The organism is Ralstonia flatus (assembly GCF_958439105.1).
Lineage (GTDB): Bacteria > Pseudomonadota > Gammaproteobacteria > Burkholderiales > Burkholderiaceae > Ralstonia > Ralstonia flatus.
The window spans coordinates 1-229,645 of record NZ_CAUDLI010000007.1 but is presented as its reverse complement, the minus strand read 5'-3'; the positions used below and the strand labels follow the sequence as shown (position 1 = coordinate 229,645).

Annotated in this window: 212 protein-coding genes, 1 pseudogene and 1 riboswitch (1 of these 214 cut by a window edge); of the genes and pseudogenes, 121 read left to right on the top strand and 92 right to left on the bottom strand. The window is 62.5% G+C overall.

Annotated elements, in window-relative coordinates:
- The 3 genes in view from speG to R2676_RS17485 are tightly spaced (at most 55 nt apart) and all read right to left on the bottom strand, a layout consistent with a single transcriptional unit that may run on beyond the window.
- On the bottom strand, positions 1-21 hold the start of the coding sequence (gene speG / locus R2676_RS17495) for a spermidine N1-acetyltransferase (RefSeq protein ID WP_206274472.1). Its footprint begins 522 nt before the window's first position; 21 of the gene's 543 nt are visible here — the first part of the coding sequence; it begins with the start codon at positions 19-21; the stop codon falls past the left edge of the window.
- Positions 22-76: 55 nt separating this feature from the next.
- The gene (locus tag R2676_RS17490; RefSeq protein ID WP_206274471.1) at positions 77-1,219 is read right to left on the bottom strand and encodes a PepSY-associated TM helix domain-containing protein; all 1,143 of its coding nucleotides are present in this window, start codon (positions 1,217-1,219) and stop codon (positions 77-79) included.
- A 22-nt stretch (positions 1,220-1,241) separates the two neighbouring features.
- On the bottom strand, positions 1,242-3,362 hold the full coding sequence (locus R2676_RS17485) for a TonB-dependent receptor (protein WP_206274470.1): 2,121 nt from the start codon (positions 3,360-3,362) through the stop codon (positions 1,242-1,244).
- A 268-nt stretch (positions 3,363-3,630) separates the two neighbouring features.
- Between R2676_RS17485 and R2676_RS17480 the strand changes: the two genes are divergently transcribed.
- Positions 3,631-4,707 (top strand): oxidoreductase, encoded by a 1,077-nt coding sequence (locus tag R2676_RS17480; RefSeq protein WP_316857510.1) that lies wholly within the window; start codon positions 3,631-3,633, stop codon positions 4,705-4,707.
- The gene (locus R2676_RS17475; protein WP_206274468.1) at positions 4,704-6,815 is read left to right on the top strand and encodes a cation:proton antiporter; all 2,112 of its coding nucleotides are present in this window, start codon (positions 4,704-4,706) and stop codon (positions 6,813-6,815) included. The genes R2676_RS17480 and R2676_RS17475 overlap by 4 nt, the downstream gene beginning before the upstream one ends.
- A gap of 6 nt (positions 6,816-6,821) precedes the next feature.
- On the opposite strand, the gene R2676_RS17470 is transcribed toward R2676_RS17475, so the two are convergent.
- From R2676_RS17470 to R2676_RS17455, 4 genes are all read right to left on the bottom strand, one after another.
- Positions 6,822-8,084: a DUF3734 domain-containing protein gene (locus R2676_RS17470; protein ID WP_206274467.1), complete on the bottom strand. Its 1,263-nt coding sequence runs from the start codon at positions 8,082-8,084 to the stop codon at positions 6,822-6,824.
- Between the two features lie 32 nt (positions 8,085-8,116).
- Positions 8,117-8,902 carry a 3-hydroxybutyrate dehydrogenase gene (locus R2676_RS17465; protein WP_045220069.1) on the bottom strand — a complete coding sequence of 262 codons (786 nt, stop codon included), beginning with the start codon at positions 8,900-8,902 and terminating at the stop codon, positions 8,117-8,119.
- A gap of 47 nt (positions 8,903-8,949) precedes the next feature.
- On the bottom strand, positions 8,950-9,693 hold the full coding sequence (locus R2676_RS17460; RefSeq protein WP_062739564.1) for an acetoacetate decarboxylase: 744 nt from the start codon (positions 9,691-9,693) through the stop codon (positions 8,950-8,952).
- 194 nt (positions 9,694-9,887) lie between these two features.
- A complete protein-coding gene (locus R2676_RS17455; RefSeq protein ID WP_206274466.1) occupies positions 9,888-11,291 on the bottom strand; it encodes an aminotransferase-like domain-containing protein in 1,404 nt (467 codons plus the stop codon).
- Positions 11,292-11,446: 155 nt separating this feature from the next.
- On the opposite strand from R2676_RS17455, the gene aptA reads away from it, so the two are divergent.
- Positions 11,447-12,784 carry an omega-aminotransferase AptA gene (aptA, locus tag R2676_RS17450; RefSeq protein ID WP_206274465.1) on the top strand — a complete coding sequence of 446 codons (1,338 nt, stop codon included), beginning with the start codon at positions 11,447-11,449 and terminating at the stop codon, positions 12,782-12,784.
- Position 12,785: 1 nt separating this feature from the next.
- A complete protein-coding gene (locus R2676_RS17445; RefSeq protein WP_206274464.1) occupies positions 12,786-14,309 on the top strand; it encodes a CoA-acylating methylmalonate-semialdehyde dehydrogenase in 1,524 nt (507 codons plus the stop codon).
- Positions 14,310-14,385: 76 nt separating this feature from the next.
- Here the strand turns inward: R2676_RS17445 and R2676_RS17440 are convergent, their stop codons facing one another.
- Positions 14,386-14,592 (bottom strand): cold-shock protein, encoded by a 207-nt coding sequence (locus tag R2676_RS17440; RefSeq protein WP_024978714.1) that lies wholly within the window; start codon positions 14,590-14,592, stop codon positions 14,386-14,388.
- Positions 14,593-14,768: 176 nt separating this feature from the next.
- Positions 14,769-14,972, bottom strand: coding sequence for a cold-shock protein (locus R2676_RS17435; RefSeq protein WP_027679026.1), 204 nt, complete (start codon positions 14,970-14,972; stop codon positions 14,769-14,771).
- A 351-nt stretch (positions 14,973-15,323) separates the two neighbouring features.
- Between R2676_RS17435 and R2676_RS17430 the strand changes: the two genes are divergently transcribed.
- Entirely contained in the window at positions 15,324-17,219 is a 1,896-nt protein-coding gene (locus R2676_RS17430; RefSeq protein ID WP_206274463.1) for a potassium transporter Kup, read from the top strand.
- Between the two features lie 22 nt (positions 17,220-17,241).
- Here R2676_RS17430 and R2676_RS17425 read toward each other — a convergent pair whose 3' ends face one another.
- From R2676_RS17425 to R2676_RS17405, 5 genes are all read right to left on the bottom strand, one after another.
- A complete protein-coding gene (locus R2676_RS17425; protein ID WP_206274462.1) occupies positions 17,242-22,164 on the bottom strand; it encodes a tetratricopeptide repeat protein in 4,923 nt (1,640 codons plus the stop codon).
- Positions 22,165-22,250: 86 nt separating this feature from the next.
- The gene (gene fdhD, locus R2676_RS17420) at positions 22,251-23,066 is read right to left on the bottom strand and encodes a formate dehydrogenase accessory sulfurtransferase FdhD (protein WP_206274461.1); all 816 of its coding nucleotides are present in this window, start codon (positions 23,064-23,066) and stop codon (positions 22,251-22,253) included.
- Positions 23,063-23,308 (bottom strand): MarR family transcriptional regulator, encoded by a 246-nt coding sequence (locus tag R2676_RS17415; protein WP_206274460.1) that lies wholly within the window; start codon positions 23,306-23,308, stop codon positions 23,063-23,065. Before R2676_RS17415 ends, fdhD begins: the two co-directional genes overlap by 4 nt.
- Positions 23,308-25,647 (bottom strand): FdhF/YdeP family oxidoreductase, encoded by a 2,340-nt coding sequence (locus R2676_RS17410; RefSeq protein WP_206274459.1) that lies wholly within the window; start codon positions 25,645-25,647, stop codon positions 23,308-23,310. Before R2676_RS17410 ends, R2676_RS17415 begins: the two co-directional genes overlap by 1 nt.
- A 31-nt stretch (positions 25,648-25,678) precedes the next feature.
- Positions 25,679-27,334 carry an OFA family MFS transporter gene (locus R2676_RS17405; protein ID WP_206274458.1) on the bottom strand — a complete coding sequence of 552 codons (1,656 nt, stop codon included), beginning with the start codon at positions 27,332-27,334 and terminating at the stop codon, positions 25,679-25,681.
- Between the two features lie 342 nt (positions 27,335-27,676).
- On the opposite strand from R2676_RS17405, the gene R2676_RS17400 reads away from it, so the two are divergent.
- Positions 27,677-29,059: an APC family permease gene (locus R2676_RS17400; RefSeq protein WP_206274457.1), complete on the top strand. Its 1,383-nt coding sequence runs from the start codon at positions 27,677-27,679 to the stop codon at positions 29,057-29,059.
- Here the strand turns inward: R2676_RS17400 and R2676_RS17395 are convergent.
- The 5 genes from R2676_RS17395 to R2676_RS17375 all read right to left on the bottom strand — a co-directional run bounded on the left by R2676_RS17395 (position 29,042) and on the right by R2676_RS17375 (position 35,789).
- Positions 29,042-29,455 (bottom strand): Hpt domain-containing protein, encoded by a 414-nt coding sequence (locus R2676_RS17395; protein ID WP_316857505.1) that lies wholly within the window; start codon positions 29,453-29,455, stop codon positions 29,042-29,044. The two genes, R2676_RS17400 and R2676_RS17395, sit on opposite strands and share 18 nt — an antisense overlap.
- Before the next feature lie 153 nt (positions 29,456-29,608).
- Positions 29,609-32,704, bottom strand: coding sequence for an efflux RND transporter permease subunit (locus tag R2676_RS17390; protein ID WP_206274456.1), 3,096 nt, complete (start codon positions 32,702-32,704; stop codon positions 29,609-29,611).
- Positions 32,705-32,706: 2 nt separating this feature from the next.
- Complete coding sequence (locus R2676_RS17385; RefSeq protein ID WP_206274455.1) at positions 32,707-33,855, bottom strand: efflux RND transporter periplasmic adaptor subunit; 1,149 nt, start codon at positions 33,853-33,855, stop codon at positions 32,707-32,709.
- A gap of 4 nt (positions 33,856-33,859) precedes the next feature.
- Positions 33,860-35,230, bottom strand: a complete 1,371-nt coding sequence (locus R2676_RS17380) for a TolC family protein (protein ID WP_410482503.1) — start codon at positions 35,228-35,230, stop codon at positions 33,860-33,862.
- Positions 35,231-35,387: 157 nt separating this feature from the next.
- The gene (locus R2676_RS17375) at positions 35,388-35,789 is read right to left on the bottom strand and encodes a MerR family transcriptional regulator (protein WP_206274454.1); all 402 of its coding nucleotides are present in this window, start codon (positions 35,787-35,789) and stop codon (positions 35,388-35,390) included.
- A 97-nt stretch (positions 35,790-35,886) separates the two neighbouring features.
- Here R2676_RS17375 and R2676_RS17370 point away from each other — a divergent pair, with 97 nt between their 5' ends.
- Positions 35,887-36,309: a hypothetical protein gene (locus tag R2676_RS17370; protein WP_206274453.1), complete on the top strand. Its 423-nt coding sequence runs from the start codon at positions 35,887-35,889 to the stop codon at positions 36,307-36,309.
- A 13-nt stretch (positions 36,310-36,322) separates the two neighbouring features.
- Here R2676_RS17370 and R2676_RS17365 read toward each other — a convergent pair whose 3' ends face one another.
- From R2676_RS17365 to R2676_RS17330, 8 genes are all read right to left on the bottom strand, one after another.
- Positions 36,323-36,739 (bottom strand): BON domain-containing protein, encoded by a 417-nt coding sequence (locus tag R2676_RS17365; protein ID WP_206274452.1) that lies wholly within the window; start codon positions 36,737-36,739, stop codon positions 36,323-36,325.
- A gap of 61 nt (positions 36,740-36,800) precedes the next feature.
- Positions 36,801-37,271: a DoxX family protein gene (locus tag R2676_RS17360; protein ID WP_206274451.1), complete on the bottom strand. Its 471-nt coding sequence runs from the start codon at positions 37,269-37,271 to the stop codon at positions 36,801-36,803.
- Entirely contained in the window at positions 37,268-38,026 is a 759-nt protein-coding gene (locus R2676_RS17355; protein WP_206274450.1) for an HvfC/BufC family peptide modification chaperone, read from the bottom strand. Before R2676_RS17355 ends, R2676_RS17360 begins: the two co-directional genes overlap by 4 nt.
- Positions 38,013-38,882 (bottom strand): MNIO family bufferin maturase, encoded by an 870-nt coding sequence (gene bufB / locus R2676_RS17350; RefSeq protein WP_206274449.1) that lies wholly within the window; start codon positions 38,880-38,882, stop codon positions 38,013-38,015. Before bufB ends, R2676_RS17355 begins: the two co-directional genes overlap by 14 nt.
- A gap of 22 nt (positions 38,883-38,904) precedes the next feature.
- Positions 38,905-39,171, bottom strand: a complete 267-nt coding sequence (locus R2676_RS17345) for a BufA1 family periplasmic bufferin-type metallophore (RefSeq protein WP_063394404.1) — start codon at positions 39,169-39,171, stop codon at positions 38,905-38,907.
- Between the two features lie 241 nt (positions 39,172-39,412).
- On the bottom strand, positions 39,413-39,943 hold the full coding sequence (locus R2676_RS17340) for a DNA-binding protein (protein WP_206274448.1): 531 nt from the start codon (positions 39,941-39,943) through the stop codon (positions 39,413-39,415).
- Positions 39,944-40,065: 122 nt separating this feature from the next.
- A complete protein-coding gene (locus R2676_RS17335; RefSeq protein WP_027679008.1) occupies positions 40,066-40,335 on the bottom strand; it encodes an H-NS family nucleoid-associated regulatory protein in 270 nt (89 codons plus the stop codon).
- Positions 40,336-40,491: 156 nt separating this feature from the next.
- On the bottom strand, positions 40,492-41,394 hold the full coding sequence (locus tag R2676_RS17330; protein ID WP_206274447.1) for a DMT family transporter: 903 nt from the start codon (positions 41,392-41,394) through the stop codon (positions 40,492-40,494).
- A 134-nt stretch (positions 41,395-41,528) separates the two neighbouring features.
- On the opposite strand from R2676_RS17330, the gene R2676_RS17325 reads away from it, so the two are divergent.
- Positions 41,529-41,981, top strand: a complete 453-nt coding sequence (locus R2676_RS17325) for an Lrp/AsnC family transcriptional regulator (protein ID WP_102066335.1) — start codon at positions 41,529-41,531, stop codon at positions 41,979-41,981.
- 11 nt (positions 41,982-41,992) lie between these two features.
- Here R2676_RS17325 and R2676_RS17320 read toward each other — a convergent pair whose 3' ends face one another.
- The gene (locus tag R2676_RS17320; protein ID WP_316887268.1) at positions 41,993-43,171 is read right to left on the bottom strand and encodes a cystathionine beta-lyase; all 1,179 of its coding nucleotides are present in this window, start codon (positions 43,169-43,171) and stop codon (positions 41,993-41,995) included.
- A gap of 110 nt (positions 43,172-43,281) precedes the next feature.
- Here R2676_RS17320 and R2676_RS17315 point away from each other — a divergent pair, with 110 nt between their 5' ends.
- Both R2676_RS17315 and ggt read left to right on the top strand, forming a co-directional pair.
- Positions 43,282-43,758: an Lrp/AsnC family transcriptional regulator gene (locus R2676_RS17315; RefSeq protein ID WP_206274445.1), complete on the top strand. Its 477-nt coding sequence runs from the start codon at positions 43,282-43,284 to the stop codon at positions 43,756-43,758.
- A 144-nt stretch (positions 43,759-43,902) separates the two neighbouring features.
- Positions 43,903-45,633, top strand: a complete 1,731-nt coding sequence (gene ggt / locus R2676_RS17310) for a gamma-glutamyltransferase (RefSeq protein ID WP_206274444.1) — start codon at positions 43,903-43,905, stop codon at positions 45,631-45,633.
- A gap of 79 nt (positions 45,634-45,712) precedes the next feature.
- Here ggt and R2676_RS17305 read toward each other — a convergent pair whose 3' ends face one another.
- The 5 genes from R2676_RS17305 to R2676_RS17285 all read right to left on the bottom strand — a co-directional run bounded on the left by R2676_RS17305 (position 45,713) and on the right by R2676_RS17285 (position 51,295).
- Complete coding sequence (locus tag R2676_RS17305; protein ID WP_206274443.1) at positions 45,713-46,786, bottom strand: 4-hydroxyphenylpyruvate dioxygenase family protein; 1,074 nt, start codon at positions 46,784-46,786, stop codon at positions 45,713-45,715.
- 81 nt (positions 46,787-46,867) lie between these two features.
- Positions 46,868-48,058, bottom strand: a complete 1,191-nt coding sequence (locus R2676_RS17300) for an MFS transporter (protein WP_206274442.1) — start codon at positions 48,056-48,058, stop codon at positions 46,868-46,870.
- A 3-nt stretch (positions 48,059-48,061) separates the two neighbouring features.
- Positions 48,062-48,895: a shikimate dehydrogenase family protein gene (locus tag R2676_RS17295; RefSeq protein ID WP_164491335.1), complete on the bottom strand. Its 834-nt coding sequence runs from the start codon at positions 48,893-48,895 to the stop codon at positions 48,062-48,064.
- A gap of 19 nt (positions 48,896-48,914) precedes the next feature.
- Positions 48,915-50,300 (bottom strand): MFS transporter, encoded by a 1,386-nt coding sequence (locus tag R2676_RS17290; RefSeq protein ID WP_206274441.1) that lies wholly within the window; start codon positions 50,298-50,300, stop codon positions 48,915-48,917.
- A gap of 227 nt (positions 50,301-50,527) precedes the next feature.
- Positions 50,528-51,295, bottom strand: coding sequence for an IclR family transcriptional regulator domain-containing protein (locus R2676_RS17285; protein ID WP_206274440.1), 768 nt, complete (start codon positions 51,293-51,295; stop codon positions 50,528-50,530).
- Positions 51,296-51,433: 138 nt separating this feature from the next.
- Here R2676_RS17285 and R2676_RS17280 point away from each other — a divergent pair, with 138 nt between their 5' ends.
- Together R2676_RS17280 and R2676_RS17275 are read left to right on the top strand one after the other, a co-directional pair.
- A complete protein-coding gene (locus tag R2676_RS17280) occupies positions 51,434-53,317 on the top strand; it encodes a bifunctional sugar phosphate isomerase/epimerase/4-hydroxyphenylpyruvate dioxygenase family protein (protein ID WP_206274439.1) in 1,884 nt (627 codons plus the stop codon).
- A 141-nt stretch (positions 53,318-53,458) separates the two neighbouring features.
- The gene (locus R2676_RS17275; protein ID WP_316857503.1) at positions 53,459-54,523 is read left to right on the top strand and encodes a porin; all 1,065 of its coding nucleotides are present in this window, start codon (positions 53,459-53,461) and stop codon (positions 54,521-54,523) included.
- A 69-nt stretch (positions 54,524-54,592) separates the two neighbouring features.
- Here the strand turns inward: R2676_RS17275 and R2676_RS17270 are convergent, their stop codons facing one another.
- From R2676_RS17270 to R2676_RS17260, 3 genes are all read right to left on the bottom strand, one after another.
- Complete coding sequence (locus R2676_RS17270; RefSeq protein ID WP_206274437.1) at positions 54,593-55,846, bottom strand: D-amino acid dehydrogenase; 1,254 nt, start codon at positions 55,844-55,846, stop codon at positions 54,593-54,595.
- Between the two features lie 145 nt (positions 55,847-55,991).
- Positions 55,992-56,097: riboswitch (glycine riboswitch) on the bottom strand.
- 64 nt (positions 56,098-56,161) lie between these two features.
- Positions 56,162-56,962 (bottom strand): ethanolamine ammonia-lyase subunit EutC, encoded by an 801-nt coding sequence (eutC, locus tag R2676_RS17265; protein WP_206274436.1) that lies wholly within the window; start codon positions 56,960-56,962, stop codon positions 56,162-56,164.
- A gap of 20 nt (positions 56,963-56,982) precedes the next feature.
- Entirely contained in the window at positions 56,983-58,365 is a 1,383-nt protein-coding gene (locus R2676_RS17260) for an ethanolamine ammonia-lyase subunit EutB (protein ID WP_206274435.1), read from the bottom strand.
- 130 nt (positions 58,366-58,495) lie between these two features.
- On the opposite strand from R2676_RS17260, the gene chrA reads away from it, so the two are divergent.
- Positions 58,496-59,731 carry a chromate efflux transporter gene (gene chrA, locus R2676_RS17255; protein ID WP_206274434.1) on the top strand — a complete coding sequence of 412 codons (1,236 nt, stop codon included), beginning with the start codon at positions 58,496-58,498 and terminating at the stop codon, positions 59,729-59,731.
- 49 nt (positions 59,732-59,780) lie between these two features.
- On the opposite strand, the gene dbpA is transcribed toward chrA, so the two are convergent.
- From dbpA to R2676_RS17225, 6 genes are all read right to left on the bottom strand, one after another.
- A complete protein-coding gene (gene dbpA, locus R2676_RS17250; RefSeq protein ID WP_206274508.1) occupies positions 59,781-61,178 on the bottom strand; it encodes an ATP-dependent RNA helicase DbpA in 1,398 nt (465 codons plus the stop codon).
- Between the two features lie 14 nt (positions 61,179-61,192).
- Complete coding sequence (locus R2676_RS17245; RefSeq protein WP_009241699.1) at positions 61,193-61,378, bottom strand: hypothetical protein; 186 nt, start codon at positions 61,376-61,378, stop codon at positions 61,193-61,195.
- Positions 61,379-61,567: 189 nt separating this feature from the next.
- Positions 61,568-62,419 (bottom strand): c-type cytochrome, encoded by an 852-nt coding sequence (locus R2676_RS17240; protein WP_206274433.1) that lies wholly within the window; start codon positions 62,417-62,419, stop codon positions 61,568-61,570.
- Entirely contained in the window at positions 62,416-64,182 is a 1,767-nt protein-coding gene (locus tag R2676_RS17235) for a GMC family oxidoreductase (protein WP_206274432.1), read from the bottom strand. The genes R2676_RS17240 and R2676_RS17235 overlap by 4 nt, the downstream gene beginning before the upstream one ends.
- Positions 64,179-65,123, bottom strand: coding sequence for a gluconate 2-dehydrogenase subunit 3 family protein (locus tag R2676_RS17230; protein WP_316857497.1), 945 nt, complete (start codon positions 65,121-65,123; stop codon positions 64,179-64,181). The genes R2676_RS17235 and R2676_RS17230 overlap by 4 nt, the downstream gene beginning before the upstream one ends.
- Positions 65,124-65,777: 654 nt before the next feature.
- Positions 65,778-66,266, bottom strand: coding sequence for a hypothetical protein (locus R2676_RS17225; protein ID WP_206274429.1), 489 nt, complete (start codon positions 66,264-66,266; stop codon positions 65,778-65,780).
- 1,168 nt (positions 66,267-67,434) lie between these two features.
- Here R2676_RS17225 and R2676_RS17220 point away from each other — a divergent pair.
- The 3 genes from R2676_RS17220 (at position 67,435) to R2676_RS17210 (ending at position 71,112) form a co-directional block, all read left to right on the top strand.
- On the top strand, positions 67,435-68,088 hold the full coding sequence (locus R2676_RS17220) for a hypothetical protein (protein ID WP_206274428.1): 654 nt from the start codon (positions 67,435-67,437) through the stop codon (positions 68,086-68,088).
- A gap of 172 nt (positions 68,089-68,260) precedes the next feature.
- Complete coding sequence (locus R2676_RS17215) at positions 68,261-70,111, top strand: hypothetical protein (RefSeq protein ID WP_206274427.1); 1,851 nt, start codon at positions 68,261-68,263, stop codon at positions 70,109-70,111.
- Positions 70,112-70,113: 2 nt separating this feature from the next.
- The gene (locus R2676_RS17210; RefSeq protein WP_206274426.1) at positions 70,114-71,112 is read left to right on the top strand and encodes an ATP-binding protein; all 999 of its coding nucleotides are present in this window, start codon (positions 70,114-70,116) and stop codon (positions 71,110-71,112) included.
- A 1,341-nt stretch (positions 71,113-72,453) separates the two neighbouring features.
- Here the strand turns inward: R2676_RS17210 and R2676_RS17205 are convergent.
- The 3 genes from R2676_RS17205 to R2676_RS17195 are packed head-to-tail and all read right to left on the bottom strand — an operon-like array spanning position 72,454 to position 74,722.
- A complete protein-coding gene (locus R2676_RS17205) occupies positions 72,454-73,386 on the bottom strand; it encodes a site-specific integrase (protein ID WP_316857493.1) in 933 nt (310 codons plus the stop codon).
- Positions 73,387-73,392: 6 nt separating this feature from the next.
- Complete coding sequence (locus tag R2676_RS17200; protein WP_316857492.1) at positions 73,393-74,451, bottom strand: DMT family transporter; 1,059 nt, start codon at positions 74,449-74,451, stop codon at positions 73,393-73,395.
- A 49-nt stretch (positions 74,452-74,500) separates the two neighbouring features.
- The gene (locus R2676_RS17195; protein WP_316887267.1) at positions 74,501-74,722 is read right to left on the bottom strand and encodes a hypothetical protein; all 222 of its coding nucleotides are present in this window, start codon (positions 74,720-74,722) and stop codon (positions 74,501-74,503) included.
- Positions 74,723-74,897: 175 nt separating this feature from the next.
- On the opposite strand from R2676_RS17195, the gene R2676_RS17190 reads away from it, so the two are divergent.
- The 4 genes from R2676_RS17190 to R2676_RS17175 all read left to right on the top strand — a co-directional run bounded on the left by R2676_RS17190 (position 74,898) and on the right by R2676_RS17175 (position 78,836).
- On the top strand, positions 74,898-75,176 hold the full coding sequence (locus R2676_RS17190) for a metal/formaldehyde-sensitive transcriptional repressor (RefSeq protein WP_316857490.1): 279 nt from the start codon (positions 74,898-74,900) through the stop codon (positions 75,174-75,176).
- Between the two features lie 7 nt (positions 75,177-75,183).
- On the top strand, positions 75,184-76,488 hold the full coding sequence (gene dmeF / locus R2676_RS17185) for a CDF family Co(II)/Ni(II) efflux transporter DmeF (RefSeq protein WP_316857489.1): 1,305 nt from the start codon (positions 75,184-75,186) through the stop codon (positions 76,486-76,488).
- A 125-nt stretch (positions 76,489-76,613) separates the two neighbouring features.
- Entirely contained in the window at positions 76,614-77,570 is a 957-nt protein-coding gene (locus R2676_RS17180; protein ID WP_004632820.1) for a hypothetical protein, read from the top strand.
- Between the two features lie 342 nt (positions 77,571-77,912).
- Positions 77,913-78,836 carry a cation diffusion facilitator family transporter gene (locus R2676_RS17175; RefSeq protein WP_004632823.1) on the top strand — a complete coding sequence of 308 codons (924 nt, stop codon included), beginning with the start codon at positions 77,913-77,915 and terminating at the stop codon, positions 78,834-78,836.
- A 62-nt stretch (positions 78,837-78,898) separates the two neighbouring features.
- Here the strand turns inward: R2676_RS17175 and R2676_RS17170 are convergent, their stop codons facing one another.
- The 5 genes from R2676_RS17170 to R2676_RS17150 form a co-directional block, all read right to left on the bottom strand.
- Positions 78,899-80,542, bottom strand: a complete 1,644-nt coding sequence (locus tag R2676_RS17170; RefSeq protein ID WP_004632824.1) for an NRAMP family divalent metal transporter — start codon at positions 80,540-80,542, stop codon at positions 78,899-78,901.
- A 43-nt stretch (positions 80,543-80,585) separates the two neighbouring features.
- Positions 80,586-80,792 (bottom strand): hypothetical protein, encoded by a 207-nt coding sequence (locus R2676_RS17165; RefSeq protein ID WP_004632825.1) that lies wholly within the window; start codon positions 80,790-80,792, stop codon positions 80,586-80,588.
- A gap of 236 nt (positions 80,793-81,028) precedes the next feature.
- On the bottom strand, positions 81,029-82,459 hold the full coding sequence (locus tag R2676_RS17160) for a carbohydrate porin (RefSeq protein WP_004632826.1): 1,431 nt from the start codon (positions 82,457-82,459) through the stop codon (positions 81,029-81,031).
- 365 nt (positions 82,460-82,824) lie between these two features.
- On the bottom strand, positions 82,825-83,265 hold the full coding sequence (locus R2676_RS26250; protein ID WP_004632827.1) for a universal stress protein: 441 nt from the start codon (positions 83,263-83,265) through the stop codon (positions 82,825-82,827).
- Between the two features lie 91 nt (positions 83,266-83,356).
- On the bottom strand, positions 83,357-83,518 hold the full coding sequence (locus tag R2676_RS17150) for a hypothetical protein (RefSeq protein WP_004632828.1): 162 nt from the start codon (positions 83,516-83,518) through the stop codon (positions 83,357-83,359).
- Between the two features lie 253 nt (positions 83,519-83,771).
- On the opposite strand from R2676_RS17150, the gene R2676_RS17145 reads away from it, so the two are divergent.
- From R2676_RS17145 to R2676_RS17000, 30 genes are all read left to right on the top strand, one after another.
- Positions 83,772-85,745, top strand: a complete 1,974-nt coding sequence (locus tag R2676_RS17145; RefSeq protein WP_004632829.1) for an APC family permease — start codon at positions 83,772-83,774, stop codon at positions 85,743-85,745.
- A gap of 1,015 nt (positions 85,746-86,760) precedes the next feature.
- On the top strand, positions 86,761-87,135 hold the full coding sequence (locus R2676_RS17140) for a hypothetical protein (RefSeq protein WP_012435674.1): 375 nt from the start codon (positions 86,761-86,763) through the stop codon (positions 87,133-87,135).
- 53 nt (positions 87,136-87,188) lie between these two features.
- A complete protein-coding gene (locus R2676_RS17135; RefSeq protein WP_253916036.1) occupies positions 87,189-88,064 on the top strand; it encodes an N-6 DNA methylase in 876 nt (291 codons plus the stop codon).
- A gap of 266 nt (positions 88,065-88,330) precedes the next feature.
- Complete coding sequence (locus R2676_RS17130) at positions 88,331-89,995, top strand: PRTRC system ParB family protein (protein WP_012435676.1); 1,665 nt, start codon at positions 88,331-88,333, stop codon at positions 89,993-89,995.
- Positions 89,996-90,039: 44 nt separating this feature from the next.
- Entirely contained in the window at positions 90,040-90,525 is a 486-nt protein-coding gene (locus R2676_RS17125) for a PRTRC system protein E (RefSeq protein WP_012435677.1), read from the top strand.
- 9 nt (positions 90,526-90,534) lie between these two features.
- Positions 90,535-90,753, top strand: a complete 219-nt coding sequence (locus tag R2676_RS17120) for a PRTRC system protein C (RefSeq protein ID WP_012435678.1) — start codon at positions 90,535-90,537, stop codon at positions 90,751-90,753.
- A complete protein-coding gene (locus tag R2676_RS17115) occupies positions 90,746-90,964 on the top strand; it encodes a hypothetical protein (RefSeq protein ID WP_012435679.1) in 219 nt (72 codons plus the stop codon). Before R2676_RS17120 ends, R2676_RS17115 begins: the two co-directional genes overlap by 8 nt.
- An 11-nt stretch (positions 90,965-90,975) precedes the next feature.
- A complete protein-coding gene (locus R2676_RS17110) occupies positions 90,976-91,989 on the top strand; it encodes a PRTRC system protein F (protein WP_225694731.1) in 1,014 nt (337 codons plus the stop codon).
- Positions 91,990-91,997: 8 nt separating this feature from the next.
- Complete coding sequence (locus tag R2676_RS17105) at positions 91,998-92,720, top strand: PRTRC system protein B (protein ID WP_012435681.1); 723 nt, start codon at positions 91,998-92,000, stop codon at positions 92,718-92,720.
- Position 92,721: 1 nt separating this feature from the next.
- Positions 92,722-93,363, top strand: coding sequence for a PRTRC system protein A (locus R2676_RS17100; RefSeq protein ID WP_012435682.1), 642 nt, complete (start codon positions 92,722-92,724; stop codon positions 93,361-93,363).
- Between the two features lie 5 nt (positions 93,364-93,368).
- On the top strand, positions 93,369-94,160 hold the full coding sequence (locus R2676_RS17095; RefSeq protein ID WP_029674028.1) for a PRTRC system ThiF family protein: 792 nt from the start codon (positions 93,369-93,371) through the stop codon (positions 94,158-94,160).
- Positions 94,161-94,439: 279 nt separating this feature from the next.
- On the top strand, positions 94,440-94,970 hold the full coding sequence (locus R2676_RS17090) for a hypothetical protein (RefSeq protein ID WP_021197371.1): 531 nt from the start codon (positions 94,440-94,442) through the stop codon (positions 94,968-94,970).
- A 372-nt stretch (positions 94,971-95,342) separates the two neighbouring features.
- Complete coding sequence (locus R2676_RS17085) at positions 95,343-97,418, top strand: SPFH domain-containing protein (protein ID WP_012435685.1); 2,076 nt, start codon at positions 95,343-95,345, stop codon at positions 97,416-97,418.
- A 120-nt stretch (positions 97,419-97,538) separates the two neighbouring features.
- Complete coding sequence (locus R2676_RS17080) at positions 97,539-97,814, top strand: hypothetical protein (RefSeq protein ID WP_225694722.1); 276 nt, start codon at positions 97,539-97,541, stop codon at positions 97,812-97,814.
- Between the two features lie 138 nt (positions 97,815-97,952).
- Positions 97,953-98,336: a hypothetical protein gene (locus R2676_RS17075; protein WP_012435687.1), complete on the top strand. Its 384-nt coding sequence runs from the start codon at positions 97,953-97,955 to the stop codon at positions 98,334-98,336.
- Positions 98,337-98,655: 319 nt separating this feature from the next.
- A complete protein-coding gene (locus R2676_RS17070; protein ID WP_012435688.1) occupies positions 98,656-99,081 on the top strand; it encodes a hypothetical protein in 426 nt (141 codons plus the stop codon).
- Between the two features lie 252 nt (positions 99,082-99,333).
- A complete protein-coding gene (locus tag R2676_RS17065; RefSeq protein ID WP_012435690.1) occupies positions 99,334-99,498 on the top strand; it encodes a hypothetical protein in 165 nt (54 codons plus the stop codon).
- A 15-nt stretch (positions 99,499-99,513) separates the two neighbouring features.
- Positions 99,514-99,810, top strand: a complete 297-nt coding sequence (locus R2676_RS17060) for a hypothetical protein (RefSeq protein ID WP_012435691.1) — start codon at positions 99,514-99,516, stop codon at positions 99,808-99,810.
- A 377-nt stretch (positions 99,811-100,187) separates the two neighbouring features.
- On the top strand, positions 100,188-100,571 hold the full coding sequence (locus tag R2676_RS17055) for a glycine zipper 2TM domain-containing protein (RefSeq protein WP_012435692.1): 384 nt from the start codon (positions 100,188-100,190) through the stop codon (positions 100,569-100,571).
- Positions 100,572-100,641: 70 nt separating this feature from the next.
- On the top strand, positions 100,642-100,878 hold the full coding sequence (locus tag R2676_RS17050; protein WP_012435693.1) for a hypothetical protein: 237 nt from the start codon (positions 100,642-100,644) through the stop codon (positions 100,876-100,878).
- A gap of 10 nt (positions 100,879-100,888) precedes the next feature.
- Positions 100,889-101,122, top strand: a complete 234-nt coding sequence (locus tag R2676_RS17045) for a hypothetical protein (protein ID WP_012435694.1) — start codon at positions 100,889-100,891, stop codon at positions 101,120-101,122.
- Between the two features lie 181 nt (positions 101,123-101,303).
- Complete coding sequence (locus tag R2676_RS17040) at positions 101,304-101,684, top strand: hypothetical protein (RefSeq protein WP_012435695.1); 381 nt, start codon at positions 101,304-101,306, stop codon at positions 101,682-101,684.
- 12 nt (positions 101,685-101,696) lie between these two features.
- Positions 101,697-102,167, top strand: a complete 471-nt coding sequence (locus R2676_RS17035) for a hypothetical protein (RefSeq protein WP_012435696.1) — start codon at positions 101,697-101,699, stop codon at positions 102,165-102,167.
- Positions 102,168-102,384: 217 nt separating this feature from the next.
- A complete protein-coding gene (locus tag R2676_RS17030; protein WP_012435698.1) occupies positions 102,385-102,894 on the top strand; it encodes a hypothetical protein in 510 nt (169 codons plus the stop codon).
- Between the two features lie 122 nt (positions 102,895-103,016).
- Positions 103,017-103,397 carry a hypothetical protein gene (locus R2676_RS17025; protein ID WP_012435699.1) on the top strand — a complete coding sequence of 127 codons (381 nt, stop codon included), beginning with the start codon at positions 103,017-103,019 and terminating at the stop codon, positions 103,395-103,397.
- Between the two features lie 85 nt (positions 103,398-103,482).
- Entirely contained in the window at positions 103,483-105,021 is a 1,539-nt protein-coding gene (locus R2676_RS17020; RefSeq protein WP_012435700.1) for a hypothetical protein, read from the top strand.
- Positions 105,022-105,301: 280 nt separating this feature from the next.
- Positions 105,302-106,366 (top strand): ATP-binding protein, encoded by a 1,065-nt coding sequence (locus R2676_RS17015; protein ID WP_012435701.1) that lies wholly within the window; start codon positions 105,302-105,304, stop codon positions 106,364-106,366.
- A gap of 76 nt (positions 106,367-106,442) precedes the next feature.
- Entirely contained in the window at positions 106,443-107,366 is a 924-nt protein-coding gene (locus R2676_RS17010) for a hypothetical protein (protein WP_012435702.1), read from the top strand.
- A gap of 9 nt (positions 107,367-107,375) precedes the next feature.
- The gene (locus tag R2676_RS17005) at positions 107,376-108,593 is read left to right on the top strand and encodes a vWA domain-containing protein (protein WP_012435703.1); all 1,218 of its coding nucleotides are present in this window, start codon (positions 107,376-107,378) and stop codon (positions 108,591-108,593) included.
- 143 nt (positions 108,594-108,736) lie between these two features.
- Positions 108,737-109,141, top strand: coding sequence for a hypothetical protein (locus R2676_RS17000; protein WP_021197377.1), 405 nt, complete (start codon positions 108,737-108,739; stop codon positions 109,139-109,141).
- A gap of 174 nt (positions 109,142-109,315) precedes the next feature.
- Here R2676_RS17000 and R2676_RS16995 read toward each other — a convergent pair whose 3' ends face one another.
- The 6 genes from R2676_RS16995 to R2676_RS16970 all read right to left on the bottom strand — a co-directional run bounded on the left by R2676_RS16995 (position 109,316) and on the right by R2676_RS16970 (position 113,170).
- Positions 109,316-109,594, bottom strand: coding sequence for a hypothetical protein (locus tag R2676_RS16995; protein WP_231887671.1), 279 nt, complete (start codon positions 109,592-109,594; stop codon positions 109,316-109,318).
- 129 nt (positions 109,595-109,723) lie between these two features.
- Entirely contained in the window at positions 109,724-110,413 is a 690-nt protein-coding gene (locus R2676_RS16990; protein WP_012435707.1) for a hypothetical protein, read from the bottom strand.
- Between the two features lie 10 nt (positions 110,414-110,423).
- Positions 110,424-111,155, bottom strand: coding sequence for a hypothetical protein (locus R2676_RS16985; RefSeq protein WP_012435708.1), 732 nt, complete (start codon positions 111,153-111,155; stop codon positions 110,424-110,426).
- Between the two features lie 159 nt (positions 111,156-111,314).
- Positions 111,315-111,698 carry a bactofilin family protein gene (locus R2676_RS16980; RefSeq protein WP_012435710.1) on the bottom strand — a complete coding sequence of 128 codons (384 nt, stop codon included), beginning with the start codon at positions 111,696-111,698 and terminating at the stop codon, positions 111,315-111,317.
- A 10-nt stretch (positions 111,699-111,708) separates the two neighbouring features.
- Positions 111,709-112,389: a hypothetical protein gene (locus R2676_RS16975; RefSeq protein WP_012435711.1), complete on the bottom strand. Its 681-nt coding sequence runs from the start codon at positions 112,387-112,389 to the stop codon at positions 111,709-111,711.
- Between the two features lie 193 nt (positions 112,390-112,582).
- A complete protein-coding gene (locus R2676_RS16970) occupies positions 112,583-113,170 on the bottom strand; it encodes a hypothetical protein (RefSeq protein ID WP_012435712.1) in 588 nt (195 codons plus the stop codon).
- 640 nt (positions 113,171-113,810) lie between these two features.
- Here R2676_RS16970 and R2676_RS16965 point away from each other — a divergent pair.
- The 7 genes from R2676_RS16965 (at position 113,811) to R2676_RS16935 (ending at position 123,283) form a co-directional block, all read left to right on the top strand.
- A complete protein-coding gene (locus R2676_RS16965; RefSeq protein WP_012435713.1) occupies positions 113,811-114,128 on the top strand; it encodes a DUF7696 family protein in 318 nt (105 codons plus the stop codon).
- The gene (locus R2676_RS16960; protein WP_012435714.1) at positions 114,080-115,357 is read left to right on the top strand and encodes a recombination directionality factor; all 1,278 of its coding nucleotides are present in this window, start codon (positions 114,080-114,082) and stop codon (positions 115,355-115,357) included. The genes R2676_RS16965 and R2676_RS16960 overlap by 49 nt, the downstream gene beginning before the upstream one ends.
- 121 nt (positions 115,358-115,478) lie before the next feature.
- Complete coding sequence (locus R2676_RS16955; RefSeq protein ID WP_012435715.1) at positions 115,479-116,891, top strand: metallophosphoesterase family protein; 1,413 nt, start codon at positions 115,479-115,481, stop codon at positions 116,889-116,891.
- A gap of 144 nt (positions 116,892-117,035) precedes the next feature.
- A complete protein-coding gene (locus tag R2676_RS16950; protein WP_012435716.1) occupies positions 117,036-117,548 on the top strand; it encodes a hypothetical protein in 513 nt (170 codons plus the stop codon).
- Positions 117,530-119,854 (top strand): sbcc family protein, encoded by a 2,325-nt coding sequence (locus R2676_RS16945; protein WP_012435717.1) that lies wholly within the window; start codon positions 117,530-117,532, stop codon positions 119,852-119,854. The genes R2676_RS16950 and R2676_RS16945 overlap by 19 nt, the downstream gene beginning before the upstream one ends.
- Before the next feature lie 92 nt (positions 119,855-119,946).
- Entirely contained in the window at positions 119,947-120,192 is a 246-nt protein-coding gene (locus R2676_RS16940) for a hypothetical protein (protein WP_012435718.1), read from the top strand.
- Between the two features lie 157 nt (positions 120,193-120,349).
- Positions 120,350-123,283, top strand: a complete 2,934-nt coding sequence (locus tag R2676_RS16935; protein ID WP_012435719.1) for a Tn3 family transposase — start codon at positions 120,350-120,352, stop codon at positions 123,281-123,283.
- Between the two features lie 99 nt (positions 123,284-123,382).
- On the opposite strand, the gene R2676_RS16930 is transcribed toward R2676_RS16935, so the two are convergent.
- From R2676_RS16930 to cadR (R2676_RS16920), 3 genes are all read right to left on the bottom strand, one after another.
- Positions 123,383-124,345, bottom strand: a complete 963-nt coding sequence (locus tag R2676_RS16930; RefSeq protein WP_012435720.1) for a site-specific integrase — start codon at positions 124,343-124,345, stop codon at positions 123,383-123,385.
- A gap of 24 nt (positions 124,346-124,369) precedes the next feature.
- Positions 124,370-126,298 carry an FTR1 family protein gene (locus tag R2676_RS16925; RefSeq protein WP_012435721.1) on the bottom strand — a complete coding sequence of 643 codons (1,929 nt, stop codon included), beginning with the start codon at positions 126,296-126,298 and terminating at the stop codon, positions 124,370-124,372.
- Between the two features lie 144 nt (positions 126,299-126,442).
- Positions 126,443-126,874, bottom strand: a complete 432-nt coding sequence (gene cadR, locus R2676_RS16920; protein WP_009277754.1) for a Cd(II)/Pb(II)-responsive transcriptional regulator — start codon at positions 126,872-126,874, stop codon at positions 126,443-126,445.
- Between the two features lie 87 nt (positions 126,875-126,961).
- Here cadR (R2676_RS16920) and R2676_RS16915 point away from each other — a divergent pair, with 87 nt between their 5' ends.
- Together R2676_RS16915 and R2676_RS16910 are read left to right on the top strand one after the other, a co-directional pair.
- Entirely contained in the window at positions 126,962-129,364 is a 2,403-nt protein-coding gene (locus R2676_RS16915) for a heavy metal translocating P-type ATPase (protein WP_012435722.1), read from the top strand.
- Positions 129,361-129,966: a phosphatase PAP2 family protein gene (locus R2676_RS16910; protein ID WP_009241695.1), complete on the top strand. Its 606-nt coding sequence runs from the start codon at positions 129,361-129,363 to the stop codon at positions 129,964-129,966. The genes R2676_RS16915 and R2676_RS16910 overlap by 4 nt, the downstream gene beginning before the upstream one ends.
- A 51-nt stretch (positions 129,967-130,017) precedes the next feature.
- On the opposite strand, the gene R2676_RS16905 is transcribed toward R2676_RS16910, so the two are convergent.
- The 7 genes from R2676_RS16905 to R2676_RS16875 all read right to left on the bottom strand — a co-directional run bounded on the left by R2676_RS16905 (position 130,018) and on the right by R2676_RS16875 (position 138,317).
- On the bottom strand, positions 130,018-130,356 hold the full coding sequence (locus tag R2676_RS16905) for a copper-binding protein (RefSeq protein ID WP_004635229.1): 339 nt from the start codon (positions 130,354-130,356) through the stop codon (positions 130,018-130,020).
- Entirely contained in the window at positions 130,353-133,520 is a 3,168-nt protein-coding gene (locus R2676_RS16900) for an efflux RND transporter permease subunit (RefSeq protein WP_004635226.1), read from the bottom strand. The genes R2676_RS16905 and R2676_RS16900 overlap by 4 nt, the downstream gene beginning before the upstream one ends.
- On the bottom strand, positions 133,517-135,067 hold the full coding sequence (locus tag R2676_RS16895) for an efflux RND transporter periplasmic adaptor subunit (protein ID WP_004635224.1): 1,551 nt from the start codon (positions 135,065-135,067) through the stop codon (positions 133,517-133,519). Before R2676_RS16895 ends, R2676_RS16900 begins: the two co-directional genes overlap by 4 nt.
- Positions 135,064-136,368: a TolC family protein gene (locus R2676_RS16890; protein WP_004635223.1), complete on the bottom strand. Its 1,305-nt coding sequence runs from the start codon at positions 136,366-136,368 to the stop codon at positions 135,064-135,066. Before R2676_RS16890 ends, R2676_RS16895 begins: the two co-directional genes overlap by 4 nt.
- A 71-nt stretch (positions 136,369-136,439) precedes the next feature.
- Entirely contained in the window at positions 136,440-136,859 is a 420-nt protein-coding gene (locus tag R2676_RS16885; protein WP_009277756.1) for a hypothetical protein, read from the bottom strand.
- Positions 136,860-137,009: 150 nt separating this feature from the next.
- Positions 137,010-137,210 (bottom strand): hypothetical protein, encoded by a 201-nt coding sequence (locus R2676_RS16880; protein WP_004635218.1) that lies wholly within the window; start codon positions 137,208-137,210, stop codon positions 137,010-137,012.
- A gap of 606 nt (positions 137,211-137,816) precedes the next feature.
- Positions 137,817-138,317 (bottom strand): hypothetical protein, encoded by a 501-nt coding sequence (locus tag R2676_RS16875; protein WP_004635214.1) that lies wholly within the window; start codon positions 138,315-138,317, stop codon positions 137,817-137,819.
- 185 nt (positions 138,318-138,502) lie between these two features.
- Between R2676_RS16875 and R2676_RS16870 the strand changes: the two genes are divergently transcribed.
- Genes R2676_RS16870 through R2676_RS16850 form a run of 5 tightly spaced genes read left to right on the top strand, consistent with a single transcriptional unit; the run spans position 138,503 to position 142,446 of the window.
- Positions 138,503-140,956, top strand: a complete 2,454-nt coding sequence (locus tag R2676_RS16870; RefSeq protein WP_004635213.1) for a heavy metal translocating P-type ATPase — start codon at positions 138,503-138,505, stop codon at positions 140,954-140,956.
- Positions 140,953-141,171, top strand: a complete 219-nt coding sequence (locus tag R2676_RS16865) for a hypothetical protein (protein WP_004635211.1) — start codon at positions 140,953-140,955, stop codon at positions 141,169-141,171. Before R2676_RS16870 ends, R2676_RS16865 begins: the two co-directional genes overlap by 4 nt.
- A 14-nt stretch (positions 141,172-141,185) precedes the next feature.
- Positions 141,186-141,485, top strand: coding sequence for a YHS domain-containing protein (locus tag R2676_RS16860; RefSeq protein ID WP_004635209.1), 300 nt, complete (start codon positions 141,186-141,188; stop codon positions 141,483-141,485).
- A gap of 44 nt (positions 141,486-141,529) precedes the next feature.
- Positions 141,530-141,781: a DUF2933 domain-containing protein gene (locus R2676_RS16855; protein WP_004635207.1), complete on the top strand. Its 252-nt coding sequence runs from the start codon at positions 141,530-141,532 to the stop codon at positions 141,779-141,781.
- Between the two features lie 2 nt (positions 141,782-141,783).
- Positions 141,784-142,446 carry a methyltransferase family protein gene (locus R2676_RS16850; RefSeq protein ID WP_004635205.1) on the top strand — a complete coding sequence of 221 codons (663 nt, stop codon included), beginning with the start codon at positions 141,784-141,786 and terminating at the stop codon, positions 142,444-142,446.
- A 415-nt stretch (positions 142,447-142,861) separates the two neighbouring features.
- On the opposite strand, the gene R2676_RS16845 is transcribed toward R2676_RS16850, so the two are convergent.
- Together R2676_RS16845 and R2676_RS16840 are read right to left on the bottom strand one after the other, a co-directional pair.
- Positions 142,862-144,745 carry a DUF3141 domain-containing protein gene (locus tag R2676_RS16845; RefSeq protein WP_004635203.1) on the bottom strand — a complete coding sequence of 628 codons (1,884 nt, stop codon included), beginning with the start codon at positions 144,743-144,745 and terminating at the stop codon, positions 142,862-142,864.
- A 186-nt stretch (positions 144,746-144,931) separates the two neighbouring features.
- On the bottom strand, positions 144,932-145,177 hold the full coding sequence (locus R2676_RS16840; protein ID WP_004635201.1) for a hypothetical protein: 246 nt from the start codon (positions 145,175-145,177) through the stop codon (positions 144,932-144,934).
- Positions 145,178-145,667: 490 nt separating this feature from the next.
- On the opposite strand from R2676_RS16840, the gene R2676_RS16835 reads away from it, so the two are divergent.
- The 6 genes from R2676_RS16835 (at position 145,668) to R2676_RS16810 (ending at position 152,827) form a co-directional block, all read left to right on the top strand.
- Positions 145,668-145,892, top strand: a complete 225-nt coding sequence (locus R2676_RS16835) for a hypothetical protein (protein WP_004635200.1) — start codon at positions 145,668-145,670, stop codon at positions 145,890-145,892.
- A gap of 39 nt (positions 145,893-145,931) precedes the next feature.
- On the top strand, positions 145,932-146,705 hold the full coding sequence (locus R2676_RS16830) for an outer membrane lipoprotein-sorting protein (RefSeq protein WP_004635198.1): 774 nt from the start codon (positions 145,932-145,934) through the stop codon (positions 146,703-146,705).
- Positions 146,702-147,406 (top strand): ABC transporter ATP-binding protein, encoded by a 705-nt coding sequence (locus R2676_RS16825; protein WP_004635197.1) that lies wholly within the window; start codon positions 146,702-146,704, stop codon positions 147,404-147,406. The genes R2676_RS16830 and R2676_RS16825 overlap by 4 nt, the downstream gene beginning before the upstream one ends.
- Positions 147,403-149,895 (top strand): ABC transporter permease, encoded by a 2,493-nt coding sequence (locus tag R2676_RS16820; RefSeq protein WP_004635192.1) that lies wholly within the window; start codon positions 147,403-147,405, stop codon positions 149,893-149,895. The genes R2676_RS16825 and R2676_RS16820 overlap by 4 nt, the downstream gene beginning before the upstream one ends.
- Positions 149,888-151,033, top strand: coding sequence for a hypothetical protein (locus R2676_RS16815; protein WP_004635189.1), 1,146 nt, complete (start codon positions 149,888-149,890; stop codon positions 151,031-151,033). The genes R2676_RS16820 and R2676_RS16815 overlap by 8 nt, the downstream gene beginning before the upstream one ends.
- Positions 151,034-151,129: 96 nt before the next feature.
- Positions 151,130-152,827, top strand: coding sequence for an ABC1 kinase family protein (locus R2676_RS16810; RefSeq protein ID WP_004635187.1), 1,698 nt, complete (start codon positions 151,130-151,132; stop codon positions 152,825-152,827).
- 50 nt (positions 152,828-152,877) lie between these two features.
- Here the strand turns inward: R2676_RS16810 and R2676_RS16805 are convergent, their stop codons facing one another.
- A complete protein-coding gene (locus R2676_RS16805; protein ID WP_004635185.1) occupies positions 152,878-154,062 on the bottom strand; it encodes a methionine adenosyltransferase in 1,185 nt (394 codons plus the stop codon).
- A gap of 254 nt (positions 154,063-154,316) precedes the next feature.
- Between R2676_RS16805 and R2676_RS16800 the strand changes: the two genes are divergently transcribed.
- From R2676_RS16800 to R2676_RS16785, 4 genes are read left to right on the top strand one after another with little or no spacing between them, the layout of a single operon-like run.
- Positions 154,317-154,940: a LemA family protein gene (locus R2676_RS16800; protein WP_004635183.1), complete on the top strand. Its 624-nt coding sequence runs from the start codon at positions 154,317-154,319 to the stop codon at positions 154,938-154,940.
- Entirely contained in the window at positions 154,937-155,818 is an 882-nt protein-coding gene (locus R2676_RS16795) for a TPM domain-containing protein (protein ID WP_004635180.1), read from the top strand. Before R2676_RS16800 ends, R2676_RS16795 begins: the two co-directional genes overlap by 4 nt.
- Complete coding sequence (locus R2676_RS16790) at positions 155,818-156,318, top strand: TPM domain-containing protein (protein ID WP_004635178.1); 501 nt, start codon at positions 155,818-155,820, stop codon at positions 156,316-156,318. The genes R2676_RS16795 and R2676_RS16790 overlap by 1 nt, the downstream gene beginning before the upstream one ends.
- 51 nt (positions 156,319-156,369) lie before the next feature.
- A complete protein-coding gene (locus tag R2676_RS16785; RefSeq protein ID WP_009241694.1) occupies positions 156,370-156,846 on the top strand; it encodes a hypothetical protein in 477 nt (158 codons plus the stop codon).
- Between the two features lie 156 nt (positions 156,847-157,002).
- On the opposite strand, the gene R2676_RS16780 is transcribed toward R2676_RS16785, so the two are convergent.
- Complete coding sequence (locus R2676_RS16780) at positions 157,003-157,251, bottom strand: hypothetical protein (protein ID WP_004635173.1); 249 nt, start codon at positions 157,249-157,251, stop codon at positions 157,003-157,005.
- A gap of 348 nt (positions 157,252-157,599) precedes the next feature.
- Here R2676_RS16780 and ppk2 point away from each other — a divergent pair, with 348 nt between their 5' ends.
- Together ppk2 and R2676_RS16770 are read left to right on the top strand one after the other, a co-directional pair.
- The gene (gene ppk2, locus R2676_RS16775; RefSeq protein WP_004635170.1) at positions 157,600-158,460 is read left to right on the top strand and encodes a polyphosphate kinase 2; all 861 of its coding nucleotides are present in this window, start codon (positions 157,600-157,602) and stop codon (positions 158,458-158,460) included.
- 76 nt (positions 158,461-158,536) lie between these two features.
- Positions 158,537-159,142, top strand: coding sequence for a YqaA family protein (locus R2676_RS16770; RefSeq protein ID WP_009241693.1), 606 nt, complete (start codon positions 158,537-158,539; stop codon positions 159,140-159,142).
- 112 nt (positions 159,143-159,254) lie between these two features.
- Here R2676_RS16770 and ftsH read toward each other — a convergent pair whose 3' ends face one another.
- Positions 159,255-161,195, bottom strand: a complete 1,941-nt coding sequence (gene ftsH, locus R2676_RS16765) for an ATP-dependent zinc metalloprotease FtsH (protein WP_009241692.1) — start codon at positions 161,193-161,195, stop codon at positions 159,255-159,257.
- A gap of 378 nt (positions 161,196-161,573) precedes the next feature.
- Between ftsH and R2676_RS16760 the strand changes: the two genes are divergently transcribed.
- The 11 genes from R2676_RS16760 to R2676_RS16710 all read left to right on the top strand — a co-directional run bounded on the left by R2676_RS16760 (position 161,574) and on the right by R2676_RS16710 (position 175,002).
- A complete protein-coding gene (locus tag R2676_RS16760; RefSeq protein ID WP_004635167.1) occupies positions 161,574-163,169 on the top strand; it encodes an oleate hydratase in 1,596 nt (531 codons plus the stop codon).
- A 771-nt stretch (positions 163,170-163,940) separates the two neighbouring features.
- Positions 163,941-164,234 carry a heavy-metal-associated domain-containing protein gene (locus R2676_RS16755; RefSeq protein ID WP_004635162.1) on the top strand — a complete coding sequence of 98 codons (294 nt, stop codon included), beginning with the start codon at positions 163,941-163,943 and terminating at the stop codon, positions 164,232-164,234.
- Between the two features lie 73 nt (positions 164,235-164,307).
- Positions 164,308-164,622 carry a DUF2933 domain-containing protein gene (locus R2676_RS16750; RefSeq protein WP_004635160.1) on the top strand — a complete coding sequence of 105 codons (315 nt, stop codon included), beginning with the start codon at positions 164,308-164,310 and terminating at the stop codon, positions 164,620-164,622.
- 23 nt (positions 164,623-164,645) lie between these two features.
- Positions 164,646-165,311: a methyltransferase family protein gene (locus R2676_RS16745; protein WP_004635159.1), complete on the top strand. Its 666-nt coding sequence runs from the start codon at positions 164,646-164,648 to the stop codon at positions 165,309-165,311.
- A gap of 16 nt (positions 165,312-165,327) precedes the next feature.
- Entirely contained in the window at positions 165,328-166,692 is a 1,365-nt protein-coding gene (locus tag R2676_RS16740; RefSeq protein ID WP_004635157.1) for an MBL fold metallo-hydrolase, read from the top strand.
- Complete coding sequence (locus R2676_RS16735) at positions 166,689-168,203, top strand: thymidine phosphorylase family protein (RefSeq protein WP_004635154.1); 1,515 nt, start codon at positions 166,689-166,691, stop codon at positions 168,201-168,203. Before R2676_RS16740 ends, R2676_RS16735 begins: the two co-directional genes overlap by 4 nt.
- Positions 168,200-169,105: a ribose-phosphate pyrophosphokinase gene (locus tag R2676_RS16730; protein ID WP_004635153.1), complete on the top strand. Its 906-nt coding sequence runs from the start codon at positions 168,200-168,202 to the stop codon at positions 169,103-169,105. Before R2676_RS16735 ends, R2676_RS16730 begins: the two co-directional genes overlap by 4 nt.
- A gap of 142 nt (positions 169,106-169,247) precedes the next feature.
- Positions 169,248-170,591 (top strand): SAM-dependent methyltransferase, encoded by a 1,344-nt coding sequence (locus R2676_RS16725; RefSeq protein WP_009241691.1) that lies wholly within the window; start codon positions 169,248-169,250, stop codon positions 170,589-170,591.
- A gap of 4 nt (positions 170,592-170,595) precedes the next feature.
- Positions 170,596-171,246 (top strand): DUF6629 family protein, encoded by a 651-nt coding sequence (locus R2676_RS16720; RefSeq protein WP_004635145.1) that lies wholly within the window; start codon positions 170,596-170,598, stop codon positions 171,244-171,246.
- Entirely contained in the window at positions 171,243-173,687 is a 2,445-nt protein-coding gene (locus tag R2676_RS16715) for a heavy metal translocating P-type ATPase (protein ID WP_004635142.1), read from the top strand. The genes R2676_RS16720 and R2676_RS16715 overlap by 4 nt, the downstream gene beginning before the upstream one ends.
- A 7-nt stretch (positions 173,688-173,694) precedes the next feature.
- A complete protein-coding gene (locus R2676_RS16710; protein WP_004635140.1) occupies positions 173,695-175,002 on the top strand; it encodes an MFS transporter in 1,308 nt (435 codons plus the stop codon).
- 165 nt (positions 175,003-175,167) lie between these two features.
- Here R2676_RS16710 and R2676_RS16705 read toward each other — a convergent pair whose 3' ends face one another.
- On the bottom strand, positions 175,168-175,494 hold the full coding sequence (locus R2676_RS16705) for a four-helix bundle copper-binding protein (protein WP_012435756.1): 327 nt from the start codon (positions 175,492-175,494) through the stop codon (positions 175,168-175,170).
- A gap of 577 nt (positions 175,495-176,071) precedes the next feature.
- On the opposite strand from R2676_RS16705, the gene copC (R2676_RS16700) reads away from it, so the two are divergent.
- Positions 176,072-176,458: a copper homeostasis periplasmic binding protein CopC gene (gene copC / locus R2676_RS16700; RefSeq protein ID WP_009277764.1), complete on the top strand. Its 387-nt coding sequence runs from the start codon at positions 176,072-176,074 to the stop codon at positions 176,456-176,458.
- Positions 176,459-176,580: 122 nt separating this feature from the next.
- On the opposite strand, the gene R2676_RS16695 is transcribed toward copC (R2676_RS16700), so the two are convergent.
- Positions 176,581-177,978, bottom strand: coding sequence for a heavy metal sensor histidine kinase (locus R2676_RS16695; RefSeq protein WP_009241690.1), 1,398 nt, complete (start codon positions 177,976-177,978; stop codon positions 176,581-176,583).
- Entirely contained in the window at positions 177,978-178,664 is a 687-nt protein-coding gene (locus R2676_RS16690) for a heavy metal response regulator transcription factor (RefSeq protein ID WP_012435757.1), read from the bottom strand. The genes R2676_RS16695 and R2676_RS16690 overlap by 1 nt, the downstream gene beginning before the upstream one ends.
- A gap of 171 nt (positions 178,665-178,835) precedes the next feature.
- Here R2676_RS16690 and R2676_RS16685 point away from each other — a divergent pair, with 171 nt between their 5' ends.
- Genes R2676_RS16685 through R2676_RS16665 form a run of 5 tightly spaced genes read left to right on the top strand, consistent with a single transcriptional unit; the run spans position 178,836 to position 183,578 of the window.
- A complete protein-coding gene (locus R2676_RS16685) occupies positions 178,836-180,731 on the top strand; it encodes a copper resistance system multicopper oxidase (protein WP_009241688.1) in 1,896 nt (631 codons plus the stop codon).
- A complete protein-coding gene (locus R2676_RS16680; RefSeq protein ID WP_009241687.1) occupies positions 180,731-181,705 on the top strand; it encodes a copper resistance protein B in 975 nt (324 codons plus the stop codon). Before R2676_RS16685 ends, R2676_RS16680 begins: the two co-directional genes overlap by 1 nt.
- A gap of 32 nt (positions 181,706-181,737) precedes the next feature.
- The gene (gene copC / locus R2676_RS16675) at positions 181,738-182,124 is read left to right on the top strand and encodes a copper homeostasis periplasmic binding protein CopC (RefSeq protein ID WP_009241686.1); all 387 of its coding nucleotides are present in this window, start codon (positions 181,738-181,740) and stop codon (positions 182,122-182,124) included.
- 4 nt (positions 182,125-182,128) lie between these two features.
- Positions 182,129-183,058 (top strand): copper homeostasis membrane protein CopD, encoded by a 930-nt coding sequence (gene copD, locus R2676_RS16670; protein ID WP_009241685.1) that lies wholly within the window; start codon positions 182,129-182,131, stop codon positions 183,056-183,058.
- A gap of 31 nt (positions 183,059-183,089) precedes the next feature.
- Positions 183,090-183,578: a DUF411 domain-containing protein gene (locus tag R2676_RS16665; protein WP_021197391.1), complete on the top strand. Its 489-nt coding sequence runs from the start codon at positions 183,090-183,092 to the stop codon at positions 183,576-183,578.
- Positions 183,579-183,621: 43 nt separating this feature from the next.
- Here the strand turns inward: R2676_RS16665 and R2676_RS16660 are convergent, their stop codons facing one another.
- Positions 183,622-184,887 carry a hypothetical protein gene (locus tag R2676_RS16660; protein WP_009241683.1) on the bottom strand — a complete coding sequence of 422 codons (1,266 nt, stop codon included), beginning with the start codon at positions 184,885-184,887 and terminating at the stop codon, positions 183,622-183,624.
- 344 nt (positions 184,888-185,231) lie between these two features.
- Positions 185,232-186,065: a site-specific integrase gene (locus tag R2676_RS16655; RefSeq protein ID WP_009241682.1), complete on the bottom strand. Its 834-nt coding sequence runs from the start codon at positions 186,063-186,065 to the stop codon at positions 185,232-185,234.
- A gap of 118 nt (positions 186,066-186,183) precedes the next feature.
- Here R2676_RS16655 and R2676_RS16650 point away from each other — a divergent pair, with 118 nt between their 5' ends.
- From R2676_RS16650 to R2676_RS16620, 7 genes are all read left to right on the top strand, one after another.
- Complete coding sequence (locus R2676_RS16650) at positions 186,184-186,507, top strand: ArsR/SmtB family transcription factor (protein ID WP_009277705.1); 324 nt, start codon at positions 186,184-186,186, stop codon at positions 186,505-186,507.
- A 13-nt stretch (positions 186,508-186,520) separates the two neighbouring features.
- Positions 186,521-187,003, top strand: coding sequence for an ArsI/CadI family heavy metal resistance metalloenzyme (locus R2676_RS16645; RefSeq protein ID WP_009241680.1), 483 nt, complete (start codon positions 186,521-186,523; stop codon positions 187,001-187,003).
- A gap of 10 nt (positions 187,004-187,013) precedes the next feature.
- Positions 187,014-187,508 (top strand): arsenate reductase ArsC, encoded by a 495-nt coding sequence (locus R2676_RS16640; RefSeq protein WP_009241679.1) that lies wholly within the window; start codon positions 187,014-187,016, stop codon positions 187,506-187,508.
- Positions 187,509-187,522: 14 nt separating this feature from the next.
- Positions 187,523-188,017, top strand: a complete 495-nt coding sequence (locus R2676_RS16635; protein ID WP_009241678.1) for an arsenate reductase ArsC — start codon at positions 187,523-187,525, stop codon at positions 188,015-188,017.
- A gap of 5 nt (positions 188,018-188,022) precedes the next feature.
- Positions 188,023-188,727 (top strand): aquaporin, encoded by a 705-nt coding sequence (locus R2676_RS16630; RefSeq protein WP_009241677.1) that lies wholly within the window; start codon positions 188,023-188,025, stop codon positions 188,725-188,727.
- 8 nt (positions 188,728-188,735) lie between these two features.
- A complete protein-coding gene (gene arsN2, locus R2676_RS16625; RefSeq protein WP_009241676.1) occupies positions 188,736-189,179 on the top strand; it encodes an arsenic resistance N-acetyltransferase ArsN2 in 444 nt (147 codons plus the stop codon).
- Between the two features lie 209 nt (positions 189,180-189,388).
- Positions 189,389-190,573 carry an MFS transporter gene (locus R2676_RS16620; RefSeq protein WP_009241675.1) on the top strand — a complete coding sequence of 395 codons (1,185 nt, stop codon included), beginning with the start codon at positions 189,389-189,391 and terminating at the stop codon, positions 190,571-190,573.
- Positions 190,574-190,644: 71 nt separating this feature from the next.
- Here the strand turns inward: R2676_RS16620 and R2676_RS16615 are convergent, their stop codons facing one another.
- Both R2676_RS16615 and cadR (R2676_RS16610) read right to left on the bottom strand, forming a co-directional pair.
- A complete protein-coding gene (locus R2676_RS16615; RefSeq protein WP_009241674.1) occupies positions 190,645-192,567 on the bottom strand; it encodes a cytochrome c/FTR1 family iron permease in 1,923 nt (640 codons plus the stop codon).
- Positions 192,568-192,727: 160 nt separating this feature from the next.
- Positions 192,728-193,162 (bottom strand): Cd(II)/Pb(II)-responsive transcriptional regulator, encoded by a 435-nt coding sequence (gene cadR, locus R2676_RS16610; protein WP_009241673.1) that lies wholly within the window; start codon positions 193,160-193,162, stop codon positions 192,728-192,730.
- 85 nt (positions 193,163-193,247) lie between these two features.
- Between cadR (R2676_RS16610) and R2676_RS16605 the strand changes: the two genes are divergently transcribed.
- Together R2676_RS16605 and lspA are read left to right on the top strand one after the other, a co-directional pair.
- Positions 193,248-195,647 carry a heavy metal translocating P-type ATPase gene (locus R2676_RS16605; protein ID WP_009241672.1) on the top strand — a complete coding sequence of 800 codons (2,400 nt, stop codon included), beginning with the start codon at positions 193,248-193,250 and terminating at the stop codon, positions 195,645-195,647.
- Positions 195,644-196,717, top strand: a complete 1,074-nt coding sequence (lspA, locus tag R2676_RS16600; RefSeq protein WP_009241671.1) for a signal peptidase II — start codon at positions 195,644-195,646, stop codon at positions 196,715-196,717. Before R2676_RS16605 ends, lspA begins: the two co-directional genes overlap by 4 nt.
- Positions 196,718-196,772: 55 nt before the next feature.
- Here lspA and R2676_RS16595 read toward each other — a convergent pair whose 3' ends face one another.
- From R2676_RS16595 to R2676_RS16575, 5 genes are all read right to left on the bottom strand, one after another.
- Positions 196,773-197,111 (bottom strand): copper-binding protein, encoded by a 339-nt coding sequence (locus R2676_RS16595; protein WP_009241670.1) that lies wholly within the window; start codon positions 197,109-197,111, stop codon positions 196,773-196,775.
- Positions 197,108-200,278, bottom strand: coding sequence for an efflux RND transporter permease subunit (locus R2676_RS16590; RefSeq protein WP_009241669.1), 3,171 nt, complete (start codon positions 200,276-200,278; stop codon positions 197,108-197,110). Before R2676_RS16590 ends, R2676_RS16595 begins: the two co-directional genes overlap by 4 nt.
- A complete protein-coding gene (locus tag R2676_RS16585; protein ID WP_009241668.1) occupies positions 200,275-201,807 on the bottom strand; it encodes an efflux RND transporter periplasmic adaptor subunit in 1,533 nt (510 codons plus the stop codon). Before R2676_RS16585 ends, R2676_RS16590 begins: the two co-directional genes overlap by 4 nt.
- Complete coding sequence (locus R2676_RS16580) at positions 201,804-203,105, bottom strand: TolC family protein (RefSeq protein ID WP_009241667.1); 1,302 nt, start codon at positions 203,103-203,105, stop codon at positions 201,804-201,806. The genes R2676_RS16585 and R2676_RS16580 overlap by 4 nt, the downstream gene beginning before the upstream one ends.
- Positions 203,106-203,175: 70 nt before the next feature.
- On the bottom strand, positions 203,176-203,589 hold the full coding sequence (locus R2676_RS16575) for a hypothetical protein (RefSeq protein WP_009277706.1): 414 nt from the start codon (positions 203,587-203,589) through the stop codon (positions 203,176-203,178).
- Positions 203,590-203,825: 236 nt separating this feature from the next.
- Here R2676_RS16575 and cueR point away from each other — a divergent pair, with 236 nt between their 5' ends.
- The 8 genes from cueR (at position 203,826) to dsbD (ending at position 211,543) form a co-directional block, all read left to right on the top strand.
- Positions 203,826-204,254 (top strand): Cu(I)-responsive transcriptional regulator, encoded by a 429-nt coding sequence (cueR, locus tag R2676_RS16570; protein ID WP_009241665.1) that lies wholly within the window; start codon positions 203,826-203,828, stop codon positions 204,252-204,254.
- A gap of 12 nt (positions 204,255-204,266) precedes the next feature.
- A complete protein-coding gene (locus R2676_RS16565) occupies positions 204,267-206,660 on the top strand; it encodes a heavy metal translocating P-type ATPase (protein WP_024973227.1) in 2,394 nt (797 codons plus the stop codon).
- A 623-nt stretch (positions 206,661-207,283) separates the two neighbouring features.
- On the top strand, positions 207,284-207,514 hold the full coding sequence (locus tag R2676_RS16560; protein WP_009241663.1) for a hypothetical protein: 231 nt from the start codon (positions 207,284-207,286) through the stop codon (positions 207,512-207,514).
- A gap of 151 nt (positions 207,515-207,665) precedes the next feature.
- Positions 207,666-207,953, top strand: a complete 288-nt coding sequence (locus tag R2676_RS16555; protein ID WP_232295864.1) for a hypothetical protein — start codon at positions 207,666-207,668, stop codon at positions 207,951-207,953.
- A gap of 48 nt (positions 207,954-208,001) precedes the next feature.
- Entirely contained in the window at positions 208,002-208,247 is a 246-nt protein-coding gene (locus R2676_RS16550) for a DUF2933 domain-containing protein (RefSeq protein ID WP_009241661.1), read from the top strand.
- Between the two features lie 158 nt (positions 208,248-208,405).
- The gene (locus R2676_RS16545) at positions 208,406-209,068 is read left to right on the top strand and encodes a methyltransferase family protein (protein ID WP_009241660.1); all 663 of its coding nucleotides are present in this window, start codon (positions 208,406-208,408) and stop codon (positions 209,066-209,068) included.
- Positions 209,069-209,126: 58 nt separating this feature from the next.
- Positions 209,127-209,456: a P-II family nitrogen regulator gene (locus tag R2676_RS16540; RefSeq protein WP_009241659.1), complete on the top strand. Its 330-nt coding sequence runs from the start codon at positions 209,127-209,129 to the stop codon at positions 209,454-209,456.
- A gap of 140 nt (positions 209,457-209,596) precedes the next feature.
- On the top strand, positions 209,597-211,543 hold the full coding sequence (dsbD, locus tag R2676_RS16535; RefSeq protein ID WP_009241658.1) for a protein-disulfide reductase DsbD: 1,947 nt from the start codon (positions 209,597-209,599) through the stop codon (positions 211,541-211,543).
- A 79-nt stretch (positions 211,544-211,622) separates the two neighbouring features.
- Here the strand turns inward: dsbD and R2676_RS16530 are convergent, their stop codons facing one another.
- Together R2676_RS16530 and R2676_RS16525 are read right to left on the bottom strand one after the other, a co-directional pair.
- Entirely contained in the window at positions 211,623-212,147 is a 525-nt protein-coding gene (locus R2676_RS16530) for a c-type cytochrome (RefSeq protein ID WP_009241657.1), read from the bottom strand.
- Positions 212,148-212,343: 196 nt separating this feature from the next.
- The gene (locus R2676_RS16525) at positions 212,344-212,706 is read right to left on the bottom strand and encodes a COG4315 family predicted lipoprotein (RefSeq protein ID WP_009241656.1); all 363 of its coding nucleotides are present in this window, start codon (positions 212,704-212,706) and stop codon (positions 212,344-212,346) included.
- A gap of 163 nt (positions 212,707-212,869) precedes the next feature.
- Between R2676_RS16525 and R2676_RS16520 the strand changes: the two genes are divergently transcribed.
- The 5 genes from R2676_RS16520 to R2676_RS16500 all read left to right on the top strand — a co-directional run bounded on the left by R2676_RS16520 (position 212,870) and on the right by R2676_RS16500 (position 216,337).
- Positions 212,870-213,208 carry a hypothetical protein gene (locus tag R2676_RS16520; protein WP_009241655.1) on the top strand — a complete coding sequence of 113 codons (339 nt, stop codon included), beginning with the start codon at positions 212,870-212,872 and terminating at the stop codon, positions 213,206-213,208.
- Positions 213,209-214,232: 1,024 nt separating this feature from the next.
- The gene (locus R2676_RS16515; RefSeq protein WP_009241653.1) at positions 214,233-214,988 is read left to right on the top strand and encodes a class I SAM-dependent methyltransferase; all 756 of its coding nucleotides are present in this window, start codon (positions 214,233-214,235) and stop codon (positions 214,986-214,988) included.
- Positions 214,989-215,056: 68 nt separating this feature from the next.
- Positions 215,057-215,452: a GtrA family protein gene (locus R2676_RS16510; RefSeq protein ID WP_009241652.1), complete on the top strand. Its 396-nt coding sequence runs from the start codon at positions 215,057-215,059 to the stop codon at positions 215,450-215,452.
- A gap of 77 nt (positions 215,453-215,529) precedes the next feature.
- Positions 215,530-215,937: a hypothetical protein gene (locus R2676_RS16505; protein ID WP_009241651.1), complete on the top strand. Its 408-nt coding sequence runs from the start codon at positions 215,530-215,532 to the stop codon at positions 215,935-215,937.
- Between the two features lie 145 nt (positions 215,938-216,082).
- A complete protein-coding gene (locus tag R2676_RS16500; protein ID WP_009241650.1) occupies positions 216,083-216,337 on the top strand; it encodes a nicotinamide mononucleotide transporter in 255 nt (84 codons plus the stop codon).
- Between the two features lie 16 nt (positions 216,338-216,353).
- On the opposite strand, the gene R2676_RS16495 is transcribed toward R2676_RS16500, so the two are convergent.
- From R2676_RS16495 to R2676_RS16480, 3 genes and pseudogenes are all read right to left on the bottom strand, one after another.
- A complete protein-coding gene (locus R2676_RS16495) occupies positions 216,354-216,767 on the bottom strand; it encodes a CzcE family metal-binding protein (protein WP_009241649.1) in 414 nt (137 codons plus the stop codon).
- A 147-nt stretch (positions 216,768-216,914) separates the two neighbouring features.
- Positions 216,915-217,679 (bottom strand): copper resistance protein B, encoded by a 765-nt coding sequence (locus R2676_RS16490; protein WP_232295862.1) that lies wholly within the window; start codon positions 217,677-217,679, stop codon positions 216,915-216,917.
- Positions 217,680-217,857: 178 nt separating this feature from the next.
- Positions 217,858-219,659: pseudogene (locus R2676_RS16480) on the bottom strand (copper resistance system multicopper oxidase).
- Positions 219,660-219,922: 263 nt separating this feature from the next.
- Between R2676_RS16480 and R2676_RS16475 the strand changes: the two are divergent.
- From R2676_RS16475 to R2676_RS16455, 5 genes are all read left to right on the top strand, one after another.
- Positions 219,923-222,208 carry a copper-transporting P-type ATPase gene (locus R2676_RS16475; RefSeq protein WP_009241644.1) on the top strand — a complete coding sequence of 762 codons (2,286 nt, stop codon included), beginning with the start codon at positions 219,923-219,925 and terminating at the stop codon, positions 222,206-222,208.
- Between the two features lie 83 nt (positions 222,209-222,291).
- Complete coding sequence (locus R2676_RS16470; RefSeq protein ID WP_004635287.1) at positions 222,292-223,200, top strand: DUF6662 family protein; 909 nt, start codon at positions 222,292-222,294, stop codon at positions 223,198-223,200.
- A gap of 27 nt (positions 223,201-223,227) precedes the next feature.
- Entirely contained in the window at positions 223,228-223,749 is a 522-nt protein-coding gene (locus R2676_RS16465) for an FMN-binding protein (protein ID WP_004635288.1), read from the top strand.
- The gene (locus R2676_RS16460) at positions 223,746-224,594 is read left to right on the top strand and encodes an FAD:protein FMN transferase (protein ID WP_009277715.1); all 849 of its coding nucleotides are present in this window, start codon (positions 223,746-223,748) and stop codon (positions 224,592-224,594) included. The genes R2676_RS16465 and R2676_RS16460 overlap by 4 nt, the downstream gene beginning before the upstream one ends.
- On the top strand, positions 224,591-225,073 hold the full coding sequence (locus tag R2676_RS16455) for a hypothetical protein (protein WP_009241642.1): 483 nt from the start codon (positions 224,591-224,593) through the stop codon (positions 225,071-225,073). The genes R2676_RS16460 and R2676_RS16455 overlap by 4 nt, the downstream gene beginning before the upstream one ends.
- A 136-nt stretch (positions 225,074-225,209) precedes the next feature.
- Here R2676_RS16455 and R2676_RS16450 read toward each other — a convergent pair whose 3' ends face one another.
- The 4 genes from R2676_RS16450 to R2676_RS16435 all read right to left on the bottom strand — a co-directional run bounded on the left by R2676_RS16450 (position 225,210) and on the right by R2676_RS16435 (position 228,183).
- Positions 225,210-225,443 carry a hypothetical protein gene (locus R2676_RS16450; RefSeq protein WP_009241641.1) on the bottom strand — a complete coding sequence of 78 codons (234 nt, stop codon included), beginning with the start codon at positions 225,441-225,443 and terminating at the stop codon, positions 225,210-225,212.
- Positions 225,444-225,573: 130 nt separating this feature from the next.
- The gene (locus tag R2676_RS16445) at positions 225,574-225,900 is read right to left on the bottom strand and encodes a four-helix bundle copper-binding protein (protein WP_009241640.1); all 327 of its coding nucleotides are present in this window, start codon (positions 225,898-225,900) and stop codon (positions 225,574-225,576) included.
- A 226-nt stretch (positions 225,901-226,126) separates the two neighbouring features.
- Positions 226,127-227,497 carry a heavy metal sensor histidine kinase gene (locus R2676_RS16440; protein ID WP_012755706.1) on the bottom strand — a complete coding sequence of 457 codons (1,371 nt, stop codon included), beginning with the start codon at positions 227,495-227,497 and terminating at the stop codon, positions 226,127-226,129.
- A complete protein-coding gene (locus R2676_RS16435) occupies positions 227,497-228,183 on the bottom strand; it encodes a heavy metal response regulator transcription factor (protein ID WP_012755707.1) in 687 nt (228 codons plus the stop codon). The genes R2676_RS16440 and R2676_RS16435 overlap by 1 nt, the downstream gene beginning before the upstream one ends.
- A gap of 187 nt (positions 228,184-228,370) precedes the next feature.
- Here R2676_RS16435 and R2676_RS16430 point away from each other — a divergent pair.
- A partial coding sequence (locus R2676_RS16430; RefSeq protein ID WP_316886952.1) for a copper resistance system multicopper oxidase occupies positions 228,371-229,645 on the top strand: 1,275 nt, incomplete at its 3' end.

Below are 229,645 nucleotides of genomic sequence, written 5' to 3'. Positions count from 1 at the left end.
GCGGGATTTTTCGATCACCATGATGTTGTCCTTGTTGTGTTGAGGCGCCCGACATCGCGTCGACGCCCCTGCGTTCTCAGCAAGGACGTGTCGCTGCGGATGCGTGTTTGCGCTGCGGTTGCGCGCGTCGGCGCCGATCGAGATACAGCCACCACCCCGTTGCCGCAAACACCGGCAGCATCAATGCTCCAATCAACACTAGCACGACGCCGATCGGTCCGAAGTAGCGTCCATTGTGAAGCGGCAACATGCCTGCCAGCAGGCGTTGCATCGGCGGCTTGTCGGCGAAGGATTCGTTGCGGATGACGACGCCGGTGCTGGCGTCTAGCGTCAAGCGGTTGAAGGCCCGGTCATGCGGTGCATCTGCGGGCAGCCAGTTGATATCGACCTTGCCCGTGCGGGCATCGTCAATACGCAGGGTGGCGGTTCCGTAGTTCGACGCGTTGGCCAGGAAAACGTTCCACGTGCGCTCCAATGCCGCACCGTCGAGCGGTTGTCGCGCGCCTTCCACCGGTTTTGCCTTGGCGGCAACCGGCATGCCGGCCAGGCGCTGCAAGCCATCGCGGTACCAGTCATACGCCCAATACAGCCCGCTGAAGGCGGCGAGCGAATACAGCGGCAACACCAGCGTGCCGATGACGGTGTGCACGTCCCACCAGCGGATGCGACCGGCGCGGCTCCATCGGATCACGAGCCAGCTTCGCCAGTTCGTGACGCGACGCGGCCAGCGGAGGTACAGGCCCGAGAGGGCCATTACGACAAGCCCCACCGTGCTGGCTCCGACGATCTGCTTGCCGATCTCATCAGCCAGCAGCGTTCGATGCAGCAGCTTGACGGTGGCAAAGAAGCGCTGTGCGCGCGCTTCGGGCAGCAAGGTGCCGGTGGCGGCATCGATGTAGCGCAGCTCTCCGCGGCTGCTGCCGCCGTGTTTGCCGGGCGGCCAGCCATACCAGACGCGCCACGGCTCGGTTGGGTCGGACGCAGCGGTGATGAAGGTGACGGGGCGATCCGGCATGGCCGCACGCGCCTGCGCTGCGACCTGCGGCAGCGTCGGCGCAGCGCCGCTGCGTGCGGGCAGGGTGAGCACGCCGGGATTGAGCGCGCGCAGCAGTTCATCTTCGTAGGCCATCAGCACGCCGGTAGCGCCGACGATGGCCAGCACCACGCTGGCTGACAACCCGATCAGCCAGTGCAAGCGGAAGAGCACCCGTCGCAGCATCGCCCGTTCGCCTGTTCGACGCTTACATCTTGTAGCGCAGGCCGAGCAGCGCCATGCGCGGGGCGCCCGGCATGTTGTAGTTCTCGGCGCCGCCATGCGCCGACACGTAGTAGGCGCGGTTGAACAGGTTCTGCAGGTTCAACGTGACATCAAGCTGCTTGCTGCGATAGCCAGCGCCCAGATCGACGGTCATGTAGCCGGGCAGCGTCGTCAGGTTGTACTGCGATGCGTAACGCGCAGCTTCCGCACGCACGCCACCGGCTACGTAGAAGCCGTTCGGCAGATCGTGCTTGAGCCACACCGAGCCGCTATGCCGCGGCGTGAGCGACGGCTGGTTGCCGTTGACGGCCACGCCACCGCTGCGGTCGTTCGGGTTTTCCAGGCGGCCGTTCAGGTAGGCATAGCTCGCCATCAGCGACCACGTCTTCACGATCTCGCCCGTGAACGACAGCTCCAGCCCGCGCGTGCGTTGCGTGCCGATAGGCACGCCCAGCAGCGTGACCGGATCCGCCGCCGTCAGGTTGGTCTGCTTCATGTCGAACAGCGCGGCCGTGACGCTCGCGCCGGCCGAGAGGTCGTACTTCGCGCCGACCTCGTAGTTCGTGGTCGATTGGGGGGCCAGCGCGCCGCTGTTCGGGAAGAAGGTGAAGCTATCGGCCAGCGGCTGGAACGAGCGGCTGTACGACGCGTACAGCGAGAGCGGCTCGATCGGGTGATACACAACGCCGAAGCGCGGGCTGACCGGCTTGTCGGTGCGTGACAGATCGAAATTGCGCGGGGTCAGGTCGTCGCGGCTTTGCTTGAGGATTTCATAGCGCAGGCCGGCGAGCACCGTCCATTGCGGCGAAAACTTGATCAAGTCCTGCACGTACGCTGCATACGTCTCGTTGTGCGAGAGGCCGTAGTTGGTCGGCACCGCGTTGCCGGGCACGGTCGGCAACACCTGCAGCGTGGGGTTGAACAGGTTGTACGTCGTGGTGCCCGGCGCGCCGGCCACGCGGTCGCTCTTGTCCTGATAGCCCAGCTCGATGCCGTACAGCAGCGTGTGCTGGATGCCCCAGGTCTCGGCCTTCTGCGTCAGCTCGTTCTGCCACAGCGTGCCGCGGTCGTTGCGGTTGCGCTGGTTGACGGCGAGCGTGACGGTCGGGATCGGCCCATCGGTGACGCGGCTGACCGTCGTGTAGTTGTTGCGGCCAAGCGAGTATTCGTAGTTGCGCACCACGCTGTGGAACGACCACTTGTCGTTGAAGCGGTGGTCCAGCGTGCCGGTCACGCTCTTGACGGTGGATTCGACATTGCCGGCGCCCGCATCGGCCGAGCCGTAGCGCGTCTCGATGGGAACGTTCACCGGACGACCGCGATACGACGGCACGCCCTGGTCAGCGATGCGCTTGTCGTGCAGGTAATCGAACTGCACCGTCAGCTTGGTATCGGGCGCCAGGTTGAACAGGAACGACGGCGAGATTGCCTGACGGCGCAGGAAATAGTCGTTGCGGAAGCCGCCCGAATCTTCAACCGCACCGGTAATGCGCGCGCGGATGGCGTCGTCGTTGATGGACGTGTTCAGGTCGAACTCGGCGCGCTTCTGGCGCTCCGTGCCGACCACGACGCCCACCTCGGCCAGCGGCGTGGCCAGCGGTTTCTTGGTCACGCGATTGATGATGCCGCCGGACGAACCGCGCCCGTACAGCACGGCCGCCGGACCTTTCAACACCTCAATGCGGTCGATGTTGGACAGATCGCGGAAGTAGAGCGAGTCGTCGCGCAGGCCGTCGACGTACTGGTCGTTGATCGACGAGAAACCGCGAATGGTCACCTGATCGCGCTGCGCGTCGCCCAGCGAGGCCGACACGCCCGGCACGTTGCGCAGCGTGTCGTTGATCGAGAGCGCGCCCTGGTCCTGAATCACCGCGCGCGGCACGACGTTCACCGACTGCGGAATCTCGCGCAGCGGCACGGGAATCTTCGTGGCGGTGTTCGCGATCGGCGTGTCGTAGCTCGTGCTGCTGCGTGTGCCCTTGACCGTGGACGTCGGCAACGTGCCCGCATCGGCTGCGGCAACGGTGTCGGCTGCAGTTGCCACATGGGCAAATGGCAGCGTTCCAAGGACGGCCAGAGACAGGCACAAACGTTTCGGCGGCATTGCAGTTCCCGTAAAGTGAAAAGTAGGACGCGACTCCCTCCCCCGAGGTGCGGCGCCTTCAGAATGTGAAGGCGCAGATAATAATGAGAACAATTCCTATTTACAAGAGAGTTAAGGCGCGTTTTTGACGATGCGCAACGTTTGCTAACCATGGGTGAGGCAATTGTTTACGTCATAACCCCAAGGTTGCGGGCACTAAGTTGCGAGGCCGTCGTCTGACTCGCCTGTTTTCTGCCATTTTTTCGACATGTCGCATTCATCACATCAGATGCCATTGAGGGCCGCTTTGATCGGCTACGGTTATGCGGGCAAGCTCTTTCACGCTGCATTGATCGACGCCACGCCAGGGCTGCATTTGCAGGTCATCGGCTCCAATCGGCCGGAGGCGGTGCATGCGGATCGGCCGCAGGCTGTGGTCTGCGCGCCGGAAGCGGCGGCCACGCACCCGGACGTCGACCTCGTCGTCATCGCCGCGCCAAACGACCGCCACGCGCCGTTGGCGGAAGCTGCGCTGCGAGCGGGCAAGCATGTCGTCGTGGACAAGCCGTTCACCGTCACGCTGGCAGAGGCGCGGCATCTGGCGCGGGTGGCGTGGGAGACGGGGCGCATGCTGTCCGTCTTCCAGAACCGCCGCTGGGACAGCGATTTCCTCGCCGTGCAAGCCGCCATCGCGGGCGGCGCGATTGGCGAGGCCATGCACGTCGAGGCGCATTTCGACCGCTATCGCCCGCAGGTGCGTGCGCGCTGGCGGGAGCAGGCGGGGCAGGGCACGGGCATCTGGTTTGATCTCGGGCCGCACTTGGTCGATCAAGCCCTGCAACTGCTTGGCCTGCCCGATACGGTGAGCGCTTCGTTCGCACGGCAGCGGCCGGGCGCAGAGACGCCGGACTGGGCGCATGTCGTCCTGGAAATGGGTGAGCGCCGGGCCGTGCTTCACGCGAGCATGCTGGTGGCGGGCGGCTCGCCGCGCTGGGTCGTCCACGGCACGCGCGGTTCGTTCATCAAGCGGCGGATGGATCAGCAGGAAGCGCAACTGCTGGCCGGCATGCAACCCGGCGCGCAAGGCTGGGGCGCAGACGACGACGCAGGTCTGCTCATCGACGGCGCAACGTCCACCGAAACCCCCGTCGCAACGCCTGCTGGCGATCAGCGCGCGTACTACGCCGCTGTGCGCGACGCCATCCTCGGCGAGCGTGCAAATCCTGTCCCGCCCGTGCAGGCGGTGGCCGTCATGGCCGTGCTCGAAGCCGCCGTGGCCGCTGCCGAAACCGGCACGGCCGTCGTGCCGGACCTGACCGATGTCGAACGCGCGGATTGGCGCGCCGCGCGGGAGACCGCCTCGTGAACGGCGTCGTGATCCTGTTGCTGGTGGCGGGCGGTCTGCTGGCGGTGGTGGCGCTGGTGCAGATGCTGGCCTCGCGCCTGACGTTGCCGGAATCGACCTTGCTGGCGCTGGCGGGCATCGGTATCGGCGGCGCCTATGTGATCTTGCGCAGCAGCGCGCCCGCCTTTGCCACCACGTTTTTCGCGCCGCTGGTCGATCCGAGCTGGCCGGCGGAGGCTTACCTGTGGCTGTTCCTGCCGCCGCTGTTGTTTCAGGCAGCGCTGTCGGTCGATGTGCGCAGCATGGCGCCGGATGCCGCGCCGATTCTGATGTTGGCCATCGTGGCCGTGGTGGTCGCCACGGGCGTGATCGGACTCGCAGCGGCCGCCGTCACGCCGTTTGGCATCGTCACGTGCCTGCTGCTCGGCGCGATGATCGCCACGACCGATCCGTCCGCCGTGATTGCGGTGTTTCGCGATGTGGGCGCACCGGCGCGGCTGATCCGCCTGGTGGAAGGCGAGGCGCTGCTGAACGATGCGGCCGCCATTGCGATCATGGGCGTGCTGCTTGCCATGCTGACGGGGCACGGCGGCGATGCGTCCATCGGTGCTGGCCTGCGTGAGCTGGCCAAGGCGTTTGGCGGCGGCGTGGTGTTTGGTTTGATCGCCGGGCGCATCGCCGCATTCCTGCTGCCGGCGCTGCGCGGCATCGCCCAGGCTGAAGCCGCGTGGACGCTCGCGCTCCCGTATCCGCTGTATCTCGTGGCGGAAAACATGTTGGGCGTGTCGGGCGTGGTGTCGGTGGTGTCTGCGGGGCTGGTGATCGGCGCGCTGGGCCGCACGCGGCTGACGCCGCGCAACTGGTCGCATCTGCAACTCATTTGGGAGCAGATTGCGGCGCTGGCTGGGGCGGTCGTCTTTCTGTTGGCGGCAGTGCGCGTGCCGGAGCTGCTGCACGGCGTGGTGTGGAAAGACGCGCTGTGGCTCGCGGTGATCGTGCTGGCGGCACTGGCGGCGCGCCTTGTGGTGCTGTTTGGCCTGCTGCCCGCGCTGGCGTGGCTCAAGCTCTCCGCGCCGGTCAGTCATGCGTACAAGCTCGCGATTGCGTGGGGTGGCCTGCGTGGCGCCGTCACGCTGGTGCTGGCCTTGGGGGTGGCCGAAAACCAGGCCGTGCACGAAGCCGATCGTCATTTCGTCACCATCCTCGCCACCGGCTTTGTGCTGGTGAGCGTGCTCTTCAACGGCGCCACCTTGCGCTGGGTGATGCGGCAACTGGGGCTGGATCAGTTGTCGCCACAAGAGCAGGCGTTGCAAGGGCAGGCGCTGAACATGTCGACGGAAGAAGTGGAATCGACCATGCGCCGAATCGGTGGGCATTTTCATTTCACGTCGGGCGCGACTGATCAGGCGGCGGAGGTGTATCGGCGGGAGGTCGCGGCCGGCGCGCTCGAACTGAACTTGGAAGAAGCGTTGTCCGAGCGTGAGCGCCTGACCATCGGCCTCGTTTCGCTTGCGACGCGGGAGCGCGAGCTGATTCCCGAGTACGGCAACGGCCTCGTCTCGATCCGCAACCTCGACGCCATGATGCGCAACACCGCCGACATGATCGACGCAGCCCGCACGGAGGGGCGGCTGGGTTACAAGCGCGCATCGCGGCGCATCCTGGCCAAGAACGCAGGCTACCGTTTTGCGGTGTGGCTGCACCGCGTGGCGCATATGGACCGGCCGCTGGCCAACGCGCTGGCCGATCGCTTTGAGCTGCTCATTTGCCGCCAGACGGTGCTCGAACGCTTGCGCGCGTACAACCGTGCATCGTTGCAACCGGTGCTCGGCGAGCGTATGGCAGACCTGCTCGACGGTGTGTTGATCGCCCGGATCGAGGCCGCGGAAGACGGCTTGGCCGAGCTGCGCGAGAAGTTTGGCGACTACAGCGCCGCGCTGGAAAAACGCCTGCTGGTGCTGTTCGCGCTGTATATCGGCCAGAGCAAGATCGACACGATGCTGGCCGAAACCGTGATCTCGAAAGAGGTCTACAAGCAGATCAGTGCGGTGATCCGCCGTGCCTGGATGGCCGCGCTGCCGCGGCCGCCGCTGTCGACTGCGCTGCGTGCGGCGGACGCAGCGCAGTAGCGTGCGTCAAAGCCGCTTGTCTTCCCGCTCCACGCTCGGAGGGCGGTGGATGTCGTGCGTGACGAAGCCCGTGTCGTTGTCGGGCATCTCCAGCCACTCCGGGTGCGAGAGCGATTCGCGAATGTCCGCGAGGCCCGACGCCCAGTGGTCGCGCATGGTCGACGGCCCGAACTGGATGTCCTTGCCGGGGCCTTCGTGTTCCTTGGCCGCGTAGATGAGGTGGAAGACGTTGTAGCGCTTGGTGCAGGCCATTTCCTGCGCGTGCTTGTACCACTGCGTGCGCTCGAATTCCTTGGGCGGCAGGTGATCGAGCAGCTTGCGCATCAGCCGGCGGGTGGATTGCGAGCGCTCCATCCAATCGGTGATGAGCCGCGTTCGGCTGGAATACTGCAAGTCCTTCTGCCGGCTGGCCACGCCGATCATCGTATTGGGCACGGGCCCCAGCGCGCTCCAGAGGTCCACCTGAAACACCAGCGTGTCGCGGCGCGGCTTGGAGCCCAGCACATACGACAGCGGCGTGTTGGAGACGACGCCGCCGTCCCAGTAATACTCGCCGTCGATCAGAACGGGCGGAAAGCCCGGCGGCAGCGCGCCTGATGCCATGAAGTGCTCGGCGCGCAGGCGGCGCTCGGTGTTGTCGAACGCTTCCAGGTTGCCGGTGCGGACATTCACTGCGCCCACCGATACGCGGATGCCACCGTCGTTGATGCGGTCGAAATCGCACAGGCGTTCCAGCGTCGCTTTGAGCGGCGTTGTGTCGTAGTAGCTGGCTTCGAGCGGGTCGACCTCGTTGGCCGGCAGCGGCGCCGGAAAGCGCGGCGTGAAAAAGCCGCGCTGGCCTTCAAGCAGGGTGTCGGCTGCCTGCATGGCGGTCAGCCATTTGCGCAGATGCGCGTTGCCGTCAAACCAGGCGTTCTCCAGGATGTCGGGCAGCGGCGGCGAGAACGTCGGTTGCGTGATGATCTGCCAGAACTCGCGCAGCTTCTCTCGCCGATGCTTGGGCGCGTTGCCTGCAATGATGGCCGTATTCAACGCCCCGATGGAGATGCCCGCAATCCAGTTCGGCACGATGCCGGCTTCGTCCAGCCCTTCGAACACGCCCGCCTGGTACGAGCCCAGCGCGCCGCCGCCTTGCAGCACCAGCGCGATGTTCTCGTATTCGGGAAGTACGATGCGCTGCGCTGCAGTGAGCGGCGCATCTGCCGGGCGTGACGACTCTGCCGGCGTGGGCCGCTTGGTTGCGGCCACGCGTAGTTTGGGTGCGGGCATATCTCCTCCAACCTCCTTGCGGGTGCTTAGATTTACTGCATGAACCAGCCGTGGCTTACCACGAACGATTGCCCGGTCAGCGCGGCGCTCGGGAACGTGGCCAGGAAGCGCACCGTCTCGGCCACGTCTTCCACGGTGGTGAACACGCCGTCCACGGTATCACCGAGCATGACCTTTTTCACGACATCCTCTTCGCTGATGCCGAGTTCCTTTGCTTGCTCGGGAATCTGCTTTTCGACCAGCGGCGTGCGCACAAAACCGGGGCACACCACATGCGAGCGCACGTTATGCGCCGCACCTTCCTTGGCCAGCACCTTGTTCAGGCCGAGCAGCGCATGCTTGGCCGCCACGTAGGCCGACTTGAGCGGCGAGCCCTCGTGCGAGTGCACCGAACCCATGTAGATCACCACGCCGCCACGGTCGTCCTTGTACATGTGGCGCAGCGCTGCACGCGTGGTCAGGAATGCGCCATCGACGTGGATGGCCTGCATCTTCTTCCAGTCGGCAAACGAATAACTCACGAACGGGTTGACGATCTGGATGCCGGCGTTCGACACGAGGATGTCGACCGAGCCGAGTTCTTCGGCCACGCGGTCGATGCCGCTGTCTACGGCTTGTTCGTCGGTCACGTCCATGCGCAGGCCGATGGCCTTGCCGCCGGCATCGGTGATTTCCTTGGCGACGGCCTTGGCGCCGTCTTCGTTCAGGTCAACGATGGCGATGGCCGCGCCGGAACCGGCGAGCGTTAGGGCGATCTGCTTGCCGATGCCGCTGGCGGCACCCGTGACGACGGCGACTTTGCCTTTCAAATCAGACATGTGTGTACTCCAAGGGGTGGTGGGGAAGGAATGGCGTTGGGCAGGCGTTACTTCGCGAGGTAATCGAACACGACTTCGCCCATGCCGAGGGTCAGGTCTGCAATGATGTGCCGCGCTTCGACAATCTCCAGCACGGGCAGTTCGGCCACGGGCGCCAGTGCATGGTGCGCCAGTTCGAGCGATGCGGGGCCGGTCCACGCACCTTTCATGTCGATGTCGATCATGTAGTTGCGCGACAGCTCGCAGATGCGCGCGGTTTTGCCGTCCACGTGCGGAATGATCTTGAGCAGGAAGTTCGGGCGCTCCAGGCGGCGTTTCTGTTCGGCCAGATCCAGCTCGCGGTGCTTGTAACCCATGGTGCCGGTCGCCACGCGCACGGGGCCGTAGTCGAGCGTGCCGATCAGCGTGTCCTTGTCGGTCACCAATCTGGGCGAGGCGAGCTTCTTCGGGAAGCCCCACATTTCGCGGCCGCCGGCCAGGGGCGGATGGTCGTCCAGGTACATCGCCAGCGTGTACGTGCCCGGCGTGCCTTCGTAGGTGACCGGGATGACCTGGCCGCTTTCGGTGTAATCGCCAAAGCCGGTGGAATCGGCCATGCGGATGAACTCGTAGGCGACGAGCGGTTCGGGCACTTCCAGCGGCTCGGGCACCATGGCGCGCAGCTTGGCCGGGTCGGTACGGTACGTGATGATGAAGAATTCGCGGTGGATGAAGCGGTACGGGCCGGGCGGGTAGGCGGGGCTCGTCAGCGGCATCGCAAAGGCGGTTTCGCGGATGGTCTTGATGTCCATGGCACTCCTTGTGCAGGTTGGGCTGCAGGTCGCGTTGGGAATCGATACGGCGCAAGAGAACGGTAGGCGACAGCGCATCGTGTCGCGCCTTTGTGACGCTGCAACCTTCCGTTCACGCGAATTTCACGTTTGAGTACCGGTAACGTGATTGATTGCATGCAATACGTCATTGCGCCGCATGCAGCATGCGCCTGTCAGGCGTGCGAGAGGAATTCCCAGAGCGCCGGTTCGGCGGAATACGCCACGTTGAAGCGCAGCCACGGGCTCGGCTCGTCATGCGGCCGGAAGTATTGGCCGGGCGCGAGCCAGATGTTGTGGTCGATGGCCTGGTTGGCTAGCGCGGCGGCATCTGCATGGCTGGGCAAGCGCGCCCACAGGAAGAGCCCGCGCCCCGGCGTATCGAACGGCTCGGCACCATGTTGGCGCATGAGGGTTTCGACACGTGTGTGGGCTTCGCCCAGTCGCGCAACCAGTCGCGCCACGTGTTCGGCATAGACGGGCCGGGTGACGAACGCATGCACGATGCGCTCGGTAATTTCGGACGAGGTGAGCGCCACGGCCATCTTGGTGCGCGCCAGTTCGCGCGTGATGGCGGCATCGGCCACCACATAGCCCGCGCGCAATGAGGGCGAGATCGTCTTGGAAAAGCCGCTCACGTAGAGCGTGCGGCGCAGGCCGTCGAGGGCGGCCAGCATCGGGGCGGCGGGGTCGGCCAGTTCGCGGTGCAAGTCGTCCTCAACGATCCACAGGCCGTGCTGCTCAGCCAGTTGCAGCACGCGATAAGCGTTCTGTGCCGTCATGGACGAGCCGGTGGGATTCTGCAGCACGGAGCTGGTGAAGAGGGCGCGCGGCCGGTCGGCATCGTCGGCGCGCAGGATGTTTTCCAGCGCCACGGTGTCGAGCCCATCCGGCGTGCGCGGCACGCCGACCACGCGCAGGCCGGCCAGCTTCAGCACCTGGAGCACGTTGCAGTAGCCCGGATCATCCACCGCGACGACGTCGCCCGCTTTGAACAGCGTGCGGACGATCAGGTCGAGCGCCTGCGTCGCGCCGCTGGTCAGCAGCACTTGCGAGCGCTCCACCGGCAGCCCGCGCAGCGCCAGCGACTGTGCCACGTATTCGCCCAACGGCGCATAGCCCCACGGATGTCCGTAGCCCGCCACGCGCAACGCCGACACACGGCTCACCGCGCGCATGGCTTCCTGCACACCTCGCTCGTCCAGCCAGTCGTTCGGCAGCCAGCCGCAGCCTGGCTTGATGGCGATGGAGCGATCGGCAAAGACATCCGACAGCAGCCACGCCGCGTTGAGCGTGGGCGGCTCCCAGCGCGGGGCCACGGAAGCCGGTTGGGCTGGTGTGCGAGCCGCCACCAGGTAGCCCGAACGCGGCCGCGCGACGATGGCGCCCAGCGCCGCCAGCCGCGTGTAGGCCTCCGCCACCGTAAAGGTGCTTACGTCGTGGGCCTGCGCCAACTTGCGCACGGAGGGCAGTCGCGTGCCCGGCAGCAAGGCCTGGCTGTCGACCGCCGCACGAATGCCTTGGACGATCTGATCGACCAACGTACGCTGGGGATGAGAAGGATCGAGTTCGAGTTGCATGTTGCGATGCGGCATTGGAGCAGTGATGGGCGCCTATACAGTTTCTTATAGAACTGCCATCTGTGCATGTCCGTGTCGCGTTCGACTCTGTACAGTTTGCTCCAACTGCTGGCCCGCCAGTCCGTTCCCTTTCCGCTGTTTTTTCGGAGTGACCGATGAAACCCGCACCGCACCCGCTGGAAACCACCGATCTGTCCTACTTCTGGATGCCGTTCACGGCCAACCGTCAGTACAAGGCTGCGCCGCGCCTGCTGACGTCGGCCCAGGGCATGTATTACCGCGACGCCGACGGCCGTGAAGTGCTGGACGGCACGGCGGGTCTCTGGTGCGTGAACGCCGGGCACAGCCGCAAGGAGATCGTCGAGGCCATCACCGCGCAGGCGAGCACGCTGGACTACGCGCCCACCTTCCAGATGGGCCACCCGCTGGCGTTCCGTGCTGCAGAAAAGGTCGCCGAGATCATGCCGGAAGGGCTGAACCGCATCTTTTTCGCCAACTCCGGTTCCGAAGCGGTGGATACGGCGCTTAAGATTGCACTGGCCTACCACCGCGCACGCGGCGAAGGGCAGCGCACGCGCCTGATCGGCCGCGAGCGCGGCTATCACGGCGTCGGCTTTGGCGGCATCTCGGTGGGCGGTATCTCGCCGAACCGCAAGGCGTTCTCGGCCAACCTGATTCCCGGCGTTGACCACCTGCCGCATACGCACGCGCCGGAGCACAACGCGTTCTCCAAGGGCCAGCCGGCCTGGGGTGAGCATCTGGCCGACGAGCTGGAGCGCATCGTCACGCTGCACGACGCATCGACCATCGCCGCCGTCATCGTCGAGCCGCTGGCAGGCTCCACGGGTGTGCTGGTGCCGCCCAAGGGTTATCTGCAGCGCCTGCGCGCGCTGTGCGACAAGCACGGCATCCTGCTGATTTTCGATGAGGTCATTACCGGTTTTGGACGGCTGGGCGCGGCAACGGCGGCGGAATTCTTTGGTGTGACGCCCGACCTTCTGACGATGGCCAAGGGCATCAACAACGCTGCCGTGCCGATGGGCGCCGTGGCTGTGCGCCAGTCGGTGCACGACACCGTTGTCGACGCCGGTGCGCCGGGCGCGATCGAGCTGTTCCACGGCTACACGTATTCGGCGCACCCGCTGGCCGCGGCCGCGGCGGTGGCTGCACTGGATCTGTATCGCAGCGAAGGGCTGTTCGAGCGTGCGCGTTCGCTGTCGCCAGTGTTTGAAGCGGCAGCGCATTCGGTCAAGGGCGCACCGCACGTGAAGGACATCCGCAACCTGGGCCTCGTGGCCGGCATCGAACTGGAATCGCGCCCCGGCGCGGTGGGCGCGCGCGCTTACGAAGTCTTCCTGAAATGCCTGGAGCGCGGGGTGCTGGTGCGCTACACCGGCGACATCCTGGCGTTCTCGCCGCCGCTCATCATCGAAGAGGCGCAGATCGCGCGCATCTTCGACACCGTTCGTACCGTTCTGCAAGAGGTAGCCTGAAATGAACCGACCGATTGATCCTGCCGTGACGGAGTCCGTCGTCAGCCATTACATCGGCGGCCAACGCCATGCCGGCAGCGGCACGCGCACCGCCGATGTGTTCAACCCCGCCACGGGCGCCGTGAGCGCGCAGGTGCTGCTGGGCGGCAAATCCGAAGTGGGCGCCGCCGTGGCTGCTGCCCACGCCGCCGCCGCCGAGTGGGCCGAGACCTCGCCGCTCAAGCGTTCGCGCGTTCTCTTCAAGTTCAAGGAACTGCTCGATCAAAACCAGGATGCCCTGGCGGCCGCCATTACGCGCGAGCACGGCAAGGTGTTCTCCGACGCCAAGGGCGAAGTCACGCGCGGCATTGAAGTGGTGGAATTTGCCTGCGGCATTCCGAACCTGCTCAAGACTGAATTCACCGACAACATTGGCGGCGGCATCGACAACTGGAACCTGCGCCAGCCGCTGGGCGTGGTGGCCGGCATCACGCCGTTCAACTTCCCGTTCATGGTGCCGATGTGGATGGCGCCCGTGGCGCTGGCGTGCGGCAACACGTTCATCCTCAAGCCGAGCGAGCGTGACCCGACCCCCAGCCTCATGATTGCCGACCTGCTCAAGCAGGCGGGCCTGCCCGACGGCGTGTTCAACGTCGTGCAGGGCGGCAAGGATGCTGTCGATGCGCTGCTCGAGCATCCGGATGTGCAGGCCGTCTCGTTCGTCGGCAGCACGCCCATCGCCGAATACATCTACGCCGAGGGCACCAAGCGCGGCAAGCGCGTGCAAGCCTTGGGCGGTGCAAAAAATCACCTGGTCGTCATGCCGGATGCGGATCTCGACCAGGCGGTCGATGCGCTGATTGGCGCCGGCTACGGTTCGGCCGGCGAGCGCTGCATGGCGATTTCCGTGGCCGTGGCGGTGGGCGACGTGGCCGACAAGCTGGTCCCGCGCCTCGCGGAACGCGCCCGCGCACTCAAGATCGGCAACGGCATGCAGGCCGATAGTGAAATGGGTCCGCTCGTCACGGCTGCCCACAAGGCCAAGGTGGAAGGCTATATCGCCAAGGGCGTGGAAGAGGGCGCCGAGCTGGTGGTGGACGGCCGCGGCCACACGGTCGACGGCCACGCCGAGGGCTTCTTCACGGGCGGCACGCTGTTCGACCACGTCAAGCCCGAGATGACGATCTACAAGGAAGAGATCTTCGGGCCCGTGCTTTCGGTGGTGCGCGTGCACGATCTTGCCGAGGCGGTGAAGCTGATCAACGCCCACGAGTTCGGCAACGGCGTGTCGTGCTATACGAGCGACGGCGGCGTGGCGCGTGCATTTGCGCGGCAGATCCAGGTGGGCATGGTCGGTATCAACGTACCGATTCCGGTGCCGATGGCGTGGCACAGCTTTGGCGGCTGGAAGCGCTCGCTGTTCGGAGACCACCACGCCTATGGCGAAGAAGGCGTGCGTTTTTACACGCGCTACAAGAGCGTGATGCAACGCTGGCCGGATTCGATTGCCAAGGGCGCTGAATTCGTGATGCCGACAGCCAAGTAAGCCGACGTATCGTTCATGAGAAAGGGAGGCAATGCCTCCCTTTATCGTTTGAACATGCCGAGTTGAAACCGGCGTGTCATATTGGTTTGATGTTGACGGCGATGAGTTCGCCATCGGGCCCGATTTCTACATCGAAGCTGACGCGCTGGCCCTCGTGGAATGTCTGCGAGCGCGAAAACTGGATCTCCGAATCCCGAATAAAACTCGGGGCAGCATGCATTTCTGCAGCTGCCCCGGCGGGCGGATCATATTGAACGGCGTTCTCTTCAATTCGGCTGGCCATTGCATGCTCCCAATAGGGGTTCGTCAAACCAGGCCACCGCTTCCGGCGGCCATCCGACTGCTTGATGGCAAACACGTACTGAAACAACCTGCCTGGCGAATATCCCGGCCAATACACGCGCGAGGAAACCTCGCGCGGCAAGCCAAAACCGGGCTACCGCGCCCGCGTGCTCCGTGTTACTGGGGCACGATGTTCGAAGCTTGCTTGCCCTTCGGGCCTTGCGTGACTTCGAACGACACCTTCTGACCTTCCTTCAGGCTTTTGAAGCCTGCGGCATTGATTGCGGAGAAATGAGCGAAAAGGTCTTCGCCGCCATCATCCGGGGTAATGAAGCCGAAACCCTTTGCGTCGTTGAACCACTTGACGGTACCAGTAGCCATGATTTTGAGTCGTGAAGTTGAGAAATCGATCGGCCGCCGGCCAAATACAAACACAGCAGGCAGACCCGGCCGAACCGGCCAAACGATCGTTTGGTGAATATATGCTTGGCGCGTCGCCCCGTCAAAGTCTGTTTTTTTTAAGGTTTCCGTTTGGAGCGGGCGCAGCCGCTGTTTTCGGGGCTGCATCAGGGTTGGCGCGGTCTTGCCATCGGTGCAAACACCCGCGCAAAACGGGGCGTTTTCACCTAAGCTTTAGTGGCTTCTGCCGCACTCGGGGCCCGCAGCAAAACCGGTGCCGCAGAGGTGCACGAAAATTGCGTGCGCCCCCGTCGTTCCAGCCGCAGCCTACCCATGACGACAGCCGCAGCCAGTCACACCAAGAAAAATCCCGCGTTGATGGCCACCATGGTGGGCGCGATCGGCGTGGTCTTCGGGGACATCGGCACCAGCCCCCTGTATGCCCTGAAGGAATGCTTCAACCCCGAGCATGGGGTGCCGTTTTCCGACCAGACCGTCTTCGGCATCCTGTCGATGCTGTTCTGGGCGATGACGCTGGTGGTCTCCGTCAAATACGTGCTGTTCGTCATGCGGGCGGACAACAACGGCGAAGGCGGCATCCTCGCGCTGACGGCGCTGGCCATGCGCGCAAGCAGCGGCAGCGCCAGGTTTACGCGCACGTTGATGCTGCTGGGCCTGCTGGGCGCCGCCATGTTCTACGGGGATGCCGTCATTACACCGGCCATTTCCGTGCTCTCCGCCATTGAGGGCATGGAGATCATGGCGCCCGCGCTGCAGACATGGGTCTTGCCGCTGGCGCTGATCGTGCTGATCGCCCTGTTCCTCATCCAAAAGCAGGGCACGCACGTGGTGGGGCGCCTGTTCGGGCCGATCATGGTGATCTGGTTCGTGCTGCTCGGGCTGATCGGGCTGGCCTCCGTGGTGAAGTCGCCGCAGATCTTGGTGGCCCTCAGCCCCCTGTACGCCATCGAATTCGGATTCCGGCATACGGTGCTGGCGTTCATCGTGTTCGGCTCGGTGTTTCTGGCCCTGACTGGCGCCGAGGCGCTGTATGCCGACATGGGCCACTTCGGCGCCCGCCCCATCCGCTATGCGTGGTTCTACATTGCCATGCCGTGCCTGCTGCTGAATTACTTTGGCCAGGGCGCCTTGCTGCTGCGTGAGCCGAGCGCCGTGCAGAACCCGTTCTTCCTGTTGATGCCGAACTGGGCAGTGGGCCCGATGGTGCTGCTGGCCACGGCGGCCACCGTCATTGCGTCTCAGGCTGTCATCTCGGGAGCGTTTTCGATGACGGCGCAGGCGGTGCATCTGGGCTATGCGCCGCGCATGAAGATTCTCTACACGTCGGATGTGGAAATCGGCCAGATCTACGTGCCGGTGGTCAACTACATGCTCCTGGTGCTGGTGGTGGCGGTGGTGCTGGCTTTCGGCAAGTCCGACAACCTGGCAGCGGCCTACGGCATTGCGGTGACGACCACCATGGTGCTGACGACCGGGCTGGTGACGGTGGTCATGCGCAACGCCTGGAAGTGGCGCCTGTCACTGGTGGCCTGCATCGGCGCGGTGTTCCTGGCGGTGGATCTGTCGTTTTTCTCCGCCAACCTGCTCAAGATTGCCGCGGGTGGCTGGTTCCCGCTGCTGCTGGGCGGCTTGATCTTCTTCCTGATGGTGACGTGGCACACCGGCACGCAACTGCTGAAGGCGCGCAATGTCGAGGGCGGCATTCCGCTCGAGCCGTTCATGGAAGGGCTGCTGCGTCATCCACCGTATCGTGTGGACGGCACGGCGGTGTATCTCACGCCCAGCATCGAGTTCGTACCGTTGGCGTTGCTGCACAACCTCAAGCACAACCACGTGCTGCACAAGCGCGTGCTGTTCATCCACTTCCGCACGCTGGCCGTGCCGTATGTGGACCCCGCCAAGCGCCTCGTCATCAAAACCATTGGCGACGACATCCACACCGCAGTGGTGGATTTCGGCTTCAAGGAAACCCCCGCCGTGGACGAGATCGTGCGCAGCGTGGGTGAGCGTCTGGGCATCGTTTTTGAAGATATGGAAACATCCTTCTTCATTACGCGCGCCACGGTGGTGCCGTCGCCGCTGCCCGGTATGGCGATGTGGCGCGAGTCGCTGTTTGCCTGGATGCAGCACAACAGCGCCAAGCCGTCGGACTTCTTCCGGATTCCCGCCAACCGACTGGTTGAGTTGGGGAGCAAGGTGGAGATTTAGCGATCTTGCTGCCTTATAAGCCTTAAATAAGACGCAGTACGCGCGAAAAACGCTCCCAACTTGTAGGTGCGTCTTGAATCCACCGGCGACGTACGTCGACCATGAGGTCAGCGAGAGTGCTTTGCGTCCGGGAGGCAAATTCCCACTGGCGCAAGGCTGTGCGAAGTGGGGCAGCTTTGCCCGTTGTGGCTGTTGCGCAATATCCCTCAAGGACCTGATGCAGTCCCTGGTAGTAAGGACGCATTTTCATCGGGCGCACGCGCTCGAGCCATGCGAGCAGGGTGCGGGTCTGCCCGTGGCGAGCGGCGTCGCACGCCAGCCACACCATCGCATCCGGGCTACGGGGCTCCTTGCCATGGGACATTTCAGATACCTGATTGGCAAGCCCATGTCGGCCATCGGTGCGCAGTGCAACAGCGAGGTTGTCCAGCGCCCACCATGGTGCGTCCGCGCGCTGCCAATCGTGCATCCAATTAACGACCTCCTGAAACCGCTTGGCCTCCAGGTATGCGTAGCCGACCAAGGCCCAGCATTCAGCATTTGCGCGCATTTCGCGGCTGTATTGTGCGACTAGCGCGCTGACGTGCTGGAACATGCGGACCGCCGTTGCACAGTTGATCACGGCGATCTTGAAACGCTGGTGATGATCGGCCTTCAGGTAGGGCTCAATCTTGTCCAGAAACGCCGGATGGGCGACATCGAATTCCCTTTCCAGCCAATATCGGGCTGCTGCCTCTGACACTTCGCCGCAAAGGCTAGCCTGCTCTGTCGCCTGGAAGAGCAACTCGCGCCATGAACCGCGGGGCAATGCTTCGACGGCTTTGTCGAACGTGCTGGCGTCCTGCTCCGTGGCGCGCACGATTTCCGCGAGCGGCGCGGCGACGCTTTCCTTGTCGCCGGTGCGCACGGCGTACTGAACTTCCCGCAAGGCTACCGCAGGGCCGGGAACATTGGCCCGAAGAGTGGTCAGTACCGGCTCGGCGGCATTCCAGTTGGACGCCAGTAGCAGGTCGGTCAGGGTAAGGCCGGCGTAAACGTAGAACGGGTCCAACTCAAATGCCGTGCGCAAGGCCTCAATCGCGGACGCTGTTTCTCCACGCTGACGCAGCCCATGACCTAGATAGCCATAACCGACGGCTACCGTGGGGTCGATACGAATCATTTCACGCGCTGCCGCCAAACATTCGTCGTGCCGCTTGGCTGAGAACGTCCAGTCGGCCAGTTCTCGCCACATGTCGAACGAATTGACCTCGCTCTTGAGTAGTTGCTGCAACGCGGTGATCGCCTTGTCTGTGTCGCCATGCTGCCAGTGCAAGCGTGGACCACATCGGAGAATGGCCGTTGGTGTGTGTTGACCCCACGGTGTGCTGTGCACTGTCTCCAGTGCTTCAGCAAACCGACCATGCCGGTTCAGCGCGTTGATGCGTGCGATATAGGCGGGCTGGTGCAGGGGGTTGATCGCCGTTGCCTTGTCCACGGCAGTAAGTGCGTCGTCTAAGGTGGCGGCGTGGTCGGCATGCCGTATGAGGACGTCGATATTGTCCGGGCGTTGGCGGGCAAGTTCCGCAGTGAATTCCGCTACGTAATGCGCGCGCTCCATCTGTCGCGCGGCGTCAATGAAGAAATCCCAGGCCTCCGTGTGCGCGGGCCAGCGGTGCAGTGCGGTTTCCACCTGCACGAGGGCTTCATCTCGGCGATCCAGTTTCCATAGCAGCCGAGCCCGCAGCACATGGCCTTCTGGGTTTTCCTCGCAGCGCGAACGTGGTGCGGCCACAAGTGCAAGCCCCGCTTCGAGTTGGCCGGGCTCGTTCATCGCCAGATGCACGGCCAGCCGCAGCGCCCATGTCCATGACGGTGATAGTTGCAACGCGCGCTGCACGGTTGTACGGGCCCTTGGAAAGTCGCCCTGGTTGGTTGCAAGCCGAGCTAATTCGTAATGCAAGCGCGGCATAAGCGGGAATCGGTCGATGGCACCATCGAGCAATGTCTGTGCGGCTGCAAACTGGTTGGTATCGATCAGTTGAACGGCGAGCGCGGCCCAGGTTTGCCACAGCTCGGGCCTGCGCGTGTGCAGGGCCCTCAGTTCACCTTCCAGTTCATCGTCGGGCAATGTGTGGCGTGCAAGCACCTGATAGGCGAAGATCGGGTCGCCCTGGGTCGATTGTTCTTGCAATTGACGCGCAATGAAGGCGAGGGCTTCTCGCCGTGCTTCATGGCTGTTGCACGTGGTGACAAGCCTGTGCAAGGCGTAGCCGTGATCGATGTTGAGTAGGAGTGCCTCCCGAAACTGCTGTTGTGCCTCGTGGACATCGCCGGCCGTCAAATAGAGGCCGCCCAGCATGGCGTAAGTCGATGCATGGCGCGGAGCGAGGGCCTGCGCCTCGCGAGCTACGCTCCACGCCTCTTCTAACTTGCGCTGGCTAGCCAAGTTGTTCGCCAGCTCGCGCTGCATAAATGCGTAGTCGGGGTGAAGAGCCAGTGCTTGCCGAATGATCGTCTCGGATTCGGTGGGCGGTGCATCTGCCGTCCATTCAAGGAGCGCTTCATAAAGGGCAAGATAGGTTGGGTGCTCGGCACACGCGTCCCTCAGAAATTGAACGGCGGCGGCTCGCCCCGAGTGCTGGGCGCGGATGTCAGCCGCCATACGACGCAAGGGAATATGCAGCGGTTCCCGCTCGCAAGCGGCACTGATTGCAACCCAAGCATCGTCGATGCGGCCTTCATGGCGGGCAATCAGCGCTTCCACGCGAAGCTGTTCTGCGTACCGTGCGTGCCCCGTGCGTCCGCTCAACAGGGCGCGCGCCTTTTCGGGTTGGGCGTAGGCAAGTGCTTTTTCCGCGTAGAAGAGACGAAGTGATTCGTCGTTCGGACGCTGTTGCAGCGCATTTTCCAGCAAAGCGAACGCTTCGTTGGTGCGGCCAAGCATATCGAATTGGCCGAAGGCACTGATGGATGGCGCGGACGACTGGCCGCCCAACTGGTCAATGCGTGCTTGAAGGAAGGCCAAGCCCTGGTCCATCTTCCCGAGGCCGAAGCATGCTTGGCAGTAGGTGATGGCCAGGTCTTCGGAATGCGGGTGTAGGCAAGCTGCGATGCGGTAGTGCACCAACGCATCGGCCTTGTCGCCCGACAGCCACAGCGCGTCGGCCATAGCGCGCCAAGCTTCGGACTCGTTGATGTTGACGCGCAGCGCGCGTGAGGCGTAGTCGATCGCTTCCGGTATCTGCCGGGCGTCGTCGCTCAGCAAGCGAGAGAGCCGCGTTAGCAATGGCGGATTCCAGGGGTGTTTGGCGACGGCTGCTTGTGCTGCATCCAAAGCTTCCCGCCGCGTGCCGACGGTAGCCAGAAGTTGCTGCCGATGGAGGAGCAGGCTGGGATGGTCGCCAAAATGCTCGATGGATTGCGCTGTCAGCGCCAATGCTCGGGTGAGGTCACCATCGTAGTGCGCGAGGGCACGCAAGCCGCGCAGGGTGAGCCAATGATCCGGCGCGCGGGACTGCTGTGCTTGTGCTGCCGCGTCCGCCGCTCCCCGCTTGTGGGCTTCCAACGCGCGAATGATGGTGTAGTAGCTGTCCCAGTCTGCTGCATCGGGCAGCGTGATTCCGTTCAGCCGATGACGCTCTTTCGACGGCACCATCAACATGCCACGTGGGCCGCTGGCACGGTGTTCGCTAAACAGCGTAACTGCGTAGTGCTCTGCGTAAATGCGCTGCGAAGGATCGCGTATGAGCAATGTGCCCCGCAAGGCGTCATACCCGATGACGGCTTGCAAGTGCCCAGCATTGGTGAATTCGGTGGTTAGCGTAAACGGCACGCCTGCGTCGATCAATGCGCGCGTGACCGGCCAGTCGACCGTGAACTCCTGCACAAAAAAACCGTTGCGCTCAGCCCAGGCGCGCTCGCTTGAAGCCGGGGTGCCGTCGTAGCAGATTTGTTCTGCAATTTCGAGGTGCTCGGCGGCGTAGCCCCAGTAGTGGCTCAACGCACTCAGCGTGGCAGGCGCGCATGTGAGGTGGTGTTGGCGCACGAACCCAACGTCGAGTTGGACACGCTGGAGGTCGGTGTTCGATGCAGGCTCGGCCAGGCGGGCTCTAATGTCGACATAGAACGGTTCGTTGAGCGCGCCGCAGCGATGGGCCGCCTCATCGAATTGCTTACGGGCAAGCAGGTTGTCGACCTCTTGTGCGTCAAGCCAGCGGCGCCAGCCCTTGTCGGCCAATGGTGTGTATGTCCGGCAGCGCGTAAGCGCGGCGGCGGCCTCGTCGAACTGGCGGTGTTCCGACAGCAGGCCGAACAGTTGAGCTTCCACGTCGGCGCTCTGCATGTTTGCCGAAGCGGTCTGCAACAGACGTATGGCTTCCGCGTCGTTACCGGTAAGCGTATGCAGATGTGCAAGCCCCTGGATGGCAGCACGATGGCTTGGGTAGAGTCGGAGCGCTTCAAGGCAGGCCGCAATGGCTTCGTCGTATCGATCCTGCCGCTCGAATACATGGGCTTGCAGCACGTGGATCCAAGGGTCCTCCGATGCCAGCGACAGCGCCGCCGAAAACAAGCTGGCTGCCGTCTCCCAATCACGCAGCGTGCCGGCCAAGGTCCCACGCGATGCGTGCCATTCTGCGAGCACTGCCGCAGGTGCGTCGTCGGGAATGCATGCGGATTCCATCCATCGCCAGCCGCGATAGGCACCCTTGCGATCGGCCAGGATGCGTGCATAAACGACCATGGCTTCGGGGTGGTTAGGGTGCTTGCGCCATAAGCGCAGCCCGATGGCGTCCGACAACCGATTGCCGCCCAGATGCCGCACCATGCGCACGGCCAAGGACTGGGCCTCGGGGCGCGGGTCCGCTCGCAATGCATCGAGCAGAGGATATGCGGCATAGCTATTGCCGGTGTCTGCAAACGTGCTGATATGGTCGACCAGATCCAGCGGGGCAGCTTGATTCATGCGGGCGTTGAAGGTTTGCGAGCAATGATTCCGATTAGAGCACAGGGCTCGCAACGCTCAATATCCCCGCGAGAGAGGGGCCTCGCTCAGGCAAACCGCGTCACGCTATCCCCACGGCAGAACGCCAGCAACGTCAACTGCCCGGCCTTGGCGTGGCGGATCGCCAGCGAAGACGGCGCGGAGATCGTCGCCAGCAGCGGCACCTGCAGCTGCACGCACTTGCGCGCCAGCTCGTAGCTAGCACGACTCGTCATGACGATGAACCCGTCTGCGGGGCGGATGCCGAGTCGCGCCAGGCGGCCGATCAGCTTGTCGAGTGCGTTGTGGCGGCCCACGTCTTCCAGCACATGCAGCGGTGCGTTGCCGTCTGCAGGCACCCAGCCGGCGGCATGCAAGCCACCGGTAAGCGCGTTGGCCGGCTGATGCGCCGTCATCGCCTGCATGGCGTCCAGCACTTGCGCGTCGGCAAGAGACGCCAGCCATGCGGGCGGCGTCAGCGGCGCCGGTGCGTCTTCAAAGGTCTGCAGGCTTTCAATGCCGCAGAGGCCGCAGCCGGTCGGGCCGGCCAGCGCGCGGCGGCGTTCCTTCAATCGGACGAAGCAATGCGAGGCGATTTCCGCATGCACTTCAAGCCCATGCGGATGCGTTTCCACGTCTGCGCCACGCCAATCGGCGCGACCGTCGATGATGCCTTCCGACAGCGCGAAGCCCAGCGCGAAATCTTCCAGATCCCTCGGCGACGCCATCATCACCGCATGCGTGATGCCGTTGAAGACGAGCGCCACCGGCGCTTCTTCGGCGACGGCGGTGGCGGTGTCGTCTTGCGTGCCGGCGCGCGTGCGTTTCGTCGCGGAGGTGGAAACGACGGGCAAGCCGGCGGGATGGTGGGGCAGGGCAGTCATGCAGGAAAATCGGGCAGGGCGCGGCCGGCGTCGAGCAGCACAATGAGCCAGCGCGTGTCGTCCATGGCAACGCGCAACAGGCCTGCGTCAGCCAGCGGATGCAGCGCGCGCAGCACCGTGCTCGCGCGCTCGCCCACGCGCTTGGTCAGCCAGGGCAGCGACACCGGCTTGCTGGCCTCGGTTTCGCGCAATGCGGCCAGCAGCGCCAGCTGCAGCGCAGACCACGCCGGCTCGGTTGGCATCAGGCGTGCGCCGTGTTGGCCGCGGAGGCGTCAGCGGTGCGTTCGACTTGGCTCGGCACCAGCATCACCGGAATCGACTTCGACGTCGGCGTGCGCGCCTGATCGGCCACGGACGACAGCGGCACCAGCGGATTCGTCTCGGGGTAATACGCCGCCAGGCACCCGCGCGGAATGTCGTACGCCACGAGGCGGAAGCCATCGGCGCGGCGCGTGGTGCCGTCTTCGGACAGCGTCACCATGTCGACCCACTCGCCGTCTTTCATGCGGATCGTGTGCAGGTCTTCCTTGTTGATGAAGACCACGCGGCGTTGGCCGAACACGCCGCGGTAGCGGTCGTCCATGCCGTAGATCGTGGTGTTGTACTGGTCGTGCGAACGGACCGTGGCGAGCGTGAAGACGGTGGCGTCGGCATGGCGCTCGCGCGCGCGGTGCACTGGCGTGTCGGTCGGCACGGCATGCGGGTGGAATTCCGCCTTGCCCGACGGCGTGTTCCAGACACGTTCCGATGCGGTGTTGCGCAAGCGGAAGCCGCCCGGTACGCGAATTTTCTCGTTGAAGCCGGCAAAGTCGTCGAACACGGCTTCAATGCGTTCGCGGATGCGGTCGTAGTCTTCGACCAGCCAGCGCCACGGGATGGTGCTTTCGGGCAGCGTCGCTTCGGCCAGGCGCGCCACGATGGCCGGCTCCGACAGCAGATGCGGCGAGGCCGGCGGATTGATGCCCGCCGACATGTGCACCATGCTCATCGAATCTTCCACGGTCACGCCTTGCGTGCCGCCGGCCTGTTGGTCGACCTCGGTGCGGCCCAGGCACGGCAGGATCAACGCGGCCTTGCCGTGCACGATGTGGCTGCGGTTGAGCTTGGTGGTCACGTGCACGGTCAGGTCGCACTGGCGCAGGCCGGCCCACGTGGCGGCGGTGTCGGGCGTGGCCGCTGCAAAGTTGCCGCCCATGGCGAAGAACACGCGCGCGGCGCCTTGCTGCATCGCCTCGATGGCGCCGACGGTGTCGTAGCCGTGTTCGCGCGGGACTTTGAATCCAAACACCTGCTCCAGCCGATCGAGGAAGGCCGGGGCTGGCTTCTCGTAAATGCCCATCGTGCGGTCGCCCTGCACGTTGCTGTGGCCGCGCACCGGGCACGCACCGGCGCCCGGGCGCCCGATGTTGCCGCGCAGGAGCAGCAGGTTGACGATCATCTGGATCGTCGCGACCGAATGCTTGTGTTGCGTGATGCCCATGCCCCAGCAGGCGATGACGCTGCCGGCCTTGATGTACGTGTCGCCGGCCTGGCGGATTTCGTGTTCCGGCAGGCCCGATTCGGCTTCGATCGTTGCCCACGATTCGGCACGCACGTCAGCGGCGAAGGCGTCGTAGCCGCCGGTGTGCTGGGCGATGAAGGCGTGGTCGATGATGGCCGGTTCGGCGCGGCTGCGGGCCACGTCATCGCGCTCGATCACGTGTTTGATGATGCCCTTGACCGTCGCCAGGTCGCCGCCGATGCGCACCTGGTGGTATTCCGTGCTGATGCGCGTGGAGCCGAGCGTCAGCATCTCGATCTTGCTTTGCGGATCGGCAAAGCGCTCCAGCCCGCGCTCGCGCAGCGGGTTGAATGACACGATCTTCGCGCCGCGCTTCGATGCCTCGCGCAATTCGCCCAGCATGCGCGGGTGATTCGTCCCCGGGTTCTGGCCGAAGATGAAGATCGCGTCGGCCTTGGTGAAATCGTCGAGCGTGACGGTGCCCTTGCCGACGCCGATGCTGCTCCGCATGCCCGTGCCGGAGGGCTCGTGGCACATGTTGGAGCAGTCGGGGAAATTGTTCGTGCCATAGGCGCGCACGAACAACTGGTAGAGGAAGGCCGCCTCATTGCTGGTGCGACCGGAGGTGTAAAAGATCGCCTGGTTCGGATCGGGCAGCGCGCGCAGGTGCTGCGCGATGAGCGCGAAGGCGGCGTCCCATTCGATTGGCACGTACTTGTCGCTGGCCGCGTCGTAGACCATCGGGTGCGTCAGGCGGCCTTGGTCTTCGAGCGCGTAGTCGGACCAGTCGGCGAGTTCGCGCACGGTGTGCTGTGCGAAGAACTCCGGCGTGGTGCGGCGGGACGTCGCTTCTGCCGCCACGGCTTTGACGCCGTTTTCGCAGAACTCGAATGTGGATGCGTGGTCGCGGTCCGGCCAGGCGCAGCCCGGGCAGTCGAAGCCGTCAGGCTGGTTGGCCGACAGCATCGTCTTGGCGCCCTTGGCCGCGATGCCCTGCGACAGCAATTGATGCGCAACGCTTTTAAGTGCGCCCCAGCCACCGGCCGGGTGACGGTAAAACTCGATCTTCTGGTGCTTCATGGGTGGCGGGGCGGCGACTTTAAATCACGTATTAGGAGAACAGAACGGCAGCTTTTTGGAGTGTAATCCAAACCCCCCAGCCCAACGGCAGCCCCACCGCGGCCCAGGCCAGCACCACGGCCACGGCCGAACCCGGATGCGCCTTCCATTCCAGCGACGTTTCCGGCGCAGCCACCGACGGCGTCGGGCTCTTGCTTGCCGCAGCGTGACGCTGCTCGTCGAGTTGCATTTCGGTCATGAAGTGCTTCGCGTTGACGGGGCGCACCAGCAGGTTGCAGATGAAGCCGAGGATCAGCAGACCGGCCAGGATCATCATCGTGATGTCGTAGACGGCTGCGCGTTCCACGCCATGGGCGATCTGGTATTCGCGCAGGTAGTTGACCAGCACGGGGCCCAGGATGCCGGCCGTCGACCACGCCGTGAGCAGGCGGCCGTGGATGGCGCCCACCATCTGCGTGCCGAACATGTCGGCCAGATAGGCCGGCACGGTCGCAAAACCGCCGCCGTACATCGACAGGATCACGCAGAAGGCCAGTGCGAACAGCGCGATATTGCCGGTGTGCGAAGTCCACGGAATCGATGCGTACAGCACGAAGCCGAGCACGAAGAAGATCGCGTACGTCATCTTGCGGCCCAGGCGATCCGACAGCGAAGCCCAGAAGAAACGGCCGCCAATGTTGAACAGGCTCAGCAGACCCGTGAAGCCCGCAGCGATGGCCGCGATCTGGCCTTTTTGCGCGGCAGTCAGGTCCATGAACGACGTCGTCACGCCCAGCAGCTTTCCACCGAAGACTTCCTGCAGCAGCGGTGAGGCCATGCCCAACACGCCAATACCGGCCGATACGTTCAGGCACAGCACGGCCCAGATCAGCCAGAACTGCGGCGTCTTCAGGGCTTCATTTGCGTGGACGTGGCGTTGCGTGACCATCGTGTCTTTCGCCTTGGCGGGCGAGGGCGTCCAGCCGGCCGGCTTCCAGCCCGTGGGCGGCACGCGGTAACCGAGCGCGCCGGCCATCATGAAGACGAAGTAGATGCCCGCCAGCACGATAAACGTTTGCGACACACCCACAGATTCGGGCGTCGCAAACAGCTTCATCAGGCGATCAGCCAGCGGGGCGCCGATCATTGCGCCGCCACCGAAGCCCATGATGGCCATGCCGGTGGCCATGCCACGCTTGTCCGGGAACCACTTGATGAGCGTCGACACGGGCGAGATGTAGCCCAGCCCCAGGCCGATCCCGCCAATCACGCCCGACCCCACCCACAGCAGCCACAGCTGGTGCATCTGGATGCCGAGCGCGGAAATCAGCAGTCCGCCGCACCAGCACACGGCCGAGACGACGCCGGCCTTGCGGGGGCCAACGCGCTCAAGCCAGCCGCCCCACATGGCAGCGGATGCGCCCAGGAACACGAAGAACAGCGTAAACATCCAGCCAAGGCTGGAGACGCGCCAGTCGCAGGTGGTGGTGAACAGCTCGGCGATCAGCGAGACGTCGGCGCCGCAGGTGAGCGGCTTCGTGATGCCCAGCGCGCGGCCAAGCGGCAGCCAGAAGACCGAGAAACCGTAGGCCATGCCGATGCACAAATGGATGGCCAGCGCGGCAGGCGGAACCAGCCAGCGGTTGAAGCCAACCGCGGCGACGGTGCGCTCGCGTGAAAAAAATGGATGCAGGACTGCTTCGGACATCGAATCCCCCCGGATAAGTTGAGCCCGTGTTGTGACGTGTGTGGTGAAACGGTGCGGCCGCGCCGGTCATGGCCGGTGCGTGCCAGCCGGCTGCGGTGGGACTGCGCCGACGTTGCCCGCGAAAGATAGTGGGGCAGCGTGTTCTAGATCAATAGTTGTAGGCACCCGTTGTATTGCGAATTACGCAACTTACAACCGAATTGCTTAATTTATGTGAACAAAAACATAAACAAATCGCGTCCGGGATCGCGGCCATTGGTGTTCCGATTCCGAGCGCCAATACTGGATTGACGAGATCCGGGCGCGCGCCATGTCGGCGGCAGGCAATCGTGGAGGTGGCGGATGGCAGTCGATACGCAACTTGAGGCCCATGCGCTGGGCGTGAGCGAATCCGTCGTCATGGGCGTGGCGGGCACCGCGCCTGCGTTCAGCATTGCCGCCACCACGGCCACGCTGATCGGCGCGGTCGGGGCCCTTACGCCGGCCAGTCTCCTGTATTGCGGACTGATCATGTTTGGCGTGACGTTTGCCTATCTGCATCTGAACCGCGTCAACCCGCATGCCGGTGCGGCGTATGCCTGGGTGGGCGCCATCTTCAATCGCACATTGGGGTTCTTTGCCGGGTGGGCACTGCTGGTGGCGTCGGGCGTGTTCATGGTGTCCGGCACGATTCCAGCCGCAACGGCCACGCTCACACTGGTGGCCCCGTCGCAGGCTGCGCAGCCCGCCGTGGTGGCGCTGGTGGCAGCGGCGTGGCTGCTGGTGGTGACCGCCGTCATCATCAAGGGCATCAAGCTGACGAGCTATTCGCAGATCGCCATGACGGTGACAGAGACGCTCATCCTCGTCTGTCTGATCGTGCTGGCGGTGGTGAAATTCGGCGCGCATCCGGCACATGCGCTGTCGTGGGCGTTGCTGTCACCCGCGGCCTTTACACCCCAGCTGTTTGCGACCGGTGCGCTGACCGCGCTGTTCTTTTTCTGGGGCTGGGACGTGACGGTCAACCTGACGGAAGAAACGCGCGACGCCAATCGCGCGCCCGGCCGTGGCGCGTTATGGGCCATGGTGATCGTGTTGGCGCTGTTCATGGGTTTTGGTGCCGTGATTCTGCTCGTGCTGAGCGATGCGGAGATCGACCAATCCAGCACCAACGTCGTCTTTGCCGTGGCTGACAAGCTGCTGCCGCGTCCGTGGAGCTACGTGGCCGTGGTGGCCGTCATGCTGAGCACGGTCGGCACCCTCGAGACTTCCATCCTGCAATTCACGCGCACGCTGTATGCCAAGGGCCGCGACGGCATGTTGCATGCGCGCTATGCCACGCTGCACCCGACCTGGCGCACGCCATGGGTGGCCACCCTCGTGATTGCCGTGATCGGGTTGGTGCTGCTGTTTGGTGCGTCGTTTTTCCCAAGCATCAACGCCATCATCAAGGATTCGGTCAATGCGATCGGGTTTCAGGTGGCGTTCTACTACGGGCTGGCGGGCTTCGCCTGCGCGTGGCACTACCGGCGCGAAGCGCTGCGCTCGGTATTCAATGCGGTGTTTCTGGTCGGCTGGCCGTTGGGCAGCGCGTTGTTCTTGTGGTTGATCGCGGCCTACAGCGTACCGACGTTCGATCTGACGACAAATCTGGTCGGCCTGGGCGGCATCGCCGTGGGCGTGGTGCCGCTGCTGTTCAACCGAAGGACTGCGCAACGTGGAGCGCGGTTAGCCCGTCACCGATGAGGCCGGCCACCGGCAACTGCTCGCGCGCTGGCGAAATTCATCGGCCAGCGTGCGGAGGCGGGCGAGAGCGGTTTGCATGTCCGCCGCGCGCTCGGGATAGGGGCCCACGCTCTGTGCGGTGCGCTCGATGCTGCGGGCAGCATCACCAATCTGCTGATGGCCGAGCATGCGCGCGGAGCCGACGATGCGGTGTGCCGCTTCAACGATCTGCGCGTCGTCCCCGCCGCGGAGCGCGTTCTCCAGGTTGGCGAGATCCTGTTCCATCGTCTCGGAAAACAGATCGACGATAAAACGCCATTGCTGGAGATCGGTGCCAAAGAGGTCGATGAGCGTGGCGACGACCTGCGGCGGGAACTGTGCGGTAATGCTGGCGTCGACGTTGGGCGTGGTCTGCATGGTGGCGGTGCGGCGATGAAGTCAGAGATGCACTCTGCACGTGAGGCGCGCGCGCAACCATGAGATTGGTCCGATTTCTGATGCCGATTCAAAGCGAAACGGGCGCACCGCTGGTGAAGCGATGCGCCCGTTTTGCTTGGGGATGAGCGTGCCTTAAGGCAGCATGGCGGCCGTCGGGCTGACGTCCGAATCGCGCGACGGCGGCCGGCGGTTTCGGTGCGCCCAGGTGAACACCACCGGCAGCACCAGCAGCGTGAGGATCGTCGTCGTGACCATGCCGCCAACGATGACGAGCGCCAGCGGGCGCTGCGCTTCCGAGCCGATGCTGTGCGAGAGCGCCGCCGGCAACAGGCCGAGGCCGGCCAGCATGGCGGTCATGATCACCGGGCGCAGACGCAGCGCGGCACCGTCGACGGTGGCTTCTCGCACGTTTTCCGATTGCGACAGGCGGTTGACGTACGAGATCAGAATCACCCCGTCCTGGATGGCGATGCCGAACAGCGACAGGAAGCCGATCCCCGCCGAGATCGACAGCGTCTCGTTGGCCAGGTGCAGCGCGAGCAGCCCGCCGATCGCCGCAAACGGCACATTCAGCACCACCATCAGCGCATCCTTGAAATTGCCGAACGTGCTGTAGAGGAGCAGGAAGATCACCAGGATGGTCAACGGTACGATCACCATCAGCTTGCTCTGCGCGACCTTCATCTCGTTGAACTGGCCGTCCCACTTGACGGTGTAGCCCTCGGGCAGCTTTACGCTGTTGCCCACCACACGCTGTGCCTCGTCCACGGCACCGCCCAGGTCACGGCCGCGCACGCCAAACTTGATGGCGATGTAGCGCTTGCCTTCCTCGCGGTAGATAAAGAACGGGCCGTCCGTCAGTTCCACCTTGGCGATCATCGACAGCGGAATGTGCTGGCCGTCGGGCGTATCGATCAGCAGTTCGCGGATGGCGTCGTAAGACGCACGTGCCTGCTGATTCAGGCGCACCGCCAGGCCGAACGACTTTTCGCCCTCCAGGATCTGCGTGACCGGTGCGCCGCCGATGGCGTATTGCACAAGGTTCTGCACGTCGCTCACGTTGATGTTGAAGCGCGCAGCCGCCTGGCGGTCGATCGAAACGTTCAGCGTCGGCTGGCCCAGCTCGCGGAAGATGCCCACGTCCACCAGGCCTGAGACCTTCTTGAGCTGCGCCTGGATTTCGTTGGCCTTGGCTTCGAGCATGTTGAGGTCGTTGCCGAACAGCTTGACCGAGTTTTCACCCTTCACGCCCGAAAGCGCTTCATCCACGTTGTCCTGGATGTACTGCGAGAAGTTGTATTCGATGCCTGGAATCTTCTCCAGATGCTTGGACAGGCGCTCGACGAGTTGCCCCTTCGTCATGCCGGCAGGCCACTGGTCGGGCGGTGCGAAATACAGACCGTATTCCTGGTTGAACACGCCCGTGGAATCGGTGCCGTCGTCGGGGCGGCCGATCTGCACCGAAACCTGCTTGATTTCCGGCTGCTTGACGAAGTACGCGCGCAGGTCGGTCGCCACGGACGCCGAGTAATCGAGGTCGACCGTATTGGGCAGCGTAATGCGCAGCCACAGGTTGTTTTCTTCCAGCGTCGGGAGGAACTCCGTGCCGAGGAACGTGGCGCTATACAGCGTCAGCAACAGTGCCGTGATGGCCGTGGCAAAGACGGCCATCGGCCGGGCGATCAGCTTGCGCAGCAGGGGCTTGTACCAGCGCAGGATCGCCGTGATGAACGCCGGCGAGTGCGGATGCAGCGTCTTGCCGAAGACGAACGACGTGGTGGCCGGCACGAACGTCAGGCTCAGCACGATCGACGCCATCAGCGCAAAGCCCATCGTGAACGCCATCGGCTTGAAGATGATGCCTTCCACGCCGCCGATGAAGAACAGCGGCGAATACGCCACGATGATGATGCCGGTGGAAAAGATCATCGCGCGCTGCACTTCGCTGGTCGCCTTGACGATGGCGTCATCCAGCTTCTCGGCACCTTCTTCGAGGTGCCGCATGATGTTTTCCATCACGATCACGGCCGCATCGACGATCACCCCAAAGTCGATCGCTCCGAGCGAGATCAAATTGGCCGGCACATGGAAGTGCTCCATGCTGATGAACGACACGCACAGCGCCAGCGGAATCACCGCCGCCACCACGGCCGCCGCCCGGAAGTTGCCCAGGAAGACGAACAGCACGGCGAGCACCAGCGAGATCCCGACCACCAGCGTGTGTTCCACGGTGCCCATGGTGATGTCGAGCAGCACCTGGCGGTCATAGAACGGCTTGATCTGAATGCTTTTGGGCAGGACGCCGTTGTTCAGCTCCGCCACCTTCTCGCGCACCTTGGCCAGCACCTCGGTGGCGTTGGCGTCGCGCTTGAGCAGCACGATGCCTTCCACCACGTCGGGCTGATCGTTGTATTGCACCTGGCCCAGACGCTGCACGTTGCCGACCTCCACTTCGGCAATATCGCGCACGCGCACCGGCACGCCGTTGTTGGCAGCCACAACCACGTTGCGGATGTCGTCCACCGTCTGCAGCAGGCCGACGCCGCGCACGACGAACTGCTGCTCGCCGTCGCGCAGCAGATTGCCGCCCGTGTTGTTGTTGGCGTTGCCGATGGCCGTGATGAGCTGCGACAGCGTGATGCCGTACGACTGCAGCTTCGCGGGCGACGGCACGATGTGATACTCCTTCACCTTGCCACCGAAGGAGCTGACATCGGCCACGCCCTGCACGTGCTTGAGCCCCTTGGAGATGTCGTAGTCCTGGTAGCTCTTGAGCGTGGTGAGATCGACGCCATCGCCCACGAGGCGGAAGCGCATGATTTCACCGGTCGCGTCCGAGTCGGGGCTCAGCGACGGCTGCACGCCCGTCGGCAGGTTCGCACTCGCCAGATACTGCGAAAAATTCTGCCGCGCCTTGAAGCTATCGGTGCCTTCCTTGAACTTGAGCGTCACCACCGACAGCCCGAACAGCGATACCGAGCGGAACGACTGCACGTCCGGCACGCCGGCCAGCGCGTTTTCGATTGGGATGGTGATCTGCTGTTCGACTTCGGTCGTGCTGCGGCCGGGCCATTGCGTGATGGCCTGCACTGACAGCGGCGCCACGCCCGGATACGCCTGCAGCGGCAGTTCGCGGAAGGACAGCACGCCGGCCACCAGCAACGCGATCGCCAGGAAGACGATCAGCAGCCGCCGCTTGAGAATGCCCGCGATGGGGTTGAAGCCCATGCCTACGCTCCTGCCTTGACGATCATCTCGTTGAGCAGCGCGGCGCCGCGCACCACCACCTGCGACGAAGCCTCAAGCCCGGCCGTCACGGCAAAGTTGCCGTCGGTGCCGGTGTCCTTGCCGTGCACTTCCACGCGCTTGAAGTGCGTGGCATCGCTCTGGACGATCACGAAGTAGCTGCCATGGTCTTTCACCAGGGCAGACTTCGGCACCACCGTGGCCTGGCCGCTTCCGGTCTGGATGCGCGCCGTGGCGTACATCTCGGGGCGCAGCAGGCCGTCGGTGTTGGGCACGTCGCAGCGCACTGTCAACGTGTGCGTGGCCGGGTCGATGTTCGGGGCGATGAAGCTCACGCGGCCTGTGAACTCGCGGTCCGGATAGGCCGACGTGTGCAGCGAGATCGGCTGGCCGATGCGCACGCTGGCAATGTCGTTCTCATACACATTGCCCGTGAACCACAGCACGCGCGTATCGACGATGCTCATGAACGAATCGCCCACGTTCAGGAAGGCGCCCGGATCCATGTTGCGCTTGACGATCGTGCCCGAGATGGGCGCGCGCAGCGTCAGGTGTTCAGCGGGGGTGCCGCGCTTGGCAATCTGCGCGACATCGGCATCGGACATGCCCAGCACGTGCAGGCGGCCCGCGGCGGACTGCACCGTGGCGTCGGCATCGTCCTGCAGATCCTTCATGTTGGAACCCTTGAGCTGGCGCGCCGTGTTCAGCGCCAGCAGGTATTCCTTCTGCGCGGAGATGAAATCCGGTGCGTACAGCTGGGCAATCGGCTGGCCCTCGCGCACCTGCGCACCTTCGAACAGGAGGATCTGGTCCAGCCGCCCGCCCACGCGCGCCGACGCCAGCTTGGTGCGTTCGGCGTTGTAGGCGAGCTTGCCCGGCGTGGACAGTTCCACCGGCACGGAAAGTTGACCGACCTGCGCGACCTTCACCTGCTGCGGGTCGAAGCCGCCGGCCGGAATTTCAACGGAGTCGGGTTTCGGACGCGATGCGGCAGCCGGCGCAGAGGCCGGACCTGCTGCGGGTTTCGCGGTCTCGGGCGGCACGGCGGCAGGCCACTTGCGTCCGACCACCACGCCCACGGCGAGGGCCGCGGCCAGGGCGATCACAGCAACAACGGGAGAGAACTTCTTCATGATGTTATTGAGCTTGAACCGGCGAGCGGCCGGTGGCCGCGAGCAGCGCGTGATAGGCCTGCAAGGCCGTGGCCTGCGCCTGCGCGACAGCCAGTTCGGCGTTCTTGAGCGCGCCCTGGGCAGTGAGCAGGTCGTTGAAATCGGCGTTGTTGCTGGCGTAGTTGGTCATCGTGACGCGATACGCCGCCAGCGCCTGCGGCAGTTGCCGCTGCTTGTTGAAGTCGAGCTGCGCAAGCGTCTGGCGCAGCGTGTTGTAAGCGGTATCGACGGCCAATAACGTCTGCTGGCGCACCGACACGTCATTCGCCTCGGTGGCAATCTGGCTTTCCACCGCCTGGTTCACGCCGTACTTTTCCTTGGTCAGGAACCAGAATGGAATGATCACGTCCAGCTCGATCTGGTAGCTGTTCGGGCGCACGCCATATGGCGGGTTGTCGGTGGTGACGGTGGCGATGACCTGGAAGTCGGGCAGATAGGCCTTGCGCGCCAGCGTCACGCTTTTGCGCGCGGCGTCCATCAGCTCGGCCGATGCCTTGATCGACGGGTGCTCGCGCAGCGCCTGGTTTTCCAGCTCGGGCAGCGGTTCCTCCGGCAGATGCACGGACTCGTCGTCAGCGCGCAGAACGAGCGGGAAGCTCGGCTCCTTGCCGATGAGCGTGTTCAGTGTCTGCAGCGTGCTGTCGTACTGGCGTTGCGCGGCAAACAGGTCATTCTGCGCGCTGCTTTGCATGACCTGCGCGTTGAGAAAGTCGGCGTAGGCGGCGGCGTTGTTGGCGTAGCGCACCCGCGTGATCTGCTTGACCTGCTCCAGGCGCGTGATGGTCAGCTTCTGTACGTCGATCTGCTTCTGCAGCGCGATCGCCTGGTAGTACGTGGTGGAAAGCTGCGCGTAGAGCTGCAGGTACAGCGCATCGTTTTGCGCGTTCAGCGATTCCGCCTGGCGATCGGCAATCTCGGCGGCCAGCGCTTTCTTGCCCGGAAACGGGATCTGCTGCGTCAGGTTGTACTGGCTGCCGCCTGCGCGGTTGACCGCCAGCGGAAATCCCTTGGGGATGTTGTTCCAGATGTAGCCGAGCTGCGGGTTGTTGGGCGAAGCAAGCTGCGGCGGGATCGACTTGGCCGACAGATAGTTATGGCGGCCCTGGATCAATTGCGGGTTGTTGCCTTTCAGCTCCTGCAACAGTTCGACCAGGTTGAAGCCGGCGCCAGTCACGCCCGGCACGGAAGGCTTGATCGGCGGCATGGTGGCGACCGGCATGCTGGCCGCGGCCGGCGCCGATGCCGGCGTGGCTGCCCAGGCAGCAGCAAATGGCAGGCAGGCCACCGCGCACAGCACGGCCCTCGCCGGTGAATGGAACGCACCCCGATATTTCACTGCAGCAGACTCCCCTTGAGACGGGAGCGTTTTTACCGACGCGAACTTTCAAGCGCCTTTCACGACTCAGCAAGCTGTCAGGGAACGGGGAAAACGCGAAAACCCCGGCCTGCAGCGCCAGTCTGCGACAGTTATATGACAAGACATGACGATCGTCTCAGGCCGGTGCAAGCGGACATGCCATGCCGACACGCGTAGCAAGTGCGTCTCGCATGGCCTGCAGGCTGGCGATGCGCGCGTCGATCGTGGCCAGTTTCTCGCGCAGCAACGCGGTGACGGCGGCATCGGTGTCGGGTTGCAGCCACACCTGGGCCATGCCTTCTTTGATTTCCGCCAGTGTGAAACCGAGCTGCTGGGCCGTACGGATGTATTGCACGAGTTCCACGATTTCCCGCGGGTAGGCGCGGTAGCCGTTGCTGCGGCGCCGCGCTCGGATCAGCCCGCGTGCCTCGTAAAAGCGCAGGCCATCCCGTGAAACGCCGGTGGCGGCAGCCAGTTCGCCGATGGACAGATCGCACGTATGCGCATCGGAAACGGGGGCGGGGAGAGCAGCAGGCATGGTGGTTTGGAACGCGGGATACGGTCGGGGCTTGACCTTGGAGCGTACACCAAGCTTTACCGTGGCGGCTCCTTCACTTCACATTTGGAGTTTCACCATGGTTTCCGAGTCGACCTTCCTGCGCATTGTGCGGGCCAGCGCCTGGTATGACCTGATCGTGACCGCGCCGTTTGCCACGCCGTGGACGTTCGCGCTGTTGCATCAGGCACTGAGCGCCTTGGCGCACGCGCTGGGCATCGGCGGCTTGCCGGCTTTTGAGCCGACGCATCTGCTGATGGCCAATCTGATGGGATCGGTAGTGTGCGTGTGGTCGGTGCTGCGTATCCGACAGACGAGTGTGGCGCTTGGCCGGTACGACGCCGTGGCGCGCTGGTTGTTTGCGGCGTGGCAGGCATACGCGCTGGCATCGGGCGCTACGCTGCTGGTGGTTCCGTTCCTGATCGCGGAGATTGGCTTCGGGCTGCTGCAATCGCTGCCCGTGGGCCGCATGCCCGGGCGAGCAGGCGCGCGGGCGGCGTAACCGCTTGCGTGGTTTAGCGCGCGGCCGGGGCGCTGGCGGGTGCCTCGGGCGGCAAGCCGGCCGGGATGTACGGGCCGCCGCCCAGCACCTGCATGCGCGACAGCACGCGCAGCTGGTTGTCGAGCTTGGCCGCGTCAACAAAGCGTTTGACGTCGTCGCCGGCGCGCCGAGCCATCTCCGGCGTATCGACCCAGCCTGTCAGCGTGACCTTGCCGTCGGGGGTGGAGCGGATGCGGATCTGGCGTGTGCTGAGCGCGGTGTCCTGATCCAGCGCCGCCTTGACCTGGTACGAGAGCAGCGAATCGTCGAGCATGTGCGCGCCGGTGCTGTTCGGGCTATCGCCCCACGCGCAAGCCGTAAGCAATGCTGCGGCGCCAATTGCGGCCAACACACCGGCCGAGGCTGCGACGGACAACTGAGGAAAGCGCATCGATGCTCCTGAAGAGAGGGCGACAAGCCGACATCATAAGCCCGCCGCCCACCGAATCTGCTTAACGCGTGCGGCGCTGCCAGAGCGTCTGCGCCGCCAGCCAACCCGGTCCCACTGTTGCCACGAGCGCAATCAGCACGCCCCACACAAAATGGAATTCGATGGCCGAGCCCGACAGATTGGCCCAGTACGACACCGCGGCCACCACGTTGACGAAGAACAGCCCGGCAGCCGCCAGCCGCGGCACGATGCCGGCCAGCATCAGAGAAGGGAGCACCAGTTCGCCGAACGTGCCGAGCCCTGCTGCCAGTGCGGGCGGCAACAGCGGCACTTTGTATTCCTCGGTGAAGAGCAGCACGGTCGTGTCCCAGTCGTGCAGCTTGGTCAGGCCGGAGCGGAAGAACACGTAGAAGAGATACGCCCGGGCGATCAACAGGATGACCGAACACAGCGTGCTTTGCGGACCGGCAAGCCGATCGAACGACGCGCGCAGGCGCGTAAGCGGGGCAAACGTCGTGGTGAGGGTGTTCATGGCGTGTCTCCAGTAGACGAGGGTGTTGGGCAGGCAGACAGTGCGAGCAGCCCCGAGCGATAGAGGCCGGACAGGCATGCAGTCAGATCAAAATCCGGCCGCTCGGCCAGGGTGGTTTCGAGCGCGGCCTGAAGCGAGGTTCCAGCTTCGCAAGCGGCGAGGAACGTGGCGGTCGGGGGATCGAGATCGAACACGGCAACGCGATGCCCGCGCACGGCAATCGCGGCGGCTTCGCCGACGCCCAGGTCGATTGCATCGAGCGCGAGGGTTTCGCCCGGCTGGTGCGCGCGCCAGATCGACACCACCGGCCACCGCGACGCCACCCATTGCGCACCCTCCACCAGCCCCGCGCGGATGGTGTCCGCAGGCTGCGCGAGCAGCGTGGCGTCCGCCGCTTCAATGTGCGCGTCCGGGGCGTAATGCGCCCAATGCACGCACCATTCCAGGCGTGCGACATCGGCCAGATAGGGCACGCTGTGTGCCAACGGCGATTGCGCAATGACGGCCGGCAGCGCATTCCCGTAGCGATGCAGGTTCGGTGATGTGGAGGCCTGCACGGCAAGCGTGTCGCGCACGAGTGCATCAAAGCAGTCCTCGCCGACGAGCGCGCGGCAGACGGGGTAGGCCCCCGCCAGCGCGTTGCGCAGAATGGCCAGACGCGCGTTCCGGTAGATGGCGATGCCGCGTGTTTCTGCGTCGCTTACGGAATGCGTCAGTGCGCCGATGAGGTGCGCTTCCCAGTCAGGCAGTCGCATGGCGCGGCTCCTGCATGACGGCGTTGGCGTGGCGATCGAGCGTCGCCTGGGCGCGTGCCACTTCGCCGAGCAACATCTCCACGGGCGGCAGTTCAGCGTCCCATTCGATCAGCGTCGGGCGCGGGCCGTGCTTGGCAATCCACGCGTCGTACAACGCCCAGACGGGCGCATGGACGGGCGCGCTGTGCGTGTCGATCAGCATGCCGTCTTCCACACTGAAGCCCGCCAGGTGAATCTCGCCGACCAGCGTTGGGTCGATATCGGCGAGCACCGATTCGACGGTCACGCCGTGGTTGACGCTGTTGACGTACAGATTGTTCAGGTCCAGCAAGATGCCGCAGCCCGTGCGCCGGGCGAGGGCGGTCAGGAATGCACCTTCGGAGACGGCGTCGTCGGCATCGACCAGCGTGCGGCAGTCGATGTACGCGGCAATGTTCTCGATCAGCAGCGGCCGCTTGAGGATGTCCTGTGCGCGCATGACGTTGGCGCAGACGATCTCGAGCGATTCGCGGGAATAGGGCAGGGGCAGCAGGTCGTGGACGACCTGTGCGCCGCTGCGGTTGAAGCACAGGTGCTCGGAAATCGCGGCAGGCGCAACGGCGTCCGCCAGGGCAGCGATGGCGCGAACGTGTTCGACGTCCAGCCCATCTGCGTTGCCGAGCCCCATGCCCACGCCGTGCAGGCTCACCGGCTGGTGCTCTCGCGCGGCCAGCAGCGCTGCGCGTGCGGGGCCGCCATACAGATAGTTCTCGCTGTGCACTTCCGCCCAGGGGAAGCGGGCTTCTCCGTGCAGCAGGGCGGGAAAGTGCGGCGCGCGCAGGCCCGCGCCGGCGCAGGTTGGCAGGGCAGTCTGCATGGCGGTCACCCGGCGTCGCGCGTTACTTCGACGGAGCCTGCATCGTGCCGCCCATCTGCGCGCAGGTGCCGGCCGGCACGTACTTCCACGACATCGGGTCTTTATCGATCTTCGACTGGCCTGCGCAGGCGTGGGCGCTGCCGGGGCTGGCGCAATCGTTCTGGCCGGCCTTGGCGACGCCGTAGCACTTTTCCTTGCCGGCAGCGTCGGCGGCCTGCACCGGCGTCGACAGTGCGCCCAGCGCGAGCAGGCTACCCAGGGCGGCGGCGATCATGGCGTGTTGTTTCATTTGTGTTCTCCTTGATTGAACAGGTGTCGTTGAACGGCTGGCAGGGCGAAATCCCTCGCCGTACGGTGCACTGCGGCATCGCGCAGATGTGTTCCGTGCACCTTCGTCGGCGCATGACAGCGTTCCTGACACGGAGAACAGAAATTTTTTTGAGTTTTTTTTGAGGGAGGGAAAAGGCGAGGCAAACCGCCAAGAAAAAAGGCGACCCCAACGGGCCGCCTTCAGGCTGGACAGGAAAAATTTACCGGGCGTGCGCAGCGCGCGTGCGTGCCGCCTTCTTTGCGGCAGCGGATCGGCCGGCTGCGCCCTTGGTGGCGGCGCCCTTCTTGGCCGCCGCCGAGCGCTCGCTGCTCGACCGCTTCGAAGCCGCGCTATGCGCCTGCTTGGACAACGACGACTTGGATGCCGCCGAATGGCCTTCCTTCTTCAGCGTGCGTGTCGTGGTCTTGCTGCGCTTGGCCGTGGATTCCTTGCTAGCACTGGCGTGGCTACTCTTCTTGCCGCCAGTCTTGCTGCCGGCCTTGACGTCGTGTTCCGCCTTCTTGCGGGTGGCGGCTGACGCCTTGCCTTCCCCGGGCGGCTTGACGGCAACGCCAGAGCGGCGTGCCTTGGACAGTCCAATCGCGATGGCTTGCTTGGTGTTTTTCGCACCGTGCTTGCCTTCGCGGATGTGATCCATCTCTTCCTTCACGAAGTTGCCTGCCTGCGTCGAGGCGGCCTTGCCGTGGCGCTTGTCGGCGCGCGTACGTTCTACGGTCTTGCGTTCCGGCATGATGACGTCCTCCGTTGGGTTGGAGCGCCGGCCGGCTATGCAGTGGAACAACTTCCAGATCAGCGAACCGGCAGCGCTTACGCCAACAACCACGCAACCGGCGTACCTGCGCTGTCTGGGTGTCAGCCCACGCGGAAATGCTCGATGCTCTGTCCGGCGTTGACGGCGCGTTGCAGCCAGTCCGGCATGTCGCCCGAGCCGTCCCAGTGCTGGCCGTCTGCGCTCATGTAGACGGGGCCGATGGGCGCAGGCGGTGCGGGCGGCGGCGGTGGCGCGTCAAAGCAGCCATGCGCCTGCAGGTCTTCGACAGACAGGCCATACATCTGCATCTGTTCCAGGATCCAGGCGATCGCGGTGTCGCGACCCGGCTCCGGCGGGTGACCTTCCTTCATCTTGTACGTATCTTTGGGGTTTCTGTCCGCTGGCTGCCAAAGGGAGAGAGAGGCAGGCGCAGGGCGCGCCGGGCGCCAGCGGAAAACGCACAAGAATAACAGCAGTTGGCCTGCCCATTCGTGTTGCCGGTGTGGCGGCCTATTGCGCGTATTGCGTTATTTGGAAACGACGGATTCGCTCCGCGCGCGCAGCCACCGATATGGCGACCACCCCAGATTCATGCCGGCCGCCGCCAGCAGGATCGCCACCGCGCCCAGAAATTGCGCCAGTTGCAATCGATGTCCGAACGCAACAATGTCCACGGCGATCGCAACGATCGGATAAATGAACGACAGCGACCCCGTCAGATGCGTCGGCAGCCGCTGGATGGCGCCATAGAGCAGGATGTACATCAACCCGGTGTGCACCACGCCCACCGTGACCAGCATCACCCACGCATGGGCATCGGCTGGCGGATGCGACAGGTTGGCCAGCGGCGCCAGCATCAGCACGCCGACGCACACTTGGATGAGCGCGATCAGATGCGGCGGCGTTCCGGCCAGCTTCTTGATCAGCAGCGCGGCCACCGCGTAGGCAAACGCCGCGCCCAGCGCCATCGCAATGCCCGTCAGGTAATCGGTCCCAGCGCTGGCGGCAGGGCCCACCTGCACGATCAGCACCACGCCGATGAAGGCGAGGGCCAGCCATGTGAGCTTGGTCGCCGTCAGCTTTTCCGACAAGAACAGCGCGCCCAGCCCGACCAGCATGAAAGGCTGCGTGTTGTAGACCGCCGTGGCAATCGAGATGGACGCGCGCGGATACGCTGCAAACAACAGGAGCCAGTTGATGACGAGGGCCACGCCGCCCAGCGCGGCAATGCCGGCGCGCCGCCACGTGATCGCGCCACGCAGGAGCCCCAGCCCTGCGCATACCACCAGCAGCGTCAGCGCCCCGAATACGCAGCGCCAGAACACAACGTCGGCCACAGGCTGGCCGGAGCGGACGACAAACCAGCCGATTGTCCCGGAGATGATCATGGCGGCGGTCATCTCGACCGTGCCGCGCGTCTTATCGTTCATGCGAACCACCTTGAGCGTTGGATGCAAGAAGGATCGCACGCGGATGGCCTGACTTCCATTGCTTTTCTAAGGCAAAATTCACGTTGCTTCTCATGAAATAAGGCAAAACGCCAGAACGGACCACGGAAGAAAAAATGAACGCGATTGACGCCCTGGACCAACGCATTCTTGACGTCCTGCTGACCGATTCCCGCATCTCGCTCAAGCAGCTGGCCGAGCAGGTGGGGCTGTCGTCCCCGAGCGTGTCGGAGCGCCTGCGCCGGCTGGAAGAGCGCGGCGTGATCCGCAATTACACCGTCGACATCGACCCGGCGGCGCTGGGCTACACGCTGCAGGCCATCGTGCGCGTGCGGCCCATGCCGGGCAAGCTGCATATCGTGCAGCAGCTGATCGAAGAGATTCCGGAGATCGGCGAATGCGACAAGGTCACCGGCGAGGATTGCTTCATCGCCCGCCTGTATGTGCGCTCGATCGATCAGCTCGATGAGATTCTCGATCGCGTGGCCTATCACGCCGAAACCAATACCGCCATCGTCAAGGCGCAAACGGTGAAGCGGCGCGCGCCGCCGTTTGCCCCCGCTGACTGACGTGCCGGCCGTTATGCGGCGACAGCGGGCTCCTGGATGGCTGCAAGAGCCATGGCCTGTCGCAGATCGGCAATCAGGTCTTCCGGTGCCTCCAGCCCGACATTGAGCCGCACCAGACGGCCGCGGTAGTGGCGATTCGGCCGCGCCAGATCCGGATAAGGCATCACCAGGCTGCTCGTGCCGCCCCAGCTCATGCCGATCCGGAACATGCGCAGCGCATCGATGAACGCGTTGACCTGCTCGGCCGAGACGCTTTCCTGGAATACCACCGAAAACACGCTCGTTGCGCCGGTAAAGTCGCGCTTCCAGAGTTCATGGCCCGGGCATGACGGCAGCGCCGGATGCAGCACGGTGGCAATGCAATCCTGCAGATGGAGCCAGCGCGCCACCGCCAGCGTGGAGGCTTGCAGGCGCTCCAGCCGCAGCCCCAGCGTTTGCAGGCCACGCAGCGCGAGGCTGCAATCGTCGGGCGAGGCGCCCATGCCCAGGTCGGCAAACGCGCTGCCCACGCGCTCGAACATCGCTTCGGAGTTGACTGAGACCGAACCGAGCAACAGGTCGCTGTGGCCGCCCACGTACTTTGTCAGCGCCTGCATGCTGATATCCACGCCGTGCGCGAAGGCATCGAAATACACGCCCGCCGCATAGGTGTTGTCGAGCGCCACCGGCACGCCGCGCGCGTGCGCCGCGGCCACGATGGCCGGCACGTCCTGGATTTCCATCGTGACCGAGCCGGGGCTTTCAGTCCACACCAGCGCGGTATTTGGGCGGATGCGCCCGGCGATGCCCGCGCCGATGAGCGGGTCGTAGGTTTCGACTTCGACGCCCATGCGTTTGAGCAGGCCCTCGGCCATGCTCCGATTGGGCCCGTACGCGCTGAACGGCACCAGCGCGTGGCTGCCCGCACCGCAGCAGGCCAGGTAGACCAGCGCGATGGCAGCCTGCCCGCCGGGGACGATAAAGCTGTGGCGTGCACGCTCCAGTTGCGCAATCCGCGCGCCGAGTTCGATGGCGGTCGGCGTGCCGTACAGACCGTAGGTATAGCCGTGCTGCGCATGGCGCCAGTTGTCCACCACCTGCGCCGCGTTGTCGAACAGCACGTTTGAACCGCGGTAGACGGGTGTCACCAATGAACGAAAGCCGCCAGGGGCGAGTGTTTCCGGGCTGACGAGCTGGGATTGCCAATGCATTGGATGGCCTCTGCGAACGAAATGATGACGAAATCCTATGTCACGTCGGCAGAGCAATTTCCGCTATTCTGCCCAGCCAGACGCAAAAATTTCTCGCCCAAAGCCCGGCCATGGCCCCTCAGAAATCGCTCGAACTCGACGCCTTCGACATCGCCATCCTCAATGCTGTGCAGCGGTGTTACACCACGCCGCTGCGCGTGATCGGGGAGGAGGTCAATCTATCGACCGCCGGCGTGCAGCGGCGCATCAAGCGGATGGAGGAGGCGGGCATCATCGTCGGCAACGTGGCGGTGGTCGACCCCGAGCGGGTGGGCAAACCCATCACCGTGATCGTTGAGGTGCATGCCGAGCGCACCAATACCGCGGCGATGGCTGCGCTCAAGAAGGCGCTCTCAGGCCCCGAGGTCCAGCAGTGCTATTACGTGACGGGCGAAGCCGATTTCGTCCTCATCCTGAACGTGGCCACGATGACGGAATACGAAGCCCTCGCGCGACGCCTGTTCGACGACAACGACAACATCAAGTGGTACCACACGGCCGTGGTGCTCAATCGGGTGAAGGTCGGGCTCGAAGTGCCGCTGCGCTAGCGACGCGTGCCGTTCCACCGCCTGCGCAATGCGTCAATACGGGGATGAGGCTATAGTGCCGCAGCGCTGTGCCTGATAAGGTTCGCGCGCCATAACACGTACGCTGGCACGACCGGCGTCCATGAAGGTACCAAAGGAGCTCCTATGCAGAATCCCAGAACAGGCATGCGGTGGATCGCCGCCGCAATCGCATCGATCAGCATCACGACCGTCGCACATGCGGCGTCCGTCGCCCCCGTGGCCGCAGAGAACGGCATGGTCGTCTCGGCACAGCACCTGGCCAGCAAGGTTGGCGTGGAAGTGCTCAAGCGCGGCGGTAACGCGGTCGACGCTGCCGTGGCCGTGGGCTACGCCCTGGCGGTGGTCTATCCGGCTGCCGGCAACCTCGGTGGCGGCGGTTTCATGACCATCCAGCTGGCCGACGGCCGCAAGACCTTCCTCGACTTCCGTGAAGTCGCCCCGAAGGCCGCCACCGCCAACATGTACCTGGACAAGGACGGCAACGTCATCAAGGGCGCGTCCACCAAAGGCCATCTGGCCGTGGGCGTGCCGGGCACCGTGTCCGGCATGGAATACGCCCGCCAGAAGTACGGCACCATGCAACGCGCTGCACTGATCGCGCCGTCCATCGCGCTGGCCGAGAAGGGTTTCACCCTCGATCAGGGCGACGTCGACATGCTGCACACGTCCACCAAGGACTTCCAGGAAGACGCCGCATCGGGCGCGATCTTCCTGAACAAGGGCCAGCCGTTCCAGGTGGGCGAGAAGCTCGTCCAGCGCGACCTGGCCAAGACGCTGCGCGAGATCAGCAACAAGGGCACCGACGGCTTCTACAAGGGCTGGGTCGGAGAGGCCATTGCTGCATCGAGCAAGGCGGGCGGTGGCTTGATCACGCAAGAAGACCTGGCCAGCTACAAGACGCGCGAACTGGCGCCGGTCGAGTGCGACTACCGCGGCTACCACGTGGTGTCGGCACCGCCCCCGAGTTCGGGCGGCGTGATCATCTGCGAAATGCTCAATATCCTGGAAGGCTATCCGCTCAAGGACCTGGGCTGGCATTCCGCGCAGGCGACGCATTACCAGATCGAAGCCATGCGCCACGCCTATGTGGACCGCAACAGCTACCTGGGCGACCCGGACTTCGTGAAGAACCCGCTGGACCGTCTGCTGAGCAAGGACTACGCGGCCAAGATCCGTGCCGTGATCGACCCGAAGAAGGCGGGCGTGTCGAAGGACATCAAGCCGGGCGTCGAGCCGCATGAAGGCAGCAACACGACGCACTACTCGATTGCCGACAAGTACGGCAACGCGGTGTCGGTCACGTACACGCTCAACGACTGGTTTGGTGCGAAGGTCACGGCTGCCAAGACGGGCGTGATCCTGAACGACGAGATGGACGACTTCACTGCCAAGGTCGGCGTGCCGAACCTGTACGGCCTGGTGCAGGGTGAAGCCAACTCGATCGCCCCGGGCAAGCGTCCGCTGTCGTCGATGAGCCCGACCATCGTCACCAAGGACGGCAAGCCCGTCATGGTGGTGGGCACGCCGGGCGGCAGCCGCATCATCACGGCCGTCATGCTGACCATGATCAACGCGATCGACTACGGCATGAACGTGCAGGAAGCCGTCGACATGCCGCGCTTCCATCAGCAATGGCTGCCGGATGTGACCAACGTCGAGCCATATGCCCTGTCGGACGATACGCGCAAGATCCTGACGTCGATGGGTCACAACCTGGGTGCGCCCCAGCCGGCCAACCATCTGGCGGCGATCATCGTCGGTGCGCCGTCGCTGGGCGGCAAGCCGGTCGGCAACAACCGCTTCTATGGCGCGAATGACCCGCGTCGCAACACGGGGCTGGCAGCCGGCTATTGATCGGCATTGCAGCACCCGCAGTACGAAAAAAAGCCCGCCGAAACTTGGCGGGCTTTTTGTTTGCGACGTTTCCCCGGGGTCAGGCCGCCGCAGTCAACACCGGCAGATTGCCCTCGCCAAAGCCGTGGTGTCCGCGGCGCTGCACGATCTCGAAGAAGATCTCGCCCGGATGGCGCTTGATGAAGGTCTGCAGGAACAGTTTGGGCACGCCGTCGACGATCTCGCCGTCGACCAGGATGCCGTATCGGCGCAAGGCGTCCAGATCCAGTCCATGGCCGGGCAGTCGCGTGTCGACGGTGTCGTAGTAGTGCGCGGGTGGCTCGACGAAGGTGAGGCCGTTGGCGGCCAGCGCGGTTGCTGTGCGCAGGATGTCGTCAGTGGCCAGCGCGATATGCTGCACACCTTCGCCGGGGTGGTCGGGCAGGTAGGCGTGCATGAGGTGCGCGCGGTGCGTGCCTTCCTCATAGAGCGGGATGCGGATCATGCCGCACGACGACACCATCACGCGGGAATCGGCCGCGACGTGCCAGTTGGCATGCAGTTCGTGGATTTCGCTGAAGCCGAGCTGGTTGCGATAGAAATCGATCCAATCCTGCAGGCGGCCGGGGCCAACGGTTTGCGTCAGGTGGTCGACGCGGGCCAGTCCAACGCCGGCGTGGTGCCAGTCCTCATGCGCAGTCGCAGTGTCCAGCGGCCGGAAGTCGATGTCGTAGATGGAGATGTCCCCCAGGCCGCCCCGGGCACCGTGCTTGCCGCGCCAGCGGTCCACAAAGTGCAGGTGCGTATCGCCCACGCCCTGGATGGCCGGAATCACGAGTTCGCTCGGGCCGATCGGCTCTGCCTCTGCCGGCCACGCGCCCAGTTCAACCGCGCGGTCGTAGGCGTGCTGGGCATTGTCGACGCGGATACCGATGGCGCAGATGCCCACGCCATATTCCTCGGCCCAGCGGTGTGCGAAAGAATCGGCTTCGGCGTTGACGAGGAAGTTCATGTCGCCTTGCCGGTACAGCGTGACGTCCTTGCTCACATGCCGCGCGATGGCCTTGAAGCCGAGCGATGCGAACACCTGGCCGAGCGCGGCCGGTGTTTGCGTAGCGAATTCGATGAACTCCAAGCCGGCGGTCTTGAATGGCAGGTCGGCGTTGCGGCTCATGGTGAAACTCCTGTGGCTGAAGCAAAGAATGAGGACACCGCATTGTGTACCACGCACGTGGCAATGCCCAACCGCCAGTCGCTACGCGGCAGCCCTTTGTGGATTCGCCCGATGCTGCAGCTTTGGCAGCCAGAGGAACGCGATGGCCACCAGCGCGCCGCCGGCAAGCATCATCGGCGCCACCATGGGCCAGGCGCCGAGGCTGTGCGATGTGTCGTCAAAGGCCGCTGCGGTCTGCCCCAGGCAGAAGGCCGCCAGCATCATGATGAAACCCGACCATGACACCGCGCGCCCGGCAAGATGCGGCAGCTCGCCCACTGCGCCTGCCTGGCCGCAAGGCTGGTGAATGCCGTGGCCCATGCAATAGACAGCGTGCCCGAGCAGCAGCGGCCACGCGTGCCCGGGAAGCACCCAGCAGCCCAAGCCCTGGATGCCCGCGCCGATCAAGCTGAGCGTGGCACCTTGCTGCACCGTCAGCACAAGGCTTTGGCGACGCAGCAGGCGCCGGCAACCGGTCGTGCTGAGGATATAGACGAGCGAGCCGCCGGCCGGTATCCAGCCATACAGCTCGGGCGACAGGCCGAGGTACGCGATGTAGACCATCGGCGAGAGCAGCAGGAAGCAGAAGATGCCGGCATAGGTTGAGGCCGCGAGCAGTCCCCAGGCGCGAAAATCTGCGCTGGAAAAAATCTCGCGCACGCCGCCTGTCTCGGTGCCGGTCTCCTGCCGGGTTTCGGCAAAGCCGTACCAGCACATCGCCCACAGCACGATTGCATAAAGGCTCATGCCCGCCAGCACCCAGCGCCAACCCGCGTGCTGCGCGACAAAGGCCCCGAGAACCGGGGCCACCAACGCCACGAAGCCCAATCCGGTAAGCCCCCGCGCCAAGACGTGCGGCCCCTCGCGTGCCGGATGCAGATCGCGTACGGCAGCGCGTGCGCACACCAGGATGGCCGCCATCGAGAAACCCTGCAGGGCGCGTGCCGCAGTCAGCATGAAAGCGGTTGTTGCCAGTGCGCCTGCCAGCGCCGCTGCGGCGTAGCACGCAAGCCCGATCAGCAGCACCTGACGCCGGCCAAACCGGTCAGCCAGGCTGCCCATCGGCAACTGCCCAATGCCAAAGGCCAGCGCGAAGACCGTGAGGCTCGTGCTGGCCGATCCCAGTGTCTGGGCGATGGCGGGCAGGGTGGGGAGGTAACTGTCGGTCGCGACCGGCTGTGCCGATAGCAGCAGCGGCAGCAGCAGGGCAAAGCTCAAAGGGCGACGCGTCATCGGTCAATAGGCGATGGCGGCGCTGCGCCGCAGCTCATCTGCGGTGGCGGTGCCGAAGCCGAAGAACTCCAGATACGCGGGAATCATCTCGAACAGCATGTCGGTGCCGACCTGGACGTCGCAACCCTTGTCGAGCGCCGCACGCAGCAGCGGCGTGTATTCGGATTTCATGACGACCTCGCCGACAAAGCAGCTCGGCGCGATGCGGGCCACATCGAAGGGCAGCGGATCGTCTTCCTTCATGCCGACCGGCGTGGCGTTGACGACCACATCGAAGCCGTCCGGGTCATTCGAACCGGTGCGCACCACCAGCGCGGGGTAATGCTCGCGCAGACGCCGGCCCAGCGATTCGGCCGATTCTGCGCGCGTGTCGTACAAGGCAAGCTCGCCGACGCCTGCAGCCGCGAGCGACGCCGCAATCGCCGAGCCGACACCACCGGCCCCCGAAAGCAGTACGCGTGCGCCTTGCAGCTGACGCCCCTTGCGCTGCACGCCGCGCACGAAGCCGGCACCGTCGAACTGGTCGCCCAGCAACGTGCCGTCATCGCGCTTGAGCACCGCATTGCAGGCGCCGGCAATCCGCACGGCCGGCGTGACTTCATCGACCAGATCCACCGTCGTCACCTTGTGCGGCATGGTGATCAGCGCGCCGCGCAGGTTGGTGAAACGGCAGATCGATTCGAAGCTCTGCGCGTAGTCCTCCGCCTTGACCCCCATCGGCACCACAACGGCGTCGATGCCTTTCTGGTCGAACCAGGGGTTGTAAATCATCGGCGACTTGAACGTCTCGGTCGGGTAGCCGATGTGGGCGATGAGGGTGGTTTTTCCAGAAATCATGGTTCAGGGAAGGCGTGTTTCAGGCGACGAGGGCTCCGGCCCGTTGGCGGGCGTATTCTGCCTTGTCGACGGGTTGGGCGGCGGGCTGGCCCAGGTCGTCCATGTGGATGCGGTACGTCTCCCGTGCGCTCATGGCGGCTGCGGCGGCAACCACGGTTACGCCAAAGGCAATGGCGCCCACGGTCAGCCAGATGTTGGTGGAACCCGGCGGCGCGACGGCGGTAAAGATGGCCGGCAGCATGGCGGTGATGGCGGTGCCGATGTTCTGCGAAATCGCCATCGCCGACACACGGGTGCGCGTCGGGAACAGCTCCGGATAGAAGCTCGGGAACACCGCGTTATAGCCCTGGTACACCACGCCCCACATCAGAATCGACATGGCAAATGCGAGCGGCACGTTCTTGATGCTGATGGCGTACAGATAGGCGAACGCGAGCAGCCCGGCGAGCAGCGAGCCGATCACGACGGGCGGTTTGCGGCCGATGCGGTCGGACAGATCGCCAACATACGGAATGATCAGCACGGCAACGATGTTGCCCACCACCGGAATCCAGAGGTAGATGTCTTTGGCGAAACCGATGCCGTAAGCCGGCTGCACCGCATAGGCCGCGCCGAAGATGGTCGCCACCACGGGAATGACGTTCATCAGGGCCATGCAGACCACGCGCAGCATGTTGGGCGTGCTGTGTTTGAAGGCGTCGATCACCGGCGAACGCGGGCGCGCCTGCTGCTCTTTTTCTGCCGTGAAGGCGGGCGTCTCATGCACCTCGCGGCGGATCACGTAGCCCGCGATGATGACCACGAAGCTCAGCAGGAACGGAATGCGCCAGCCCCAGGTGTTGAACTGCTCGGCGGGCATGTAATGCGCCAGCGGCAGGAACACGGCGGCCGCCAAGATCTGCCCCGCCTGCACGCCCTGCAGCGTAAAGCTCGCAAAGAACCCGCGCCGGCCAAACGGTGCGTGCTCCAGGATCATCGAGCTGGCCCCGGAAATCTCACCGGCCACGGCAAAGCCCTGGATCAGCCGCATGATGACCAGAAGCGTGGGCGCCCACAGGCCAACCTGGTCGTAGGTCGGCAGCAGGCCCACGGCAATGGTCGAAAAGCCCATCAGGAACATGCACCAGAGCAGCACGTTCTTGCGCCCGTGCGTGTCGCCCATGTGGCCCAGCACGAATGCACCGATCGGCCGCGCGATGTAACCCACGCCGTACGTGGCCAGCGACGCGATGATGGCCGTCTTGGGGTCGCCCTTGGGGAAGAAAATCTGCGGAAAGATCAGCGCCGCTGCGGTGGCGTAGATAAAGAAATCGTAGTACTCGAGCGCCGAGCCGATCCAGCCGCTGGCGGCGGCTTTCTTCGACTGGTGCTTGCCCAAGGGCTCGTGGGCAGGGGCTGCGGTCATGGTTGTCTCCGGTTTTATCTGTGCGGCCTGTCGTGCAATGGGTGCAATCAAGGGCCGTCTGTACACGCACCGCAGCGTAGTCCGCCGCCATGGCGGGGCACAAGCGACTGTCGGCAGAAAACGTTCGATAATCGCACAATATGGTGCGAATAACGCACGACTCAAGGGTTTCTCCGAGTCCGTCCGCCTGCCAGAGAAAGGGCGTTGTATGCGGGGCGCGTGTGGAACTACAGCACCCGCATGATCGAAAGCGCGGTGTCCTGCAGCACTTGCAGCACACGGTGCAAGGCCTGCTCGGAGGTCTCTTCGCCGACTTGCATGTTCACGCTCAGCGCTGCAATCACGTTGCCGTGCCGGTCGCGCAACGGCACGGCCACGCCACGTACGCCAATCTGCAACTGCTGCTCGACCACGGCGTAGTCCTGCCTGCCGGCTTTGCGAATTTCATCGAACAGACGGTCCCGCTGCAGGATCGTGTAGGGCGTATAGGGCGTCAGCACGCAGGTTTCCAGCCATGCCTTGACCTTCTGCTCGGGCTGGGCGGCCAGCATCATCACCCCGGCCGAGGCGAGCGGCGCCGGCACGCGCGCGCCCAGCACGAACCCTGTGCTCATGACGCGGCTGGTGCTGGTGCGCGAGATGAAGACGAGTTCCCAGTCGTCCAGCACGCTGAGGTACGCCACCTCGCCAACGGCAGCGGTCACCTGCTGCAGGAACGGCTGCACGGTGCGCGGCAGCCGGGCCGAATCAAAGTACGACCAGCCCACCTTCAGCACGCGAGGCGTCAGGCTGAAGAGCGTCCCTTCGCTGGTGAGGTAGCCCAGATGCTCGAGCGTCAGCAGGTAGCGGCGCGCGGCGGTGCGCGTCAGGCCCGTCAGCTCGGCGGCCTGTGTGGGCGTCAGCCGCGGGTGCTCGTGATCGAACGCCTCCAGGATCGCGAGCCCTTTCTCCAATCCGGCGATCCAGTCGCGCCGGTTCAGCGGTTCCTTCGTCATGGCGATAACCCTAAAAACGAGCGATATGTGCGCACGATTGTACGATGATCGCACGCTGTTGCGCGAATGCCGCTTGTGAGCGTCAGGGCTCGGCACCTACGCTGCGGGCATTGCCAGACGCTCGACCCACGCATCGCCATGAATCCGCCCCGCGCAGCGCGCCATCCCAAATGCATCGCCACCGTGTGCCTGTCCGGCACGCTGCCTGAAAAGCTGGAAGCGGCAGCCGCTGCCGGCTTTGACGGCATCGAGATGTTCGAGAACGACCTGCTGAACTTCGATGGCTCGCCGGCGCGCGTGCGGCAGATGGCGGCAGACCTTGGGCTGGCGATCATGCTGTACCAGCCGTTCCGCGATTTCGAAGCCATGCCGCGTGAGTTCCTTGCCCGCAACCTTGCGCGCGCGGAGCGCAAGTTCGACGTCATGGCCGAACTGGGCGTTGAGATGGTGCTGGTCTGCAGCAACATCCAGGACATCGCCATCGACGATCCTGCGCGCGCAGCGGACGATCTGCGCCAGATGGCGGAAGCGGCCGCCCAGCGCGGGCTGCGCGTGGGTTACGAAGCGCTGGCCTGGGCCCGGCACACGCGGACTTGGCGCCAGGCCTGGCAGATCGTGAAGCAGGCCGATCATCCGGCGCTGGGGCTGATTCTCGACAGTTTTCACACGCTCTCGCTGGGCGACTCGCTGGAAGGCCTCAACGAGGTGCCGGCGGACAAGCTCTTTTTTGTGCAGTTTGCGGATGCCCCGAAGTTGTCGATGGACGTGCTGTCCTGGAGCCGGCATCACCGCAATTTCCCGGGGCAGGGCGAGCTGGCCGTAACGGCATTTGCACGCGACCTGCTTGCCGCGGGCTACACCGGGCCGCTGTCGCTGGAAGTCTTCAATGACGAGTTTCGTGCGGCGCCTGCGCGCTTGACGGCGCTCGACGGCATGCGCTCGCTGCGGTGGCTGGAGTCCGAGGCGGGCGGTGCGCCATTGCCGGCTCCCGCTCGTTTTGGCGGCGTGGATTTCCTCGAGTTTGCCGTGGACGCCGCCGCCGGGCGGGAGCTTGAAACGCGGCTGCGTGCGCTCGGTTTTACCCTTGCGGGGCACCATCGCTCCAAGGCTGTCGACTTGTATCGGCAAGGCGGCGTCAACGTCATCCTGAATATGGAGCAGGACAGCGCGGCGTCGGAACATTTCGAGTTGCACGGGCCGTCTGTCTGCGCGATCGGCCTGAAGGTGGACGATGCCGAGCGTGCCATGACACGTGCACGCGAGTTGTGCGCCCAGGAATGGCGCGGGCCGGTCGGGCCGAGGGAGCGCAGCATTCCGGCGCTGCGCGCCCCGGACGGCACGTTGCTCTATTTGATCGACGACCGCCAGGCCGATCGCAGCATCTACGAGAGCGATTTTGTCTTGCTGCCGCAGGTGCAGGACGATGCAGCAGGGTGGGCATCGATCGACCACGTTGCCCAGGCGCTGCCGGCGCATCGGCTCGACAGCTTCGTGCTGTTCTACCGCGCCATCTTCGGCATGCAGGCTGAAGCGATGCAAGAGATTGCCGACCCGTACGGCCTTGTGAAGAGCCGCGCCATGGTGAGCCCCGATCGCAACGTGCGGATTCCGCTCAGCGTGTCGGAAAGCGGGCGTACGGCCACCGGCCGGTTCATTGCCGCCTACGCGGGCTCGGGCGTGCATCACATTGCCTTCCGCACCGAGCGGCTGTTCGAGACCATTGAAGCCATCGACCGCAGTGCCGCCCACCTGCAGCACGTGCCCGAGAACTATTACGACGACGTCGCTGCCCGGCTCGGGCTCGACGATGCACTGGTCACGCGCCTGCACGACGACGGCCTGCTCTACGACCGCGACCCGCACGGCGACTTCCTGCACACCTACACCGAACCGTTTCGCGAGCGCTTCTTCTTCGAGCTGGTCCAGCGCAACGGCTACCTGGGCTACGGCGCCGCAAACGCCGCCGTGCGCATGGCGGTGCAGGCGCAACTGAGCCGCGAACACGCCAACGCGGGCGGCTGAACTCGCACCGCCCATCCATCGATTGATCCATCACCCGCCAATGGCCAGTGCAGTCATGGGCGATTTCAACGCACCAAAGACAGCGCGGGCAGCCATCGCACATCCACGCCCGTCATATCGAAAAAAGGAGACAAGGGAGCCATGAACAAGACCATGATTGCCGCACTGGTGCTCGGAGCCACGAGCCTGCCGGCCGCGGCGCAAAGCGCGGGCGATGTCACGCTCTACGGGCTGATCGACACCACGATCCGCTACAGCACGCACGAAAACGCGGCAGGCAACAGCAATCTGCAGATGATGGACGGCGTGCTGACCGGCAGCCGCTGGGGCCTGCGCGGCACTGAAGACCTGGGCGGCGGTACCAAAGCCATGTTCATCCTCGAATCGGGCTTCTTCCCCGACACGGGCGGCAGCCAGCAGGGCGGGCGTCTGTTCGGACGCACCGCGGTGGTGGGCCTGGAGGGCGACTACGGCAAGCTGTACCTGGGCCGCCAATACACGCTGGCGCATGAAGTGCTGTCTTCGTATGAGGCGATGGCGTTCGCCAACAACTCCATCGTCGGCTATCAAGGCGGCAACTACACCGGCCTGCGCTACGACAACACGGTCAAATACATCAAGTCGTTCGGCGGCCTGCAGCTTGCCGGCGCATGGACGTTTGGCGAAGCAGCCGGCAGCTTCAGCAAGAGTTCGGCCGGCGCCGGCTCGATCGTCTACAGCATGGGGTCGGCTGAAGTGGGCGCGGTGTATCAGGTCACGCGCGATGTGTCGTCGGCGTTCTTCGGGGCGGTGCCGGCAGCGCAGGCCAGCAAGCAAACGGTCTGGGGCTTTGGCGGCAAACTGGATACGTCGATTGCCACGTGGTACCTCGGCTATACGAACAGCCGTCTCGACGTGGCCGACTACAAGAACCAGGCCGCCTATGTTGGTGCAAAGGTGCCGATCTCCGGCGCACTGAGCTTCATCGGCACCGTGCAGTACGACTGGATGAAACATCTTGATGCCAGCGGCAAGCGCCTGACCACCGCCGGCATGCTCGACTACGCCTTCAGCAAGCGCACCGACGTCTACGCCGAAGTGGACTACACCCGCCTGCAGGGCGCCTGGGTTGCCCTGAACAGCGCGGCCGCATTCAACAATTCGGGCAACACGTATGGCAACAACTCGCGGTTGGGCGTGATGCTGGGTGTGCGGCACAAGTTCTGATCGCTTGGTTCATTCCCGCAATGAAAAAAAGCCCGCCAATGTTCCGGCGGGCTTTTTTTCATGCTGCGATCAATGCAGCGGGCAATCCCGCGCGATCACGTCGCCCACCATGGCAGCGGTGGCGCCAGACAGCGTCCAGCCGAGGTGCCCGTGGCCCGTGTTGTAGAACACGCGCGCGTGCCGCCCACGGCCAACGCGCGGCATCATGTCCGGCATCATCGGGCGCAAGCCGGCCCATGGCACCACACGCGACGTGCCAATCGCAAAGTTGCGGCGCGTCCATGCCACCAGCGGTTCGATGCGGTCCGCGCGGATGTCGCGGTTGTAGCCGTTGAACTCCGCCGTGCCCGCGACGCGGAAGCGGCCCGCGCCCAGCCGGCTTGTCACGATCTTCGCGCTTTCGTCCAACAGGCTGACCCACGGTGCGCCTTGCACGCTGGCGTCGTCGTCCAGGTGGACCGTGATCGAATAGCCCTTGACCGGATACACGTTGATGCGATCGCCCACCAGCTGTGCGATATGCCGGCTGCCCACGCCCGCGCACACGACCATCGCATCGGCGGCAAGGTCCTGTACGACATTCGCCGCGCTGGTGGAAAGGCGGTCATCGAGCGTGGTTTGCAACAGCAGGCGCACGCCGCTTTCGGTGGTCTCCACATCGCGCACATCCACGCCGTGCATGAACCGCACGCCGCGCTTCTCACACGCCTGCGCCAGGCCGCGCGTGAACTTGTGGATGTCGCCCGTGGCATCGGATGCGGTGAAGTAGCCGCCGTAGTAGTTGCCGCGCAGCGTCGGCTCAATGGCGGCAATCTCCTCCGGGCTCACGGCGTGGCGCTCAAGCCCGCCGGCGACGAGCAGGGCGTTGGCCTTGCCTGCTGCCGCAAAGCTGGCCTTGTCGTGATAGACGTGCAGGATGCCGCGCTTCTGCAGGTCGAAATCGATCTGCTCCCGTTCGGCCATCGCAAACAGATGCTTGCGTGCCTCGATGGCCATGCGCGTGGTTTCGATGGTGTTGCGGCGGTAGTGCGCGATGTTGGCGACGAACTCGCCGATCCACGAGTATTTGTGCCACGAGGGCTTGGGGTTGAGCAGTAGCGGAGCGTCGTTGCGCAGCATCCATTTGATGCCCTTGAGCAGCGTGCCGGTGCTGTTCCAGACTTCAGCGTTGCTGGCGGAAAGCTGCCCGCCGTTGGCGAAGGAGGTTTCCATGGCCGGATACAGGTGGCGGTCGAGCACCGTGACCTGATAGCCGAGTTGCGAGAGCGTGTAAGCGGTAGTGACGCCGGATATGCCGGCGCCGACGATGACGATGTGCGTCATGGCGGTCCCTATGGAGTGATGTCATGACCGGACGATCCGGTCGGCTCACCCCATCTGTCTTGGGACCTGAGAGCTTGGGCATCAGCAGCGCTGGCGCCTTCCCCTTCGGTGGGCGTGCGCGTGCACGCCTCTCTCCAGATTCGCAGTCGACGCCACAGTCCTTTTGCCTGAGAGTTTCCGGGGTGGTTGCTCCATCGGCGCCGAGCGTTGCGCGTATGCGCGTTGGGCCCGGTCTCTCCTGCGGCGTGTTGCAGCTGTCGTTGGTGCGTCAGCCGCGCCTGCGTGCTGCCGGTGTGGGCAGCGCGAGGGAGTGTGTCATGGGTTCTGCCGTTCGGCAAGTCGGGCCGTACCCGAGGCAACCGCAGAAACGGGTGGGGTGTCGTCCTTCAGGTCGACGCCGCTGCGGCCGAGCGCCAACGCGCCGTTGAGCAGGAACACCAGCCGGCTCGCTGCCTGGTCATAGGCCAAGCCTGCCGGCCGCACATTGGAGATGCAATTGCGCTCAGCATCGGAGCGGCCAACACGCGGCGCGTAGGTCAGGTAAATGCCTAGGCTGTCAGGCGAACTCAGCCCCGGCCGCTCGCCGATCAGCATCACCACCTGCCGCGCGCCCAGTAGCGCACCGATCTCATCCCCCAGCGCAACGCGGGACTGCACGGCGATAACCACGGGCCCGATCGACCAGCCGGCCGGCAGACGCTGACGCACGCTGCAAAGCAGCGGCACGGCATGGCTTTGCACCGCCAACGCGGAGAGCCCATCGGCAATCACGAACACCACATCGAACGGCTGCGCTGGCCGCAATGTGCTGAGTCTTGCGCGGCTGGCTTCGTCAAGGCGGCGGCCGAGGTCGGGACGGCGCAGATACTCCGCGCGATCCGCAGCCGCGCTGTGCGCCGTCACCGCTGTGAAGCCCGCTTCCCCAAGTGCGGCCGCCACCGCTGCGCTATCGAGCGGCAGGTGCACGGCATCGCGCGCCTGGGCATGCGCTACGCCGAATGCCAGCACGGCGTCGGTCGTCTGGCTGTTGCCGGCGCGGCCCAGCGCGATACGGGCGTCGGTAAAGGCGCGCAGGTGCGCCCACGGATTGGGTTGAACGAGCGGGTGTTTCGGCATGTTCGGCTTCTCCACCGAGTTCACAGTGCGTGAGCCAATTGCAGCAGCGGTTGCCGCGCCGTGGCGTCTTGCAGGCGGCCGGCAGCATCGACGATGCCCATGCTTTGTAGCCACGCCTCGAACTCCGGTGCAGGCCGCAGGCCGAGCGTGTCGCGCAGATAAAGGGCGTCATGAAACGACGTGCTCTGGTAGTTCAGCATGATGTCGTCAGCGCCCGGCACGCCCATGATGAAATGGATGCCCGCCACGCCAAACAGCGTCAGCAGCGTATCCATGTCGTCCTGATCGGCCTCTGCGTGGTTGGTGTAGCAGACGTCGCAGCCCATCGGCAGGCCCAAGAGCTTGCCGCAGAAGTGGTCTTCCAATCCGGCGCGGATGATCTGCTTGCCGTCGTAGAGGTACTCCGGGCCGATGAAGCCGACGACCGTATTCACCAGCAAGGGCGAGAACGCCCGCGCTACGGCATAGGCCCGCGCTTCCATCGTTTGCTGATCGACGCCGTGGTGCGCGTTGGCCGACAGCGCGCTGCCCTGGCCGGTCTCGAAATACATCACGTTGTTGCCGACCGTGCCGCGCGAGAGGCTTTGCGCTGCGTCATGCGCTTCGCCCAGCAATGCGAGGCTGATGCCGAACCCCGCATTGGCTTGCTCGCTGCCGGCCACCGACTGGAATACCAAGTCGACCGGGGCGCCTTGGTCAATGGCGCGCATGGTGTTCGTCACGTGGGTCAGCACGCACGACTGCGTGGGAATGGCGTAGCGGTTGCGCAGCTCATCCACCAGTTGCAGCAGCGAAACGATGGCGCCGAGATTGTCGCTGGCGGGGTTGATGCCGATGGTCGCGTCGCCGCAGCCGTAGAGCAGGCCATCGATGATCGACGCAGCAATGCCTTTGGGATCATCCGTCGGGTGATTGGGCTGCAGCCGGACAGACAACCGGCCCCGCAAACCGATGGTGTTGCGAAAGCGGGTGACTACGCGGCACTTGCGGGCCACGGCGATCAGATCCTGGTTGCGCATCAGCTTGCTGACCGCGGCGGCCATTTCCGGCGTGATGCCAGCGGCGACGCTCGTCAATGTCGCGCTGTCGGTCTCGTGCAGGAGCAGCCAGTTGCGAAATTCGCCCACGGTGAGCGAGGCGATCGGCTCGAAGGCCTGCGTGTCGTGCCGATCCAGAATCAGGCGCGTGACCTCGTCGTCTTCATACGGCACCAACGCCTCGTTGAGGAAGACCGACAGCGGCACGTCCGCCAACGCCATCCGCGCAGCCATGCGTTCGCCCTCGCTGGCCGCGCCCAGGCCCGCCAGGTAGTCGCCGGAGCGCGCTGGGCTGGCTTTGGCCAGAAGCGTCTTGAGATCGTTGAACACATGACGCTGTGCGCCAATGGTGTGGGCAAAGTGCATGATGGGATACGCGGCAGAGTCCGATGACGGTGACGGTGACGGCGAGGCCTATCCTGCCACTTTAGTGGCCTTCCAAGCCATGGCGGCAATGTTCTAATACGCGTTTCTTAAACATCGATATCCCGCCCAGATGACCGCTTCCGCCACACCGTCCCGTACAAAGCAAGCGGGCTCTGCCATGGAAGTGTTGGCGGTCTTTCTCAAGCTGGGGCTCACAAGCTTCGGCGGCCCCGTCGCGCATATCGGCTACTTCCGCCGCGAGTTCGTGGAGCGCCGTCGTTGGCTCGACGACGCAACATTCACCGACCTGGTCGGGCTCTGCCAGTTTCTGCCGGGGCCGGCCAGCAGCCAAGTTGGGTTTTCCGTCGGCTTGCTCCGGGCCGGATGGCGCGGCGGTTTGGCAGCATGGTGCGGCTTTACGCTGCCGTCCGTCCTGTTGCTGCTGGCCTTTGCGATGCTCGCGCCGAGCCTGGGCGGCCCGGTCGGCGCAGGCCTGATCCACGGTTTGAAGCTCGTTGCCGTTGCGGTGGTGGCGCAGGCCGTGTGGGACATGGCGCGCAAGCTCTGTCCTGACTGGCAACGCGCGGGCATCGCGCTGATCAGCATTGCCGTGCTTGGTGCATTGACGACCGTCTACGCGCAACTGGTCGTGATTGCGCTGGGCGCCGTGCTGGGGCTGTTGCTGTGCCGATCGGCCCGTCCGGCGCCTGCTGGCTTGAAGGCAGCGCAGGGCGGCGCATTCCGCGTGTCTCACATGGCCAGCATCGTCAGCCTGGTGCTCTTCTGCGTGCTGCTGTTCGGGCTTCCGGTTGCCGCGGACCTTTATCCGTGGATGCCCGCGAAGGTGTTCGATGCGTTCTATCGTTCGGGCGCGTTGGTTTTCGGGGGTGGTCATGTCGTGCTTCCGCTGCTGGAGCAGCAGACGGTCGCAACCGGTTGGGTCGCGTCGAACGATTTTCTGGCCGGCTACGGTGCCGCGCAGGCCGTGCCCGGGCCGCTATTCACCTTCGCCGCGTTCCTGGGGTGGACGGTCGGCCCGGGGCTCAATCACTGGGCTGGCGCCGCGCTCGCCACGGTGGGTATTTTTTTGCCCGGCCTGCTGTTGGTCGTCGCGGCATTGCCTTATTGGCAGGCATTGCGCGCGCGTCCTTCCATGGCAGCGCTGCTGGCGGGTGTGAATGCGGCCGTGGTGGGATTGCTGGCGTTTGCCCTTTACACGCCGGTCTGGACGAGCGCCGTGCGGTCATGGCGCGATGTTGCTGTCGCGGTGATCGCGTTCCTGCTGCTGACACGATGGAAAACGCCACCGCTGATCGTGGTGGCGTTGTGTGCGGCGGCGGGTGTTGCCGCTGCCATGCTGGGTTGAGTCGCACGCGCCCCGCGAGCCGCAACCGCACGCGGCGCAGGGCAGGGCGTCACTCCTCCATCAGCCGGACCCTGACCTTCTTGCCCTTCACCGTGCCGGCGTTGAGCTTGCGCAGCGCGTCGCGTGCGATGCCTCGCTCGACCGCGACGTAGGTCGAGAATTCCGTCACGTTGATCTTGCCGATCTGGTCGCCGCGAAAGCCGGCATCGCCGGTCAAGGCGCCGAGCACATCGCCGGGGCGGATCTTCTCCTTGCGCCCGCCCAGAATCTGCAGCGTTTCCATGGGCGGCAGCAGCGGTGCATCGTTGCCGGTATCAAGCGCGTCGAGCTTGTGCCATTCGACCTCGCGGCCCATCGCCTCTTCGATATTGCCGACGCGCCCCATCTCGTCCATGCTGGCGAGGCTCAGCGCCCAGCCGTTCTCATCGGCGCGGCCTGTGCGGCCAATCCGGTGCACATGGACTTCGGGATCGGGCGTCACGTCAACGTTGATCACCGCTTCAAGCTGGGCGATATCGAGCCCGCGCGCGGCAACGTCGGTCGCAACCAGCACCGAGCAACTGCGGTTCGCAAACTGGATCAATACCTGGTCGCGTTCGCGCTGCTCGAGCTCGCCATGCAGCGCAAGCGCGTGAATGCCCTGCGCGCGCAACACGTCGAGCAGGTCGCGGCATTGCTGTTTCGTATTGCAGAACGCGAGCGTGCTGACCGGCCGATAGTGCTTGAGCAGCAGCCCGACCGCATGCAGCCGCTGGCTGTCGGTCACCTCGTAAAAGCGCTGGCGAATCTTGCTGTCGTCGTGGCGCTCTTCAAGCTTCACTTCTTTCGGGTTGCGCAGAATCCGCTGGCTCAGCTTCGCAATGCCTTCCGGATACGTTGCCGAGAACAGCAGCGTTTGCCGGTCGGGCGGGCATTGGCGCACGACCGTCGCAATGTCATCGAAGAAACCCATGTCGAGCATGCGGTCGGCTTCGTCCAGCACGAGCGTTTTCAGTGCACCGAGCGCGAGATTGCCACGCTCCAGATGGTCCATGATGCGACCCGGCGTGCCGACGATGACGTGCGCGCCGTGCTCCAGGCTTGCCGCCTGCGGGCGCATCGGTGTGCCGCCGCACAGCGTCAGCACCTTCACGTTTTCTTCGGCACGCGCCAGGCGGCGGATCTCCTGCGCGACCTGGTCGGCCAGCTCGCGCGTAGGGCACAGCACCATCGCCTGCACGTCGAAGCTGCGCGCGTCGAGCCGTGCAAGCAGGGCCAGCGCAAACGCTGCGGTTTTGCCGCTGCCGGTTTTTGCCTGTGCGATCAGGTCGTGGCCCGCAAGAGCGATCGGCAGGCTTGCGGCCTGGATCGGCGTCATGTCGGTGTAGCCAAGCTGCGCAAGGTTGGCGAGCACGGCAGGGGGAAGCGCCAGGGTGCTGAAAGGCGCGGCGGTCGGTTCGATGGTCATGTCGTTGCGTTGGATCACTTGAGCGGCTTGCCTTCGATTTGCTTGTAGATGACCCGCCCGTCTTTGGTCTCGACGCGTTTGAGATAGTTGCGTGCGCCGCATAGCGCACAGCGGAACAGCGGCCCCTGGCCCTCGTCTTTGATGACGACGTCGGAAAGCTGCCACTGCGTGCCGCAGCTCTGGTTGATGCAAGTGAACACGGTTTTCTCTAAATGGATGTTGCGTTGCGCCTCGGTGGCGAGGCGGATGGATCGGGTCGCAAGTGCGCCGATGCCAATCTGAATGCAGGAAGTGAATGAGACGCTGGCGCCGGTTGTACCACGGAAACGCCCCGCCTTGGGACAAGTAGCGGTTCCCTCCCATCTCACCGGGATGTGGCAGGTCGATTTCTACTGCGCTGGCTTACGGACCCCGCCCTGCGGGGCGGAGGCTGCGGCATAGAAGTTGTCGAGGCCTTCGATCTCGGCAGCGGTCAGGCGACGGGCAAACGCACGCATGACGCCGTCGTCGTCGTTGGCGCGCGTGCCGGAGCGAAACGCATTGAGCTGCGCAGCGACCATGACTTTGGGTTGCCCCGTCAGCGGCGGCAAGAGGGGGCCGCCGCCGCGTCCGGAGGCGCCGTGGCAGTCTGCGCAGGCGGGCAGGGCACGCGCGTTGTCCCCCGACCAATGCAAGCTCGCGGCGGCGCCATCCGTGGGCAACGCTGCGGTGGCCGGCCGTGCTTGCGTCGCGTAGTACCGCGCGACTGCCGTGATATCGCTGTCCGACAACTCGCGCGCGACCGGTTGCATGACGGACGATTGCCGCGCACCACTGCGGTAGTCGAGCAACTGCTTGACGATGTACTCGGCCGGCAATCCCTCCAGCGAAGGAAACGGTTGCGGCGCCACCGACTTCGCCCCATGGCAGGTCGCGCATGCGGGCGGCACGGCGCCACTACCCTGTGTGACAAGGACGCGCCCACGCGCGGTGTCCTCTTGCGGCGCCTTTGCCAGCAGGGCGGACCACGCTGTCGGCTTGGGGATGAAATCGGTGGCGCGCCTGACCGCCGTGCCGGTTTCCGCCACGTTGCCTGGCGGTTTCGTACGGTCTTCCGCGTGACTTGGTCTGCGGAATGACGGGATGCCCCGATCCGACAACACGTCATAGAAGACCGCGCCGATCGGCAGCGCAATGCCGAGCAACGGCAGCACCCATAAAACGACCGGCAGGCGGCGCGGGGGCGGGTGGTCTTCGGTCATACCAGCCCCTTCCCCGGGGATTTCAGATAGCGCGCGTTGATGGCGTCGGCGATCCAGTACGCGGTGGCACCGACGGTACCGGTGGGGTTGTAATTCGAGTTTTGCGGGAAGAGGCTGGCCCCGGTCACGAACACGTTCGGCACATCCCAACATTGCCCGAAGCGGTTGACGACACTGGTCGCCGGATCGTCGCCGATCGCGGCGCCTCCGGTGAGGTGCGTCGACTGATAGCTTGTCGCCGTGTATGGCCGCTTGCGTGGGCCAGGCTCGGTTGCCACCACACCCTGCATGGCCTTGCCGATTGCGTTCCCACGGTCGGTGAGGAAGGCCGACATGCGGATGTCGTTGTCGGGAAAGTCGTAGGTGATGCGCAGCAGCGGCAGGCCGTAGACGTCGCGGTACGTCGGGTCCAGGTCGAGATAGCCGCCGCGCGTCGGCATGGCCGAGCCCGTGATCGTGATCGACGCGGAATGGTTGTAGTAGCGCTTCACGGCGCGCTTCCAGGCACTGCCCCACTGCGGGGTGCCGTGCGGGGTCGGGTGGTATCCGATGGGCGCGCCGCTCACCACCTGGATCTGGATGTAGCCGCCGCCCACGAAGCCATGCGGCCCGTGGTCGAAGTTGTCGGCGCTGAAGTCGTCGATCGTTACCGCCGCGGCACCGGCGCCCATGAAGGGGTTGAGCCACGTCTTTTCGTCGAAGAACAGGTTCACGCCGGACGTTGTCTGGTGCGTGTAATTGCGGCCCACCACGCCTTGACCCGTGGCAGCGTCGTAAGGCTTGCCGATGCCGGACAGGAGCAGCAGCCGCACGTTCTGAACGCTGAACGCGCACAGCACCACCATCTCTGCGGGCTGGAAGAACTGCTGGCCGCTCGCGTCGACATAGGTCACGCCGCGCGCATGCTTGCGCGCTTCGTCCAGCTCGACCTTCAGGACGTGGGCGTTCGTGCGCAACTCAAACGTGTTGAGCTTGAGCGCGGCCGGCAGGACACAGATTTGCGGGGACGCCTTCGCAAAATGCTCGCAGCCGAAGTTGGAGCAAAAGCCGCAATACACGCATGCATTCATCGGCAGCCCCTCGGTGTTCACGTACGGGCGCGTGCACAGCGCGGAGGGCTGGATGTAAGGGTGGTATCCCATTGATGCCGCAGCCGTGCCGAACAATGCCGATGCAAACGGCACCTTCATCGGCGGATTCGGATACGGCCGCGAGCGCCACGGCTCGAAGGGGTTGCCGCCCGGCTGCAACTGCCCCTTCAGGTTGCCGGCAAAGCCCGACGCGCCGATCAGGTAGTCGAAGCGGTCGTAGTACGGTTCCAGCTCGTCGTAGGTGAGGGGCCAGTCCTGGGCGGTGAGGTTGGCGTCGAAGATGCGGTCGCCATAGCGCTGGCGATAGTGGCTGCGCAGCTTGAGATCGGTTGGGTCGAATCGGTAATAGGCGCCGGACCAGTGGTTGCCGGCGCCGCCCAAATGCGTGGCCGGATAGGCGAACTGCCAGCGGCGCATCGGCAAGGCCACCTGGTCACTGCGGTTGCGGAAGGTAAAGGTCTCGGTCGAGGTGTCCTGGTGCAGCGCATGCCGGCGCGTGTATTTCAGTTCGTCGTGGATTGCCGGCGCCTGAAAATCGGGCGACGGCCAGCGGGGCTGCCCACGCTCCATCACCACCACACGCGAGCCATGGGCCGCCAACTCCTTGCCGATGATGGCGCCGGTCCAGCCGCCGCCAATGATGACGGCATCCACGGGGGGCAATGTCTTCATTCGCCGCCTCCGTGATCAGTGCCCGTGCGGCTGCGGCATACCTCGTTACTTGCAAGCGCGACGAAGGCAATCGGTTGGGCTTCCGAGCGCGGTGGCGCTGTCGCCATGTCGTGCGCGTGTGCCGTGGCAATCGAAACAGGCGCGCGCGTGTAGGGCTGGTTGTGGCGCTCGATGTCATTGGCAAAACTGGCCATCGCACCGGGAAAACCGACGAGCTTCCAGCCCACCATGTCGCGATTGCCGCCGTAGAGCGGGTCGGAGAAATAGCCCTCGACAGCGCCGTCCAACAGCATCTGGAAGAACACCGCGCTCGGCACGGCGTCCATCTCAAGCTTGCCGGCTTCAGCCTCGCTGAGCACCGCGTCCTGCGTTGCTGCATCGAGCTGGGCGAATCGCTTTCCGCCATAGCGGCTTGCACAGACGCGGTCCAATGCCGCCAGCCCGAGGCGGTAGCATTCCGCCGGTGTCAGCGCCAGCTGATAGCCCTGTTCCGGTGTGCCTTGCTGGAAGGGGCCATGGCGATAAAAGTTCGCGCCGCTGCCGAAACTGCCCGCCAGTTGTCGATCCAGAAACACCGTGACGCCAGCCTCTTTTGCACCGGGCCCGAGTTCGTCTGCCGGAATCAGCCGTGCAACGATCGCATCGACGGCCGCTTTTTCATCGGCATTGAAGAAAAGACTGACGGGTTCGGGTGCGCTTGCGCCTGCGGCGGCCATCGGATGCGGCGCGGTCGTCATTCCAGGCGGGGGCGCCGATGTGCGCGCCGGCGGGCTTTGCGCCACGGCAAATACGGTTGTCGAGGCAGGCAGCGTGATCCCCAGGGCCTTGAGCAAACGGCGTCGGGCCGGCTTGAAGTCGTCGTGCATAGGACACTCCGTGTCTTGGGGCTTCGCGGTGGAGCCGCAGCGCAAAAGCGCGCAGAAGAGCAAGCCGGGCAGCAAGAATCGTGACTGCGGGCCGAAGCCGGTGGCATGTCCGCTGCTTTACAACACGGAAGACGACGGAGGCTCAGCATGGAACGCGTGAGGACAGTGCAGATGAACGCGGCAGCAGGACTGCTGTTTCTGTTCGGACTGGGAAGCGGCTTGTCGTTCGCCCAGCCAGCCCAGACGCATCCGACGTCGCCGGATGGACGAGCCGCGGTCCAACGGAAGGCGACCAGGAATGTGCCTCGGCGTCCCGGTGCACAGCCTGCATCCGCGCCCAAAGCGTCTACCTCCGATGGCGCCGCCACGGCTGCAGGATCGCGAGGCTCCGGGGGCAGCGATGGGTTGCCGGGAACCGGTGCAGCAGCAGGTTCGGGCGGGTCGGCTGATATGCGGGGGGAGCCTGTGCGTCGGTAGCGATGTCCGACGGAAGCAAATTCGGCCACATTCCCCTCGCGCCAAGTCCTTGATTGTTCGGTGAGAATGGAAAGCGTGCGCTGTTTTTGCTTACCGCCATGCTGGTAGCAGTTGCAGCGACGTTTTATCCAATGGAAGGAAAGCTAGCGAACTGCCGACCGATGAAAGGAATTGCAGCGACGATCTGACCAGTCACTTGATGCGATAGCCAATCGTCAGCTAAACCATCCTGTGCAACGGTCAGGGCACGATTCACACTACGTAGTGCGCCGCGATTAAAACTGACTCTTCTGTCGTGGGCGGCAGACACTGCCCGGCGGTCAAGCGATCGACGAGCTCGTATCGAAGGTCCTCAGCTCGCGAGATAGCGGTGAGTTCGCTCAATAGCCCATGGGCGCGCAAATCCTCCTGCGCCTCCATTAACTCCGCTTCGGTCGAGAGGCGAAGGCAGAGCGTCGAGAACCACTCCCCATAGAACATTGCCAACTGGCGCCAGCACTGGTCTGCAGCAGGGCCTGCGCACATCATGCAGCAGCGCCACCTCTCTGATGCGATTGCCTCATAGGTGAGTGCATAGCTCGCAAGGTCTCCGCGAGCTTGCGCGAGCCGTAGGCAAAACAGCGCAACGTTGAGTCCCGCCCATGTCGTGCCCGGCGAGCCGATCGGTTCGAACAACTGATCGACGTACCGCCTGGCACTTTGCTTCGTATGAGCCGGAAACTCGGGGATGGGGACGCCCATGGCACTTACCGGCCCTCGCCATGAAACTACCGCCTCGACTGTTACGCCCCCAATCGTTGACAGCGCCCAAAGTGGCATGGAAAGGACCCGTGACGCGTCGTTTGTCCTTCTCGCTAGCCGCTCTAGCCACGCTTTCGACGCAGGATCCCCGCGTGCGAGCGCCCGCGGCAAGTCTAGCCGGCCGTAGCGAAGTTTTTCCCACCACCGGCTGCGCTCACTAGGTACAAATGCATTCCCCATGAGCTGTTTCTCAACGGCATACGGAGTCCAGACGCCGAGCGTTTCGCAGGCGATGTCATACACGAGCCGACTCTGGTAGTGCCTCAAATGCCGATTTCCACGCGGGGCGCATTGAATGCCATGCAATGGAAAACGTGTGAGTTCAACGTAACACCCAGGCGGCGGATCGCATTGCACTGGAGAAAACGCGTACATCGTTCGTTGGCAGTCGTTTAGGGCGATTTTCTGCCGTCGAATATGCCTTGCGAGGCCGCTGCCGCGCAACCATCGTGAGGATGCGTTATCCGTTGTTTTGCGTTTCTTTCGATTTCGATCGGTTCTTGTCCATGTCCAATCCGGCCAGACCCGTTGACGTGCGCCTTGAATCATATCTACTCGGGCAGCACGGACCTCTTATGCATGGAAGAAGCCTCTGGCGAGCGCTAGGGTATGTATCCGCTCAGGCCTTTCGAAAAGCGGTCCGGCTTGGAACCGTGCCGGTAAGCACCTTCACCATAGAGAAGAGAAGAGGACGATTCGCCAAGACCTGCGAGGTGGCTCAGTGGATAGCGACGCTGGACGTCGCTGCCGCCAATTCCCGACCCGAAAAGGAGGAAAACATGCCGCCTGGTTGAAGAGGAAGAGAGGGAAAGAAAAGGGAACGCCCCAGTGCGCGAACACTGGGGCGTCTTAGACTGCGGTCCTCGTCAACTTGGCTCGCTGACGTTTCCAAAGTCTCTGCGTCTTCTCGCCAACTGTCAAGCTGGCGGGCCGGCGTGCGCCTGTACATCTCCCTAGAAGACCCCAAGGTCGCTTCGCCTATCCCTGCGAATGGCGGTGGGCTCCGTGCATCGCTCTCGAAAGAGGCTGCATCTCGCCGCACTCCACAGTTGCTGCGCGCGTCTCGTTGTCGCAGACGTGCGGAGGATCGTTTGTCCAGGAGGACGTCATGTGGTCCAGTCGAGAACACCGGCACGGCGGGTTGCACCGACGCTATATCGGTTTTCACGGTGGCGTGCTGCGCTGCATCGATCCACTGCGGCACACGCACGTGGCGTTCGCCACAGAGTTGCACTTTGAGAACTGGTTGCTGCACTGGGCAGAACCATACGTTCGGCGCCTCTTACCACATAGCGAACGCTTGACATGCCTATACCAAGGCCATCGGTTCAGCGTGTCCCCGGACCTGCTGATCGAGCGCAATTGCATTGAAATTCAGATCGTGAACGCTTGCGATACGCCGACGAGTCGAGCCCGAACTCGCTCGCTCGCATATGTGGCGTCTGCGTATGGGTTCACCTGGTCCGTCCGAACGCGTGAACAGATTCGGAGACAGCCGGTTCTTCTCTCGAACCTCGATCGCCTACGTCAATGTGCGGCAATTCATGCCGACGATCGCGCCATAGCGGTCAGCCAAACTATCGCGACGTTTCTGCTGTCCGCTTCCGCCACTACGCGTGGCGAAATTCGAGGTCTCATTCATCCGGAAATACCGGACACGCTTGTCGATGCCGTTCTTATCCGACTGCACGCAGCCGGTTTGCTCAAAATCCTCCTGGAGGAAGTTCGCTATGGCCAGAGCACCCTCATACTCCGCAAATGAATCAGGGCGGCGACGTCTTCCGGAGTGCTACCGGTCACTCGAATTGTGGCCTGCCATTGACGATCGATTGCTAAAGGACTTAGTAGCTCGCCGTCGCTATCAGCGGCTATGCAAGGGCATTGATCTGTACCTACAGAATCAGCCACTAACGTCCGTAGAGGAGGCGACTGGATTGTCCCGGTCGCGATTTTTGCGGATTTTCAACCGTTGCCTGCAACCAGCACCCGACGGACGTATCTGGGGATTGAGGGCTTGTGTAAGGGGGACTCGAACCCAGCCACTCCGACGCGTCAAGGCTATTGGATATCACAGCGATCTGCGTGCTGGATTCCAAGGTGCGTTCAACAAGCTGCTTCGAGAGCATCCGGAAATCGAGGAGCAACTGATCAAAGAGTTGAAGGGGCTGAAAACGGCGAGAGACCACCCGCAGCCCAACCGGCTGGCTTTTCGCGACATACACAACGCGTTTTTGCGCATCAGTAAAGAACAGGGCATTCCGGGCACGGAATACCCGTTTACGACAGAAGCGAGAGGAGCGCAGGCGCTGCGCAAATGGATCAAGGACGTTTTTGCTGTTCGCCACGGAACACGTTGGGTGGAGCGTGAATACGGACCGAGTGCGGCACAATCGCTCGACTATCAGAAGGGAGACGGGCAGGCAAAACGATTACCCGCGCCTTACGAGGCATGGGAGATCGACGAAAACACGATTGACCTTGAGGCGATCTACGAAATTCCAAACGCAAATGGGGACTGGGAGCAAATCGAGTTGCGGCGGGCGTTCGTTATTCGTGCGCTTGACGTTGCCACCGGCGCTAAGCTCGCCAATCGCCTTGTTCTCGCACCGCAGGCCTCAGCCGAAGATGTTGCCATTTTGCTTTGGGATGCCATCAACGGTGTCACGTTCGGCGCCGATGCTACCGCCTCCGGTTTGCTCGGGGACGGTGCGGGATATCCCGCTGCAGTGATTCCTGCATTGCGCTTTGCGGTACCGACAATAATCTATCTCGACAATGCGTTGGCACATCTTGCTGACCACGTGAACTATCTCATCAAGGATCTTTGGGGCGCAAAGGCCAAATTGGGGCGACCGGGAACGCCGCAGGAGCGCCCACACATCGAAGCGGACTTCTCTGTGCAAGCGCGACGGCTGATCCACCAATTGCCAGGGACTACGGGAACTGGGCCGGAGGACCCCTTGCGAAAATCGGCTGCGGTCGGCATCAAAGACCGTGTGCCAGTTCACCGGCTCGCCAGCGCACTCGATTGCTACTGCGCAAATGCGAACGCACTGCCGGCAGCTGCGGCGGGCTACATCGCGCCGCTTGAGCGACTCAAACGCAGTCTGGCAAGCGGGGCGCTGACCCCAATTCACCTACCTGCCGACAAGCGGCGCCCCCACTGGTTCGGCAAGCCAAGTCCAGCGCCGGTCAAAGTGGATCTCCGTAACGGGAGGCTTCCGTACATCAACTATCTGTATGAGCGCTACACCAGTGATCTCTTGAAGCGTCAGATCGGACTTAAAGATAAACAGATGTGGGTCCGAGCAGATTTCAGAGATTTGCGCACGGTACTGTTGTTTGACGGCGATGGCAGAGAATTCGACACGCTTGACGTGACCGGGAAGTGGGCGAGGTTTCCTCATGACGTACGTATCCGCAAGCTTCACGCTCGACTCAAACGCAAAGGAGCGCTCGGCCCGCGAGCCGATGACGAGCCGGTCGCTTGCCTTCTCGCGTGTCTAAGAGAGCGAGCGCCCCACGACCGCAAAGCGGGGTTGGAACTCGCGTACCTGCTCGAGTATTTGAAGGCGTACGGAGTTGCCAATTGGCGAGTGGAAATTGATAGATCGATTGACTGCTTGGAGGCTGGCGAGAGCGTGGCGCTATTGCAAGTCAACGCCCAGCCCTCTGGGACGATGCCGCGGCGACTCGGGTCGTCGCCCAGCATGGACGAGCCTGAAGCACAGGACGGTTTTTCAGCAAGGCCCATTCCGCGTCGCATCGTCTTGCCGAGGGAATAGACATGGATCCCACAACGTCCGAAGCTGCGCCCGACATTGCTGAGCCCGATGTATTGGCAAATGCGATCGTGTGGACCCCGGCGATCGACAGGATGGTCCGCATCGTCGCGAAATGGGTGCGCCTTGATACGCCGGGAGGCGTCGTCTTTGGCAAACAGCGGATAGGGAAGAGCTCTGCCTGTACATACCTCGCCGAGGTCTTACATTCCGCCATCGGCTACCCCGTGGCGACCCTGAACTGGTCCATGCCGGTGAACGAATCTGTTGGCGAACGAGAGTTCACGCAGGAGCGCATGCAGCAGTCGAAATGCCGTGCTATATCACATCGAGATGTCGCTGTCTTGCGTGGCAGGCTCTACGACCATATCGAGCAACTAGCGGACTCTGTGTGCGCGAGACGTGTCGTGGTGATCATCGATGAAGCACAAGTACTCGCCCAACAGCACTATGGATATTTGATCCATTGCTTTAACGAACTCGTTCATCGACAACTCCGACCATTTTTTCTCCTTGTCGGTCAGCCAGAGCTTGAGACGCTCAACAAATACTGGAGCGAAAGCAAACGCCACCAGATTACGGGACGCTTCCACGTTCATCAACATCGTTTCAAAGCCGTCGCAATTTCGGAGTTTGAGGCGGTGTTGGCCGAACTAGATCGGCCCATCTCGCCGGAAGGGCCATGTGCCTCTGCACTTCATTTGCCAGTCGCTTACGCGGAAGGGTGGCGCTTAGCAGATATGGCTCCAGTTCTGAGGGATGCACTGGCGATAGCTAAGAGCAAGCACAACCTTATGGAGGACATCTACGTGCCAATGCAGTATCTGCGCTCCACGGTTCTGGCATTTCTGTACCGGGTGGCAGAAGGCCGGCTGGATGCGCGGGAGGCATCTCCTACGTTGATGCTCCGCTGTCTGGGGGACGCAGGCTTTTTGGGCGTGATTGCATACTATGCGGAGGCCACCTGCACGGATGATTCGATTCAACCGGAGGAGGCGCCATGAAATCTATTGTCCATCAGCATCGCAGGGTGGCGGCGACACCGCTCTTCATGGACGGTACTGAAGAGTCTCTGTACGGCAAGTGGTCGAGGGTCTGTCTCGACCACAGTCCAACGCAGTGCGAGTTGCCTCAGTTTCTCGGCGTATTGCCACCGGGGCGACAGATTTTCAGGCCCCCGTTCATCCATGGCGAGCGTGCTGACCTTTATCGTGGACTCATCAATACGTTAGGCGTTGAGCGATCCGCATTCTCCTATTTGGCCGGACAGGATATCTTCAGAGTGGGGGATTGCGGGACGTTGGCGCGTCGGAACCTACGGTACTGTCCGCGTTGTATCGCGCACGGGTACCACGCGACGCTATTTCAGCACGTGGCGGTCGAGAAATGCCCTTTGCATGACGTGCCCTTGCAAGGGATCTGCACGCTTTGCGGATATGCATTCAAGCCGACATGGTGGTCGGTGGCTCGTGATCCCTTTGCTTGCTCACGATGTGGCCATTTGCTGCTCCGAACTGTTGCAGATGCTCGACGGGACGTCGAGATTCGGCTGGTTGAGCTGATGATCGTCGAGCGCCGGCGTCTATTGGACTTGGGCAATGAGCACAAGTCACGGTTTCGCCTTGCACGACCGACCGATTCTGTTAGCGTGGAACTGGAGGATCTAGATTCACGGCTTCGCCGCAGAGTGCTTCGCCACGCGTTATGGACGGGGGCGACGCTGCCAGGATGGAGTGCCGGAAGGGTATCCAACTTCCACCTGGCGCGTGAAGAGGGTTCCTCTGGCAAGAAGATATTTATCGCGGCTTCCGCAACCATCCTGGCAATATTGAGGAAGCTAAGGGGGCTCTGTAGCGATCGAGAGGCGGATATTGTACGAGTGGCGTCTCATCTGGACGGCCTTCAAAGTGGCTTGCGCATGCAGGTACCTGCCTGTGCTACTGCGGCAGCGTACTGCAAGACCGCGTATCTATACGGCGTGAATCCCCTGTATCGCATGACGGACCCAAAAAGGAGGACCGACATTGATATTGAGAAAGTTGATTCTGCACACTTGGTTCTGCGTAGTTGCTGGGTTCCCGAGAGTATCCAGGCAAACCGAATCCTCGCTGAGCTTGAAGTACTGGGCTTGTTTTGCCTTGTCCTCAAGCAGGTGGCATCATGTAAAAGAGTCGTGGATATTGGCTGGAGTGAGTGCCCGGAGGAAGAGGCGTTTTGCCCCGCGTGGTGTCTCGACAAGAATGGCGTCAGTTTTTCCGTTCGCCCACGTGCCACCTGGCGCCTCGTGAATTGGATGATTGCGCGCTATTCGTGGACTGCGATACGTCCCTGAGCAAACGGGCTGCTCAACTGAGCAGGGCTGTCTCGATACGGCGTTGCGCAAACGGGTCAGCCGTATCAATGTAGCGCATTGCCGAGCGGACATCCTTCCAGCCGACATACTCCATCAGCATCTTTAGATCCCACTGGTTTCCATTGGCCCAGGTGGCAAAGCCACGCCGCAGGGAATGACTGCTGTAGTGATCCGCTTGCGGCAATCCGGCCGCCTCAAATAGAGCCCGCAACAAGGGCACGACGCTGCTTGCTTGCAATCCGTGCTCCGCCATTCGGCCCCATCGATCAATCCGGCGAAACACGGCTCCCTCCGCCAGGCCTGATGCAGCCAGCCATGCCTCATACGCTGCCACTGGACACAGCCGTGACAAGGCCGGCGCCCTGTAGGTCGTGCCCACGTGATTGCGGTCCGTTTTGGACCGGGGCAGGAAGATCGTCATGCCGCGACCGGGCTCGACGGTGATGTGCTCGACCTGCAACCGGCTCAGTTCGTCCGAGCGGAAACCACGCCAGAAGCCAATCAACACCAATGCTTTGTCGCGCGTGTGGACCTGGAGCGTACGAGTGTCTCCAGTAGCTGCCTCGATCTGTTGATCTAACCAGGCCGCCAACTGCTCGAGCTGGGTCAATTGCAGCGGTTTGGCCCGCCGCTCCTGCGCAGGGTGCAGCGCCTGAATGCCCTTGAGCACCTTGCGCACATGGGGCGCGCGCGTCGGATCAGGGAAGCCTTGGGCAAGGTGCCACTGAGCGAGCGCGGCCAGGCGCTGGCGCAATGTGTTGATGGAAAGTGTCTGGGCGTGATCGGCCAGGTAACGCGCGACGCTGTCAGCGCTTGCGGGTAGGAACCCACCCCATTCCACCTCGAAATGGCGAACGGCCGACTGGTAGCTGCGCCGCGTGTTGTCGCGGGTGGCAGCTTTGAGGTAGCGATCAACGTTCGACATCGTGGCCTAGTGTGTGTGACGGTGGTGAATATCCGGGTAATGCGGATGCTTGTGGACCAACGGCTCGTGCCGATGCACATGCACGTGCGGCTCCTTGCCGTCCCACGGAAAATCGTGCTCATGCTGGTGGTGCTCGTCATGTCGGTGCCTGTGCGCATGCTCCATCGGCTCGTGCACGTGTTCATGTTCATGCCGCTCACGCAGGTGTAGCCACACGCCAAGCGCCATCAACGCAGCTGCCAGCCAGAACAACACCCCAGGGATTTCCGGCCAGATCAGAAAGGAAATCACCACGCCGAATAATGGCGCAACGGAGAAATATGCCCCCGTCCGGGCAGTCCCCAGATGCCGCAAGGCGACCACGAACAGCGCCAGGCTGACGCCATACCCACCGAAACCAACCACCATCGCCGACGCAAGCGGTAGCGCAGAAGGCAATGCATTGCCAGCGGCCAGCGCGAAACCGGTATTGCAGGTGCCCGCCACCAGGCCTTTGACGCACGCGATCAGTACCGCATCGTTGGAGGAGACGTTGCGCGTCAGGTTGTTATCGATCGCCCAACAGGCACAGGCTGCCACAATCAGCAATGCGCTTGACGACAAGCTCGCAGCGTCCGGCTGCCACGACAGCAACACGCCGCCAGCAACGATGGCAATCATCCCCAGCACGACCTGGCGGTCGGCGTTTTCCTTGAACACGAGCCACGCGATCAACGCCGTGAAGACGCCTTCGACGTTGAGCAGCAGCGATGTGGAGGCGGCCCCGGTTTGCGTCAATCCCGTCATCAATAGGGCCGGTCCCGCTACTCCGCCAGCCAGGATGGCGCCGAGCAGCCAAGGAATCTCGCAGCGGGGAATTGCCGGTCCGGGCTGCGCCGTCTCAGCGGGTTTCCGCTTCAGCCGCCGAGCCAACAACACTCCTGCCAGGCCAAGGCCACTTCCCAGGTAGAGCAGCCCTGCCAGCAAGATGGGCGAAATCGCGCCAGTCAGGGTTTTGGCCAGGGGTGTGCTCGCGCCGAATAACAGCGCTGCGGCCAAAGCAGGGCTAGCGGTACGAATGGACATAGCGATAGTTGGTTGAGCCGACGTCCCTGCTGTCGAGCGTTCATGGGTGTCAGGCGCCAAGTCGCATGACACGCATCATGGGGTGGCGGTCGATGTCCTTCAACCGAAAGCAAATTTCACGTGTGGCTGCGTCGATCGCCAAGCTGTGCGCAATCGGCTCCACGAAGCTTTCACCGATCTTGGTCATTCCTGACGCGGTGACATGGAAGATCGACAGCATGCCCGATTCACCGGCCGCATAGAGCTGCCCGAAATCAAGGTCGTAGCCCACACATCAGGCGCCCCTCCGACATCGAGGCATGCAGTGAGCTGCTTGGTCTTCAGATTCAGGGCAAGCAAGCGACTGTTGTCCTCGCAGGCAATGAACGCGAGTCGCTTGGCCATCACGGCAACTTGAATCTTCGTGTAGTATACCCCCCTACAGTATATTTTGATGAGGCAATGGGATGAGCCACACCATCCGCGAGAAGCAGAAGCTACTCAACCGCGTTCGCCGGATTCGCGGCCAGCTCGATGCCATCGAGCGCGCACTGGAGGAGGAGCAAGGGTGCGCTCCCGTACTGCAGCAGATCACGAGTTGCCGCGGCGCCATGAATGGCCTGCTGGCCATCGTGCTGGAAGACCACATCCGCACCCACCTGACCGAGGTGGATGAAGAACATGAGCACGCCGACGGCAGCGCCAAGGAGCAGCTGATCGAGGTCGTGCATAGCTATTTCAAGTGAGCCGCCCATGAGCAATCTCTACGACACGCCGTTCGGCGCCAGCCATGACCACGTGTTCCTGGGCGTGGGACACGAAAAGAACGAGCGCAAAACCTGGGCCGTGATCGTGCTCTGCACGCTCATGATGGCCGCCGAGATCATCGGCGGAAGCATGTTTGGCTCGCTGGCACTGGTGGCCGATGGGTTGCATATGTCGACGCACGCAGGCGCCATGCTGATCGCGGCACTGGCCTACACCTATGCGCGACGTCATGCGAACGACCCGCGCTTCGTGTTCGGGACGGGCAAGCTTGGTGATCTGGCCGGCTTCACCAGCGCCATCATCCTGGCGATGATCGCGCTGTTGATCGGCTACGAAGCGGTGGTGCGGTTCCTCTCGCCGGTGCCCATCCACTTTAGTGAGGCGATCCCGATTGCGATCGTCGGTTTGCTGGTGAATATCGCCAGCGCCTGGCTGCTGAGCGGTGGCGACCACGGTGGTCACAGCCATGGCCACAGTCATCACCATGGTCACGCCCACGGACACGATCACGACGCAGCCGGACTTGGCGACACGCATCCGCATGGCAAGGAAGTGCAGCACATCGACGCGCCCGCGGGCGTGTTCGCACTGTCGATCTTTGAAGAAGGCGTACCGCCAGTGTTCCGCCTGGCTGGAGAAACTGCTCCGCTGCCCGGCGATGTGGCGACGGTGACCACGTTCCGGCCGGACGGAAGCCGCCAGGAATTCCTGCTGGTCCGCAAGGCAAACTATCTGGAATCCACCACAGAGATTCCGGAGCCACATGCCTTCACTGCGGTGCTCGGCATCGGTGGTCAGGAATACAGCGTGGATTTCGAAGAGCATGACCACGACCACGCCGACGGACACGGGGCACACCATCGCGACCACAACATGCGCGCAGCTTATGTGCACGTTCTGGCCGACGCCGCCGTCTCTGTGCTAGCCATTGTTGGGCTGTTGTTAGCAAGAGCTTTCGGCTGGCTGTGGATGGACCCCCTTGCAGGCGTCGTCGGTGCGTTGGTCATCGCCAACTGGGCGTACGGATTGATGCGCGACACGGGCGGCATCCTGGTCGACATGACCCCAGACAAACATATCGGCAGGCGCATCAAGACGGCGCTGGAGTCCGATGGCGACACGCTGCTCGACCTGCACGTGTGGCGCATCGGCCCTGGCCACCTGGGCGCGGTGGTCTCGGTGAGCACAGGCCAAGCGCATCGCGGGCCGCAGTTTTATCACCAACGGTTGCGGCGACTTCAGGCACTCTCGCATATCACGGTGGAGGTTCACGCGTTGCCAGGCAACTAGCCTAACGGCCGACTCGGACATTTCCTCCGCATCCCCAAACATGGGGCGCGGCACCCTGCCAGGTGTGCCGCATCTGCCCGACCACAACAAAAACATTCGCGGGCTGACCGCAGATTCTCTCGACCATGTACCGCCCATCCGCATTTGTTCGCATTTGCGCAGCAGCGCTCGCCCTTGCTGCGTGCGGCGTCTCCGGCCCATCGCATGCGCACGGGATCGCGGGCAACCGCTTCTTTCCGGGCACACTCAATTTCGATGACCCAGCCGTTGCTGACGAACTCTCGATCACCGCGGGCGCTGTAAAACACCCTGATGACAGCGGAAACGTCACGGATCGCGGTGCAACGATCTCGTTCGCGAGGCTGCTGACACCCGAGGTCTCGATCGGTTTTGACACGGGCGTCATCCGGCGCGACTGGGGCAACACGCGACAGCCCGGCGCAACCGGTTCCGACGTGGTACTCAAGTCCAGGCTCTACGAAGATGACCTGAACGAAACGCTTGTTGCCGGTTCGCTAATCTATGGACTGCCCCATACCGGGGCCAAACGGCTCGGCGCCAACACTTCAGCGACCATCGCCCCCAGCCTTTATATAGGCCAGGGGTTCGGCGCCTTGCCTGACGCATGGTCTTGGCTGCGGCCATTCGGCATCACAGCGGGCGTCAGCGTGGCCGTGCCGACCAGCAAGACGTCGGACAACTTGAGCTATGACCCGACGACGCGGCAGTTCAACACTGTAAGGACAGCCAATGTCACCACGGTGCACTGGGGATTCGCGCTGGAGTACAGCACGCTCTATTTGACGGATCGATTTGTACCAGGCGTGCTGCCCAAGGACGAACCCCTGCACCAATGGATTCCCTTGATTGAGTTCGCTTTCGACTCGCCACGGGGGCAACGCACGCGCGGCACCGTCAACCCAGGGGTCGCCTATGTCAAGGATACGTGGCAGGTTGCCGCGGAAATGGTGCTTCCTGCAACGCACGGATCGACGCGAGGTGTCGGCGCAAATATTCAGGTGTTGTTCTTCCTTGATGATTTCCTGCCGTCGCTGTTCGGCAAGCCGATCCTGGCTCACTAGTGGATAGTCTTGATGCGCATGTTCACGATGGGGGTAGGGACTTAGATTCGCCCCGCGCCAATGGCATCTGGCATGAAGTACTTGTGGGGGACGAAAACGCTTTCTGGTCTCGAGGCAATCTGATGCGGCTTAAGGCTGAAAGCGCCTCTTTGCTGGATCACGGATCCCGGTATTGCAATTGTGCTAACCAATGCAACAGCGAATGCGAACGCCTCTCATGCGGATTCTTTTCTGCGGCTCCCGGTTATTTCCCAAACGGCTAGCTCTCCCCCTATGATCTTGGACAAATTCAGGCACTCGCCCGCAAGGTGATCTGTCCTCGACCATCAGACGAACAAGACCATGCAACAGCCGACCGAGATCGATGTCGACAGCGAGACGCCCGCCATGAAGCGCGCGGCGAAACGCAGCACTCTCGTGAGCGTGGGTGTAAATTTGGCCCTAACAGCCGCGCAACTGGTTGCTGGCGTTCTTGCCCATTCACAAGCGTTGATAGCCGACGCGATTCACTCGCTTTCCGACCTGGTTTCGGATTTCGTCGTTCTCTTTGCCGGACACCATAGCCAGAAGGAACCGGACGCAGAACATCACTATGGTCACCTTCGGTTCGAGACAGCGGCATCCCTGGTTTTGGGCTTGCTGCTACTTGCCGTAGGCATCGGAATGCTTTGGAGCTCGGTCACCAAGCTGGAGCATCCGGAATCAATTTCACATGTGAAGTTGATTGGTTTGTGGGTTGCACTTGGCGCACTGGTAAGCAAAGAGCTGTTGTTCCGGTACATGCTGGCTATCGCCGAGCGCGTGCGCTCCAGCATGCTGATAGCGAACGCCTGGCATGCTCGCTCCGACGCAGCCTCCTCGTTGGTGGTCGCACTCGGCATCATTGGCAATTTGCTTGGATTCCACCTGCTCGACCCGGTGGCCGCACTCATTGTGGGGCTGATGGTATCCAGAATGGGGTGGCAGTTTGGCTCGAATGCTCTGCACGATCTCATGGACAGAGCCGTCGATGAACAGACAGCGACCGAAATTCAGCAAGTAATGCTCGGCACGCCAGGCGTGCTTGGCGTTCACGACGTTCGGACACGCAAGATGGGCGACATGATCCTGGTGGACGCGCACTTGGAGATCGAAAGCACCGCAACCGTGAAAGTCGGTCACGACATCGCGCTCGAAGCCAGGCGACGCGTCTTGGAACGACGTGACGTACTCAATGTCATGACCCACGTCGATCCCGTAGACAGGCTTCCACCCTGTGCAGGCTAGCTCACGACGGCCGCGCGCACGTCAGAAGCGAGCAAAAGCAACTAATGGCTGCTGGCCTAGCATTAACCGGTCAACAACCCGGCAATCCGCACCAAAACCAATCCAGCCGCCACCACAAGATAGCCACGTAGCACAAACATCCACGTGCGCTTGAGCGGTGTCCAACGTGCTGGCGTGAGCTGTTCCAGCGGCGGCATGGTCCAGTGGTCGCGATCCAGCACGCTCACGCGCAGTGGATGCTGGGGTCGATGACTGCGCCGCTCGATGTGCCACAGCACCAGCGACATGACGATGGCGATGAGCGAACCGCCGATCAGGATCGCGCCGATTTCGAACTCGCCGATGCCTGGAAACAGCACCGCCGCCGTCAGGATGACGGAGAGCATCACCAGCACCGCCACCACCCCGCCGGTGAAGATGTTCATGGCGCGTCCGTTCGTCCATGGGCCCAGCACGGCCTTGTCATTGCACAACAGCAGCAGAAACACCGTGGCGCTCGGCAGCAGCACGCCGGCCAGTGATTGCACCGCGTTGGTCAGCAGCCCGAGCGGCACACCCGGCGTCAGCACCAACCCTGCGGCCAGCAGCGTCAGCCCGAAGTAGATCGCATAGAAACCCTTGGCCTCCGTCGGCTTGCGATGCAGCGAATGCCGTACAGCGAACACATCGCCGATCGCATAGGCCGTGGACAGCGACACCGCGCATGCGCCGATAATGCTGGCGTCCAACAGCGCGATCGCAAACAGCACACCGGCCCAGCGGCCCGAGTGCGCTTCCAACCCTTTCGCCGTGCCCAGTGCATCGGTGTAGTTGCCAACCTCTGGCGTACCGTGGAAGGCCTGCGCGCTGAAGGCGATCATCGCCACGGCACCGGCAATCACCAGCACGATGCCAAGCCAGAGGTCCGCACGCTCATAGCGGATGAAGCGCGCCGTGATGCGCTTGTCGATCACGTAGCTCTGCTGGAAGAACAATTGCCACGGCGCCACCGTCGTCCCTACGATGGCGATGATCAGCAGCATCACCTCGGCCAGCGGTACACCGGCCGGAAGCGCAGGCACGAAGAAATCGCGCGCCACCTGCCCCATCGGCGGATGCACCATCACAAAGATGGGTATGAGCGTGAGGCTGCCCGCCACCAATATCAGCGCGAAGCGCTCGAAGCGGCGGAAGTCGCCGGTGGACGCCGCCAGCATCACCAGCGCGGCCGCCGCACACACGCCCCAGTGGCGCGGGATGCCGAGATATTCCAGCGCGAGGCTGATGCCGATGAACTCCGTCACCAGTGTCAGCGCGTTCACCAGGAACAGATCGATGACGGAGAAGGTGCCCCAGAACTTGCCGAAGCGCGCAAAGATCAGCCGCGCATGGCCGACGCGCGTGACGGCGCCCAGGCGCAGCACCATCTCCTGGTTCACGTAGAGCACGGGAATGAGCAGCAATAGCGTCCACAGCAGCGTGGTGCCGTAGTTCTGCCCGGCCTGCGTGTACGTACCGAACGCGCCAGCATCGTTGTCGCCGACCATGACGATCAGGCCGGGCCCGAGAATGGCGAGCAACGTGCGCAGGCGCGCGCGCCAGCTATCGCGTGCGCCGGTATCGTGGTGGGCGATGGTGCCCAGCGCACCGCGGATGTCGCCCACATGGGCGCTATCAAGAGCGGCATGACGGATTGGTGTGTCAATGCCCGGAGTCAGTTGGGTCATAGCGACCTCCGATTTGTTATTGGGTGGTGGGGCTACCCGCCGGTTACCAGTAGGTGCGCGACAGTCGGATAGCGGCAGCGGCGTAGCCGTGGCCGGAGAGCGGTTGACCGCCGTCATCCGCACGCCGATTGGCGGTGGCGGGCACGGCGTTGGCACGCTCGGGCGCACCGGCGCGGGCCTGCACGAACGGCGAGCTGAACGGCAGCGCGATGGCCGAGAAACGGCGGGCGGGAATGTTGAATTTGCGCATGGCAACTCCTCGCCACATGGGTGCAACAGATGCGCGGCATGCGGCAATCGCCGCACAGGGGTCGTCTTACCCTAGCGGCAGATTCAAACAATCAAGGAGCGATGCAGACACCGCTGCCTTGCCTAGGCGGCAAGTCAACAGCAGGGAAAACCGTGCGGCAGACTCGCCTAGTGGGAAACAGATGTGGATGTCGGATAAGGTCGACTCGGACTGTCCATATGGGTCCTCCGTAGGCGTTAGAACTCCGCGTGGGCACGAATGCCAAAGAACTTGGCAGGCCCGCGGTCCCGGTTGTAACCGGGGTTCTGGATCAACTGAAAATCGGGGCTGAGCGTGATGCCCTTGACCGGTTGAAAGCTGTAGAACACTTCGAGTATGCGCTCGTGGCCATAGTTCAGCGCGCCGTCACCCAGGAAGGCGCCGCTGCCGCCCGCCGCCAGATAGGCACGATGATCCGGGCCCAGCATGTTGAGCGAAAAGGCCGCTCCCAGCACATCATTCGGCCGCCGCCAGGACGTGCCCTTGAGCAGACCGCCGAACGACACGTTGCGGCCCGCCTCGGTAAAAGCATAGGTCTCAGTCTTGTCATCCGACCAGTTCAGGCGGGTGAACAGGCCCAGGTTTTCGCCCACTTTCTGCTCGAACGACAGGCCCACGCCCACCTTGGCGTGCTCGCGCCGCACCTGGCTCAGGTCTGGCGCGGCACCGGTGGCCTGCCCGAGCGCAATCGCATCATCAAAGCGGCCCATGCGCGCTAAGTTGCGCCAACCCAGCAGGCGCACCTTGCCCTCCTGGCCGAACAGCGTGTAGCTCTTTTCCAGCTCGAGCATGTCGCCATAGTGCTTGAGAAAGCGCGTGTCGAGCGGCAAACCATTGGACTCCACCGGTTGCAGGAAACGGCCTGCGCGGACAGCCCAGCCGAGTTCGCTGTCGATATATTCCAGCGCCACGCCCCAGCTGTAGCCGCGCGCATCGGCGGGATAGTCGAAAGATGGATGCGTCATGAATGACCAGTTCAGAAACTGTGTGCGCGGGTCATGCGCATGTTCCACGGCATCGAACACATCGAGCACTGGCAGGTTGCCCACGGTCAGTACCACGCGGCGCTTGTCGACCACATCGGCGAACTGGTTGAAGTCGGCGTCGACCTTTTCCGTATCGCCGCCCAGTCCCCAGGTCTGACGCATGAAAACACGGGCGCGATACAGCGTCGGGTCGGTGCCAGTGACCTTGGCCAACTCCCCGTTGGTTGGGCCGCCCAAACCATGCAGATCGGAGAAAGCCTTGCCCATCACCACTTCCGGGTTGAAGTGGAACTCCCCGCCCTTCCACAGCCGCATGCCCAAATCCAGCGTGGTGCTGAAGGAATAGCTGGTGGCGCGGCCCGGTGTCAGGCTGTTGTCGCCGCTGTACGGCGCGTTGAATGCCGGCTTGGCTTGCCAGACCCACGTCGATTGGCCATGGAATCCAAAGCGATCGCCCAATTCACCACTGGCGATCAGCGGTGCATCGGCAACCGGGGCCTCTTCCGCGCGGGCAGCCTGCGCACAAACCGACAGCAGCGTGATCACAGCCAACAACGCTGGACGGCCAAGCGCTGCGGCGCGTGCCAGAACCAGCGGACGTACTGCGACCCAAGCGTATTGCAGCATCGAAAGAAACAACATGAGACCTCCCCCGTTCGCTTCTATGACGAACGTAGGCACGAGCCGACCACGGCCCTCCCAGGAAACCACGCACGCAAGCGCGCACGCAGCCACATGGCCGTGTCGGTAAAACAATCGAATTGGGGAAGAGACTTGCGTAGAGAACCCACACAAGTGCCACTGCCCGCCGTGCAATGCGGCTAGGCAGTGGTGAGGTGCGCACGCGGCACGCCGAGACTGTCTAGCCGTTCAATGTGCGATCGAAGATCGACTAGAACAACTGTCCATGGAAATTAATCCGTAGTTGTGACGGCGCGCAGGTTAGCAACTCCGACCAAATTGGACAAGAAATTTCTTCGCGTATCGCGCATACAACGGCCATAGGGCTAGATATCTGCATTCAGCGCACCAACATCACCGGGATGCGCGATAAGCGCATCAGCCGATTTGACAGCCTGGCTCTGATCAAAGAGCCCAGGGGGGTACGCGCTGCTGAACCCATCACGATCATGTCGCATTGATTGGCCGCAGCGCTCTGGGCGATCGTTTCGGCCACGCGGCCGACTCGGATCTGCGCCACGTAACGCGCCCCCGGCATCGTCCAGGATGGCGCGCGCTTGTCGAAGCGCGGCTTCTCCGTCCTGTTCTTCGAGCTGGCGCAGCGCCTCCAGTGAGTGGTAAGCGCTGGCGCGACCGCCTTCGAGTGGCGCCTGCACGTTCAGCAGCACGATGTCCGACGCGCAGCGATCTTGGCAGAGGAAGGCGGCGTGGCGCACGGCATCCAGTGCGTGGCGGGAGCCGTTAACCGGTACGAGAAGTTTCAGCATGGCAAGGTTTGATCACGTTGATCGGCCGGCGGCAGGGTGAGTCGGGTGGTTGCCTGCGGGTACCGGGATACGTTGGGCTCTGAGCGCTTCGTTAAGACAGGTCCGCCGTGTTCGAGTCCGAAGCGCCGTGCTGCTCGATGGCGCGACCATAGCGTTCCTCCGCGCGCCGATCCGTGAGGTAGACAGCGATGAACAATGCGATAACGGCGACCATGGCGCCGATGCCGAGCAACCATCTGGCTAGGATGTCCATCTCGATGATGGCGCATGGCGCCCGCGTAGTGGTGATAGCTGAAGCGTAGCCAGCCGACCGTCAAAAACGTGTAGAGAGATCACCCGCGCGTGAAAAAATCGCGTAAACAAACCACCCTGGATGCCCTGTTTAAGCCAGTTCACGGGCAAAGGCCGCCTTGGCAGGCATCGGTGGCATTTGTGCGGACGCTGCTCTAGATTGAGCAGTACAGCCAACTTGGCCCCCATAAGACCACTCGCTGCACGGAGACGCCATGGCAAGCATGACCAAGATGTGGCAACTGCTGGTGGGTAAGCCCCTGGACCCGCTGGACCCGCGCACACGCCATGCCATTGCGGTGACGCCGTTGCTGGCGTGGGTCGGGCTGGGGGCGGATGGGTTGTCTTCCTCCTGCTACGGCCCGGAAGAAGCCTTTCTGGCGCTGGGCCAGCACACGCCGCTCGCGCTGTTTCTCGCGCTGGCCACGGCTGCCACGGTGTTCATCATCGCGCTGGGCTACAACCAGGTGATCGAGCTGTTCCCGACCGGCGGGGGTGGCTACCGGGTGGCCACGGCACTACTCGGGCCGCGCCCCGGGTTGGTGTCGGGGGCGGCGCTGCTGGTGGACTACGTGTTGACCGTCGCCACCTCGTTGGCAAGCGGCGTGGACGCGTTCTTCAGCCTGCTGCCCGTGAGCGCGCAAGCGTTCAAGCTGGGCACCGAAATCGTGTTGGTCGTGTTGATGACCGGGCTCAACTTCCGGGGCATGCGGGAATCCATCCTGGTGTTGCTGCCGATCTTCATCGGCTTTGTGGTGCTGCATCTCGGGTTGATCGTCTATGGCGTGGCCGTGCACGGCGACCACTTGGTGACGGTAGTGCCGGACGCAGTCAGCGAGGCGCATGGCATGTCACAGGCGCTTGGGCCGCTGGTGATGCTCGGCTTGCTGATGCGCGCGTTCTCGATGGGCGGCGGTACCTATACCGGCCTGGAAGCCGTCTCGAACAACGTCAACATGCTGGCCGAGCCGCGCGTGCCTGCCGGCAAGCGCACCATGTTGTACATGGCGACGTCGCTGGCCTTTACGGCGGGCGGCATCATCCTGCTGTACATGCTGTGGCAGGCCAAGCCAGTGGAAGGCCAGACGCTTAACGCGGTGGTGTTCGGCAGCGTGATCGACCACATGGGGCTCGACTCAGCGCTTGCGCGCAGTGTGCTGCTGGCAGCCGTGCTGGCGTTCGAGGCGGGCCTGTTGCTGGTGGGCGCGCAGACGGGTTTTCTGGATGGCCCTGCGGTGCTGTCGAACATGGCGCAAGACTCCTGGGTGCCGCGGCATTTCCGCGATCTGTCGACGCGGCTGGTGCGGCAGAACGGCATCATCGTGATGGGCGTGGCCAGCGTCATCATCTTGCTGTGGACGCACGGCGAGGTGGCGGTGCTGGTGGTGCTGTACAGCATCAACGTGTTTCTGACGTTCAGCCTGTCACTGCTGGGCCTGTGTACGTACTGGTGGCGCCGCCGCAAGGACAGTGGCAACTGGCTCAAGCACTTCGCACTGTCCGCCCTGGGCCTGTCGGTCACCAGCACGGTGCTGGTTATCACGCTGGTCGAGAAATTCACGGCGGGCGGCTGGTTGACAGTGCTGGTCACCAGCGCGGTCGTGGCGCTGTGCGTCCTGATCCGGCGGCACTATGACGAAACCCGCGCACAGATCGCCAAGGAAGATGCGTTGTTTGGCGGAGCCCCCCCTGCGGTGGACGAAAGCAGCGCCCCGGCCAAACCAGACCCTTCACAGCCGACTGCCATTCTGCTGGTCGGCAAGCATCTTGGGGCGAGCATGCATGCGCTGCTGTGGGTGAACCGGCTGTTTCCCGGCCACTTCAAGAACGTGATCTTCCTGGCCGTGGGCGAGGTGGACGCACAGAGCTATGAAGGCGCTGAACATCTGGACCACCTGCGCCAGACCATCAGCGCATCGTTGGCGTACTACGTGGCGCACTGCCGGCGCCACGGCATGGCGGCGGACTACCGCATCGCCTTCGGCACGCACCCGATTGCGGAATTCACGCGCCTGGCCGAAACCACGATGGACGCCTTCCCGAACAGCGTGTGCTTTGCCAGCAAGCTCATCTTCAAACAGGTCAATTTCCTGACCGCCTGGTTGCACAACCAGACGCCGCTTGAGATCCAGACGCGCCTACACGTGCAGGGCAAACAGATGGTGTTGTTGCCGATGAACGTGGGGTAGCGCGGGAGATTGCTCACGCATTATTGAAACTGGGCGCACACCCGGCGTCCTGGCTCCTGTCATTTCTTGACGTTGCTTCCGCGGCATGTAAAGTGCTCCGCCTCGGGCGTGGCCCGCAATTGGACATGCACCATGCGGTAGGCAGCGTTTTTTGTCAGTTAAGGCGGTGAGCTATGCGGTTTATCACGCGGCGCAAAGTCCGAGCTCTGCTTGTCTTGTGCATATTTGTAGGCGTCACAACTGCCGCTATCGTGTGGCGATGGGACACTAAGCTATGGACAGCCATCCTTTGTGCTCCGCCGTGACGCGTCGGCATTCACGCCGGTTGACGCTCGTTCATCTAAGCGGAAACCCCGGGGATATGTGGACCAAGGAGTACAAAACCAACACGAGCCTATCGCAGTCTAGGGACATCTGATAGGCCTCCAACCTTCCAGCGCACTAATCTGTGGCCTCTGCTTCTTCAGTGACGTGGCTAGCTGCCATTTACGGCGAGCGCCTGAGGATCCAACAATGAAGCATTTAAGGCAGTTTTCCCGTCACCACCCGCCCTCCAACAAGAACGAGGAAGGGAACTGCGAACGCCACATGGCAATCTGATCAGCTTCGCTATTTTTTCTAGCCAACTTCGCTAATTCTCAGCGAAAAAGCGTCGCTTTTTCTAATTCCCTTCGCTAAGCCGACACAGCTGCTGGAAAATGCAGAGCAACTGCGATATTCTGAAACGGTTTGCCGCGTCTACGACGCATCGATTTTGACCGCCATCTGGGCGGCCTACATCTTGTTTCCCCCACAGCTGTAGGGTCCGGTTTCATCTCCGACACTGCACGTGTCGGCCTATCGTTCGCATTCTGCGGCCGGTCTTTCCCTTGAACACCTGAGCGAACTTCGCTACGTCGCGGTGTGCCTACGCACGCCGATTCGTTAGCGCTGGTCGGTCAGGTCGTTCCATCTTCTTCCCCGCTGGGAGCCGTCCCAGCAGGGACGTCTCTCGTCCATTTTCTGGAGACGTTCCATGTTCAACGCCGTTATTCAGCGTTTCAAAGAAGCACAGCTCAAAGCCTTCGAAAGCTACCTGGTGGTGGCTCGTTTCGAACAGGAGGCCTTGCCAATCCTCGATCCATCGTTGCGTGCAACGCGGATCAGGAAAGAAGCTGAGGTAACACACGAGTTCGAGCTGTTCTGTGTGCGAATTGCACGTGCTGTTGTGGAGACTGTGCGCAGCAATGCTTCGACTAGTGTGGCATCGACTATCGATGTGGAATCGGAACTCCGGGTCGCTGAAGCCGACATCAAAGCCGCTCTGGCTATTGGCGCGGTCCCCGACATGGATGCCTTTTGCGCATCGCTGAACCAGCGCTTCAATGTGCGAGTTGGGGCTCTGCAATGAGCAGGGCAGCACAACGCCGGCACCTGGAGACCGCCGACGAACACCAAAAGGCCTTGGTCGATTTGATCAAGGCCTTCGGGTACCGTCACCGCGCAAGCGATGTGTTCTCCGACTTCGTTGAGATGTCCGCACTGAGCCTCAGCAATGCGGTCGATCTCGCTCAGCGAGACGGCCGAGAGGCTCGGTACATGGAGATCGTCAAGAAGTACACCAAAGAAGAAGTGGACCAGTTCCCGAAGATGCTTGGCCACCTCGTGCTCACTTACGAGCGCCGGATGACTGATGTCCTTCCCGGGTCGCCGGCGCCGGTCAGAGTCGCCGGTGGCTTTGGCGATGTGCTTGGTCACACCTACATGCTGCTTGAGCTGGGCAACGATAGGGCGGGGCAGTTTTTCACGCCCTATTCGGTATCCAGCATGATGGCTGCGATGCAGGTCAATGACCATGATCCGGACGTCGCGGAACATGGCTTCATCACCGTGATGGAGCCAACCTGCGGCGCTGGTGGCATGGTGATCGCAATGGCGGAGGCTATGCATCAGGCGGGCCACAACTACCAGACGGCCATGCATGCAACGTGCATCGATATCGATCCACGGTGCGTACACATGACGTATGTGCAGCTGGCCTTGCTCCATATCCCTGCGGTTGTCATCCTTGGCAACTCATTGATGCTTGAGGAGCGCGAGGTTTGGTACACACCAGCGCACGTGCTTGGCGGGTGGAACCGGAAACTGGCTGCGCGTGAGCGTAGCCAGGAAACCTCCCCGCCCGTTGATTCCGAACGCAATTTCGTGCCCGCAGAAATGGGTACGGTCCTGTCGATTCTGGAGGCGATTGAACCGCCGCAAGCGCCGGCCATCATTGAAGCGGTGCCGCAACAGCACGCTGAAATTGCCCGGCAACGTGAGCAATTGTCGTTGTTCTAGGTTGGCCACTGGCCGGCCTCGCGCAAGAGCGGGTCCCCATCTGCGGAGGGGGATCCGCTGTCTGGCACCGCAGACGTGTTTCCGGTATTCTCAAAGCTCACTCCGCGTCTTTGACGCATCGATCTCCTGATCGCAGGACGCGCAGCGTCTCGCGGTTGTCCGAGGGCCAGCGGTTCGGTGGCCCTCGCTTTCATTTTCCATCCCATCGGGAACCTGTTCCCGGTGCGGCAACGGGTTCCCCTTTTCCATCCCTGGAGAACCCACAAATGCAAGAAAACCAACAGAGCGTCACCGTCAAACTCGGCCAAATCCGGCCGGGCAAGAACCCCCGGAAGTACTTCGATCCCGCGAAAATGGCGGAGATCACGGAGTCCATCCGTGAGGATGGCGTAATTCAACCTGTACTGGTGCGCCCTCTTGAGGACGGCACCTACGAACTGGTCGCTGGCGAGCGCCGGTACCGTGGGGCGAAAGCTGCCTGCGGTGACGATTACGACATGCCCGTTGTCATCCGTGAGATGACGGAAGGGGAAGCGCGCCGGCTGGCGCTCATCGAGAACGTTCAGCGCGCCGACATGGCGCCGTCTGAAGAAGCCGTTGCGGCCGCGGACATCGTTGGGGACCTGAAAGGTGACCGCGATGAAGCTGCCCGCCAACTCGGCTGGCCGCGATCGACCCTCGACCGCCGGCTGGCGCTAATGAACTGCAGTCCTGCGGTGCTGGACGCGCTGAACACGCGTTCCATCCAGCTTGGGCATGCCGAGCTGCTTGCGACCCTGACGAAGGAAAAGCAGGACCTGTTCTTGCCGATCATTCTGCAAGAGAAAAAGACGGTGGCGGACCTCAAGAAGGCCATCGAACAAGCTGCCTGCAACCTGAAGGACGCGATCTTCGACAAGAGCGAGTGTGCGACATGCGCGCACAACTCGGAATTGCAGTCGGTGATGTTTTCCGAGGCGATTTCCTCCGGTAGCTGTACCAACCCGACCTGCTACAAGGGCAAGACCGAGACGCAGCTGGAAGGTATCTCGTACGGCCTGAAGGACGAATACCCGGTTATCCGTATCGTCCGCGCTGGCGACAACCACACGCGCGTGCAATTGCAGGTGGAGGGACCGACGGGAGTCGGTGCCGAACAGGCGAAAGCATGTCACGGCTGCCAGAATTTCGGCGCCGCGGTGAGTGGTCTGCCGGACAGCCTGGGCAAGGTCTTCCGTGGTCAGTGTTTTGATCCGTCCTGCAATGCCAAGAAGGTTGCAGCGAGGATCAAGGCCGAGCGCGCTGAAGCGCCGTCTACTGTTAAGGGCCCCAAAGCCGCGCCGGCCAAGGAGGGCGCGGACAAGGGCGGAAAGGCCGAACACGCGGCCACGTCGATTGCCGAGTCGGACAAGGTGAAGACCTACCGACAAGGGGTGTGGCGCAAGGCGCTACGCCGGGAGGTGGCGGCCAACGAAGCAACGGCCAACCACTATCTCCTCGCACTTTCGCTGTCCGGTCATGCACGCACCATCACCAGCGACAAGATGGGGACGCTCTTTGAACGGATCGCGGACGAGACCAGCTCTCCCACCGATCTCTCGAAGAACCTTATCTCTGTGGCCGGCCTGGCTACTGACAAGCGGCTCAATCTGACGATCTCGCTCGCGCTTGCCGCGATCGAAGGAATCGATGTGCCTGTCTTGACGTCGCTCTGCAAGTACCACGCGCTCGACCTGACCAAGCACTGGAACCTTCAGAAATCCAAGGATTTTCTGGAACTCCTGACCAAATCGGAGTTGAAGGCTCTCGCCGACGAGCTGGGCATGCGCAACGCGCTCGGCGATCGCTTTTCCAAGCTGTTCAACCAATCGAAGCTCGAAGTCATTGAGGCCCTCCTCAAGGTAGACGGGTTTGACTACACGGGCAAGGTGCCCAAGGTCTTGAAGTTCTGACCACGCCTCGCTTCCCCATCCCATTCATTTTCAAGGAAATCCCTATGTTTCAAGAACTGGTGCCGCTCGTGAAGGCGAGCGACAAGGTTGTTATCACCCTTTCAATGCAGGGTGACGAGATGACCGTGGTCGTCGCGCCGACCGTCAGCAAGCCGGACGACGCAGCCCTGGTTGCGCCGATTGCTCTGACGGCCACGCCGGCGGAGTTGGATGCTGAGTTTGCCAATGCGATCGGTGGTGTGACGCAGGCCCGCCAGGGTCTCGCCGAACAGGTCGAGTCCACGAAGGCGGTGATTCAAGCGGCTACCGCTGCTCAGTCGAACAAGGCGACCAAGGCCCTCGCGACATCCAATCGCGCCAATCCGAAGTTGCCGGCGCCCAAGTCGAAAGGCATGGACGACGACGATGACGATGGTGTGGTCGATGTTGAGGTCACTGAAACGACGTCCGGTAGCACGAGTTCGTCAGCTAAAGATGCGCAAGGCGACAAAAAATCGTCTGGCACCTCCCTCGCTGATCTGCTCGGTTAAGGAGAAGCCATGGCTATCACCATCAACACGGTCAAGCGCGAGTTTTCCTACAACGGCATGACGCTTGCCGATCCGGGAACGCAGTTCACTCCGGACCAAGTGCGCGACATGTACACCGCCCAGTATCCCGAACTCACCACGGCAGCCGTGGAGGGTCCGGAGTACAAGGGGGAAAACGCTGTGTACAAGTTCGTGCGTGCCGCGGGCGCAAAGGGCAACCATGCGTAAGCGCGATCTGATGAATGCGTTGGCCGATCCGGTCAGCATCAATGGAACTGAGAAACCGCCCGATAGGGCGGTTTTTCTACATGATGAGGAGGTGGAATCGTGTTGTTCGATTCTTGCCAAGGTTTATCAGGCTTCAGTGAAAGCCTCACCGGCGGGGCGGCATGTCGATTCGATTCCCCTGCCGGACATAGAGCTGCCGATGGTTTTCTAACACTCCCGGCCATTTCACAATGCGTTCCAGCGATTGCACGCCTTCGGCATACCGACGAGGGAGACCTTACCGGTCTGATACGGGCGCATTTCGAGGCTGGTCCGCTCTCGCCGCGCGACGCTCGCTCCAGCGGCAATGCTGGTGACATGTTCGCAGAGGCGATGTTCGCGTGGCTGCGGCGACGCACACCGACGTGCAAGCGGCTTCTGTTTGGGTTCGCTTTGCTCGACCAGGCGGCAGCACGCGATCAGGTCGATCAGTTTGGATGGGAGACGGACCTCTCGGCGCCGTTGTACTTGGCGATCGAGTTGCCTCATGAGCAGATCTTCGAGATTGGCGCACGGATGCACCCACTGCAGCGCGCCCACCCCGGGCTCTTGTGCTCTGTGATGGCGCTGATCAACGAAGCGTCCTGCAACTCGCTCTTCTTGCGCACACCGAGTTACTTCCTGGAGATGTTCGCCAGGTGGTGGTGGGATTGGGATGAGGGTGTGTCCGACGAGAACGCGAGGGAGAGTCTTGCTGATCGCCTTGGGGCTGACAGTGAGGACATCGAGCGCTACCTGCCTTCCAATGTTCGTCCGGTCCTGGCGCCGGAAGAAATGTTCCCCGAGCGCGGCAAGCGCAAGGGCCGGAAAGGCCCTCGGCGGTCCGTTCTCAAGAGGTCGGAGGTGCTGGAGCTGGCGCGTTCGTCAAGTCGCTGGATTCAGCGGGTATGCCGCGCGATGCTGCAGCTGGAAGATGCACTGCAGCGCGCCAAGGGCTCGAAGCTCTTCGAACATTCGCAATGGGCCGAACCTGCATATTCGGCCGCTTCCATTGCGGTGTTTTCCGAAGAGTGGATCGGCGAACTGCTGGATGACCATTTCGAATGCATTAGCAATAGCGGAGAGGCGACGATGTACCAGGTGCTGATTCCGCTGGCGAGCGACCCGCAACAGGTGCCCAAGCAGTATGAGGACCTGTCGCGCATGTTCGAGATCGTAAAGGCTCTCGACCAATTACTGACCATCATTTCACGATAGGAGGCCCCATGGCCAAGATCTTGACCGCCAGTCGGTCTCATGACGTGGCCCTGCAAGGGGCCATTTTGCTGTATGGGCCGGCCGAGGGGCAGTTCACATACTCGACGGCACACCGCATCACTCACGAGGCGGGGACTCGAAAGCCTGCAATCGGCCCGGGTGTTCCGCTCAATCGGCGAGCACTCATTCACGCTGTGACCCAGGTTGCTTTGTCAGCGTTGCCGAAGGGCGAGTTCCTGACGCCGAACGTACTGTCCGTGAGCACGCGCGCCGTAACGTGGTGGTGCCCGCCGGCGATTCGCCGGGTGTTCTTTCAATGCAAAGAATTGGGTACGCGCAGTGCGGTAGTGCCGCACCCGGGCTTGGTGTTCCAGGCGGCCAATGACGGGTTCAGCGTGTTTGCCTTGATGGAGGACGTCAGGCCGACGCCGGAATCCATGCTGCACGAGCCGCCGTACTTCAATACGTGGGACGTGGGAAGGATTTGCATCGGCTCTGCGCAGGTTCCGAAGCAGATCGATGTCGCTTCGATTGCCGGTTGGGAAGAAGCCTTCTTCTCGTCGGCCTTCACGCATCCAAACCGCGGCGCCCAACGCGTCAAGTTCGAAAGAGGTGTGTACGCCTTCTGGAAGGAGATGCTCGATGGCAACTTTGCCGAGTACCCGAAGGAAGTGCTCATTCCGTTGAAGAAATCGCTCGGTGATCTCATCGCCGGCAAAGTTGGAGGTTGAAATGCATCCGATGGACATGACGCTGCAAGCGTCTTTCCCGACGATCATGGTGCCGAAATTCGGTAGCCTGACACCATTGTCTGGTAGTGGTGAACGCCTGCTGGTGGGAACCAACGGCGTGTTCCTCGAAGTGGTTCGCCCGTGGCTGCGGGTAGTTCGCAAGATCGCAAGCTACGAAGTCGAAACTGCCGTCCCCTACGGGACTGTCAATGAGGAGACCGAGTTGCCATGCGGTCAACTTCCAGCTGAACTGGTTGGCCAGTTTGGCGAGATGGCGCGTGCGTCGATGCCGAACGAAACCGGTGCTTGGATCGTCTGGAATGGCGTCTCGTGCGAGTTCCGGCTCGTCCCTGTCGCAATCTTGGATCACGGCTCCGGACATCTGCGTTACGACCGGCCGGTGCTGCAGGAAAACGAGCACTTGGTCATGGACTGCCATTCCCATGGCACGTTTGAAGCCTTCTTCTCGGGAACCGACAATCAGGACGACAGGCACGACGTGAAATTTGCGTTCGTGCTGGGCAACTGCGCAAGCATTCGCCCGTCCATGGCGTTAAGGTTGTGCGTCAAGGGCATCTTCGAACGTGTCCACGACATACCGGCCGCCTGGAGGCAGAAGTTCGGCATTCGGGAGGTTGTGTGACCAAAATGACGCATAGCATCCCTCGCGCGATGACAGAGCGGGCATGGCGCATTGCTGTAGTAGGCGCCGGCGGAACGGGGAGTGCGGTTATCCCAAGTCTGGCGCGGCTCCATCACGCCATGCTCGAACTTGGCCATCCCGGTGGTATCGACTGTGTCGTCTATGACGATGACACGGTCAGTGAGAGCAACGTCGGCCGCCAGGGCTTCTATCCAGCGGATGTCGGTCGGCACAAGGCTGCTCTTCTGGTCAATCGGTTGAATGTGCTCATGGGCACCAACTGGCAGGCGGAAGTGCAGCGTATCAATGCCAATGATCGGTTCTGCTGTGATTTGGTCGTTGGATGTGTGGATACGAGGGCGGCGCGAAAGGCCATCCTCAAGGCCATGCAACGCGGCACGGGCGGCTACTATCTCGATTGCGGCAATGAGACCGATCGTGGTCAAGTCATCCTTGGCCAAGTTCGCGGCCGGGCTGAACATCGCCTACCTCACGTCGGCGACCTGTTTCCTGAGCTGATTGATCCGAAGCGCGATGCAAAGGACACGGCGCCGTCTTGTTCGATGGAGGATGCGCTGCGCAAGCAGTCGCTGGTCATCAACCAGGCGATTGCAGTGCAAGCCTTCAATTTGCTTTGGACATTGTTCCGCACCGGGACGCTGCAGTACAGCGGTGTGTTTGTAAATCTCGAAGCGGGGCGCACGAGTCCGCTCCCGGTAGACCCGGAGGCATGGGCGCGATTCGGGTACGTGCCGAGTATGCGCAAGGCGCAGAAGCCGCCGCGAATTGCTGCTTGATTGAACATGGCCATCCTCCGAAGGATGGCCTTTTTTCTTTCTGAGCGGCATTGAGAGTCGACCGGGATGTTGTGCTGCAGCCGCTGCGCGAGGTTGCCTAGGAGTGCGCAGAACGTGCCTCTGGTGCGTGTTCCTTTGCATCGAATATCCTGCCTTCTTATCTCGCGCTTCTCGCGCATCGATTCCGCGCCACACGGTGCTACCAACAGGCCTTGCCACGTTCTTCGGGGCATCTTGGCTTTCATCCCACCGGGAACTCATTCCCGGTGCGGGCATGGGTTGCCTCGCATTGACGCCGAGATAGAGCGCACCAACGCGGAGCTGGATGCGCACATTGCCCAGTCCACGGCTTCCGCCGAGCAGAGCGCGGATCTGCTCGCCCTGCTTGGGCAGGTGAAAGCCAAGAAGGTGCCGTTGCCCGCCCAGGCAGAGGCACAGATCAGGAAGATTGCCGATGTTGCTCGCGAGAGGACAGCATTGAATTCTCGTCGTCAGCAGACCAGTTCAATGCCTTCCAGACAGCAGTTCGTCGGAAGCGACAAGCTGTCCAGCGACAGCGATGATTTTGATCTCTGGCTGTACATGGCGACAGATGTTCCGACCAGCCTGAGAACGCTGCTACTCAGTGCGCTCAACTCGTATCATCATGGCATGCCGACTGATTCACATGGACAATTCTCGGGCGCTGGGACGTCCGGGAACTGGGGCGATGACGCTCCGGATCAGAGAGCCTCGGATGCTGCTGCAGCTGCCATGGGGCTCGAAGCGCTGGCTATCTCGACAGATGACAGTCTCGGGCGCTACTCCTGACACGTTCGAAATCTTGAGCAAGCGGGGACGCGAGATGATCGAAGAGGCGAAGAGCGAGAACGCACCGAGCTTCTTCCTGCCGCCTGGGGGGAGCAGCTACTGCCGGACGCGTCCTCGGTGAAGTGCTCGCAGTGCCAGTGTTCGGATAGTGGGCCGGCCAAGCCCATACCCGATGCCAGCCATTGAATCCGAAGAAAGGCGGCAGAAAAAACAGGGCTCTTGTCGATCATTCTGTTCTGCGCGACAGACATAATCGTGTTGCGGCGGTGCCAAGGTTTGCGCGCACAACGCCGTTGCCCCCAAAGGGTTTGCAACTCCTGACCAGGAACATGTTCCTGGCAGTGCAGAACACACAAGAACCTGGATTTCTCTATGGATTACCTCCTCGGTCATATTTGGCAGATTGTGGGTGCAATCGCAGTGATCAGTATCGCAGCAGCCTACCGCCAAGTGCTCTGGCTGTTTGGCGTCATCATCGTCCCCGATGACAGCATTGGCGTCGTGACGAAGAAATTCGTTCTCTTCGGCTCAAACCGCAGTCTCCCCGACGGGCGCATCTTGGCGCTGACCGGCGAAGCTGGTTACCAGGCGGACACGCTCGCCCCGGGCCTCCATTGGGCGCTCTGGCCGTGGCAGTACGCAGTTGAGCTGAAGAAGTTCGTGACGATCCCGGTGGGGAAGGTTGGGGTCGTCGAAGCCTGTGACGGCCATCCTCTGCCGAGCGGCCGCATTCTTGCGAAACGCATCAACTGCGACATGTTTCAGGACGCGCGGCAGTTCCTCGAGGGAGATGGCCAACGTGGCCCGCAGATCGATGTAATTCCGCCGGGCACGTATCGGGTCAATCCCCTGCTGTTCAAGGTCACGCTCGCGGATACCATCACGATCCCGCCCAGCCAGATCGGCGTCGTGGAAGCCCGTGACGGCTCACCGTTGCCGGCGGGCCGCGTAATCGCCAAGCAGGTAGTGTGTGACTCCTACCAGGATGGCGCTTCGTTCCTGGAAAACGGTGGTGAGCGTGGGCCGCAGAGTGGCATCATCGCCCCGGGTTCCTATCGCATCAACCCGGTACTCTTCGATGTCAATGTGGCCGAAGTGGTGGACATTCCCGACAACAAAGTCGGCATCGTGACTACGCGCGAAGGCAAGCCCTTGGGGCGGGGCGAAATCGCTGGCCCGGAAGTGCCTGACCACAACATGTTCCAGAATCCGCAGGCGTTCATCCAGAACGGGGGCTGCAAGGGTTTGCAGGAACAGGTGCTCCTCGCCGGCCGCTACTTCATCAACCCGCGCTTCGCCACCGTTGACGTCGTCGATATGACCGAGGTACCGATTGCCCACGTCGGCGTGGTGATCGCCTATGTCGGCAACGAGGGACGGGACGTTTCCGGCGATTCCTTCAAGCATGCCAACCTCGTCTCGCGTGGTGAGAAGGGAGTATGGGCCGAGCCGCTCGATCCGGGCAAGTATCCGATCAATCCCTACACCCACAAGATCCGCAATGTGCCGACCGCAAACGTCGTGCTGAACTGGGCGGCAGGGAAATCGGAGGCCCACAAGCTCGACGCCAATCTGTCGACCATCACGGTACGCTCGGCAGATGGCTTCAAGTTCAACCTCGATGTCAGCCAGATCATCCACATTCCGCGCAACGATGCTCCGAAGGTCATTGCCCGATTCGGTGATATGTCCGCGCTGGTGACGCAGGTCCTTGAACCGACCATTGGCAACTACTTCCGTAACAGCGCCCAGGCCTCCGACATCATCGACTTCCTGCGTGAGCGGTCGAAGCGTCAGGACGACGCCCGAAAGGCCATCGGTGACGCGCTGGCTGAGTACAACGTCGGCGCGGTTGACACGCTGATCGGCGACATCGTGCCACCCGAGCAGCTGATGCAGACCCTGACCGACCGGAAGCAGGCCGAGCAGGAGAGAGTCACGTTCGAAACCCAGAAGCAAGCCCAAGCCGTCCGTCAGGAGCTGGAGCAAGCGACGGCCCTGGCCAATACCCAGGCGAAGGTGGTCGACGCAGAGCGTCAGGTGTCCATCTCGGAGTTCAACGCTCGGGCGGCGGTGAAGCAGGCCGAGGGTGAAGCGCAAGCTAAGACGATCAACGCGGAAGCGGACGCCAAGGTGGTCAGGCTGGTGGGTGAAGCGGAGGCCGCGAAGGTCGAGGCCATCGGTACCGCGGAGGCCAGCGTCATCAAGCAGAAGATCGACTCGATGGAGAGCGGCAACTACGCCGTCGTCCAGGTCGCGGAGGCGCTTGCCGGCTCCGGGATGAAGCTGGTGCCGGATGTCGTTGCAACCGGCGGCAGCGGTAGTGGTGGCGGTACTCTCGTGGAAGTGCTGCTGGCCAATCTGATTCGCGATGGCATGCACAAGGGAAGTGGTCTGCCCTTGAATGGCGAGTCAGCGGTCAAGCCCGAAGCCCTCCCGGCCCCCTAAGCCAGCGCGATGAACGCGGGGAGACATAACATCGGGACGGAGCATTGGCGTGGTGCCGGGGCGCCTTTTCTGCGTCAGCGCGCGAAGCGGGGATTGGGCCGACTGTTACTGACGGCCCTGATGTCAGCTCCAAGCGTTGCGCTCGTGTTGGCGGATCAACTGGTTTCGGCCACGCACGAACTGGAGCTGGTGCTCTTCAATACGCTGCTTGCCAGCACGCCGGGCCCGATCGCGGAGGAGGTCTATCGAGCGATCGCCGGTGCCGAGAGCACCATTCGCGTGCTGCAGCGGTCGATGTTTGCGGCTCTTGTCGTGGCCACAGGCTTGGGGGCGGTGGGTGTCTTCCAGGTCTGGCGCGGTCCTCGCAAGCGAGCAGATGAGCCTCGCCGTGCTTAAGCTCCCGGTGATGGCGGCGCCGTGTCGAGTTGAGGTCGTGGGCGTGCCACCAGTGCGCCCACGGCCTTTGCCGTGCGAAGTCGCGCGTCTGCGTTGTGAGAGCGTACGAACGACCATTCGGAATGTCTGGTGCACACAATGAACCCCGAACCCAAGCCCAAAAAGCCACTCAGGTGGCGGATTCTCGCCCTCATGGTGCAATGCGCCGCCGTGGCGATCGCACTGAATGCGGTGCTGGTGCTATTTGGCGTCATCTCGAATCCCGCAGAGCAACGCCGCGAAGTTGATGCCGTGACGTACCGCATCCTGGCGGACGGCTATACGGCGGGCTCACCCGTGTACCGCGCAGCCGTTCGTGATGCGGTGAAAGAGCGTGGGGCGATCATGCTCGCTGATCGGGAGCGGCTGATGGGCATGTGGGCCAAGGCCGCGCCGGTTGGATATGGCGTGCCCGCTGCTATTGGGCCGCGCGAAACCGAGCGAGCGCGCCTTCTGCGCCTTGTGAAAGGCGAATCAAACTAACACTGCCAACAGTTTGCGACTACGTAGACCGGCTAGGAACTTCTTTCGGCGTGTGTGCGCTTCGCGCGTCGGCTACGCAGGTAGAAGGAAAGGGTGAATAAAACAAGGGCGCAGGCTATGCCAACAACACTACTTGGCCAAATCGGATTGGCACTCATCGGAGTGCTCTTCATGTCGGCTTTCAGCCTGGGGGTGATTGCACCATTCAATCGATCGGTTTCATTCGGCGTGATCGCCCTGTGCATTGCGGCGGCAGTCGCATCGTTCGTCATACCGGGATAGGAAAAACGCCGGCTGCGCCGGTAGAAGGAAACAGACCATGTCAATTGCGAACAACAGTACCGATCCGCAGCACCTGCTGGGGCACCTGGCCAGCCAGCCTGTCGCAGCACCGTTCAAAGTGGATTTGTCGAAGCCGACCGACTTGGTTGAAGCGATGTTCGGGCCAGGCGCCAAGATCGTGCATCCGTGCGATGCATTTGCGCGCCGGGCAGGGTGTGCGGACTGGGCGTCTGCGGTGCAGGCGATGAAGGCAGGCAAGGTGCTGGTCGCGCAGGGCCCCAAGGTTGGAAAGTCGATGATGGACCTGATGATGTTCATTGAACAGGTTCGTTCCGAAGGACTCCATTCCTACGCAGACGACCTTGGCCGGATCTGGCTGGGGCTGAAAGAGAACTTTCCGCAGTCCGTGCTCGACCGGCAAGAGCAGGAACAGCATCTGCGTGACCTTCTCATTGGGCGGTAGAAAGAAACATGCCGAGTCGCCGGCCGCCACACTGGGACGAACCACTCTCGCCGCTGTGTGAACACGGCAACGGCTATAGCTGCAAGCATTGCCGCGAAGTGCTTCCTTTCCCGACAGAGCCGTTGCCTCACCAGACCGGGCATCGCCCCAGCGGGAGCAAGCACATTCGCAAGGTGGCGGCCTACAGGACCAGTGATAAGTGCGAAGGAAAGACGCCGGCACCGCGCGGGCTGACGAAATAGGACAACGACGATGAATGCAAAATATGCGCTGCCGGGGTTAGTTGATGCGGTTGGTAGTCTTTTGTGGATGCAGGTTGATCGCTATTCGTTTAGTTCGTACTGGTGGGTTTCAACGCTGATCGCTTTGCTGGTTGCCATGGCCTGGATGGTGGCAGACGGTAAGGCGGAAGGTTGATCGGAAGAACGGATAATGCGTGAGCACGTTGAAATGCAGCTCGGCGAGTGGTTCGTGCGCTTGTTCTGCAAGCTGATCGCACTCGGCGCCGCGATATGCGGGGCTGGTGGCTTCGCGATTATCGGGATGCGGACCATCCTGCCGCTGCTGGATGATGGCAGGTACGTCGAGACCGCGTGCGCAGCCATCGCGTGTGTCGCAGTGCTGTACGGACTCACTCCACTCGCTTTGGCCGTGGACGGATCGCTTCTCCATGCCTTCGGCATGGAGCCGTTGAAAGGGCTTCGACAGGACCCGAATCAAGAGCGATAGAGGGAAAGCCTCGGACGCCTGATCTGATCGTTGCCGCTGTGAAGGCAACAGTCGGACCCGAAAGGGGGTAGCCGGCCGGTGCCTTTTCGGGGATGCTGCGAGTTTTTCAAAATGCGTGTCGACGGCCCCTTTCCGGCGCCAAAGCAAGCTGCTACGATGCCCTTGCTTTCCGCGTCTTAGGCGCATCGATTCACACCAGTCTTTGGCTGGTATCTCTTCTCCCCCCCTTACGGGCCCTCACGCCCGTAGGTGTGATGGGCCCGTTTTTTTCGAGGCCCATCATGTTCAAGTCCTTTTTCTCCGCTGCTCTCGTCGCCTTCTGCGTTCTAGCATCTGGATGCGCTCTTCAATAGAGCTCGCCCGACGTCTACCGCGGCATGGAAGTCATGCGCCGCGGTGATGCCGAGCAGGTCACTGTTGTTCGCGTTCGCAATGTCACGATCACTGGTGACGATGGCTACATGTCCGCATCAAGCGGCATGCCCGGTCTCATCGGGGCAGGCATCAGCGCATTCCTCGGTGGCCGTTCCATCGGTAACGGCAATGGCCGCTATGTCGCCGGCGCAGTCTCCGGCGCCGTGGGCGGTGTGATCACGCAGCAAGTCTCCCAGGTGCTGAACAAGCGCCCGGGCGTAGAAGTCATCGTTCGCACGGATGCTGGGCGAACGTTGGTCGTTACCCAGGATGCCACGCAGCAGTTTGTGGCTCGGGAGCGTCTGTACATGATCTCCAGCGCGGCGGGCTTTCGCCTGACCCGCTGATCCTCTTGGTGGCCGCCGCAAGGCGGTCACCGCCCTGTTGGCGCTGCCAACGCTGCTCCCCCTCCACTCAATGGCCACCCCAACCACAGACGATCTGGCTGTCTATCGTCGGGATCACCGGACGCTGGAAGTCTTCAGCCACCTGACGCGTGGCCGCTGTTCCACCGTCTTCTTCTTCGAATTCAGTTCGCATCCCTCGATCGTTCCGTTCCTGATTCCCAGCTACATGCAGGGCATCACGACGGAGTTGATCCGGGAGGCGGGCCAACAATTCTTGCAACGCGAGGCGGCAGTACTGCCCGTCTAGCCGACCCATCATGAGCGAACAAAATCTCATCCGCTGCACTTCCTCGAAGTACCCAAATCCCGGCGAGGCGAGCGACGCTCTCTCGGGTTCCAGCTGCGTCCCGGGCTTTCGCTTCGGGTATGTCGATCAGGATCACCGAGTGGTGGTGTTCTTCGATGACGCACACCCGGAGAAACCTCTGCCCGAACGCAAGGGGCTGTTGCGCGTCACCGCGCGTGTTCCGCTGCCGCAGCTCCAGCGCTAGTCCGCGGCGCTCCATCCCATAGCAAGCCCGAGAGGGCTTGCCCAACTGCCAACAGTTGGGCAAGCGCTTTTGATCGCGTCACCGACGCATCGAGCTTTGTCTGGCATGCCCAGACCATACCCATCGCGGGACACCGTCCCGCTGGGGTTGGTGTACCGCACTCTTTCATAGGACACCAACGATGAAGATTCCTCAATCCTTTACCCGAAGCCGCTGCCCGTCGAACACGGCCGCCGGCGCAATCCTGCAACGTGATGCTTCACGCGTTCTGCGTCGCGTCGCCAATGACCTGGCGCTGCGTCAACGGGAATATTCGATCCGCACGCGTCGCCAGCGTCGCCGCCTGGTCGACGTCTTCGCGCTGCACACCGACGCGCTGTACTTCGAAATCTCGCACGCGCCGGCGGACCCGAAGGTGTTGGTCCGCTATCGCACCTGCGCCGGCCGTCACGATCTTGGCGGCGGCCGCAACAACGCCGTCTGCCTGGAGTCGCTGGCATCGCCGGAAGGTTACAGCCAGCTTCTGGCCAACCTGCGATTCGTTGCCGGCCGCCGTGGCTAAAGCGAGGCCGCCATGTCCAAACTCATCAAGGTCATTCTGCGCTCGACCAGCGGGGACGAGACATCTGGAAGGGCAGCCATCCAGGCTGACACCGATGTTGTCGTGTTGCCCAACCGGTTGGTGCAGCAGATCGAGTCGGCCAAGGCCGCAGGCGAGGCGTACGTCCTCGTTGCTGCCGAGGATGGCTACGAAATGCCGCTCGTGCACGTCGAAGCGGCGACGTTTCGCTTGAACCGCAAGGGCCGGGCGCGCAAGTCGTTGTGGAGCGTGGTGCGAAGCGCACTTCTCGCGCCAACGCGCGATCAGCGCCAGCAGTACGGTCGTTTCGCTCATACGCTGTCGGCCGCGGCGCTGATCGGTGCTGCCAGCTATTTCAGTGGCAGTCGCGCTTGGACGCTGGGTGCCGTGTCCGATGTCGCTACGTTGATCGCCGTCACTGTTGTACTATTTGTAGTAGGCGCTGTTTTGTCCAAAGGAGACTGACCATGACGCTCGGAATGTTCGCCGCTGTCGTCACGACATTGATCGCGGCATATCTGCTGTGGGCCGACCGACGTGGTCGTCAGCTCAACAACGACTAGCGATTGCTCGACGCTGGCCCAGCCAGCCACACCAAATGACGCACCCATTCGTGGGTGCGTTTTTTTTGCCGTTTCGGCTTTGGCCGAAGCGGCAAAAGCCCTCTTAAGGAGGCTCAACCATGATTTCAATCCGTTCACCCGAATGCCAGGCGTTGGCATACAACTGTAAGCTTGACCCCCTCGGGGCAAGCGTTCTCATGTCGCTCTCGCGCGTCTTGTCGTCGGTTGACCCGATCGGCAGCCGGGAGCTGCAGGAGCGTGCCGAATGGGCGGCAGAACTTGCAGGAATGCAGGCCATCGATAGCGACCGCATTCCGGTCTTTGTAGCCGATGGCGGCTCGCTTGAGATGCACTTTCGCGATGGCCGCCGGCAGGGAAAGGAAGATGACGAATACGCCGAGCGTCACCCACCGACCGTTTGGTTTGGCAGGTGGCGAATGGACTTTGACGGTCTGCGCGAAACACGCGCGAGCGTTGCGCAGTCGCCAGCAGGCTACCTCCCGGGGCTGGAAGTCTCGTACCAAGGCGGAGATTGCGACGTGCATTACGGTGAAGCCGTGCCGACGCTTGAAGAGGCTGTTGCAGTCGCAAAGGAGCGCGAGAGCAATTGGCACCAGGCTGACGATTAAATCTCCACCTCAAGTCGCAGGATGGTCGTCAGTCATTGACGCCGCCGCATCACCATTTCATCCAACAACCCACGCGGGGTGCGTCCCCGATGGGGCACTCCGCGTACAACAAGGAGTTCTCCATGGGCCATCAAGTCGTCGGTGCCGGCTTGGCATCATTCCCAGCGGGCGTGACGATCGCCGTGCAGCTCTACACGGATATGCACGTCGCAGTTCATCTGCACGCGGCGGACGACGGTCTGCGCTATGCCTCGTTGTCCACCAACATCCGGCACGCTCCGCTCGCAGACGACGAGTTTGCATTTTCTTCGGGGCTGGTGCCGCAGGATATGTGCCAAGCACTGCTGCACACGGGCGCGTTTGCTGATACCGGGCGCGTCATTCGCAGCGGCTATGCGACGTTCCCCATCTGGCGCATTGCCGACGAGCAACTGATCGGCCAAGTCGTCGCGATGCGTGTCGACGCTGCTGCCGCGACAAAGAGGCGCCGCAAGTCGCACTGACGCGCGGCCTTCAATTCCTTCCATCCCACCAGGGGCAATCGCCCCGGTGGGGCGCGTTGCCCCAGTCCTTATTGGAGCAACGTTCATGTACATCATCACCATCAACCATACGAAGACCGAGACCCGCACAACGATGGCCGGCGTCTTGGCCCTCCTGAACGCCGACAAATCGATTCCGCGCAAATTCACCGCGGACTCGTTCACTGTACATACCGTCGAAAATGGTCCAATCCCCGTCGTTGGTCTGCCACGCGGCCGAATCGGGCTGCGTCCCGACGGCACGGTGCACGAGATCCTCTTGCACGTGATCACCGAAGTCGAGCGGATCATCCTGAAACCGGACGGCAAGCTGCTGCGGCCCTACGAGGTCAGCTTTGAATCCTGGGAAGCTGTCCTTGCCGCAAGCGCGCTGGCCTACGAGAGCGAATACCTGATCGATCCTGAACGCCTGAAGGAGGGCTCGCTTTTCTCGGAGTTCCAAGTCGAGAGTCCGCAGCGCTTCATCACGGACGAGCTACTTCGCCGGTTTGGCTTCGGAACAGGCGGGCCACACGCCTATCCGGGCGGAGGGGCGTGCAAGGGGCATGAATGGCACGTCGCCTACGCGCTACAACGTGGCGAGCGCGTCAAGGATTGCATCCTCAACTTCTACCGTCACACGAGCACGGCGATCCCTCACGGCTTGGAATGGCTGAACGCTCTCATTGAGTTCCCAGTGCTACGCGGCGCGCTGCCGGCGGAGACGCTGCGGGACCTGTGTGATGTGCTCAGACGCGAGAAGATGGCGATGACCGAGCAAAACGTGTCGAAGCTGCTCGCCATCGTTCGGGCCTTGCCGGTCGGTAGCTCCTATATCGACATCGACGACGCGTTCTACGACGCGAAGATCCTCGGCCCACTCACGGCGCCGACACTTCAGCTCGCAGAGGGGCCTGACGCAGAGCCGCTTTCGCCGTTGGCCAAGCGCGTGACGGAGTGCGTCAACGAGAGCGTGTATGAGAAGACGGTGGCGCGGCTTCGGCAGGAGCGGGAGGACGGTAACCTTTCGAAGCGCCGTTTCGAGCTGCAGATGATGATGGCCGAGCGCCAACGCAATTGCAGAAACTACCACTACGGCAACATGATTGCCTCGCTGTTGTTGGAGCGTAATGTCGCTGGGCTGCTCGAGATTCTGGACCAGCCCAACAACAAATCGAGCAAGCGCGCCATTCGTGAAGTCATCGGGGTCAACCTGCTGACGGTAACGGGAGCAGCGCGCCGGCGCGCCATCTTCAGCATGTGCGGGTTCGCCCAGCAGGAGCAGGACGTGTGGGAGCAGCATGCGGCCGAGGCCAAGGCGGAGAAGCGCCGCATTGAGGCCATGGAGCAGGCAAAGAAGACTGCTGAGTCGGTACGCTATTCCGTCGGCGGTGGGCAGGTCATGACCGGCAAGCAGTACGTCGACCTGTGCATCGCGGAAGGCTTCTCGCAGATTGTTCCTTCGCGGCGCGGCAATGCTGTCAGCTACCTCTTCGTCGATCCGAAGCGCGACCTGGGCAGGCCACTGAAGGTGAAGGACGGCACCCTGGACTATGCACGCGCTTGCTTGAGTACACCGGCAGAGCGTGTGCCGGCGTACGCCTGACGCCAATCTCTTTCACGCGCCAGTCCCTGCCCCTCCATCACGGGGGCAGGGCGGCCGTTTCTACCCCCTTGCGCGTGTGGCGCCGCGCCGCGCAACCTGCTAACCTCTCCTTGCTGAAAAGCGCTGTTCGGACTGGCCTGAGCCAACCCAAACACTGTTTTTCCTCGCGTCTCCGACGCATCGATCCAACGCCGGCAGCATCGGCCGTTTCTTCAACCATCCCACAGGGGTCTACTCCCTGTGGGCGTGGATTCCGTGGGTTTTCGTCAAGTGATACCCCATGGACAATACCCTTACCGATCAAGTTACGCCCCTCACCAATCAGGTTTCCCCGTCGCAACTGGAGACCCTGTTGGCTGCCTACATTCCGGCACACCTGCCCGTGCTCGTGACTGGCGCGCCAGGTGTCGGGAAATCCGACATCGCAGCCGCGGCTGCAGAGCGCGCCGGCTACGACCTGCTGATCTCGCATCCGGTGGTCGAGGACCCGACAGACTCCAAGGGCCTGCCGTTCCCCGGCGCGGATGGCCAATCCGCCAGGTTCCTGCCGTTCGGGGATCTGGAGAGGGTGTTACACGCGAAAGAGCCGTTGGTCTGGTTCTTCGACGACCTCGGTCAAGCGTCTCAGGCGGTTCAAGCCGCCAAGATGCAACTGCTGCTCGCGCGCCGCATCGGCGAGCACAAGCTTCCCGAGCATGTGACGTTCTTGGCGGCGACGAATCGCCGGACCGACAACGCCGGCGTGTCTGGCATTCTCGATCCGGTGAAGTCGCGGTTTGCGACCATCGTCGAGCTTGTGCCAAACGTTGATGCCTGGGCGGCATGGGCTGTGAAGTCGCAGCTTCCCGCTGAACTGATCGCGTTCCTGCGCTTCAAGCCGGATCTGCTGGTGGCGAAGGAGCGCACGCGTGATATCGAGAACCTGCCGTCGCCGCGAGGCTGGGGCGCGGTTGGGAAGCAGATGCCCGTGGTGCCAGCTGGCTTGGAAGCAATCGTGTTCACCGGTGCTGTCGGCGCTGGTGCCGCGACCGAGTTCCAGGCGTTTCGCGAGACCTTTCGCAGTCTCCCCTCTGTGGCAAGCGTTCTGTTTGCGCCGGACACTGCCTCCATCCCGGAGGAGCCCTCGGCGCGCATCGGGATTGCGACGGCAGTTGCGAGTCAAACCACGGTCGCGAACATCGATCGCGTCCTCGTCTACGCCGACCGCATGCAAGCGGGCGGTGACGGTGACTGCGCAACGATGATGATCAGCGACGCGATCCGCCGTGACGAGTCTATCGTTTCCGTGCCGGCTTTCATTGCAGCGCAATCCGGCTGGATCGGTGCCGCGATGGACGGCCGGTAAACCGGTTCCCTTTCAAGCAGTACATCCCATGCGGCGAGCTTTGGCTCGCCGCTTTTCATTTCAAGAGGCTATTTCCATGAACATCCTCAACGTTCACGAGCGTGTCATGCTCGCATCCCTTGGCATCTCCGTTTGGCGCGCACGTCGCTTCGATACCCGCGCCACGGAAGAGGTGGAAAAGAACCACGCCACCAAAGACATCGGGCGCTTCAACAAGAAGCTCCTGACCGACGATGCCATTTCTTACAAGAGCGTGTGCAGCATCGCCACGCAAGCACGTGCCTTCTTCAATGCGCACACCCTCGAATACGACCAGCTTGGCGTGCGTTTGCTGCCCACGGCTGTTTACCTAAAGGTCGCTGACCGGCTGCGCGAGTTTCAAGACGAGTTCCGTGAAGCCACGTCAGCCTTTCTCGCCGAATACCCAGCGTTGAAGGAGCAGGCCAAGGGTGCTCTCAACGGGCTCTATACCGAGGCGGACTACCCGACCCTCGAAGCGCTGTCGACCAAGTTCGGTATACGCCTGTCTCCCTTGCCGTTTCCGGACGCAAGCCAGTTCGGCATCAACTTGCCGGCCAACGTGCTGGACGGCATCAAGGCGGATATGGACGAGCGGGTGTTCAGCGCGGTCAAGACGGCCAACGAAGACATCGTCGGCCGCCTCTACGACGCTGTGCAGCACTTCGCCAACCGTCTGTACGCGGGACGCAACGTCCGGCTGGGCGTTGTCGACAAGGTGCGCGAACTGTGTGACCTGCTTCCGACGTTGAACTTCACACAGGATCCGGCATTGACGGACATCCTGAACGAGACGCGCAATCACCTGGCTTGCTACACGGGCGCCGAATTGAAGGATTCGGCCGATCTTCGCCAGAAGGTGGCGGAGAAGGCGATGGAGATCGAGGCGCAGATGGCGGTGTACATGACCGGCGCGCTCAGCACGCCGGCAGCACCGGCACTTGGCGATTCGTCTGCGCTCAGTTTCCTCCTTGCCTCGTGAGGTGTGGCCATGCTCGAACGGATCATCAAGCAGCGTGGTCAACTGGTGCTGAACCACCCTTTCTTCGGGGCGCTGGCGCTTCGTCTGAAGCCTGTCGAAGACCCCACGTGCCACACGTTCTGGGTTGACGGCCGGGCGCTTGGCTACAACGCGCAGTTCGTGGCCACCTTGGACGATCTTGAACTGCGTGGGTGTCTCGCTCATGAGGTGCTGCACCCCGCCAGCGGGCATTGCTGGCGGCGTGGCAATCGCGATCAGAAGCTGTGGAACGCGGCCTGTGACTATGCGGTCAATCCGGTTGTGCTCGCTGCCAACTTGAAGCTCCCGAAAGGCGCACTGCTGGAGGAACGCTTCACTGGCAAGTCAGCAGAGGAGATTTATGCGGTGCTCCGCCAGGAACGGCCACCTGAGGCTCCCCAAGAGCCTCAGGCCCAGGGCGCTCGCGGTACGGGCGCTGGGCTGCCATCGCGCGACCCGAACGCATCCGATGCGGCACAAGGGCAGGGCGCTGCCGAAGGTGGCAACGCCGACGGCAGCCCGACGTATGAGCCCGGCGACATCCGCAAGGATCGCGGCAATGACCAGGCCTCGACGGAGACGCAGTGGAAAGTCGCGGCGATGAAGGCTGCGCAGGTGGCCAAGATGCGCGGCAAGTTCGGTGCGGATCTGCAGACCGTGGTTGACCAACTGGTTACGCCGGCGGTCGATTGGCGTGCGGCCCTCGCGCGCTTTGCAAGCGAGTCGGCCCAAGCCGACTACAGCTGGTCGATACCGAACCGCCGCTTCACGCACCTTGGTCTCTATTTGCCGGCGCTTCATAGCCGGCGGGTGGGGGACGCCGTGTTTGTGCGCGATTCGAGTGGCTCGGTGTTCGATGAAACGCAACGCCAGTTCGCATCCGAGATCCACCGCGTTTTCGATGAAGTGAAGCCATCGCGGCTGATCGTCATCGACTGTGACGCGCGTGTCACGCAGGTGCAGGTGTTCGAGCCCGGTGATGCGCTTGAACTGGCGCCTGTGAAAGGCGGCGGCGGTACCTGCTTCGCACCGCCGTTCGAGTGGGTGGAGGAACAGGGCTTTCGGCCGGCGTTTCTCGCCTATCTGACGGACATGTATGGCACGTTCCCCGAAGTGCCGCCGGAGTATCCGGTGCTGTGGGCCTCAACCACACCGTTGCGCAGAATCCATACCCCGCCATTCGGCGATTGCATCGAGGTCATCGTCTGACCATTGCCCCGGGCCATCCCGGGGCATTTCTTTGCTCCGGCATCGGTTGGTGGGTGTTCCGCCCAATTTGACCGCGTGCCGAAATCGATCAAAATTTTTGTGGCACTCGACATATCTAGTCCTGTGCCCGGAGGAGCAACATCATGATGGACAAAGAAGAGCCGATCGACATCGAGTCTCTTCCTCGCGCGGCCGACCTCGGGTGGATTGGCCGCTGGAAACAGGCTGTAGAAGAGGGTGGTACGGATCTCGGGTTTGACGACTGGTTCGAATCCGCACTGATCGGCGCGGCCGGTGGCCGCGATGGCCAGCCGGTGCAGTATCGACAGGGATCAGTGATCTTCGAACTGCAGCACGGCGCGGATTTCGAGATCGAGCAGGGCGGCAGCGCGAAGCGGCGCTTCCACTGCCTCATGGATGGACACGTACCGTTTGTGTCCTTCTATGGTGATGGCGACGCAGAGCGCCGGCCCTGGATCTCGATCAGCCGGCTGTTCACGGCTGAAGAGTTGCACACGCTCATCCTGGTGCCCGGACCAGCGGCCTGATTTGCGCTAGGCATGGCGAAAGGGCTGATGCGCGAAGCGGCTTTCTGTGGATTTATCCTGAACGCGGTAAACGCGTGTGTCAGAACCCACCCGATGGTGGGGGTGCAAACCAAGGGGGCCAAGTGCCCCCTTTTTCTTTTTCTATCCTGAAGAGCAAGTGCGGCAGCGCCCGCCTCAAAGGTACTCACGCCCTCGAGGGCCATAGGGTTTGGGGTCAGGGGAACCCAATACGTCAAGAACTTCACTGTAGTGCGTGACGACCATGGGTGCACCGGCAGGACCATACGGTAGCGGCATCCAGTCGTTGCGTTCACGGCTGAATTGCAGCAAGTACATGCCGCCGGCGGCATTCGGTAGCAACTGCACCACCCAGACCAGGTACTCCTTATAGGGTGTTTCAGGCGGGGAAGGCTTGCGTTCACGACAATCAATCCAGTCGATCAAGGTGCTCACGGGTTCCACGGCGTCTCCAATGATTTGTTCAACACGATATTCCGACTGGCCCTGTTTTCCGAGCAAAAAACGATGCACGGAGCGATGTACGGTGTGTCTTGTAGGACGAGTCCATCCGGCGCCAGGTTGCTACCCGGCCTTGAGCAGGCGTCGATCGCGCTGCCCGCCCGCTTGGCATGTGAGCACATAGGCCGCTGGCGCGCGCGGTTCCCAGACGATCACCGCAGCGGGTCCTTCCGTGCTGATGCGTGCCTCGGGCATGGTGCAACTCACCGGAATCGGATTCACAGGCGTCCCGTGCGCAGTCACGCGGATCGTAGACCCGCGACCGGTCATGAAATTGCCCTGCAGGCCGGCATACAGGAACGTGACAGTGGGTACGAGCGGGGGTTCGAGACCAGATTGGTCATCAGCCTCGTCGTCGGCGAGCGCGTCGATCTTGGCCTGCAGCCAGTGGCGGTCACTGTCGGAGAGATCGTGGCGGCTGAGCAGCGCCACCAGGAACGCGGTGCCAAGCCATCCCGGGCCGCTGCTTTCACGCTCGCGGATAACCTGCGCCAAATGAGCGGAGGGCTGTGCGCCACCTTCCAGCAGACTGCGGCGTGTGCCGCGCGCCCGCGCGCCTGGCGTGCTAGTCTGCGCAAGGCTGTTGGTCGCTGGTCGGTAGGTGCCGGGCTTGCTGGCGCCGGCAGACCGCGAAATGCCTCCGGCACTACGACTTGCTGTCGAGCTACCGCCAGCGCCACCGCGGCCGGCGTCTGCGACCTGTGCCGCGCTCAAAAGCACGAGGGCAACGGTCAGGGTCGAGATCTTGCGCATGGTGGTTCCCCTAGCGCCCAGCGAGAGACAGCACGGTGGGGTCGAGTGCCGCCTGTTCGGCCTGCCGGATCGCCGCCGTGGATAGGCGGCTGCGTAGCGATTCCGCGTTGACCGGGCGGTAGCCGTCATCAGGATGGCACTCGGCTCGGCAGCGTAACGCCCAAAGGTAGGCGTTGTTCAGGTCATGCAACGAATCGTAGAGCTGCGCGTTGTTCGCCGCTGCGGTCGGGTCGCCCGCCAACCAGGCGCGCGCGAACAACTCTGCCGCCTTGTCGGAGCTACGAATCACGTATTTTCCATCGCGCACGATCTGGCCAGCAACACGCAGGAGCCGACTATTGACTGCGGTACCCGTGGAAGCCTGGGCCGCCGCGAGAATGCGGGGCGCCATGTCGTCGCGTAGGGGCAGCATCGAGTCGCCCTCGAAGTATTCCGCCAGCTTTGCCGGCGTGAGCCGGTCCATCGCTTGCTTGATCCGCGCCGTGCGTGCGTCGTCCAGGTTGGCCATGGCTTGCACAATATCGCCACAGACGACTTCGCAACCAGTCAGGGCATCTCGACCACTACCCTGCAGCGGATCGAGCTTGGCCAGAGCAGAAACCGGGTCGGAGATGGTCTTGGTTGTCTCGATCTCCCGGTTGATCTGCTTGGCTGTATCGGTTGTCTTGTCGCTGCAGGCGGCCAAGCCAAGGCAGAGTGCGGCGACCGGAATGAGGGCGGCGTATCTGGATGCAAGGTGCATGATCGACCTGTCAGTTGGGTTTGTTGGTGCGGCTGGTCAGACAGCCAAAGAGCTGGAAGCGCGGCATCTCGTGTCGATCCATCACGCCGTCGGTGATTTTCATGGTGTTTGCGTCGTGTCGATTTCGCATTGCCGCCATGCTGTGGCGAGAGGCCAGCGTCAGGTACTCGATTCGAGCGCATCTTCGACAGGAGGCGCGGGCGCCGCCGCTGAAAGGCGCGGAATGCGCGTGATGCGACCCTCCAGGTTGGCGTGCGGGCCGAGCCGAATCGTGCCGGCGTAGCGGATCTCGCCTTTGACCGCACCTTCCACCTTGAGAGAGACCTGGGCATTGACGTCGCCTTCGACTGCGCCCTGGATCAATACGAACTGCCCGGTGACCGACCCCTTGATGACGGCGGCCGGGCCGATGTGGAGAAGGCCGCCTGACGAGACGACGTTGCCATTGACGAGACCCAGGATGGAGCCGCCATGGTCCATGTCGACATTGCCGTGAATCGCCATGCCCTCGTTGATGATGCTGATTTCCATCTGCTCTTTCATGGTTTGCTCCTCAGAACATCTTCACGTCGCCGGACGGACGATTCGCTTCCGTGGTGCGTGCCGGTGGTGTAGCGGCGCGCGGTGCCGTGGCGGTTGGTTGGGGTGCCGGCGCGGGCCGCGTAACAGGGGCTTGATCGGGTGCGGTGCGCTCGGTACGCCGAGCAGCGGGCTGAGCCGGGGCTGTTTCGACCTTCTCCGGCGCAGGAACGCGCTCGCGGGGCGCCACCTCGGCTGCGGAAAGGGCGGCTCGCTGTGGTTGAGCCACCGGTGCAGTGGGCGCGGCCGTGACAGATGCTGCAACCGGCGCTGAGGGCGTCGAGCTTCCGATGGCTGCCGGCGTGGCTTGGTTTGCGGCGACTGCAGGTTCCGGCGCCGAGGCAGGGGCGGCCGGCGCTTGCGTCTGTACTGCGTGCGTGACTTGCTCGGGCCCGGCCGCTGCCGCCGAACCCGCCCGGCCCTTCTTGGCGTACAGGTCCCCAAGCCCCAGGCCAGCAATCGTGGCCAGCACGATGAACGCGCAGCAGATCGCAGTAACCTTCAAGGCAGGCTTGTGCTGGTCCCACCGGCGCTTGCCGCCGGCGGCGTAGGTAAGGGCCGGTGCGGCCGCATGATCTTCCGCCGTGCCCATGTCGATCGTGACAGGGGAGTGCGAGTACTGCTGGTGCAATCGGTAGATTTCGCGAATATCCATGGCTCTCTCCAGCGGTTGGGGTGAGGGGGGCGCCTGAGAGGTCGTTTATTCGGTCCGCGATGCCTTCGCGCGGGACGACAATCCCCTCTGGCCTTCGTACCGGCCACTGTTTCGGGCGCCGTGTTGGCTGCTAGGTCGGATATGGCGCCATGCCGGCTGCCATCCCGATGGGTGCGTTGGGTGGTGTGGTTGGCTATCCCGCAGGGGTGTCGCCGTCTTGTGCGCCGTCAGCAGCGAAACGGTCGTTGTCGGGGATGCAGCTCTGGTGGATTGAAGCGATCTTGCTGCCGGCCACTTTCATCGTGCCCTCGAATTCGAGCGCCGATATGGAGTTGGCGACGCGGGCGAAGATGGCGAGCGCGAACAGCCTGTCGTGCTGGTTCAGGAGGCGAATGAGGCGCCCAGACAGCGGATGTGTGACCTGGACCTCAACGGTATCGGTCTCGATGGGGATGGGGGTTTGGCTTTTGTTCGCGTGCCACGCGATGGCTTTTTCGAACCAAAGCTCGGCTTCGCGGAATTTTTCGTCGAGCGCTCGGGTCTTGCCTGACCTGGCGACTGAGAACTTGGAAGAGCAGAAGTTGTACGCGGAGCGCAGGAAATCGCGAACGTACACAGAGGAATAGGTGACTTGAGCACTGGCGGCCGTCTCGGGGACGATCCGCTTAATCCTGTTTTCTCCGACCAGCCGCGCGATCGGCTTGAGTCCGGAGTTGGATGTACTCGGCTGTGGCGCGCCTAATGGCGCCTCAAGTTCCTGGGGGTGTTGGGCAGCGACCATGGTTCATGTGTGGTATCTCATCTCTCACTCGAAATTTTCCGGCACGTGAACACGGTGGCTGCTTACAAAAGCCACGCTATTTTGGCGAGCTTTCCGGGATTCCTAATGGATTGTCTGGTGCATACTGCAATCACTCCTCGCGTCATCGACGCATCGAACTGACTCCCTAGCGAGTCCATCTCCTTAAAAAAGTCGTGCCTTGCGCATGCGCCGACCAGTTGGCAACTGGTGTGGAAATCCCCCCTTGTGATGAGTGCTTAGCCAGACACTCCCCATCTATCAGCCGTAATACGCGTTCCCGTGTGTATGACCCTAGGTCATGCCTGTGAACACCGTCTGAGCCCCGGAAATGTGTGGTCTCTCTCTCCAGCGCCTCCGGGTGCAGGACGGTTGTCGTCGACTGATCCGTGAACCTGCGGTGGACGAAAGTCCTAAATGGGTTGTTGTGCGGCGTGAACATGCTGCACGAGAACGACTTTACGTTCTCCCCCCTGAGCGAAGTGCATTGGCACGACGCTCCCTGTGAGCCACGCCCCCGAAAGGGGCGTGGCAGCAGGTTTCTCACAAGAAGCCCGCTTCCGGTTACCGGAGCGGGCTTTTTTTGCTTTTAAGTGAGAGACCCCACACGGAGGAGCTGACCATGGCACTCGAAATGACGTTGCAATCCCAGATCAAGGCGCAGATCGCCGAACTGATCCACGCCCGTCGACCGAAGTACAAGGACCAGCCGTACAGCTGGAAAAATTTTTGCGAGGCGGCGCACGTTGCCAGCCTTTCCGACGCCGCGCGAGCGGCATATCTCAACGAAGTAACGACCCAACGCGGGGCCGACGCCGCCCTGCATCTTGGGGACCGTGCTGAGACCCTTCGTTCCAAAGTCGTTCAGTACCTGAACAACAGGAGCGTTTCATGCACGCAATCCCAACCCACCCAGGCTTCGCGACCCCGCGCAGCATAATTGAGGAGCGGCCCCTGCGGCCGCCCGTCATTGGAAAGATCCGCCCTGGCATCAAGGTCCTCACCAAGAAGGCCAGGGAGAATCCCCAAGCCGTCCAGATTCACGACGCGCTTCTCGCCCAAGGGCTCTCGTTCGAGGACATCGGTTCCGAGATCGAACGAAAAACCGGCCTGAGCTACGCCCTCATCCCCCGCAATACGCCGTACTTCACGTGTCGTGGCAGTGATTTCACGAATCCTGCCATCGCGGAAGAGATCCTGACCCGATACGGGGAGGATCGCGGTGACGGCCTCAAGCTCTGGCGCTTTCCGGTCGTCTTTGCGTTCGACGACTGGTTGCGCAACATCCCCAACGAGCTGGCGGTATTCAACGGCACGGGAAAGGTGTTCTGGTCGCAGTACGGGGCGGATGGTCTTCGTCAATGCAAGACGTACGCACCTGTCGAGCGCAGTGACCGCGCCAGGCGTGCAAAGCGCATCTTCGGCGGCCGCACCATCATCCTGCGCCAGGACGACGCCATTCCCGATGGCGTATGCGACCCGCAGGTCTGCCCGCAATACCAGGACCGACACTGCAACCTCACGGCCAGCTTCCTATTTGCGATCCTTGACATTCGAGGCCTTGGCTTGATTGAGTTGCCCACCAATTCGATCTACGTCCTGCAGAAGGCCCATGCGGCCATGCAGACTGTGGCGATTGCGCGCGGCGGCCGTCTGGTCGGCACCAGGTTCTGGCTCTCCAAGCAGGAAGTGGAGATTTCCCGCATCGACGATAACGGCTTGCCGGTACGCCAGAAACAATGGCTCACCACGCTGGATGCCGAAATCGACCTGGGCGCGCTGCTGGATGGCGCTGACCATATTGGTGCTGCGATCGAGGTGGGTACGCAGACGGTTGCCCTGCTGGAGCACCCGACGACCGAGCCGGCCGCCACTGCCACGCCAACGTCAGGCGAGGAGGGTGGTCAGCCAGGAGCGCAGAGCGAGCCGCCTGTCGGCGGCTCTATCGCCGAGCAGTTTGAACGTCTCATCGTGGCGCTGGGCATGGAGGGGCAGGAAACGCGCGAGCATTTGCGCGTGTACGCACACTCCAAGTTTGGCAAGGGCTGGACCAAGCGCGAGCAGGACATGCGAGCGCTGATCGATGAGATGGGTGTGGCTCTCGTGTCTCCTCCCGCCTTCCGCGAGAAGGTGAAAGCGGAGTTCGATGGCAGTCTGTTCTCAGCTTGACCTGCGCCGGCTTGGCGCCTGGTCGTAGCATCAACGTGCGGCGTCGAGAGTTCCCCCGACGCCGTTTTTCTTTTCTGTTGCTGTGACCGTTCTGGTTGCGGCTATTCCATAGGAGGTGAGCATGCCCAACGATGGCGAAAGCCTTCACGTGGGTCATTTTTCCGACCTGCACTATTCGACTGAGCGGTTGGTGGAAGCGGACCGATGCTTCGGTTTCGCCGTGGAAGATGCGGTCGCGCGTGGTTGCCATGTGGGTATCGTTTCCGGTGACGCAACCGATCATCGGCTCGACGCGCACACGCCGGCACTGCGGGTGCTTGCCGAGCGCATTCATGCGCTGTCGGGCCACATGCCGGTCCTCATGCTGCAGGGGACCTTCTCGCATGAGCCGCCGGGCACGCTGGACCTGTTCCGGCTGATCGGTAGCCGCCACCCCGTCTACGTCGCCGATCGCATTCACCAGGTTGCGCTCGTCGGATCGACGTTCCTGCCATCGGCCGGCCCGCTGTTCACCGTCGAAGAGCTGGAAACGCTGCTGCAGGAGGGCACACCCTCTGCTGTGTTCACCTGCGTTCCGACCGTCAACAAGGCTGTGCTGGCGGGCATCGTGGGCGCCATGGATGCGGCAACCGCGGTGGGCGAGCATCTGACGGTATTCCTGGGTGCCGCCGGCAAGGTGAATCGGCTGTTGCGGTCCAAAGGCATCCGAACCATCGGTGTGTCGCATGGAACGGTCAATGGCTGCTACACCGAGCACGGCGTACCGATGGCCGGGTTCGACCATGAGTTCTCGCTCGGCGCGCTGTTCGAAGCCGAGTGCGATGCCTTCATGCTGGGACATATCCATGCGATGCAGTTGTGGGAACGCGAAGGCCGGCTGGTCGGTTACGCCGGTTCCATCGGGTGCTTCCACTACGGCGAAAAGGGCAAGAAGGGCTACCTGAGCTGGCAGATCAAGCCGGGCCGGGCCGAAGCGGTGCAGGTGGAAACGCCGGCGCGCGAAACGGTCTGTGTCGATTTCGACGGCCCGCCGGATATGGAGCGCCTGGCCAACATCGCCGAGCAAACGCAGGACAAGTTCGTGCGCGTTCGCTGGACCATTGACGAGGAGCATCGCCAGCTGGTCGACCGCGAGGCCATCCGCACGCTGTTCGCCGGCGCCGCGGAGCTGAAGCTGGATCCGCGTGTGTTGCCTGCCGTCAGAAGCCGTGCGGAGGGCATCAGCCGCGCGGCGACTCTCGGTGAGAAGGTTCAGCGTTGGTGCGGTTTGACCGACGTGAAGCCGGACGCGTTGCTGGAGCGCCTGTCCATCCTGGAGGCACTGGAGCCGCAAGACATCGCGGATCGAGTGGTCGCCTCGTTGGAGAGCGGGTCTGCTGCCGACAACGGTGAAACGGTGGCGTCCGCCACGGCTGAGCCGGTGACAGTTCAGCCGGCCTGGCAGGACGCTGACCAAGTTCAGAACCAATCGTCGTTGGATTGGCTGACCGATGACCTTTTCGCGGCAGATGCCGCCCAACCCTTGAACGTGTGAGCCACGTTCCGACAGCCTTCGGGGCTGTCGAAACTCGGTTTTCCCCGCGTCTACGACGCATCGACCAGCAGTACCTATTCCTTTGAACCCGGACGGGCGCACAACCCGTTGGGGATGCGCTTCGCCCAATTTTTGGAGTGCATCATGATTCTCTATCCCGCAGGTTCCCAGTGGACCCGTTGCTTTGAAGCCGATCTGCCGGCCTCCGAGTTGGCCGCGCGGTTGGTGGGCAAGCACGAATTCACTCGTGCGATGCTGTTCCAGCCGTTCGGTCATGGTCGTGGCGCGGTGATCGCCACGCGCGGCCACATGCTCGTCATGGCTGTCGAAACGGACGGTGAGCGCACGGTTTTTACCGTGGCGCCCACGGTCCAGGTGCAGAACCTTCTGTGGTCCCTCTCCAACGGCTACACCAGCCAGTGGAGTGAGGCTGAACTCAAGGCCTTGACCGCATGCACCACCTTTCCGGAGGTGCTTGACCTGGCACGGACGCAATTTTTCGCGGCCGTGCGTTCGTTCGAGCGCGCACTAGCCGGCAAGCCGGAAGTCGACGTCGTCGTCACGTATGACGACTCGCGTGAGGTGCTGGAGATCCCCGGCGACTACTACATGACTGGCTTCAGCGGTGAGGGGGCACCATGCGACCTCTCAAACTGACCCTGTCTGGCTTTCGCGGCATCCTGGATGGGATGCACCGCGACAGTGTGACGGTCGACCTGCGCGAGCTGCCGACCGGACTGATCGCCGTGATGGGCCCTAACGGTGCCGGCAAAACGACGATCATGGACAACCTGCATCCGTATCCGCTGATGCCTAGCCATGCATCGAAGATGTCGGCCGATGCGTTTTCGTACTGGGACCACCTCACGGGTACCCGGGCCGAAAAGGATTTGGAATGGGAGCACGATGGCCAGCAATACCGGTCACAGTTCGCGTTTCGTAATTCTGGCAAGACGCGCAAGGCCGAGTACTACCTGTTTGTGCTTGGCTCGGACGGCGTATGGCAACCGGTTCAACTGGCAGACGGATCGCTGTCTGACGGTAAGGCGGAGACGTACAACCGCTGTGTGGAATCGGTCCTCGGATCATCGGAGGCGTTCTTCACCAGTGTCTTCTCTGCCCAGAACCGACGGCCGATTGCTGGCTACCAGACCTCTGAAATCAAGAAGTTGCTTGCTGAGCTGCTTGGTCTGGAGCGGATGCGTGAGCTGTCGGGCAAGGCTATGGACGTGGCGAAGTGCCTCGGCCGTGCTTTGGATGTCGTTCAGCACAACATCACCAGCCTGGTTGGTCGGCGCGATCGTGTTGCACGACTCTCCTTGGAGATCGAGCAGGCGGAGGCCTCGTTGGTTGAGACCCGCCAGGCGCGTGATCGTGAGCTGGAGGCCAATGCGCAGATGGTTCAGGAGCGTGCGACGCTTGCAGCCAAGCAGGCGAGCAGCACCGTAGCAGAAGCGCGCATGCGTGAGCTTGGCCAACAGAAGGTGGCCCAGGAAGCAAGGCGCCGAACGCTTGACAACGACGAACGGGCTGCCGTGCAACGTACCGAGGCGCAAGCCAAGGAACTGGGGGCCGTCATTTCAAGCCGCCGCGCAATCCTGGCCAGCAGCACCGCCATCCTGGCGGCCGCAACCTCGCGTGATGCTTTGCAATTGACCGTCACGCAGCGACAGTCGGAGGCAATTCGGCTGCAAGAGGGGATTGCTCAGCTCGAAAAGGTTGTGCCTGACCAATCGCGCATCATCGGCGAATTGCAAAACATGGCCGGTCAAGGTGAATCGAAGGCTGTCCTTGAAAAGTCGCTGAAGGGCCAGGCCGACGTCATTGAGTCTGTTCCGTGCCGGGACAATCCGATGCACTCGACGTGCCCATTGCTGGCTCAGGCGCGCAGGGCGAGCACGGATCTCACGGAAGTGCGGATCTCGTTGGCAGAGCTTCGAACCGGCTACCGGGACAAGCTCAAGCTCAAGACGGCGCTCGATGAGCAGCTCGCGCCGTTGGCGGGCCAACGTGCTTCACTTCGAGCACTGCAGGGGCAGGTGGCGGCCGACCAACGGGAGTTGCAACGGCTGACCGAACTTGCTGCGCAGAAGCCATTGCTTGACGACGCCCAAGAGGCGCTGGCGAAGGCCGAGCGTGATCTGGTCGAGCTGAACGCCGAAGCTGCCGCCCGAAAGGAGCGATACCAGCGCGACGTTGTTGCGACGGACGATCAGTTGGCCACGATCAACCGGGAGGTTACGTCACTGCAAAGTGCCGACGTTACCGGAAAGATCGCGGACTTTGATCGTCAGGTTGCCAGCTCGCGCGAGCGCATTGCCCAGTTCGAAGGCCGGATTGAAGCACTGATCCGGACTCAGACTGCGCTCAGCACCGAGCGGCAGGGCCTCCTGGTTGATCTGGAGGCACTACCCGTTGTGCAGCGTAAGGCAGAGCGGATCTCCGACGAGATTTCGTCGTGGAAGCTGCTCGGCAAGGCCTTGGGCAATGACGGTGTGATTGCGCTGTCGATCGACGATGCAGGCCCTGAAATCACGAAGAAGGTCAACGACCTGCTCCTGGCGTGCTATGGACCCCGATTCACAATCGGTATCCACACGCAAACGGAGCTGGCCAACGGCGATAAGCGTGAGGGGTTTGAGATTCGTGTCCACGACGCTCAGGCTGACAGCGAGAAGGAGTTCGCGGTCATGTCCGGCGGGCAGAAGGTGTGGATCAACGAATGCCTGACGCGTGGTATTGCGCTATATCGCGCGCAGGGCGCCGGCACCGCCTTCCAGACGTTGTTCACGGACGAGGCGGATGGCCCGCTTGATCCGGAGCGCAAGCGCGAGTTCATGAAAATGAAGCGCGAGGTGTTGCGCCAGGGAGGGTATGAGCGGGAGTTCTTCATCTCGCAAACACCCGATCTGGTCGACGAGGCCGATGCTGTCATCGATGTGGTCGCACTGGCCACTCAGTAGGTTCCACCAACCATATTGGTCCGCTCTCACCAGAGGCGGACCATTTTTTTTTTGAGATATCGAAATGACTACGATTCAAATCTCAGCCGTCGATGCTGAACGGCTTCTCCCACAGAAAAAAAGAAGTGCACACGTTCATTCGCAGTCTGGGCTGGATGGGGGCAGACGTGACGCGCGAGAAGGCGCTCGCAGCCTTCAAGGCCTCGGTCCGCGTTGATCTGTCGGATGAAGCGGACATGTTTGATCACCAACTGGTCGTCGCGATGGATGGCCTGCGCACGTTCGTCGAAACCGATCAGCAGGCGCTGGCCACGTTGTTTCCGCAGTTTGCGGGGTAATTGTCCTTTTCGTGCATTTTCTTACGGTTTCCCCGCAGAGCCTTTATTCATAAGGGCCCCAGGTCTCTGCCGACAATTGTCTGCTGCCCTCCAGTGACTTCGGGAGTACGATATTCGCCCGCGATTTCGGATCGCGCCACCTTGACGGGGGCACAAGATGCCGGGCTTGGAATTTCGCTATGTGGGAAGAGACTCCCTACCCACGCGTCTGCCGGAGTTCGACGTCGAGCATTACTTCGCGTTGACCGCTAGCGATGTCGCCGCGATCAACCAGAAGTTCCGACGCGCCAGCCGCCCTGGAGTCGCCATTCAGTTGGTCTTTCTGCGCGCCAGCGGCCGTACGCTGGACCAACTCAACACACTCCCCCGTCAGTTGCTGCGCTATATCGGCGAAAAACTCGCCGTCGAGACACCAACGATCGCCTCGCTGCGCACCATTTACCAGCGATACCCGACGCTGTATGAGCATCAGGTCTGGGCCCTCCAATATCTGGGCCTGACACGCCTCGATGACGAGCAATGGGCCGGACTCGAAGCCTGGATGCGTCAGGACGCCGCCGAATCGCTGACCGTTGAGGAACTGCTTCAGCACGCGCACTACTGGTTGTACGAACGGCGCATTCTGATCCCGTCGACGCGTGCGCTGCAGGATCTGGCCCGCTCCATCTGGGCGGGCATCGAGCGGGATCTGCTGGCCATGATCGACGTGGTGGTCTCGCGCGAGCAGATCCTGCGGGCCGAGGCTGCGGTGTTTGCCCAGCACGCCACATCGGGCACGACGGTGCTGGAATGGCTCAAGACCCCACCCGCGCGCCACAGCCCGTCAACGATGACCGAGATGCTGGCCAAGATCAGCTTCTTGAAGGACCTCGGCGCGCATACCTGGACATTTGACGCGGTCCCCATCGAGAAACAGCGGGCCTACGGCCAACGTATCCAGGCCCGCCGTCCCGCCAAAATCCGCGAACTCAAAGCGTCGACGCGCACGCTCGAACTGGTGTTCTTCCTGCGTGTCACCTTGCTGGAGTTGACTGACGCCATGGTGTACCAAAGCGGGCGCCGTATCTCAGACCTGGTCCGGCAGGCGTACAACAAGACCACGACGAAGCAAGCCCGCTCGGCGATCGAATACCGGCAGCAACTGGTGGAGATCAAGGCCCTGGTGGACGATACCCGCCGCTCGGCCGAGGACCGACTGGCCGACATCGGCAAGCTGCTTAAGGGTCTGTCCAGTCGGCCGCCGGCAAGTCACGCCGCAAGCGTGCGCGAAACCCTTACCGAAGACCACCACCGACTCCGCAACCTCCTGACACCCTTGCGGGCGTTGGAATTCGCCAGTCACGGTAACGATCCTGCCATGCGCCAACTCGATCTCGTTGGCGGTTTGCACGATCGGGGCATGACGGAGTTGCCGCCAGACTGCAATGTGCCAGTGAGCGCCAGTTGGCGCGACCTGGTCGACGGTGAGGACCGCCAGCGCGCGCTGCGTGCCTTGGAGGCCTCTGCTGTAATGAGTTTGCGCAAGGGGCTGCGCCGCGGCACGGTGTGGATCAACCATAGCCTGTCGTTTCGAGAACGAGACCAGTTGCTGATTCCGCCGGCACAGTGGGAGGTCGACCGCGACCGGCATCTGTCTTCGCTCGGCCTGCCAAGCCAAGCGAGGCTCTATCTTGATCGCCTGACCGAGCATTTGAAGGCGGGTCTCGCTGCGCTGGACGAGGCCCGTGAGGCTGGCCACTTTACGATCGACGCGGACGGCATCCTGCATTTGTCGCCATTGGAAGCGCAGACCACGGATACCACGCCTCAACGCACCCGAGATCTGCTGTTCAAGGACATCGGCAGCGCACAGTTTGCCGACATGATTCTGGAGATGGATGCGCGCACCAATTTCAGTGAAGTGCTGTTGGCGCGCAAGGCGCGGGATGCCCACGAACTCGTCTCCCTTTATGCAGCCCTGATCGCGCACGGCACCGAACTGGATGCCAAGGGCGTCGCGGCGATGATCCCGCAGTTGGACCTCGCGCACGTCTCCACCGCGATGCGCTCCCTGGAAATGCCCGGCCGGCTGCGCCGCGCCAACGAACGTGTGGTGGAGTTCCAGCGCACGCACCCGATCACCGATCTATGGGGCACCGGCCAACTCGCCTCCAGCGACTCCATGAGCCTGGACACGTCCCCACATCTGTTCTACGCGCGCGCTGATCCCCGCCGACGCACGCACGCCGCTGGCGTCTATACGCACGTGCTGGATCAGCATGGGATCGTCTACAACCAGCCGATGGTGCTCAACGAGCGCCAAACTGGCGCGGCGATCGAAGGCGTCATGCGTCACAACGAAACCCGCGCTGACGGTGGGCTGCTGCGGCTCGCCGTCGACACCCATGGCTACACGAACGTGGGGATGGCGGTGGCCAAGCTACTTGGCTTTGACCTCTGTCCCTGGCTGCGCAACCTGTCGGAGCGCAAGCTGTACCTGCCGCGTGCCCTGTCGGTGACGGAGGGATTGTCGGCTGCCGTGTCGCACGAGGTCTCCCTCAAGGCGATCCGCGACGGCTGGGATGGCTTGCTACGCCTGGTGGCGTCCATTCACGCGGGGCGCGTGAGCGCGATCGTTGCGCTGCAACGCTTCGGCAGTGCTGCCCAGGGTGACCCGATCCACCGGGCAGCGGATCACCTGGGCAAGCTGCTGCGCACGCTGTTCCTATGCGACTTTTTCAGCAACATCGAGTTTCGTCGCGAGTTGCGCACGCTCCTCAATCGGGGTGAATCCGTGCACCATCTCCAGCGGGCGATTTATATGAGTAAGGTCCAACACGAGCGCGGTCGCCGCCAGGACGAGATGATCGCGATTTCCGGGGCGCTCTCGCTGCTGACCAATCTGGTGATTGCCTGGAATACCGAGCGGATGCAAACGACGGTGGATACGTGGCAGCGCAAGGGGCAACGGATCGACGATGACTGGCTGCGCCGCATGGGGCCGGCACACTTCGCCCATGTGAATTTCCGGGGCGTTTTGAGCTTCAAGATCCACCAATTTCAGGATGCCCTGTTGGAGGCGGCACCTCGCCGGCGTGCGAGCCAAGCATGAAGTCCTGCTTGGCACGGGTCGGCCGCAATCGCGTTTATTAGAGGTTCATGCAAGGTTACTGCGTCAAAGCAATGGCAGAGGTCCGCCAGACCGGACCTGTCAGACTGCAATGCCCGGCCGGGGTGCGACCGACAGCGCTGTTTCGATCCGATGCTGGGCAAATGGGTCGGCCGCGTCGATATAGCGCATGGCCGAGCGTACGTCCTTCCAGCCGACGTATTCCATCAGCATCTTGAGATCCCACTGGTTCGAGTTCGCCCAGGTTGCAAAGCCCCGTCGTAGTGAGTGGCTGCTGTAGCGGTCCGATTGCGGCAGTCCTGCGCGATGGAGCAGCGCGCGCAACAAAGGCACGATGCTGCTGGCCTGCAGTCCATCGGCTGCGATTCGGCTCCAGCGGTCAATCCTGCGGAACGCGGGGCCCTCGGTCAGGCCGGACGCCGCCAACCAGGCCTCGTAGGCGGCGACTGGGCACAAGCGCGACAACGCGGGCGCCTTGTGGGTCGTACCGACATGGTTGCGGTCCGTCTTGGTGCGCGGCAGGAAAATCGTCATGCCCCGGCCGGGCTCCACCGTGATGTGCTCGATCTGCAGCCGACTCAGTTCGTCCGACCGGAAGCCCCGCCAGAAGCCGATCAGCACCAGCGCCTTGTTGCGGGTATGCACCTGGAGTTGATGGGCGTTGCCCTCAGACGAGGCGGTCGCGATCTGCGCATCCAGCGAGGCAACCAGTTGCTCCAACTGGGCGAGCTGCAATGGCTTGGCGCGCCGCTCCTGCGCGGGGTGCAGTGCCTGGATGCCCTTGAGCACCTTGCGGACGTGCGGTGCTCGCGTGGGGTCGGGAAAGCCCTGCGAAACGTGCCACTGCGCGATCGCAGCCAACCGTTGGCGCAGCGTGTTGATGGAAAGCGTCTGTGCGTGCTCAGCCAGATAGCGTGCAACGCTGTCGGCGCTGGCCGGCAGGAAGCCACCCCACTCTTGCTCGAAATGACGGATGGCGGACTGATAGCTGCGCCGTGTGTGATCGCGGGTCGCTGCCTGCAGATACCTGTCGATATCCGCCATTGAACTCTCAAATCAAGGTAGCGACTACGCTTTGCTCGATGCCTTCTGCGATCGGAGGTTATACGCGAAGCTGAGCACAATGATCAGCAAGATCGCCACCTGTGCGATCACCGTCTGCATGGACGGGTAAATCCCCAGCACGTCAATACGCGGCATCGAAATCGGCGTGATGTGCAGAAAACCAACCTTCTGCAACGCCGCAACGCCCTTGCCGATCAGCACCACTGCCAGGACCGCGACCAGAGCCGAGCTGAAGGCAAAGAACTGGCGGATCGGCAGGCGCGCCGAGGAGCGCAGCAGCACGACGGCGATGATCGCCAGGATCGCAATCCCGGAGCCCAAGCCGGCCAGCAGGTAGATGCCGTTCCCTTCGCTCCACAGCGCGGCGTAGAACAGCACGGTCTCGAACACCTCGCGGTACACCGTCACGAATGACAGCACGAACAGCATGATCGCCGAGCGCTTGTTCAGCGCGGAGGACAGCTTCTGCTTCACATAGGCCTGCCAGCGACCGGCCAGGCTCTTCTGGTGCATCCACATGCCCACGCCGAGCAGGACCACGGCCGCAAAGATTGCCGAGAAGCCTTCGGTCATCTCGCGGCTGGCACCGCTCAAATCCACCAGGTAGGTAGCGACGGCCCACGTCAGTCCACCGGCGGCCAGCGCAACAATCCAGCCGGCATGGACGTATGGCAGCACGTCGGTGCGTTCGGCCTTCTTCAGGAAGGCCATCATGGCGACCACGACAAGCAGTGCCTCCAGGCCCTCGCGCAGCAGGATCGTCAAGGCGCCCAGGAACGTCGACAGCGGGTCGTTGGTGCCACCCAGTGCATCCTGGGCTTCAGTCAGCATCGTCTGCAGATGCTGCGCGATGTCCCGTACCTGCTCGGCCTGACCGGTAGTGATCGCGTTGCGATACAGGCCCATCATTTTTTCGATGTCCTGGAACAGCGACTGGTTCTTGGCGGCCAGGGCCGGTTCGACCGGCTCGAAGCCGTCGAGGTAGGCGGAGAGCGCCAGGCGCGAGGCAGTCGCTTTGTCGCCCTGGTCGAAGGCGGCTACGCTCTCTTTGAGCTTGTCCTTGGCGATTGCGAGACTGTCTGCGTTGGAGGCGTTCAGCACATCCGGCGCGCTTCTCAAATAGGCGGTCAATTGCCGCGCGGCATCCGGGCTGATCGTCTTGGCCAGCAACGCTTCTGGCGTCTGGCTGAGCTTGGCGAGCGTCGGCACCGCGCTATGCAGCTCCGGGCGGGATGCCCACAATTTGGCGCCGGCTTGCCGGTCCGCATCGGAATAGGACAAGGTCGACGCAAAATAGGCCAGTGCCCAGCGATCATCGTCAGTGAGCTGCGCGAAGCTCGGCATCGAGGTGCCCTCGACACCGCGCGTGATGATCTGCTGGAGGGCGAAGACGCTGCGCTCCTGGGCGCGCTGATGATCGGCCAGGGCTATGGGGGGCGGGCTCAGCTTGGCGGCCAGCGGACCATCGGCGTGTCCGGTGTTGCCATGGCAGGACGCGCACTGGCTTTGATACAGCGTAGCTCCATGCTTCAGGTCGGGCACCTTGCTGGGCGCCATCGGCACCGGGTAGGCGGCCAGCAAGCTGTCCGCGAGCTTATGCGCCTGTTCACCGACGACGGTGGGTGCGGCCTTGTCGGCGATGAGCGTGCGCAACGCGCCAGCATCCTTGAGCAAGGCTTGCGTCTGTGGCCCCGCCGGCAACTCGGCAATCTGGCGCTGCGCCGCATGCGCAAACTCCTGCATTTCGGCGTACTCATCGGCATTGGCCACCTGGCCGTCCTTGACGGAGCGACCGTAATCGACCGCCAGATAGTCGAGTAATTGCCAGACCTGCTTGGTCTTGTCTTGAGTGGACAGCGTGTCGGCGTACGCGCTTGAAACCGATGTCAGCAGGTAGAACAGGATGAGGGTGACGACGCGCTGCAGTTGCATGAAGAGCCTACCGGCGAAGCGGGAGAAATGGCTTTAAATGAGAATGATTGTAATTCATGTTTCGTGACGCAGATGTCGCGCTGGTCAAAAAACATGCGGCCGAAGGGGTCACATAGCGAACCCGTTCGGCCATTCCCCTTCGTGTCAGCGGTGCGTGCCGTCTCCAGTGCACGTGCCGCTACCTTCGGACAACCCCTGCAGGATTCCGCAAGCTTCTGCAGCTCGCCCGTCGGAACAGGTCTCGCGCAGCGCGCACAAATGGTGCTTTAACACCCCCAGTGCCTCGATACGCCGCTCGACTTCCTCGATGTGCTTGTCCAGGAGGGTGTTCACCGCGCCGCAATCCTCGTCCGGTCGCTCGCGGTAGCGCAGGAGTGTCCGCACGTCGTTCAGCGGCATGTCCAATGACCGGCAGTGGAGGATGAACTGCAGCCGCTCAATGTGCCGCTCGCTGTACAGCCGGAAGTTGCCCGAGCTGCGGTCCGGCGGCGGCAACAGGCCTTCGCGCTCGTAGTACCGGATGGTTTGAATCGGGCAGGCCGTGCGCTTGGCGAATTCACCGATCTGAATGTTCATGATGTCGGGCCGAAGTCCCTTGACTCTATAGTAGCTATAGAGTGTGTACTTGAGTCCAATCCATTTCAAGCGACAAAGGGAGGTGCTGTGAGTGATTGCGGCTCCAAGGGGTGCGGTTGTGCTGCCACCAACGTGGTGACGCCGGCGGACGGCGATGCGGCGGCTGTTGACCTGAAACGATCCCGCTACCGGATCGACAACATGGACTGCCCGACGGAAGAAACGCTCATTCGCAATAAGCTGGCGGCGCTGCCCGGCGTGGTCAACCTTGAGTTCAACCTGATGCAGCGTTCGCTGGCCGTCCAGCACCGGCTGCCATCCCCGGCGCCGATCGAGCAAGCCTTGGCAGCCGTTGGCATGCGAGCGGTTCGCGCCGATGAAAGCCCCGCCGGGCAGAGCACAGTCCTGACCATTCGTCAGATGGACTGCCCGACCGAAGAAACGCTGATTCGCGGCAAGCTGGCGGGCATGGCGGGCGTGTCAGACATGCAGTTCAATCTCGTCCAACGCACACTCGCCGTTCAACACGCTGCCGATGCGCTACCGCAAGTGCTGGCTGCCATTCAGTCGCTTGGCTTCGATGCCGAGGTGCGCGACCGCTCTGCCGCAGCACCGCTTCCCGAACAAGATGCCGCGCCCACCAAATGGTGGCCGCTTGCCATTGCCGGCGCGAACGCCGTCTTGGCGGAAGTGGTGTATTGGCTCAACGGTGGCAACCATTGGGTGGTGGTGATCCTGGCGCTGGCCGCGATCCTGACCGGCGGGCTGTCCACCTACAAGAAAGGCTGGATCGCGCTCAAGAACCGCAACCTGAACATGAACGCCCTCATGTCGATCGCAGTCACTGGGGCGATGGTGATCGGCCATTGGCCGGAAGCGGCGATGGTGATGGTCCTCTTCGCCTTGGCGGAGGTCATCGAAGCCCGTTCGCTGGACCGCGCCCGAGATGCGATCCGGGGGCTGATGGATCTCGCCCCGGAGACAGCCACGGTACAGCGCAGCGACGGCAGTTGGTCCGACGTCGATGCCAAGACCGTGGCCGTTGGCAGCCGTGTGCGGGTCAAGCCGGGCGAGCGCATCGCGCTCGATGGCACGATTCTGCAGGGGCGGTCATCCGTCAATCAGGCGCCGATCACGGGCGAGAGCCTGCCGGTCGAGAAGGCAGCGGGCGACTCCGTGTTCGCCGGCACCATCAACGAATCCGGGTCGTTCGAATATCGCGTCACCGCAGCGGCAAGCGACTCCACACTGGCACGGATCATTCACGCCGTCGAGGCCGCGCAAGGCAGTCGAGCGCCCACGCAGCGCTTCGTTGACCAGTTCGCCCGGCTGTACACGCCCATTGTGTTCGCGGTTGCGCTTGCGGTGGCCATCGTCCCTCCGCTGGTCTTCGGTGCGACTTGGCTGGACTGGATCTACAAGGCCCTAGTTCTTCTCGTGATTGCTTGCCCCTGCGCGCTCGTGATCTCGACGCCGGTGAGCATTGTGAGCGGCCTGGCGGCCGCCGCGAAGCGCGGCATCCTCATCAAGGGCGGCGTCTATCTGGAAGAGGGACGCAAGCTGAAATGGTTGGCGCTCGACAAGACCGGCACGATCACGCACGGCAAGCCAGCGCAGACGGACGTCGTGGCCTGGAACGGTGCGGACGCGTCCGCCGCCCAGATCCTGGCAGCTAGCCTGGCTGCCCGCTCCGACCATCCCGTCTCCCTGGCCGTGGCCCGCGCGGCGCAGGACCAAGGCCTAGCCCTGCGCGACGTCACCGATTTTGCGGCCTTGCCCGGACGCGGCGTCCGGGGCCATGTCAACGGTGCGCTCTATCACCTGGGCAATCATCGTCTGGTCGAGGAACTGGGCGTGTGTTCGCCGGCATTGGAAGCACAGCTTGCCGTGCTGGAAACCCAGGGCAAAACGGTCGTGATGCTGATCGGCCAGGACGGCGTACGCGCGTTGTTCGGTGTGGCGGACACCATCAAGGACAGCAGTCGCCAAGCGATCAAGGAATTGCACGCACTGGGCATCAAGACTTTGATGCTGAGCGGCGACAATCCGCACACCGCAGAGGCGATTGCGCAGCAGGTCGGTATCGACGAGGCTCGCGGTAATCTGCTGCCGGAAGACAAGCAGCGCGAAATCGAGCGCCGATCCGCACAAGGAACCATCGGCATGGTCGGCGATGGCATCAACGATGCGCCGGCGCTGGCACGGGCCGATATTGGATTCGCAATGGGCGCGGCCGGGACGGACACGGCGATCGAAACGGCCGACGTTGCGCTGATGGACGACGATCTGCGCAAGCTCCCGGCGTTTGTACGACTATCCCGGTCCACGGCCGGGGTGCTGAAGCAGAACATTGCGCTGGCGCTCGGCATCAAGGTCGTGTTCCTGGCACTGACCTTTACAGGCCAGGCCACCATGTGGATGGCGGTGTTTGCCGACATGGGCGCCAGCCTGCTGGTGGTCGGCAACGGGCTGAGGTTGCTGCGCAAATGAATTGGAAGTTCCTCGTGTACGACTGGGGCGGCTGGAACGTCGCGCTATTCCACGCCATCAACTCGGGGATGCCAAGCGCCCTGGACCCGGTGGCGTGGTGCTTTAGCCTGATTGGCAACTACTGGACTGCGCCGCTCTTGCTGCTGGGGCTCTGGCGGTGGTCGATATCAGCGTCGAATCCAGCGCGCGCGTGCGCTGTCAGGCAACGCCTCGTCACGTTTGGGTTGGCCTTCGCGCTTGCCCTGCTGGCCGCTTCCGCCTTGAAGTGGTGGCTGGATTTCCCACGGCCACCGGCGGTACTCGGCCACCTCGTGCACGTCATTGGTGAGCCGGAACTGCACTACAGCCTGCCGAGCGGGCACTCGACGTTCGCAGCGCTTGTGGTCGGGGCACTCTGGCCCTTGGTGGGTTTTCGGGGGCGTCTCGCGTTGGTGTTCTACGCCGCGTTGGTCGGGTGGTCGCGTGTTGCCGCCGGGATGCATTTCCCGGCGGATGTGGTCGCCGGCTGGATGCTCGGGGCTAGCAGCGTCGCTATAGCAGGGTTGTTGCGCTCAGCATTGATGTCACGACAAGGCGCCCTCGTGAAGGGACTTTCTGGCTGATTCCGCAGCATGCAGCGGCGCACGACCGATGGGCCGTGCGCCGCCGAGGGTTTACTTGCTCCGCAAATCGACGACGGTCGGCTGACCGTCGACCATATCAAAGACGGCCCACACCGCTTGGCCCTCCTTGAAGTGCTGCAGTGATGCCTTGTCCTTGACGGCAAACGTCATCGTCATGGCGCCCATGCCGAGATTGTCGATGGCGCCGTGCTTAAGCGTGACCTTGCCGGTGTCGAGGTAGATCTTGCGGACCTCTGCTGCCACGGGCTTGGGCGCCTGCTTGGTTTGACCAGCAGGCTTCATGTCCATACCTTCCATCGGCGTGGCCGCAAAGGCGGCTGGAGTCGACGCCAGCGTCAGGGCGAATACAACAGCGGAAACGTAGTTCATCGTGAGACCTTGTCATGAGAGGGTGGTTGGGGAATGGATTGCCCGCTGCCACGCCTGCGCAGCAGCAGGTAGACAGCAGGAACGACAAACAGGGACAGCAACGGCGCGGTGATCATGCCGCCGACCATCGGCGCGGCAATGCGCTGCATGACTTCGGAGCCTGTGCCGTCCGACCACATGATCGGGAGCAGGCCAGCCAGGATGACGGCCACCGTCATGGCCTTGGGGCGTACACGCAGCACGGCGCCTTCCTGAATCGCTTCCAGTAGCGCTTGGGTAGAAGTTTGACCGTTTTCCTGCCGCTCGGTCCAAGCGTGTTTGAGATAGAGCAGCATGATCACGCCGAATTCGGCCGCCACCCCGGCGAGCGCAATGAAGCCGACGACTCCGGCCACCGACAGGTTATAGCCGAGCAGATACAGCAGCCAGAACCCGCCGATCAGTGCGAGCGGCAGCGTGCCCATGATGAGCAGCGCCTCGTCGATACGGCCGAACACGAGGTACAGCAGCACGAAGATGATCAGCAAGGTGAATGGTACGACCACCTGCAGCTTGGCACTCGCACGCTCCAGGTACTCGAACTGCCCTGACCAGCTCAGCGCGTAGCCCGCCGGCATCGGCACCGCCTTGGTCACTGCTGCCTGCATGTCCTTCACCGCCGAGCGCAGGTCGCGCCCCCGGATATCGACATAGATCCAACCCGAGAGCCGGGCATTCTCGCTGCGCAGCATCGGCGGGCCCTGCACGACGCGGATGTCCGCGACGTCGGACAACACAATCTGCTGGCCCCGGTCAGTGACAATCGGCAAACGCCGCAACTGCTCCACGGAATCCCGATAATCGCGCGGATAGCGGAGGTTGATCGGGAAGCGGGCCAGGCCGTCAACCACCTCACCGACATTATCGCCACCGATGGCGGATGACACGATGCTTTGCACGTCGTCGATGTTCAGGCCGTATCGGCCGGCGGCCTGTCGGTTGATGTCCACGTCGATGTATCGTCCGCCGGACAACCGCTCCGCTAGCGCAGAGGTGACACCCGGCACGGTTTTGACGGTCTCCTCGATCCGAGTGGTCAGTCGATCGATCTCCTTCAAGTCCGTGCCCGCCACCTTGATGCCGACCGGGCTCTTGATGCCGGTGGCGAGCATGTCGATGCGGTTGCGGATCGGTGGCACCCAGATGTTGGACAGCCCCGGCACCTTGACCACGCGGTCGAGTTCTTCCACCAGTTTGTCGGTCGTCATACCGGGGCGCCACTGGTCGTGCGGCTTGAACTGGATGGTGGTCTCGAACATCTCGATCGGCGCCGGGTCCGTTGCGCTGTCCGCGCGCCCAGCCTTGCCGTACACGCTGGCCACTTCGGGAACCGTCTTGATGAGGCGGTCGGTCTGCTGCAGGAGCTGAGCCGCCTTGCCGGCCGACAACCCAGGCAATGCTGACGGCATATACAGCAGATCGCCCTCATCCAGCGGCGGCATGAATTCGCCGCCTGTGCGCAGGATCGGCCAGGCCGTTGCCCCCAGCAGCACAATGGCGATAGCGACCGTCGCCTTGGGATACGCCAGCACCTTGGACAGCATTGGCTGGTAGAGGCGGATCAGCCAGCGGCTGAGCGGGTTCGATTGCTCGCTCGGGATACGCCCGCGGATCAGGTAGCCCATCAGCACAGGCACCAGCGTGACCGACAACCCAGCCGCTGCCGCCATCGAATACGTCTTGGTGAACGCCAGCGGCGAGAACAGGCGGCCCTCCTGCGCCTCCAGCGTGAACACGGGGATGAACGACAGCGTGATGATCAGCAGCGAGAAGAACAGCGCCGGCCCCACTTCTGCCGCCGATTCCCCGATCACGTTCCAGCGCTCGTGGCCTGTGAGTTCGCGGCCGGGGTTGTCCTCGAGCCAATGCTCCAGATGTTTGTGCGCGTTCTCGATCATCACCACGGCCGCGTCGACCATGGCGCCGACGGCGATGGCGATGCCACCCAGCGACATGATGTTGGCGTTGACGCCCTGGTATCGCATCACCAGGAAGGCCGCCAGGACGCCCAGCGGCAGCGAGACGATTGCCACCAGTGCCGAGCGCAGATGGAACAGGAACACCAGGCACACGACAGCGACGACGATGAATTCCTCGATCAGCTTGTGCGTCAGGTTGTCCACCGCGCGCTTGATCAAACCGGACCGGTCGTAGACAGGAACGATCTCCACGCCTTCGGGCAGACTGGTGCGCAGCGTGGCGAGCTTGGCCTTGACGGCTTCGATCGTCTCCAGGGCATTCTTGCCTGAACGCAGGATGACGACGCCACCTGCCACCTCGCCCTGACCGTTCAGTTCCGCGATGCCACGGCGCATCTCGGGCCCGAGTTGGACGGTGGCGACATCGCCCAAATGCACGGCGATGCCCGCATCGTTCGTCATCAGGGGAATCTGCCGGAAGTCGTCGAGCGTCTTCAGGTAGCCGCTGGCGCGGACCATGTACTCGGCTTCGCCCAGTTCCAGCACGGAGCCACCGGTCTCCTGGTTGGCACCCTTGAGCGCTGCCAGCACCTTGGCCTGTGTCAGGTTGAACGCACGCAGCCGGTCCGGCTGCAACACCACCTGGAACTGCTTGACCATGCCGCCGACGGAAGCGACCTCCGCGACGTTCGGCAGGGCCTTCAACTCGAAGCGCAGGAACCAGTCCTGCAACGCCCGCAGTTGGGCCAAGTCGTGCCGGCCGGTCTTATCGACCAGCGCGTATTCGTAGATCCAGCCCACGCCGGTGGCATCCGGGCCCAGCGCCGGTTTGGCCGCCGCAGGCAGGCGGGACTGCACCTGGTTCAAGTACTCCAGCACGCGCGAGCGTGCCCAATACAGGTCAGTCCCGTCCTCGAACAGCACATAGACGAACGAATCGCCGAAGAACGAGTAGCCGCGCACCGTCTTGGCGCCCGGCACCGACAGCATGGTGGTGGTCAGCGGATACGTGACCTGGTTTTCCACGATCTGCGGCGCTTGGCCAGGGAACGGCGTGCGGATGATGACCTGTACGTCCGACAGGTCGGGCAGCGCATCGAGCGGCGTGCTGCGCGCGGCCCACAGACCCCAGGCCGTCAGCATGACGGTCGCTAGCAGCACCAGGAAGCGGTTGCGGATGGACGCGAGAATCAGCCGTGCGATCATGGCTTGCCCCCCTGATCCGCGCCGGCCGGCTCGACCGAGGACAGGACTGCCATGCCATCGTCATGCAGTTGGAACCGGAAGCGCACACGGTCCCCAGGCTTGAAGCGCTTTGGCAGGCCGGAGGGCGGTGCGGCAAAATCCATTGTCATCGCGCTCCAGTGCGCGGACGGAATCGCGCCATGTGAGATCGTCAGGCCTTCGCTGGTGACAGCCTCAATGCGGCCGACGCCTTCATGCTCGATGGCGGCCGCTGCGGGCGCGGAGGCCGCAGGTGGCGATGCCATGCGTTGGGCGGTGCCGCGCAGGCTAGCTTCCGAATCAATCAGGAACTGCCCGGAAACCACCACCTTCTGTCCCGCGCTCAAACCGTCGGTCACTTCGGTCTGCCCATTGGCTTCGGCTCCGGTCTTGACTTCGATGGGGTTGAAGCCGCCATTGCCGGCGTCCACCATGACGATCGTGCGCGTACCGGTGCGAATCAACGCCTCCGTGGGGACCAGCAGCTTGTCCGGGCCGGCTTGCGCGCCAAACCGCACGTTGGCGAACATGCCGGGCAAGAGGCGGCGGTCCCGGTTCTGGAGTTCGACGCGCACCTTGACGGTTCGCGTATTGGCATTGACGTCGGGCAGGATGGCATCCACCTTGCCGGTCAGCGCGTGTCCAGCGATTGCCGTCGCCGTGGCCGTCACCGCCTGGCCCGGGCGGATGGCCGATGCTTGGCTCTCGGGAATCTCCGCCAAGACCCACACGGTGGACAAGTCGGCAATCTTGAAGAGCGTCATGCCGGGTGCGACAGCCATGCCGTCCCGGACCCCGACCTCGGTGATGACGCCATCGATGTCGCTGGAAATCGCCAGCCGTGGCTGTGGCTTGCCGGTGGATTCGACCAGCCGGATCTGCGCCTCCGTCATGCCGGCCTGGCGCATGCGCAGCAACGCTGCGCTGCGCAGGTCCCCCTGCAGGGCGTTGGCCGTACGCGAAACGGCCAGGTACTCCTCTTGTGCGGCGACCCATTCCGGCGCGTAGACGACGATCAGCGGTTGCCCGCGCTTGACCGGGTCTAACGTGGTTTTCGCGTACGCCCGTTCGACAAAGCCGGCGGCGCGCGCTTGAATGATCTCGATGCCGCGCTCGTTGATGGCGATATTGCCGGGCACTTCCAGCATGGCGTCCAGCCGGCCGGTCTTGACCTCAGCCGTGCGCACAGCAAGATTCTGTGCCACACGGCCATCAACCGTGACGGCGGCGCTCCCGCCGGCGCCATTCTCGTAGACGGGGGCAAGCGGCATGTCCATGAAAGGTGATTTGCCTGGTTTGTCGAAACGCTGGCCAGGTGCCATGGGGTCTTGCCAATAGAGAATCCGCTTGCCCGTCTTGGGATCGATGTCGCCCGCTTTGAGCGGGGCATCGGCGGCTTGGGCAGATGCTGCCGCCTGCGTGGGCGCGCTCCGCTGTCCCTGCCTCACGCCAAGGTAGTAGGTGGCGCCCATGCCAAGGCTCGCCAACACCAGACTGGCTGCAATGCGCGCAAAGATGGTTCGGTTCATGGTTGAACTCCAACGTTGGAGGTCGGCTGGTTTGCCGTGGGGAGCGGTTTGAGGAAGGCGAGCTCGGCCCAGAGTTGGGCCGTCGACGCTTCGAGCTTGAGACGTTCCAGCGCAAGGTCGAGTGCCTTGCGGCTTGCCTCGGCGACCGCGGCGAGCGAACCGCTTCCAGTCCGGTAGGACGTTAGCGCTGCCTCGGTTTGCGCGCGCGCTAGCGGGACGGTCGTGGTTTGATAGCGATCCAGGCGGCGTTGGTTCAGTCGCAACGTCTCGCGCTTGCCCAGAATCTGGCCCACCATGTTGCGCCGCAAGACTTCTGCTTGAGCGCGCGCGGCATTGGCTTGCGCCAGCTTGGCCGAGACCTCGCGGTCCTGGCGGTTCTTCTGATCCCAGGGAATCGGCAGGGAGACGTTCAACGACACCATGTTGGCGTAAGCCGGTCCGCGCTGGCTATACATCAGCTCCACCGTCACGTCGGGTGTCTTGGCCGCACGAGAGACACGTCCTTCAGCGTCCGCCATGGCGGCTTGCGCGCTGGCAGCGGCCACATCGGGCAGGGTATCGATGGCCGCGTCGTCCAGCGCGTCGAGCCACTGCGGGACGTCGAACCTGGGGGGCGCGGCGGGCGGGCGGCTGGATGCGTCGCCTACCCAGCGCCGCAGCATGGCCTTGGCAGACGCTTCCGTCGCCCGGGCCTCGTCGGTCCGGTCTTGCAACTGCTGCCGTTCAAGGCGTGCAGCTACGATGTCGGCGCGTGAGCCGCGATTGCCGCGATAGGCCGCCTCGGCTGCCTCGACCTGCAAGGCGACAGAGGCTGTTTGTTCCGCCAGCAGTTGAACGGTACGTGCGGCATACCAGCGGTCAAGCCAGGCTTGCGCTGTGCTGCGCTGGACGGCTGCCAGCGCGGCGACACGCTGTGTTTCGGCCGCGGAGGCCTCGGCGTTGAAACGTTCCGCACGGGCACGGCGCTTCTCGGTCCGCGTGAGCTCTTGCATCACGCTGACCGAGCGCATGGTCATGAAATCGGTGCCGATGGAGAACCGGTCGCTGCCATCGGCGGGAACATTGTTCACGCCGAATTTGAGGACAGGGTCGGGCAGTTGGGCTGCCGCCACGGCCATGTCGAGCGCCGACTGTACACCGGCGCGGGAGGTTTCCGCGTCGGCGGAGCGGGACGATGCCAAGCCGATCGCTTCCTGCAAGGAGAGCGCATCGGTCTGGCTATACGCCAGATGACTGCTTAAAAGCAGCAGGACGGCGAGCGCGAGCAAGCGCCCACCGCGTGGGGGAAAACGCAAAAGCATAAAGCCTCCGGAAAGCAACGACCACCTTGCCGGTTAGGCGGCAAGGCGTGAGAGATACGTCGCTTCGGAGGCTACGTGCGGAAACAGCAGTTCAGGATGGGAATCGGGGGTGGTGGTGCACGGGGCGCCACATCGGCGAGCAAGACCGATTGGCCGTCCGCCATGATGACTGGCTCGGCCGTGATCATCCGGATCAGGACGGGCAGGAAGATGGGAATCTGCGGCGATACGTGATTGGCCGACTTGGTGCCGCTCTGGCAGTGCTCAAGACAGAGGCCGTCATGCTGGTGCACATCCTGCTGCGCCTGCATGGCCATCTCGGGGCACGACTGCACCATGGCACCGGCGTCGGTCGCATCGGCCATGGTGGGCATGACCTCCGCTGAGCCGCGGCTTGCCGCACAGGCGTATGCTGCCGCTGCCAGTTGAACTGTCAGGAAAGCGATGACTAGGAATCCGGCGAACCACGGCCGGCGAAGCGATGCGCGCACGTTCTGCAGATGATGTGATTGGATCGAATGGTAACAGCGGCTACGCGCGATGTGCACGCGGACGCGGCTTATGATCGAACGGGTTGATCTGCCGCAAACGTGCCATCGCGCGATGGGCGTCCTGCCGATAATGCAGAACGCCCCACCGTGTTATTTCGGCGCTTGAATCATGTCTTGGCAGGGCTGCGGCATCGCAGGCATGCCAGCGCTTTTCTGCGCTTGCGCTGCGCGGATCTGCGCAAGTTTCGCGTTGCGAGCTTTCTCGATGACCTGCCAGTCTGGCCCGGCAATGGCCGTCAACGATGTCAAAACAGCCGCCAAGCCGACAGCGGAAAGAATGACCTTCTTCATGGTGATGCTCCAGTGATTTCACGCGGGGCCGGCATGAATGCCGGCTTAGCAATTTGCGTGGCGTATTCGCTTACGCCGCTATACGGATGCCGCACTGCAAAAAGGCGCGATCCGTAAAGCTAAATGGAGCGGGCTCGGGGTGGCCGTTCGAGCGGCACAGGAACTGCGGAAATATAGACAGGCTCCTGGGCGGGAACCAGGATGTGCATCCCCTTGGCGCCGAGCGGCATCGCTGGGCTGGAAAGCGCCCCGATCACAGCGCAGAAAGACACGCAAGGAGCGGTGTCCGTGCAGTCGGAACCACTCTGGGCATGGCCGTCACCGGTGATATGGCAGGGGTGTCCTTTCTCGGCTTGTACGACATCATGCGCTGTCGACAGCCCTGGCAGACCCACAGCGCCGTGCATCTGCATTGATGCCATGGGGAGCCCGCGCGCAGGCAACGCCACGGCAAGCAGCACGATCATCAGCATGCGCCAAAGGGGATTCATCGCGCGCGGATTTTTGTCAGATGTTGCGTAGGTTCAAGCTAACGGTCAGCAGGTATGCGTCACGCACGCCTGTTGACCAATTCTGGGCAGTATTCACCTTCCCACAATGGCAACGTCAAGGTTTCTTTGATGGTTCCTGCTGTTTGAGCATCTGGTCCATCATCATCTGCATCATGTCCATGCGGTTTTCCATCATGTTCATGCGCTGCTCCATGGGCATGCCCGAGCCGCCCATCATCGGCGCCGCACCGCCGGCCCCCATCCCTTGACCGCCCATCATGTCCATCATCATCGGGCCGCCCATACCGTGCATTGTCTGCATCGTGTCCTGCATGGCCTGCATGTGCTCGGCCATCAGACGTTGCCGTTCCTTCGGGTCCTTGGTCTGATGGATCTTGTCCATCTGGGCCTGCATCTTCTTCATCTGCTGACGGGCTTGCTCGAAGCGCTTTTCCGTATCCGCAGAGTTTGCCGTGGCAGGGGCAGTCTTCGCTGGGGTTGCCGCACTAGGCTGGCTCGCTGCGGCGGGGTGGTGCTCGTCAACGGCCCAGACCGATGCACTGGCGATCAGCAGCGCGCCTGCTACAAGAAAGCCAACATGCTTGTTGTTCGTCATGGTGCTGCCTCCTGAAATGATGGGATTTCATTTTGATATGCGATCGGTGGTCGCCAGTTGACGTATCACAACGAATTGCTCTCGCTTGACCCGTATCAACCTCCCGTTCCGGGCGTGGAACACACTGCAATCGTAGTTGTGCCCAGACCTAATCAAGTTAAACAATCAGCACATCCGAGGTTGGCATGCCAAGCGATTCCATCGGACACCATCGTGGCGATCAAGTGGTCGGTCGGCAGAGCGCGCTGCGCATCGCTCAACCGGTCGTCGATGCCGGTCGCGTGCGCGATCCGGTTTGCGGTATGGAGATTTCCCCTGCGCAGGCAGCAGCCAGCACGGAAGTCGGGCATCAGCGCTATTGGTTCTGTTCTCGGCACTGTGAGAAGACTTTTCTCGCTGATCCGGCGCGATATCTCTCGCATGACGCGCATGACGCGCATGACCACGACGGCGCGGCCCATGATCACGCGCCAACCGGAGTTGCTGCGGTGTCCGCAAGCACGAAGCAACTGGCCAAGGACCCCATCTGCGGAATGATGGTTGACAAGGCCACTGCCTTGTCCGCAGAGCGAGGAGGGCGAAAGTACTACTTCTGCAGCGAGAGCTGTCTGCACACGTTTGAGTCGCCGGAGTCCGAACTGAAGGCGATGAAGACGCGCGTCACCATTGCCTTGACCGGTGTGCTGGCGTTGGCGGTGTTACGCGCCGGGGCGTTTCTGGCCTTGGCTGCAGGTGCGACCCTGCTGACTTGGGCGCCCATTCCGGCGCTGCCTTGGTTCACATGGGGAATATGGCTGTTCCTGCTGGTGACCCCCGTACAGTTCATTGGAGGTTGGAGCTTCTACAAAGGCGCGTGGAACGCGGTCCGCACGCGCAACATCAACATGGATTTCCTGATCGCGCTGGGTACGTCGGTAGCGTACTTCTACAGCGTGGTCGTGTTGTTCTTCCCATCCTGGTTGCCGGTGAAGGTGGCCGAACGCGATGTCTACTTCGAGGTGTCCGCGGTCATCATCGCTTTTGTGCTGCTGGGCAAGTACATGGAGGAGATCATCAAAAAGAAGTCCTCCGCCGCAGTCCGTCGCCTGCTTGACCTCAAGCCCGCTGTGGCGCACGTGATTCGCGATGGCAAGGAAGTCGAGATTCCCGCCGAAAGCATCATGGTCTCGGAGCTGGTAGTGGTCCGCCCCGGCGAGAAGATTCCAACCGATGGCAAGGTGACGGACGGGCAAACCAGCGTGGACGAATCGATGCTGACCGGGGAGTCGATGCCAGTTGACAAGAAGCCTGGGGCAACGGTGATCGGCGGTACGCTGAACCGGTCAGGCGCCTTTACGTTCCAGGCGACCCGCATCGGTGCGGATACGGCGCTGGCGCAGATCATCAAGATGGTAGAAGACGCGCAGGCAAGCTCGGCACAGATTCAGCGGCTGGCCGACCAGGTGACCGGCTATTTTGTGCCGGCGGTCGTGGGCGTTGCACTGCTGGCTGTCATCGGATGGACGCTCGCGGGGCATTTCCCGCAGGGGCTGCTCGCCTTTATTGCCGTGCTTATCATCTCCTGCCCGTGCGCTCTGGGTGTAGCGACGCCTGCCGCCTTGATGGTCGGCGTGGGAAAAGGCGCGGACGCCGGCATCCTGATCCGCGGCGGCGAAGTGCTCGAACGCGCTGAGAAATTGACCACCGTTGTCTTTGACAAGACGGGCACGATTACGCGCGGCGAACCGACCGTGACCGATATCCTGCCGCTTGGGACACACCAGGAAGCCGAGCTGCTCAGTATTGCTGCAGCGGTCGAGTCCGGCTCGGAGCATCCGCTGGGCGAAGCGATCGTCCGTGCCGCACAGCATCGTGAGCTGGCGACGCGTAAGGCGAACAACATCCAGGCGCTGTCGGGGATGGGTATTCAGGGGGCCATCGACGGCCAGCAGGCCTGGCTAGGAAACCGGCGCATGCTCGCGCAGCAGGCCATCTCAGTCGATACGATTGAAGCGACGCTGGCCGGGCTGGAGGCTGATGGCAAGACAGCGATGCTGGCGGGGATCGGGCATGAACTGCTTGGCATCATCGCCGTGGCCGATACGGTCAAGCCAGAGGCGTCAGAGGCCATTGCCATGCTCAAGTCGCGCGGCATCAAGGTGGTTCTGCTCAGTGGGGATAACCAGCGCACCGCGCAAGCTATCGGGCGGCAGGTCGGCATCGAGCGCGTAATCGCAGAGGTCATGCCGGAAGACAAGGTCAAGACCATCCAGGGCTTGCAGAAGGACGGCGAGGTGGTTGCCATGGTCGGCGATGGGGTCAACGACGCGCCCGCGCTCGCTGCGGCGGATATCGGCGTCGCTATCGGCTCGGGCTCGGATGTGGCCAAGGAGACCGGCAGCATCATCCTGATCCGCAATGACGTACGCGACGTGGCGGCTTCCATCGAGTTGTCCCGCGCCACGATGCGCAAGATCAAGCAGAACCTGTTTTGGGCCTTCTTCTACAACACCATCGGCATTCCGGTGGCGGCTTTCGGCCTGCTCAATCCCATCCTGGCGGCGGCGGCGATGTCGCTGTCCTCGCTTAGCGTGGTGGCGAATTCGGCCATGCTCAAGCGCGTGCGGCTGACAAGTAAGGCGCAGGAGGTGCCGGCATGAAACCCGCTGTCTGGTTCTGTGCCGCCGTGGCGACGGCGCTGGCCGCCGCCATCCTCTATTGGTACGGAATCTCACTGTTCTCGGTGCTGGTTGCGCTGATTCTCCTGGCCTGTCCGGTCTGGGTGATCTGGATGAGTTTGCGTCTTTCACGGCAAACCAGACGAGAGGTTGAGGCGGCAGTGGAGCGGGAACTGAAATCGCGTAGGAAGTCGTAAGACGGAGGTGGAAAATGACCTGGCTTTCGCAAAACCTGATCTGGATCGTGCTGGGCGGATTGGTGGTGGTGTTCCTTTGGCGCAGCCAAGCGATGCGCTCCAGAGGCGGCGAGGGTGCCGGCATGATGCACGGCGCTCCAGATGCAAACAGTGACCCAGTGACCGGAAACCGGGTTGACCCGACCCACGCCATCACGGCCAATTTTGAAGGGAAGACGTTCTACTTCGAGTCTGAGCAATCTCGCGCGGTCTTTCAGCAGAATCCTTCACGTTTCGTCCACCAACACCATCGCCATCACGGCGGGTGCTGCTAGCCAGCCTTTTTTCAAGCCGATTGCCTGTGGACGAGGAGGCTCGCATGAATGATCAAATGAACCCTGAAGATGGGCCGCACGCGGCGCACAGGACAGTCTTCAGGTCCAGGTGGGTTTTGATAGGCTTCCTGCTTGTGATCGCCTATTTCCTGTTCACGGAACATCGGGCACACGTGATCCCGTTCCTGCCCTTCCTGTTGCTCGCTACTTGCCCGTTGATGCACCTGTTCATGCACCACGGCCACCAAGACGAAGGGGGCGAGCCGTCAACGCACGTACATCCAAAGGGAGAGTAACGATGCAGCACGACACACAATCCGGCTACGGGCTCTGGTCGTTGGTCATCATCAACTCGGCCATCTTCATCATCTTCGCTTTCAGCTTCACCAAGCCAAAGACCTCGCGTGACTGGCGGTCCTTCGGGGCCTTCTCGGCGTTTCTCGTGGCGCTGTTTACGGAGATGTACGGGTTCCCACTGACGATCTACTTGTTGCTGCCCTGGTTGAGCAAGCATTTTCCCGGTATCGATTTCCTCTCTCACGACGCGGGGCATTTGCTGGAGGTGATGTTCGGCTGGCGCGCTAATCCGCATTTCGGGCCGTTCCACATCCTAAGCAACCTGCTGATCTTCGGTGGTTTCATCATGCTCGCTTCCGCCTGGCGGGTGCTGTATCTGGCGCAGCAGCAGCACCGTCTGGCCACCGGTGGACTCTATACCCGCATGCGCCATCCGCAATATGTGGCGTTTGTCCTGATCATGCTCGGCTTCCTGCTGCAGTGGCCGACGTTGCTCACGCTGATCATGTTTCCAGTGCTGGTCTGGATGTATGTTCATCTCGCGCTGACTGAGGAGCGAGATGCGCTGGCCGAGTTCGGCCGGGCATACGAAGCGTATTGTGAGCGCACACCACGTTTCATCCCCCGTTGGAGCAGTGGTGCGTCGAAGGCGTCGTCTCATTGATCACGACATCCTCGGCAGGAGGCAACCCTTCGCAGCCGCTGTAACAGAGTCCGCCACTCTGATCCTCTTCTCCACGTAATGCACGTTGGCTTGGCTGGCGGCGCCCGAACCTTTCGTGGATTTCATGGGCACGCTTTTCCATGGCGTAGATTTCAAGCATCTGCCGGCCAACTGCTCACGTGATGGTCCCTTCTGTATCCCGCCATCATGTTTGTAGTACGGTTCTTTGCGGCGGGCGCCTTCTTTTAGTCGCCGCACAACGGCCAGTTAGGTCAAAGAGAAAGCGCTGCCCGCTGAGGCTCGCGTTGCTAGTGCGCTTGGCCGGCAAATTCGAGCGCCCGTTGATTGGGCCATTGCCCATGTCTGGATCATCACAACCGCCCATTGGATATGCAGCTAAGAGTCGCCGGAAACCTCACCGCACGTCAGTGTCGCAAGCGCTGCAAGCTTGGCGAACCGTTGCTTCTCCAACGTCGCAGTCACGATGGTCTGATGCCGGAATATAAGACTGCGCAAACGAGTAGGGCCAAGATGGCCCGTAAAGCCACTGGAATGCCGTCTCGGCCACCAAGTCGCGCACTGACCGACCTGTCTCAAGTGTGTGTGTCAGCGTGGCGCTAAGCGCTTCTTCCGAAGCGCGCCAGATATTGTCTTCCCCGGCTTTTCGCCTGGAGGCCCTCACGCCCGCAGCCATGGCGGCTACGAGCAACAGCCATGGTTGGAACCGCTCGGACCATGCATAGCGCGTCCAGCGCATCGGATGGCTCCATTTCAGCCATTCAGCGCTCCACGGCGTTGCCAGCGCGCGCACGGTTGGGCTCCAGAACTGGTCATACAGCCGTTCGTTGATTTCCGAGACGGCGCGCACATGCTCGAACAGGGCACGCGGGTATGGGAATTGAATGTCTTCGACGCGACGCGGCTCAAACGTGACCCCGCGTTGGGAGTTGTTCTGTGGCGGCGCATCGGAGTGTTCCGACAGCTTCATCTCGTACAAGCCGGGCGGCAGCGCCTCAATCGCATCGAGGCTTTGCAGGATCGCGCGATGCTCGTGACGCGCCACGCTTGCGGAGACGAAAATGCCGAGGTGTCCGACATGCGGGTTGGTGAGATACACGATTCGCTGGCCGGCGGCGACCAGAGCTTCCGTACTTTCGTACACGACGGGAATCCAGCCGAGCGCCTGGTGCGGTGGCGTGATGTTGTCGCCGTACGAGGCAAAGATGACGATCGGTTTGCAAATGCGCCGTAAGTCGACCGTGCACTTACCGTCGACATGCACTTCGCCGGTTTCCAACTTGTTGCCGACAAAAAGATCCTGGATGGTTGCGACCAGTTCTTCCCGGCTGAGAAAGTAAAAGCCATTCCACCAGCGCTCGAATTCCAAAAACCGGTCACCTTCACCATCCGGATCGGCGAAGACAGTGTAGAGCTTGGTCCAGAGCGCGGACTCAGGCTTGAGTGCCTCGAAGTTCTGTACCAGCCATGCACCGTCAAAACGGCCGTTGCCCAGATCGGCAAGAAAGTTTGCTGACCACACGCCGCCGGTGAACGCCCCGAGCAGGCGCATCGGGTTGACGCCTGCTTCGCCGGACCAGTACGAGAGCGGGGAGCCGTTGAGCACCGCAGGGCAGGCGACGCGCTCGCAGCAGTGGGCAGACAGGAGCATCACTTCCCAGCCGGCCTGGCAGTTGCCGTAGAGCACCGGCGCCTGCCCGTCATGCCGTCGCGCGACCTCCTCGACGAAGGTACGAAGCGCGTTCAGGACGTCGCCAAGGGTCTGTCCGCGGCAGGGGGCCGGGAAGAAGCTGACAAAGTAGACAGGATGGCCTTCGGCGAGGGCCATGCCGACTTCCGAATCGCGCTTGAAGCCCCCAATGCCCGGTCCGTGACCGGCACGCGGGTCGATGACGATGACGGGGGTTGCATCCGCCCGAACCTGTCGCTCCAGGTGGTCGGTGCCACAGCGCGTGATACGGAGCAGGGCATAGTTGGCCGGGCGCTCGAAGGTTCGCGCATCCAGTAGCAATTCGTAGTCGAAATGCAGCGGTGGCGGCAGGCCGGCCTCCTCATGGGCCAACATATTGTTGGCGCGTTGCCGCAGGATATCGATGAACAGAATCCACCGCTGCGTGACATCCACCCAGTAGTCCCACCCTTGCTCAAGAGGGGGCTCGGCAGGTGCCGGCTGTGGCTCGGCCTGGTGGTCCGGTTCGCTAACCAACCGCAGCGCCGGGGCTGCTACACCCGGCGCCGATCGGGCCGGACGTCGTTTGCGCTGTACCGTACGGTCTGTCATCACACCACCTCATCACTTCCTGTGAAAGTCGTGATGTCCGTCACCAGACAGTGCGGACACGGGCTGCAAATCATGCGGTGCAACTGCATGGGCCTTGTAGGCCAGCTTAGCCGCATCGGGCCGAACTTCGTTGTCGCAGGTCAGGTGAATTGAAGCGCGGGCTCTTTTCTGAGCCCGCGCGCAGACTTACTTGGTATCGGGATGGAAATGCTTGGACTTGTCCCTGCCCTTGGTGTCCTCGGCGGGGGCGGCCGCCGGCGCGCTGGCGGCGGAAGCGCCAGCTTTCTCGGCGACGTGCGAATGCGGTTTCATTTTGTGCGCGCCGGAGGCTTCGGATGCCATGGGCATGTCGTTGTCCGTGGCAAATACGCCGGCCGACATGGATGCGGCGGTTGCAAGCAGCAGTGCGGAAAGGATGGTTTTGCGGTTCACGTTGTGTCTCCTAGCGATAAAAGTTGGCGGTTCAGTTTTGCAGTCCATTCTGGGTGATGAGGGGCCACTATTGCACTGACTCCTGCTGGATAGCGACCGTGGCTTGATCCATGTCAAGCCGGATCGGCGCTCCATGTCTCATTTCACCCAGCCAATAGCAGGATGTTTGGTCTCGTACGCCATGCCCCAATGCTCTTGGGCAGGGGCGGTGGGTGCGGGGATGGTTTCCATGAGCGGGGTATCGGCAGTCTGCCAACTGCTTCCCGATGGGAAGCTGACCGGAAGGTGACTTTTCTGTCATGCATTCCAGTTGCTTGATCTTCAGGTGCATGTTTCTGGCACATGGGGGCTGAAATGGCGACGGGTAAGCTATTACCTGCTACGCAATTGGATCGAATATGCCTTGATCCAGGTAAAGCGATGCCGCCCATAAAGGTGTAACGTGAATTGTGCTTGGGGTTACACCTTGGGTTTCACGAGGAGGTGCACGATGATGGTTCACGGGTTCGACATGGCCGGCTATGGTCTCGCTCACTGGATCACGTTTGCCGTCATGGCGGTGGTATTGCTGTATCCCATCGGCCGAATCCTGATGCGGATCGGGTTGTCGCCTTTTTGGGCCATTCTGGTGCTGGTGCCATTCTTCAACCTGATCGGGCTTTGGGTGCTGGCATTTGTCGAATGGCCACGGCAAGGGTCTGGCCGTCCTGGCTAGTCGGATGCCATGAAATCGTTCAGCTGCCCGGATGGCACCATGGTTCGCAAGGCCATTCCCTCTCTGGTGTCCGCGTGCCTTGTGGCGTTTGCTGCCGCATGCATGGTGGGTGGGGCTTGGGCTGAGGAACCAGACGGCCGCACGCTCGTCGATCGCGTCGATACCCTGCTGTGGGGCAAGACGCTGCAAGGCGAGTTCCAGATGACGATCACCACACCGCGCTGGCAGCGCGCGCTTGACCTGCGCGCCTGGATGGAGCGGCCGCGGCGCTCGTTCATCCGCGTTCTGGCGCCGGCCAAGGAGGCCGGTATTGGGTCGCTGCGTATCGGCTCGGAGATGTGGAACTACCTGCCCAACATCGAGCGCACCATCAAGATTCCGCCGTCGATGATGCTGCAGCCCTGGATGGGCTCCGACTTCACCAACGACGACTTGGTCAAGCAAAGCAGCGCCGTGGATGACTACACGCATCGGGTTCTCCGCACGGAGGTGCTGAACGGCGCCGCGTCTTACGTGATTGAATCGATTCCCAAGCCGGATGCCGCCGTCGTGTGGGGAAAGATTCTCTACTGGATTCGGCAAGCGGATACGATTCCGCTCAAGCAGTATTACTACAACGAGCGCAACGAACTGGTGCGGGTCCTGACGTTCTCCGACGTTGGCCCGATGGGTGGCCGCACCATTCCGACCAAATGGGAAATGCGCCCCGTGAATGATCCAGGCCACGCAACCGTGATCGTCGTCAAGGCCGCGCGCTACGACCAGCCGATTGACGACGAACGCTTTACGCAGCGCAATCTGCAAAAGCCATGAATGCTGCAGCCGATACAGTCGTCAAGCTCGTAGGTGTCTCCAGGCTGTATCGGCAAGGTGCCAGCGTCGTGCATGCGCTGCAGCATATCAATCTGGAAATCCGCAAAGGCGACTTTGCGGTGCTGGTAGGGCCGTCCGGCTCGGGCAAGACAACGCTCCTGAACGTGATCGGTGGCTTGGACTCACCCACCGAAGGCCATGTCTGGGTCGACGGCAGCGAGATCGGGACACTGGGTAAAGCCGCGCTTTCGGACATCCGCTTGCGCAAGATCGGCTTCGTCTTCCAGGAGTTCAATCTGATTCCCGTTCTTTCCGCGCTAGAAAACGTGGAATTCGTGATGCTGTTGCAGGGGGTGCCAGAGATGCAGCGCCGGGACCGCGCCATGACGCTGCTCAAGGAACTGGGATTGGAAGGGATGGAGCACAGGCGTCCGCAGCAACTCTCCGGTGGGCAGCAGCAGCGCGTGGCGGTGGCGCGCGCCATCGCGGCCGAGCCGATCATCGTGCTGCCCGATGAGCCGACCGCCAATCTGGATTCCAAAGCCGGCGCCGCGCTCATGGACATGATGAAGGCCATGAATGAACGGCGCGGCGTGACGTTCGTGTTCTCCACCCACGACCCGATGGTGGTCGAACGCGCGCGGCGGGTCATTCGCCTGCGTGACGGCCGGATCGAAGCCGATGAGCGCCGACCGCCATGATGCTGCTGCCACTCGCCGTGCGCAATGTGCTGCGCAACCGCAGGCGTTCCGCCATCACCATCTCGTCGATCGCCATCGGCCTAGCGGCGATGATCTTCAACTGGGGATTCACCGCTGGCATGAACCGCGAGATGGTCGAGAACACCACGCGGTATTTCGCCGGCGATGCGCAGGTGCATCTCAAGGGCTACCACGACGATCCGATCCTTGATCTCGCCATGCCAGACTCGGCCCCCATCCTGCATGCCGTGCGCAACGAGGCTGGGGTGGCAGCCGCCAGCATCCGCCTGGAAACCAAAGCGCTGGCCAGCCGGGGCGACAAGTCGCGCGGCCTCATGCTCGTCGGCGTCGAGCCGGCAGACGAGGCGCAGGTGACGATGCTCTCGGACGCCATCGTGGCCGGGCAGCCGCTGACGACCGGCGCGCCCGGCGTGCTGATCGGGGAGATGCTTGCTGAAGCGCTCGCGGTGCGGCCCGGGCAGAACATCGTGTTCGTGGGGCAGGGCTACGACGGCTCGATATCGAGCGGAAAGTATCCGGTGCGCGGCATCTTCCGCAGCAAGATCGACGATCTCGACGGCTACGTCGCCGTGATGCCGCTGCCTGTTGTGCGGGAGTTTCTCTCCGCGCCCGGTGGCGCCACCGCCATCGCCCTGCGGCTGCGCGAGCGCTCGCGCCTGGAGCCGGTCAGCGCGGGGCTCGCCGAGCGCCTGGGAGATCGTTACGAAGTCGTGGGGTGGCCACGGCTGCTACCGATGGTAGCGGTCAGTTCGCGCTTTCACGAGGTCACGACCTACGTGGTGCTGTTGGTGTTCTTCGTGGTGGTCGTCTTCGCGGTGGCGAATCCTGTGCTGATGTCCGTGATGGAGCGCACGCGCGAATTCGGCATCATGCTTGCCGTCGGCATGAGCCGCACGCGCGTGCTTCGGCTGGTCCTGTATGAATCGATCCTTCTGGGCATCGTTGGCCTGATCGTCGGCAACGCCGTCGGCTGGACAGTGACGGCGTATTTCGCGCGCGCGGGTATCCATCTGCACGGTTTTGAAGCCGGGCTGCGCACGATGCCCGGGCTGTCCGACGTCGTCTATCCGGTGGTGAGCGCCGAGCGTGGCGTCGTGCTGTCAGTGGCGGTCTTCGTCATTGCCGGGCTGGCGGCACTGTATCCCGCTGCCAAGGCCGTGCAGTTGCGGCCCATCGAGGCGATTCGCGGGCTACCCGCTGCCATGCGGGTGTCGTCACGAAACACGGGCGATTCCCGCTTGCCGGTGTTCGTGCTGCTCGCACTGCGCAACCTGCTGCGCAATCCACGCCGCACGGCCCTCATGGCCGCAGGCGCTGCCTTCGGCATCGTGGGCTTTGTCTTCATCCTGGGGTTTTTCGACGGATTCTTCGACCAGACGATCGAGAACTCCACGCGTTATCTGACGGGGCACATCCAGGTCGAACGCAAGGGCTTTCGCAAGGATTATGCCCCCGAGCTTGCCATCGACGATGCCGTCTCGCTGCTGCAAGCCGTCCGGGGCACGCCTGGCGTGATTGCGGCTGCGCCGCGCACCCAGGTCCAGGCGTTGGCCAGCACGGCCTCGAAATCCGAAGGCATCATGCTCATCGGCATCGATCCGGTGGCGGAGGCTAAGGTCACGTTCATTTCCCGCACGGTTGTCCAGGGACGGGCGCTCATACCTGGCGCCGATCGCGAAGTCATGATTGGCCGCAGGCTCGCCGACAAGCTCGGTGTCCGCCTGGGCGAGAAGATCGTCGTCATGGCCCAGGCCGCCAACGGCGAGCTCGGCACGGCAGCCTACGGGGTGGGGGGCATTTTCTCGACGGAAAGTGCCAGTTTCGATGGCGCATTTGCTTTTGTCACGCTGCCAGCGGCGCAGTCGTTGCTTGCGCTCGGTTCACGCGTTTCCACCATCAATGTCCGGCTGGAGGATCGCGCGCACGTGTCCGCTGCCGTTGCCCTGCTACGCGCGCGTATCGGTGGCACCGACGTGACGCTGATACCGTGGCAGGAACTCTTGCCGCAGCTCGAAGACATGGTCCGGCTCCTGCGCGTGGTGAGCAGTATCATCCTGGCGGTGCTGCTTCTGGTGATTACCACGTCGGTCATCAATACCGTGTTCATGGCCGTCACCGAGCGCACGCGCGAGTTTGGCGTGATGCTGGCGCTTGGCACGTCGCCCGCCGCCTTGAGGCGCATGGTCGTATATGAGTCCATCGCCTTGCTGTTGATCGCGTCTGCCGTCGGGTATGGCGCCGGCATTGCGCTGGTGCTGTATCTTGGGCATGCCGGTATGGACCTGTCGAGCTTCTTCGCCGGATATTCCGCCATCCCCGGGTTGACCGGCATCGTTTATCCGCGCATTTTCGGTGCGACGGTGGTCCCGCCGGGTATTGCGCTGTTGATTGCCGGCGTGCTGGTTTCGCTCTATCCCGCGGCCAAGGCGGCGCGGCTCGATCCAGTGCAAGCGATACGCCATGTTTAAGCAAGCCGTGCCGTTCGGACTTCTGGCGGCTCTGGCCTTCGGAGCCTCGGCGCAGGAGACGTCGCAGTCCGGGTTGAAATTTTCCGGTTACTACAAGAGCTTGCTGGAGGAATCGGAAACCATCGTGCCCGGCGGGCAACGCTATCTGCTCGATCTCAATCGCCTGCGGCTGCAGTTGCAGGGCAAGCTCTCCGAGCACGTCGCCGTGGATCTGCAGTACGACAACGAATTGCTGTTCGGCAGCTACCTGCACACCGCACAGTTCGCAAGCCAGAGCAGTCTCGCGCCGGATCAGTACCTGGATCTCGACGGCAATTACCTGCGTGGCGGCTCGTACTACGGCCAGCACCGGCTGTATCGCGGCAACGTCACCCTGTCATCGGGCGACACCGATGTGCGCATCGGGCGGCAGCGCATCGCATGGGGAACGGGCCGTTTCTGGAGCCCGCTCGACCTGCTGAACCCCCTGAACCCGACTGCCATCGAGCGCGAGGAGCGCGTGGGTGTCGACGCGGTGCTGGCCGAGCACAAGCTGGGGCCCATCTCCCGCATCAGCGCTGTGTACGCGCCGGGGCACGGTGGCGCGGACTCCAGCGCGGCATTCAATTGGCACGCCAACACGCATGGCGTGGACTATTCCATTGTCGGCGGGCGCTTCGGCAATGAGCAGGTCGCCGGCTTCGATCTCGCGGGGCAGATCGGCACGGCGGGCATTCGTGGTGAGTTCACGCAAGTGCGTGCCAAGACTGGCTCGACCTATCAACGTGCCGTTCTCGCGCTCGATTATGCGTTTGCGAACACGCTCACGCTTAGCGCCGAGCTCTACTACAACGGCGCCGGCACGACCAATGCCGCCGCGTACGATTTCACGTCGCTGTTGACCGGCAAGATTCGCAGCGTTGCCAAGCACTATGCTGGTGGCTACATGAGCTACGAAATCACGCCGCTGCTCAAGTGGGAGGGCTATGTGGTGGTCAATTTGGACGACCATAGCCGTTTCGTTTCGCCCCTGCTGACCTATTCGATCAAGACGAATCTCGACTGGCAGATCGGCGCCCAGTTCTTTATGGGCAGCAGTGGCAGTGAGTTTGGACATTTCCATCACATCTACTACACGCAGATACAGTGGTTCTTCTAAAACGATAGTGCTTGCCGGCTGTCGACGTCCGGAAAGCTGGGCTCGGATGCGTGCATGGCGCGGCAATGGGGAAGGTGGGCAACGAGGAGAAGGAACATGGGCGTCATAACGCATGCGAATCCCGAACCAGCGGTGCGCGAGCGGGTGCCCGCTGAACTGCCACGGCTCTTGTACATCCTGCGCGCATTGGCCGGGGCAGGGTGGGCGCATTATGTGGAGCGGCTACGGATTGGCCGTGACGCACTCGAAGCTTCAGTTGAGGCGGTGCAAGCGACCGATCAGGATGCAAAGCGGCTGAGAGCTACGCTCGAAGGGCTGGGGCCCGCGTTCGTCAAGTTTGGCCAGCTTCTGAGCCTGCGGCGCGATATGTTGCCGGAGGTCTATATCGAGGAGCTGCAACGGCTCCAGGATGATGTCGCTGTTTTCCCTGGCGAGCAGGCGCGTGAGATTGTCGAGCGTGAACTGGGCAAATCCGTTCACGCGTTGTTCACCAGTTTCGATGAGACGCCCCTGGCTGCCGCGTCGATCGGCCAGGTCCATACGGCGCAGTTGATTGACGGCACCAGCGTGGTGGTCAAGGTGCAGCGCCCCGGCATCGAGCCCATCATTCATGCCGATGTCAGGATCATGCGCTTCTTGGCCCGTCAACTGGAGCGGTATGTGCCGGAGAGTCGCCGATTTGGCCCGGGCGATCTGGTGGAAGAGTTTGCCCGGCTCATCAACGAAGAATTGGACTATCAAGTCGAGGCGCGCAACGGCGATCTCCTGAGGGAGAATTTGCAGGATGATAAGCACGTCTTCGTGCCCCGCATCTTTTGGGAGCAGACCAGCCGACGTGTCTTGACCATGGAGCGCAGTTTCGGCAAGAAGCTTACGCATATTCCGTCGTCCGAACAGGAGAGCCGACGGCGCGTGGCGCAGGCGCTGATGGCATCGTTCTTGAAGCAGGTCTTCGAGGACGGCTTCTTTCACGGCGACCCGCATCCGGGCAACGTATTTTTGCTGGAGGACGGCCGGCTTTGCTTTCATGACTTTGGCATCATGGGACGGCTGTCCGCCTATGATCAGGAAGCCTTGGCCCAGTTGATTCTCGCCGTCAGTTCCGGCGAGGTGTCATGGATGGTGGATGCCTATTTCGAGATGGGGGTGGCGACCGAGGGGGTGGATCGTGAGGCATTTACCCGCGATGCTTCGCAGGCACTTGACGCATACTACGAAGCCGCCGGGAAAGGCTATTCGTTCGGCGAAATTGTCCGCCAGTTTGCGCTGCTCAGCCAGCGCCATCGGATCAAACTGCCGCGCCAGTTTCTGCTGGTCTCGAAAGCGTTCATGCTGGTCGAATCGCAAGCGTTGACGCTCGCCCCGGACTTCAACGCACTCGCGTCCTTGCGGGAATATGCGCCGCATTTGCTCGGCCGCAAACTATTGCAGGGGGCGAATGTACAGACCGAGTTCAGCAGGGGATTCCGCACCTTGCGCGCGCTGCATCACGCCGCCGCCTTGCTGCCCGACATTCTGAACCGCACGGTGGAGGCGCTCAGCAGCGGTAAGGCGACGCTGCATATCAAACACGACCAGTTGCAAGGATTGGAAGCGCATATCGACCGTGCAAGCAACCGGCTGAGCTTGAGCTTGATTATTGCGAGCGTCGTGATTGGCTCCTCAATCGTCATGGCGTTCCACAGCGGTCCGCACTATGCGGGCATTCCAGTGCTGGGGCTTCTGGGTTTCGTCGTCGCCAGCGTGATGGGCCTCGCTTGGGCGGTTGCGATCCTGCGATCAGGAAAGTTCTAGAGGCGCCGCTACAAGCAATGGGGCCTCGAAAGCAACGATGCAGCGCTCCGCTAAAAGACGGCGATGGCACCCGTGGCCAACTCCCGTATCAGCGCTGGAAGCGCCGCCAAATGCTGCGCGGTCAGCTCGCGAACTTGCCGCTGCCGCGCAGCGGAGAACCCACCCGCCGCTGCAAGGTCGATCGCCACCAACTGAGGCTGGTCGACCGGGTGGCCGATTGCCGAGAGCAGCCTGACCGTCACTTCATCCACGCCTTCGATGTCGGCATGAATGCTCGCCGCCAATCGATGTGCCAGCACGTTGTAGAGCTTGCCGACATGCGCGGCCGGATTCTTTCCCGCTGCCGCTTCCAATGACATCGGGCGGTACGGCGTGATCAAGCCGTTGACGCGATTGCCGCGGCCGACCTCGCCATCGTCGCCGTGCTCCGCACTTAACCCGGTCACGGTCAGGTAAATTCCGCTCTCGTCAAGCGTAGCTGGGTCATCCAGGGTGTTGATCCCGATATGGCACGCCGTCGGCAGACACCCAGCCAGGTACGCTGCCAATCGGCCCTTGAGTGTGAAATAGTCTTCAATACTTCCCACGTCTCGGTCGACGAGTGCGAGCGCCACGGTAAGGCCGAAGTGCGCGCCCAGCCGGTGCCCCATGATCTTAAAATCCGCCCCAGCCGCATCAAAGGCGCTGCGAAATTCGTTGGAGCGCAGGACGCGCGCAGCGCAAAGGACCGTGTCTTCGAGTCGGGAGCGGGGTGCGTACCCGACGCCGAAGGAGGTGTCGTTGGCCAGCGGAAGCGCCGCCTGCTGGATAACACGCTGAAGATTCGGCGCCGAAGGCCTCAAAACAAGCTCGATGCCGATGTCATTGCCTGCCTTTCCCAAGGTTGCCACCAGGTATTCGCGGATGGATTGCTCGACGAGTGACGTGGCCGAAGCCGACGGCAACTCGGTCACGGGGCCGCAGACGATCAGCCGCGCGGGACGCAGAACTTTGCCGCCGCCGAACCGTGGCTGGCTGATGCCTCCGATTAACAGCGCCTTATCCAGGTTGAAGTGCTGAATCGCTCCGTATGCTTGCAGATAGGCTCGGGATAGGGCGCAGGCTGCCGCCTCGACGGCGCCATCGCACAGGCTGTCCGGATGGCCGAAGCCCTTGTGCTCGGCAATTTCGGTTTGTGTGGCTTCCAGCGTCGACGTGGTCGAGATGGAGAGTGCAATTTCGCCGACAGTCCGCATGATAAGACGCTCCTGCCCAAATCCGATTGGGTCATTCTATTCACTGGCAGTCCAGTTTGGTATTAAGACCGTCCCCTCGGGGGTCGCGATTGTGGGCCTTGAGCGACATCAACAAATTCGCCGCCCGAGTGACTAGCATGGAAACAGGACACCCGGAGCGGCATGGGCTCTTGTGTGGCAGGAACGGCATGGTTGGCCCATGCGCGGTGTTCCCATGCCTCCGGGGCTAAGAATCTCGAAAATGGAGGTGTCTGATGCGAGCAGCATGGTCAGTCGTTGTTGCGGTAATTTTGGCAATCAGCCTCTCGGGGTGCGGCTATAACACCATTCAAGCGCAGGATGAACAGGTCAAGGCAGGCTGGTCTGAAGTCGTGAACCAATACCAGCGGCGCGCCGACCTGGTACCGAACCTGGTCAACACGGTCAAGGGTTACGCAAGTCATGAGAAAGAGGTGTTGACGGAGGTGACTGAGGCTCGCGCGCGTGTCGGCGCCATCCAAGCCTCGCCTGCGTTGCTCAATGATCCGCAGGCGTTTGCCCGATTCCAGTCGGCGCAGCAGCAGTTGACCGGATCGCTGTCCCGACTCCTTGCCGTGTCGGAGAACTACCCGCAGTTGAAGGCAGATGCTGGGTTTCGCGATCTGCAAGCACAGCTTGAGGGGACCGAGAACCGGATCACCATTGCACGAAATCGGTACATCCAATCGGTACAGAGCTACAACGTGACCGTGCGCTCATTTCCATCGAATCTGACCGCGAAGGCCTTCGGCTATCAGGAGAAGCCCAATTTCACCGTTGCCAACGAGACGGCCATTGCCAAGCCGCCCCAGGTGGAATTCGGTTCGCCGTCCGCCAGTGCGCCGGGGAGCTCCAAGTGAACCTCCTCAAAATCGCGCGTGGCTTGCTTGTGGCAGCGGCTGCGCTCGTCTCTTTTGGGGCGGTTGCCGAAGTTGCCGTGCCACCCTTGACGGCGCGGGTGACTGACCAGACCGGCACACTCACGCCTGGGCAACTAGCAGAGCTAGAACAGACGCTGCAAGCCTTCGAAAACAAAAAGGGCGTGCAGATCGCTGTACTGATCGTGCCCAGCACACTGCCCGAAGCCATCGAACAGTATTCGCTGCGCGTGGTCGAGCAATGGAAGTTGGGGCGAAAGCGCGTCGACGACGGCGCACTGCTGATCATCGCTAAAGACGACCGCACACTTCGCATTGAAGTCGGGTACGGGTTGGAAGGTGTCCTAACCGATGCGACAAGCAAGCGCATCATTAGCGAAGTCATCTCGCCGCGGTTCAAGACTGGCGATTTTTATGGCGGCGTGAAAGACGGTGTTCAGAGTATGCAAGCCGTGATTGAGGGTGAAGCACTGCCGCCCCCCTCACGGTCGACGCGCGACGGAGGCGTATCCGTTCGGTCCTATATGCCTGTCATTCTGGTGTTGACGTTGGTGTTTGGCGGCGCGCTGCGAGACTTCCTTGGCCGTTTTCCGGGGGCGGTTGCAGCGGGCGGCGCCGTCGCCCTAGTCGCTTGGTTGCTTTCGGGCGCCATTTTTGTCGCGTTTACGGCGGGAGTGATCGCGCTCATCTATACGCTATTGGGTCCGGGCATGGTTGGGCACGGAGGCTCTTGGTCTACAGGCTCACGCTCGGGCCGCGGGGGATTCGGCGGTGGCAGCGGCGGTTTCGGCGGTGGCAGCGGCGGTTTCGGTGGAGGCGGCGGTGGTTTCGGTGGTGGTGGTGCCTCGGGAAAATGGTGATGGAAAACATCAAGCGAATTCTTTCCCATCTACTGACGACGCACTGGCGCGTCAGGCGAGCGTTCCCGCGCAAGGCGATGCGGGCCATCGGGCAAGCGATCGCTCAAAGCGAGTCGTCCCATGTCGGGCATCTGTGCTTTGCCGTGGAAGGCGCGTTGAGCTTCTCTGCGCTATGGAAGGGGGTGACGGCGCGGGAACGGGCTCTTGAAGTCTTTTCGCAACTGCGTGTGTGGGACACAGAGCAGAACAACGGCGTCCTGATTTATCTATTGCTGGCGGACCGCAGTGTCGAGATCGTTGCCGACCGTGGCATTCACGCGCGGGTTGGTGCTCAAGGATGGCAGGCGATCTGCAGCCAGATGGAAGCCGCGTGTCGGCGCGCCGAATATGAGCGCGGTGTGATCGACGGGATACGATCCATCACGCTGCGCCTGACGCAGCATTTCCCGGCGCGCGACCGGCGCGAGCAGAGGTTGCCCGGCAAGCCGGTCATCCTGTGAAGACGCAGAAATCTCTGTTTGATATTTGCGAAGTCGCGGTAGGAGGTGAATATGTTGTCTCTGCGCTCATTTGTTCCCTACGCTGCGGTGATTTGTGTCTTGGCGCTGCCGTCGGTGGAAACGCTCGCGCAAGCGCGGCTCGAACGTGAGGGCGTCGTCCTCTACTGGGGGTTGATTCCCGCCGCCATCGCCTCGGAAAGGCTCGACTTGGAGGAGTCGCATGGCGCACCTTCACCGGGAGGCGGCCGCCCTCACCACTTGCTAGTGGCGTTGTTTCGTGCCGACGGCTCCCGTATCACAGATGCCGTGGTGCGTGCGCAACTCAAGGAAGTCGGGATCGTTGATTCGCCGCCGAAGTATCTGACGCCCATGGTTATCAACGGCCAGGTTTCCTACGGCCAGGTGTTCACCTCGGTGCTGAGTGGGCGCGTGTATTTCCGCGTACTGGTGAAACTTGTTGACCGAACGAATGACATCGAATATCGGATTTCGGTCTCGCCTCCGCACATCGGCGGAAGTGAACCTTGATACCGGATGGAGCATGGCCGATACTGTGCCGACCAATGCATCTCGGCGGATTCGCCAAGCCTGTAAGACGATGATTGGACGTCGAAAAGGTCAGCAGCGACCAAGACCTGTCAACTCAGGTTGAGGGCCATGATCGCGTAGACATTTCGTAATGCCTCAACTCGACGAGCCACCGGTGGCCGGATAGCGCGTGTCGCCCGTCCATGCGCCGTCCGAGTAGATCTCAAACTTTCCAGCCTTGGCGCCATCAGTGTACGGATCGCGCGCGTCAGCAGCCCGCGCCCCGTCGGTGTAGACGTCGCGCTGAGCGAGGGCCCCGTTGCTGGAGGTTGCTGCGCTGGAAATGTTCGCGCCGAGAGAAATCAGCGCGGCTGCGATCAAGACGGTCTTCTTGGTGTGGTTCATTGCATTCTCCTGAAGTGGTTGGACTCAAAGGACTTGCTATGGGAGCCACTATAAGAATCCGCCCCTGACCGAGCGATGACGACCACATTACGAGAGCGTCATTCGGGCAAAGGATCGCGCAATAGTCGCGCTGATCCATGTCCTCCTGAATTCGACCATACATCGGAGGGCGCTTGACTCACATCAACCGCGCAAAATTGGCAGGTGCTTAAGCTTGTTCACCCGTTCGTAGGTTCAAAATGTGGTTGTCTGCCCATTTGAGCGTTTCGTAACAACGAAACCGCCATACGGCTGATGACGCTCTGGAGCGTTACTCCCGTTTCCATAGCCAACGCCGGAGGTGCGCATATGGCAAAAGGCAAGTCGAAGAAAAAGACCACTTCATCGGACGCCGAACACGTAACTGGCTTATCGTCCAGCCAGGCGCGAGTCGATGCTGCCAAAGGAGTCCAGGGTCGCGAGGACTACGAGGCGCAACTGCACCTGCTGCAAATTGAATTGGTCAAGCTTCAACGGCATTTCATCGGGTGTGGTGACCGCATCCTTGTCCTGCTGGAGGGGCGGGATGCGGCAGGCAAAGACGGCAGCATCAAACGCATTATCGAATTTCTCAGCCCCCGCGAGACGAGGGTGGTAGCGCTGGGTAAGCCGTCAGATCGCGAGCGCACCGGCTGGTATTTCCAGCGCTACGTGCCCCATCTTCCTCTCGCCGAAGAGTTTGTCCTCTTCAACCGCAGCTGGTACAACCGGGCAGGCGTTGAGAGCGTGATGGGCTTCTGCACTGCTGAGCAGTATGACGAGTTCATGTACTCCGTGCCCCACTTCGAGGAAATGCTCGTCAATTCCGGTATCAAGCTGCTTAAGTACTACCTCGACATCAGCAAAGCCGAGCAAGCTCGCCGACTTGCCGAGCGGCGCCGCGATCCGCTCAAGCAGTGGAAGACGAGCCCGGTCGACGCCGTGGCGTTGAAGCATTGGGATGCCTATACGACGGCACGCAACGCCATGCTGATGCATACGCACACGGCTGCCGCGCCATGGCACATCGTGCTCGCCGACGACAAGCGCACGGCCAGGCTCAACTTGATTCGTCACATCCTGTCGCGGCTGCACTACGCGGGCAAGAAGAACAAGCTGGTCGCTCCCGATCCTGAGGTCGTGTTCGAATTTTCGAAGGAGTGCCTCGATGCGAAACGTCTCGCATCCTGATGCTATCCAGCAGACGCAATCGATAAGGAGGAGACGCTTGAAGGTCGTCTGCGTGAGCGATGAAGGCAACTGAGCAATGCTACGCCTGAGCCTGCAGTCCGGTCTGCTCCGTGCCCTAACCCGGCGGGCCGACTCGCGCGCGTTCCCACTGGTGGTTGCCGGGGCAGCACTGGCGGCGGAACTGTCGATGTCGGTTCCATTTGCCAGCCTGCTGATGGCCGCAGTCCTGTTGGCGCCGCGCCGCTGGGTGTCCATCGCGACTTTGGCCAGCCTGGGGGCCGCTGTTGGCGCTCTCGTGCTGTACCTCGTCTTTCATCACCTGGGGTGGAACCGGTTGTTCGCTGCCTACCCGGACGTGGTGCGATCCACCGCGTGGCGTGATGCGACCCACTGGCTCGAACACTACGGCGTCGTATCGCTTTCGGTCATTGCCGCATTACCGGTGCCTCTCACCCCCGCTCTCATGTTTGCGGCGATCTCGCGACTTCCGGTCGCAGAGGTCATCGCCGCACTGTGGCTCGGCAAGTTGGCGAAATACCATGTTTACGCCTGGCTCGCCTCGCGATTTCCGGATCGGCTTGTGCGCCACGGCCGGCGCCATGTCGATACGTTGCGGGCAGTGCTCGGCAACGGCACGAAGGCTGACGGTGGCACAACCCCCACGCGGGGAGGGCGTCGGTAGCTCAATACACCATCGGGGCGCCTGTCTCACGTGGTGAACGCATTGATTGCCGGCAGCCGGCCGCGCTTTGGCGTGGTTGCGTTCTTGGCATGCCATGGCATCAATCTTCGCTCTATGTGCCTTGCGTTTTTTGGTCCGGTTTCCCCGTTGCAGTTGACTCCTCGATATTCGCGACGGGCTTGGGCGGAGGCATTGGCGTCACCTTCGCTGACAAAAACATGTCCAGGTCTTGGCGGTCAACCACTTCCTTCTCGAGAAGTAATTGGGCCAGAGCATCGAGCTTGGTCCGCTGTCCTTCCAGCGTCGCTTGTACGCGATGACTTGCTTCTGCCAATAGCTTACGGACTTCAGCATCAATCATCTGTGCGGTGCTCTCGCTGTATTCATTGCGTTCGCGCTGCATTAGCCCCGTCCCAGCAAAGAGCGGGTTCGGCATATTCTCGTACGTGGCCAGGCCCAGCTGGTCGCTCATGCCAAACTGGGTAATCATCTGCCGAGCCATGTCGGTTGCGCGCTGCAGGTCGTTCTGTGCGCCCGTGGATACGTCGCCGAAAATGAGCTGTTCCGCAATACGGCCACCGAGCAAGACATCGAGCCGGTCAAGCAGTTCGCTGCGCTTGAGCAGGTAGCGGTCCTCGGTTGGGGTCTGTTGCGTGTAACCCAACGCCGCAACGCCCCGCGGAATGATGGAAACTTTGGAGACACGGTCAGCCAGCGGCCGATGCTCCGCGACGATGGCATGTCCTGCCTCGTGGAATGCGATAGTTTCCTTCTCCTTCGGATTCATCACGCGGTTCTTTTTTTCCAGGCCGCCGACGATCCGGTCAAGCGCCTCGTCGAAATCTGCCATCTCGACCATTTGCTTGCTCTTGCGCGCGGCAAGGAGCGCGGCTTCGTTAACCAAGTTGGCAAGATCGGCACCTGCGAACCCCGGGGTCCGTCCGGCGAGTTTAGTCAGGTCGACCTCAGGAGCGAGGACAACGCCCTTGACGTGAACTTTGAGAATCTGCTCCCGTCCCTTGAGGTCAGGCCGGTCCAGTGCGACGTGGCGGTCAAAGCGACCGGGGCGAAGCAGGGCGGGGTCCAGTATCTCGGGTCGGTTTGTGGCGGCCATGATGATGACGCCTTTGTTGCTATCAAAACCGTCCATCTCGACCAGAAGCTGGTTCAGTGTTTGTTCGCGCTCCTCGTTGCCGCCGACCGCATTCAGTGCTCGCGTCTTTCCGAGTGCGTCAAGCTCATCAATGAAGATGATGCAGGGGGCTTTGGTTTCGGCTTGCTTAAAGAGATCGCGGACCCGTGCTGCACCCACACCAACGAACATCTCGACGAAGTCGGAGCCGCTCATGCTGAAGAATGGCACGCCGGCTTCGCCTGCCACGGCCTTTGCCAATAAGGTCTTGCCAGTGCCCGGGGCCCCAACCAGCAGCACGCCCTTGGGAATTTTTCCGCCCAGGCGCTGGTACCGCTGAGGATCTTTCAGGAAGCTAACAATCTCCGACAGCTCCTCCTTGGCTTCGTCGATTCCAGCCACGTCGGCAAAAGTCACGCCGGTCTCCTTTTGCATGTAGACCTTTGCCTTGCTCTTGCCAATTTCCATCATGCTGCCGGCGGCGCCGCCCACGCGCTTGATGAGAAAGCTCCAGATACCGAAAAAGATGACGGCCGGCACAACCCACGAGAGGATCGTGCTCAGCCATTTGTTGTCGGGCTGCCCGACGAAGCGCACCTTTGCCGCTTCGAGCTCCTGCACCAGCTCAGGATCGGCCACTCGAAGCGTGGAGAAGGCGTGGTCGCCCTTTGCCTCTCGGCGGATTTCCTCGATCTGCTGCTTGGCAAGGAGATTGTCGATACCTTCTGTCGAGAAGGTTCCGCTGATAGCCTGCTCACCAATAGCCACGTCCTTGAGCTTGCCAGCCTTCAGTAGGACCTTGAAATCGCTGTATGGGATCGTCTCGACATGCCCCGACACGAAGAGCGTCTGGATTGCAAGCATGGCCAGTATGGTCACGAGCACGTACCAGAGGGAGAACTGTTGCTGTCGCGGTTCCATGGGATTCTTCTCCAAGTCGACCTTATTGAAAGTGAGTCTGGTCTCCAATGCTGGGAAGGTTGGTGGGCGGCCTGGGTAGGCGCCGGACAACCGCGCATTGGTATGCGTTCCCAGTATTGACGCTTGGAAATCGCCGAGGTTGACCTTCATCAACCCGCGACATTGGGGCCGCGCGCGCGGGCGCAAGCGCCGTGGCTTCTCCATGGTTGTGCCCAGCCGATAGGGGATGTGTCGCGGAAAGCAAACATGACAAATCCATTACGGCGGCATGAGACTCAACAGCAACTTGCGCTGGCGCAAAGTATCGATCGCATACCCACCTAAAGTATTCCCAAGTCGCGTTGCTCATTGAGCATCCACACAGAATCAGAGGATTCCATGGCTGAGGTAACGAAGAACGAGCACCGTAGCGCATACCTGGTTGGCAGCGGCATTGCGTCATTGTCGGCTGCCGTGCTGCTGATTCGCGACGCAGGCTTCAAGGGGGAGAACATCCACATCTTGGAGGAACAGCAGGTGGCCGGTGGTGCGCTCGATGGCTCCGGTGATCCGCACAAAGGCTATGTAACTCGGGGCGGTCGCATGTTCACCGAAGAGACTTATGTCTGTCTGTGGAACGTGCTCGACAGCATTCCGTCGCTGGATGATCCGAAAATCAGTGTCAAGCAGCAGGCCTGGGCCTTCAACGCCGAATGGCGCTCGGATTCACACGCCCGGCTGATCGACGGGCAACGCCGTATCCTCGACGCTGCCGATCTGGGTTTCAACCTCCATGACCGGTTGGAGATCATGCGATTGCTGGCCACGCCAGAAGGGCTGCTGCATACGCTTCGCATTGAGGACTGTTTCTCGCCGCACTTCTTCGAGACCAACTTCTGGGCCATGTGGCGTACGACCTTCGCCTTCCAGAACTGGCACAGCGCGATCGAACTCAAACGCTATATGTTGCGCTTCTTGCAGGAGTTCCCGCGTATCCACACGTTGGCCGGCGTACGGCGCACGCCGCTGAACCAGTATGACGCGATCGTGCGGCCGATGGAGCAATGGCTGAAACAGCAGGGTGTGGTGTTCGAATATGGCACAAAGGTGGAGGATGTCGACTTTGTTGAAACCGGTGACGGCCGGCGAATTGGACTGCTGCGCGTGGTGCGCGGCGGACAGCCGATGGCCTATGACGTGCGGCAAGAGGATCTGGTGCTCATCACCATCGGCTCGATGACCGCCGACGCGTCTTATGGGGACGACCACCATGCACCGGAACTGGTGCGCGACAAACGCGATGGCGCCTGGACTCTGTGGGAGACCATGGCCCGTAAGGAACCTGGGCTCGGGCGGCCGAATGCGTTCTGTGGCAACGTCGACGAAAGCAAGTGGGAGTCGTTCACCTTGACGATGCGCAGCCCGGCGCTTGTGCACCGGATTGAGACCTTTACCGGCAATGCGCCAGGCACCGGCGGTCTGATGACGTTCAAGGATTCGAGTTGGCTGATGTCGATCGTCGTGCCTCACGCGCCGCACTTCGCCGGACAGCCGAAAGACATGTACACCCTGTGGGGCTACGGGCTCTTCGTGGACAACAAGGGCGATTACATCGACAAGACGATGGCCCAGGCAACCGGCCAGGAAATCCTCACCGAGCTGCTGCACCATTTGCATTGCGAGGACATTCTTGACGAGGTCTGTCGTACCACCACTGTGATCCCGGTGATGATGCCGTACATCACCAGCGAATTTGAGCGCCGCGAGCCTTCGGATCGGCCGCCAGTGATCCCGCACGGAGCGAAGAACTTCGCGCTGCTTGGGCAGTATGTTGAGATCCCTCAGGACGTAGTGTTCACCGTCGAATATTCGGTTCGCGGCGCGATGCACGCGGTTTATGGGCTGCTGGGCTTGAAGAACGAGATCCCGGCCATTTACCACGGGATTGCTGACCCAGGCGCTGCGTTTGCGGGCCTGAAGACGTTGTTGAGTTGAACCGTCGGACGGTTTACGGTTGATTTGTATCAACCGGAGGTTGGACATCCGCGCCTAGGCTGACTCTGTGTGACCGTTCCTCTCTTTGGGCAGAAATCATGTTCTTCCACTCCCGACATCTACGCCGCTGGGCAGCTCAAATGCTACTGGTGTGGCTGTTGGGTCTGGCCGTCGGCATCGCAAACGCGTGCGCTGTCGCGGATGCAGGTAAGGCCGCAGCGCCGGCATCTGGCCACGTGTCAGCCCACAGTCATGGACACCATGCGGATGCCGACGATGATGGCTGTGACGATAGCGGCAAGATTGCCTGCCACAGCTTCTGCGAAAAGTCCTCAACCAGCATTCCCCGTGTGCTGTCGGATCATGACAAGCCTCTCATTCCGGTGGCCGTGCCATTACCGATGAGCATGGCATCCACGCCGGAGGTGGACCGCTGCAGTGTGCACCGTCAGTCCAATCCCCGGCCAGCGGACAAGTTCGCGTCTATACCAATCGTCTTCCTCCGGTTGACGCTATAGCGCTCTGTCGCTGTTTGGCAGTGCGCGGCTTTGTCTTACGTATCGCCTTGACGCGCATCCAGTGCGGACACCGCCAAAGGTGCGTTGCAACACGCCGTTCCATCGTCAATGCACTGAACAAAAGCGGCCTTGGTCGGCATTCGCCCCGAGCGTCTCGATTGCGTTCTTTCTCTACTGCCGGAAAGTGTCTGGCGCTGTGTTGAACGCAGTCGCAGTGAGATTTTCAACGTCACCTCCTAAAAGGATTTCTTCCATGGACACTATCGAACTGAAGATCAAGGGCATGAGCTGCGGCTCCTGCGTCTCGTCGGTTACTCATGCACTGCAGCGAGTGCCTGGTGTGGATGCCGTCGACGTGGATCTGGCGCGCGGTATCGCGCGCGTCAGCGGTAACGCCCAGGCCGCGCCCGCAATGCTGGCCGCGCTGGCAGCAGCCGGTTACGAAGCCGAGTCGCTTAGCACTGGCGCCGGAGCGAAGACGGAGCATGCCCACCATGGTGACGTCCCAACCGGCACTGCTCACAAGAGCGGTGGATGCTGCCACTGATAGACCGCTAGGAGGGGCGGCCGGGCAGTGCACCGATCGGCGTCCCTAACCTTGACCTTGCGAAGGAGTTCTCATGTCGTCGCTTCGATCTCTCTCCAGGCACCGCCAGTCGGGCCGCATCGGTTCAGGGGCCATCTTCATTGCGTTTGCGTTGATTGCCCTGTTCTTCCTGTTCACCGAGCACCGGGCACATCTGTTCGGCTGGTTGCCGTTTCTTCTACTGCTGGCTTGTCCGCTGCTGCACCTCTTCCACGGGCACGGTGGCCATGGAGGGCACGCAGGTCACGAGGACCAGCCGCGCGGTTCCGATTCCGGAAGTAGCCGCCCATCGGGGTCGACGGCCAGCGAACAACCGCCCGTTCAGGGCGCTCAGCATCACCACCACTAAGTTCTTCTCAGAGGAGCGCCATCATGGACCAATCGACACCTCCCGCCTATGGCTTATGGTCGCTGGTAATCATCAATTCCCTCGTTTTCATCATCTTCGCGTTCAGCTTCGCCAAGCCACAAAGCCCGCGCGACTGGCGTTCGTTTGGCGCGTTCTCTGCGTTCCTGGTGGCGCTATTCACCGAGATGTACGGCTTCCCGCTGACGATCTACCTCCTGTCGGGTTGGCTGAGCGCGAAGTTCCCCGGCGTGAATTTCATGTCGCATGACGCTGGCCACCTGCTGGAGGTGATGTTCGGCTGGCGCGCCAATCCGCATTTCGGGCCGTTCCATCTGCTGAGCGCTATCTTCATCGGCGGTGGCTTTTGGCTATTGTCGGCCGCTTGGGCGGTGCTTTACCACAACCAGCGGAGCCATACGCTGGCGACCACCGGCGCCTACTCCCGTATCCGGCATCCGCAGTATGTGGGCTTCGTTTTGATCATGTTCGGTTTTCTACTGCAGTGGCCGACCATCCTGACACTGCTGATGTTCCCAGTGCTGGTGGTCATGTACGTGCGTTTGGCCATTACGGAAGAGAAGTGGGCGGAGCGCGAATTTGGGGAGGAGTGGGCGCACTATGCGTCGCACACCCCGCGGTTCATCCCGAATTTTGGCGACAAGCAAGCGGATCGCCACCACCACGCATGACAAAAAGGGGGAGGCGATGAAGCTCAGTTTTCACGGTGCGGCCGGCACAGTGACCGGCTCAAAGTATTTGGTGGAGCATCAGGGGCAGCGCCTGCTGGTTGATTGCGGGTTGTTCCAGGGCTACAAGCAGTTGCGATTGCTGAACTGGGAGCCGTTGCCGTTCAGCGCCGCCGACATCGATGCGGTGGTGCTGACACACTCCCATCTGGACCATGCCGGTGCGTTACCGTTGCTCGTGAAACAGGGCTTCCGGGGCCGGATTCTGGCGACGCCCTCGACAATCGAACTATGCGGTCTGCTGTTGCCCGACAGCGGGAGAATCCAGGAGGAGGACGCCGCCTATGCGAACCGGCATCACACCTCCAAGCACGCCACGGCTTTGCCGCTGTACACGGAGGACGACGCACGTCGCGCAATGGAACAGTTGCACCGATTGCCTTTCGACCAGTGTGTGGACGTCGTCCCCGACGTTACGGTGACCTTGCGCCCGGCTGGGCATATTCTCGGCGCGGCCTCGGCCGAACTGACAGCGGGGCAGACGACAGTGCTGTTCTCCGGAGACGTTGGCCGCCCCGACGACCCGGTGATGCGTGCGCCTGCGCCGGCTCCCAAGGCAGACTACATCGTTGTCGAATCGACTTATGGGGACCGGCTACACGAACCGGTACCCAATGCGCAGGCCGTGCTCGGTGAGGCGATTGCTCGCACAGCACACCGTGGCGGCATGGTCGTGATTCCGGCGTTTGCGGTGGGGCGTGCACAGTTGCTGCTGCATTTGATCCACAAGCTGAAGCAACAGGGCGCGATTCCAGACCTGCCTGTTTTTCTCGACAGCCCGATGGCAATAGATGCAACCGAGATCTATCACCGCCATCACGCCGAACATAAGCTGTCGCTCGAAGATTGCCTCGGGATGTACAAAGCTGCGCGCATGATCAGGACCCCGGAGGAATCGCGGGCGCTGGCTGGGCTGGCCCTCCCGGCTGTGATCATCTCGGCCAGCGGCATGGCCACCGGCGGCCGCGTGCTGCACCATCTGAAGCATCTGGCGCCGGACCGGCGCAACACCATCATCCTGGCCGGTTATCAGGCTGGGGGGACACGCGGCGCGCGGCTGCAGGCTGGTGAGCGAAGCCTGCGCATTCACGGTGAGGACGTCGCCGTGCGTGCCGAAGTGATTTCACTGCAGGGCATGTCGGCGCATGCCGATGCAAGCCAATTGATCGAGTGGCTGGGCAGTGCGCCAGCGGCGCCGCGCTCGGTGTTCGTCACCCATGGCGAGCCGGGGCCGGCTGATGCGATGCGCCAGCGCATCGAGCGGGAACTTGGGTGGTCCGCCAGCGTTCCGTTGTTGGGACAGCACGTGGAGTTCGATGTATGAGGAACCCTCGCCACAGGGCAAGTCTTGCCGTGCGTCGGATGGGCATCGAGACGCAGCAGGAATATGTCGTCTACATGCATCGAGACTGCCATGTTTGCCGCTCCGAGGGTTTCGAGGCGCAGACGCGAGTACTGATTAGCCTGAACGGACGCTCGATCATCGCCACGCTGAACGTTGTCGATCCGACCTTGCTGGAGTTGGGGGAGGCGGCGCTTTCGAACAGCGCGTGGCGAGCGCTGGCGCCCGCGCCGGGCGACCGGATCACGATCTCGCATGCCCCGACGCTGGACTCAATGAGCCAGGTGCGGGCGAAGATCTACGGCCACAGGCTCGACGCGTCGGCTCTGGACTCGATCATTAGTGACGTCGCCGCTGGCAGCTACCCTGGGACACATATCGCCGCTTTTCTAAGCGCCTGCGCCGGCGGGCGGATGGATTTGCAGGAGACGATCGATCTGACGCGAGCGATGCTGGCCGCGGGCAAGCGGCTCGACTGGGGGCATGCACCGATCGCGGACAAGCACTGTGTGGGTGGATTGCCGGGAAACCGCACGACGCCGATTGTCGTGTCGATCATCACCGCGGCCGGGCTCACGATGCCGAAGACGTCGTCAAGGGCCATTACCTCGCCGGCTGGCACCGCCGACGTGATCGAAACGATGACGCCGGTGGCGCTCGATTTGGAGCAGATGCGCCGCGTTGTCCAACGCGAGGGCGGCTGCTTTGTCTGGGGAGGCTCGCTGGCGCTCAGCCCGGCCGACGACATGTTGATCCGCGTCGAGCGCCCGCTGGACCTCGACAGCGACGCGCAGCTCGTGGCATCTGTGCTGTCGAAGAAGATCGCTGCCGGCGCTACCCACTCCGTGATCGATGTGCCGGTCGGGCCGACCGCCAAGGTGCGCAGTGACGCAGACTACGAGTGCCTGAAGCAAATGCTGGAGCAGGTAGCGCAGGCCTTTGATTTGCACTTGCAGGTAGTGCGTACGGACGGGACGCAGCCGGTGGGCCGTGGCATTGGTCCCTCACTGGAGGCGCACGACGTGCTGGCAGTCCTTCAGCGTGCCGAGCGCGCGCCCGAGGATCTGAGCGTGCGCGCTGTCGCATTGGCTGGACAACTGTTGGAATTTTGCGGTCACAGCGAGCCGGGTACTGGCGTCTTGGTCGCTCAGCGGTTGCTTGATAGCGGCGCCGCGTGGGCCAAATTCCAGGCGATCTGCAAAGCGCAAGGGGGCTTACGCGAGCCGCAGCGGGCGCGGCTACGCGAGCCTGTGCTGGCCGAACGTGACGGGATGGTACGTGAGATCGACAGCCGGCGGTTGGCTCGCGTGGCCAAGCTCGCCGGGGCACCGAAGGCACCCGCTGCCGGGCTCGAACTGCATGTCAAGCTGGGGGATCGCGTCGAGCGAGGTATGCCGCTGTTCACCGTGCATGCCGAAGCGCTCGGCGAGTTGGACTACGCGTTCGACTACCTGGAGGCTCACCCGCTGATCGATGTGGGAGATTCGAGATGACGCCACTGATTTTTGCCATGCCGGGCAATGAAGCGATGGCAGAGAAGCTGGCTTCGGCGTTGGGCGCAGAGCGCGGGACTACGACGGTGCGGCGCTTTCCGGATGGAGAGTCGTATGTGCGGGTGGAGTCTGCCGTGGAGGGGCGGCGGGTCGCCATCGTCTGCACGCTAGACCGGCCGGACGACAAGCTGATTCCGTTGCTGCTGTTGGCGGCGGCCGCCCGGGAGAACGGTGCGACCGACGTTGGTCTGGTCGCACCTTACCTCGCCTACATGCGACAGGATAGTTGCTTCCAGCCGGGTGAGACGGTGAGTGCACGGCATTTTGCAGCCTGGTTGTCGCGTGGATTTGATTGGCTGGCAACAGTCGATCCCCACTTGCACCGCATCACCAAGTTGTCGCAGGTCTATGTAATCCCAACGCGTCACGTCCACGCGGCGCCGGCTGTGGCGGCATGGCTGCGCGCCCATGTGACACGCCCGGCGCTTGTGGGCCCTGACGAGGAGAGCAACCAATGGGTGGCCGATGTCGCAAGCAGGGCGGACGCGCCCATGGTGGTGCTGCACAAGGTCCGCAAAGGTGACCGGGATGTCGAGGTTTCGGTGCCGGATGTGGAGCGCTGGCGCGACCACACGCCGGTGCTGGTCGATGACATTGTCTCCACCGGTCGCACGATGGCCGAGACCATTGGTCATCTGCGGCGCGCGGGCTTGGCCGCGCCTGTGTGCATCGCGATTCACGCGGTGTTTTCAGGCAACGCGGTTCAGGATTTGGAGTCCACTGGGGCCGGGCTGGTGGTGAGCTGCGACACGGTTGTCCATCCCACCAATGGAATCTCCGTTGCCCCGGACCTAGCGTCCGCGGTTCGTGAACTCATGCAAGACCCCGGGGGTGCCACATGAGTGCCAAGACTCCGCACGTTCACTTCGAGATAGATCTGGCCGGATTTTGCAAAGCCGCGATTCCGATGTCGGGTTGGCGCTTCATCGTGTCAATTGGCGGAGAGGACCGCGACGAGCCATCAACCCAACGGGAGGGCAAGAGATGAACAGCACCAAGGCATTTATTGGCAGCGTTCCTTCGACCGACACCGAGCCGGCGCTACGCATCCTGCGTCGGTTGCTCGCTGGGATGGAGAAGCCGCCCGCACTGCGGCTGTGGAACGACACGCTGCACGGGCACGATACGGCGGTCGATTTCACGTTGGTGGTGCGGGACCCCAGCCTGTTGCGTCAGTTGGTGGTGGCGCGCAGTCCCCTTTTATTGGCTGACGCGTACTTTCGGGGCGTGCTCGACATCGAGGGAGACCTGTACGGCGCGCTCCGGTTGAAGAACCATTTCGAGTCGATCCAGTTGTCGTGGCGCGACAAGCTCGCGCTGTTAAAGGACGCGTTAATGCTGCCCGCTCCGGACCTGGGTGAGATCAAACCGGATGCGGGCTTCGCATCCCGGGTCGCCCGGCGCTTCGCGCACCGGCATTCGCGCCACAGCGATCGCGCCGCGATCTCGTTCCACTATGACGTGTCCAACAAGTTCTATGGGTTGTGGCTGGACGAGGAGCGGGTGTACTCCTGCGCCTACTTCGAGCAGCCCTCCGATTCGCTGGACACGGCGCAGCGCAACAAGCTTGAGCACGTTTGCCGCAAGCTGCGCCTGCGGCCCGGCGAACGGCTGCTGGATATCGGCTGCGGCTGGGGGGCGCTCGTATGTTGGGCCGCGCGCGAGCACGGTGTGCACGCCCACGGCATCACCCTAAGCGAGCGACAGCTCGAATACGCCCGCGAGCGCATTCGGATCGAAGGGTTACAGGATCGCGTCACGGTGGAGTTGCGCGATTACCGTGATCTGGAAGGCGAGGGTGTCTACGACAAGGTTTCCAGCATCGGGATGTTCGAGCACGTCGGCCTGCGCAACCTGCCGGCCTACTATGCGGTGGTGCGTCGGATGCTCAAGCCGGGCGGCCTATTCTTGAACCACGGCATCACGCACGACGAGGAAGGGTGGAACAAGACAGCTGCCACCGAGTTCATCAATCGCTATGTATTTCCCGACGGCGAGCTTGATTGCATCAGCAACATCCAACTCGGCATGGAGCGCGCGGGCTTTGAGATCCATGACGTCGAGGGACTGCGCCCGCACTACGCGATGACCTTACGGCACTGGGTGCATCGCCTGGAGGCTCAGCGCGATGCGGCGATCGCTGAAGTTGGAGAAGCCGCCTATCGCGTCTGGCGCCTGTACATGGCGGCCTGCGCGTTGGAGTTCGAGGCCGGTGGCTCCGGCATCTATCAAATCCTGGCGTCCAATCGCCACCCGGGTAAATGGCCTGTGCCGATGACACGGCGTGATCTGTACCGCAGTCGACCGCATTGGGATTGGGGGAACTAGCGCTATGTGCTTTTCCGCGACGGCCAGCTTTGGCTCCGGCACGCTACTGCTGGCAATCGGCACCGTGACGCTGCGTATGGCGCGCTGCCCGGCGGAGCGCCCTTATGCCGCCATCCCATTGCTGTTTGCGATCCAGCAGCTTGTCGAGGGGGTGGTCTGGCTCAGTTTTGGTGGCCCCGCTTGGCTTAACTTTGTTGCTACGCAGGTGTACTCATTTTTCTCCCACGTACTGTGGCCGGTGTACGTCCCCTTAGCGGCATGGCTGCTAGAGCCCCGGGGTCCGCGCCGCCGAGGGTTGTTGGCCTTTGTGGTTATGGGTCTGGCTGTGGGTGCATACCTGTTGTACAGCCTGGTGGTCAACCCGATTCAGGCGCGCCCGATGGCAGGCCATGTGGACTACCAGTCCCCGCATTTCTACATTGTCGCGTCGATGACGCTGTACCTGCTTTCCACGACGGTGAGCCTGTTGCTCTCCAGCCATGTTTGGGTCAAGGTGTTCGGGGCGCTCACGCTGGCCGCTTCGTTCACCGCCTACGTTTTCTATGCCCATTGGTTCATTTCGGTGTGGTGCTTCTTCGCCGCGCTGCTGAGTGGCGCTGTCGCACTGCACTTCATCGCACTGCGTTCGATTCCCCAACAACGGATTCCCTCATGAGCACAACCAACACATTCGAGGTGGCAGGGCTACTATCGCCGCTGGCAGCGCGCGGCGTCGAAAAGCACCTAGCGCAGATGCCGGGCATTGAGCATGTCTCGGTCAACGCGGTGGCCGGATCGGCCACGGTGACGTACGACCAGGGGCGCATTGATCCGGAACGCATCCGGGCGGCAATCCAGGACTGCGGGTACCACTGTGCGGGCGAAATGTTGCCCCGGCACATGTGCGGGCCGATGGAGCATGCTGTGGCGCCGGCACACGCGCACGGCCATATTCAGCACGAGCATCCTGAGCGGCACGTACATGCCGCTGGTGGGCCGGCCACAGCGGAGGCGCCCGTCGCGCACGACCACGCCGCGATGGCTCACGGTGGCATGGATGCAATGGCCCACGAGATGGGCCATGGCCCCGGTATGGATGCCAAGGGGATGGCGCGCGACATGCGCAACCGTTTCTGGGTCTGCCTGGCGTTTACGGTGCCGATCTTCCTGTATGCCCCGATGGGCATGGATTTCATCAAGCTGAAGCCACCGTTCGGCTTGGATTTGGGGCTGTGGCTGTTCCTGCTCGCCACCGCTGCGGTGATCTACCCCGCGTGGCCGTTCTTCGTCGCCGCCGCGCGTGCGTTGCGCAATGGCGTGCTCAACATGGCGGTGTTGGTGGTGCTGAGCGTCGGCACCGGCTACGTCTTCAGTGTCGGCAGCACCTTCATTTTCGGCGGTGCGCAGTTCTATGAGGCTGTGTCGGTGTTGCTGGTGTTCATTCTGCTGGGCCACTGGCTGGAGATGCGCGCGCGCGCAGGAGCGTCGGAAGCCATCCGCGCGCTGATGGATTTGGCCCCGCCAAAGGCCACTGTCTTGCGCGCCGGCAAGGAAGTGACTGTGGCGACCGCCGAAGTGCTGCTCGACGACATCGTCCTGGTGCGTCCTGGCGACAAGATTCCGGTTGACGGCGAGGTGCTCGAGGGCGGTTCTCAGGTGGACGAATCGATGCTCACCGGCGAGTCGATGCCGGTGAAGAAGATGGTGGGCGACAAGGTGATTGGCGCGACGATCAACAAGAGCGGCAGCTTCCGTTATCGTGCGACCAAGGTGGGTGCCGACACCGCGTTGGCGCAGATCGTCAAACTGGTGCAGGAGGCGCAGAATTCCAAAGCGCCAGCGCAGTTGCTGGCCGACCAGGCCTCACAATGGCTGGTCGTGATCGCCTTCCTGATCGGTGTGGCCACTTTCGCTGTCTGGTACTTCGTGCTCGGGCAGCCGGTACTGCTGGCACTGACACTCACGATCACGGTGTTTGTGATTGCCTGCCCAGATGCACTGGGGTTGGCGACGCCGATGGCGGTGATGGTGGGTACCGGCCTGGGCGCGATGAACGGCATCTTGTTCAAGAATGCTGCGGCGCTGGAGGACGCGACACGGCTAAATGTGGTGATCTTCGACAAGACCGGCACCCTGACGCTTGGCGAGCCGGAAGTGGTCGATATAGCGGTGGCCCGGGACGTAACGCCAGACGACCTGCTGCGCGTTTCAGGCTCGGTCGAAAAGCTCTCCGAACACCCGCTTGCGGTCGCGATCCTCAAGCGTGCCGGCGCACTGGCCTCCGAAGCGGTGACGGATTTCACCAACATCGATGGGCAGGGCACGCAGGCGGTGGTGGCCGGTCGGCTGGCCCTGCTCGGTAATCGGCGGTTGATGGAGGCCAATGGCGTTGACCTTGGCGCGCTCAAGGCAGATGCCGACCGTCTGCAGGGCCAAGGCCGCACCGTGGTGCACGTCGCACACGGCGGTCGCCTGATCGGTTTGATCGCGATCGCCGACGCAGTGAGGCCGTCTTCGGCCGAGACGATCAAGGCACTGCATGGCCGCGGGGTGCAGGTCGCAATGCTAACCGGTGACAACCGTTCGACCGCTGAGCGCATTGCGAAGGAATTGGGCATCGACATCGTGCTGGCCGACGTGCTGCCGGGCGACAAGGCCGCAAAGGTCAAGGAACTGCAGGGGCAGGGCAAGAAGGTCGGCATGGTGGGCGATGGCGTCAATGATGCTCCGGCGCTGACGCAAGCCGACGTGGGCTTCGCGATCGGTGCGGGCACCGATGTCGCGATGGAGAGTGCCGATGTGGTCCTGATGAAAAGCGATCCGCTGGATGTGGTCGGTGCGATTGAACTGTCCCGCGCGACCTTGCGAAAGATGCATCAGAACCTGTGGTGGGCGGTCGCCTATAACGTAGTGGCGTTCCCGTTGGCGGCCGGCGTACTCTACCCATTCACGATCAGCCCCGAGGTGGCGGCGATTACCATGTCGGGCAGCTCTGCGCTAGTGGCGATTAACGCGCTAATGCTCAAGCGAACCCGGCTGACTGGAATCCGACGCGCAAGCGCGGCGACGGTCCACAACGGCGTGACCGCTCCGGTGGCCGCTCACGGCGCGGGCTGAAGGCATCATGCTTAATCAATCGTCCGCCACTCCCGCACCCCTCGATGCGCGGGCCGTCAGGCCAGCGTTGGTCGTGCTGCTTGCTCTGGTATTTGTTGTCTCTCTCGGCTATGGAGTCGGGCTGCCGTTGCTGCAGTTGTATCTGGCGCAGTACCTGCCTGGTGCGACGCGGCAAACGCTGGCGTGGCACGTTGGCATGCTGGGAGGAATCTACACGCTCGCGCTGTTCATCTTTGCGCCGTGGTGGGGCCGCCAGTCGGATCATCGTGGGCGGGCGGCGGCGCTGACTACCGGCTTCGCTATGTTTGTGCTGGGAACCGCGATGGTCGCGCTAATACCCAGTCTCATGGCGATCTATGGCGGTCGATTGATCGCCGGGGCGGGGGCAGCGGCTATCGTGCCCGGTGCCCAGGCCTATGTGACCGACATCAGCAATACCGAGGACAGGAGTCGGCGCTTTGTGCTGATCGGTAGTGCATCGTTCGTTGGCTTTCTCGCGGGCCCCGCGTTCGGTAGTTGGCTTGCCGGGCCGCTGATGGGCATGCCTGCAGGCCAGATGCCCAGTATGGTCAACTGGCCCGCGTTGGTGGTCGCATCGGTCGGACTGCCACTTCTGTTGGCGGTTCGCCGCTGCCTGAGCACGACCAAGCCGATCTTGCTCGACAGCGGCTCGGTGCAGATGACCCGGCAGCGCAAGCGCTTCGTTGCTGTATCGATGCTGTTAGCCCTGCTGGCGTCCTTTGCCGCAGGTACCTTCGAAGTCGGCTTCAGCCTGTTTGGTGGCCAGACACTGCGCCTACCCAACTCGATGATTGCGGTGATGTTTGTCACGTGCAGCCTGGCGATGCTCGCCGCGCAGGCTTTGCTGCTGCTTCCGGCAGTGCGCAAGCATATCGACCATCGCTGGGTTGCCGGCGCATTTGCCGGCTCAGCGGTGGCACTGGGCTTTGCCGCACTGGTGCCCGATGCCGCCGCGCTTGGGCTGCTAATCGCCGTGGTGGCTACCGGCGTCGGCATGATTGGACCGGTGCTGTCTTATGAGTTGCTGGAAGGTGACCGTAGTTTCGCTGGGTCGCTGTTGGCAAGGCAGGCAGCCGCAGGCAACCTGGGGCAGGCACTAGGTTCGGTGAGTGCCGGTACCCTGTTTGGATGGAATACGTTCGCTCCATTTTGGGCAGCGGCGGCTGTGTTGCTGCTTGGTAGTGTGGCTGCACTGCGTTGGTGGGGCGCGGCGCGGCAGGCTGAACGTCAGCCAGAGCAGCGCAGCTTTCAAGCAGAAGGAGAAAGGCAGACGAGGGAAGGGCGGGGCGCATGAACAACAATGAAAATTCCTCGTGCTATGTGCGCGCATTGTGCTTTTGAGGCCGCTTTCCAATGGCAGCGCACCGAACCGGCAATTCGTGGATGGTGTAACACGTGACGGCGGATGTGACCTATCAGCGCCATTTGCTCCTTCCAATTGAACTGGGGTTCAAAGCCGTTATTGCATAGCTCGACAGGCTTGCGCGCATTCCTCACACGCACGTGCGCAAGTTTGACAGTGGTCGTGTGCATGCTTCGCGCACTCTGCGCCGCATTTCTGACAGATGGTTGCGCATAATACGCAAACGGCTTTGGCTTGGCTGCTGCCGCGTGCCATATAACCAACGGCAGTCTGGCACAACTCCGCGCAATCGAGATCCAGGCGAATACAGTCGGCAAGTTCCGCCGGGCTTGGCTCGTTGAGGCAAGCCACAGCACAGTGCAAGCATGTGACCTGACACGCGTTACAGGCGTCGAGACATTCTTGATAGGTTTGGTGAGACATCGTCGTTCTCCTGGGTGGTTGGCGTACCGACATGGCATGCGCACCCACGAGAAAGCAAGGACGGCGCCTTGTGCCAAAGAGGCGGGGCACGTTGAGTCGCAAATGGCCAGATCTGTCCGAACCGTAATCGGACCGCCATGTGGCGGTCATGTGCGCTTTCCGCCAGTGGCCCATGGTGAACCGAAGTGTTCGCGCTCTCGGCGGAATGCGGTCGGCACGTGGAGACGCGCGTGCGCCACGACGACCACAAGGCCATGTCGCGGGGGTGTGCCGGATCGCATTGGGCAGCAAATCACCAACGTAGCAGCGCCACAGCAAAGTGGTCTAGAACTAGCCTCTGGTGGACGGTGTCGAGCCGGTGCCGAACCCGTACACCTCTATGCGTCGTGACATCACCCAGCGGGCGCTACCGCGCGCACCAACAACTTCGGTACGCATTGCCATATCGTGCTGTTTTGGGACACCGATTACCATCTCATCGCACGCTAGTTGCTCGTGGGTGGTCTGACCTGCATCAACAGGCTCCGTGTGCAACGACTTAAGCTAAATGCACATTCCCAAGAAACGGAGGTGCGCCATGTCCGCAAGTCGCCGCGCATTGCGAGGCTCAGTCACCGTCCTGTTCGCGATTCTGAGCGAGATCGCTCTCGGCCATCCAAAGCTGGTTTCATCGAGACCAGCGAACAATTCTGAAGTGGCCGCCCCAAAGCGAATCGAATTGAGATTTTCAGAGGAACTTGTATTCCCGCCTTCGGGAGGTAATCTAGTTATGGCGTGGCTGCCGGGCCGGGCGCTTCACGGGCCGATGAAGATTCCGGCTGAAGTATCGCGTGGCGGAGACGCCAAGACGGTCGTTATTCAGCCGACTCAACCTCTCATGGCTGGTTCCTATCGCGTTGACTGGCAAGCGGTCTCATCCGATGGGCATCCTGTCAATGGCAGGATCGTATTCCGAGTACGATGAAGCGCCGATCCTCATCGTTTGAGTCCATCGGAGTGGCGCGCGAAACCGGCGGCTGTTTCGGTTTGCGACCCAAAATGCCCGCCAAGCCCGGCTTGGCAGTAGTCGCCGCAGTGTGCAAAGAACTATACAGACAATATTGCGGCATCGATGCAACGCGGTAGGCGGATAGAGAACCGTGTGCGCCCGTCAATGCGCGCAACGGTGATGGTGCCGCCGTGCGCCGCAACGATCGCTTTGGTGATGGCCAAGCCAAGGCCGGCACTTTCCGACTCGGGCCGCGCGCGCGATTTGTCCGCCCGGAAAAAGCGCTCGAAGATAAATGGCAGCAGCTGCGGCGCGATCTCGCTGCCGTCGTTGTCTACCGAAACCGTCATGCCGTCGCGATCATCACTGACCGAGACGACCACGCGGCCATGTCGCGGGGTGTGCCGGATGGCGTTGGAGAGCAGGTTGCTCAACGCACGGCGCAGCATGAGCCGGTCTCCTGTGACGTGTCCATCGCCCCGCGTTTCGAGCAGGACAGCCTTGTCTTCTGCAAGCGCGTCATAGAAATCGAACAACGCGCGGATTTCGTCAGCGATGCGGATGTCTTCGGCGCTTGGCAGCGTCAGGCTGTGCTCCATCTTGGCGAGGTACAGCATGTCGGACACCATGCGTGCCAGGCGCTGCAGTTCCTCCGCATTGGAGGTCAGCACATCGCGATACTTCGTGCCCTCGCGCGGCTGGGATAGCACGACCTCCGTCTGCGTGAGCAGGTTCGTGATAGGCGTACGCAGTTCATGGGCGATGTCGGTCGAGAAGTCCGACAAGCGGCGGAAATCGTTCTGCAGGCGCTCCAACATGCCGTTCAGGGTCGCGGCAAGGTCCGCCACTTCGACTGGCACGGTATCAACAGGCATGCGTTCATCGAGCTTGTCGGCAGTCACCGTGCGCGCCCGCGAGGCCATGGTGCGCAAAGGCGCCAGGCCTCGGCGTGCAGCCCACCAGCCGAATAGGCCCGTGGCCAGCGCTGCGACGGCGATATAGAAAGCGAGCGTCCCGCGGAAGGTGTGGAGGAAGTGGGCGTGAATGTCCGTGTTGATCCCCAGCAGGACATCAAGCTCGCCCGATGATCCATCTCGCAGTGGGATGGCCGCGTGCATGCCCCGATATTGCTGACCGCCTTGCGCCCAAACGAGGGTTTCGCTGGTATGCCGCAACTGCGCCAGCGCTTGCGTTGCCGCTTGAAAATCGAAATCCTGGGTTACGTACAGCATGTGCCCGTCCGAACCCTGGATACGAGCTACGAGATCGGTGCGATGTTGGATTGCCTCGCGGATGCGTTCGGGGACCTGTTCGGCGGGACTCGATTCGACAATCTTTTCAATGACGCTGACGTTCTCGCGCAGCGCGGTGTAGTCCTCCACCGCAAAGTGCTGATCCATGGCCAGCGCAATCACCACGCCCAGGCCCAGCAAGACGGCTGCCGAACACAGCGAGAAATACGCGGTGAGCCGAGTGGTCAGGGAGAACTGCCCCATCAGGCCGCGTCCTCGGGCGCTTCCAGTACATAACCCATGCCGCGTACCGTTTGGATCAGCTTCGGCTCGAAGTGGTCGTCGATCTTGGCGCGCAACCGGCGAATGGCGACGTCGATCACATTGGTATCACTGTCGAAGTTCATGTCCCAGACCTGCGAGGCGATCAGGGAGCGAGGCAAGACCTCGCCACGGCGGCGGACCAGCAGCTCCAGCAGGGAGAACTCCTTGCTCGTCAGCGGGATCTTCTGGCCTCCGCGTGAGGCACGACGGCGAGCCAAATCCAGCACAAGGTCGGCCACTTGGATTCGGTCGGACGAGACGGCACCGGTTCCCCGGCGCAGCAGCGTGCGGACCCGGGCTAGCAACTCAGCAAACGCGAATGGCTTCACCAAGTAGTCGTCGGCGCCCATTTCAAGGCCTTTGACGCGGTCGGCCACGCTGTCGCGGGCGGTCAAGAACAACACCGGCACCGCCTGTTCCGCAGCGCGCAACGATTGGACGATCTGCCAGCCATCCACGTCAGGCAGCATCACGTCCAGCAACAGCAAGTCGTAGTCGCCCGACATGGCCAGATGGCGGCCGTCAGTACCGTTGCGTGCCAGATCGACCACAAAGCCGGCTTCGGTCAGGCCTTGCTGCAGATACTCTCCGGTTTTGGGCTCGTCCTCGACGACCAACAGTTTCATATCGCGCCTGAATCACTTCCTATGATTTATGGGCTGTAGAGTACCGCGCTGCAGGCGGCATCACACCAAGATGACGGATTTGTAATGTTTCAGTCAGGTCGGGGTAGCCTGGCGCTGGGTAGCCTGCACCCACCTTTCAGAGTCGGACATTTTGTTAAGGAAATCTCGATCATGCGCAGCAATCGTGCATCCGGCCTCGTGCTACCGAACCTGCCGCGGCGGCGGTTTGTGCAAGGTTTGGCTGCCGGCGGTGTCATCGCCGGTTTGGGCCTGGGTGGTTTCACTTCGGCGGCATCCGCTGCGTCCACCGCGCTGGGGACCGCACCAGTGCTGCGCGGCACCGAATTCGACTTGGTGATCGACGAGACGCCGGTCAACTTCACGGGCAAGCCGGCTATGGCCACGACCATCAATGGCATGCTCCCGGGGCCCACGCTGCGCTGGCGCGAGGGTGACACCGTCACCTTGCGCGTGACCAATCGCCTGCGCGAGCCGACGTCAATCCACTGGCACGGCATTGTCCTGCCGTTCGAGATGGATGGCGTACCGGGCATCAGCTTCCACGGCATTCCGCCCGGCGAGACCTTTACCTACCGCTTCAAGGTGCGACAAAGCGGCAGCTACTGGTACCACTCGCATTCGGGCTTCCAGGAGATGACCGGGGTCTATGGCGCCCTCATCATCGATGCCGCCGGCGGTGACGCGATCCGGGCCGACCGCGATTACAGCGTGCTGCTGTCGGACTGGACCGACGAAGATCCGATGCGCGTCCTCTCCAAGCTCAAGACGCAGGGCGACTACTACAACTACCACCAGCCTACGGTGGTGGACTTCTTCCGCGACGTTTCCAACGATGGCTGGAAGGCGGCCATGGAAAAGCGGGCCATGTGGAACCAGATGCGCATGAACCCGACCGATCTGGCCGATCTCTCCAGTGCAACGCTCACCTATCTGACCAACGGCGTCACGCCGGCCGGCAATTGGACGGGCCTGTTTACGCCGGGCGAGACTGTGCGGTTGCGCTTCATTAACGGCTCCGGCAACACGTTCTACGACGTGCGCATCCCGGGGCTGAAACTCAAGGTGGTTCAGGTCGATGGGCAGAACATCGAGCCGGTCACGGTGGACGAATTCCGCTTCGGCCCCGGCGAGACTTGCGATGTGCTGGTCGCGCCCAAGGACGACGCCTACACCATCTTCTCGCAGTCGATGGACCGTACTGGTTATGCACGTGGCACGCTGGCTGTCTGCCGGGGCTTGCAGGCTGCAGTGCCTGCGCTCGACAAGGTGGAATGGCTGTCCATGGCTGACATGATGGGTGACATGGGCGGTATGGGTGGCATGAGCCACGGTGGCATGTCGGGCATGGACCATGGTGCGATGTCCGGTATGAACCACGGCGGCATGCCCGGTATGGATCATGGCGACATGCAGATGATGGACGACACTGGCATGACCATGATGGACTCCGGCGGCATGCAGATGATGGACCACAGCCAGCATGCGGAATCCGGCGGAGCGGCTAACAGCTTGAAGGTGCCGAGCAAGACAGCACGGCACGCGCGCACGGAATACGGTCCGAGCACCGATATGCACGTCGACATGGCGCGCACCAACCTGGACGATCCCGGCGTCGGTCTGCGCAACAACGGGCGCCGCGTTCTGGTGCTCGCCGACATGCATACCATCGGCGGTCCGATGGATAAGCGCGGTCCGGAGCGCGAGGTGGAACTGCACCTCACCGGCAACATGGAGCGCTACACGTGGTCGTTCGACGGCGTGGAGTTCGGCAAATCGACACCTGTGCACTTCCGTTATGGCGAACGGCTGCGCGTCATCCTCCACAACGACACGATGATGACGCACCCCATGCACCTGCATGGTATGTGGAGCGAACTGGAAGCGCCGGACGGTACGTTCCTCGCGCGCCGGCATACCATCCCCGTCCAGCCCGCCCAACGGATCAGCTTTCTCGTCACAGCGGACGCGCTGGGTCGCTGGGCCTGGCATTGCCACCTGATGTTGCACATGGATGCGGGTATGTTCCGCGAAGTGGTGGTGGTCTGATGCTCGACTTTCACAGCGGATTGATCATGCACAAGCACGTAAGAACACTGTTGACTGTGGCGCTGGCTGCCGCCGGCATCGGCGTTGCCTCGGCCCAGGAAATCCAACTGATGAACGGGGAGACAACCCCGGCGTCCCAATCTGGCGCTCAGAATACTGGCAGCTCAATGCAGGGGATGGACCACGGCTCGATGCAAGGCATGGACCACGGCAGCATGAAGATGCAGGATGGTTCGGCGCCGCCCGACGCACGCGATCCCGATGCTTACTCGGGCGGATACCAGCTCGGCACCGGCAAATACGCACTGGGCGATCCCCGCCACATGATGATGATGGCGGACGCGCACAACTTTGGCTCAGTGCTGGTTGACCGGCTGGAGTGGGTGCACGGTAACGATGCCAATGCAACCGCCTACGAATTGCAAGCCCGGTTCGGCAGCGTGTACAACAAAGCGGTCCTAAAAGCCGAAGGCGATGTCTCAAAGGGGCGCTTCGAAGAGGCGCGCACCGAGTTGCTGTGGAGCCATGCCGTCACAACGTTCTGGGATACCCAGCTCGGTGTGCGGAATGACACGGGTTTCGGCCGACCCACACGCAACTGGGTGGCCTTCGGCGTGCAAGGTCTGGCTCCATACTGGTTCGATGTCGAGGCCACCGCCTATGTGGGCAATAGTGGACGCACGGCATTGCGTCTGTCCAGCGAATACGAGCTGTTGCTGACCCAGCGGCTGATCCTGCAGCCGCGCATCGAAGCCAACTTCTATGGCAAGCGCGATCCCGATCTCGCCGTTGGCAGCGGGCTTTCCAACGCGACGGTGGGCTTGCGGCTGCGCTATGAGTTCAGCCGCCAGTTTGCGCCCTATATCGGCGTCGAACGCAGTCAGGCATTTGGCGGTACCGCCAACATGATCGAAGCGGCCGGTGGGCGCCGCGGCGACACCCGTTTTGTTGCGGGTGTGCGCCTCTGGTTCTAGTTTTCTCAACTCCCAACCACAAGGGTGTTTCTATGTTCACGTCTCGTTTTGCCACCAAGGCCATCATTGGCACGTCCTTGGCGCTTCTGGCTTCGGCCGCGTTCGCGCATCCCAAACTGGTCTCTTCGACGCCCGCCGATCAGGCGGAAGTGACTGCGCCGACGAAGATCGAGCTGAAGTTCTCGGAGACCCTCACGACACAATTCTCCGGGGCCAATCTCGTCATGACGGAGATGCCCGGCATGTCGGGGCATAACCCGATGAAGGTTGGCGCAAAAGTCTCCGCCGGCGACGACGCCAAGACGATGGTCATCACGCCCGCACAACCGCTGACGACCGGGACGTACAAGGTGGAGTGGCGCGCGGTCTCGTCGGATACCCACCCGATGACGGGGAATTTCACGTTCAAGGTGAAGTAAGGCCATGGCGGACGATTGGCTCAATATCGCCCTGCGCTTTGGGCTGTACCTGGACTTGACGATCCTTTTCGGGGTCTCGCTGTTCGGGGTCCAGGCGTTGCGACCCGATCACCGGGCCACGGCGATTGCGCGCCGATACGTCCGTGCCGTCGGAGTCACTGCCGCATTGGGCATCGTGCTGTCGCTCTGGAGCTTCGTTGTCATGGCCAAGGCGATGACGGGGGCCACCGAGTACGCTGAACTCACCAGCCATGTCTTCAGCATGATGCTGACCACCACCGCGGTTGGCCTGGCCTGGATGGCGCGATTGGTGGCCCTGGCCGGATGCTTGGTCGCCGTTGCGCGTTTGCGGAAGCACCCAGCGCCTCACTTCGGCGTGTGCGCCGGGCTGGGTGCGGTGGCTCTGCTAACGGTCACTTGGGCCGGGCATGGGGCGATGGACGACGGTGTGAAGGGATACCTTCATCTCACATTTGATATCGCGCACGTTTTGGCCGCGGGCGCCTGGGTTGGCGCATTGGCAGCGTTTGTGCTGCTGGCGTCGACAAGACAAGCGGCCTCATCGGAAACGGTGGAAATCCTTAGTCACACATCCAATGGCTTCGCGCGTCTTGGGACGCTGATTGTTGCCACGCTGTTTGCGACAGGGACGTTCAACTATTTTTTGATCGTTGGGCCGACGATTAACGGGTTGTTCACCACGCCATACGGGCGCTTATTGTTGATCAAGCTGGCTTTGTTCGCGCTGATGCTCGGACTGGCCGCAGCCAATCGTTATCGGCTGAGCCCACGGCTTGCGGCGGCGGTTAGGGCCGCAGACCACGTCCACGCGGTGATAGCACTGCGCCGCAGTCTGGTCATGGAAACCAGCCTTGCCATACTGATTTTGGCGTTGGTCGCTTGGCTTGGTGTGCTTTCGCCGCCTGGAACCTGATACTGCTTACCTGTTTGCCGGAGGAACCATGATGATGAAATCGCCGACTGCCAAGCCCGTGTCCGCGACAAGACGGTCCCTGATTGCGGGTCTGTTACTGCTGCCTGCCGTAGCCCTGGCGCAAAAGGCCGGATCGAAACCCGTGATCCAGGTGTGGAAAACGCCGGGTTGCGGCTGCTGCAAGGATTGGCTTGCCCACTTGCGGGACAACGGGTTCGACGTGGTTGCACATGACGTCGAGGAAACGGTGGAAGCCAGGCGAAAGGCTGGCATGCCAGAGCGCTATGCCTCTTGTCACACGGGCATCGTGCAGGACTATGCGCTGGAAGGCCATGTTCCGGCACGCGAAATCAAGCGTCTGCTGCAGGAGCGCCCGAAAGCGATCGGGCTGGCGGTCCCCAGCATGCCGCTCGGCGCCCCTGGCATGGATGGGCCGGCATACGGTAATCGGCGCATGCCATACAACGTCCTGCTGATCGGATTGGACGGACAGGCCACCGTGTTCCGCGCATACAGCTGATGGGGTGTGACCGTCTCCTTGGCACCCGCAATCGTGCCACCGGTCAGAGCGTTTTGGCGATGGCTTCAATCGGCTTGATACCTGCGCCGAACCGGGCCATGGTTTCCCGGTGCTCGGTGAGGCTGGTGTAGGGCACATATCGGATGCCAAGTTCCGATACGCGGCTGAAGGCGGGGCGTGCAAGTTGAGCGCGCACGTCGGCCTCTCGTCCATCCGGCGCAACCAGGAACAGGTGTTTCTTCGCCGGCTGTTCTGTGCCCAGGGCTAAATCAAGCAGTCGCACGATGCCTGAGTAGATCGAAGTGGTGTGTTCGACCTCGAAGGCGGCTTCCACCTCCAGCGAAGCAGCGTTCAGCCAAACGACGTCGATAAGGGGCACGGTGTCGGCACCCGCTACCAACAGCGAGTTCGGCAACGTTGCCAGGCAGCCATCGCTGAGCACGCCGCCGTTGTAAGGGCGGCTACGGTCGTTGGTTGCCACCCATACTGCGAAGCCCAGTGCCTTGCCGAGATCGCGCAACCAGCCTTGCACCTCTGTATGGGAGGCATCGTCGGTTCGTCCCGCCTGAAGTTGTTTGGCGAAGGAGGCCGCTTCCTCGCGCGCCTTGGCCAGATTGCTCTCCCACTCAGCGATCGTGGCAGCATCGCCTTCTCGCGGCGGCGCCGGATAGCGCTCCATTCCGATATCGAACAGCAGTCCGGCAACTGCGCCCAAATCGTTGGACAGGAGGTCGCGGTAGCGACCATTCAGGGACAGCACACCCTCGCGCATGGCCAGGTAGTGGTCCCATTTCCCGAGCTTGACGCGAGAACCCGTCAGCGCGTTGTATCCGTTGACGATCGCGGTGTTGAAGGGAACCGCCAGCGTCGGGTGAATGAAGTACAGCAGGTTGGCGACGGCCGGGCCCAGCCCCTTGATGCCGTGTTGGTTCAACTGCTGAATCGCTTGAACCAGTTCTTGTTCGGTGTCGCAGCAATTGCACGTATGCAGCAGCCTGGCGAACGCTCGCTGATGATCGGCATTCTCATAGATGTCCGGGATGCGCAGTTTGGGCTTCCAGAGGAAGGCATGGTCCGCCCCCTTGAAGATCTGGCGCTGCTCTGCAATCGAGGAGACCACGGTTTCGAGGGGGGACCCGCGATAGGCGTTGCCGAATGTCCCAGCTTGAATCTCATTGACGACCGCGCCGATGCCGCGCCGAATGGAGCGGAAGTTCTTGAGGCGCTCCGGCCAGAGAAACCACGTCTGATATGTCCCGTCCCTGTCAGCTTTCCATCGCTCAATGAGCGTTCTTGTCAAATCGGTCATGCACGCCAGTGTTCTTCAAAAGATCGGAGTCTATCTTCTCAAAGAATGCGTTCAATTTGTCGCTCGTATGCGCGTCTTGTTTCGATAACCAGCGTGCTGGTGCCGGGAATGCTGTATGGGCGCAAACTGATTTCGGCGGACACCCTGGAACGTGCACCGCAGGCGTCAGGTGATACCAGTGTGGCTCACTGAGAGCAGGGTCGGTGGCCGTACGGCCAATTGCGAAGGTGTATGTTTTTGAAGTGTACGTTGCCCCTTGAATCCATAGAGGCGCGCTCCACCGCTTGATCCTATGACCTATTTTCTTTTCAAATCAGCACCTTAGATCGGATGTGGCGGATTTTTTACGAATCCCGGCCATCCCTCCCATTGGCCCAGGTGGCGAAGCCGCGCCGCAGCGAGTGGCTGCTGTAGCTACCCGCCTGCGCCAGGCCTGCGTCACGAAACAGCGAACGCAGCAACGGCACGATGCTGCTGGCCTGCAGCCCGTCGTCGGCCATCCGTCCCCAGCGATCGATCCGTCGGAACACGGGGCCGCCGGCCAATCCGGATGCGCCCAGCCAAGCCTCGTAGGCGGCGACCGGACACAAGCGCGACAGGGCCGGTGCCTTGTGGGTGGTGCCCACGTGGTTGCGGTCCGTCTTGGTGCGCGGCAGGAAGATCGTCATGCCCCGGCCGGCCTCGACCGTGATGTGCTCGATCTGCAGCCGGCTCAGTTCGTCGGAGCGGAAGCCCCGCCAGAAGCCGATCAGCACCAGCGCCTTGTTGCGGGCATGAACTTGTAGTGGATGGACGTTTCCCGCGGCCGAGTCTGCCGCAATTTGCGCGTCCAGCCACGCCACCAACTGCTCCAGTTGGGCGAGCTGCAGCGGCTTGGCACGTCGCTCCTGGGCCGGGTGCAGCGCCTGGATGCCCTTCAGAACCTTGCGGACATGTGGCGCTCGGGTGGGGTCCGGAAAGCCCTGCGAGATGTGCCATTGCGCGATCGCAGCCAAACGCTGACGCAGCGTGTTGATGGAAAGCGTCTGCGCGTGCTCGGCCAAATACTGCGCAATGTTGTCGGCGCTGGCCGGCAGGAAGCCTCCCCATTCCCGCTCGAAATGGCGGATGGCAGACTGATAGCTGCGTCGCGTGTGATCGCGGGTTGCGGCTTCCAGGTATCGGTCGATGTCGGCCATGAAGCAGTCGTGGTGGGCTGGATGGCCATATTGTCGCCGCTGCAGCACCGTGATGTGGCACCGGTCAACAGTGACCGTACTCCTTGCCATCAATCCATATTTCTACTACATTGGAAATATGGAAGAAAACGACGTCATCCGATCCCTCGCCGCGCTCGCGCACAGCCTCCGCCTGCAAGTTTTCCGCATGCTGGTGGTGGCTGGGCCCACGGGCATGACTCCAGGTGCGATCGCCGAACAGCTCGACGTGCCGGGTGCGACCTTGTCGTTCCACCTCAAGGAACTGATGAACGCGCACCTGGTGACGCAAGAGCGCGACGGCCGCAACCTGATCTACCGCGCGGCCTACGACCATATGGATGCACTGTTGGGCTTCCTGACCGCCAACTGCTGCCAGGGCGAAGCCTGCCTGGAAGCCGACACCACCGCATGCAAATGCTGACTGGAGATGCCAAATGAAGCGATTTCACGTACACGTTCACGTTGACGATCTTGGCAAGAGCATCGCCTTCTATTCGAAGCTGTTCGCCGCCGAGCCGGCGCGCGTGGAAAGCGACTATGCGAAATGGATGCTGGACGATCCGCGCATCAACTTTGCCATCTCCACGCGCGGCAGCGCCGCCGGAGTGGACCACCTCGGCTTCCAGGTCGATGACGCTGCCGAGTTGGCCGAGTTGAAGGCGCGAGCCGAAGCCGCAGACATGGCGTTGCTGGACGAGGGCGAGACCACCTGCTGCTACGCCCGTAGCGACAAGCACTGGATCACCGACCCGCAGGGCATCGCGTGGGAGCACTTCCATTCGCTCGGCAACATCCCGGTATTCAGCGAAGGCAAGAAGGAAGAAGTTGCTACTGAAGGCTCCGCCTGCTGCGCTCCGCGTGCGCCGGGTGGAAAGCCGATTGGGATTGCGGTGAAGTCGGGTTCGTCCTGCTGCTAGGAGCCCCTCCATGGCCGACAAGACCTACAACGTGCTGTTCATCTGCACCGGCAATTCCGCGCGCTCGATCCTGGCCGAGGGTCTGTTGAACCACCTCGGTGGCGACCGATTCAAGGCCTTCTCCGCAGGTAGCCACCCCGCCGGTGCGGTGAACCCGTTTGCGCTGCATGCCCTGCAGCAGTTCGGTATCCCGACGGACGGGTTCCGTAGCAAGAGCTGGGACGAGTTCTCGCAAGACGGCGCGCCCGAACTGGACTTCGTTTTCACCGTCTGCGACAAGGCAGCCGGCGAGGTGTGTCCGGTATGGCCGGGCCAGCCCATGACCGCCCATTGGGGTGTGGTTGATCCTGCAGCGGTGGAGGGTTCCGACGAGCGCAAGCAGCAGGCCATCCGCGATGCAGCCATCACCCTGAAGCGCCGCATCGAGCTGTTCCTGTCGTTGCCAATTCCAAAGCTCGATACCGTTGCCTTACAGAAGGCTGTGCGCGACATCGGCCAGCAATAACCCGATTTCTTCCCATGACTACAAACGTCCTTATCCTCTGCACCCACAACTCCGCACGCAGCGTGCTGAGTGAAGGCATGCTCAACCACTGGGCACAAAAGCTCGGCAAAGACGTGCGCGCCTACAGCGCCGGTAGCGCGCCGAGCGGCCGCCTCAACCCGTTTGCATTGGAAGCCCTCACCAACGCCGGCATCGACACCGCCGGTTATCGCAGCAAGAGCTGGGACGAGTTCGTCGCTGACGGTGCGCCACAGATGCGCGTCGTCATCACCGTGTGCGACAGCGCCGCCGCCGAGCAATGTCCCTACTGGCCGGGCAGCCCGGTCAAGGTGCATTGGGGCTATGCCGACCCATCCAACGCTCCAGGCGGCGACGAGGGTAAGCGACAAGCGTTTGAGGTGACGCGCCAAGCCATCGGCTACCGCATGCTACAACTGCTGGCGTTGCCACTCGATACGCTCTCCAACGCCGAGTTGCAAGCGCAGCTCGAACGCATCTCGCAAGACTGAACGCCATGGTGGATCTGCGCAGCCGGCTTGCCGCCGAAGCATTGGGCACGGCGCTACTGCTCGCCATTGTCATCGGGTCCGGCATCATGGCCGAGCGCCTGGCGGGCGGCAACGTCGCGGTGGCACTGCTGGCCAACACAGCTGCCACGGTCGGCGGCCTCTACATCCTGATCGAGGTGTTCGGGCCGATCAGCGGCGCGCACTTCAATCCGGCTGTCCGTGCGGTCATGGCGGCACGCGCAGAACTGCCCGGTTCGGCGCTCGCTCCCTACATCGCGGCACAGCTTGTGGGGGCGGTACTGGGTGCATGGCTGGCGCACGCCATGTTCGACATGACGATCCTGCAGTTCTCGACCAAGGTGCGCAGCGGACCGGGGCAATGGATTGCCGAGGCGGTGGCGACCGCGGGGCTGCTGCTGGTGATTCTGCGTGCGCCGAACGGTCGTGCCTCTTCCATGGTGGCGGCCTACATCGGTGCGGCCTACTGGTTTACGGCCTCTACGTCGTTCGCCAACCCGGCGGCCGCGTTCGGACGCATGTTCAGCAACAGTTTCGCCGGCATTGCCCCAAGCAGCGTACCGGGTTTTGTGCTGGCCGAATGCGCTGGCGCGGTGCTCGGATTGATGCTGCACCGGATGCTGGAGCCGCGTCTGGCGCGTCGCGGGCATCCCAACGTCATCGAGTCCTCCGGCGAACACCCGGCGGATTGACTTCTCCAATGAGCACACCTGACTTTCGCCCTGCACGCCCTGAGGACTATCCAGCCATTCGCGCGCTGCTCATTGAGGAAGGGCTGCCGAGCGAGGATGTTGCGGTCGGGCAAGTCAGCCGCTTCCACCTGGCTGTGCAGGATGGAGAGCTTTTGGCTTGTGCAGGGTTGGAGCTATACGGGTCGGATGCGCTGCTCCGATCGGTCGCCGTCGCCAAATGCGCCCGCCAGAACGGTCTTGGCCGCGCCCTCGTGGGAATCGCCGAGCGCGATGCCTTTGCCATTGGCGTAAGCCGCCTCTTTCTGCTGACGACGACAGCAGCAGGCTACTTCACCGCGCTGGGGTACGAGCGCTTCGACCGGCGCTTGGCGCCTGGCTCGCTTCAATCCAGCTCGCAATTCAGCTTGCTGTGTCCGGCGTCCGCCACGTGTATGACAAAGAACCTGCTGTAATCGCGGGAAAATGCCCGTTTGTGTCGCGACGACCTCAAGGGAGCGGATAGACTCGTGGCGCGGCCATACGGTATGGGCGCGACCAGCGCGGCTCAAGCGACCGCGGTTCTCGGCCTCGCTATGGCAGGATCGATCCACCCGACACAGAGCCAATCGCTGTGACTGCACCCACTCGCACCACCTTGAGCCAGATACCCGCAGGGATTTGGATGCTTGGCTTTGTCAGCCTGCTGATGGACATTTCGTCGGAAATCATTCACAGCCTGCTGCCTGTCTTCATGGTGACCGCACTCGGCGCGAGTGCCTTCTATGTTGGCCTCATCGAGGGTGTCGCCGAGGCGACTGCGTTGATCGTCAAGGTGTTTTCGGGCGCATTGAGCGACTACCTCGGCAAGCGTAAAGGGATCGCGGTGCTGGGCTATGCCCTTGGGGCGCTGTCTAAGCCGTTCTTCGCGCTGGCGCCAGGGGTGGGAGTCGTGCTGGCGGCGCGTCTGGCCGACCGGATCGGCAAGGGCATTCGGGGCGCACCCCGTGACGCGCTGGTCGCAGACATTGCGCCACCGCATCTCCGAGGGGCAGCCTTCGGGTTGCGGCAGTCTTTGGATACTGTGGGCGCCTTTCTCGGCCCCCTGATCGCCATTGGCCTGATGTTTTTGTGGGCGAACGATTTCAGGGCTGTTTTCTGGGTGGCCGTCATCCCGGGCATTCTCTCGGTGTTGCTCCTTCTGGTCGGCGTGCGGGAACCGGATACCCACATCGGCGCCAAGCGGACCAACCCGATCAAGTGGGCGAACCTTGTCCGGCTTGGACGTCCATACTGGCAAGTGGTCGCAATTGGAGCGCTGTTCACGCTGGCGCGCTTTAGCGAAGCGTTTCTGGTGCTGCGCTCCCAGCAGGTCGGCCTGCCGCTATACCTGGCGCCGCTGGTGTTGGTCGCGATGAACGTCGTCTATTCGCTCTCGGCCTATCCGTTTGGCAAGCTGTCCGATCGCCTACGTCACACCACGCTGCTGGCGTGGGGCCTTGGGGTCCTGATTCTCGCCGACCTGGTGCTAGCAGTAAGCGCGCATTGGGCCGCCACGCTTGCCGGTGTGGCAGTGTGGGGCCTTCACATGGGCATGACGCAGGGGCTGCTCGCCACCATGGTCGCCGACACCGCCCCAGAGGATTTGCGCGGTACTGCTTTCGGCTTCTTCAACCTGGCCAGCGGCCTAGCGCTGCTGGTGGCCAGCGCCTTGGCTGGCCTGCTGTGGGACCAGCTCGGGGCCGCTTTCACCTTCTATGCCGGCGCTGCCTTCTGTGTGGCCACCATCGCGTTGATCATCCTTGCGCGGTATGGCGCGCGGAGGCTGTCGTCGGGCGAGACGGCAGGTGCCGGGCGTATGCGCCGGTGACGGCAGCTCACTTGAGGCTGTACGAGTCCGACGCGCTTCGGCCGGACCCCTGGTTCGCGGTAGGCTGACGCTTATGCCTTGTTCGATGCAGACCGCACGTTGTAGGCGATCATGCCGGCAATGATCAACAGAATCGCCACCTGGGCCAGCACGGTCTGCACAGAGGGGTAAATTCCCAGCACGTCGATGCGCGGCATCGAAATCGGCGTGATGTGCAGGAAGCCGACCTTCTGCAGCGCTGCGACCCCTTTGCCGATCAGCACTACCGCCAGGACAGCGACCAGAGCCGAACTGAAGGCAAAGAACTGGCGGATCGGCAGGCGTGCCGAGGATCGCAGTAGAACAACGGCGATGGCTGCCAGGATGGCGATCCCCGAGCCCAAGCCGGCCAGCAGGTAGATGCCGTTGCCTTCGCTCCACAGTGCGGCGTAGAACAGCACTGTCTCGAACACCTCGCGGTACACCGTCACGAACGACAGCACGAACAGCATGATCGCCGAGCGCTTGTTCAGCGCCGACGACAGCTTCTGCTTCACGTAGGCCTGCCAGCGACCGGCCAGGCTCTTCTGGTGCATCCACATCCCCACGCCAAGCAGGACCACGGCCGCAAAGATCGCCGAGAAACCTTCGGTCATCTCGCGGCTGGCGCCGCTCAAGTCCACCAGATAGGTGGCGACGGCCCACGTCAGCCCACCGGCGGCCAGTGCAACAATCCAGCCGGCATGGACGTACGGAAGCACGTCCGTGCGCTCCGCTTTCTTCAGGAACGCCATCATGGCGACCACGACGAGCAGCGCTTCAAGGCCTTCGCGCAGCAGGATCGTCAAGGCGCCCAGGAAGGTCGACAGCGGATCGTTAGTGCCGCCCAGCGCGTCCTGGGCTTCGGTCAACATGGTCTGCAGACGCTGAGCGATTTCCTGCACTTGCCCTGCCTGTCCGGTTGTGATGGCGTTGCGGTACAGCCCCATCGTCTTTTCGATGTCCTGGAACAGCGCCTGGTTCTTGGCGGCCAAGGCGGGCTCAACCGGCTCGAAGCCGTCGAGGTAGGCGGAAAGCGCAAGGCGCGAGGCGGTCGCTTTGTCACCTTGGTCGAAGGCGGCCACGCTTTCCTTCAGCTTGTCCTTGGCAATCGCGAGACTGTCAGCGGTGGACGCGCTCAGCACGTCCGGAGCGCTTCTGAGGTAAGCGGTCAATTGCCGCGCAGCATCCGGGCTGGTCGACTTAGCCAGCGACGCCTCGGGCGTCTGGCTGAGTTTGGCGAGCGTGGGCACCGCGCCATGCAACTCAGGGCGGGACGCCCACAACTTGGCGCCGGCTTGCCGATCCGCATCGGAATACGACAGGGTCGACGCAAAATAGGCGAGCGCCCAGCGATCGTCGTCGGTGAGCTGCGCGAAGCTCGGCATCGAGGTGCCCTCGACACCGCGCGTGATGATCTGCTGGAGCGCGAAGACGCTGCGCTCCTGAGCCCGTTGATGATCGGCCAGGGCAATGGGCGGCGGACTCAGTTTGGCGGCCAGAACGCCATCGGCGTGTCCGGAGCTACCGTGGCAGGACGCACACTGATTTTGATACAGCGTGGCCCCACGCTTGAGGTCGGGCACCTTGCTGGGCGCCATTGGCACCGGATAGGCTGCCAGCAAGCTATCCGCGAGCTTGTGCGCCTGCTCACCGACTGCGGCTGGCGCGGCTTTGTCGGCGATTTGCGAGCGCAATGCCCCGGCATCCTTGAGCAGTGCTTGCGTGCCGGGCCCCGCCGGCAACTCTGCAATCTGGCGCTCCGCCGCATGCGCAAATTCCTGCATTTCGGCGTACTCGTCGGCATTGGCGACCTGCCCGTCCTTGACGGAGCGGCCGTAATCGACCGCCAGATAATCAAGCAACTGCCAGACCTGCTTGGTCTTGTCTTGCGTCGACAGCGTGTCGGCGTACGCGCTTGAGACCGATGCCAGAAGGTAGAACAGGAGGAGAGAAACGACGCGCTGCAGCTGCATGAAAAACCTTCCGGCGAAGCGGGAGAGATTGCCTTAAATGAGAATGATTGTAATTCATGTTTCGCAGCAAAAGCCATCCACGTCCTCCCTGCAGCCGTGCAGGCGGTTCCTGAGAGATGATCGGCGCGAAGAATCGGGACGATGACCTGTGGGCTGCGTATCAGCCTTGACGGGTGACGTCAGCGTCGCACCCGTAACTCGCGTCGGACAACCCTTGCAGGATCCCGCACGCTTCAGCGGCCCGGCCATCGGAGCAGCTTTCGCGCAACGCGTACAGATGGCGCTTCAAGGCCGCAAGCGCCTCGATGCGCCGCTCGACCTCATGGATATGCTTGTCCAGGAGGGTGTTCACCGCACCGCAATCCTCGCGCGGTTGCTCGCGGTAGCGCAGCAGAGCCCGCACGTCGCTCAGCGGCATGTCCAGCGACCGGCAGTGGAGGATGAACTGCAGCCGTTCAATGTGCCGCTCGCCATACAGCCGGAAATTTCCTGAGCTGCGCTCAGGCGGCGGCAGCAGGCCTTCGCGCTCGTAGTAGCGGATGGTTTGAACCGGGCACGCCGTGCGCTTGGCCAGTTCACCGATCTGAATCGTCATGATGTTGGGCAGGAGTCTCTTGACTCTATAGTAACTATAGAGTGTGTACTTAAGCCCAATCCAATTCAAGCGACAAGGAGTTGCCGTGAGCGAATGCGGCCCGAAGGGATGCGATTGCGCTGCTGTCAACGTGGCGCCTCCGGCCCCCGATGCAACTGGCGTCGATTTGAAGCGCTCGCGCTACCGGATCGACAACATGGATTGCCCAACCGAGGAAGCGCTCATTCGCAACAAGCTGGCGACGTTGCCTGGGGTGGTGAAGCTTGAGTTCAATCTGGTACAGCGTTCGCTGACCGTCAATCACCGGCTGCCGTCCCCGGCCTCAATCGAACAGGCGTTGTCGGCCATTGGCATGCAAGCCGTGCGCGCGGAAGAGACGCGTTCCGCGCAAAGCACGGTCCTGACCATCCGGCAGATGGACTGTCCCACTGAGGAAGCACTGATTCGGGGCAAGCTGGCGGGCGTGCCGGGTGTGGCCGGTCTTGATTTCAACCTCGTTCAGCGCACGCTGGCGGTCCGTCACGCTGCGCACACGTTGCCCCAAGTATTGGCCGCCATCCAATCGCTTGGCTTCGATGCCGAGGTCCGCGACACCTCCGCTGCCGCACCCGCTTCTGTGCCGGATGCCGCGCCCACCAAATGGTGGCCGCTTGCCATTTCCGGGGCGAACGCCGTACTGGCGGAGGTCGTCTATTGGCTCAACGGTGGCAATCACTGGGTGGTGGTGGTCCTGGCATTAGCCGCGATCCTGACCGGCGGGCTCACCACCTACAAGAAAGGCTGGATCGCGCTCAAGAACCGCAACCTGAACATGAGTGCCCTCATGTCGATTGCGGTGACGGGCGCGATGGTGATCGGCCACTGGCCGGAAGCAGCGATGGTGATGGTCTTGTTCGCGCTGGCCGAAGTCGTCGAAGCCCGGTCGCTGGATCGTGCGCGTGACGCGATCCGTGGTTTGATGGATCTCGCGCCCGAGACCGCCATGGTTCAGCGCAGCGATGGGAGCTGGGGCGACGTCGATGCCAAGACCGTTGCCGTCGGCAGCCGGGTGCGGGTCAAGCCGGGCGAGCGCATCGCGCTCGATGGCGAGGTGCTGCAGGGGCGCTCCTCCGTGAACCAGGCACCGATTACGGGCGAGAGCCTGCCGGTCGAGAAGGCGGAAGGCGACCCGGTGTTCGCCGGCACCATCAACGAGTCCGGATCGTTCGAGTACCGCGTCACCGCGGCGGCAAGCGACTCTACGCTGGCACGCATCATCCACGCAGTGGAGGCTGCTCAAGGCAGTCGCGCACCCACGCAGCGTTTCGTTGATCAGTTCGCCCGGCTGTACACCCCCATCGTCTTCGCCGTCGCGCTGGCGGTGGCCATCTTGCCGCCGCTCCTGTTCGGTGCCGCCTGGCTGGATTGGATCTACAAGGCCCTCGTACTGCTGGTGATCGCGTGTCCCTGCGCCCTCGTGATTTCGACGCCGGTGAGCATCGTGAGCGGCCTGGCCGCCGCCGCGCGACGCGGCATCCTGATCAAGGGCGGGGTCTATCTCGAAGAGGGGCGCAAGCTGAAATGGTTGGCGCTCGACAAGACCGGCACCATCACACACGGCAAGCCGGCGCTCACCGATGTCATGGCCTGGAACGGCACAGACCCCTCGGCCGCCGAGAGGCTTGCCGCCAGCCTGGCGATTCGCTCCGACCACCCCGTCTCTCAGGCGGTGGCCCGCGCAGCGCAGGACAAAGGTCTCACCCCAGGCGAGGTCGCCGATTTCGCGGCCATGCCTGGGCGCGGCGTCCGGGGCCATATCGACGGTGCGCTCTATCACTTGGGCAATCATCGCCTGGTTGAGGAACTCGGGGTGTGCTCGCCGGCATTGGAAACCAACCTTGCCACCCTCGAAACCCAGGGCAAAACCGTCGTGATGCTGATCGGCCCGGACGGCGTACGCGCGCTGTTCGGCGTGGCCGACACCATCAAGGACAGCAGTCGCCAGGCGATCAAGGACCTGCACGCGCTGGGCATCAAAACCGTGATGCTCAGTGGTGACAACCCGCACACCGCGGAGGCGATCGCGCAGCAAGTGGGTATCGACAAAGCTCGGGGCAACCTGCTACCGGAAGACAAGCAGCGCGAAATCGAGCAGCTATCGGCACAGGGAACCATCGGCATGGTCGGCGATGGCATCAACGACGCGCCGGCGCTGGCACGGGCCGATATCGGTTTCGCGATGGGGGCCGCCGGGACGGACACGGCGATCGAAACGGCCGACGTCGCGCTGATGGACGACGATCTGCGCAAGCTCCCGGCCTTTGTACGGCTATCCCGGTCCACGGCGGGAGTTCTGAAGCAGAACATTGCGCTGGCGCTCGGCATCAAGGTGGTGTTCCTGGTGCTGACCTTTACCGGCCAGGCCACCATGTGGATGGCGGTGTTTGCCGACATGGGGGCCAGCCTGCTGGTGGTCGGCAACGGGCTGAGGTTGCTGCGCAAATGAATTGGAAGTTCCTGTTGTACGACTGGGGCGGCTGGAATGTCGCGCTGTTCCAGGCCATCAATTCCGGGACGCCGGGCGCGCTGGACCCGTGGGCGTGGCTTTTTAGTCTGGTTGGGAGCTATTGGACCGCGCCGCTCATGCTGCTGGGCCTGTGGTGGTGGTCCACGTCTGCATCGAATCCGACTCGCGCATGCGCTGTGCGGCACCGTCTGGTCACGTTCGGCGTGGCCTTTGCGCTCGCCTTGCTGGCCGCTTCCGCGTTGAAGTGGGGGCTGGATTTCCCGCGGCCGCCCGCAGTGCTTGGCACTCTCGTGCACGTCATCGGCGTAGCGGAACTGCGCTACAGCCTGCCCAGCGGACACGCGACCTACGCGGCACTGGTTGTGGGCGCACTCTGGCCCTTGATGGGACGTCGAGGCCATCTCGCCTTGGTGTGCTACGCCGCTCTCGTCGGGTGGTCACGCATTGCGGCGGGGATGCATTTTCCGGCGGATGTACTTGCGGGCTGGACCCTCGGGGCTGGCTGCGTCGTTGTCGCTGGCCACCTGGTGCCGTTGCTTGCTGCAACATGGAGGAACCGTGGCACACCGAACGCGGTCTGGTATGGCGTTGCGGCGTGTTGCTTCATGGCCGATCAAGCTGCCAAGTTCGCCATCACGCGGATGTTTGCCTATGGTGAGCGGGTTGAGATCACGTCAACGTTCAACCTCGTGTACGTGCGCAATCCTGGCGCGGCCTTCAGTTTCCTCGCCAATGAGGCCGGCTGGCAGCGCTACCTTTTTATTGGCTTGGGCCTGGCTGTCTCAGCGTGGTTGGCCCACACGTTGCGCAAGCGGTTGTCTCGTATGGAAGCTTTGGCGTACAGCTTGATCCTTGGCGGTGCAGCGGGAAATCTCACAGACCGCGTCTGGCGTGGTCAGGTCGTGGACTTTCTGGACCTGCATTGGATGCAACTCCACTGGCCGGCATTCAACCTTGCTGATATGGCTATCTCCGCGGGCGCGGCATCGCTGATGCTGGCAGTGTTGACGCAACGGCATGGCATTACGGCGAAAACCCTGTCCGGCTGATTGCAGCCATACCTTGCGGCGGCACACGACCGATGGGCCGTGCGCCGCCGACGGCTTACTTGCTCCGCAGGTCCACCACGGTCGGCTGGCCATCGACCATGTCAAAGACCGCCAACACTGATTGGCCTTCCTTGAAGTTTTTCAGCGACGCCTTGTCCTTCACGGCAAACGTCATCGTCATCGCGCCCATGCCGAGGTTGTCGATGGCGCCGTGCTTGAGCGTGACCTTGCCGGTGTCGAGGTGGATCTTGCGGATCTCCGCAGCCACGGGCTTGGGTGACTGCTTGGCATGGCCGGCCGGCTTCATGTCCATGCCATCCATGGATTCGGCCGCAAATGCCGCTGGCGCTGCAGTGAGTGCAAGCAGGATCGCAAAGGTCTTGATGTGCTTCATGGTGATTCCTCTTGATGTGAGGGGTGGGTGGGAAGTGGTGATGATTTCGTCTGCCGCCGACGGATCAGCAGATACACGGCTGGGACGACGAACAGGGACAGTAAGGGCGCAGTGACCATGCCGCCGACCATCGGGGCGGCAATGCGCTGCATGATCTCGGACCCGGTGCCGTGCGCCCACATGATCGGGATCAGGCCGGCCAGGATGACGGCGACCGTCATGGCCTTCGGGCGGACCCGTAGCACGGCGCCTTCCTGGATGGCTTCCAGCAGCGCTGGTATCGTGTTCTGGCCCGCCTCCTGCCGCTCCGTCCACGCCTGCTTGAGGTAGAGCAGCATGATCACGCCGAACTCGGCCGCCACGCCGGCCAGTGCGATGAAGCCGACGACCCCGGCCACCGACAAGTTGTAGCCCAGCAGATAGAGCAGCCAGAAACCGCCGATCAGCGCGAGCGGCAGCGTGCCCATGATGAGCAGCGCCTCGTCGATCCGGCCGAACACCAGGTACAGCAGCACGAAGATGATCAGCAAAGTGAACGGCACGACGACCTTCAGTTTGGCGCTGGCGCGCTCCAGGTACTCGAACTGGCCCGACCAGCTCAGCGCATAGCCCGCCGGCATCGGCACCGCTTTGGCGACCGCCGCTTGCATGTCTTTCACTGCGGAACGCAAATCGCGCCCACGGATGTCCACGTACACCCAGCCCGACAGCCGGGCGTTCTCGCTGCGCAACATCGGCGGGCCTTGCACCACCTGGATACGGGCCACGTCGGCCAGCGTGATCTGCTGGCCGCGGTCGGTGACGATCGGCAGGCTCCGCAACTGCTCGACCGAGTCGCGGTAGTCCCGTGGGTAACGGACGTTGATGGGGAACCGGGCCAGACCATCCACGACTTCACCCACGTTGTCTCCCCCCACGGCTGATGACACGATGCTTTGCACGTCCTCGATATTGAGGCCGTATCGCCCCGCGGCCATCCGATCGATATCGACGTCAATGTAGCGCCCGCCGGACAGGCGTTCGGCCAGCGCGGACGTGACTCCGGGTACGGTCTTGACGGCCTCCTCGATCCGAGTGGTCAGCCGGTCGATTTCCTTCAAGTCCGTGCCCGCCACCTTGATGCCGACCGGACTCTTGATGCCGGTGGCGAGCATGTCGATGCGGTTGCGGATCGGCGGCACCCAGATGTTGGACAGGCCCGGTACCTTGACCACGCGGTCAAGTTCCTCCACCAGCTTGTCGGTGGTCATGCCGGGCCGCCACTGCTCGCGCGGCTTGAACTGGATGGTGGTCTCGAACATCTCGATGGGGGCCGGATCGGTGGCGGTGTCGGCGCGGCCTGCCTTGCCGAACACACTGGCGACCTCAGGGACGGTCTTGATGAGGCGGTCGGTTTGCTGCAATAGCTGGGCCGCCTTGCCGGCGGAGAGCCCCGGCAGCGCCGATGGCATGTACAGCAGGTCGCCTTCATCCAGCGGCGGCATGAATTCGCCTCCGATCCGCATCACCGGCCAGGCGGTTGCGATCAGCAGGACGGCGGCGATCCCGACGGTGGCTTTGGGGTAGGCGAGCACCTTGGCCAGCATCGGCTGGTAGAGGCGGATCAGCCAGCGGCTGAGCGGGTTGGACTGCTCCGTGGGAATCCGTCCCCGGATCATGTAACCCATCAGGACCGGCACGAGCGTGACCGACAGACCAGCCGCTGCTGCCATCGAGTAGGTCTTGGTAAATGCCAGCGGCGAGAACAGCCGGCCTTCCTGCGCCTCCAGCGTGAACACCGGAATGAATGACAGCGTGATGATCAGCAGTGAGAAGAACAGCGCCGGCCCGACCTCGGCTGCCGATTCGCCGATCACACTCCAGCGCTCGTGGCCTTCGAGCTCGCGGTTCGGATTTTCCTCATGCCAGCGTTCCAGGTGCTTGTGCGCGTTCTCGATCATGACCACGGCGGCGTCGACCATGGCACCGACGGCGATGGCGATGCCGCCTAACGACATGATGTTGGCATTGACGCCCTGGTAGCGCATCACCAGGAAGGCCGCCAGCACGCCCAGCGGCAGCGAGACGATGGCCACTAGCGCCGAGCGCAGATGGAACAGGAACACCAGACACACCAATGCGACGACGATGAATTCCTCGATCAGCTTGTGCGTCAGGTTCTCCACCGCGCGGTTGATCAGCGCGGAACGGTCGTAGGTCGGCACGATCTCGACACCGGCTGGCAGGCTCTTCTGCAGCGTGGCGAGCTTAGCCTTGACCGCTTCGATGGTTTCCAGTGCGTTCTTGCCGGAGCGCATCACGATGACGCCGCCAGCGACCTCACCCTGGCCGTTGAGATCGGCAATGCCACGCCGCATCTCCGGCCCGAGCTGGAGGGTGGCGACATCGCCCAGGCGAACGGCGATGCCTGCGTCGTTCGTCGTCAGTGGAATCTGCCGGAAGTCGTCGAGCGTCTTCAGGTAGCCGCTGGCGCGGACCATGTATTCCGCCTCGCCCAACTCCAGCACCGAGCCGCCAGTCTCCTGGTTGGCTCCCTTGAGCGCCGCCAGCACCTTGGCTTGGGACAGGTTGTAGGCGCGTAATCGATCCGGCATCAGGACGACCTGGAACTGCTTCACCATCCCGCCGAGCGACGCCACCTCGGCCACATTGGGCAGCGACTTGAGTTCGAAGCGCAGGAACCAGTCCTGCAGCGCGCGCAGCTGGCTGAGATCGTGCTGGCCGGTCTTGTCCACCAGCGCGTACTCGTAAATCCAGCCCACGCCGGTCGCGTCCGGGCCCAGCGCGGGCTTGGCGGCGGCCGGCAGGCGGGATTGCACCTGGTTCAGGTATTCCAGCACCCGTGAGCGTGCCCAATACAGGTCGGTCCCATCCTCGAACAGCACGTAGACAAACGAGTCACCAAAGAACGAGTAGCCGCGCACCGTCTTGGCACCCGGCACCGACAGCATGGTGGTGGTCAGTGGATAGGTGACCTGGTTCTCCACGATCTGCGGCGCCTGGCCGGGGAACGGTGTGCGGATGATGACTTGCACGTCCGACAGGTCGGGCAAGGCATCGAGCGGCGTGCTACGCACGGCCCACAATCCCCACGCAGTCAGCATCAGCGTCGCCAGCAGGATCAGGAAGCGGTTGCGGATCGACGCCAGAATCAGCCGGGCGATCATGGCTTGCCTCCCTGATCCGCGCCGGCGGGCGCGACCGAGGAGAGGACTGCCATGCCGTCCTTATCCAGGTGGAAGCGGAATCGCACCCGGTCACCCGCCTTCAGTCCCTTCGGTAGCCCGGCGGACGGCGCCGCGAAATCCATCGTCATGGCACCCCACTGAATCGAGGGGATCGGACCATGCGAGATTGTCAGGCCTTCACCCGTGACGGCCTCGATGCGACCGACGCCTTCGTGTTCGGTGGTGGCCGCCGCGGGCTCAGATGCCGCGGCCGGCGCCGCCATGCGCTCGGTGGTGCCGCGCAGACTGGCCTCCGAATCGATCAGGAACTGGCCGGAGGTGACTACCTTCTGGCCAGCCTTGAGGCCCGCCAGGACTTCGACCATGCCGCCGGCCTCGCGCCCGGTCTTGATCTCGGTGGCCACAAAGCCCGACTGACCTCCGTCCACCATGACAATGCTGCGCTGACCGGTACGGATGACGGCCTCCAACGGGATGGTCAGCACGTCCTGGTGCTCGCCGCTGTCGAAGCGGACCGTGGCAAACATGCCCGGCAACAGGTGCCGGCCCTTGTTGGGCAGGACGATGCGCACCTTGATGGTCCGCGTCGCCGGGTTGACGTCGGGCAACACGGTGTCGACCTTGCCGACCAGCGGCTCGACTGCCCCGGTCGGTGTCACCTTGACCGCGAGGCCAGGCGAGATGATGCGAGCTTGGCCTTCCGGTACCTCGGCAATGACCCAGACCTGGCTCAGGTCGGCCAAGCGGAATAGCGTCATGCCGGGGGAGACGGTCATCCCGTCTCGCACCGCAACCTCAGTCACGATGCCATCGATGGGGCTTGCGATGCCCACGCTGGGCTGCAGCCGGCCGGATGCCTCGACCGCGCTGACCTGACCCGGCGTCATGCCGGCCTGCAGCATGCGCGCCTTGGCCGCACCGGCGAGATCGGCCTGACCGTGTGCCGACTGGCGCAACACGGCCAGATACTCTTCCTGGGCCGCCACCCAGTCCGGCGAATACAGCGTCACCAGTGCCTGCCCCCGCCGCACGGGGTCAAGCGTCGCCCTGACCGCGACGTGCTGGACGAAGGCATTCGTGCGCGCCTGGATCACCTGCACGCTGCGCTCGTCGATGGCGATATTGCCGGGCGCCTCCAGCACCGCGCTCAACCGGCCGGCTTTGACTTCGGTCGTGCGGATGCCGAGGTTTTGCGCAACACGGCTATCGACCGCGATGCCGCTACCTCCGTCCCCCTCGGCATAGACGGGCACCAACTGCATGTCCATGAAGGGGGATTTGCCCGGCTTGTCGAAACGCTGCCCGGGCACCATGGGGTCGTGCCAGTACAGTACCTTCTTGCCGGTCTGGGGATCGACGTCGCCGGCCTTGAGGCCGGATGCCGAGCTGGCCGGCATCGACGATGGTGCCAACCGGGCACCCTGCGTGACGCCGACCCGGTAGGCGCCATAGATGGCGGTCCCGATAAGAACGAGCCCCACAGCCGTTGCAATGACCAGTTTTTTCATTTGCGTTCCTTGATGGCGGACTCGGTCTGCGCGGTGGGCAGCGGAACCAGGAAGGTCAGATCGGCCCACAGCTTGGCCGTCTTGGCTTCCAGCGCGAGCCGTTCCAATTCCGTATCGATGGCGCGGTGATTGGCCTCGGCCACGGCCAGCAGCGATCCGGTATTGGCGCGGTAGGCTGTCAGGGCCGCCTCCGCCTGCGTGCTGGCGAGCGGCAAGGTCTTCTCGTCATAGCGCTTGAGCCGTTCGAGATTGCGCTGCAGCTCGGCCAGCTTGGCGCCGACCATGGCCTGGGTGTCGCGCCGGAGGATTTCGGACTTGGCACGTGCCGCCTGGGCCTGGGCCAGCCTGGCCGCGACTTCGCGGTCCTGCCGGTTGCCCTGGTCCCAAGGCAGCGGAAAGCTGACGTTCACGGAGCCCATGTTCGAGAACGCGGAGCCGCGCTGGCTGACCATCAGCTCGACCGTGATATCTGGCTTCTTTGCTTGCGCAGCGGCCCGGATCTCGCTCTCTGCCAGACCCACCTCGCGTTGCGCGGCGGCGACCTCAGGCACGGTATCCAACTCACCGCGCGCCAACCGCTCGACCGGCAGGGGAACGTCCAGGCGCGGCGGCTCGGAGAGCGGGCGGGTGGCGGCCGGACCGATCCAGCGCTCTAGCGCGACGGCGCTGGCCGCCACGGCGGCGCGGTTTTCGTCCAGGCGGTCCTGCAGCTTCTGGATTTCCAGTTCCATCGCCAGCACGTCGGCGCGCGTGCCCCGTCCGCTGCGATACGCGGCGGTCGCCGCCTGCAACGCAAGTTCAAGTGGGTGTCCATGGTGGCCCAGCAAGGTCCCCGTCTGCTCGGCATACCAGCGGTCCAGCCATGCGCTGACGGCGTTGCGCTGCACGTTGGCCATGCTGACCGCGCGCTGCGCTTCGGCAGCGTCGGCTTCCGCTTCGAAGCGTGCCACCTTGGCGCGGCGTTTGTCCGGGCGTGTGAATTCCTGCATCACGCTGATGGAGCGCATGGTCATGAAATCCCGGCTGACCGAAAACTGGTCGGGGCCATTGACCGGCACGTTGTTGATGCCGAGCTTGAGCACGGGGTCCGGCAATTGGCCGGCGGCGACCGCCATTTGGGTCGCGGCGTCGATGGTCCCGCGCGAGGATTCGGCGTCGCCGGCATGCGCGGTGGCGAGCGCGACGGTTTCCTCAACGGAAAGCGTAGGGACAGATTGCGAGGTCGCGGCATGCGACATCGCGATGCCGAAGGCAGGCGCGCAAAGCAACGCCAGCGTCAGGCGACGTGGAAAAAGCATAAAGCCTCCAAGAACGACGACAGCTACCCCAATCTAGAGAGGGCAGCACCGGGTGACGTCGGTCTGGAGGCTACGTTTGGAAACTGCAGTAAAGAACGGCCAGCGGTGGTGGCGGCGCGCGCGCTGCCACTTGTGTGCGCAGCACCGTGCGGATATTGGCAAACGCCACGGGGGCCGGTTCGATGACGCCGGTGAGCACCGGCAAGAACACCGGCAGTTGCGGTGCGACATGATCAGCGCTCTTGGAGTCAGCCTGGCAGTGGGCCAAGCACAGCGCGCCGTTGTCCTTGTCCTGGCTGCTGCCCTGATCGGTCCCATTGGCCATGTCGGCGCACGATTCGGTCAGGGCGGCCTTCATGTTGTTGCTGCCCACTTGGTATCGGCTGCCGGCACAGGCGTACGCCGCCGCTGCCAGTTGGACTGACAGGAAGACCAGCAGGAGAAAGCCAGCGAAGAAAGAATGCCGGCGCAGCGTGTGACGCAAGGGTTAATTGCCGTGGAAACTTTGTCGGAAGCATACCTTTTTTCATGCGCAATGTAACTTCGCCGGATACCCGCGCCGCGATCGGACAAAAGAACGAGCGCGCCGTCCTTGACCTTCCCACGTGGGCAGGGTCTACCGTGAAGCCGTGAAGATTTGGGTACGCGTCGCTCCCGTGGCACATGCCACGGACACGTGATGCCGAAGCTTCGATGCACGCAGGAATCGAGGAGCACACCATGAATATCGGACAGGCCGCGAGCGTATCCGGGGTCTCGGCCAAAATGATCCGCTACTACGAAAGCATTGGCCTGGTGGCGTCGGCTGCCCGGAGCGCGGGCAACTACCGGACGTATGGAGACAACGACATCCACGCCCTGCGCTTCATTGGGCGGGCGCGGGCATTGGGCTTCTCCATGGAGCAGATTCGAGAATTGCTCGGGCTGTGGGAAAACAAGCGGCGCGCGAGTGCAACGGTGAAGGCGATTGCGTTGCAGCGCATTCAAGAGCTGGACGCTCGGATTGCCGCGCTTACCGGCGTGCGCGACACCCTGATGTATCTCGCCCAGCACTGTGACGGCGACGATCGCCCCGCCTGCCCGATTTTGGACGCGATCAGCAGCGCCGTCCCAGAGAGGCAGCCTGTGGCACATGCCACGCGGCATTGAGGCACCGCGAGAATGAACGACAAACGACCACATCCGCATACGTCATCCCCTGCGCCCGGGCACGTCGGCGGAGATTTGTGCGCACAAGGCGGGGACCACCAGCACGCCATGGCGAAGCAACTGACGCTTGTGACCGCCACCGAGGACCGAGATCCAGTGTGCGGCATGGCAGTGAAGCTCGGTACGCCATACCAGTCAAACTACGCGGGGGCGCGGTACGTCTTCTGTAGCGCGGCATGCCAGAGGAAGTTTGAGGCGGAGCCAGCCAAGTATGTCTCCGCCGGTGACGAAGCCAGTGCAGCACCTGGCGCCGTCTACACCTGCCCTATGCATCCCGAGGTCCGTCAGGACCATCCCGGGAGCTGCCCGAAATGCGGCATGGCGCTTGAGCCTGAGATGCCGAGCCTCGACGCCGACGAGAATCCTGAACTCGCAGCGTTCCGCCGGCGCTTCTGGTGGACCTTGCCGTTGACGATTGCCACCGCATTGCTTGCGATGCTGGGTGAACATGCCTGGGCAATGGGGCCGACGGTGCAAAGCTGGGTGGAGTTCGCATTATCTGCGCCCGTGGTCCTGTGGGCAGGCTTCCCCGTCTATGCCCGGTGCCTGCAATCGTTCCGAAACCGCAGCCCAAATATGTGGACGCTGATCGGTCTGGGCACCGGCGCCGCGTTCGTGTACAGCGTTGCGGCCACCGTGGCGCCCGACCTGTTCCCCCGCAGCTTTGTTGTGCATGGCCGCATTGCGGTCTACTTCGAGGCCGCCGCCGTGATCATTTCGCTGACGCTGCTCGGCCAGATCTTCGAGCTGAGGGCGCGCTCACAGACCTCGGCGGCCATCAAGTCGCTGCTTGGTCTGGCACCCAAGACAGCACGCCGCATCAACCCGGACGGCAGCGAGGAGGACATCCCGCTCACGCACGTGCATGTCGGTGACTTGCTGAGAATTCGGCCGGGCGAGAAAGTGCCGACCGATGGCGTTGTGATTGAAGGTGTGAGTGCCATCGACGAATCGATGATCACCGGTGAGCCACTGCCTGTCTTCAAGCGGGCGGGCGACCACGTGATCGGCGCCACCCTCAATACGTCGGGCAGCCTGGTCATGCGCTCGGAAAAGGTTGGCGCTCAGACGGTACTGTCCCAGATCGTGCAGATGGTAGCCCAGGCCCAGCGCTCGAAGGCGCCAATGCAGCGGATGGCGGACCAGGTGGCCGGGGTGTTCGTGCTGGTGGTGGTAGCCATCGCCGTGCTTGCCTTCTTCGGCTGGGGATTGTTCGGTCCCGAGCCGAGCTGGGTCTTTGGGCTGGTCAACGCGGTGGCCGTGCTGATCATCGCCTGTCCATGCGCGCTGGGGCTGGCTACACCGATGTCGATCATGGTGGCGAGCGGCAAGGCGGCGACCCAGGGCATTCTGTTCCGCGACGCGGCGGCCATCGAACATTTCCGCAAGGTCGACACCCTGATCGTCGACAAGACCGGCACGCTGACCGAAGGCCGTCCGGTCTTCGAGCGGGCGTTGGCCGTCGATTCGCTCGATGAGACCACGGTGCTGCGTCTGGCGGCGAGTCTCGATCAAGGCAGCGAGCACCCGCTGGCGGCCACCATCGTTGCGGCGGCGCGTGAACGGGGCCTGACCTTGGCGAAGGTCGAACATTTCGCATCGGACGCGGGCATGGGCGTGCGAGGCCGGGTTGACGGTCACCAACTGATACTCGGCAATGCCTCCCTGATGCGTCGGGAGCAAGTCGATATTGAATCGCAAGCGTTGCGGGCAAACGTGCTGGGGCAGTACGGCGCCAGTGTCATGTACCTGGCCGTTGACCGGAAATTGGCGGGGCTGCTGACGGTCTCGGACCCGGTCAAGGCCAGCACCCCCGAAGCGCTTGCGGCGCTCAAAGCAGCCGGGATTCGCGTGGTGATGGCAAGCGGCGACAGCATCGCGACAGCGCGAGCCGTGGCCGGCCCCCTTGGCATTAACGAGTTTCATGGTGAGGTCAAACCGGCCGACAAGCTGGCGCTGGTCGCAAAACTCCAGAGCGAGGGCCACGTGGTGGCAATGGCTGGCGACGGCATCAATGACGCACCGGCACTGGCCAAAGCCGATGTCGGCATTGCCATGGGGACAGGAACCGATGTGGCAATGCATAGCGCCCAGGTCACGCTGGTCAAGGGTGACCTGCGCGGCCTTGCGCGCGCACGGGAACTGTCGCAGGCCACCATTGCCAATATGAAACAGAACCTGGGATTTGCGTTCGTCTACAACGCGCTGGGCATACCGCTGGCAGCCGGAGTGCTGTACCCGTTCACCGGGTGGCTGCTGTCACCGATGATCGCGGCCTTGGCCATGAGCCTGAGTTCGGTGTCAGTGATTTCCAATGCGCTTCGGTTGAGAACGCAGGTGTTTTAGGCGCTGCCTCTTGGATGACCATCATGCCCGTGCGCAATCGCCCCTCACCGTTTTTGCCCGCCTTGCGGTCAAGGTTTGGCAGAACTAGAGTGAACACAATTGTTGGCAGTGATTCATGATGCATCGCCAAAGTCCTCTCGCTCGGCTGCTTACGCTCTCATTGATCGCGATGGTGCTTTTCTCGCGCCTTGCGATTGCGGGATACGTTTGCCCGCCCGAGGCGGGGACCATGGCGAACTCCTCGACGATGGTTGTTTCCGTCGTGAACTGCCAGCACATGGATGAGGCGCAGCCCGCGCTCTGCGCGGACCATCGGCACGATGGGCGCCATTGGGCGGATGCCAACGGCCACGCTCCTGATCTTGGCATGCTGCCCGCCGCAATTGGGCTCGTGCACGTTCTTCCTCCGACGCCTTACGCCGGACCGGCTTACCCGAAGGCCTCTCGGCCCGTTGCAGTACCTGGGCCCATCTACCTCGCAACAGCGCGCTTGCGAATCTGATCGCTCCCCACACGCGGCAATCCGTCGCCGCGAGCCTTGATTTCAATCGCTCCCCCGGCGGGATGTCCCTGGACTCTGCCTTGACTGAGCCGGAAAGAAACCTTATGTGGGGAAGACCATCATGCATTCCATTCTCAGAATCATCGTTCTCGTTTCGCTTGGTGTTGCCGCTGGCGCGGCCTTCGCAGGTCCCAATTGGGATGCCATCAACAGTGCGCGCGCGGCGGCGAAACGCTCTGCCGCAGCTCCGGGCGCCGCATCAGCCAAGGATGCGATGCAGAAGCAGTGCGCTGAAATGATGAAGTCGTCGGCGGACAGCGCCAGCCCGAAGGGCCCATCCGAGGCGAAATGATCGCATGCGCTTCGGCCTGGTCGTCGAGGCGCGTATATCGACGCAATCGCTTACCGGGAGTAAGCCGCTTGATCTTGCGGCATCCGGAACCGGTGGCGAACAGCACGGAACTTAATCGAAGATGGAGATCGTCATGAGAACGAGATCAGTCATGGCCACAGCGCTTGCGCTTGCCCTGCTTGGGGCCGGTGGATGGAGCGCTGCAGCCGGCCCCAGTCGCGCTACCGAAGGCGCCAAAGCAAGTCCGCAAGACCCCATGCATTCCATGATGATGGGCCACATGATGGACGGCGGGATGATGGGCGGTTGTCCGATGATGGGGCAGTTGCCGCCCGGAAACGAAAAGCTCTCGATGCAGATGCACGGAGAAATGATGCAGGCGATGGGGGAAATCCTGCGCAAGTACGCGGACAAGATCCAGACGCCCTCATCGAAATGACGGTGGCCGGCCGTATCGCGAACGACCGAGTACCACAGGAGTACCGCTATGAAATGCAACACGAGAACCATGGTCGCCGTGGGCGCTGCCCTGGTGGCGATCTTGGCAGTCGCCTATGCCGTTTTCCCGTCAGTTCGTGCCTTCGTGCTGGGCATTGGTCCCTACCTGTTGATCCTCGTCTGCCCGCTATCGATGTGGCTGATGATGAAAGGCATGCAAGGTCAAGACGATCAGCGGCGTTCCATGAGAGAGGACACGCCTGAGCGGAAGCAGCCGTTTCGGATCGAAAAGTGAATCGTGAGTGCGGCCGCGCGTATCGCGAAGGCGGGTTCCAGCGCGAGCAGGACAAGGACTGTAGGCCAGCGTGGTACGCGAAATCATCAGCGCAAGTGTGAGGCTGTGTCCGGAGATACAGGGGCAAATCCAATCCTGTCGTCTGCGGGAGGAGTGCGATGAGCATCATGAGTAGTTTCAGTGCGCACTACGGCCATTGGAACCTGGTCGCGGTCTTGGTTGGGGTGGTGTCATGGATCTTGTATCGGTACGTGGCGCCGCAAGGCTGGCGCGAATGGACTGGGGCGGGTCTCGTGCAGGCCTTTGTGATCGCGCTGTACGCGGAAATGTACGGCTTCCCCCTCACGATCTACCTCCTGACGGGCTTCCTCGGAATCGACATACCGCTGACGGCCTACAGTGGGCATCTGTGGGCAACGCTGCTCGGTTATGGCATGGCAGGCGCAATGGTCGAGATGGTGATAGCGACTGTCTTTATCCTCCCGGGCCTCATTCTGCTGATTTGGGGGTGGAGCACTGTCTATCGAGCATGCCGTGCCGGCCGCATCGCCCAGGAGGGGCCTTACGGATTCGTCCGTCACCCGCAGTACCTCGGCATCATGCTGGCTGTCTTTGGGCAGCTGGTGCACTGGCCCACGCTGATCACCGTGGTGCTGTTGCCAGTCATTGTGTTTGTTTATGTCAGGCTGGCGCGCAAGGAAGAACAAGACATGGTCAGCCGTTTTGGGGCCGCTTACGAGGCGTATCGACGCAGGGTGCCCATGTTCGTACCGGGCCGCAGTCAATGGAAACAGCTATTCAGCACCCACGTGGGCTCATGATTTCTCGCCCTATAGCCCCGGCTGCCGTGGTCGCACCTTGATGATCAAGGAGAGGGTTATGCGTACCAAATGGATCATCGCCATCATTCCCACTGAACTGCTTGAGTCGCTGGAGAGGCAGCTCGCGACCGCCCATGCCCCTGGCCTGACGATCACAAAGGTCAAGGGGTACGGCGAGTACAAGAACTTCTTTTCCAGTGACCTGACCACCGTGCACACCAAGGTTGAAATCTTCGCGGACGAGGCCGAGGTCGAGGCTATCACCAACGCGATCGTTGAGGTCGGAAAATCGACGGTGCCGGGCGCCGGGATCGTCGCGGTTGTTCCTGTCGAGGGGTTCTTGCATCTTCACGTTCCCCCTGGGGAGTCGGCTGGTCCGGCGGAATAATCCCATCGTGTGTCAATGGCGGGGCGCCAGGCGGCACGGGATCACATGCCCGTGTGACCCGCGAGGCGTGAGGGCATCCGCCGAGAGGCTATAGCGCGATCAGCACGGTGTGGTCGGTCATTGAGGTCAGGGAGTGATGTATGGGGTGGAGCGTGGCAGCGACGCGCACTGGAGGTGGCGGGCGAGTACGAGGCGTCGCCCCGGCACAGCTCGTTTTGCTGCTGCTCGCTGTCCTGTGGTTCTGCGTCGCAGGCTCCGGTGGTGTTGCCCATGCCGCGGAAGAGGAAAATCTCTTGCCACCGGAGCAGGCCTTCCGCTTTGCGGCGCGGCAACTCGACGACCGCTCCATCGAGGTGCACTTCGACATCGCCGACGGCTATCACCTCTTCCGTGAGCGATTTGTGTTCGCCGCACAGCCGGCTGGGGTCAAGCTCGGTACGCCCGAGTTTCCGCCAGGGCAGGTCAAATTTGACGAAGCGCTCGGCAAGCAGATGGAGATCTATCATGGCGGCGTCACCATTCGCGTGCCGGTGGCGGTCGTGCCGGCTGACGGCGAATGGCTGCTGACGGTGACATCACAAGGCTGTGCCGACAAGGGAATCTGCTATCCGCCGATGCACAGTGTGTACAAGGTCGGCGGTGGCTTGCTCGGTGGCCTATTCGATAAGCATCGGAGCAGCAGGCCAATGACGTCGCCCGTGCCGCCGGCGATGCCGATTTTGCCCAGCTTGGGAGAGGGGCAAATTGGGCCGGCTGTTCCATCAGCCGCGCCAAGGAATGACGACGGCGACCGCGTTGCGCACGTGTTGGCCGGCCACCAGCTTGGGAGGATTGCTACGGTCTTTTTCGGCCTCGGTCTGCTGATGACGCTCACGCCAGGCGTGCTGGCGATGGTGCCGATCCTGTCGTCAATCGTCGTCGGCGAGCACGTGACGCGCGGTCGTGCCTTGGTGGTCTCATTAGCCTACGTGCTCGGAACGGCGGTGGCTGATGCCGGTGTCGGCGTGGCAGCGGGATTGCTCGGCGAGAGATTCTCGACGGGGCTGCTGACGCCGTGGGCGCTGGGGGCTTTTACCATGCTGGCGGTGGCCCTGGCGCTGTCAATGTTCGGACTCTATGAGCTAGGGCGGCTGCCCCCAATGACGGCATCCTCAAATCGCTGGTCGGGCGGTCGGATTGCTGTTGCCGCAGCAGCAGGCGTGATTTCAGCATTGGTCGTCGTGCGCAGCGTGCCTGTGCCGCTGTCGGGCACGCTGACCGATGCCGAGCAAACCGGTGATGCGATTGGCAGTGGCGGTGCACTATTCGGTATGGCGATCGGCATGGGGGCGCCGTTGGTGCTGGTCGGCGTCGCTACTGGCTATCTTGTGCCGCGCGCTGGGCACTGGTTGATGGTGACGAAGCGCTTCTTGGGCTTCCTGCTGCTCGGCGAGGCGCTCTGGGCTGTCAGCCCGCTTTTGCCACCCTGGGCATTGATGGCGGCGTGGGCCATGCTGCTGCTGATTGCCTCCGCCTTCCTGGGCGCCTTCGGTTCGCTTGGTCCAGAGCCTCGCAGCTTGACCCGGTTGGGCAAGGGCATGGGCATGGTGGCCGCGCTGGCAGGGGCGATCCTGCTGGTCGGTCTGGCGTCCGGCGGACGGGATCTGCTCCAGCCGCTGTCGCATCTGCGTGCTGGCCTGATGGCGCCCGCCTCCACTGCTGGCCCGGCGCTGGTGCGCTTCGAGCGCATCCGTTCTGTGGCCGAACTCGACGCGCGCCTGGTGCAGGCCGCCGCGGCCGGCAAGCCGGTGCTACTAGATTTCTATGCCGATTGGTGTGTCAGCTGCAAGGAGATGGAACGCTTGACCTTTAGCGATCCGAGAGTCCAGGCACGGCTGGCGGATGTTGTGCTGCTGCAGGCCGACGTGACACGCAATTCTGCCGACGATCGCACCCTGCTCAAACGCTTCGGCCTATTCGGTCCACCCGGCATCATCTTGTACGGTGCCGATGGACGTGAGAGCCCGGTGCGAGTGATCGGCTTCCAGTCTGCAAGCCTTTTTCTCGACAGTCTCGCGAAAGCCTTCGGCGACGACGGGAAGCATTGAGATCTGCCTGACCCCGCCCGCAGCTTATGCAGCAGTATCGCCACCGGGTTCTAGATGCTGTTGGCAGGGTGGCCAGTCTTTATGGACACCGCCTCTGAATGAAGGCAGAGATTTCCTCGGGGCGCGCAAAAACCACGGCGGCGCGGTCGCCCTGCATGCCTGTGCCGATCAGCACAGGTTGACCGGCAGCCGGGCCGGCAGCACTGCCATCGGTTTTGAAGCGCAGGTTGAACTCCCAAAAGACGTGGGCCTTCCGGTCGGCGGTGGTGAGGCGATAGGTATCGCCACAGAAGCGGATTGAGGTGACCCGCGACGCCGCATCGGACTCCTTCAAATTCGGCAGGCCACGATCGGGCACCTTCACACGCCCCGTGGAAACTGCCTCAATGTAGGCGACCAGATCGGCCCGCGTGCGTGCATCGGCAATGCCGGGAAAGGTCATCGCGTTACCCGGCACCAGGGCCGCCGGATTCTCAAGCCACGCATCGAGGTTCCGTTTGTCCCAGACCAGACCTGATTGCTTGAGGGCGTCAGAGTAGCGTGCAAAGCCGTCGGCTGTGCCTGCTTTACGTCCCAAAACGCCCGCCAAGCTCGGGCCCGTCAAGTGGCGACTCGGTGCAAATGAATGGCACGCCATGCAAGTGCGGGCGGCTTGTGCACCCCGCGCGGGGTCACCCTCTGCACGAGCCGGCGCGCCAAAGGCAAGTGAGGCCAAAGCGATCCCGATCGCATGAAGAGCAGGTCGTTGAATCATTGGGCCGCAGCGCCCGCTCCATCCACGTGCTCTTCTAACGCGCCAGTCAAGGCCTGGCCACGTGCCACGCGCCAATGACGCCGTCGCCAGTGGTGTCGCCCGGCTTCTGATCCTTGCTCCAGCGGTAAAGCGGATGGCCCTTGTAGGCCCACTGGCGCTTGCCGTCATCACGGGTGATGAAACTCCAATCACCGCTCGCCTTGTCGTATGAATCGGCCAGCGCGGGTGGCCAGTTGGTCGCGCACGTCCCGTTGCACGCGCTTTTGCCGGCCGCAGTGTCTTTGTCGAAAACATACAGCGTCATCTTGTGCTCATCGACCAGCTTGCCTTGCATAACCTCGGGCGGCTCGGCAAGCGCCGGAAACGATGCGACCGCGCCCAGCGCCAACATCATCAGGGTACGCGACATAGTGTGCTCCTTGCGTTGTTGATCAATATCTACGCTAGCGCCGGGACGGCAAGCTGCTACCAACGACCTGGGAATCCCGGTTGTGTGAGATGAGTATAGGGGTGCCGAAAACCGCACGGCAATTGATGCTGTAGCACGCCCGCCGTCGACGAAGAGGAGAAGCATGGGTGCCATGGTGGAGCGCTTTGTGACGCCGATCAACCAGATGCCGACGAGGCCTGTTAAGGCCAATCTTGATGCTCCCCCCGATGATCAGACGACGACCACGGGCTTGGCTACCGGCGACACGCTGGCGTTTGACATTGGTCCAAATGCTGAACTTCGTCTGCGCAGGGTAGGCTGGCGCGTGCCGGCGGCGGCCTTCGGGGACGCCATGATTTTGCTAAGGACAAGGTGCGCGGATCTCATCAAGGCTGCGGGATTGCTTCAGCAGCGGCCTACCAGGCAAGCCGGATACATGCATGCAGACCGTTTCAACATCACCAACAGAGGCTTGCAATAGACGTCGAGGCCATACATGCCTGAAAAGGACGACTACCCCGATTGCCAATATGAAAGAGCGCAATTGCCAAGATCGATTGCGCAACTGATAGGACACACTGCGCATATTCTTTCTATTGTTGGGGTGGACCACTGGAGCGTTGCGTAGGCTTTGCACCCTTGGCAAATCATGTCCTGGCGCGAGCGATCATGTACCGATTGCATGCTTGTGCCGTCAGCATGCCCACCTTGTCTAGTGGGAGGGAAACGCGCAGCGCCAAACACCTTCAACCGGCTGCATTCTTGTAATGCGCCCGTAACTCTGTGGTCAGGTTCCGTTTCCTAGACTGCGGCTTCGTGATCGTTGGTTCATGGTGCCCGGTGAAGTTGCTGCGTGTGTTTTTGCTCTGGTTAGTACTGCTTGCGCTGCCCTCACAGGGCATGGGCGCAGGCATTCTCGCCGACTGCGAACGCGCGCATACAACAACCAAGAAGTTACGAAAGATGCAGCCCCAGCGGCCCCCCACCGCTGCACGCGCCGGCCATGAGCATTGTCATGACCACCATGGAAAAGCCACGCCCGTTCGTTTCGACGACCGCTGCAAGTCATGTCCGTCTTGCGGGGAAGTTCCGCAGCATGCGATGTTGGCGGGACTGACCATGTCCGCTTACCAGCCGAGATTGAAAACACATCGTTCGTCTCGCGCTCACTTTCTCAGCTTCGTCCCGGACCTTCTCCTACGGCCTCCTCGGCTGGTTGTCTAACACGCATCGCCGATGGCGAGCCAGCTTTCGCTTTTGTAAGAGGAGGCAGACGGCGCATCGGCAAGACCTTTGGCAGCGCCTCTACACGCGCCAAGGGAAATCGAGTGTTTCGTCAGCAAGCAACCAGGACGCCGTGAATGGCGCAGTTGCTTGCTGCGTAGGAGTTTGCCGTGCATATCTGTGTAAGTTGCCATACACCCTTGAGGCCCTTCGCTTGGTCGTGCAGCGCTTGTGGCTGGCGAGCCACCATCCGTGATGGCGTCGCTTGCTTGGCGCCCGAGATGCTGCAGGACAACGACGGCTTCCATGAGCCGCTGTTCGAGGAATACCAAAAGCTGCAGGCTGACCACTTTTGGTTCGTGCATCGCCGCAGGCTAATCGTGTGGGCGCTGCAGCGCCATTTCCCGCAGCTCCAGTCGTTTCTGGAAGTTGGCTGCGGCACAGCGGAGAACCTAGCCGCGATTGCAGATCGGTTTCGGCACGCAGAAGTGTGCGGTGGGGAACCCTCGCTGAATGCACTCCAGATGGCGCGCCGTCATTGCGGGGCGAAGTTCTTGCAAATGGATGCTCGCGCGATACCGTTTGTTGAGGCATTTGAGGTGGTCGGCGCCTTTGATGTCATCGAGCATATCGATGATGATCGACGTGCCCTAAGTGAGATGTACAAGGCCTGCCGGCGCGGTGGCGGGCTGATCTTGACAGTGCCCCAGCACCCCCGGCTCTGGAGCCGCGTGGACGATGCGGCCAAGCACAAACGTCGCTATACGCGCCGGGATCTCATTGAAAAGTTGCGCGCCACCGGGTTCCGACCGCTCTATGTCAACTCCTTTATGTCGCTGCTGCTACCGGTCATGGTTCTTTCGCGTCTGCATCAAAAGATCGCACGGACCGAGCAGGAAGTTGACGAAGGCTTTCGTATCGGGAAAACGCTTAATCGCCTGTTCTCGACGGTCTGCAACGTTGAGTCTCGCTTGCTTACCCGCGGCATTCACTTTCCGGCCGGCGGCTCACTGCTCGCCATTGCGGTCAAGGAGTAAGGTAGCGACTCAACGAACAGGAACCCGCCATTTACACGTGTCCGATACACCTACGAGAATGAGCCGCCATGACGAATCGACATCGCTTCTACAGGTACCTCGCGAGCGGCGGTGTTTCCACCGCCGCTCACTATCTGACCCTATACGCGCTGGTCCAAATGGGGACCGAGCCTGTGCTCGGATCAACCATTGCGGCGCTGGTGGGGCTGGTGCTCAACTACTCGGTCAGTCGGCGGTGGGTCTTCGATGCGTCAGCCAAGATCCCGGAGACGCTCGCCCGATTCGCCCTCGTATGGATGCTGGCATTGTTGATCAACGCCTGGGCACTGGCATCCCTCCTCGCTTTAGGGTTCCACTATCTGGTTGCGCAGGTGACCGCAACCGGGGTCTTGGTCCTGATCAATTTCAATCTCCACCGCCGTTGGACGTTTTCCGGTGCGCGCGTGCCCCCCCTCGATAAGTGACCCATGTCTCACCAACGCAAACACTGGACAGCACAGCCTCAACACGCCTTAGGGCAGTTACATCAGGAGACGATGCCATGAGAAAAAGTACTGTCATATCGATATTGGCAACCCTTGCCAGCTTTCCCACGATTGCAAGCGCCTTCGTCCTGCATCTCGAACATGGGTTCGGCACCCACAACCCCGTCGTGACGTTGGGCGGCATGCAGCCCTCATCCGCACTCCCTGAAGAGATCGACGTTTCGCTCAAACGGGGCGATATTCTGTCCAAAACGCTTTCGTCTCAACAGCGCTATTCCATGCGGCTGGTCAACCGTGGAAGCGTTTCCGTGAAACTCCGCTTGGATATACAAGACGCAGGCGGGATCGGCGCACTACCGGGCACGCAACCGATCGATTTGGTGTTGGAGCCGGGGGAAGCGAGAGAACTGGCTATGGAGGCTTGGACTCCAATGATGGTGGTCGTCAGTACAGCGGCGCCTTAATTTCTCCGCGTGCAACACCTGAGGCAGACGTTAGCCCGCACGGCAAAAGCCAAGAATGAGCGGGCAATGTGCCTCTGTTGCAGAGACTGCGCGTTGCACTGTTCTGACACAGTAGCGAAACCGCCGCAACAGTCGAAAAATCACCGTGAGCCCACTGCAACTCTTCGTTATCTTGGCCGGCTTAACCGGCCAGCTATTCATTGCCCGCAAAGACCCGCGCGGCTATCTAGCCTGGATTGCCGGCAACATGGGCCTGGTGTTCGTGTACTGGGAGACCAAGCAATTTGCATTGATTGCATTGCAGTTCGTCAACACAGGGATCCAGGTCACGGCTCTGATCGCTTGGCGACGAGCAAAGCGGTGCAATGAAACCAGCCCTGCACAACCGTGTGAGGCGTGACAGGGCTGGTGGTATTTTAACTGCCGGTGAACCAGGTGCTGCGCGCGATGATGACACGCACTCCCTTGGCTTCGGGTGCATCCGGCAGCAGAACGCCCAGGTCGACCGAGGTGCTCTGCATCGCTTCAATGAATGTCCACGCTTGCGTCCCGGTCCCCGTGGAGAATGCGATGGTCTCACCGGAGTCAACATTGATGTACTTCATCCCGGGCTTCACTACCACCGTGCGCGCAGCCATTGACGCAGGGGCAGGTGAGCCGAACAACAATGCGGTCTTGTTCATATTCGACGGGGGTGCCGACGGGCTTTGCCGCACGTGTTCGATCCAATTGTCCCCGCCGTCACCGCGGAATTTGTCAGAGGCCCATGCCGCCGAGCTTGCGGCAAAGAGGACTGCGAGCATGAGCGAAGCAAGTCCATTGCGATTCATCGTTTTCTCCTGGAGCGTCAAGTGGTGTGAACGATTCTAGAGAGGCATTCCTCTCCCTTCGATGACTCGCGAATTACGTCTCGGTAAGGCGCTCATACCGAAGATGAGCCTCAGGGGAGGTACACAAAAAAAGGGCCATGCCCCCATTCAGAACCACCACCGTATGCCGGCAATGATTTGCCTATCTGTCGCGCTTTGCCCCGCCGCTCGCGCAAAGTCGGCGGTCTTGCCCATCTTCTTGCCCCAAACCACGCCGATATACGGAGCAAAGTCGCGGCGGACTTCGTATCGGAGTCGCAGACCTAGCCGGAGGTCAGCCAGCCCGCTGCCGATTTCCCGTGCCTCGTCAGTCTTTGCGTAGGCGTTCGCTTCGATTTCGGGAGTCAGGACGATGCGCTGTGAGAAGCGGACGTCGTAGGTAGAGCGTACACGCGCAGCCACGCGCCCCGCGTTGCTGACGTACAGTGTCGCCTCTGCATCGAACCAGTAAGGCGCAAGGCCTTGGATTCCGAACGCTGCCCATGTGCGCGCCGGCCCGCCACCAAAGTCGCGCCGAATGCCCGTCTGCCAATCCCAGAACGGAGCAAATGCATGTCCCCACAGCGCCTCAACTTTTGCATCTTCGGTCTTACCGAATAGCCGCATACCCTGCAGTTTGAGCCACAGCCTATTGATGTCCTTTCCGATCCATCCGTGCATGTCCCACGCCAACCCGGTGGCAGCGGGAGCGCGTATGGCTTCGAACCGGTCGAACAAGAATTGGTGATAAACGTCGTTGTCGGCCATGGTGTTTCCCGGCATGGTGATGCCTCGCTTGGGATCTCGCATGGGCACGCGAGGCTCATCGCTCTTAAGGATGACGTTGATGCCGCTTTCCTCGGTATTAGCGGCCCGTTCGGGTGATGCGGACATGTTTGCTCCCTGGCTGAGAACTTGGTCAGGCATGCCCTGTCGCTTCTGTGGCATGGCTTGCATGGAGGAGCCTGCTGTCTGTGCGCCTGCGGCGTCCACAGTAAGCGCCAGCGGCGCGGCGACCAAACACAGCCATCTTTGCACTCTTGGCAACATGACTCGCTCCTTAGCCGATGGGTTAGGCCACAACCACCTTGCGGAACATGCCGGCTTCCATGTGATACAGCAGGTGACAATGGAATGCCCACTGCCCCGGGGCATCTGCCGTCACGAGGAAACTGATCTGCTTGGACGGTTGAACGTTGATGGTGTGCTTGCGAACGAGGGCTTGGCGCTCACCGTTCTCCAATTCGCTAAACATGCCGTGCAAATGCATGGGGTGGTTCATCATGGTGTCGTTGACGAGGGTGATCCGCACCCGTTCGCCGTAATACAAACGGATTGGCTCAGCCTCGGAGAACTTCTTGCCATCGAACCCCCAAATGAACCGGCGCATGTTTCCGGTCAGGTGCAGGACGATTTCGCGGCCCGGGGGCCGAGCGTCAATGGGGGGGCGAGCGTTCGCAAATCCGCATAGGCCAATACCCGACGGCCGTTGTCGCGCAATCTTGGACCGGGGTCGGCGAGCGACTTCGAAGGATTCATGGAACGCATGTCGACTTCGGGGCCGGTCTGCATGACCGACATCGTCATTGGCGGAGAAATCATGGGCTTTTGGCGTGGCGGCATCGGCATGGGGGATGCCATTCCTTCATGGCCTGACTGCGGTTGCTTGTCTTGCATATCGGCCACGGGTCCGCTCATCTCCGGCATTGAATGGCGGGGGGCGGAGTGGGATCCGTTGTTTGGCATTCGCATCGTGGTACCGGGCTGTTCTCTGCCCATAGCCATCCCGCTAGTCTCCATTCCCATGTCCGCCATGGAGAGCCAAGTTTTAGGGTCCATCGGTGGAACCTCGGCGCGCATGCCCGGCTCCGGCGCGAGTGTGGCACGTGCGTAGCCGCTGCGATCCATCGCCTGAGCAAAGATCGTGTATGCAGCATCCTGGGGCATTTGCACCAACACATCGTAGGTCTCGGCCACCCCGATCCGGAACTCGTCGACGTCCACCGCTTCGACGTCTTGCCCGTCCGCTGCGCAAACGCGCATCGTTAGACCCGGAATCCGGACGTCGAAGGTAGTGGTAGCCGATCCATTGATAAAGCGCAGTCGTACGCGCTCGCCGGCCTTCGCGATGGCCGTCCAGTTGGCAAAGGGAGTGGCGCCGTTGACTAAATAGCTATAAGTGGCGGCTGATACGTCGGCGAGGTCGGTAGGGTTCATGCGCATCTCGTTCCACATGCGCCGACGTTTGAGCGCTCCCGAGATGCCCACTGTCCTTGTGTCGTCAACGAAGTCGGCGACCGTAGGTAGCTGGAAGTTATAAAAATCGCTCGATTGCTTCAGATGTAGGAACACGCTGTCTGGATTTTCGTCCGTCCAATCGCTCAGCATGACAATGTAGTCGCGGTCACTGCGGACGAGATCTGGCTCTTGTGGTTCGATTACCAATGGGCCGTAGAGTCCGAGCTGCTCCTGAAAACGCGTGTGACTGTGATACCAGTAGGTGCCGGCCTGCCTCACCTTGAACGTGTAGATGAATGTCTGGTGAGCGGGAATGCCAGGGAATGACACGCCGGGCACACCATCCATCGCAAATGGAACGAGGATGCCGTGCCAGTGGATCGAGGTTTGCGTGTCCAGTGTGTTGGTGACCCGCAGTGTCACCTTTGACCCCTGCTTCCATCGCAGTATCGGCGCTGGGATCGACCCATTCACGGTGATGGCATAGCGTGCGCGCCCAGTGAAATTGACGAGCGTGCGTCCAATAGTCAAGTCAAAGTCGGTCCCCGTAAGCGCACCCGGATAGTTCTGAACTTGTTGTGCCCATATGGGCGCGGCCATTGTCCCGCCGAACGCGGTTGCGACCGTGCCAGCCATCCGGTGCAAAAACTTGCGGCGGCCCACGCTGCCCAGTGAAATGCTGTCGCTCACGATCCTCTCCCTATGTTGGAAGGTTGTGGTCCTGCGTTACGAACGATAGTCCCCAACGGGACTCAATGTCGGTAGCATGGGGCATGCCCAGGGCGGAGGGTGCAACGGCGGCGTTGTTGTCTTCGCTCACCATTGCTCCTCCTGTGCCAGACCGCTATGCTCACTACGACCTTCGTAGCGCGCCACTCTTTCCTCACAGGATGCCGAGCATGACCCGCCAGCACAGCCACAAAGAAGCAGCTTCGCGCCAGGAAAACGCCAACGCACCGCAAACACACAACGAGTACACGCACCAACGCCTATGCGACAGCGACGACCAACACGCTCATTCGCCCCCCGTGCCCGAGGCTGTCGAGAGCGACAAAGCAGGCGTCTCATCAACGACGGAGTTCGCGCCCACGGTTTACACCTGCCCGATGCATCCGGAGATTCGCCAGGATCATCCCGGCACGTGCCCCAAATGCGGTATGACGCTGGAGCCGGTCATGCCCGCGGTAGAGGAGGAAGAGAATGCGGAGCTTGCGGACTTCCGGCGGCGATTCTGGGCAAGCTTTCCATTGACGGCGATTGTTTTTGTGCTGGCCATGGCTGGACACCGATTGACTCGCCTCGATCCAGCATGGCAAGACAGGTTTGAGTTGGCACTGGCCACACCGGTCGTGCTTTGGGCGGGATTGCCATTCTTCAGACGGTGTGCCCAATCCTTTGTATACCGCAGCCCGAACATGTGGACGCTCATCGGCCTGGGCACGGGGGCTGCCTATCTTTACAGCGCGGTAGCGGTCGTTGCGCCGGGTGTGTTTCCCTCTACCTTTGCGGCGTCCGGCCGGGTGCAAGTGTATTTCGAAGCGGCGGCCGTCATCATTTCATTGACACTGCTGGGGCAGATGCTCGAACTGAAAGCCCGCTCGCAGACCTCAGCCGCAATCAAGTCTCTACTCGGCTTGGCCCCGAAAACGGCCAGGCGTATCAACGCAGACGACAGCGAAGAGGATGTTCCCATTGCCCATGTTCATGTGGGCGATTTGCTGCGTGTGCGACCCGGTGAAAAGGTGCCCGTGGATGGCGTTGTGGTCGCGGGCGCGAGCGCGCTCGACGAGTCGATGATCACCGGTGAGCCGATTCCCGTCTCCAAACGCGCGGGCGACCATGTGATCGGTGCCACCATGAACACCTCGGGCGCACTCGTGGTCCGGTCCGAGAAAGTGGGCGCGCAGACGGTCCTCTCGCAAATCGTACAAATGGTTGCGCAAGCACAGCGTTCCAAGGCGCCGATGCAGCGGATGGCAGACAAGGTGGCGGGCGTCTTTGTGATCGGTGTGGTCGGCATCGCCGTCATGACGCTCTTCGCCTGGGGGATCTGGGGTCCACAGCCGAGTTGGGCCCACGGCTTGATCAATGCGGTCGCCGTGCTGATCATTGCTTGCCCGTGCGCGCTCGGGCTTGCCACGCCCATGTCCATCATGGTGGCCAGCGGCAAAGGGGCCGAACACGGCATTCTTTTTCGGGATGCCGCAGCAATCGAGAACCTGCGCAAGGTCGACACGCTTATTGTGGACAAGACAGGCACGTTGACCGAAGGGCGCCCCTCATTCGATCGGGCCATTGGCCTCAATGGATTTTCCGACATGGACGTCTTGCGCTTGGCGGCCAGTCTGGACCAAGGTAGTGAGCACCCCTTGGCCGCTGCGATCGTGGCGCAAGCGCGCGAACAGGGGCTCGCGCTCGAGCGGCCGGAAGATTTTGAATCCGCGTCAGGGATCGGCGTGAGAGGACACGTCGCTGGGCGAAGCCTGGCGCTCGGCAACACCTCGCTGATGCAGGCGCACGCGGTAGCTGTCGATGCCGCCTCCACCGAGGCAGACGCCATGCGAGCCCGAGGCGCCAGTGTGATGTACCTGGCGGTCGATGGGGTCCTTGCTGGCCTGCTGTCGGTTTCCGATCGCGTGAAGACGACAACACCGCAGGCCCTGACCCAACTCAGAGCCGATGGGCTTCGGATCGTGATGGCTACCGGCGACGGAAACGTGACCGCCCAATCCGTCGCAAAACAACTTGGCATTGTTGAGTTTCGCGGCGAGGTCAAGCCTGCGGATAAGCTGGCGTTGGTCGCCACACTTCAAGAACGAGGCTTGGTTGTAGCGATGGCAGGCGACGGCATCAATGATGCACCGGCGCTCGCCAAAGCCGACGTGGGTATTGCGATGGGTACCGGTACCGATGTCGCGATGAACAGCGCCCAGGTTACCCTCGTGAAAGGCGACCTGCGGGGCATTGCCCGTGCCCGCGCCTTATCCGAGGCAACGATTGCCAACATGAAGCAAAACCTCGGCTTCGCCTTCCTTTACAACGCACTGGGTGTGCCATTGGCTGCCGGCGTGCTCTATCCTTTTACCGGACTTCTGTTATCACCCATGATTGCCGCATTGGCGATGAGCTTGAGTTCGGCATCGGTGGTCGCCAATGCGCTGCGACTCCGTGCGACCCGACTCTGATCCCAGCATTCGCCGCTTCACGAGGCTATTGCGAACAATTCTCATTCTCCCTTACAATCTCCTTATTTCGGAAGGGGAGTCAAATGCAAGGTGCTACAAAAAGCACGCATTGGGGGAAGGTTTGGCTTGCTGGGGCGCTTGCCTGGCTGTGTTCCACAACTGCGCTTGCCGGCGAATCGCCGTTCGGGTGGATTTACACGGCCGACGTTATGCCCAAAGGCCGCTTCGAATTCGAGCACCAGTCTTTCCTGCAGCGGGGCCAGTCCCAAGGATCCTATAGCGGATTGCTCAACCGCGAAGAAGTCGAGTACGGCGTGACGGACAAATTCCAATTGGCCGGCTATTTCAACTGGAGCTACGTGAACGCCAATCGGAATGGTCTTGATGGCACCACGCGTGGGCCGCTGACAGATCTCGGTCCCAATGACGATCCGACTGGGCGTTACCGCAAGACTCGCTTCGAGACTGTTTCACTCGAAGCGATCTACCAACTCATGAACCCAGTGACTGATCCGATCGGCTTGGCACTGTACATCGAGCCAGAACTGGGGCCCCGTGAGCGCGATCTCGAATGGCGCATCATCTTGCAGAAGAACTGGTTGGATGATCGGCTCATTTTTGCCGCCAATATTCTCGGTGCCCATGAGCGCGACAAAACCGCCATGGGTGATATTGAGCGTGCTTCCATGCTTGATCTGACCGCCGGCGTGTCCTATCGCTTGACCGACAACCTGAGCCTGGGCATGGAGGCGCGCAACCATCGTGAATTCCAGGGGTATCGCTATAACCGTCGTGATCACTCCGCGTGGTTTCTTGGCCCCAATTTGCACTACGCCACCAAACACTGGTGGGTAACGGCCGCGTGGCGCCACCAATTGCCCGTAGTCAAAACCTACAACGAGGACCAGGCGGACGTAGTGGCAGGCAACCGTATCTTCGGTGACGAGCATGCGCGCAACGAGTTCATGGTCAAGGTGGGGTTCCCATTTTGAAGCGCGTCCATTGATACGGAGACAGACATGAAGTGGACTCCCATGGCGGCAGTGCCGCTTGCGGTGCTGGTCGTGCCCGTCCAAGCGACGGAATACCTGACAGTTCAACAGGCTCAGGCGCAGATGTTTCCTGGCGCGAGTTTTCAGGCCGTGCCTCTCCAGATTACGGACCAGATTCGCGAAACATTGAACGAGCGCTCCGGGGTACACGAGCCATTCAATGACAAGGGGGTCTGGAAAGTGTCGACTGGCGGCTGGTTCATCGTGGATCGCGTGGTGGGCAAGCATGAAAAAATCACGTATGCCGTGGCGCTCGACGCCAAGGGAGCCGTGCGCGCCGTCGATATCCTGACGTACCAGGAAACGTATGGCTATGAGGTGCGCAATGCCGACTGGCGTGCCCAGTTTGTTGGTAAGACCGCGCAGGATGCTGTGCAGCTTGGTAAAGACATCCGTAACATCAGTGGCGCGACGCTCTCATGCAAACACATCACCCAGGGAGTCAAGCGGGTGCTGGCTGTGTATGACCTCTTACTAGCCAAGATGTGATTCGTCGCTCCAAACCGCTATTGGGGACTTTCGTTGAAGTTCGCATTGACGATGTGTATCCCCAGGACTGCGCTCACTTGGCAGAAACCGCCATCGCAGCGGCGTTCTCCGTAATCGAGCAAGCCGAGGCGTTGATGAGCTTCCAGCGCTCGGATAGCGACTTGTCACGTCTGCATGCGGCGTCGGTAGGCGAAGCGGTCCGCGTTCACCCTTGGACCATGCGTGTGCTGCGCGAGGCCCAGCGCATGCACGAGCGTACCGGCGGCGTGTTCGACCCCACCGTGGCCCGCATGTTGGTGGCACACAAGATTCTGCCCCGCCCGGCGGGGCCGACAGCGGAAGTCGACGCGCGGATTGCGGACGTGGTGACGCTCGGTGAAAATCGCATCGGCAAGCGGCGCCCGCTATGGTTGGACCTCGGTGGCATCGCCAAAGGCTTTGCCGTCGACATGGCCGTCCTGAGTTTACGGCACCACGGCATCCGCAGTGGTGCCGTTTCGGCTGGAGGGGATCTGCGCGTCTTTGGCACACATGCGCAGCCCATCCACGTACGCAGTGCCAACGCGCCGGCTCGGCTGGAATTACTCGGTATGCTCGCCCACGGGGCCGCGGCCACCAGCGGTCACTATTTCGCAGAAAGCTTCGGATTGCCTCCCGGTACTGAGTCCATTCGATCGCAACAAATACTGACGGAGGCGCCCTGCGCAGAGCGGACTGTCACCGTTATCGCTCCTCGCTGTATCTGGGCGGACGCTCTTACCAAGGTTGCCATGCTTGCGGGCACGACGGCCCCTTCCACGATCCGCGCGCTATCGAGTTATCACGCACACGTTGTTGCATCATGACGCAATCCTCGCATCGACATCCGCTTAAAGGGACAGGCATCCGCTTGCATCCGTATCACTATTGGCTTGCTCTCGCCGTATTACTAGCGGTAGCGGTGTCTGGACTGGTGTGGACAGTTTTGCATGACCTGCTTCAATGGGCGGATGCGCCGGTCGTCCGCCAGATACTGCAATTGCACGGCGCCTTTGCGTTCTGCAGCCTGATTCTCTTCGGTTCCATGCTGCCGCAGCACATCCGCTTCGCGTGGGTCGCGCGCCGCAACCGCGTGACCGGCACGTTGACGGGAATCGTGTTCTTGCTGCTGACCATCAGCGCCTATGGTCTGTATTACGGCCCCGAAGATTGGAGTGGTCTTGCAAAGACTGCGCACCTTGTGATGGGCATCGCCGCTGTTGCGGCCGTTCCCCTACACATGCTCATCGGCCGGAAGCGCCACGAAGGCTATCGTGCGTCGGCGAGCAAGAGTGCGCGGCACTAGAGCGATTGAAGCGGATTGATGAGTCAGTCCAGCGAGCACGTGCAGCGAATGCCTCGACGTGCAAAAAAGCCCCGGAGGTGCGCTCCGGGGTGAGGGGGAAAGCCCGGAAGGGGGTGTTCCGGGGTTGAGCTTTCAGTTACTGGTGACCGCCGTCCGTGTAGGGATCGCGTGTGCCCATCGAATGCGCGCCATCGGTGTAGATGTCGCGCGCTGCGCGTCCACCATCGGTATAGGGGTCGCGCTTGCCCATCGCGTGACCGCCATCGGTATAGGGGTCGCGCGCGCCGGTAGCCATTGACGCGTTGGCGACGTTGATACCGAGCGCCAGCAACGCTGCCCCCATCAATGCGGATTTTTTCAGGATGTTCATCGCGTTCTCCTTCTTCAAGTTGAAACAAGACACTGCTAGTCACGGCAGTGTAGAAGGCTGAGGCTGACAGAAACGTGACCCTCGTATTACAACTGCGCCAGATCAGCGAGGTTGATCCGGTATGCCACCCTCAATGCATGGCACGACAGGCGTCGGCACACTTCTCGCAGGCGCGCGCGCACTCCTGACAGTGCTCATGGGAGTGCTTGGCACACTCGGCGGCGCAAGCTTGACAGATTCTCGCGCACAGTTCGCATATGGCATTGGCTTGGGTGCTGCCTCGCGCCATCAACCCCACGGCGGTCCCGCAGATATCAGCGCAATCGAGATCCAGCCGAATGCAGGTGCTCAATGTCAGAGCGTCCTTTTCGGTCAGGCAGGAGGCGGCGCAGTGCAGGCACGCCACGTGACACGCGGCGCATTCATCGATGCAGGTTTGGAAGTATTGGTGAGGCATTTGGGTTCTCCTTGATTGGCGACGTGCCGAAATGGCACGATGCACGTGGAGCAAGGAGAGAGCCTGGGCCTTGGTGCTTGTGGAGAAATGCTGTCGCCATGTTGTGATGCGTGCACATACTTTCAAAAACGTCATAGGTAAGCAAGATTTCGGACAGGTTGGACTGCGCCTGTGCCGTCATCCTGGTCGAGCCGGCGCATCACGTCAGCGAGCGGACGCCCAAAGTTCAGGAGCGGATCGGCAGCCGGACGGTAAATCGAGTACGGTCGTGCGCGCGTGTAACAGAAATGATTCCCCCATGGGCGAGAACGATTGCTTTGGTGATGGCCAAGCCAAGGCCTGCTCCGTCAGATTCGGGACGCGCGCGTGACTTGTCTGCACGAAAGAAGCGCTCGAAGATGAACGGCAGCACGTCAGGAGCAATCGCTTCGCCGTCGTTGTCGATCGTCACGGCGAGATCCTCCTCGCCTGGCTTGATGGAAACGATCACACGGCCGCACCTGGGCGTGTGCCGTATTGCATTCGACAACAGATTGCTGAAGGCGCGTCTGAGCATGAGCCGATCGCCGCGCACCTGCGCTTGTCCTTCCACTTGCAACTGCACGGCTTTGTCCTCTGCAAACGCATCGTAGAACTCAAAGAGGGCACGCACCTCGTCGGCAAGCTCGATCATCTCGGCACTAGGCAGCGTCAGGTTGTGCTCCATCTTGGCTAGATAAAGCATGTCCGACACCATCCGAGCCAGCCGCTGCAGCTCTTCCACGTTTGAAGCAAGGACGTCTCTGTATTTCGCAGGCTCGCGAGTCTGTGAGAGTGCCACCTCGGTTTGCGTCAACAGGTTGGTGATCGGTGTGCGTAGCTCGTGTGCGATATCGGTCGAGAAGTCGGTGAGTCGCTGGAAATCGCCCTGCAGGCGCGCGAGCATGCCGTTCAACGTCACGCCAAGATCGGCAACCTCGACAGGTACCATATCAACCGGCATCCGTTCGTTCAGGCGGTCGGCAGTTACAGACTTCGCTCGCGAAGCCATTGCGCGCAATGGCAACAGCCCGCGCCGGGCCGCCCACCATCCGAATAGGCCGCTCGCCAAGGCGGCCAACGCGATGTAGAGCATCAACGTCTTCCGAAACGCTCGTAGGAAATGCGCATGGATCTCCGTATTGATGCCCACCAACACGTCGAGCGCATCGCCGTCGCGCAGTGGCACTTGCATATGCACACCCCGGTATTGCTCTTCGCCCTGCTGCCAAACAAGGGCCCCGGAATGGCGGCCTGCCTTGCGCAGCACGCGCAACACCTCCGCAAAGTCAAAGTTGGGGGTAGCAAAAAGGGGCTGACCCTGTGGCGCCTGGACCCGCACAATCAGATCCGTGCGATGCTGCAACACGTCGTTGAGTCGAGTGGAGACCTCGGCCGCAGAACTACTCTCAACCACCCGGCGAATGACGTTCACGTTCTCGCCCAACGCCGTAAAGTCTTCCACGGCAAAGTGTTCCTCCATCGCCAGGGCAATCAGAATGCCGAGGCCCAACAACACGGCCGCTGACGACAAGGAGAAATATGCGGTTAGCCGCGCCGTCAATGAAAGGCGCCGCATTACTCCCCATCCTCCGGGCCTTCGAGGACATAACCCATACCACGAACGGTATGGATCAATTTGGGTTCGAAGTTATCGTCAATTTTGGCGCGCAGGCGTCGAATGGCGACGTCAATCACGTTGGTGTCGCTGTCGAAATTCATGTCCCAGACTTGGGACGCGATCAGGGATCGGGGCAGCACCTCCCCATGACGGCGGGCTAGCAGTTCGAGCAACGAGAATTCCTTACTGGTCAACGCGATTCGCTGCCCGCCGCGGGAAGCACGGCGGCGAGTCAGATCCAGCACCAGGTCGGCCACCTGGATGCGTTCTGCAAGTGATGGCGCACTGCCTCGTCGAAGCAGGCTCCGAACACGGGCGAGCAATTCCGCGAATGCAAAAGGTTTCACCAAGTAATCGTCCGCGCCTAGTTCCAAGCCCTTGACCCGATCGGCGACGCTATCGCGCGCGGTCAGAAACAGCACCGGTACGGCCAGTTCAGCTGAGCGCAGCGCGTGCAGAATCTGCCACCCCTCGAGATCGGGCAACATCACGTCAAGGATCAAGAGGTCATAGTCGCCCGTCATTGCAAGATGACGGCCGTCCATCCCATTACGGGCGAGGTCAACAACAAAGCCGGCTTCCGACAGCCCCTGCTGCAAATATTCGCCAGTCTTGGATTCGTCTTCGACAACAAGGAGCTTCATGTCTGTCTCTTTATTACTTATGGCGCACGAAAAGTGCGATCGGTATCTTGTAGCGTACATGGAGCCGCCTGGTTGCTGACCAACCTGACCAATATGTAATGTATCGGTCAGGTTAAAGTAGCCTTGCAGTGATTAGTCTGCTCCTGCCGTACAAATCTCATCAGGGACTTACGCAAGGAATCAAGAGATGCGCAGCAATCGTGCAATGGGCGTGGTGCTTCCGAACCTTCCTCGGAGGCGATTTGTGCAGGGCTTGGCAGCCGGAGGGGTGATCGCCGGCCTGGGTTTAAGCGGGATGCCCGCGCGGGCGTCGCAACCCCAGGGCGCGGCCTTTGGCACTGCGCCCGTGCTGCGAGGCACGGAGTTCGATCTGGTGATCGCCGAGACCCCGGTGAACTTCACCGGCAAGCCAGGCATGGCCACCACCATCAATGGCATGCTGCCCGGCCCGACGTTGCGTTGGCGTGAAGGTGACACGGTCACCATCCGGGTAACCAACCGCCTGCCGGAGCCCACGTCAATTCACTGGCACGGCATCATTCTGCCGTTCCAGATGGACGGCGTGCCCGGGATCAGCTTTTCTGGGATCGCTCCGGGCGAAACATTCACGTATCGCTTCAAGGTACAGCAGAGCGGCAGTTACTGGTACCACTCGCACTCCGGCTTCCAGGAAATGACTGGGCTGTATGGGGGCATCGTTATCGACCCCGCGGGCGAGGACCGCGTGCGGGCCGATCGCGATTACACCGTCTTGCTCTCCGACTGGACGGACGAGGATCCGATGCGCGTCCTAACCAAGCTCAAGATCCAGGGCGACTACTACAACTATAACCAGCCGACCGTGGTCGATTTCTTTCGCGACGTCTCGCGTGAGGGATGGACCTCTGCCATGGACAAGCGACGGATGTGGAACCAGATGCGGATGAATCCGACCGATCTGGCGGATCTCTCCAGCGCAACGCTGACCTACCTCATGAATGGCGTGACGCCAGCGGGGAATTGGACCGGCCTATTTTCTCCGGGCCAGACGGTACGGCTGCGCTTCATCAATGGGGCCGGCAACACGTTCTATGACGTTCGCATTCCGGGCCTGAAAATGAAGGTGGTGCAGGTCGACGGACAGGATATCGAGCCGGTGTCGGTCGATGAGTTCCGCTTCGGCCCTGGCGAGACCTGCGACGTAGTGGTCGCTCCAACGGACGAGGCCCACACAGTGTTTGCCCAGACGATGGACCGGACCGGGTACGCCCGCGGCACTCTCGCCGTGCGTCCGGGTGTGCAAGCCCCTGTGCCAGCTGTCGACAAGGCCGAATGGCTGACGATGGCGGATATGATGGGTGACATGGGTGACATGTCTGGGATGTCTGGGATGTCTGGGATGTCTGGGATGTCTGGGATGTCTGGGATGTCTGGGATGTCTGGGATGTCTGGGATGTCTGGGATGTCTGGGATGTCTGGGATG

Bases quoted from the DNA above. Each gene is read 5' to 3' on its own strand.
- R2676_RS17220 (WP_206274428.1), top strand. From the start codon at position 67,435: ATGTGGTCCAGTCGAGAACACCGGCACGGCGGGTTGCACCGACGCTAT.
- R2676_RS16555 (WP_232295864.1), top strand. From the start codon at position 207,666: ATGGCCACAGCGCTTGCGCTTGCCCTGCTTGGGGCCGGTGGATGGAGC.
- eutC (WP_206274436.1), bottom strand. From the start codon at position 56,962: ATGCCGAAACACCCGCTCGTTCAACCCAATCCGTGGGCGCACCTGCGC.
- R2676_RS16495 (WP_009241649.1), bottom strand. From the start codon at position 216,767: ATGAATCGCAATGGACTTGCTTCGCTCATGCTCGCAGTCCTCTTTGCC.
- R2676_RS16490 (WP_232295862.1), bottom strand. From the start codon at position 217,679: ATGTCCGCATCACCCGAACGGGCCGCTAATACCGAGGAAAGCGGCATC.
- R2676_RS16565 (WP_024973227.1), top strand. From the start codon at position 204,267: ATGAACGACAAACGACCACATCCGCATACGTCATCCCCTGCGCCCGGG.
- R2676_RS16960 (WP_012435714.1), top strand. From the start codon at position 114,080: ATGCACGCAATCCCAACCCACCCAGGCTTCGCGACCCCGCGCAGCATA.
- R2676_RS17225 (WP_206274429.1), bottom strand. From the start codon at position 66,266: ATGGGCGTCCCCATCCCCGAGTTTCCGGCTCATACGAAGCAAAGTGCC.
- R2676_RS16520 (WP_009241655.1), top strand. From the start codon at position 212,870: ATGGGTGCCATGGTGGAGCGCTTTGTGACGCCGATCAACCAGATGCCG.
- R2676_RS17360 (WP_206274451.1), bottom strand. From the start codon at position 37,271: ATGAACACCCTCACCACGACGTTTGCCCCGCTTACGCGCCTGCGCGCG.
- R2676_RS17320 (WP_316887268.1), bottom strand. From the start codon at position 43,171: ATGCATTGGCAATCCCAGCTCGTCAGCCCGGAAACACTCGCCCCTGGC.
- R2676_RS17205 (WP_316857493.1), bottom strand. From the start codon at position 73,386: ATGTCGAACGTTGATCGCTACCTCAAAGCTGCCACCCGCGACAACACG.
- R2676_RS16880 (WP_004635218.1), bottom strand. From the start codon at position 137,210: ATGAAGAAGGTCATTCTTTCCGCTGTCGGCTTGGCGGCTGTTTTGACA.
- R2676_RS16585 (WP_009241668.1), bottom strand. From the start codon at position 201,807: ATGAAAAAACTGGTCATTGCAACGGCTGTGGGGCTCGTTCTTATCGGG.
- R2676_RS16695 (WP_009241690.1), bottom strand. From the start codon at position 177,978: ATGGGGCAGTTCTCCCTGACCACTCGGCTCACCGCGTATTTCTCGCTG.
- R2676_RS17370 (WP_206274453.1), top strand. From the start codon at position 35,887: ATGGTTTCCGAGTCGACCTTCCTGCGCATTGTGCGGGCCAGCGCCTGG.
- R2676_RS16545 (WP_009241660.1), top strand. From the start codon at position 208,406: ATGAGCATCATGAGTAGTTTCAGTGCGCACTACGGCCATTGGAACCTG.
- R2676_RS17075 (WP_012435687.1), top strand. From the start codon at position 97,953: ATGAACCCCGAACCCAAGCCCAAAAAGCCACTCAGGTGGCGGATTCTC.
- R2676_RS17485 (WP_206274470.1), bottom strand. From the start codon at position 3,362: ATGCCGCCGAAACGTTTGTGCCTGTCTCTGGCCGTCCTTGGAACGCTG.
- R2676_RS16940 (WP_012435718.1), top strand. From the start codon at position 119,947: ATGCTGAACGGCTTCTCCCACAGAAAAAAAGAAGTGCACACGTTCATT.
- R2676_RS16935 (WP_012435719.1), top strand. From the start codon at position 120,350: ATGCCGGGCTTGGAATTTCGCTATGTGGGAAGAGACTCCCTACCCACG.
- R2676_RS17125 (WP_012435677.1), top strand. From the start codon at position 90,040: ATGTTTCAAGAACTGGTGCCGCTCGTGAAGGCGAGCGACAAGGTTGTT.
- R2676_RS16830 (WP_004635198.1), top strand. From the start codon at position 145,932: ATGGTTCGCAAGGCCATTCCCTCTCTGGTGTCCGCGTGCCTTGTGGCG.
- R2676_RS16435 (WP_012755707.1), bottom strand. From the start codon at position 228,183: ATGAAGCTCCTTGTTGTCGAAGACGAATCCAAGACTGGCGAATATTTG.
- R2676_RS17415 (WP_206274460.1), bottom strand. From the start codon at position 23,308: ATGCCAACCGAGCCGGCGTGGTCTGCGCTGCAGCTGGCGCTGCTGGCC.
- R2676_RS16865 (WP_004635211.1), top strand. From the start codon at position 140,953: ATGAAACCCGCTGTCTGGTTCTGTGCCGCCGTGGCGACGGCGCTGGCC.
- R2676_RS17020 (WP_012435700.1), top strand. From the start codon at position 103,483: ATGTACATCATCACCATCAACCATACGAAGACCGAGACCCGCACAACG.
- R2676_RS16550 (WP_009241661.1), top strand. From the start codon at position 208,002: ATGAAATGCAACACGAGAACCATGGTCGCCGTGGGCGCTGCCCTGGTG.
- R2676_RS17160 (WP_004632826.1), bottom strand. From the start codon at position 82,459: ATGTTGTTTCTTTCGATGCTGCAATACGCTTGGGTCGCAGTACGTCCG.
- R2676_RS16945 (WP_012435717.1), top strand. From the start codon at position 117,530: ATGCGACCTCTCAAACTGACCCTGTCTGGCTTTCGCGGCATCCTGGAT.
- R2676_RS16560 (WP_009241663.1), top strand. From the start codon at position 207,284: ATGCATTCCATTCTCAGAATCATCGTTCTCGTTTCGCTTGGTGTTGCC.
- R2676_RS17100 (WP_012435682.1), top strand. From the start codon at position 92,722: ATGCATCCGATGGACATGACGCTGCAAGCGTCTTTCCCGACGATCATG.
- R2676_RS17150 (WP_004632828.1), bottom strand. From the start codon at position 83,518: ATGGACATCCTAGCCAGATGGTTGCTCGGCATCGGCGCCATGGTCGCC.
- R2676_RS17030 (WP_012435698.1), top strand. From the start codon at position 102,385: ATGATTTCAATCCGTTCACCCGAATGCCAGGCGTTGGCATACAACTGT.
- R2676_RS17455 (WP_206274466.1), bottom strand. From the start codon at position 11,291: ATGCAACTCGAACTCGATCCTTCTCATCCCCAGCGTACGTTGGTCGAT.
- cueR (WP_009241665.1), top strand. From the start codon at position 203,826: ATGAATATCGGACAGGCCGCGAGCGTATCCGGGGTCTCGGCCAAAATG.
- R2676_RS16750 (WP_004635160.1), top strand. From the start codon at position 164,308: ATGTCGTCGCTTCGATCTCTCTCCAGGCACCGCCAGTCGGGCCGCATC.
- R2676_RS16665 (WP_021197391.1), top strand. From the start codon at position 183,090: ATGATGAAATCGCCGACTGCCAAGCCCGTGTCCGCGACAAGACGGTCC.
- R2676_RS17325 (WP_102066335.1), top strand. From the start codon at position 41,529: ATGAACGCGATTGACGCCCTGGACCAACGCATTCTTGACGTCCTGCTG.
- dbpA (WP_206274508.1), bottom strand. From the start codon at position 61,178: ATGACCATCGAACCGACCGCCGCGCCTTTCAGCACCCTGGCGCTTCCC.
- R2676_RS16515 (WP_009241653.1), top strand. From the start codon at position 214,233: ATGCTGCAGGACAACGACGGCTTCCATGAGCCGCTGTTCGAGGAATAC.
- ftsH (WP_009241692.1), bottom strand. From the start codon at position 161,195: ATGGAACCGCGACAGCAACAGTTCTCCCTCTGGTACGTGCTCGTGACC.
- R2676_RS17175 (WP_004632823.1), top strand. From the start codon at position 77,913: ATGCAACAGCCGACCGAGATCGATGTCGACAGCGAGACGCCCGCCATG.
- R2676_RS17085 (WP_012435685.1), top strand. From the start codon at position 95,343: ATGGATTACCTCCTCGGTCATATTTGGCAGATTGTGGGTGCAATCGCA.
- R2676_RS16640 (WP_009241679.1), top strand. From the start codon at position 187,014: ATGGCCGACAAGACCTACAACGTGCTGTTCATCTGCACCGGCAATTCC.
- R2676_RS17400 (WP_206274457.1), top strand. From the start codon at position 27,677: ATGGCAGTCGATACGCAACTTGAGGCCCATGCGCTGGGCGTGAGCGAA.
- R2676_RS17050 (WP_012435693.1), top strand. From the start codon at position 100,642: ATGGCCACCCCAACCACAGACGATCTGGCTGTCTATCGTCGGGATCAC.
- R2676_RS17445 (WP_206274464.1), top strand. From the start codon at position 12,786: ATGAACCGACCGATTGATCCTGCCGTGACGGAGTCCGTCGTCAGCCAT.
- copC (WP_009277764.1), top strand. From the start codon at position 176,072: ATGTCCGCAAGTCGCCGCGCATTGCGAGGCTCAGTCACCGTCCTGTTC.
- R2676_RS17295 (WP_164491335.1), bottom strand. From the start codon at position 48,895: ATGATTTCTGGAAAAACCACCCTCATCGCCCACATCGGCTACCCGACC.
- R2676_RS17070 (WP_012435688.1), top strand. From the start codon at position 98,656: ATGTCAATTGCGAACAACAGTACCGATCCGCAGCACCTGCTGGGGCAC.
- R2676_RS16850 (WP_004635205.1), top strand. From the start codon at position 141,784: ATGCAGCACGACACACAATCCGGCTACGGGCTCTGGTCGTTGGTCATC.
- R2676_RS17140 (WP_012435674.1), top strand. From the start codon at position 86,761: ATGTTCAACGCCGTTATTCAGCGTTTCAAAGAAGCACAGCTCAAAGCC.
- R2676_RS16835 (WP_004635200.1), top strand. From the start codon at position 145,668: ATGATGGTTCACGGGTTCGACATGGCCGGCTATGGTCTCGCTCACTGG.
- R2676_RS17410 (WP_206274459.1), bottom strand. From the start codon at position 25,647: ATGAAGCACCAGAAGATCGAGTTTTACCGTCACCCGGCCGGTGGCTGG.
- R2676_RS16595 (WP_009241670.1), bottom strand. From the start codon at position 197,111: ATGAAGCACATCAAGACCTTTGCGATCCTGCTTGCACTCACTGCAGCG.
- R2676_RS16465 (WP_004635288.1), top strand. From the start codon at position 223,228: ATGAAGTGGACTCCCATGGCGGCAGTGCCGCTTGCGGTGCTGGTCGTG.
- R2676_RS16715 (WP_004635142.1), top strand. From the start codon at position 171,243: ATGAGCACAACCAACACATTCGAGGTGGCAGGGCTACTATCGCCGCTG.
- R2676_RS16770 (WP_009241693.1), top strand. From the start codon at position 158,537: ATGCTACGCCTGAGCCTGCAGTCCGGTCTGCTCCGTGCCCTAACCCGG.
- R2676_RS17315 (WP_206274445.1), top strand. From the start codon at position 43,282: ATGGCCCCTCAGAAATCGCTCGAACTCGACGCCTTCGACATCGCCATC.
- R2676_RS17200 (WP_316857492.1), bottom strand. From the start codon at position 74,451: ATGTCCATTCGTACCGCTAGCCCTGCTTTGGCCGCAGCGCTGTTATTC.
- R2676_RS17275 (WP_316857503.1), top strand. From the start codon at position 53,459: ATGAACAAGACCATGATTGCCGCACTGGTGCTCGGAGCCACGAGCCTG.
- R2676_RS17180 (WP_004632820.1), top strand. From the start codon at position 76,614: ATGTACCGCCCATCCGCATTTGTTCGCATTTGCGCAGCAGCGCTCGCC.
- R2676_RS16720 (WP_004635145.1), top strand. From the start codon at position 170,596: ATGTGCTTTTCCGCGACGGCCAGCTTTGGCTCCGGCACGCTACTGCTG.
- fdhD (WP_206274461.1), bottom strand. From the start codon at position 23,066: ATGACTGCCCTGCCCCACCATCCCGCCGGCTTGCCCGTCGTTTCCACC.
- R2676_RS16930 (WP_012435720.1), bottom strand. From the start codon at position 124,345: ATGGCGGATATCGACAGGTATCTGCAGGCAGCGACCCGCGATCACACA.
- R2676_RS17465 (WP_045220069.1), bottom strand. From the start codon at position 8,902: ATGTCTGATTTGAAAGGCAAAGTCGCCGTCGTCACGGGTGCCGCCAGC.
- R2676_RS16875 (WP_004635214.1), bottom strand. From the start codon at position 138,317: ATGACGAACAACAAGCATGTTGGCTTTCTTGTAGCAGGCGCGCTGCTG.
- R2676_RS17440 (WP_024978714.1), bottom strand. From the start codon at position 14,592: ATGGCCAGCCGAATTGAAGAGAACGCCGTTCAATATGATCCGCCCGCC.
- R2676_RS17470 (WP_206274467.1), bottom strand. From the start codon at position 8,084: ATGCCCGCACCCAAACTACGCGTGGCCGCAACCAAGCGGCCCACGCCG.
- R2676_RS16745 (WP_004635159.1), top strand. From the start codon at position 164,646: ATGGACCAATCGACACCTCCCGCCTATGGCTTATGGTCGCTGGTAATC.
- R2676_RS16685 (WP_009241688.1), top strand. From the start codon at position 178,836: ATGCGCAGCAATCGTGCATCCGGCCTCGTGCTACCGAACCTGCCGCGG.
- R2676_RS17035 (WP_012435696.1), top strand. From the start codon at position 101,697: ATGTCCAAACTCATCAAGGTCATTCTGCGCTCGACCAGCGGGGACGAG.
- R2676_RS17045 (WP_012435694.1), top strand. From the start codon at position 100,889: ATGAGCGAACAAAATCTCATCCGCTGCACTTCCTCGAAGTACCCAAAT.
- R2676_RS16660 (WP_009241683.1), bottom strand. From the start codon at position 184,887: ATGACCGATTTGACAAGAACGCTCATTGAGCGATGGAAAGCTGACAGG.
- aptA (WP_206274465.1), top strand. From the start codon at position 11,447: ATGAAACCCGCACCGCACCCGCTGGAAACCACCGATCTGTCCTACTTC.
- cadR (WP_009277754.1), bottom strand. From the start codon at position 126,874: ATGAACATTCAGATCGGTGAATTCGCCAAGCGCACGGCCTGCCCGATT.
- R2676_RS16895 (WP_004635224.1), bottom strand. From the start codon at position 135,067: ATGAACCGAACCATCTTTGCGCGCATTGCAGCCAGTCTGGTGTTGGCG.
- R2676_RS17040 (WP_012435695.1), top strand. From the start codon at position 101,304: ATGAAGATTCCTCAATCCTTTACCCGAAGCCGCTGCCCGTCGAACACG.
- R2676_RS17005 (WP_012435703.1), top strand. From the start codon at position 107,376: ATGCTCGAACGGATCATCAAGCAGCGTGGTCAACTGGTGCTGAACCAC.
- R2676_RS17285 (WP_206274440.1), bottom strand. From the start codon at position 51,295: ATGACGAAGGAACCGCTGAACCGGCGCGACTGGATCGCCGGATTGGAG.
- R2676_RS17165 (WP_004632825.1), bottom strand. From the start codon at position 80,792: ATGCGCAAATTCAACATTCCCGCCCGCCGTTTCTCGGCCATCGCGCTG.
- R2676_RS16450 (WP_009241641.1), bottom strand. From the start codon at position 225,443: ATGAACATCCTGAAAAAATCCGCATTGATGGGGGCAGCGTTGCTGGCG.
- R2676_RS16805 (WP_004635185.1), bottom strand. From the start codon at position 154,062: ATGCGGACTGTCGGCGAAATTGCACTCTCCATCTCGACCACGTCGACG.
- dsbD (WP_009241658.1), top strand. From the start codon at position 209,597: ATGGGGTGGAGCGTGGCAGCGACGCGCACTGGAGGTGGCGGGCGAGTA.
- R2676_RS16870 (WP_004635213.1), top strand. From the start codon at position 138,503: ATGCCAAGCGATTCCATCGGACACCATCGTGGCGATCAAGTGGTCGGT.
- R2676_RS17430 (WP_206274463.1), top strand. From the start codon at position 15,324: ATGACGACAGCCGCAGCCAGTCACACCAAGAAAAATCCCGCGTTGATG.
- R2676_RS17300 (WP_206274442.1), bottom strand. From the start codon at position 48,058: ATGACGCGTCGCCCTTTGAGCTTTGCCCTGCTGCTGCCGCTGCTGCTA.
- R2676_RS17190 (WP_316857490.1), top strand. From the start codon at position 74,898: ATGAGCCACACCATCCGCGAGAAGCAGAAGCTACTCAACCGCGTTCGC.
- ppk2 (WP_004635170.1), top strand. From the start codon at position 157,600: ATGGCAAAAGGCAAGTCGAAGAAAAAGACCACTTCATCGGACGCCGAA.
- R2676_RS16650 (WP_009277705.1), top strand. From the start codon at position 186,184: ATGGAAGAAAACGACGTCATCCGATCCCTCGCCGCGCTCGCGCACAGC.
- R2676_RS17025 (WP_012435699.1), top strand. From the start codon at position 103,017: ATGGGCCATCAAGTCGTCGGTGCCGGCTTGGCATCATTCCCAGCGGGC.
- R2676_RS16950 (WP_012435716.1), top strand. From the start codon at position 117,036: ATGATTCTCTATCCCGCAGGTTCCCAGTGGACCCGTTGCTTTGAAGCC.
- chrA (WP_206274434.1), top strand. From the start codon at position 58,496: ATGACCGCTTCCGCCACACCGTCCCGTACAAAGCAAGCGGGCTCTGCC.
- R2676_RS16760 (WP_004635167.1), top strand. From the start codon at position 161,574: ATGGCTGAGGTAACGAAGAACGAGCACCGTAGCGCATACCTGGTTGGC.
- R2676_RS16525 (WP_009241656.1), bottom strand. From the start codon at position 212,706: ATGTCGCGTACCCTGATGATGTTGGCGCTGGGCGCGGTCGCATCGTTT.
- R2676_RS17305 (WP_206274443.1), bottom strand. From the start codon at position 46,786: ATGAGCCGCAACGCCGACCTGCCATTCAAGACCGCCGGCTTGGAGTTC.
- R2676_RS16630 (WP_009241677.1), top strand. From the start codon at position 188,023: ATGGTGGATCTGCGCAGCCGGCTTGCCGCCGAAGCATTGGGCACGGCG.
- R2676_RS17435 (WP_027679026.1), bottom strand. From the start codon at position 14,972: ATGGCTACTGGTACCGTCAAGTGGTTCAACGACGCAAAGGGTTTCGGC.
- R2676_RS16785 (WP_009241694.1), top strand. From the start codon at position 156,370: ATGTTGTCTCTGCGCTCATTTGTTCCCTACGCTGCGGTGATTTGTGTC.
- R2676_RS16845 (WP_004635203.1), bottom strand. From the start codon at position 144,745: ATGACAGACCGTACGGTACAGCGCAAACGACGTCCGGCCCGATCGGCG.
- R2676_RS16955 (WP_012435715.1), top strand. From the start codon at position 115,479: ATGCCCAACGATGGCGAAAGCCTTCACGTGGGTCATTTTTCCGACCTG.
- R2676_RS17375 (WP_206274454.1), bottom strand. From the start codon at position 35,789: ATGCCTGCTGCTCTCCCCGCCCCCGTTTCCGATGCGCATACGTGCGAT.
- R2676_RS17355 (WP_206274450.1), bottom strand. From the start codon at position 38,026: ATGCGACTGCCTGACTGGGAAGCGCACCTCATCGGCGCACTGACGCAT.
- R2676_RS17015 (WP_012435701.1), top strand. From the start codon at position 105,302: ATGGACAATACCCTTACCGATCAAGTTACGCCCCTCACCAATCAGGTT.
- R2676_RS17490 (WP_206274471.1), bottom strand. From the start codon at position 1,219: ATGCTGCGACGGGTGCTCTTCCGCTTGCACTGGCTGATCGGGTTGTCA.
- R2676_RS16475 (WP_009241644.1), top strand. From the start codon at position 219,923: ATGACCCGCCAGCACAGCCACAAAGAAGCAGCTTCGCGCCAGGAAAAC.
- R2676_RS16900 (WP_004635226.1), bottom strand. From the start codon at position 133,520: ATGATCGCACGGCTGATTCTCGCGTCCATCCGCAACCGCTTCCTGGTG.
- R2676_RS16655 (WP_009241682.1), bottom strand. From the start codon at position 186,065: ATGGCCGACATCGACCGATACCTGGAAGCCGCAACCCGCGATCACACG.
- R2676_RS26250 (WP_004632827.1), bottom strand. From the start codon at position 83,265: ATGCTGAAACTTCTCGTACCGGTTAACGGCTCCCGCCACGCACTGGAT.
- R2676_RS17095 (WP_029674028.1), top strand. From the start codon at position 93,369: ATGACGCATAGCATCCCTCGCGCGATGACAGAGCGGGCATGGCGCATT.
- ggt (WP_206274444.1), top strand. From the start codon at position 43,903: ATGCAGAATCCCAGAACAGGCATGCGGTGGATCGCCGCCGCAATCGCA.
- R2676_RS16980 (WP_012435710.1), bottom strand. From the start codon at position 111,698: ATGAAAGAGCAGATGGAAATCAGCATCATCAACGAGGGCATGGCGATT.
- R2676_RS16645 (WP_009241680.1), top strand. From the start codon at position 186,521: ATGAAGCGATTTCACGTACACGTTCACGTTGACGATCTTGGCAAGAGC.
- R2676_RS16820 (WP_004635192.1), top strand. From the start codon at position 147,403: ATGATGCTGCTGCCACTCGCCGTGCGCAATGTGCTGCGCAACCGCAGG.
- R2676_RS17340 (WP_206274448.1), bottom strand. From the start codon at position 39,943: ATGCCGGAACGCAAGACCGTAGAACGTACGCGCGCCGACAAGCGCCAC.
- R2676_RS16620 (WP_009241675.1), top strand. From the start codon at position 189,389: ATGCTTGGCTTTGTCAGCCTGCTGATGGACATTTCGTCGGAAATCATT.
- copD (WP_009241685.1), top strand. From the start codon at position 182,129: ATGGCGGACGATTGGCTCAATATCGCCCTGCGCTTTGGGCTGTACCTG.
- R2676_RS16985 (WP_012435708.1), bottom strand. From the start codon at position 111,155: ATGCACCTTGCATCCAGATACGCCGCCCTCATTCCGGTCGCCGCACTC.
- R2676_RS17260 (WP_206274435.1), bottom strand. From the start codon at position 58,365: ATGCACTTTGCCCACACCATTGGCGCACAGCGTCATGTGTTCAACGAT.
- R2676_RS16590 (WP_009241669.1), bottom strand. From the start codon at position 200,278: ATGATCGCCCGGCTGATTCTGGCGTCGATCCGCAACCGCTTCCTGATC.
- R2676_RS17010 (WP_012435702.1), top strand. From the start codon at position 106,443: ATGAACATCCTCAACGTTCACGAGCGTGTCATGCTCGCATCCCTTGGC.
- R2676_RS16580 (WP_009241667.1), bottom strand. From the start codon at position 203,105: ATGCTTTTTCCACGTCGCCTGACGCTGGCGTTGCTTTGCGCGCCTGCC.
- R2676_RS16780 (WP_004635173.1), bottom strand. From the start codon at position 157,251: ATGAACCACACCAAGAAGACCGTCTTGATCGCAGCCGCGCTGATTTCT.
- R2676_RS16890 (WP_004635223.1), bottom strand. From the start codon at position 136,368: ATGCTTTTGCGTTTTCCCCCACGCGGTGGGCGCTTGCTCGCGCTCGCC.
- lspA (WP_009241671.1), top strand. From the start codon at position 195,644: ATGAATTGGAAGTTCCTGTTGTACGACTGGGGCGGCTGGAATGTCGCG.
- R2676_RS16735 (WP_004635154.1), top strand. From the start codon at position 166,689: ATGAGGAACCCTCGCCACAGGGCAAGTCTTGCCGTGCGTCGGATGGGC.
- R2676_RS16505 (WP_009241651.1), top strand. From the start codon at position 215,530: ATGAGAAAAAGTACTGTCATATCGATATTGGCAACCCTTGCCAGCTTT.
- R2676_RS16800 (WP_004635183.1), top strand. From the start codon at position 154,317: ATGCGAGCAGCATGGTCAGTCGTTGTTGCGGTAATTTTGGCAATCAGC.
- R2676_RS17065 (WP_012435690.1), top strand. From the start codon at position 99,334: ATGAATGCAAAATATGCGCTGCCGGGGTTAGTTGATGCGGTTGGTAGT.
- bufB (WP_206274449.1), bottom strand. From the start codon at position 38,882: ATGCAGACTGCCCTGCCAACCTGCGCCGGCGCGGGCCTGCGCGCGCCG.
- R2676_RS17290 (WP_206274441.1), bottom strand. From the start codon at position 50,300: ATGACCGCAGCCCCTGCCCACGAGCCCTTGGGCAAGCACCAGTCGAAG.
- R2676_RS17345 (WP_063394404.1), bottom strand. From the start codon at position 39,171: ATGAAACAACACGCCATGATCGCCGCCGCCCTGGGTAGCCTGCTCGCG.
- R2676_RS16860 (WP_004635209.1), top strand. From the start codon at position 141,186: ATGACCTGGCTTTCGCAAAACCTGATCTGGATCGTGCTGGGCGGATTG.
- R2676_RS16635 (WP_009241678.1), top strand. From the start codon at position 187,523: ATGACTACAAACGTCCTTATCCTCTGCACCCACAACTCCGCACGCAGC.
- cadR (WP_009241673.1), bottom strand. From the start codon at position 193,162: ATGACGATTCAGATCGGTGAACTGGCCAAGCGCACGGCGTGCCCGGTT.
- R2676_RS16925 (WP_012435721.1), bottom strand. From the start codon at position 126,298: ATGCAACTGCAGCGCGTCGTCACCCTCATCCTGTTCTACCTGCTGACA.
- R2676_RS16905 (WP_004635229.1), bottom strand. From the start codon at position 130,356: ATGAACTACGTTTCCGCTGTTGTATTCGCCCTGACGCTGGCGTCGACT.
- R2676_RS17480 (WP_316857510.1), top strand. From the start codon at position 3,631: ATGCCATTGAGGGCCGCTTTGATCGGCTACGGTTATGCGGGCAAGCTC.
- R2676_RS17210 (WP_206274426.1), top strand. From the start codon at position 70,114: ATGGATCCCACAACGTCCGAAGCTGCGCCCGACATTGCTGAGCCCGAT.
- dmeF (WP_316857489.1), top strand. From the start codon at position 75,184: ATGAGCAATCTCTACGACACGCCGTTCGGCGCCAGCCATGACCACGTG.
- R2676_RS16755 (WP_004635162.1), top strand. From the start codon at position 163,941: ATGGACACTATCGAACTGAAGATCAAGGGCATGAGCTGCGGCTCCTGC.
- R2676_RS17240 (WP_206274433.1), bottom strand. From the start codon at position 62,419: ATGACCGAAGACCACCCGCCCCCGCGCCGCCTGCCGGTCGTTTTATGG.
- R2676_RS16990 (WP_012435707.1), bottom strand. From the start codon at position 110,413: ATGCGCAAGATCTCGACCCTGACCGTTGCCCTCGTGCTTTTGAGCGCG.
- R2676_RS16855 (WP_004635207.1), top strand. From the start codon at position 141,530: ATGAATGATCAAATGAACCCTGAAGATGGGCCGCACGCGGCGCACAGG.
- R2676_RS16615 (WP_009241674.1), bottom strand. From the start codon at position 192,567: ATGCAGCTGCAGCGCGTCGTTTCTCTCCTCCTGTTCTACCTTCTGGCA.
- R2676_RS16710 (WP_004635140.1), top strand. From the start codon at position 173,695: ATGCTTAATCAATCGTCCGCCACTCCCGCACCCCTCGATGCGCGGGCC.
- R2676_RS16510 (WP_009241652.1), top strand. From the start codon at position 215,057: ATGACGAATCGACATCGCTTCTACAGGTACCTCGCGAGCGGCGGTGTT.
- R2676_RS16910 (WP_009241695.1), top strand. From the start codon at position 129,361: ATGAATTGGAAGTTCCTCGTGTACGACTGGGGCGGCTGGAACGTCGCG.
- R2676_RS17120 (WP_012435678.1), top strand. From the start codon at position 90,535: ATGGCTATCACCATCAACACGGTCAAGCGCGAGTTTTCCTACAACGGC.
- arsN2 (WP_009241676.1), top strand. From the start codon at position 188,736: ATGAGCACACCTGACTTTCGCCCTGCACGCCCTGAGGACTATCCAGCC.
- R2676_RS17425 (WP_206274462.1), bottom strand. From the start codon at position 22,164: ATGAATCAAGCTGCCCCGCTGGATCTGGTCGACCATATCAGCACGTTT.
- R2676_RS16790 (WP_004635178.1), top strand. From the start codon at position 155,818: ATGGAAAACATCAAGCGAATTCTTTCCCATCTACTGACGACGCACTGG.
- R2676_RS16740 (WP_004635157.1), top strand. From the start codon at position 165,328: ATGAAGCTCAGTTTTCACGGTGCGGCCGGCACAGTGACCGGCTCAAAG.
- R2676_RS16970 (WP_012435712.1), bottom strand. From the start codon at position 113,170: ATGGTCGCTGCCCAACACCCCCAGGAACTTGAGGCGCCATTAGGCGCG.
- R2676_RS17335 (WP_027679008.1), bottom strand. From the start codon at position 40,335: ATGAAGGAAGGTCACCCGCCGGAGCCGGGTCGCGACACCGCGATCGCC.
- R2676_RS16825 (WP_004635197.1), top strand. From the start codon at position 146,702: ATGAATGCTGCAGCCGATACAGTCGTCAAGCTCGTAGGTGTCTCCAGG.
- R2676_RS16680 (WP_009241687.1), top strand. From the start codon at position 180,731: ATGCTCGACTTTCACAGCGGATTGATCATGCACAAGCACGTAAGAACA.
- R2676_RS16725 (WP_009241691.1), top strand. From the start codon at position 169,248: ATGAACAGCACCAAGGCATTTATTGGCAGCGTTCCTTCGACCGACACC.
- R2676_RS17115 (WP_012435679.1), top strand. From the start codon at position 90,746: ATGCGTAAGCGCGATCTGATGAATGCGTTGGCCGATCCGGTCAGCATC.
- R2676_RS17000 (WP_021197377.1), top strand. From the start codon at position 108,737: ATGATGGACAAAGAAGAGCCGATCGACATCGAGTCTCTTCCTCGCGCG.
- R2676_RS17280 (WP_206274439.1), top strand. From the start codon at position 51,434: ATGAATCCGCCCCGCGCAGCGCGCCATCCCAAATGCATCGCCACCGTG.
- R2676_RS17105 (WP_012435681.1), top strand. From the start codon at position 91,998: ATGGCCAAGATCTTGACCGCCAGTCGGTCTCATGACGTGGCCCTGCAA.
- R2676_RS16690 (WP_012435757.1), bottom strand. From the start codon at position 178,664: ATGAAACTGTTGGTCGTCGAGGACGAGCCCAAAACCGGAGAGTATCTG.
- R2676_RS17365 (WP_206274452.1), bottom strand. From the start codon at position 36,739: ATGCGCTTTCCTCAGTTGTCCGTCGCAGCCTCGGCCGGTGTGTTGGCC.
- R2676_RS16730 (WP_004635153.1), top strand. From the start codon at position 168,200: ATGACGCCACTGATTTTTGCCATGCCGGGCAATGAAGCGATGGCAGAG.
- R2676_RS17060 (WP_012435691.1), top strand. From the start codon at position 99,514: ATGCGTGAGCACGTTGAAATGCAGCTCGGCGAGTGGTTCGTGCGCTTG.
- R2676_RS17405 (WP_206274458.1), bottom strand. From the start codon at position 27,334: ATGTCCGAAGCAGTCCTGCATCCATTTTTTTCACGCGAGCGCACCGTC.
- R2676_RS17395 (WP_316857505.1), bottom strand. From the start codon at position 29,455: ATGCAGACCACGCCCAACGTCGACGCCAGCATTACCGCACAGTTCCCG.
- R2676_RS17130 (WP_012435676.1), top strand. From the start codon at position 88,331: ATGCAAGAAAACCAACAGAGCGTCACCGTCAAACTCGGCCAAATCCGG.
- R2676_RS16470 (WP_004635287.1), top strand. From the start codon at position 222,292: ATGCAAGGTGCTACAAAAAGCACGCATTGGGGGAAGGTTTGGCTTGCT.
- R2676_RS17235 (WP_206274432.1), bottom strand. From the start codon at position 64,182: ATGAAGACATTGCCCCCCGTGGATGCCGTCATCATTGGCGGCGGCTGG.
- R2676_RS17080 (WP_225694722.1), top strand. From the start codon at position 97,539: ATGTCAGCTCCAAGCGTTGCGCTCGTGTTGGCGGATCAACTGGTTTCG.
- copC (WP_009241686.1), top strand. From the start codon at position 181,738: ATGTTCACGTCTCGTTTTGCCACCAAGGCCATCATTGGCACGTCCTTG.
- R2676_RS16965 (WP_012435713.1), top strand. From the start codon at position 113,811: ATGGCACTCGAAATGACGTTGCAATCCCAGATCAAGGCGCAGATCGCC.
- R2676_RS16975 (WP_012435711.1), bottom strand. From the start codon at position 112,389: ATGGATATTCGCGAAATCTACCGATTGCACCAGCAGTACTCGCACTCC.
- R2676_RS17270 (WP_206274437.1), bottom strand. From the start codon at position 55,846: ATGACGCACATCGTCATCGTCGGCGCCGGCATATCCGGCGTCACTACC.
- R2676_RS17330 (WP_206274447.1), bottom strand. From the start codon at position 41,394: ATGAACGATAAGACGCGCGGCACGGTCGAGATGACCGCCGCCATGATC.
- R2676_RS17390 (WP_206274456.1), bottom strand. From the start codon at position 32,704: ATGGGCTTCAACCCCATCGCGGGCATTCTCAAGCGGCGGCTGCTGATC.
- R2676_RS17170 (WP_004632824.1), bottom strand. From the start codon at position 80,542: ATGACCCAACTGACTCCGGGCATTGACACACCAATCCGTCATGCCGCT.
- R2676_RS16455 (WP_009241642.1), top strand. From the start codon at position 224,591: ATGACGCAATCCTCGCATCGACATCCGCTTAAAGGGACAGGCATCCGC.
- R2676_RS16445 (WP_009241640.1), bottom strand. From the start codon at position 225,900: ATGCCTCACCAATACTTCCAAACCTGCATCGATGAATGCGCCGCGTGT.
- R2676_RS17055 (WP_012435692.1), top strand. From the start codon at position 100,188: ATGGAAGTCATGCGCCGCGGTGATGCCGAGCAGGTCACTGTTGTTCGC.
- R2676_RS16540 (WP_009241659.1), top strand. From the start codon at position 209,127: ATGCGTACCAAATGGATCATCGCCATCATTCCCACTGAACTGCTTGAG.
- R2676_RS17385 (WP_206274455.1), bottom strand. From the start codon at position 33,855: ATGAAGAAGTTCTCTCCCGTTGTTGCTGTGATCGCCCTGGCCGCGGCC.
- R2676_RS16440 (WP_012755706.1), bottom strand. From the start codon at position 227,497: ATGCGGCGCCTTTCATTGACGGCGCGGCTAACCGCATATTTCTCCTTG.
- R2676_RS16815 (WP_004635189.1), top strand. From the start codon at position 149,888: ATGTTTAAGCAAGCCGTGCCGTTCGGACTTCTGGCGGCTCTGGCCTTC.
- R2676_RS17145 (WP_004632829.1), top strand. From the start codon at position 83,772: ATGGCAAGCATGACCAAGATGTGGCAACTGCTGGTGGGTAAGCCCCTG.
- R2676_RS16810 (WP_004635187.1), top strand. From the start codon at position 151,130: ATGGGCGTCATAACGCATGCGAATCCCGAACCAGCGGTGCGCGAGCGG.
- R2676_RS16705 (WP_012435756.1), bottom strand. From the start codon at position 175,494: ATGTCTCACCAAACCTATCAAGAATGTCTCGACGCCTGTAACGCGTGT.
- R2676_RS17460 (WP_062739564.1), bottom strand. From the start codon at position 9,693: ATGGACATCAAGACCATCCGCGAAACCGCCTTTGCGATGCCGCTGACG.